203 protein-coding genes, 9 pseudogenes and 2 CRISPR repeat arrays (2 of these 214 cut by a window edge) are annotated in these 230686 nt (G+C 71.2%); of the genes and pseudogenes, 135 read left to right on the forward strand and 77 right to left on the reverse strand.

Annotated features, from left to right (window positions below):
- The 9 genes from O7632_RS14195 to O7632_RS14235 all read left to right on the forward strand — a co-directional run.
- Nucleotides 1–227: the 3' portion of a hypothetical protein gene (locus O7632_RS14195; protein ID WP_278114701.1), read on the forward strand. Its footprint begins 997 nt before the window's first position; 227 of the gene's 1224 nt are visible here — the last part of the coding sequence; its start codon lies off the left edge, out of view; it ends in the stop codon at nucleotides 225–227.
- A 282-nt stretch (nucleotides 228–509) separates the two neighbouring features.
- On the forward strand, nucleotides 510–695 hold the full coding sequence (locus O7632_RS14200) for a hypothetical protein (RefSeq protein ID WP_278114702.1): 186 nt from the start codon (nucleotides 510–512) through the stop codon (nucleotides 693–695).
- A gap of 172 nt (nucleotides 696–867) precedes the next feature.
- Nucleotides 868–1167 carry a hypothetical protein gene (locus tag O7632_RS14205; RefSeq protein ID WP_278114703.1) on the forward strand — a complete coding sequence of 100 codons (300 nt, stop codon included), beginning with the start codon at nucleotides 868–870 and terminating at the stop codon, nucleotides 1165–1167.
- Between the two features lie 15 nt (nucleotides 1168–1182).
- On the forward strand, nucleotides 1183–2424 hold the full coding sequence (locus O7632_RS14210) for a hypothetical protein (protein ID WP_278114705.1): 1242 nt from the start codon (nucleotides 1183–1185) through the stop codon (nucleotides 2422–2424).
- Nucleotides 2405–2887 carry a hypothetical protein gene (locus O7632_RS14215; protein WP_278114706.1) on the forward strand — a complete coding sequence of 161 codons (483 nt, stop codon included), beginning with the start codon at nucleotides 2405–2407 and terminating at the stop codon, nucleotides 2885–2887. The genes O7632_RS14210 and O7632_RS14215 overlap by 20 nt, the downstream gene beginning before the upstream one ends.
- Nucleotides 2888–3259: 372 nt before the next feature.
- Nucleotides 3260–3913, forward strand: a complete 654-nt coding sequence (locus tag O7632_RS14220) for a hypothetical protein (RefSeq protein ID WP_278114707.1) — start codon at nucleotides 3260–3262, stop codon at nucleotides 3911–3913.
- 23 nt (nucleotides 3914–3936) lie between these two features.
- The gene (locus O7632_RS14225) at nucleotides 3937–4455 is read left to right on the forward strand and encodes a sigma-70 family RNA polymerase sigma factor (protein WP_278114710.1); all 519 of its coding nucleotides are present in this window, start codon (nucleotides 3937–3939) and stop codon (nucleotides 4453–4455) included.
- Complete coding sequence (locus O7632_RS14230) at nucleotides 4445–5236, forward strand: hypothetical protein (protein ID WP_278114711.1); 792 nt, start codon at nucleotides 4445–4447, stop codon at nucleotides 5234–5236. The genes O7632_RS14225 and O7632_RS14230 overlap by 11 nt, the downstream gene beginning before the upstream one ends.
- Nucleotides 5237–5485: 249 nt before the next feature.
- Nucleotides 5486–6169, forward strand: coding sequence for a C39 family peptidase (locus O7632_RS14235; protein WP_278114712.1), 684 nt, complete (start codon nucleotides 5486–5488; stop codon nucleotides 6167–6169).
- 76 nt (nucleotides 6170–6245) lie between these two features.
- Here the strand turns inward: O7632_RS14235 and cas6 are convergent, their stop codons facing one another.
- Complete coding sequence (gene cas6, locus O7632_RS14240) at nucleotides 6246–7073, reverse strand: CRISPR system precrRNA processing endoribonuclease RAMP protein Cas6 (protein WP_278114714.1); 828 nt, start codon at nucleotides 7071–7073, stop codon at nucleotides 6246–6248.
- Between the two features lie 266 nt (nucleotides 7074–7339).
- Between cas6 and O7632_RS14245 the strand changes: the two genes are divergently transcribed.
- From O7632_RS14245 to O7632_RS14265, 5 genes are read left to right on the forward strand one after another with little or no spacing between them, the layout of a single operon-like run.
- Complete coding sequence (locus tag O7632_RS14245) at nucleotides 7340–8308, forward strand: amino acid--tRNA ligase-related protein (protein WP_278114716.1); 969 nt, start codon at nucleotides 7340–7342, stop codon at nucleotides 8306–8308.
- Between the two features lie 3 nt (nucleotides 8309–8311).
- Nucleotides 8312–9331, forward strand: coding sequence for a phytanoyl-CoA dioxygenase family protein (locus tag O7632_RS14250; protein WP_278114718.1), 1020 nt, complete (start codon nucleotides 8312–8314; stop codon nucleotides 9329–9331).
- Between the two features lie 5 nt (nucleotides 9332–9336).
- Nucleotides 9337–10173: a methyltransferase domain-containing protein gene (locus O7632_RS14255; protein WP_278120044.1), complete on the forward strand. Its 837-nt coding sequence runs from the start codon at nucleotides 9337–9339 to the stop codon at nucleotides 10171–10173.
- Nucleotides 10170–10997, forward strand: a complete 828-nt coding sequence (locus tag O7632_RS14260) for a class I SAM-dependent methyltransferase (RefSeq protein WP_278114720.1) — start codon at nucleotides 10170–10172, stop codon at nucleotides 10995–10997. The genes O7632_RS14255 and O7632_RS14260 overlap by 4 nt, the downstream gene beginning before the upstream one ends.
- Nucleotides 10984–12243 (forward strand): histidine phosphatase family protein, encoded by a 1260-nt coding sequence (locus O7632_RS14265; RefSeq protein ID WP_278114721.1) that lies wholly within the window; start codon nucleotides 10984–10986, stop codon nucleotides 12241–12243. The genes O7632_RS14260 and O7632_RS14265 overlap by 14 nt, the downstream gene beginning before the upstream one ends.
- On the opposite strand, the gene O7632_RS14270 is transcribed toward O7632_RS14265, so the two are convergent.
- The 10 genes from O7632_RS14270 to O7632_RS14315 are packed head-to-tail and all read right to left on the reverse strand — an operon-like array spanning nucleotide 12130 to nucleotide 22282.
- Nucleotides 12130–12936 carry a ChbG/HpnK family deacetylase gene (locus O7632_RS14270; protein WP_278114723.1) on the reverse strand — a complete coding sequence of 269 codons (807 nt, stop codon included), beginning with the start codon at nucleotides 12934–12936 and terminating at the stop codon, nucleotides 12130–12132. The genes O7632_RS14265 and O7632_RS14270 overlap by 114 nt on opposite strands.
- A complete protein-coding gene (locus O7632_RS14275) occupies nucleotides 12933–13967 on the reverse strand; it encodes an NAD(P)-dependent oxidoreductase (RefSeq protein WP_278114725.1) in 1035 nt (344 codons plus the stop codon). Before O7632_RS14275 ends, O7632_RS14270 begins: the two co-directional genes overlap by 4 nt.
- The gene (locus O7632_RS14280; protein ID WP_278114726.1) at nucleotides 13964–15148 is read right to left on the reverse strand and encodes a Gfo/Idh/MocA family oxidoreductase; all 1185 of its coding nucleotides are present in this window, start codon (nucleotides 15146–15148) and stop codon (nucleotides 13964–13966) included. Before O7632_RS14280 ends, O7632_RS14275 begins: the two co-directional genes overlap by 4 nt.
- A complete protein-coding gene (locus O7632_RS14285; protein WP_278114728.1) occupies nucleotides 15148–15885 on the reverse strand; it encodes a radical SAM/SPASM domain-containing protein in 738 nt (245 codons plus the stop codon). The genes O7632_RS14280 and O7632_RS14285 overlap by 1 nt, the downstream gene beginning before the upstream one ends.
- A gap of 5 nt (nucleotides 15886–15890) precedes the next feature.
- A complete protein-coding gene (locus O7632_RS14290) occupies nucleotides 15891–16682 on the reverse strand; it encodes an FkbM family methyltransferase (protein WP_278114730.1) in 792 nt (263 codons plus the stop codon).
- A gap of 6 nt (nucleotides 16683–16688) precedes the next feature.
- On the reverse strand, nucleotides 16689–17333 hold the full coding sequence (locus O7632_RS14295) for a class I SAM-dependent methyltransferase (protein WP_278114731.1): 645 nt from the start codon (nucleotides 17331–17333) through the stop codon (nucleotides 16689–16691).
- Nucleotides 17330–19375, reverse strand: a complete 2046-nt coding sequence (locus O7632_RS14300) for an aminotransferase class III-fold pyridoxal phosphate-dependent enzyme (RefSeq protein WP_278114732.1) — start codon at nucleotides 19373–19375, stop codon at nucleotides 17330–17332. The genes O7632_RS14295 and O7632_RS14300 overlap by 4 nt, the downstream gene beginning before the upstream one ends.
- Nucleotides 19359–20735, reverse strand: a complete 1377-nt coding sequence (locus O7632_RS14305) for a hypothetical protein (protein ID WP_278114734.1) — start codon at nucleotides 20733–20735, stop codon at nucleotides 19359–19361. The genes O7632_RS14300 and O7632_RS14305 overlap by 17 nt, the downstream gene beginning before the upstream one ends.
- Nucleotides 20728–21288 (reverse strand): hypothetical protein, encoded by a 561-nt coding sequence (locus tag O7632_RS14310; protein WP_278114735.1) that lies wholly within the window; start codon nucleotides 21286–21288, stop codon nucleotides 20728–20730. The genes O7632_RS14305 and O7632_RS14310 overlap by 8 nt, the downstream gene beginning before the upstream one ends.
- Nucleotides 21272–22282 (reverse strand): S66 peptidase family protein, encoded by a 1011-nt coding sequence (locus tag O7632_RS14315; protein ID WP_278114736.1) that lies wholly within the window; start codon nucleotides 22280–22282, stop codon nucleotides 21272–21274. Before O7632_RS14315 ends, O7632_RS14310 begins: the two co-directional genes overlap by 17 nt.
- A 98-nt stretch (nucleotides 22283–22380) precedes the next feature.
- Between O7632_RS14315 and O7632_RS14320 the strand changes: the two genes are divergently transcribed.
- From O7632_RS14320 to O7632_RS14330, 3 genes are read left to right on the forward strand one after another with little or no spacing between them, the layout of a single operon-like run.
- Nucleotides 22381–23160, forward strand: a complete 780-nt coding sequence (locus O7632_RS14320; protein WP_278114738.1) for a glycosyltransferase — start codon at nucleotides 22381–22383, stop codon at nucleotides 23158–23160.
- Nucleotides 23157–24122, forward strand: a complete 966-nt coding sequence (locus tag O7632_RS14325; protein ID WP_278114740.1) for a phosphotransferase — start codon at nucleotides 23157–23159, stop codon at nucleotides 24120–24122. Before O7632_RS14320 ends, O7632_RS14325 begins: the two co-directional genes overlap by 4 nt.
- Nucleotides 24123–24134: 12 nt before the next feature.
- Nucleotides 24135–27836 (forward strand): ABC transporter ATP-binding protein, encoded by a 3702-nt coding sequence (locus O7632_RS14330; protein WP_278114741.1) that lies wholly within the window; start codon nucleotides 24135–24137, stop codon nucleotides 27834–27836.
- Between the two features lie 76 nt (nucleotides 27837–27912).
- Here the strand turns inward: O7632_RS14330 and O7632_RS14335 are convergent, their stop codons facing one another.
- The 3 genes from O7632_RS14335 to O7632_RS14345 all read right to left on the reverse strand — a co-directional run bounded on the left by O7632_RS14335 (nucleotide 27913) and on the right by O7632_RS14345 (nucleotide 32449).
- The gene (locus tag O7632_RS14335) at nucleotides 27913–29484 is read right to left on the reverse strand and encodes an AMP-binding protein (RefSeq protein ID WP_278114743.1); all 1572 of its coding nucleotides are present in this window, start codon (nucleotides 29482–29484) and stop codon (nucleotides 27913–27915) included.
- A gap of 97 nt (nucleotides 29485–29581) precedes the next feature.
- Nucleotides 29582–31135: a methionine--tRNA ligase gene (gene metG / locus O7632_RS14340; RefSeq protein ID WP_278114744.1), complete on the reverse strand. Its 1554-nt coding sequence runs from the start codon at nucleotides 31133–31135 to the stop codon at nucleotides 29582–29584.
- Nucleotides 31136–31201: 66 nt separating this feature from the next.
- Nucleotides 31202–32449, reverse strand: a complete 1248-nt coding sequence (locus tag O7632_RS14345) for a cytochrome P450 (protein ID WP_278114746.1) — start codon at nucleotides 32447–32449, stop codon at nucleotides 31202–31204.
- Between the two features lie 35 nt (nucleotides 32450–32484).
- Between O7632_RS14345 and O7632_RS14350 the strand changes: the two genes are divergently transcribed.
- A complete protein-coding gene (locus O7632_RS14350) occupies nucleotides 32485–33270 on the forward strand; it encodes an MOSC domain-containing protein (RefSeq protein WP_278114747.1) in 786 nt (261 codons plus the stop codon).
- A gap of 149 nt (nucleotides 33271–33419) precedes the next feature.
- Here O7632_RS14350 and O7632_RS14355 read toward each other — a convergent pair whose 3' ends face one another.
- On the reverse strand, nucleotides 33420–35468 hold the full coding sequence (locus O7632_RS14355; RefSeq protein ID WP_278114749.1) for a cellulase family glycosylhydrolase: 2049 nt from the start codon (nucleotides 35466–35468) through the stop codon (nucleotides 33420–33422).
- A gap of 500 nt (nucleotides 35469–35968) precedes the next feature.
- Between O7632_RS14355 and O7632_RS14360 the strand changes: the two genes are divergently transcribed.
- From O7632_RS14360 to O7632_RS14400, 9 genes and pseudogenes are all read left to right on the forward strand, one after another.
- Entirely contained in the window at nucleotides 35969–37684 is a 1716-nt protein-coding gene (locus O7632_RS14360; protein WP_278114750.1) for an ABC transporter ATP-binding protein, read from the forward strand.
- Nucleotides 37681–39414, forward strand: a complete 1734-nt coding sequence (locus O7632_RS14365) for an ABC transporter ATP-binding protein (RefSeq protein WP_278114752.1) — start codon at nucleotides 37681–37683, stop codon at nucleotides 39412–39414. The genes O7632_RS14360 and O7632_RS14365 overlap by 4 nt, the downstream gene beginning before the upstream one ends.
- The gene (locus O7632_RS14370) at nucleotides 39411–40109 is read left to right on the forward strand and encodes a helix-turn-helix domain-containing protein (protein ID WP_278114754.1); all 699 of its coding nucleotides are present in this window, start codon (nucleotides 39411–39413) and stop codon (nucleotides 40107–40109) included. The genes O7632_RS14365 and O7632_RS14370 overlap by 4 nt, the downstream gene beginning before the upstream one ends.
- The gene (locus O7632_RS14375; RefSeq protein ID WP_278114756.1) at nucleotides 40106–41389 is read left to right on the forward strand and encodes an MFS transporter; all 1284 of its coding nucleotides are present in this window, start codon (nucleotides 40106–40108) and stop codon (nucleotides 41387–41389) included. Before O7632_RS14370 ends, O7632_RS14375 begins: the two co-directional genes overlap by 4 nt.
- 192 nt (nucleotides 41390–41581) lie before the next feature.
- A pseudogene (locus O7632_RS14380) lies at nucleotides 41582–41737 on the forward strand (CRISPR-associated endonuclease Cas1); the annotation flags it as partial.
- A gap of 131 nt (nucleotides 41738–41868) precedes the next feature.
- Nucleotides 41869–42147: a CRISPR-associated endonuclease Cas2 gene (locus tag O7632_RS14385; protein ID WP_278114758.1), complete on the forward strand. Its 279-nt coding sequence runs from the start codon at nucleotides 41869–41871 to the stop codon at nucleotides 42145–42147.
- A complete protein-coding gene (locus tag O7632_RS14390) occupies nucleotides 42144–42434 on the forward strand; it encodes a CRISPR-associated endonuclease Cas2 (protein WP_278114760.1) in 291 nt (96 codons plus the stop codon). The genes O7632_RS14385 and O7632_RS14390 overlap by 4 nt, the downstream gene beginning before the upstream one ends.
- Before the next feature lie 81 nt (nucleotides 42435–42515).
- Complete coding sequence (locus tag O7632_RS14395; RefSeq protein ID WP_278114762.1) at nucleotides 42516–42815, forward strand: type II toxin-antitoxin system Phd/YefM family antitoxin; 300 nt, start codon at nucleotides 42516–42518, stop codon at nucleotides 42813–42815.
- Nucleotides 42812–43054, forward strand: a complete 243-nt coding sequence (locus O7632_RS14400) for a type II toxin-antitoxin system RelE/ParE family toxin (protein ID WP_278114764.1) — start codon at nucleotides 42812–42814, stop codon at nucleotides 43052–43054. The genes O7632_RS14395 and O7632_RS14400 overlap by 4 nt, the downstream gene beginning before the upstream one ends.
- Before the next feature lie 144 nt (nucleotides 43055–43198).
- On the opposite strand, the gene O7632_RS14405 is transcribed toward O7632_RS14400, so the two are convergent.
- Nucleotides 43199–43396 carry a DUF397 domain-containing protein gene (locus tag O7632_RS14405; protein ID WP_278114766.1) on the reverse strand — a complete coding sequence of 66 codons (198 nt, stop codon included), beginning with the start codon at nucleotides 43394–43396 and terminating at the stop codon, nucleotides 43199–43201.
- Between the two features lie 2 nt (nucleotides 43397–43398).
- Nucleotides 43399–43638, reverse strand: a complete 240-nt coding sequence (locus O7632_RS14410) for a Scr1 family TA system antitoxin-like transcriptional regulator (protein ID WP_347403629.1) — start codon at nucleotides 43636–43638, stop codon at nucleotides 43399–43401.
- 11 nt (nucleotides 43639–43649) lie between these two features.
- Here O7632_RS14410 and O7632_RS14415 point away from each other — a divergent pair, with 11 nt between their 5' ends.
- The 5 genes from O7632_RS14415 to O7632_RS14435 all read left to right on the forward strand — a co-directional run bounded on the left by O7632_RS14415 (nucleotide 43650) and on the right by O7632_RS14435 (nucleotide 45734).
- On the forward strand, nucleotides 43650–44510 hold the full coding sequence (locus O7632_RS14415) for a helix-turn-helix transcriptional regulator (protein WP_278114768.1): 861 nt from the start codon (nucleotides 43650–43652) through the stop codon (nucleotides 44508–44510).
- 14 nt (nucleotides 44511–44524) lie between these two features.
- Nucleotides 44525–44719 (forward strand): DUF397 domain-containing protein, encoded by a 195-nt coding sequence (locus O7632_RS14420; protein WP_278114769.1) that lies wholly within the window; start codon nucleotides 44525–44527, stop codon nucleotides 44717–44719.
- 229 nt (nucleotides 44720–44948) lie between these two features.
- Complete coding sequence (locus O7632_RS14425; protein ID WP_278114770.1) at nucleotides 44949–45263, forward strand: DivIVA domain-containing protein; 315 nt, start codon at nucleotides 44949–44951, stop codon at nucleotides 45261–45263.
- A 73-nt stretch (nucleotides 45264–45336) separates the two neighbouring features.
- A complete protein-coding gene (locus tag O7632_RS14430) occupies nucleotides 45337–45555 on the forward strand; it encodes a hypothetical protein (protein ID WP_278114772.1) in 219 nt (72 codons plus the stop codon).
- On the forward strand, nucleotides 45555–45734 hold the full coding sequence (locus O7632_RS14435; protein ID WP_278114774.1) for a hypothetical protein: 180 nt from the start codon (nucleotides 45555–45557) through the stop codon (nucleotides 45732–45734). Before O7632_RS14430 ends, O7632_RS14435 begins: the two co-directional genes overlap by 1 nt.
- Nucleotides 45735–45904: 170 nt before the next feature.
- Here the strand turns inward: O7632_RS14435 and O7632_RS14440 are convergent.
- The 3 genes and pseudogenes from O7632_RS14440 to tnpA all read right to left on the reverse strand — a co-directional run.
- Nucleotides 45905–46072: pseudogene (locus tag O7632_RS14440) on the reverse strand (transposase); the annotation flags it as partial.
- Between the two features lie 11 nt (nucleotides 46073–46083).
- Nucleotides 46084–46912 (reverse strand): IS5 family transposase gene (locus tag O7632_RS14445; protein WP_278114776.1). Its coding sequence is split into 2 segments (ribosomal slippage): nucleotides 46084–46570 and nucleotides 46569–46912, totalling 831 coding nucleotides; the frame shifts between segments, so codons are not numbered across the junction.
- Between the two features lie 51 nt (nucleotides 46913–46963).
- Nucleotides 46964–47218 (reverse strand): annotated as a pseudogene (tnpA, locus tag O7632_RS14450) (IS200/IS605 family transposase); the annotation flags it as partial.
- 25 nt (nucleotides 47219–47243) lie between these two features.
- Between tnpA and O7632_RS14455 the strand changes: the two are divergent.
- Together O7632_RS14455 and O7632_RS14460 are read left to right on the forward strand one after the other, a co-directional pair.
- Nucleotides 47244–48440, forward strand: a complete 1197-nt coding sequence (locus O7632_RS14455) for a transposase (protein ID WP_278114778.1) — start codon at nucleotides 47244–47246, stop codon at nucleotides 48438–48440.
- A 71-nt stretch (nucleotides 48441–48511) separates the two neighbouring features.
- On the forward strand, nucleotides 48512–48640 hold the full coding sequence (locus O7632_RS14460) for a hypothetical protein (RefSeq protein WP_278114780.1): 129 nt from the start codon (nucleotides 48512–48514) through the stop codon (nucleotides 48638–48640).
- Between the two features lie 1207 nt (nucleotides 48641–49847).
- Here O7632_RS14460 and O7632_RS14465 read toward each other — a convergent pair.
- Nucleotides 49848–51122, reverse strand: a complete 1275-nt coding sequence (locus O7632_RS14465; protein WP_278114782.1) for a hypothetical protein — start codon at nucleotides 51120–51122, stop codon at nucleotides 49848–49850.
- 365 nt (nucleotides 51123–51487) lie between these two features.
- On the opposite strand from O7632_RS14465, the gene O7632_RS14470 reads away from it, so the two are divergent.
- Nucleotides 51488–51850, forward strand: coding sequence for a hypothetical protein (locus O7632_RS14470; RefSeq protein ID WP_278114784.1), 363 nt, complete (start codon nucleotides 51488–51490; stop codon nucleotides 51848–51850).
- Between the two features lie 58 nt (nucleotides 51851–51908).
- Here the strand turns inward: O7632_RS14470 and O7632_RS14475 are convergent, their stop codons facing one another.
- The gene (locus tag O7632_RS14475; RefSeq protein ID WP_233605958.1) at nucleotides 51909–52115 is read right to left on the reverse strand and encodes a DNA-binding protein; all 207 of its coding nucleotides are present in this window, start codon (nucleotides 52113–52115) and stop codon (nucleotides 51909–51911) included.
- A gap of 125 nt (nucleotides 52116–52240) precedes the next feature.
- Here O7632_RS14475 and O7632_RS14480 point away from each other — a divergent pair, with 125 nt between their 5' ends.
- The 5 genes from O7632_RS14480 to O7632_RS14500 all read left to right on the forward strand — a co-directional run bounded on the left by O7632_RS14480 (nucleotide 52241) and on the right by O7632_RS14500 (nucleotide 54635).
- Nucleotides 52241–52534, forward strand: coding sequence for a DivIVA domain-containing protein (locus O7632_RS14480; protein ID WP_278114786.1), 294 nt, complete (start codon nucleotides 52241–52243; stop codon nucleotides 52532–52534).
- Between the two features lie 113 nt (nucleotides 52535–52647).
- Nucleotides 52648–52896, forward strand: coding sequence for a hypothetical protein (locus O7632_RS14485; RefSeq protein ID WP_278114788.1), 249 nt, complete (start codon nucleotides 52648–52650; stop codon nucleotides 52894–52896).
- On the forward strand, nucleotides 52893–53069 hold the full coding sequence (locus O7632_RS14490; protein ID WP_278114790.1) for a hypothetical protein: 177 nt from the start codon (nucleotides 52893–52895) through the stop codon (nucleotides 53067–53069). Before O7632_RS14485 ends, O7632_RS14490 begins: the two co-directional genes overlap by 4 nt.
- 283 nt (nucleotides 53070–53352) lie before the next feature.
- A complete protein-coding gene (locus tag O7632_RS14495; protein ID WP_278114792.1) occupies nucleotides 53353–53481 on the forward strand; it encodes a hypothetical protein in 129 nt (42 codons plus the stop codon).
- 54 nt (nucleotides 53482–53535) lie between these two features.
- A CRISPR array of direct repeats spans nucleotides 53536–53722; the repeat unit is 29 nt; unit sequence GTTTCAATCCGGCGCGGTTTTCGTGTGTC.
- Between the two features lie 151 nt (nucleotides 53723–53873).
- Nucleotides 53874–54635 carry a transposase family protein gene (locus O7632_RS14500; protein ID WP_278111118.1) on the forward strand — a complete coding sequence of 254 codons (762 nt, stop codon included), beginning with the start codon at nucleotides 53874–53876 and terminating at the stop codon, nucleotides 54633–54635.
- Between the two features lie 12 nt (nucleotides 54636–54647).
- Nucleotides 54648–55196: direct repeats of the CRISPR family, unit length 36 nt; unit sequence GTTTCAATCCGGCGCGGTTTTCGTGTGTCTGGGGAC.
- 325 nt (nucleotides 55197–55521) lie between these two features.
- Here O7632_RS14500 and O7632_RS14505 read toward each other — a convergent pair.
- Nucleotides 55522–56646, reverse strand: coding sequence for an SAVED domain-containing protein (locus tag O7632_RS14505; RefSeq protein ID WP_278114794.1), 1125 nt, complete (start codon nucleotides 56644–56646; stop codon nucleotides 55522–55524).
- Between the two features lie 155 nt (nucleotides 56647–56801).
- On the opposite strand from O7632_RS14505, the gene O7632_RS14510 reads away from it, so the two are divergent.
- Nucleotides 56802–59192 (forward strand): hypothetical protein, encoded by a 2391-nt coding sequence (locus O7632_RS14510; protein WP_278114796.1) that lies wholly within the window; start codon nucleotides 56802–56804, stop codon nucleotides 59190–59192.
- A gap of 170 nt (nucleotides 59193–59362) precedes the next feature.
- Here the strand turns inward: O7632_RS14510 and O7632_RS14515 are convergent, their stop codons facing one another.
- The 7 genes from O7632_RS14515 to O7632_RS14545 all read right to left on the reverse strand — a co-directional run bounded on the left by O7632_RS14515 (nucleotide 59363) and on the right by O7632_RS14545 (nucleotide 71416).
- Nucleotides 59363–61717, reverse strand: a complete 2355-nt coding sequence (locus tag O7632_RS14515; protein ID WP_278114798.1) for a TIGR03986 family CRISPR-associated RAMP protein — start codon at nucleotides 61715–61717, stop codon at nucleotides 59363–59365.
- Entirely contained in the window at nucleotides 61710–62300 is a 591-nt protein-coding gene (gene csx19 / locus O7632_RS14520) for a CRISPR-associated protein Csx19 (protein WP_278114800.1), read from the reverse strand. The genes O7632_RS14515 and csx19 overlap by 8 nt, the downstream gene beginning before the upstream one ends.
- Nucleotides 62297–63928, reverse strand: a complete 1632-nt coding sequence (locus O7632_RS14525; protein WP_278114801.1) for an RAMP superfamily CRISPR-associated protein — start codon at nucleotides 63926–63928, stop codon at nucleotides 62297–62299. The genes csx19 and O7632_RS14525 overlap by 4 nt, the downstream gene beginning before the upstream one ends.
- Nucleotides 63925–66426 (reverse strand): RAMP superfamily CRISPR-associated protein, encoded by a 2502-nt coding sequence (locus O7632_RS14530; RefSeq protein ID WP_278114803.1) that lies wholly within the window; start codon nucleotides 66424–66426, stop codon nucleotides 63925–63927. Before O7632_RS14530 ends, O7632_RS14525 begins: the two co-directional genes overlap by 4 nt.
- On the reverse strand, nucleotides 66426–68114 hold the full coding sequence (locus O7632_RS14535; protein WP_278114805.1) for a hypothetical protein: 1689 nt from the start codon (nucleotides 68112–68114) through the stop codon (nucleotides 66426–66428). Before O7632_RS14535 ends, O7632_RS14530 begins: the two co-directional genes overlap by 1 nt.
- Before the next feature lie 546 nt (nucleotides 68115–68660).
- Nucleotides 68661–71060 (reverse strand): hypothetical protein, encoded by a 2400-nt coding sequence (locus tag O7632_RS14540; protein ID WP_278114807.1) that lies wholly within the window; start codon nucleotides 71058–71060, stop codon nucleotides 68661–68663.
- On the reverse strand, nucleotides 71057–71416 hold the full coding sequence (locus tag O7632_RS14545) for a PadR family transcriptional regulator (RefSeq protein WP_278114810.1): 360 nt from the start codon (nucleotides 71414–71416) through the stop codon (nucleotides 71057–71059). Before O7632_RS14545 ends, O7632_RS14540 begins: the two co-directional genes overlap by 4 nt.
- 103 nt (nucleotides 71417–71519) lie before the next feature.
- Between O7632_RS14545 and O7632_RS14550 the strand changes: the two genes are divergently transcribed.
- From O7632_RS14550 to O7632_RS14580, 7 genes and pseudogenes are all read left to right on the forward strand, one after another.
- Complete coding sequence (locus O7632_RS14550; protein ID WP_278114812.1) at nucleotides 71520–74975, forward strand: hypothetical protein; 3456 nt, start codon at nucleotides 71520–71522, stop codon at nucleotides 74973–74975.
- A 210-nt stretch (nucleotides 74976–75185) separates the two neighbouring features.
- Nucleotides 75186–76031, forward strand: coding sequence for a hypothetical protein (locus O7632_RS14555; RefSeq protein ID WP_278114814.1), 846 nt, complete (start codon nucleotides 75186–75188; stop codon nucleotides 76029–76031).
- A gap of 369 nt (nucleotides 76032–76400) precedes the next feature.
- Complete coding sequence (locus tag O7632_RS14560) at nucleotides 76401–77018, forward strand: C39 family peptidase (RefSeq protein WP_278114816.1); 618 nt, start codon at nucleotides 76401–76403, stop codon at nucleotides 77016–77018.
- 506 nt (nucleotides 77019–77524) lie between these two features.
- Nucleotides 77525–77977 carry an SAV_6107 family HEPN domain-containing protein gene (locus tag O7632_RS14565; RefSeq protein WP_278114818.1) on the forward strand — a complete coding sequence of 151 codons (453 nt, stop codon included), beginning with the start codon at nucleotides 77525–77527 and terminating at the stop codon, nucleotides 77975–77977.
- Between the two features lie 205 nt (nucleotides 77978–78182).
- A complete protein-coding gene (locus O7632_RS14570; protein WP_278114820.1) occupies nucleotides 78183–79028 on the forward strand; it encodes a hypothetical protein in 846 nt (281 codons plus the stop codon).
- Nucleotides 79025–80610, forward strand: a pseudogene (locus O7632_RS14575) (DNA polymerase Y family protein). The gene O7632_RS14570 and the pseudogene O7632_RS14575 overlap by 4 nt, the downstream one beginning before the upstream one ends.
- Before the next feature lie 162 nt (nucleotides 80611–80772).
- Nucleotides 80773–84153: an error-prone DNA polymerase gene (locus O7632_RS14580; protein WP_278114822.1), complete on the forward strand. Its 3381-nt coding sequence runs from the start codon at nucleotides 80773–80775 to the stop codon at nucleotides 84151–84153.
- Between the two features lie 43 nt (nucleotides 84154–84196).
- Here the strand turns inward: O7632_RS14580 and O7632_RS14585 are convergent, their stop codons facing one another.
- The 3 genes from O7632_RS14585 to O7632_RS14595 form a co-directional block, all read right to left on the reverse strand.
- Nucleotides 84197–85180 (reverse strand): hypothetical protein, encoded by a 984-nt coding sequence (locus O7632_RS14585; RefSeq protein WP_278114824.1) that lies wholly within the window; start codon nucleotides 85178–85180, stop codon nucleotides 84197–84199.
- The gene (locus O7632_RS14590) at nucleotides 85177–85509 is read right to left on the reverse strand and encodes a PadR family transcriptional regulator (RefSeq protein WP_278114826.1); all 333 of its coding nucleotides are present in this window, start codon (nucleotides 85507–85509) and stop codon (nucleotides 85177–85179) included. The genes O7632_RS14585 and O7632_RS14590 overlap by 4 nt, the downstream gene beginning before the upstream one ends.
- Before the next feature lie 68 nt (nucleotides 85510–85577).
- Nucleotides 85578–86219: a hypothetical protein gene (locus O7632_RS14595; RefSeq protein ID WP_278114827.1), complete on the reverse strand. Its 642-nt coding sequence runs from the start codon at nucleotides 86217–86219 to the stop codon at nucleotides 85578–85580.
- Nucleotides 86220–86424: 205 nt separating this feature from the next.
- Here O7632_RS14595 and O7632_RS14600 point away from each other — a divergent pair, with 205 nt between their 5' ends.
- The 3 genes from O7632_RS14600 (at nucleotide 86425) to O7632_RS14610 (ending at nucleotide 89039) form a co-directional block, all read left to right on the forward strand.
- Entirely contained in the window at nucleotides 86425–87174 is a 750-nt protein-coding gene (locus O7632_RS14600) for a methyltransferase domain-containing protein (protein ID WP_278114829.1), read from the forward strand.
- Complete coding sequence (locus O7632_RS14605; RefSeq protein ID WP_347403575.1) at nucleotides 87171–88358, forward strand: nucleotide pyrophosphatase/phosphodiesterase family protein; 1188 nt, start codon at nucleotides 87171–87173, stop codon at nucleotides 88356–88358. The genes O7632_RS14600 and O7632_RS14605 overlap by 4 nt, the downstream gene beginning before the upstream one ends.
- 294 nt (nucleotides 88359–88652) lie before the next feature.
- A complete protein-coding gene (locus O7632_RS14610) occupies nucleotides 88653–89039 on the forward strand; it encodes a DUF3040 domain-containing protein (protein WP_278114830.1) in 387 nt (128 codons plus the stop codon).
- Between the two features lie 389 nt (nucleotides 89040–89428).
- On the opposite strand, the gene O7632_RS14615 is transcribed toward O7632_RS14610, so the two are convergent.
- The 3 genes from O7632_RS14615 to O7632_RS14625 are packed head-to-tail and all read right to left on the reverse strand — an operon-like array spanning nucleotide 89429 to nucleotide 94258.
- Complete coding sequence (locus O7632_RS14615; protein ID WP_278114832.1) at nucleotides 89429–91891, reverse strand: DUF3488 and transglutaminase-like domain-containing protein; 2463 nt, start codon at nucleotides 91889–91891, stop codon at nucleotides 89429–89431.
- Nucleotides 91888–93186, reverse strand: a complete 1299-nt coding sequence (locus tag O7632_RS14620) for a DUF58 domain-containing protein (protein WP_278114833.1) — start codon at nucleotides 93184–93186, stop codon at nucleotides 91888–91890. The genes O7632_RS14615 and O7632_RS14620 overlap by 4 nt, the downstream gene beginning before the upstream one ends.
- A 4-nt stretch (nucleotides 93187–93190) precedes the next feature.
- On the reverse strand, nucleotides 93191–94258 hold the full coding sequence (locus tag O7632_RS14625; protein ID WP_278114834.1) for a MoxR family ATPase: 1068 nt from the start codon (nucleotides 94256–94258) through the stop codon (nucleotides 93191–93193).
- 393 nt (nucleotides 94259–94651) lie between these two features.
- Here O7632_RS14625 and O7632_RS14630 point away from each other — a divergent pair, with 393 nt between their 5' ends.
- From O7632_RS14630 to leuS, 8 genes and pseudogenes are all read left to right on the forward strand, one after another.
- The gene (locus O7632_RS14630; RefSeq protein WP_278114835.1) at nucleotides 94652–95323 is read left to right on the forward strand and encodes a universal stress protein; all 672 of its coding nucleotides are present in this window, start codon (nucleotides 94652–94654) and stop codon (nucleotides 95321–95323) included.
- A gap of 62 nt (nucleotides 95324–95385) precedes the next feature.
- A pseudogene (gene mbhE, locus O7632_RS14635) lies at nucleotides 95386–98154 on the forward strand (hydrogen gas-evolving membrane-bound hydrogenase subunit E); the annotation flags it as partial.
- Between the two features lie 170 nt (nucleotides 98155–98324).
- Nucleotides 98325–98588: pseudogene (locus O7632_RS32235) on the forward strand (NADH-quinone oxidoreductase subunit K); the annotation flags it as partial.
- Between the two features lie 230 nt (nucleotides 98589–98818).
- Nucleotides 98819–100471, forward strand: coding sequence for a proton-conducting transporter membrane subunit (locus O7632_RS14645; RefSeq protein WP_278114839.1), 1653 nt, complete (start codon nucleotides 98819–98821; stop codon nucleotides 100469–100471).
- The gene (locus O7632_RS14650; protein WP_278114840.1) at nucleotides 100468–100959 is read left to right on the forward strand and encodes a Na+/H+ antiporter subunit E; all 492 of its coding nucleotides are present in this window, start codon (nucleotides 100468–100470) and stop codon (nucleotides 100957–100959) included. Before O7632_RS14645 ends, O7632_RS14650 begins: the two co-directional genes overlap by 4 nt.
- The gene (locus tag O7632_RS14655; protein ID WP_278114842.1) at nucleotides 100956–101213 is read left to right on the forward strand and encodes a monovalent cation/H+ antiporter complex subunit F; all 258 of its coding nucleotides are present in this window, start codon (nucleotides 100956–100958) and stop codon (nucleotides 101211–101213) included. Before O7632_RS14650 ends, O7632_RS14655 begins: the two co-directional genes overlap by 4 nt.
- Nucleotides 101210–101584, forward strand: a complete 375-nt coding sequence (gene mnhG, locus O7632_RS14660; protein WP_278114844.1) for a monovalent cation/H(+) antiporter subunit G — start codon at nucleotides 101210–101212, stop codon at nucleotides 101582–101584. Before O7632_RS14655 ends, mnhG begins: the two co-directional genes overlap by 4 nt.
- Before the next feature lie 225 nt (nucleotides 101585–101809).
- A complete protein-coding gene (gene leuS, locus O7632_RS14665) occupies nucleotides 101810–104653 on the forward strand; it encodes a leucine--tRNA ligase (protein ID WP_278114847.1) in 2844 nt (947 codons plus the stop codon).
- Nucleotides 104654–104726: 73 nt separating this feature from the next.
- On the opposite strand, the gene O7632_RS14670 is transcribed toward leuS, so the two are convergent.
- Genes O7632_RS14670 through O7632_RS14680 form a run of 3 tightly spaced genes read right to left on the reverse strand, consistent with a single transcriptional unit; the run spans nucleotide 104727 to nucleotide 107438 of the window.
- Nucleotides 104727–105482, reverse strand: coding sequence for a VTT domain-containing protein (locus O7632_RS14670; RefSeq protein WP_278114849.1), 756 nt, complete (start codon nucleotides 105480–105482; stop codon nucleotides 104727–104729).
- Nucleotides 105479–106192, reverse strand: a complete 714-nt coding sequence (locus tag O7632_RS14675; protein ID WP_278120049.1) for a glutamine amidotransferase — start codon at nucleotides 106190–106192, stop codon at nucleotides 105479–105481. Before O7632_RS14675 ends, O7632_RS14670 begins: the two co-directional genes overlap by 4 nt.
- 25 nt (nucleotides 106193–106217) lie before the next feature.
- A complete protein-coding gene (locus O7632_RS14680; protein WP_278120051.1) occupies nucleotides 106218–107438 on the reverse strand; it encodes a MurT ligase domain-containing protein in 1221 nt (406 codons plus the stop codon).
- Nucleotides 107439–107927: 489 nt separating this feature from the next.
- Here O7632_RS14680 and mraZ point away from each other — a divergent pair, with 489 nt between their 5' ends.
- The 23 genes and pseudogenes from mraZ (at nucleotide 107928) to O7632_RS14795 (ending at nucleotide 133241) form a co-directional block, all read left to right on the forward strand.
- On the forward strand, nucleotides 107928–108359 hold the full coding sequence (mraZ, locus tag O7632_RS14685; RefSeq protein WP_278114850.1) for a division/cell wall cluster transcriptional repressor MraZ: 432 nt from the start codon (nucleotides 107928–107930) through the stop codon (nucleotides 108357–108359).
- Nucleotides 108360–108623: 264 nt separating this feature from the next.
- Nucleotides 108624–109769 carry a 16S rRNA (cytosine(1402)-N(4))-methyltransferase RsmH gene (gene rsmH / locus O7632_RS14690; protein WP_278114852.1) on the forward strand — a complete coding sequence of 382 codons (1146 nt, stop codon included), beginning with the start codon at nucleotides 108624–108626 and terminating at the stop codon, nucleotides 109767–109769.
- A complete protein-coding gene (locus tag O7632_RS14695) occupies nucleotides 109766–110332 on the forward strand; it encodes a hypothetical protein (RefSeq protein ID WP_278114854.1) in 567 nt (188 codons plus the stop codon). Before rsmH ends, O7632_RS14695 begins: the two co-directional genes overlap by 4 nt.
- A 6-nt stretch (nucleotides 110333–110338) precedes the next feature.
- Complete coding sequence (locus O7632_RS14700) at nucleotides 110339–112759, forward strand: penicillin-binding transpeptidase domain-containing protein (protein ID WP_278114856.1); 2421 nt, start codon at nucleotides 110339–110341, stop codon at nucleotides 112757–112759.
- Nucleotides 112760–112879: 120 nt separating this feature from the next.
- Nucleotides 112880–114412 carry a UDP-N-acetylmuramoyl-L-alanyl-D-glutamate--2,6-diaminopimelate ligase gene (locus O7632_RS14705; protein WP_278114858.1) on the forward strand — a complete coding sequence of 511 codons (1533 nt, stop codon included), beginning with the start codon at nucleotides 112880–112882 and terminating at the stop codon, nucleotides 114410–114412.
- Nucleotides 114409–115890: a UDP-N-acetylmuramoyl-tripeptide--D-alanyl-D-alanine ligase gene (gene murF / locus O7632_RS14710; RefSeq protein ID WP_278114860.1), complete on the forward strand. Its 1482-nt coding sequence runs from the start codon at nucleotides 114409–114411 to the stop codon at nucleotides 115888–115890. The genes O7632_RS14705 and murF overlap by 4 nt, the downstream gene beginning before the upstream one ends.
- Nucleotides 115887–117011, forward strand: a complete 1125-nt coding sequence (gene mraY / locus O7632_RS14715) for a phospho-N-acetylmuramoyl-pentapeptide-transferase (RefSeq protein WP_278114862.1) — start codon at nucleotides 115887–115889, stop codon at nucleotides 117009–117011. Before murF ends, mraY begins: the two co-directional genes overlap by 4 nt.
- A 163-nt stretch (nucleotides 117012–117174) precedes the next feature.
- A pseudogene (locus O7632_RS14720) lies at nucleotides 117175–118614 on the forward strand (putative peptidoglycan glycosyltransferase FtsW); the annotation flags it as partial.
- Nucleotides 118615–119009: 395 nt separating this feature from the next.
- On the forward strand, nucleotides 119010–120116 hold the full coding sequence (murG, locus tag O7632_RS14725) for an undecaprenyldiphospho-muramoylpentapeptide beta-N-acetylglucosaminyltransferase (RefSeq protein WP_278114864.1): 1107 nt from the start codon (nucleotides 119010–119012) through the stop codon (nucleotides 120114–120116).
- Between the two features lie 22 nt (nucleotides 120117–120138).
- On the forward strand, nucleotides 120139–121575 hold the full coding sequence (gene murC, locus O7632_RS14730; protein WP_278114865.1) for a UDP-N-acetylmuramate--L-alanine ligase: 1437 nt from the start codon (nucleotides 120139–120141) through the stop codon (nucleotides 121573–121575).
- Nucleotides 121572–122396 carry an FtsQ-type POTRA domain-containing protein gene (locus O7632_RS14735; RefSeq protein ID WP_278114867.1) on the forward strand — a complete coding sequence of 275 codons (825 nt, stop codon included), beginning with the start codon at nucleotides 121572–121574 and terminating at the stop codon, nucleotides 122394–122396. The genes murC and O7632_RS14735 overlap by 4 nt, the downstream gene beginning before the upstream one ends.
- A 288-nt stretch (nucleotides 122397–122684) precedes the next feature.
- Entirely contained in the window at nucleotides 122685–123800 is a 1116-nt protein-coding gene (gene ftsZ / locus O7632_RS14740) for a cell division protein FtsZ (RefSeq protein WP_278114869.1), read from the forward strand.
- 79 nt (nucleotides 123801–123879) lie between these two features.
- The gene (locus tag O7632_RS14745; RefSeq protein WP_278114871.1) at nucleotides 123880–124629 is read left to right on the forward strand and encodes a YggS family pyridoxal phosphate-dependent enzyme; all 750 of its coding nucleotides are present in this window, start codon (nucleotides 123880–123882) and stop codon (nucleotides 124627–124629) included.
- A 190-nt stretch (nucleotides 124630–124819) separates the two neighbouring features.
- Nucleotides 124820–125557, forward strand: a complete 738-nt coding sequence (gene sepF / locus O7632_RS14750; RefSeq protein ID WP_278114873.1) for a cell division protein SepF — start codon at nucleotides 124820–124822, stop codon at nucleotides 125555–125557.
- Between the two features lie 25 nt (nucleotides 125558–125582).
- Nucleotides 125583–125888: a YggT family protein gene (locus tag O7632_RS14755; protein WP_123602596.1), complete on the forward strand. Its 306-nt coding sequence runs from the start codon at nucleotides 125583–125585 to the stop codon at nucleotides 125886–125888.
- 40 nt (nucleotides 125889–125928) lie between these two features.
- Nucleotides 125929–126732 carry a DivIVA domain-containing protein gene (locus O7632_RS14760; RefSeq protein WP_278114875.1) on the forward strand — a complete coding sequence of 268 codons (804 nt, stop codon included), beginning with the start codon at nucleotides 125929–125931 and terminating at the stop codon, nucleotides 126730–126732.
- Between the two features lie 52 nt (nucleotides 126733–126784).
- The gene (locus O7632_RS14765) at nucleotides 126785–127525 is read left to right on the forward strand and encodes a hypothetical protein (RefSeq protein ID WP_347403576.1); all 741 of its coding nucleotides are present in this window, start codon (nucleotides 126785–126787) and stop codon (nucleotides 127523–127525) included.
- A gap of 19 nt (nucleotides 127526–127544) precedes the next feature.
- Nucleotides 127545–127868, forward strand: a complete 324-nt coding sequence (locus tag O7632_RS14770; RefSeq protein WP_278114876.1) for a DUF167 domain-containing protein — start codon at nucleotides 127545–127547, stop codon at nucleotides 127866–127868.
- A 389-nt stretch (nucleotides 127869–128257) separates the two neighbouring features.
- Nucleotides 128258–128677 carry a TraR/DksA family transcriptional regulator gene (locus O7632_RS14775; RefSeq protein WP_278114878.1) on the forward strand — a complete coding sequence of 140 codons (420 nt, stop codon included), beginning with the start codon at nucleotides 128258–128260 and terminating at the stop codon, nucleotides 128675–128677.
- Nucleotides 128678–128751: 74 nt separating this feature from the next.
- Entirely contained in the window at nucleotides 128752–129336 is a 585-nt protein-coding gene (gene lspA / locus O7632_RS14780) for a signal peptidase II (RefSeq protein WP_278120054.1), read from the forward strand.
- Entirely contained in the window at nucleotides 129333–130283 is a 951-nt protein-coding gene (locus tag O7632_RS14785) for an RluA family pseudouridine synthase (protein WP_278114879.1), read from the forward strand. The genes lspA and O7632_RS14785 overlap by 4 nt, the downstream gene beginning before the upstream one ends.
- 59 nt (nucleotides 130284–130342) lie before the next feature.
- Nucleotides 130343–131284 carry a hypothetical protein gene (locus O7632_RS14790; protein WP_278114881.1) on the forward strand — a complete coding sequence of 314 codons (942 nt, stop codon included), beginning with the start codon at nucleotides 130343–130345 and terminating at the stop codon, nucleotides 131282–131284.
- A gap of 235 nt (nucleotides 131285–131519) precedes the next feature.
- Complete coding sequence (locus tag O7632_RS14795) at nucleotides 131520–133241, forward strand: AAA family ATPase (protein ID WP_278114882.1); 1722 nt, start codon at nucleotides 131520–131522, stop codon at nucleotides 133239–133241.
- A 93-nt stretch (nucleotides 133242–133334) separates the two neighbouring features.
- On the opposite strand, the gene O7632_RS14800 is transcribed toward O7632_RS14795, so the two are convergent.
- Nucleotides 133335–134903, reverse strand: a complete 1569-nt coding sequence (locus tag O7632_RS14800) for a hypothetical protein (protein WP_278114883.1) — start codon at nucleotides 134901–134903, stop codon at nucleotides 133335–133337.
- 179 nt (nucleotides 134904–135082) lie between these two features.
- On the opposite strand from O7632_RS14800, the gene dnaE reads away from it, so the two are divergent.
- Together dnaE and O7632_RS14810 are read left to right on the forward strand one after the other, a co-directional pair.
- Entirely contained in the window at nucleotides 135083–138622 is a 3540-nt protein-coding gene (dnaE, locus tag O7632_RS14805) for a DNA polymerase III subunit alpha (protein WP_278114885.1), read from the forward strand.
- Between the two features lie 19 nt (nucleotides 138623–138641).
- Nucleotides 138642–139532 carry a DUF2567 domain-containing protein gene (locus O7632_RS14810; RefSeq protein ID WP_278114887.1) on the forward strand — a complete coding sequence of 297 codons (891 nt, stop codon included), beginning with the start codon at nucleotides 138642–138644 and terminating at the stop codon, nucleotides 139530–139532.
- Here the strand turns inward: O7632_RS14810 and O7632_RS14815 are convergent.
- Complete coding sequence (locus tag O7632_RS14815; protein ID WP_278114889.1) at nucleotides 139447–140148, reverse strand: LON peptidase substrate-binding domain-containing protein; 702 nt, start codon at nucleotides 140146–140148, stop codon at nucleotides 139447–139449. The genes O7632_RS14810 and O7632_RS14815 overlap by 86 nt on opposite strands.
- An 87-nt stretch (nucleotides 140149–140235) precedes the next feature.
- On the opposite strand from O7632_RS14815, the gene hisD reads away from it, so the two are divergent.
- From hisD to hisF, 8 genes are all read left to right on the forward strand, one after another.
- Nucleotides 140236–141609: a histidinol dehydrogenase gene (hisD, locus tag O7632_RS14820; protein ID WP_278114891.1), complete on the forward strand. Its 1374-nt coding sequence runs from the start codon at nucleotides 140236–140238 to the stop codon at nucleotides 141607–141609.
- Nucleotides 141606–142709 carry a histidinol-phosphate transaminase gene (locus O7632_RS14825; RefSeq protein ID WP_278114892.1) on the forward strand — a complete coding sequence of 368 codons (1104 nt, stop codon included), beginning with the start codon at nucleotides 141606–141608 and terminating at the stop codon, nucleotides 142707–142709. The genes hisD and O7632_RS14825 overlap by 4 nt, the downstream gene beginning before the upstream one ends.
- An 86-nt stretch (nucleotides 142710–142795) precedes the next feature.
- Nucleotides 142796–143407: an imidazoleglycerol-phosphate dehydratase HisB gene (gene hisB / locus O7632_RS14830; RefSeq protein ID WP_278114894.1), complete on the forward strand. Its 612-nt coding sequence runs from the start codon at nucleotides 142796–142798 to the stop codon at nucleotides 143405–143407.
- A gap of 1 nt (nucleotide 143408) precedes the next feature.
- A complete protein-coding gene (locus O7632_RS14835) occupies nucleotides 143409–143579 on the forward strand; it encodes a hypothetical protein (protein ID WP_278114895.1) in 171 nt (56 codons plus the stop codon).
- On the forward strand, nucleotides 143579–144250 hold the full coding sequence (hisH, locus tag O7632_RS14840) for an imidazole glycerol phosphate synthase subunit HisH (RefSeq protein WP_278114897.1): 672 nt from the start codon (nucleotides 143579–143581) through the stop codon (nucleotides 144248–144250). The genes O7632_RS14835 and hisH overlap by 1 nt, the downstream gene beginning before the upstream one ends.
- On the forward strand, nucleotides 144247–144573 hold the full coding sequence (locus tag O7632_RS14845; RefSeq protein WP_278114899.1) for a hypothetical protein: 327 nt from the start codon (nucleotides 144247–144249) through the stop codon (nucleotides 144571–144573). Before hisH ends, O7632_RS14845 begins: the two co-directional genes overlap by 4 nt.
- 80 nt (nucleotides 144574–144653) lie before the next feature.
- On the forward strand, nucleotides 144654–145433 hold the full coding sequence (gene priA / locus O7632_RS14850; protein ID WP_278114901.1) for a bifunctional 1-(5-phosphoribosyl)-5-((5-phosphoribosylamino)methylideneamino)imidazole-4-carboxamide isomerase/phosphoribosylanthranilate isomerase PriA: 780 nt from the start codon (nucleotides 144654–144656) through the stop codon (nucleotides 145431–145433).
- Complete coding sequence (gene hisF / locus O7632_RS14855; RefSeq protein WP_278114902.1) at nucleotides 145430–146212, forward strand: imidazole glycerol phosphate synthase subunit HisF; 783 nt, start codon at nucleotides 145430–145432, stop codon at nucleotides 146210–146212. The genes priA and hisF overlap by 4 nt, the downstream gene beginning before the upstream one ends.
- A gap of 111 nt (nucleotides 146213–146323) precedes the next feature.
- On the opposite strand, the gene O7632_RS14860 is transcribed toward hisF, so the two are convergent.
- Entirely contained in the window at nucleotides 146324–146800 is a 477-nt protein-coding gene (locus O7632_RS14860) for a hypothetical protein (protein ID WP_278114903.1), read from the reverse strand.
- Nucleotides 146801–146856: 56 nt separating this feature from the next.
- Here O7632_RS14860 and O7632_RS14865 point away from each other — a divergent pair, with 56 nt between their 5' ends.
- Nucleotides 146857–148374, forward strand: coding sequence for a beta-N-acetylhexosaminidase (locus tag O7632_RS14865; protein WP_278114905.1), 1518 nt, complete (start codon nucleotides 146857–146859; stop codon nucleotides 148372–148374).
- Here the strand turns inward: O7632_RS14865 and O7632_RS14870 are convergent.
- A complete protein-coding gene (locus O7632_RS14870; RefSeq protein ID WP_278114907.1) occupies nucleotides 148349–149056 on the reverse strand; it encodes a hypothetical protein in 708 nt (235 codons plus the stop codon). The genes O7632_RS14865 and O7632_RS14870 overlap by 26 nt on opposite strands.
- A gap of 59 nt (nucleotides 149057–149115) precedes the next feature.
- On the opposite strand from O7632_RS14870, the gene O7632_RS14875 reads away from it, so the two are divergent.
- On the forward strand, nucleotides 149116–150579 hold the full coding sequence (locus tag O7632_RS14875) for a PLP-dependent aminotransferase family protein (RefSeq protein WP_278114909.1): 1464 nt from the start codon (nucleotides 149116–149118) through the stop codon (nucleotides 150577–150579).
- Nucleotides 150580–150606: 27 nt separating this feature from the next.
- On the opposite strand, the gene O7632_RS14880 is transcribed toward O7632_RS14875, so the two are convergent.
- On the reverse strand, nucleotides 150607–152433 hold the full coding sequence (locus O7632_RS14880; RefSeq protein ID WP_278114911.1) for a long-chain fatty acid--CoA ligase: 1827 nt from the start codon (nucleotides 152431–152433) through the stop codon (nucleotides 150607–150609).
- A 366-nt stretch (nucleotides 152434–152799) separates the two neighbouring features.
- Here O7632_RS14880 and O7632_RS14885 point away from each other — a divergent pair, with 366 nt between their 5' ends.
- Nucleotides 152800–154014: a S8 family peptidase gene (locus tag O7632_RS14885; RefSeq protein WP_278114912.1), complete on the forward strand. Its 1215-nt coding sequence runs from the start codon at nucleotides 152800–152802 to the stop codon at nucleotides 154012–154014.
- 303 nt (nucleotides 154015–154317) lie between these two features.
- Nucleotides 154318–155616, forward strand: a complete 1299-nt coding sequence (locus O7632_RS14890; protein WP_278114914.1) for a S8 family peptidase — start codon at nucleotides 154318–154320, stop codon at nucleotides 155614–155616.
- Between the two features lie 117 nt (nucleotides 155617–155733).
- Here O7632_RS14890 and O7632_RS14895 read toward each other — a convergent pair whose 3' ends face one another.
- The 3 genes from O7632_RS14895 to O7632_RS14905 form a co-directional block, all read right to left on the reverse strand.
- Nucleotides 155734–156282, reverse strand: coding sequence for a PepSY domain-containing protein (locus O7632_RS14895; protein ID WP_278114916.1), 549 nt, complete (start codon nucleotides 156280–156282; stop codon nucleotides 155734–155736).
- A 91-nt stretch (nucleotides 156283–156373) separates the two neighbouring features.
- On the reverse strand, nucleotides 156374–157678 hold the full coding sequence (locus O7632_RS14900; RefSeq protein ID WP_278114918.1) for a HAMP domain-containing sensor histidine kinase: 1305 nt from the start codon (nucleotides 157676–157678) through the stop codon (nucleotides 156374–156376).
- Entirely contained in the window at nucleotides 157675–158427 is a 753-nt protein-coding gene (locus tag O7632_RS14905; protein WP_278114919.1) for a response regulator transcription factor, read from the reverse strand. Before O7632_RS14905 ends, O7632_RS14900 begins: the two co-directional genes overlap by 4 nt.
- Nucleotides 158428–158530: 103 nt before the next feature.
- Between O7632_RS14905 and O7632_RS14910 the strand changes: the two genes are divergently transcribed.
- Nucleotides 158531–159040: a septum formation initiator gene (locus O7632_RS14910; RefSeq protein WP_278114921.1), complete on the forward strand. Its 510-nt coding sequence runs from the start codon at nucleotides 158531–158533 to the stop codon at nucleotides 159038–159040.
- On the opposite strand, the gene O7632_RS14915 is transcribed toward O7632_RS14910, so the two are convergent.
- Together O7632_RS14915 and O7632_RS14920 are read right to left on the reverse strand one after the other, a co-directional pair.
- Nucleotides 159018–160037: a terpene synthase gene (locus O7632_RS14915; protein ID WP_278114923.1), complete on the reverse strand. Its 1020-nt coding sequence runs from the start codon at nucleotides 160035–160037 to the stop codon at nucleotides 159018–159020. The genes O7632_RS14910 and O7632_RS14915 overlap by 23 nt on opposite strands.
- An 87-nt stretch (nucleotides 160038–160124) precedes the next feature.
- Nucleotides 160125–160754, reverse strand: a complete 630-nt coding sequence (locus O7632_RS14920; RefSeq protein ID WP_278114925.1) for a TIGR03085 family metal-binding protein — start codon at nucleotides 160752–160754, stop codon at nucleotides 160125–160127.
- 167 nt (nucleotides 160755–160921) lie between these two features.
- Between O7632_RS14920 and O7632_RS14925 the strand changes: the two genes are divergently transcribed.
- Both O7632_RS14925 and O7632_RS14930 read left to right on the forward strand, forming a co-directional pair.
- Nucleotides 160922–162853 (forward strand): ABC transporter ATP-binding protein, encoded by a 1932-nt coding sequence (locus O7632_RS14925; RefSeq protein ID WP_278114926.1) that lies wholly within the window; start codon nucleotides 160922–160924, stop codon nucleotides 162851–162853.
- A 107-nt stretch (nucleotides 162854–162960) separates the two neighbouring features.
- A complete protein-coding gene (locus tag O7632_RS14930) occupies nucleotides 162961–164694 on the forward strand; it encodes an ABC transporter ATP-binding protein (protein ID WP_278120055.1) in 1734 nt (577 codons plus the stop codon).
- Nucleotides 164695–164794: 100 nt separating this feature from the next.
- Here the strand turns inward: O7632_RS14930 and rpsD are convergent, their stop codons facing one another.
- A complete protein-coding gene (rpsD, locus tag O7632_RS14935; RefSeq protein ID WP_278114928.1) occupies nucleotides 164795–165406 on the reverse strand; it encodes a 30S ribosomal protein S4 in 612 nt (203 codons plus the stop codon).
- A 73-nt stretch (nucleotides 165407–165479) separates the two neighbouring features.
- Here rpsD and O7632_RS14940 point away from each other — a divergent pair, with 73 nt between their 5' ends.
- Nucleotides 165480–166232, forward strand: coding sequence for a DUF2470 domain-containing protein (locus tag O7632_RS14940; RefSeq protein WP_278114930.1), 753 nt, complete (start codon nucleotides 165480–165482; stop codon nucleotides 166230–166232).
- A gap of 97 nt (nucleotides 166233–166329) precedes the next feature.
- Here the strand turns inward: O7632_RS14940 and O7632_RS14945 are convergent, their stop codons facing one another.
- The 5 genes from O7632_RS14945 to O7632_RS14965 all read right to left on the reverse strand — a co-directional run bounded on the left by O7632_RS14945 (nucleotide 166330) and on the right by O7632_RS14965 (nucleotide 171379).
- Complete coding sequence (locus O7632_RS14945; protein WP_278114931.1) at nucleotides 166330–166944, reverse strand: TetR family transcriptional regulator; 615 nt, start codon at nucleotides 166942–166944, stop codon at nucleotides 166330–166332.
- A gap of 73 nt (nucleotides 166945–167017) precedes the next feature.
- Nucleotides 167018–167773, reverse strand: coding sequence for an ABC transporter permease (locus O7632_RS14950; protein ID WP_278114933.1), 756 nt, complete (start codon nucleotides 167771–167773; stop codon nucleotides 167018–167020).
- Nucleotides 167770–168510, reverse strand: coding sequence for an ABC transporter ATP-binding protein (locus O7632_RS14955; RefSeq protein WP_278114935.1), 741 nt, complete (start codon nucleotides 168508–168510; stop codon nucleotides 167770–167772). The genes O7632_RS14950 and O7632_RS14955 overlap by 4 nt, the downstream gene beginning before the upstream one ends.
- Before the next feature lie 302 nt (nucleotides 168511–168812).
- Complete coding sequence (locus O7632_RS14960) at nucleotides 168813–169304, reverse strand: cupin domain-containing protein (protein ID WP_278114937.1); 492 nt, start codon at nucleotides 169302–169304, stop codon at nucleotides 168813–168815.
- Between the two features lie 446 nt (nucleotides 169305–169750).
- The gene (locus O7632_RS14965; protein WP_278114939.1) at nucleotides 169751–171379 is read right to left on the reverse strand and encodes a hypothetical protein; all 1629 of its coding nucleotides are present in this window, start codon (nucleotides 171377–171379) and stop codon (nucleotides 169751–169753) included.
- Between the two features lie 365 nt (nucleotides 171380–171744).
- Here O7632_RS14965 and hisI point away from each other — a divergent pair, with 365 nt between their 5' ends.
- Genes hisI through O7632_RS14980 form a run of 3 tightly spaced genes read left to right on the forward strand, consistent with a single transcriptional unit; the run spans nucleotide 171745 to nucleotide 174421 of the window.
- Complete coding sequence (gene hisI, locus O7632_RS14970; protein WP_278114941.1) at nucleotides 171745–172191, forward strand: phosphoribosyl-AMP cyclohydrolase; 447 nt, start codon at nucleotides 171745–171747, stop codon at nucleotides 172189–172191.
- Complete coding sequence (locus O7632_RS14975) at nucleotides 172188–173738, forward strand: anthranilate synthase component I (RefSeq protein WP_278114943.1); 1551 nt, start codon at nucleotides 172188–172190, stop codon at nucleotides 173736–173738. The genes hisI and O7632_RS14975 overlap by 4 nt, the downstream gene beginning before the upstream one ends.
- Complete coding sequence (locus O7632_RS14980; RefSeq protein ID WP_278114945.1) at nucleotides 173735–174421, forward strand: Trp biosynthesis-associated membrane protein; 687 nt, start codon at nucleotides 173735–173737, stop codon at nucleotides 174419–174421. Before O7632_RS14975 ends, O7632_RS14980 begins: the two co-directional genes overlap by 4 nt.
- 171 nt (nucleotides 174422–174592) lie before the next feature.
- Here O7632_RS14980 and O7632_RS14985 read toward each other — a convergent pair.
- A pseudogene (locus O7632_RS14985) lies at nucleotides 174593–174835 on the reverse strand (hypothetical protein); the annotation flags it as partial.
- Between the two features lie 466 nt (nucleotides 174836–175301).
- Between O7632_RS14985 and trpC the strand changes: the two are divergent.
- Genes trpC through O7632_RS15010 form a run of 5 tightly spaced genes read left to right on the forward strand, consistent with a single transcriptional unit; the run spans nucleotide 175302 to nucleotide 180796 of the window.
- Nucleotides 175302–176105, forward strand: a complete 804-nt coding sequence (gene trpC, locus O7632_RS14990) for an indole-3-glycerol phosphate synthase TrpC (protein ID WP_278120057.1) — start codon at nucleotides 175302–175304, stop codon at nucleotides 176103–176105.
- 53 nt (nucleotides 176106–176158) lie between these two features.
- Nucleotides 176159–177367 (forward strand): tryptophan synthase subunit beta, encoded by a 1209-nt coding sequence (gene trpB, locus O7632_RS14995; protein ID WP_278120059.1) that lies wholly within the window; start codon nucleotides 176159–176161, stop codon nucleotides 177365–177367.
- Nucleotides 177364–178167, forward strand: a complete 804-nt coding sequence (gene trpA / locus O7632_RS15000) for a tryptophan synthase subunit alpha (protein WP_278114947.1) — start codon at nucleotides 177364–177366, stop codon at nucleotides 178165–178167. The genes trpB and trpA overlap by 4 nt, the downstream gene beginning before the upstream one ends.
- Before the next feature lie 60 nt (nucleotides 178168–178227).
- On the forward strand, nucleotides 178228–179538 hold the full coding sequence (lgt, locus tag O7632_RS15005) for a prolipoprotein diacylglyceryl transferase (RefSeq protein WP_278114949.1): 1311 nt from the start codon (nucleotides 178228–178230) through the stop codon (nucleotides 179536–179538).
- 52 nt (nucleotides 179539–179590) lie between these two features.
- A complete protein-coding gene (locus tag O7632_RS15010; RefSeq protein ID WP_278114951.1) occupies nucleotides 179591–180796 on the forward strand; it encodes an NAD(P)/FAD-dependent oxidoreductase in 1206 nt (401 codons plus the stop codon).
- Nucleotides 180797–180799: 3 nt separating this feature from the next.
- On the opposite strand, the gene O7632_RS15015 is transcribed toward O7632_RS15010, so the two are convergent.
- Entirely contained in the window at nucleotides 180800–181777 is a 978-nt protein-coding gene (locus O7632_RS15015; RefSeq protein ID WP_278114952.1) for a GNAT family N-acetyltransferase, read from the reverse strand.
- A 263-nt stretch (nucleotides 181778–182040) separates the two neighbouring features.
- Between O7632_RS15015 and gltB the strand changes: the two genes are divergently transcribed.
- The 3 genes from gltB (at nucleotide 182041) to O7632_RS15030 (ending at nucleotide 189225) form a co-directional block, all read left to right on the forward strand.
- Nucleotides 182041–186615, forward strand: a complete 4575-nt coding sequence (gltB, locus tag O7632_RS15020) for a glutamate synthase large subunit (RefSeq protein ID WP_278120061.1) — start codon at nucleotides 182041–182043, stop codon at nucleotides 186613–186615.
- Nucleotides 186608–188176: a glutamate synthase subunit beta gene (locus O7632_RS15025; RefSeq protein WP_278114953.1), complete on the forward strand. Its 1569-nt coding sequence runs from the start codon at nucleotides 186608–186610 to the stop codon at nucleotides 188174–188176. Before gltB ends, O7632_RS15025 begins: the two co-directional genes overlap by 8 nt.
- Nucleotides 188177–188418: 242 nt before the next feature.
- The gene (locus tag O7632_RS15030; protein ID WP_278114955.1) at nucleotides 188419–189225 is read left to right on the forward strand and encodes an SGNH/GDSL hydrolase family protein; all 807 of its coding nucleotides are present in this window, start codon (nucleotides 188419–188421) and stop codon (nucleotides 189223–189225) included.
- Between the two features lie 220 nt (nucleotides 189226–189445).
- Here the strand turns inward: O7632_RS15030 and O7632_RS15035 are convergent, their stop codons facing one another.
- The 3 genes from O7632_RS15035 to O7632_RS15045 all read right to left on the reverse strand — a co-directional run bounded on the left by O7632_RS15035 (nucleotide 189446) and on the right by O7632_RS15045 (nucleotide 192060).
- The gene (locus O7632_RS15035; protein ID WP_278114957.1) at nucleotides 189446–190249 is read right to left on the reverse strand and encodes a hypothetical protein; all 804 of its coding nucleotides are present in this window, start codon (nucleotides 190247–190249) and stop codon (nucleotides 189446–189448) included.
- A gap of 155 nt (nucleotides 190250–190404) precedes the next feature.
- Nucleotides 190405–191004, reverse strand: coding sequence for a hypothetical protein (locus tag O7632_RS15040; RefSeq protein WP_278114959.1), 600 nt, complete (start codon nucleotides 191002–191004; stop codon nucleotides 190405–190407).
- A gap of 9 nt (nucleotides 191005–191013) precedes the next feature.
- Complete coding sequence (locus tag O7632_RS15045) at nucleotides 191014–192060, reverse strand: papain-like cysteine protease family protein (protein ID WP_278114961.1); 1047 nt, start codon at nucleotides 192058–192060, stop codon at nucleotides 191014–191016.
- 421 nt (nucleotides 192061–192481) lie between these two features.
- Here O7632_RS15045 and O7632_RS15050 point away from each other — a divergent pair, with 421 nt between their 5' ends.
- The 5 genes from O7632_RS15050 to O7632_RS15070 all read left to right on the forward strand — a co-directional run bounded on the left by O7632_RS15050 (nucleotide 192482) and on the right by O7632_RS15070 (nucleotide 197942).
- Nucleotides 192482–195175, forward strand: coding sequence for an FtsK/SpoIIIE domain-containing protein (locus tag O7632_RS15050; RefSeq protein ID WP_278114962.1), 2694 nt, complete (start codon nucleotides 192482–192484; stop codon nucleotides 195173–195175).
- 5 nt (nucleotides 195176–195180) lie between these two features.
- On the forward strand, nucleotides 195181–196200 hold the full coding sequence (locus O7632_RS15055; RefSeq protein ID WP_278114963.1) for a hypothetical protein: 1020 nt from the start codon (nucleotides 195181–195183) through the stop codon (nucleotides 196198–196200).
- A 3-nt stretch (nucleotides 196201–196203) separates the two neighbouring features.
- The gene (locus O7632_RS15060) at nucleotides 196204–196755 is read left to right on the forward strand and encodes a Uma2 family endonuclease (RefSeq protein ID WP_278114964.1); all 552 of its coding nucleotides are present in this window, start codon (nucleotides 196204–196206) and stop codon (nucleotides 196753–196755) included.
- A gap of 186 nt (nucleotides 196756–196941) precedes the next feature.
- On the forward strand, nucleotides 196942–197262 hold the full coding sequence (locus O7632_RS15065; protein ID WP_278114965.1) for a multidrug efflux SMR transporter: 321 nt from the start codon (nucleotides 196942–196944) through the stop codon (nucleotides 197260–197262).
- Entirely contained in the window at nucleotides 197259–197942 is a 684-nt protein-coding gene (locus tag O7632_RS15070) for a TetR family transcriptional regulator (protein ID WP_278114966.1), read from the forward strand. Before O7632_RS15065 ends, O7632_RS15070 begins: the two co-directional genes overlap by 4 nt.
- On the opposite strand, the gene O7632_RS15075 is transcribed toward O7632_RS15070, so the two are convergent.
- From O7632_RS15075 to O7632_RS15085, 3 genes are read right to left on the reverse strand one after another with little or no spacing between them, the layout of a single operon-like run.
- Nucleotides 197908–198423 (reverse strand): hypothetical protein, encoded by a 516-nt coding sequence (locus tag O7632_RS15075; RefSeq protein WP_278114968.1) that lies wholly within the window; start codon nucleotides 198421–198423, stop codon nucleotides 197908–197910. The genes O7632_RS15070 and O7632_RS15075 overlap by 35 nt on opposite strands.
- The gene (locus O7632_RS15080; protein ID WP_278114970.1) at nucleotides 198420–199190 is read right to left on the reverse strand and encodes a hypothetical protein; all 771 of its coding nucleotides are present in this window, start codon (nucleotides 199188–199190) and stop codon (nucleotides 198420–198422) included. The genes O7632_RS15075 and O7632_RS15080 overlap by 4 nt, the downstream gene beginning before the upstream one ends.
- Nucleotides 199187–199528, reverse strand: coding sequence for a hypothetical protein (locus tag O7632_RS15085; protein WP_278114971.1), 342 nt, complete (start codon nucleotides 199526–199528; stop codon nucleotides 199187–199189). The genes O7632_RS15080 and O7632_RS15085 overlap by 4 nt, the downstream gene beginning before the upstream one ends.
- 269 nt (nucleotides 199529–199797) lie before the next feature.
- Here O7632_RS15085 and O7632_RS15090 point away from each other — a divergent pair, with 269 nt between their 5' ends.
- The 3 genes from O7632_RS15090 to O7632_RS15100 all read left to right on the forward strand — a co-directional run bounded on the left by O7632_RS15090 (nucleotide 199798) and on the right by O7632_RS15100 (nucleotide 200735).
- Nucleotides 199798–200031, forward strand: coding sequence for a winged helix-turn-helix domain-containing protein (locus O7632_RS15090; RefSeq protein ID WP_278114973.1), 234 nt, complete (start codon nucleotides 199798–199800; stop codon nucleotides 200029–200031).
- 125 nt (nucleotides 200032–200156) lie between these two features.
- The gene (locus tag O7632_RS15095; RefSeq protein ID WP_278114975.1) at nucleotides 200157–200396 is read left to right on the forward strand and encodes a winged helix-turn-helix domain-containing protein; all 240 of its coding nucleotides are present in this window, start codon (nucleotides 200157–200159) and stop codon (nucleotides 200394–200396) included.
- A gap of 102 nt (nucleotides 200397–200498) precedes the next feature.
- Entirely contained in the window at nucleotides 200499–200735 is a 237-nt protein-coding gene (locus O7632_RS15100) for a GntR family transcriptional regulator (RefSeq protein ID WP_278114977.1), read from the forward strand.
- 18 nt (nucleotides 200736–200753) lie between these two features.
- Here the strand turns inward: O7632_RS15100 and O7632_RS15105 are convergent, their stop codons facing one another.
- The 4 genes from O7632_RS15105 to O7632_RS15120 form a co-directional block, all read right to left on the reverse strand.
- Nucleotides 200754–201731 (reverse strand): hypothetical protein, encoded by a 978-nt coding sequence (locus O7632_RS15105; RefSeq protein ID WP_278114979.1) that lies wholly within the window; start codon nucleotides 201729–201731, stop codon nucleotides 200754–200756.
- A 299-nt stretch (nucleotides 201732–202030) separates the two neighbouring features.
- A complete protein-coding gene (locus tag O7632_RS15110; protein WP_278111118.1) occupies nucleotides 202031–202792 on the reverse strand; it encodes a transposase family protein in 762 nt (253 codons plus the stop codon).
- A 233-nt stretch (nucleotides 202793–203025) separates the two neighbouring features.
- A complete protein-coding gene (locus O7632_RS15115) occupies nucleotides 203026–203727 on the reverse strand; it encodes a hypothetical protein (protein WP_278114980.1) in 702 nt (233 codons plus the stop codon).
- Nucleotides 203724–204362, reverse strand: a complete 639-nt coding sequence (locus O7632_RS15120) for a hypothetical protein (protein WP_278114981.1) — start codon at nucleotides 204360–204362, stop codon at nucleotides 203724–203726. The genes O7632_RS15115 and O7632_RS15120 overlap by 4 nt, the downstream gene beginning before the upstream one ends.
- 487 nt (nucleotides 204363–204849) lie before the next feature.
- On the opposite strand from O7632_RS15120, the gene O7632_RS15125 reads away from it, so the two are divergent.
- Nucleotides 204850–206433, forward strand: a complete 1584-nt coding sequence (locus O7632_RS15125) for a 3'-5' exonuclease (protein WP_278114983.1) — start codon at nucleotides 204850–204852, stop codon at nucleotides 206431–206433.
- Nucleotides 206434–206454: 21 nt separating this feature from the next.
- On the opposite strand, the gene O7632_RS15130 is transcribed toward O7632_RS15125, so the two are convergent.
- Nucleotides 206455–207384, reverse strand: coding sequence for an HNH endonuclease (locus O7632_RS15130; RefSeq protein WP_278114985.1), 930 nt, complete (start codon nucleotides 207382–207384; stop codon nucleotides 206455–206457).
- A gap of 148 nt (nucleotides 207385–207532) precedes the next feature.
- On the opposite strand from O7632_RS15130, the gene O7632_RS15135 reads away from it, so the two are divergent.
- On the forward strand, nucleotides 207533–208660 hold the full coding sequence (locus O7632_RS15135) for a hypothetical protein (RefSeq protein ID WP_278114986.1): 1128 nt from the start codon (nucleotides 207533–207535) through the stop codon (nucleotides 208658–208660).
- Between the two features lie 20 nt (nucleotides 208661–208680).
- Nucleotides 208681–209421 (forward strand): hypothetical protein, encoded by a 741-nt coding sequence (locus O7632_RS15140; protein ID WP_278114988.1) that lies wholly within the window; start codon nucleotides 208681–208683, stop codon nucleotides 209419–209421.
- A 40-nt stretch (nucleotides 209422–209461) separates the two neighbouring features.
- Here O7632_RS15140 and O7632_RS15145 read toward each other — a convergent pair whose 3' ends face one another.
- Entirely contained in the window at nucleotides 209462–210100 is a 639-nt protein-coding gene (locus O7632_RS15145; protein WP_278114990.1) for a hypothetical protein, read from the reverse strand.
- 170 nt (nucleotides 210101–210270) lie between these two features.
- Between O7632_RS15145 and O7632_RS15150 the strand changes: the two genes are divergently transcribed.
- The 7 genes from O7632_RS15150 to O7632_RS15180 all read left to right on the forward strand — a co-directional run bounded on the left by O7632_RS15150 (nucleotide 210271) and on the right by O7632_RS15180 (nucleotide 219349).
- Complete coding sequence (locus O7632_RS15150; protein WP_278114992.1) at nucleotides 210271–211215, forward strand: RNA polymerase sigma-70 factor; 945 nt, start codon at nucleotides 210271–210273, stop codon at nucleotides 211213–211215.
- 95 nt (nucleotides 211216–211310) lie between these two features.
- Entirely contained in the window at nucleotides 211311–212504 is a 1194-nt protein-coding gene (locus O7632_RS15155; RefSeq protein ID WP_278114994.1) for an FAD-dependent oxidoreductase, read from the forward strand.
- Between the two features lie 37 nt (nucleotides 212505–212541).
- The gene (locus tag O7632_RS15160) at nucleotides 212542–212958 is read left to right on the forward strand and encodes a hypothetical protein (RefSeq protein WP_278114996.1); all 417 of its coding nucleotides are present in this window, start codon (nucleotides 212542–212544) and stop codon (nucleotides 212956–212958) included.
- Nucleotides 212959–213302: 344 nt separating this feature from the next.
- Complete coding sequence (locus O7632_RS15165; RefSeq protein WP_278114998.1) at nucleotides 213303–213746, forward strand: helix-turn-helix transcriptional regulator; 444 nt, start codon at nucleotides 213303–213305, stop codon at nucleotides 213744–213746.
- Nucleotides 213747–214072: 326 nt separating this feature from the next.
- Nucleotides 214073–215980, forward strand: coding sequence for an ATP-binding protein (locus O7632_RS15170; RefSeq protein ID WP_278115000.1), 1908 nt, complete (start codon nucleotides 214073–214075; stop codon nucleotides 215978–215980).
- A complete protein-coding gene (locus O7632_RS15175) occupies nucleotides 215970–217523 on the forward strand; it encodes an ABC transporter substrate-binding protein (protein ID WP_278115002.1) in 1554 nt (517 codons plus the stop codon). The genes O7632_RS15170 and O7632_RS15175 overlap by 11 nt, the downstream gene beginning before the upstream one ends.
- 59 nt (nucleotides 217524–217582) lie before the next feature.
- Nucleotides 217583–219349 (forward strand): phospholipid carrier-dependent glycosyltransferase, encoded by a 1767-nt coding sequence (locus tag O7632_RS15180; RefSeq protein ID WP_278115004.1) that lies wholly within the window; start codon nucleotides 217583–217585, stop codon nucleotides 219347–219349.
- Nucleotides 219350–219430: 81 nt separating this feature from the next.
- Here O7632_RS15180 and O7632_RS32240 read toward each other — a convergent pair.
- From O7632_RS32240 to O7632_RS15205, 5 genes and pseudogenes are all read right to left on the reverse strand, one after another.
- Nucleotides 219431–219583 (reverse strand): annotated as a pseudogene (locus O7632_RS32240) (LysR family transcriptional regulator); the annotation flags it as partial.
- A gap of 271 nt (nucleotides 219584–219854) precedes the next feature.
- Nucleotides 219855–220274 (reverse strand): HIT family protein, encoded by a 420-nt coding sequence (locus tag O7632_RS15190; protein WP_278115008.1) that lies wholly within the window; start codon nucleotides 220272–220274, stop codon nucleotides 219855–219857.
- A 9-nt stretch (nucleotides 220275–220283) separates the two neighbouring features.
- Nucleotides 220284–220484: a hypothetical protein gene (locus O7632_RS15195; protein WP_278115010.1), complete on the reverse strand. Its 201-nt coding sequence runs from the start codon at nucleotides 220482–220484 to the stop codon at nucleotides 220284–220286.
- Entirely contained in the window at nucleotides 220481–220627 is a 147-nt protein-coding gene (locus O7632_RS15200) for a hypothetical protein (protein ID WP_278115012.1), read from the reverse strand. Before O7632_RS15200 ends, O7632_RS15195 begins: the two co-directional genes overlap by 4 nt.
- Entirely contained in the window at nucleotides 220624–221073 is a 450-nt protein-coding gene (locus O7632_RS15205) for a DUF305 domain-containing protein (RefSeq protein WP_278115014.1), read from the reverse strand. Before O7632_RS15205 ends, O7632_RS15200 begins: the two co-directional genes overlap by 4 nt.
- Before the next feature lie 191 nt (nucleotides 221074–221264).
- Here O7632_RS15205 and O7632_RS15210 point away from each other — a divergent pair, with 191 nt between their 5' ends.
- Together O7632_RS15210 and O7632_RS15215 are read left to right on the forward strand one after the other, a co-directional pair.
- Complete coding sequence (locus tag O7632_RS15210) at nucleotides 221265–221834, forward strand: hypothetical protein (RefSeq protein ID WP_278115015.1); 570 nt, start codon at nucleotides 221265–221267, stop codon at nucleotides 221832–221834.
- A 166-nt stretch (nucleotides 221835–222000) separates the two neighbouring features.
- On the forward strand, nucleotides 222001–222357 hold the full coding sequence (locus O7632_RS15215; RefSeq protein ID WP_278115016.1) for a hypothetical protein: 357 nt from the start codon (nucleotides 222001–222003) through the stop codon (nucleotides 222355–222357).
- On the opposite strand, the gene O7632_RS15220 is transcribed toward O7632_RS15215, so the two are convergent.
- Nucleotides 222324–223655 carry an endonuclease/exonuclease/phosphatase family protein gene (locus O7632_RS15220; protein WP_278115017.1) on the reverse strand — a complete coding sequence of 444 codons (1332 nt, stop codon included), beginning with the start codon at nucleotides 223653–223655 and terminating at the stop codon, nucleotides 222324–222326. The genes O7632_RS15215 and O7632_RS15220 overlap by 34 nt on opposite strands.
- A 395-nt stretch (nucleotides 223656–224050) precedes the next feature.
- Here O7632_RS15220 and pyk point away from each other — a divergent pair, with 395 nt between their 5' ends.
- From pyk to O7632_RS15240, 4 genes are all read left to right on the forward strand, one after another.
- Entirely contained in the window at nucleotides 224051–225499 is a 1449-nt protein-coding gene (gene pyk, locus O7632_RS15225) for a pyruvate kinase (protein WP_278115018.1), read from the forward strand.
- A 59-nt stretch (nucleotides 225500–225558) separates the two neighbouring features.
- Nucleotides 225559–226422 carry an acyl-CoA thioesterase II gene (locus tag O7632_RS15230; protein ID WP_278120062.1) on the forward strand — a complete coding sequence of 288 codons (864 nt, stop codon included), beginning with the start codon at nucleotides 225559–225561 and terminating at the stop codon, nucleotides 226420–226422.
- 35 nt (nucleotides 226423–226457) lie between these two features.
- On the forward strand, nucleotides 226458–226919 hold the full coding sequence (locus tag O7632_RS15235) for an Rrf2 family transcriptional regulator (protein ID WP_278115019.1): 462 nt from the start codon (nucleotides 226458–226460) through the stop codon (nucleotides 226917–226919).
- Nucleotides 226920–227080: 161 nt separating this feature from the next.
- Nucleotides 227081–228049, forward strand: coding sequence for a sulfite exporter TauE/SafE family protein (locus O7632_RS15240; RefSeq protein ID WP_278115020.1), 969 nt, complete (start codon nucleotides 227081–227083; stop codon nucleotides 228047–228049).
- Between the two features lie 30 nt (nucleotides 228050–228079).
- Here the strand turns inward: O7632_RS15240 and O7632_RS15245 are convergent, their stop codons facing one another.
- The gene (locus O7632_RS15245; protein ID WP_278115021.1) at nucleotides 228080–229627 is read right to left on the reverse strand and encodes a pyridoxal-dependent decarboxylase; all 1548 of its coding nucleotides are present in this window, start codon (nucleotides 229625–229627) and stop codon (nucleotides 228080–228082) included.
- A 53-nt stretch (nucleotides 229628–229680) separates the two neighbouring features.
- Nucleotides 229681–230686, reverse strand: partial view of a LacI family DNA-binding transcriptional regulator gene (locus O7632_RS15250; protein ID WP_278115022.1) — the 3' portion only. The gene runs 257 nt beyond the window's last position; the window shows 1006 of its 1263 coding nt (coding positions 258–1263); its start codon lies off the right edge, out of view; the stop codon is at nucleotides 229681–229683.

Below are 230686 nucleotides of genomic sequence, written 5' to 3' on the forward strand. Positions count from 1 at the left end.
TGACCGACCGTGGGGTGGATCCGCTGCTGCGGTCGTACCTGTGGGCGTACCCGGCGGGCATCGACTGGTTCGTCGCGTTGGCCGACTCCGGCGACGCCGCGAGCCGGGCGGCGGTGCTGCGGGCGGCGTACCGGGGTCCGCTGGCCCCCGCTGACCTGGCGGCGCTGTGGCCGGCCGGCCCGATCATCGGGGGTTGGTCGCCGTCCCCCGGCGCTCGCCCGAGGTAGACCAGGGCCGGGGGTCCTTGGGCCGCCGCGCGGATCAGGGCTACCGGCGTAGCCGGACGGGCTCGCCGGGTCCGCTGCGCCGGACGAGCCACGCTTCGGTGATGTGCGATGCGGTTGCCGGAAGCCTGCATGATCGTGTCGTGGAGCTGGCAGGCTGGGAAGCGTTCAGCGCCGACGAGTACGACGCGTGGATCGACGGCGACCGCGACTGGACCTCGCCCCACGTCAGGCGGATCTTCGAACTCTGGAAAGAAGCCGGGGACCAGGGGCTCAACAACGAGGGTGGCCAACTCGACGGCGATGTCCAACGTCACCCCCGGCGCCGTCCCGAGCCTGCCGTACGACGGCGGAATCGGCTACGCGGTGGCCGAGTGGACCGCCGAGTCGACTGGTTCGTCGCACTGGCCGGCACCGGTGGCCCGGTCGCCCGTACGGCCGCGCTGCGGGCCGCGTACCAATGGTCGTTGAACCCGGCCGGCCTGACAGCGCTCCGGCCGGACCCAGCATCGGCAGAGCCCGGCGATAGTCGGAAACCGTGTTGGGAAGCCGACAGCTTGTCACTCGAGACGAACCTCGCCAAGCATAGATAATCTTGATAGTCTGAATCAAATTGCTGGCGCTGACGGGCGGGAGATCCCCGGTGACAGCCGATGTTTCAGTAATTGTCGATCATGTTCTGTTGGCTGCCCGGAGAGGCGCCGAAGCAGCCGATCTTGCGAGCGCGGTTCAGCTCCGGTCGAGCGCCGAAGTGATCATCATGGCCGTTCCGGGATCACGTGCCGCGCAAAGTGCCGAAATACTCGGACAGAGCTGGCGAGATCGGCTCGCTGGCTGGTGTGTCGATCTCGATCGCTACGCGACGACGTTGACTGCCGTAGGTGAGGGATATCTCCTCAGCGACGATCAGATCGCGGCCGAATTCGAGGCTGTGGGCGGATGACGAGTCGCGCGGCCGATGGCAACTTTTGGTGAGGTCCGCTCCTGGCGGCCGGGTCTGCTCGACAGCGCGGTGACGGATCTGGGCCGGCGACGCGACGAGCTACTCGAGTTGGCCGACGAACTCGCCGACGCCCGGCCGCCGCAGACCTGGTCGGGTGGGACGGCCCAGGCGGCGAGGGCGGCCATTGGCGGCCTGACCGACCGGATGGAGCACCTGGTCGCCGAGGTCGCGGCGGTCCGCGCGGCGGTCGCCGACGCGGCGGAAGGCGTGCGGGCGGTGCAGCGGCTGGTCGCCGAGGCCGACCATCTGGCCTGGTCCCACCAGTTCTCGATCAACGACGACGGTTCGATCACCAACCATCTGCAGGATGCGGACCTCGCCACTGCGCTGGCGTCGTATCCCGAACGCGCGGCCGCCCTGACCCGAATCGGGGAACTGGTGCAGACCGTCCTGTCGCGGGCCGCCGAGCTGGATCAACTGCTCGTCATGATTCTCGACCGGGCGATTCGGGGCGAGATTGGTGACGGTGGCGCCAGGAACCTGACCGACGCGGCAGATCATGGCGATCAAGTCGGCGATGGCGGTCTGCACGACGACCTGTTGAGTAGGTATCGCGTATCGATCGATCCGGACGGGATGGTGGAATTTCCAAGTGGCGTTCTCGGCTGGGCGCTGGAACGCGCCGGGCATTCGCCGCAGGAGATGACAGCCGGCGAAGCACGACTACTCGAAGATCTCGGACTGTTCGGGATCAAAGATGCCTACGACATCTACAAGACCGCCCTCAACTCCGGGGAAAACGTGTTCGACGGGGCCGGTCTGACCGACGGCCACTCGGACGCCTTCCGGCACGCGTACTGGAACGCGATGCTGACCAACCGGTTCGGCCCGGAGTGGACCGAGCAGTACACGACCGCGCACGAGCGCGGCGGCACCAACGCGGCCTCAGCCGAAGCGATGGACCTGCACAACAACGAAGTCGGCCGCCGCATCGCCGCCGAGCACCCGGGTGCCGGACCCGACGAACTCGCCGGTCTGATCGAACAAGCGGTCCGCGACGGCGAAATGGTCGTTGTAGCACCAGACGGACAACTCGTCCGCAGCAACGAGACCGCGATCGGCGACACCGGGTCGGCAACCGACCCGCCCAGCGAGGGCGGGGCGGATCCCCCGGCACCCGATCCGTACCGGGACAACACATCCGGCGGCTACAACCCGGGCAGCGACGGAGACAACTATGGCACCTACGACAACTGACGAAGGTGAGGTGTGGGTCGGCCAAGGCCGACCCGGCATCGCGGTGGTCGGCCTGATCCTGCTGCTGGCCCTGGCCTCGCTCGGCGGATGTCAGCGAACAGGGGAGGACGACGCGGTGACGTTGCAGAAGGACACGCAGCTGTCGGAGCAGATCCAGCAGATCCAGCAGGGCGGTGAGCCGCGACTGCTGCGGGACCTGACCGGTGGCGACTGGGACACGGTGCACGTGTTCCACGAGCCGGTCAGCCGCGAGTACGTCGAGGAGACGGTCGGCGCGTCGATCGACATGGGTTCGTTCTTCTCCACTCGCGGTCACATCCTGATCTTCCTGAAGGACGGGCAGGTGCAGAGGGCCATCTACACGACGCCGAACAATCTGATAGCCGGCCAGTACGGCCCGCAGGTACGGCTGCAGTCCCGTGCCGAGCCCGGCTCGACCAAACTGGACCTGATCGAGCCGTAGGCCGGGCCGGTGCCGGCGGCATCCCGGTACGGTGCCGTCGTGACGAAGCGTGTGGGTGGTCGGGACGGGCTTCACCGACTTCCTGCTGTGCGCCGGCGGGCACATCGGCTACGGCGTACGGCCGTCGGCCCGGGGCCGGGGGATCGCGACTGGATCGACCTGGCGGAACCGCCCCGTCACCGGCTGCCATAAACCGTCGGCGGGTCGACCCCGCCGGCCGGGCCGGGACATTTCCCGGAATCGCTGAAACCAGGTGCCGCCGCTGTACGTCATGGGGTACGTCGGTCGAAACAGAAGTGTCGACCGAGACCGTGGCGGCGGGCGGCGGGAGCGCTCGTCGCCGGTCATCGATGATCGGATGAGGGTGACGACGTGTTGACGAGTCGATGGATCGCCGGCTTGGGCATCGCTGTGCTGGCCGGTGCCGTGACAGCCTGCGGAACGACCGCACCGGCGGGTGACGAAGCGACCGGCCCGGCGCCGACGACGGCCGGCCAGGCCACCAGCGCCCCGGCGACCAGTTCGCCGCCGACACCGCGGGCCACGGCGACCGGTCTGCCCGAGGTGCTGTCCGGCACCCGGCAGGTGACGATCGTACGGGTCGACGGATTCGAATCGGGGCTGTCGATCGGCGACGACGGCCGACTGGGCGAGGTCGACGGCGACGAGGGCCGGCAGCTGTTCGTGCCGATCCCGCTGGACGGGCGGTTGTTCCTGATCGAGTCCTACCGGGGCGGCGGTGGTGGCCCCGGCACCGGCGAGCCGGTCTGCTGGCGGGTGCGCAACCCCGGCGACGGACAGTCGCTGTCGGTCGAGGGAGCGGACTGCGACGCCAGTGACCCCCGGCAGCGGTTCGAGATCGTCACCGCCGATACTGGCACCGAGAACACCTTCGTGATCAGCAACAGTTCGGCGTACCTGCGCACCTCGACCCGGTCCGGGCTGATCCTCGAGGAGCAGGGCGACGGCTCGCCGACGCCGGACGGGTTCCGGTTCAACGACAACGGGCCGGCACCGACAAACTGACCGGACCGGTGGGGGCAAGACGGATGCGCGACGCCGACGAGTTCGACGCCTTCTACACGGCGTCGGCCAACCGGGTGCTCGGCCACCTGTACGTGGTGATCGGCGACCGGGCTGAGGCGGAGGACGCGGTCGCCGAGGCGTACGCCCGGGCCTGGGCCCGGTGGTCGTCCGTGCGCGACTGCGACAGCCCGGAAGCCTGGGTACGCACGGTGGCGTACCGGATCGCGGTCAGCTCCTGGCGCAAGGCGGTGAACCGGCTGCGGGCCCACCGCCGCGACGCCGCCGGCACACAGCCGGTCGACGCCACCTCGGTCGACCACGTCGCGCTGATGACGGCGCTGCGCCAGATCACCGTCGACCAGCGTCGCGTCGTCGTGCTGCACCACCTGGTCGGTCTCAGCGTCGCCGACATCGCCGTCGAGACCGGCACCAACGTCAACACTGTCAAGACGTGGCTGGCCAGGGGACGTAAGGCCCTGGCCGGTCACCTGGCCGACGGCGAGCGGCAGAGCACCGGCGACGGGAGGAGCTATGCGGTCTGAGCACGATCCCGAAGCGGCGCTGCGGGACATGGCCGAGCACGCCGAGCGGACCGGCCGGATCTCCGTCGCCGCCGACATCCGCCGCCGGGGCGACACGATCCGCCGCCGCCGACAGCTTGCCACCGCCGCGTTCGGTGTCCTGCTGATCGGGGCGGTCGGCGCCGGTGCGGCCGCTGTCCAGATCGACCGGGCGGCACCGCCGCTGCCGATCGGCCCGGCCGGTCCGACCCCGACCCCGATCGTGAGCCCGGACGCGAGCCAGGACGCGAGCCCGAGCCCGTCGGTGGGCACCCCGTCCGTCGCGGACCCGATCGGTGCGCCGCCGGTCCCCGGTGATCCGCTGCTCGTCGGGGACCGGCAGATCGCAATCGTGCGTACCGAGGCGTTCGAATCGGCGGTGTCCCTGCTCGACGAGGGACGCCTCGCCGAGGTCGACGGCGACGAGGGCCGCCGGCTGTTCGTGATCGAGCCACAAGGCGAGGGCACCTATCAAATCCGGACAGCCGAGCCGGACGCGGACGGGGCCGACACCTGCTGGCAGGTGGGGTCGTCGGGTCGCGATTCACTCGTCGTGGGCGCGGCGGTCTGCTCACCGGACGAACCGCGCCAATGGTTCGACATCGCCGTCGTGCGGGAGCAGGGCGACGACGCGTACGCGATCAGCAACAGTGGCGCCTATCTGCGCCACTCCCGGACCAGTGGGCTGATCTTCGAAGAGTTGGGTGACGCGACGTCGACGGCGGTCTTCCGGTTCGTCGACAACGGTCCGGCGCCGGGCTGACCGGCGGTCAGGCGCCGGGCTGACCGGCGGTCAGGCGCCGGCGGAATGTCGGGCACCGCCCGGCGGTTGGATCCGGTACGCCCGCGAGACCGTACCCGCCGCGCTGACGTCGGCGGAGCACCACCAGGTCGGCGGGATGGTCCGTCGACCGATCATCACCTGTTACGTCTGTTCTGTCTCGTTCGCGGGGTCTGGCACCGCCTGGTGACGGTGTCCGGATCCCCGTACCCCTCGGAACGGAGACCCCTCATGACCACAATTTTCCGTAGATCCGCGCTGTCCGTCGCTGGCCTGCTCGTCGCCGGTGGCGTCGTCGCCGGCCCCGCCGTCGCCGCCCAGGCCGCCCCGTCCGGCGGTTCGGCGAGCCTTGCCGCCGCTGCCAGCTCCGACCGTGGCGACCGTGGCGGTGAGCGCGGCGACCGCTCCGGCGGCGACCGGGTGCTGAACACCCGCTACGAGCGGCAGCCGAACTTCTACTACTGCGGGCCGGCCGCGACCCGCATCGCCCTGACCGCGCAGGGCCACGACCTGTCGCAGGACGAGGTCGCCGCGAAGCTGGGCACGACCGAGGCCGGCACCGACTCGGCTGAGGACACCACCCGGGCGCTCAACGAGCTCACCGGCTCGGACAAGTACCGGACCACCGCGATCGAGTCCAGCAAGGCCGATCGGACGCAGATCGACCAGCTGCGCGACGACGTACGGGCCACGGTGGACGACAACCGGGCCGTGGTGGCCAACATCATCGGTACGGCGAACGACGTCGACGGCCTCACCCACTCCTACCCGGGCGGGCACTACGTGACCGTCGTCGGCTACCGCGACGGCGGCGACGCGGTGCGGATCGCCGACCCGTGGTACGAGGGCCAGGAGTACTGGATGTCCACCGAGACCCTGGCGCACTGGATCGCCGAGCGCGGCTACTCCCACTGACCCGATCCGATCCCGCTGGCCGGGTTCGGCGCGAAGCGCCGAACCCGGCCAGCGGCGTTTCCGCATCCGATGCGGATCAGCGCTGCGGGGGCGGGCTGAGCCGGCGCCGGACGTGACCCATGCCCATCGCGGTCCGGTCACCGAACCCGGCGTACGTGGCGAACGTGGCGAGGGCGTCGACTGCCCGCCGCGCGTCGCCCGGCACGCCGGTCGCCTCGGCCAGCTGGTACGTCACCGAGCCGACCGTTCCCCGGCGGAACCGGTGCTCCGGATTGTGCTGCCCCGGCTCCACGAGATGCGTGGCCATCCGCAGCTGGGCGTCGACCACCTCCAGATGGTCGGCGACCGCCGTCGCCGCCGACGCGGGCAGGGCCACCTCGCCGGCGAACGCGTCCCAGCGGCGGGACAGGTTGCCGAACACCCGTTCCGCGTCCGGCCAGGGGCGCTGGCGGCGCGCGCCGTCCCCGCGCCCGGTGGCGAACCCGACCGGGGTCAGCAGGTCGAAGGCCCAGGTGGTCGCGTCCGGATCGGCCCCGGTGGCCAACTCGGCGTACGACAGGGCGTGTACGGCGACATCGACGGTGCGGTAGCGGGTCTGGGCGATCTGATGCCCGGCGGCGGAGTGCAGCGCGGCGAGCACCGGGGCGGCGTACGCGTCGACCAGTAGCCCGACCACGATCCGGGCCGGCTGACCCGGCTCCGACGGTGCCCGACCGCGCTCGTCGACGATCGGGCTGAGGGTGAACGGCTTGTAGCGGGGGCGGTCGTGCAGCACGGTGGACAGTTCCGGGTCGACGGCGCGGACCGCCTTGAGGAAGGCGGCGTAGACGGCCGGACCGGTGTGTGGTGGTGGGACCGCCGTGGCGGCGGTCGGCACCAGGGAGACGACGATCTGGGTGGGCATCGGGCCGGCGTACCTCTCGGTCCGGTTGTGGTCGGCGGGGCGCACCCACTCAACCAGACCGACGCTAGCGAGCCGGCCGCTACCCGACAATGGGTCGATTTCCTCGATTTGACTACATATCCCACTCTTGACAGTCGTCGATAATTTGATCTAGGCTCACGTACGCCTTGCTCGACGTTTATTGACGGATGTTTGCTGCCGCACGATTGGCGCCGCGCTTGAACTCCCACAGTGCTCACCCCTCGGTTCCCGCGACCAAGAACGTGGTGCCGCGATTCATCGAGATACTCGACGATCCGTGGTACCGCTGTCTGGTCCGGCTGCAGAGTCTGGTGACGGCCGAGACCGCATCCTTTTGGCAGCACAACGGCGTACACGCTCTGCATCTGCCGATCACCACCAGTTCGGTGTCGTCGCCGATGGGGCTGGGCAGTGATTCCCTGCCGGTGCGCGTCGACCTTTTCGGGGTGCCGACATTTCTCGCCGACTCCATGCAATTCATGTTGGAGTACGGTTGTCGACTCACCGAACGCGGCTGCTATTATCTGATGCCGAGTTTTCGCGGCGAACTTGCCGACGAGACACATCTGAACCAGTTCTTCCACAGCGAGGCGGAGATTCCCGGTGGACTCGATGACACCGTGCGAGTCGCCGACGAATACCTTCGGCATCTCACCGCCTCGGTGCTCGCCAGCCTCGCCGACGAGGTATCGGCCGTCGCCGGCGGCGTGACCCACCTGGAACACCTGCTCGCCACCCCGACCGCCCGGCTGACCTTCGCCGAAGCGGCCGATCTGCTCTCCGGAGAGCCGGACGCCGTCGTGTCCACCCAGCACTACCGGACCCTTACCCGCGCCGGCGAGCGACACCTGATCGAGCGGCTGGGGCCGGCGGTCTGGGTGACCCACTACGACCCGCTCGCGGTGCCGTTCTACCAGCGCTGCGACCCGGCCACCGGCCAGGCCTGCAACGCCGACCTGCTGCTGGGTCCCGGCGAGGTGATCGGGGCGGGTGAGCGACACACCTCAGCCGCCGACGTCCGTGCCGCGCTGCGGCGCCACGCCGTCGCCGCCGACGACTACACCTGGTACGTCGAGATGAAAGCACACCGACCACTGCGGACCAGCGGCTTCGGGATGGGCGTGGAACGCTACCTCATGTGGGTGCTGAAGTGTCCGGACATCCGCCGCCTGCAACTGGTCGAGCGGTACAACGGCCAGCACCGCGTGCCGTAGGCCATGCTGGCGCTGCGACCGGCCGCCGAACGCGACACGTCGGGGCTGCGCGCCCGGCTGGTGCGCGACGGTTACCTCTACCTTCCGGGTCTGCTCGACCCGGCCACGGTTGCCGCGGTGCGCCAGCAGGTGTGCGCCGGGCTGGCGACCGTGGGCTGGCTGCCCGGCGGCGACCACCCGCCCGGCGGCGACCGCTCACCCGGCGGCGACCACCCGCCCGGCGGCGACCAGGCGGACCGCGAACTGGTCTGCCCGGCGGGCATGCGTTTCGACCAGAACTCGTTCCGGTCGATCTACCCGGCCGTCCAGCGGATCGAGGACCTGCACCGCCTGGGTCACACCCCGGCGCTGACCAGCCTGATGCGCGGACTGCTCGGCACCGACGTCTTCTGCCATCCGGCGAAAGCCGCCCGGCTCGTTGCGCCCACCCCGCCGGAGCAGCCGTACGCCACCCGGGCCCACCAGGACTTCGTCGTGCAGCGGGTCAGCGCCGACGTACTCACCGCCTGGGTCGCGCTGACCCCGTGTGACGCGCGGCGGCCCGGCCTGTGTCTGATCCCCGGCTCGCACCTGGCCGGCTTCCAGCCGGTCGACGCCGCCACCGGCGGCAGCCGCCCCATCTACCTGCCGGTGGCACCGGACGACCCACGCTGGGCCAGCGCCCGGTACGCGCCCGGCGACGTGGTGGTGTTCCACAGTCTCACCGTGCACGGGGCGCAGGCCAACCGCAGCGACCGCTTCCGCCTCTCGGTCGACCTGCGGTACCAGCCGAGCACCGATCCGATGCGCGCCGAATTCGCCCACCCGCACGGCTGGCCGACCACCCCGGACTGGCCACAGCTGTGGGGCGGGTGGGCCAGCCGGCACTGGGTGAGCCTGCCGTCCGACCTCGAACTCGTGGACGGGCCCGCGCTCACCGACCGCGACGCCAGCGCGGGCGCGGTGCCGGTGCCCCGGTCACGGCTGCTGGGTCGACCCGACCTGCTGGATCAACCTGAACGACGAGAGGAGTCGCGCCGGTGACCCTGATGTCCAAGGACGAGTTCACGGCGTTTTTCGAGCCGTACGCGCAGAACGTCGAAGGCTTCTACGAGGTCGCGTACTGGCGACTGGCCGACGAACTGATCAAGGAGATGGTGCGTCGCCGGCTGCGGCCACGGCCCGGACAACACCTGCTGGACGCGGGCGGCGGCACCGGCCGGTGGGCGGTCTGGGCCGCCGGCGAATTCGACGTGTCGGTGACCGTCGCCGACCTGTCGCCCCGGATGCTGGACCAGGCCCGGGTCACCGTCGCCGACGCCGGTCTGACCGAGCGGATCGACCTGGTGGAATGCGACCTGCACCACGCGCCCGAGTTGCCGGACCAGCGGTTCGACGCGATCTTGAGCACGTACGGGGTACTGAGCTTCCTCGACGACCCGCAGGCGGCGTTCCGCACCCTGTTCCGGGTCCTCAAGCCGGGCGGCCACGGCCTGCTGATGAGCCACTCCCTGTCCAACGCGCTCGCCTCGAAGGTCAACCGGGACGGTGCCACCGCCGCCGAACTACGGGAACTGGCCGAGACCCGGATCGTGCGCTGGGCGCCGCATGTACCGCCGCTGCGGGTCTTCTCCGCCGCCGACTTGCGCGCTCTGGCCACCGGCGCGGGCTTCGATGCGGTCGACGTCATCGGCGTGACCTCGGTGATCAGCCCCGGCCCGGAGGACTTCGGCTACCCGTACACCTCGGTCAGCGCGGTGTCGCAGGCGCTGGCCGACCCGGACTACTTCGCCACCGTGCTCGAGCTGGAGGTGCAGGCCAGTGAGCAGCCGGAATGGGCGGAACGCGGAACCAACCTGATGCTGCACGTACGGCGACCCGAATGACCGCCCCCCTCGACACGCCCACCCCGGCCCGTGAACCGGCCGATACCTGCGACGCCTCCGAGGCCGCCCGCGAGCCGTACGACGCGCTCGCCGCCGTCTACGACCGGTGGACCGTGGCCAACGACTACCCGGGCTGGGCGGCGTTCGTCGACGCCCGGATCCCGGCGGCGAGCCGGGTGCTGGACGTCTGCTGCGGAACGGGGACGATGGCCGAACTGCTGCTCGCCGCCGGCCACCGGGTCAGCGGGATCGACCGGTCGGCGGCGATGCTGCGGCAGGCGCGCCGCCGGCTGCCGGTCGGCACCCCGCTGCGCCAGGCCGACCTCGCCGGACCGGTCCGGGTCGACGGAGCCGGCTTCGCCGACGCGGGCTTCGACGCCGCCGTCTGCTGCTTCGACAGCGTCAACTACTTCCGCACCGACGAGGCGATCGGCAACCTGTTCGCCTTCGTGTCCGCCTCGCTGCGTCCCGGAGGCTGGTTCGTTTTCGACGTCAACACCCGACGCAAGCTCGAAGACGTCTTCGGGTCCAGCCACTACGGCGACGACGCGGGCGACTTCGCCTACGTGTGGCGCAACCGCTACTCGGCGCAGCGTCGCAGCTGCGAGTTCGCCATCTCGCTGTTCGTGGCCGATCGGCCGGACGGCGGCTTCACCCGCCACACCGAGTCGCACGAGCAGCGCTGGTTCGACCAGTCGGAGTTGCGCGGCTTCGCGGCCGCCGCCGGGTTCACCGTCGACGCGGTGACCGACGACTACGGCGAGGGCCTGCCGACGGAACAGACGCTGCGGGAAAGCTGGGTGCTGCGCCGTGGCGACGGATGAGCGTCGACGTCCGTTGGCCGACGCCCGACCACCGGGGCGCGACGAGCAACCGGCAGCGGCACACCTGGTCCGGCACGGGTGGACCGACTGGGACGCCGCCGGCCCGACCGAGCTTGCTCCGCTGACCGAGGCGGGGATCGACCGGATGCGCGCCGCCGCCGCCCGGTTGCGTCCGGCGTGCCCGGTGCGGGTGGTCACCTCACCGGTCACCCGGGCGCTGCACTCGGCGCACATCGTCGCCACCGACCTGAACCTGCCGCTGCTGGTCGAGCCCGACCTGCGGGAGTGGCAGGCGGACCGGGACGGCCGCCCGGTGGACCGGGCCGCTTTCGGGCGCGCGCTGGAGTCGTTGCACCGGCCCGGCGGGCCGGGTACGCCGCCGTGGGAGACGGTGAGCGAACTCCGAGCCCGGGTGTGCGCCGTGCTGCACCGGTACCGGGACGCGTCGACGGTGTTCGTCAGCCACGGTGTCGCCCTGCACGCGGTGGCCGGTCGGGAACTGCCCCCCGGTGGTCTGCTCACCGTCGCGGCGGCCGATCTGCCGGACGGTACGTCCGGGGCCGCCCTGCCGGACGAGTCCACCGGGCGGCATCCGGGTTCACCCGTGAACGCCATGCTGCGGCGGCTGCTGGACAGCCAACGGGAGCGGCCGGCAGCGGCGCACGTCGCCGGCATCATGCTGCCCGCACCGGTGCGGGTGGCCACCGTCGACCGGGCACTTCGGGACCTCGCCGCCGCCGACGACCTGCTGCGCAGCCAGTTCAGCCGAAGCCCCGCCGGTTACCGGGGATCGCAGCTCGACGATCCGGATGTGGCCTGCGCGGTCGTCACCGGCGACGTCCCACCCGCGACCCACCTGCGGGCCCAGGCCGCCCAACCGATCGACCCGTACGGTTGGCCACTGATCCGGGTCACCCTGGTGCCCGGCGACCCCGCCCTGCTGTGCCTGGCGGCGAGCCCGGTGATCGCCGACCGGCGGTCGGTCTGGGCGATGCTCGCCGACCTCGGCCAGCGCTACTGGACCTACGCCGATCGCGGCGACACCAGGCCGGCCGCCGGGCCCGGCGGCATCGATCGCGGCGACGCCGGGCCCGGCGGCATCGATCGCGGCGACGCCGGGCCGGCCGCCGGGTCAGCCGACGGGGTCGGTCGCCCCGTCCAGCACACCCGGGTCGGCCAGGTCGGCCAGGCTGGCCAGCCGGATCCGCCGGTCGTGGCAGAGTTGGCGAAACCGGGGATCGAGTAACGCCGCGCTGTCGCTGACGCGGATCTCCCGCGCCCACTTCCAGCGCCGCGACGTCGGCCGGCACAACCGGGTGAGATCGGCGGTGTCGTCGGCCGGATGAGCGACGATCATGTGCCGGCCGGCCGGCACCGCCGCCACGTACGCCAGCAGCGCCTCGGTCTTCGTCGCGGTCGGCTGCACGGACAGGTGCCACACCGAGTCCACCGGCAGCCCGGTACCCGGCGGTTCGACCGCATCCCGGCACGGCAGCCCCGTTTCGGCGCTGAGCCGCGCGAGCAGGCCGGCGTCGAAGACCCGTACGTGGGACTCGACGTGGGTCAGCGCGACGCCGGCGGCACCGGCGGCCGCCACCTGGGCGCGCAACTCCGTCCAGACGTCCGGCAGGTGCGCCTGCGCCCGTAGCTCGTCCAGCCCGGCGACGAACGCCCCGTCGGCCGCCCGCAGACTGTCCGCCGTGGTCAACGGGTACCAGCGGTGCAGCTCCCACTCGCAGAACAGGGTCAGGTGCGCACCGAGCGGCAGACCGGCCCGACGGGCCAGCCACATGCCACGGGCCGCGTCCGGGCCGGGCACGATCACCGACGCCTGGGTGACGACACCGGCCGCGTGGCAGGCCAGGATGCCGTCGGTGATCGCCGGGCAGGCGCCGTAGTCGTCGGCCTGCAGAATCAGCGTGATCTGTCCGTCGCTCACCGCGCCCGCCTCGCCCGGCCCGCCGCGACCAGCCGGTACCGGTCCGCGCTGGTCGCCCAGCGCGGCTGCCCGCCCTGGCTGTGCCGTGCCAGGTCGGCCACGACGGCCGCGAAGATCCGCTGGTTGGCTTCGACGGTCAGCCCGCCGATGTGCGGGGTGTGCACCACCCCCGGAGCGGTACGCAGCGGATGCTCCGCCGGCAGCGGCTCGGTGTCGTAGACGTCGATGCCGAGCCGCAGCTCACCGCGCCGTACCCGCTCGTACAGAGCTGTCGTGTCGACGGTGGCCGCCCGGCCGACGAGCACCACCACGGCGTCGCGGCGCAGCGCGCCGACGCAGCGCGCGTCGACGACGCCGGCGGTGTCCCGCCTCGGCTGGGTGGCGACGACGAGGACGTCCGCCGACGCGCACAGCTCGGGCACCGACCGCAGCCGTACGCCGAGGTCAGCGGCCTGTTCGACGGTCAGGTACGACGACGACACCTCGACCTGGCAGCCGAACGGGCGCAGCAGCTCGACCAGGGTCCGACCGATGCCGCCCATGCCGACGATGCCGACCCGCCGCCCCCGCAGGCTGGTGAACCGGTGCGCCGGGGCGGGTTCGTCGATCCACCCGCCGGCGGCCAGCCGGTGGTGCGCCGCCGGGATGTCCCGCAGGCAGGACAGGAGCAGGCCCAGTGCGAACTCCGCCACGTCCGCGCCCATCGCCCCGGACGCGTCGACGCAGCGGATGCCCCGGTCGAGGGCCGCCGGTACGTCGAGGAAGCGCCACCGTCCGTCCTGGCCGCAGCCGATGAAGGAGAGTCCGGGCAGGTCGTCGAGTTCGGTGCCGCCCAGCGGCGGCACCGGGGTGTCCCAGCCGGCCACCACCAGCGCCCAACTGTCCGACAGGTGCGCCGCGATCCGGTGCGGTGCGCTGTCGACCGGCAGGTGCGTGACCTGTCCCAGGGTGTCGAGCCGCCGCAGCGCCTCGGGGCCGAGGCAGTACCGGCGGCCGAAGTCGTCGGACAGCAGCAGGACGCGCCGGGTCACGACAAGGCCCCGGCGGTGGCGTCGGCACCCGTACCGGCGGCGTGGGGATCGGCTCTCGGGCCGTCGGCGGCGTGGGGATCGGCTTTCGGGCCGGCGACGGCGGGCGGTGGCGCGGGCAGGAGGTCGCGCAGATCGGTGCCGGGATCGACGGGCAACCACTGTGGAGCCCCCCGGCGGGCGGCCAGGTAGCCGGCCAGGCACACCTCCAACGCCCGGACCGCCCGCTGACCATGATGTTCCGGCTGGCGGCCGTGCAGCGTCGCGTCGATCAGCTCGTCCCAGGACCGGGTCCACTGGACGGCGGCGAGCGCGCTCTCGCCGACGTCGATGTGCCGCCACCCGATCCCCGCGCTGTCGCGGATCCGCAGCGCCGGACCGCGTACCTCGCCGTCCGGTCCGGCCAGCACCGCGCCGACCTCGATCGTCCCGTCGTCGCCGAGTAGCCGCAGCAGCGGCTGACCCGGCACCGGTCGGCCACATTCCAGCTGGCCCCGTACGCCGTTGGCGTGCTCCCACAGCAGCAGTCCGTGCCGTTCCAACAGCAGGCCGGCGTGCTCGCGTCGGCCGGTCAGATCCAGCAGCCCGTGCACCCAGCGCACGGCCGAGCCGCCGGCGACGTCGAACGCCAGGTCGATCCAGTGCGGTGCCCAGTCGTACAGGGTGCCGTCCGGGCTGTAGCCCTCCACCCGCAGCAGCCGGCCGATCGCGCCCTCGGTGACCAGCCGGCGGGCGGTCACCGCCGGCAGGCCAAAGCGGCGCTCGTGGTTGACCGCCAGCACCAGCCCGGCGTCGCGCGCCGCGTCGACGGTACGCCGGGCCGACGCCACCGACGTGGCCAGCGGCTTCTCGCACAGCACCGACCCGGCGTAGCCGGCGTCGATCAGCCGCCGGACGACCTGTGGTTGGGCGATCGGGCCGGTGGCGATCGCCACCAGGGTGACGCCGGTGGCGACCAGTTCCTCGACCGACCCGACGGCGGTGCCGCCGTGGCGGGCCGCGACGGCGACAGCCCGCGCACCATCGAGGTCGTACGTCGCGGTGAGCGTCGCCCGGGACGTCCTGGTGACCGTCAACGCGTGGGCGCCACCGGCGTCACCGCAGCCGATCACCCCCGCCGGCAGCGTCCCGCCGGTCGGCTGTTCGGCCGGCGACTGACCGTCGGGCGTGGTCCCGGCCGGCATCAGAACATCCGCCCGTAGCCGCAGTTGCGGCACTGCGGCAACGCGAACTCGCCACGGACGTTGGCCCGGTGCACCCGCAGGCGTTCCGGCGACGACCACGCCTGCTCGACGGTCATCGTGGCGATGTTGCCGAACGTCTTGCGGGCCAGGTAGTCCTCGCAGCACAGCAGCAACTGCCCGTGGGCGTTGATGTGCAGCTCGTTCATCACCACCCCGCACGCCTTGCGTTGGGTGACGCCCAGCGGGATCAGTCCGGCCCGGTTGGAGGCGTTCAATTTGATCTGCGCGGCGGTCTTGTACCGGATCTTCGGGTGCGCGCCGTCGCCCCGGGCGAGGATCTGCGCCACGCCCGGCGGCATCCGGTCGCCGTGCTGGGTGACGATGAACGCGTCGACCACGGCGTCGAGCCGGTCGAACAGCGCGGGGGTGAGGAAGTCGCCGTTAGTGTACAGCGCGATCCGGGCCAACGGCATCGCGTCGCGGGCCAACTCCAGCAGATCGGGCATGCGGTCGTCGGCCAGCGGTTCCCCGTAGTTGTGCGGGGAGAACTGGTTGCAGAAATGGTTGGCGCCGAGGTCACGGACGATCCGGGCGAACAGCTCGGTCGGCATCCGTACCTCGTTGCTGCGCAGACCCCGGTCGAAGACGCTGTTGGGGCAGTACGCGCAGCGACGGTTGCAGTAGGTCGTCGTCTCCACTTCGACGAACATCGGCTGGTGGTCGGTGAACACGCCCATGATCCTCACCTCACCGTCGCGACCGTCGCGGGCAGCCTGCGGGCGTAGACGAGCAGGAAGTAGCGGTAGTCAGGGCCGAGCCGCAACGGGGGTACGCAGCCCCGGTTGCGTTCGTTGAAGTGGCTCACCACATAGGTGTGTCCGGCTGCGTGCAGCGCGCCGAGCAGCTGGTGCAGGGTCTGCGGCAGTGCGGCGAACCCGTGATACTCGATGAGTACCTGGTCGACCCGCGCCAGCCGGGCACCCACTTCCTCGACGACCGCCGTCTCGGCGCCCTCGATGTTGAGTTTGAGCAGCGACACCGGCTGGTCCAGGTAGTGGCTGAGCCGGGTGGTGGGCACGGTGATCGGTTCGCCGGTGACGGCCGGCGGGAAGCCGCCGCTGTCCGAGCCGGTGGCGGCGAACGTCGCGGTGCCGTCCCGGCCGGCCAACGCCGCTCGTACCGGCTCGACTCCGGTGATCCGGTTGCGGTCGAGGTTGCGGCACAGCATCTCGTACAGCTCGGGGTCGGGTTCGAAGACGGTGATCGACGCGTCGGGGAACAGCTCCCGGAACCGCAGCACGCTCAGCCCGACCCAACCGCCGCCGTCGATGATCTGTTCCGGGCCGGCCAGCGGCTCGACGTCGTAGATCCGGTCGGCGTACAGCAGCTCCACGGTGGAGGCGAACGGCCGGGCCCGCGGATACTCCAGCACGTACGGGCCGAGGTTCACGGTGCCTCGCTGCGGGAATCCCGGCGTCCGCATCCGGGCGACCAGTTCGGTCACCTCGGCCGGCGACACCCGATCGGTGATCACGAGCGGTCACTTCCCTTCCATGCGGCGCTGGCGCAGGAAAAACGACCAGCGGCGGTGGTGGTGCGGCTCCACGATGGTCCGCAGGTGGGCGGCGCCGTCGGCGACCAGGGCCTCGACCAGCGCGTCGACGGCGGCCGGCCAGGGACCGGGCCGGTCCGGACGAGGACGGTAGATCGACAGCAGCAGCCGGCCACCGGGGACCAGTAGCCGGTCGACGTCGGCGAGTGCCGCGACCGGGTCCGGCAGGTAGTACAGCACCTCGCCGAGCACGGCCAGGTCGAACGAGGCGCGCAGCGGCAGCCGGGTCAGGTCGGCGCAGACGAACCCGTGCCGGGCCGGACGGGCGGCACGGGCGGCACGCGCGGCGGGTGGCAGCGCCGCCGCCGACCAGTCCACGCCGACGTAGCGGCCGGCGAAGGCCGGCCCGCCGAGCGCCTCGTACAGCAGCCCCTGGCCGCAGCCGAGGTCCAGCACACTGTCCGGGGCGTACCGGTGGATCTGTCCGGCCAGCGCGGTGAACCGGTACCGTTCCGCCGGGTCGCCGAGGTAGTCCCAGCGGCCGGTGCGGTACTGCTCGTCCCAGTCCCGGTGCCGCAACGCCCGGGCCGCACCGACCGGGTCCGCCGCGCTCACCGGATCTCCCGCGCTCACCGGATCTCCCGGACCGGCGGGAGCGCTTCAGCGGCCGCCGCCACGGCTTGGTCGATCTGGCCTTCGGTGTGCACGGTGGAGACGAAGTTGACGTCGCGGCGCAGCAGGAAACCCCGGCGGGCGAGTTCGGCGACGAACCGGTGTGCGCGCCGCTCGTGCGTCGCCGGATCAGCCGCCAACCGCAGGCAGGGCATCGGATCGTAGCCGACCAGCACGTCACCCAGACCGGCGGCGCGGGCATGAGCGTTGACACCGTCGCGGAGCCGTCGGCCGAGCGCCGCCAACCGCTCGTAGTAGCCGGGCCGGCGGTACTCGCGCAACGCCGCTTTCATCACCTCCAGCGACAGCAACTCGCCGCCGAACGTGGTCGACACCCGCAGCCCGGCGAAGTCGGCCATCACCTCCCGCCGCCCGGCGACCGCCGCCAACGGCATCCCGGCGGCCAGCCCCTTCGACAGGCACAGCAGGTCGGCGCGGACCCCGTACGCTTCGGCGAGTCCGCCCGGCGCGAGCCGGAACCCGGTGACGATCTCGTCGCAGACCAGCAGGCAGCCCGCCTGGTCGCAGGCGTCCCGCAGCGCCCGCAGGAACTCCGGGTCCAGCACCCGGTGGTACGGCGTACTGAGCAGCACGGCGGCGGTCCGCCGGCCGTCGCGGCGGACCGCCTCGAGGAACCGTTCGTCGTCGGCGTCGGCGCGCAGCTCGTACCGCCGGCCGAGTTCGGCCGCCACCGCCGGCACACCGGCGCTCGGCCCGGCGAGCTGGTCGTGCCAGCCGTGGTAGCCGGCGAGCAGCACCAGGTCACGGCCGGTGCGGTGGCGGGCCAGCCGGACAGCGGCGGAACACGCCTCCGCGCCGGACTTGAGGAACCGCACCGCCTCCACCCCCGGTACGCAGGCCGCCAGTTCCTCGGCGGCGGTGACCTCGGCCGGTGCCGGCAACGACAGCAGCACTCCTCGACCGAGGCGTTCCCGCAAGGTGTTGCTGACCGCCGGGTGGTCGTATCCGAGGGTCGCCGCGCCCAGGGCCAGCACGAAGTCGACGTACGCGTTGCCGTCGACGTCCCACACCACCGTGCCCGATCCCCGTTCCAGATAGACCGGGTAATCGCCGTCGGCGAAGTTCACCGGCCGTTTCTGGTACGTCTGCGTCATGCCGGGGATGACCGTCTCCGCCCGGGCGCGCATGGCCAGTGACCGGTGCAGCCGCAGCGGCGGGTTGCCCAGCGGCCGGGTGACCGGCTCCGGTTCGCGCCGTACGGTGTGCGCGGCGGTCAGGCTGCGGTGCCCGCCGCGCGCGGCCAGCCACTGCCGGCCGATGTCACGGGCGACGACCGACCTGGTCCAGAGCACCCGGTGGCGGCGGGTGGCCGCTTCGGCGACGACCCGTTCCCGGACCCGCTCGTCCGGGCAGGCGAGGCCGTCGGTGAGCGCGAGCGCGCGGGCCACCATCGGCACCCACCGGTCGGTACGGTGCAGGTGCGGGCAGAGCGGCAGGTAGTTCGCCGCCCAGCTGGTGGCGGTCAGCCGGACCAGCTCCACCCGTGTGCCGGGCACCGGTTGCGACTCGCCCGGCCGCTCGAAGGTGCCGCCCCGGGCGACGTGGGCGTTGCCGAACACGATCTGCGTGCAGTCCTGCTCGTACAGGTCGGCGATCAGCGCGTCGAGGTCGACCGGGGCGGTGAACTCCCAGTCGTCCTCCAGATGCACGCCGACCTGGCTGGTGGTGTGGGCGAAGAGGATCGACAGTGCGCCCTGCAGCCCGACCTGACGCGGTAGTTCCTCCACCACCACTTCGGCGACCTGCGGATGTTCCCGCGGCAGCCGGGTCAGGAAGTCGCGGGTGGCGGCCAGCTCGCCGGGGCGCAGCGGGTAGGCGGGGTCGATCGTCACCAGCACCCGGAACCGCCCGCGAAACGACACCTGATCGAGGAAGCTGCGGTAGGTGACCGCCAAGGTGTCCCGGCCGACCGAGGTGGTCGTGATGTCGATCAGCTCGTCCGGGCTGCCGCCGGACGGCCGGCGGTCAGTAGAAGCGGCCATCGTCACTCACCAGCGCCAACGATCCGGCCCGGCCGCAGCGCCGGCAGGCTCCGGGCCGGTCCGGGGTGACCCAACCGAACACTTCCGGCCGGTGCCCACGGTGGCAGTCCCGGCACAGCTGTCGCAGCAGGTCCCCCTGGTCCATCGCGCGCGCGAACCGGCGGGCCGCGTGCCGGGCGAGCCGTGCGTCGTGCGCCGCCAGGGCCGCGCGAATCCGCTCGACGATGGTGCCGGTGCCGGTGCCGGTGCCGGTGTCGGTGTCGGTGCTGGTGTCGGTGGCGGTGCTGGTAGGGGTGTCGGTGGCGCGGCCGGTCGCTCCGTGGTCGTGCCCGGACCCGAGCGCACTGCGGGTGACTGGGTTACGGCTGGTCAGCCACCATCTGTCGGGGGAGAGGTCGAGCACCACCGGATGACCGAGCCGCAGCAGGCGGCGGTGTCGGCGCCGCCGCCGGTGCACGGTGTCGGCGCCGCGCTCCGTACCGGCGGTGTCGTCCGTGCCCGTGGTGGTACGCACCCGCAGCCCGGCGGCCACCAGCGCGGCCACCAACCGATCGGGGTGGCCGCCCGCCGGGGCGTTGATTCCGACCTGGGTCGGGGCGATGCTCGACGGCAGGGTCAATCCGTGCTGGTCCCGGTGGTGCATCGCCACCAGGGCCAGTACTTTGCCGGTGAAGCCGATGTCGAGTAGCTGGGCGGTCTCGCCGAGCGCCGCCCGGTAGCGCCGGGCGATCAGATACGAGGTGGACAGCACGGTCGGACGCCCGTCCGGCAGGCAGCTGACCGTCAGGTAGCAGACGTCGCCGTACCCGGCCGGTGGGGGAACCCGGACGCTCACCACCGGCAACCCGACCGAGGCGAACAGCGACTCCAACGCCCGCTGGTGACGGTCCAGCATGGCCCGCGCGGCGGCGTCGTCGACCCGCTGCGTCACCTGGACGGCCGGCCAGATGTAGCGTTCGCGGAACAGCGGCGTTATCGGTGGGGGGCAGCTGCGCAGCAGGCCACCGACGGCCACCAGCGGCCCGTCGTGTGCGCTGCGGCGCAGCGTCTCCACGTTCGACGCCATGTTGTCCGGCTGGAGCACGAACGGCCGCGGGGTACCGTCCGGCACGGGCAGCGTCACCGTGTACACGTTGCGGTAGTCAGGAAAGACAGCGCGGTACGCCTCCTCGGGCAGCAGGAAGTCGTGCCGGGCCAGCATCGGCGGGCCGCATTCGGCCAGCGCCGCCAGATACCGGTCGAGGAGCAGGTCGATAGTGGCCAGTCCACGTTCCCGCCAGACGGTGACCCCGCCGGCGTCGCCGCCGGGGGCGAGCAGGTGCGCGTCGTCGAGCACCCTGCGGTAGCTCCGATCACGCATCCGGCACCTCCCGGTCGACCACCGGCATCCGCCGGCCGACCGTTGACGCCACCCGGCCGGCTGTCGCGGGACCGAGCGGCAGCGGGGTACCGCCGAGGTCGGCCGCGAACCGCAGGCAGGCCAGCCGACGGAAGGCACCGACCGTCCAGACGCCGGCGACGCCGTGGCCGGCCAGCACGGTCTCCAGTTCCTGACCGAGACGGGCCAGCCCGTCGGCCGCCGTTTCGTTGGTGGTGTGCCCGCTGGTCGGGTCGACGGCCTGGGCGAGGAGCACCGTCGAGCCGCTGCCGTCGCCACCGAGTCCCCAGCCGAGCGAGTAGCCACGGGTCAGGCCGATCCGCAGCCACCCCGGCCGCAGCAGGTCGAATTCGGTACCGACACCGCGCAGCTGCCAGCCGCCGCGACCATGTCGAGCGGGCGCGTGGTGCCCGTACCGCAGCGGATCCGCGCCGCCGACGGGCAGCGCGGGCAGGTCGAGCAACCGTTCGAAGCCGTACCGGCGCATCGCCTGGACCACGACGGCGCCGCCGGACAGGTCAGCAGACGGCGGCATCCACGATCTCCAACACCTCGGCCACCGGATCGAGCCGCACCCGTACCCCGATCGGGAGAGTCGCCATCGGGTCGGTGTGCCCGACGTCGGCACCGAACAGCATCGGGACGTCGCGTGACGGCACCCAGCGGCGGATCAGTTCGCGCCAGTGCTGTTCGACACCAGCTCCGCCGCGCAGCGTCCGGCCGGCCACCAGCCCGACCATCCCGTCGAACACGCCGAGCATCGCCAGCTGGGCCAGGCACCGCTCGACCGGCTCCGGCTCGGTGGTCACGGTTTCCAGCAGCACCACCGCACCGGTCCAGTCCGGCCAGTAGCGGGTACCGCCCAGCGCGCACAGGGTTTCGAGGTTGCCGCCGATCAGGGGCCCGGTCGCGGGGGCGGCGCCGGACCACTGCCAGCCCTCCGCCGGGGCCATCCGCCGTGGCCGTACGTCGTCGCTGCCCCAGGCGAGGAACTCCTCGGTCCATTCCGGCGGCGGAACCACCCGGCCGGCGGGCACCGGCTGCCCGGTCACCCGCAGGAACCCGGCGCGGGTGTAGTCGAGCGGACGCGGGTATTCGGCGAACTCCGGCAGCACGGTGGGTCCGTGGAAGGTGACCACGTTGCCGACGGTCAGCCCGGCCAGCAGCAGCGCGGTGATGTCGCTGTAGCCGATGATCGGCTTGGGGTCGGCGCGTAACGCGGACCAGTCGACCAGGTCGAGCACGCCGTTGCTGGTGTGCCCGCCGATAGCCGCGACCACCGCCCGTACCTGCGGATCCCGCAGGAAGGTGGTGAGTTCGGCGGCCCGGTCGCGCGGATCGCGACGGGCCTGGTGGTCGGTCATCGGGCCGGTCGACACGGTGAAGCCCAGCCGCCGCAGCGCGGCCACCCCGCGCGACAGGCGCTGCGGATGGCGTACGGCGCCGGACGGGGCCGCCACCGCCACCAGGTCTCCCGGCGCGAGTCGGCGCGGCAACAGTGGAGCCACGTGAGCGGAGCTGCCGGGCACGTCACTCCTCATCGTCGATGTGGCAACGGCCAGTGGTCGTGCGTGGACCGTGTCAACCGATGGCGCTATGCTACGCCGGATCTTGGGAGGGATCACGAGTGCCGGTCTACTTCTACTGGTCCGGCCAGGACTTCGACTTCGGCAACCTGTTGGCCATCGCGTCGGCTGCGGTCCACCACCCGCAGATCGTCGTCATCGTGGACGAGACACCACGACGGAACGTGTGGTACGACGCGGTGCCCGAGTTGCCGGGAGTACGGGTGGAGCGCCTGGATCTGGACGAGTTGCCGTCCGTCGCGCACGCCGACCTGTACCGGCGGATGCGGTTCGTCGCCCACCGGGCTGATCTGGTCCGGTTCGGGGTGCTCGCCGCACGCGGCGGGATCTACCTGGACACCGACACGCTGACCTGCCGTCCGATCGCCTCGCCGGGATCGCGGCTGCTGCTCCGCGACGACAAGATCGTCCATATTGGTGTGATAGCGCTGCCTGCGGGTGATTCACTAGCCAACGCCATGCTTGACCGATTCACCACGATCCCCGACAAAGATCTCGATGTTTACCAAAGCGTCGTTTACCATTGGACGGACGTCGTGCGCAATTCCCCGGAAGCGGTGACCTTCGGCGGCCTCGACGACTTCTTCCCGGTGCACTGGCGAGACTGGGAACAGATATTCCAACCGGCCGGCTTCGCCGGTGACCCGGACCGCGTCACCGTCCTGCACCACTACGGCTACTTCAGCCGCGCCTACACCCGTGGCATGACGGCGCACTGGCTCGACACCCACCCCTGCCTGTTCAGCTCGCTCGCCCGGCCGCTCCTCGACCAGGTCCGCGACCGGCTCGACGTCGACCTGCGCCAACTGGCCACGTCATGACCCGGCCGGCGACCAGCAGAATGCCCTGGCCGGCGACGACCAGAGTGCCCTGGCCGGCGGCACCGGCCGCCTTCCGGGCGGCCGTGGTCGACCTGCTCGGCGCACCGGTCGTCGCCGACACCACCCAACCCGGCGGATTCTCCCGTGGCGTCGCCAGCCGGCTGCGCTGCGCCGACGGGCGGCGGGTGTTCGTCAAAGCGATCGACACCACCGACGACGGATACGCGCTGTCGCTGTACGAGCGGGAAGCCCGGGTGGCACCGCAACTCCCACTCGGCCTACCCGCCCCCTGGTTCGTCGGCACGGTCCGCGCCGCCGACTGGCTCGGGCTGGTCTTCCACGACGTACCCGGTCAGATCGTCACCCCACCGTGGACCAGCGGCCGGTTGCGCCTCGTGGTGGACTGCCTGACCTCGCTGTCCGCGCTCGCCACCCCGTGCCCGGTCGCGGACCTGCCCGACTGGGGCGGGCCGGCGTCGCAATGGCACGGCTGGAACCACATGCTGGCCACCGGCGGCGTACCGGCCGACGACGCGGAACTGGACCCGGCCACCGTCGTCGCCCTCGCCGCGCTCGAACGTGACTACCCGCAGGCCGCCGCCGGCGACACCCTGCTGCACTCGGACCTGCGCGCCGACAACATCATGCTGGCCGCCGACAACACCGACAGCACCGTCACGCTGGTGGACTGGGCACAGGCCGCCCGAGGCGCGGCCTGGCTCGACCCGCTGATCTTCGCCCTCGGGGCAGCGTTGGACGGCGTCCCCGAGCCCGACGGGCTGTTCCTACGGCATCGAGCCGCCCGTGCCGCGCCGGCCGGCGCGGTCGACCGGGTGCTGGCCGCCCTGGCCGGCCGCTTCGTCTACCTCGCCCGGACCCCCGGACCAGCCCCGGTCCGGGCGCTGCAGCAGCGCGAGGCCCGGATCTGTCTCGACTGGCTCCATCAGCGACACGCCCTGTAGAGGAGTGGCAAGTTGCCCAAACAGAAGTCGTGGCTGCGTCGGCTCGCCGGTGCCTGCCTGCGCCACCCGTGGGTGGTGGCGTTCGCGTTCCTCTCCGCCGTCTTCGGCGTCGCGCTGGAGGCCGTCGGCCCGCTGCTGTACCGCGACGCGGTGGACGGCGCGCTCGCCGGCGACACCTCGAACCTCGGCTGGATCGCCTCGATCCTGGCCGGCCTCGCGGTCGTCAAGTTCGCCGCCGCCTACGTACGCCGCTACTTCGGGGGCCGGCTCGCCCTCGACGTCCAGCACGACCTGCGACAGCGGGTCTTCGCCGCGGTGCACCGCCTCGACGGCGACAAGCACGACGAACTGCACACCGGCCAGATCGTCTCCCGCGCCAACAGCGACCTCCACCTGGTGCAGGCGCTGCCGTCGATGCTGCCGCTGATCGTCGGCAACGCGGTGCTGGTGCTCACCGCGCTGGCGCTGATGCTCTGGCTGTCCCCGCTGCTGACCCTGGTGCTGCTGCTGATCGTGCCGCTGACCCAGTACATCGTCATCCGTGGGCACCGCACCCTGCGCCCGGCGACCCAGTCGGCGCAGCAGCGGGTGGCCGACTTCGCCCAGCACGTGGAGGAAACCGTCACCGGGGTCCGTGTCGTCAAAGGCTTCGGCCAGGAGGAACGCGAGATCGCCCGGATGGACCGGCTGGCCCGCCGGCTGTTCGCGGAGAAGCTGCGGGTAGCCCGGGTCGCCCGGTGGCAGAGCGTCGCCGTCACCGCGCTGCCCTGGCTGGGCCAGCTGGGCGTACTGGCGGTCGGCGGCACCCTCGCCCTGCGCGGCGACCTCAGCCTCGGCACCTTCGTCGCGTTCGCCGGCTACATGACCAGCATGATCGGACCCGCCCGGATGTTCGGCGGGCTCGCCATCACTGTCCAGCTCACCCGGGCCGGGGTGACCCGGGTCTTCGAGGTCATCGACTCCCAGCCGGTGGTGGTGGAGGCACCGGACGCGGTGGACGTACCCGCCGGACCGCTGCGCGTCGCACTCGACGGCGTCCGCTTCGGCTACCACCGGGCCCGCCCGGTGCTCGACGGCATGTCGTTGACCGTCGCACCGGGGGAGACCCTGGCCCTGGTCGGCGCGGAGGGCTCCGGCAAGTCGACCGTGCCGGTGCTGCTGTCGCGCTTCTACGAGGTCCAGGACGGCGCCATCCGCCTGGGTCCGCCCGGCGCCGAACGCGACATCCGCGACTACCGGCTGGCCTCGCTGCGCCAAGCGGTCGGCGTCGTCTTCGACGAGGCGTTCCTGTTCTCCGACACGATCGCGGCGAACATCGCCTACGCCCGGCCCGACGCCAGCCGGGCCGACGTGGAGAGAGCGGCCCGCGACGCCGGGGCGCACGACTTCATCACGGCCCTGCCCCAGGGGTACGACACCCCGGTCGGGGAACGTGGCCTGGACCTGTCCGGTGGCCAGCGGCAACGGGTCGCCTTGGCCCGGGCACTGCTGAGCGAGCCACGGGTGCTCGTCCTCGACGACGCGACCTCGGCCGTCGACCCGCTCACCGAAGCCGCGATCCACACCGTACTCGGGGCCACCTCCGCCGGCCGGGCGACGATCCTGGTGGCGCACCGCCGGTCCAGCCTGGCGCTGGCCGACCGGATCGCGGTGGTCGACGGCGGCACGGTGGTCGACGTCGGGACCCAGGCCGAGTTGACCGAACGCTGTGCGCTGTTCAACCGGCTGATCGCCGGCGACAGCCCGGACATCGACGAACCCGCCCCGGCCGCCGACGAGCCCGCCCCGGCCGCCGACGAGCCCGCCCCGGCCGCCGACGACCTGACGACCGCCGAGACCGCCGTCGAGGCGACTGACGCCGACGGTTCGCCGTCGGCGGTCGACCGCCGGCTCTGGCCCGACCCGCCGGCACCGGAGGCCGAACCTGCCGGTCTGCCCCCGGCCACCGACACGCCACACATCGGCGTCGACGAGATCGTCACCACCGACGACCCCGCCGACGCCCGGCTGCGCCGCAACCTGCGCCCGGTGTACCGGTATCTGCGGCCCGCCCTGGCGATGACGGTCATCGGCACGCTCACCTCGATCGCCGTACCCCGGCTGGTCGGCTACGGCATCGACCAGGGCGTGAACCCGGGACGCCCGGCGGTGCTGTGGCTGGCGGTGGCGCTCGGCCTCGCGGCGGTGGTGATCAACGGTGTCACCGTCTGGTCCGGCGCGATGCTGTCAGCCCGGGCCGGGGAGACCGTCCTCTACCAGCTGCGGATGCGGACGTACGCGAAACTGCAGCGGCTCGGGCTCGACTTCTACGAGCGGCACAAGGGCGGCCAGCTGATGACCCGGATGACCACCGACATCGACGCCGCGCTGACCTTCATCGAAACCGGCATCACCACCGCCGTCACGTTGCTGCTGACCGCCGTCGGCATCGTCGTCGTCCTGCTGCTCACCGATGTCACCCTGACCCTGGTGGTGCTGCCCGTGCTGCCGCTGCTGATCGGCGTCAGCCTGGTCTTCTACCGGGTCACCACCAAGGCGTACGCCGAGGCGCGGGAGCGGATCACCGAGGTCAACGTCAAGATGCAGGAGAGCGTGTCGGGTCTGCGGGTGACCCAGGCCAACACCAGGGAGGCCACGGCGGCGGCCGCGTTCACCGCCCGCAGCGAGGCGTTCCGGCGCTCCCGGCTGCGGGCACAGCGCTACGTCGCCGCGTACTTCGCCTTCCTGCCGCTGGTCGCGGACCTGACCCTGGCGGCGGTGATAGCGGTCGGCGCCGCCCGGGTCGCCGCCGGGGCGATCGAGGTCGGCGTCCTGGTGGCGTTCCTGCTCTACCTCGGTCTGCTGTTCGGCCGGGCACAGTCGCTGTCCGCCGTCTTCGAGGGCTACCAGCAGGCCGTCGTCGGGCTGCGCAAGTTCGCCGACCTGATGGGCATGCGCAACTCGGTGCCGACCCCGGCCGATCCGCGTCCGCTGCCGCCGCGACTACGCGGCGAGGTCCGCTTCGACCAGGTGTCCTTCCGGTACGACGACGACGGGCCGTGGGCGTTGCGGGACGTGTCGTTGACCGTCGCGCCCGGTGAGACGGTGGCGCTCGTCGGCGAGACCGGCGCCGGCAAGTCCACTCTGGTCAAGCTGATCACCCGCAGCTACGACGTGCAGGCCGGTCGGATCGAGGTCGACGGCGTCGACATCCGCGACTACGACCCGGTGCTGCTGCGCCGCCGGATCGGCATCGTGCCACAGGAGGCGCACCTGTTCACCGGTACGGTCGCCGACAACGTGCGGTACGGCCGGCCGGACGCCACGCCGCGACAGTGCGAGCAGGCCATGTCCGCCGTCGGCGGCCTCGGCGTGGTCGAGCGCCTACCGGACGGCTTCCACCAGGAGGTGGGTGAGCGGGGCGGCCGGCTCTCCGCCGGCCAACGGCAGTTCGTCGCGTTGGCCCGCGCCGAGTTGACCGACCCCGGGCTGCTGATCCTCGACGAGGCGACCGCCGCGTTCACCCCGGGCACCGAGGCCGAGGTGTTGGCCGCGCAGCGCCGGCTCGCGGGCCGCCGGACCACGATCCTCATCGCGCACCGGCTGTCCACCGCAGCCGCCGCGGACCGGATCTACGTGCTGGCCGACGGCGCGGTCGTCGAGCAGGGCACCCACCGGGAACTCCTGGCCGCCGACGGACGGTACGCCCGGATGTGGGCCGCGCACGTGAGCTGACCCGACCGGGGTCGGCCGTGCCGGCCGGCCCCGTCGCGGCTGGTCACGCCTGGCCGGGGTCAGCTGTGCTGGCTGGTCACGCCTGGCCGGTCAGGTCGCGGCTGGCCCCGTCTCGGCTGGTCATGTCGCGCAGCACCGAACGGCGCATCTTGCCCTCGGCGGTACGCGGCAGCACCGCCGTGAACTGCACCGTCTCCGGCACCTCCGCCTCGGTCAGCGCGGCCCGGCACAGCTGCCGGACGGCCGTCGGGGACAGCCCGGCCCCGGGCACCGGCTGCACCAGCGCGTGCAGGTACGGCCGACCGTCCTCGGTCCACAACCCGACGACGGCGACGTCGGCGACCTCGGGATCATCGCCGATGACCTCCTCGACCCGACTCGGGTAGACCGTGACCGACCCGATGTCGATCGTCTCGGACATCCGATCGGCGAGGAACAGGTAGCCGTCCTCGTCGAGCCAGCCGAGGTCGGCGACGCTGACGTACGCCGGATCGTCGGGTGCCCGACGCAGCTCACGGTCGCCGACGTAGCTGTTCGCGGCACCGTAGTCGAGACGTACGAAGATCTCGCCGATCTCGCCGACCGGCACGTCGCGGCCGTCGGCGTCGAGGATACGCACGTCGGTCGCCTTCCCGACGGTGCCGGGCTTGCGTAGCCACTGCTCGCCGTCGACGACCATCGGCCGACCCGCGCCGCTGAGTTCCGAGCTGTAGTAGACCTCGAACAGCCGTTTCGGGCCGACCAGGTCGATCCAGCCCCGCTTGACCCAGCCCGGGCAGGGGGCCGCCCCGTGGGACACCCGGGTCAGCCGGTCGAACGCGGCACGGTCCAGGTCCGGGGTGGCCAGCACACTCATCATGTGCCCCGGTGTGATGCCCATCGAGAAGACCTCGTGCCGGCGCAGCAGGGTACAGACCAGCCCGGGGTCGAAATCGGACATGGTGATCACCGCCGAACCGGTGAGCATCACGTGGGTGGACGGCGCGAAGTTGCCGGTGTGATAGAGCGAGCCGCAGATCAGCCGGGTGGCGGTGCCCGACGAACGGCCGGACGGGTCGGCCAGTCCGGCGCTGCGGTACGGCATGTCCCGCTTGCCCGCCCAGCTCAGCTTGAACCGCATCACCTTCGGCAGCCCGGTCGCGCCACCCGAGGTCATGTACAGGTGCGTCCGGTCGGCGTCGACCGGCCCACGCCGCTGCCCGGTCGACGCGGCGGCGGCCGCCGGGACCACGTCGAATCCGCCGGTCGCGTCCACCACCACCGTGTCGTGCCGGGCATGGGCGACGGTGTCGACCAGCACCGGCCGGCCCAACCGGGTGGCGACCACGTCGAGCAGCGCGTCCTGGTCGGACCGGTCGAGGTACGGGCTGATCGGCAGCACAGCCGCCCCGGCGTGCCAGGCGGCGAACACGAGACTGTAGTAGACGATGTGGTTTTCGATCGCCAGCACCACGACGTCCCCGTCGGCCACTCCGGCGGCGGCCAACCGTGCGGTGAACTCGCCGTACTCCGCCCGGATCTCACCGAAGGTACGGGATCGTTCGCTGCCGTCCGGGTCGGCCACCACGAACGCCACCTGTCGGGGTGCCTGATCGGCGATGTCGGTGAACCGGTCGATCAGCGGTATCGCGGCGGGAATAACGGGCACAGCCCGACCTCCTTGATCGAAGGCTCACTCGACGCCTCGCCGCGATACCTTACCGCACACCTTCAGTAGTGCTGTCCGGCCGCAGTGGACGACCAGGTCAGGGTGCCACCTCGATGCGCGGGAACAACGCGCCCGCCTTGGTCACCTTCGTGCCGGTGAGTTCGTCGAGCCAGGCGTCGGCACCGGGCACCGTGGACGGCGCCGATCCCACGTTCTGCAGGACCGTGGCACCGGCCTCCGGCAGGAACGGCATGATCAGGTCACCGAGCTGCCGTACCGCCCCGACCAGGTGGTGCAGGGTGGTGTCCAGCATCGCCTGCGACCGCGGGTCGTCGGACTTGGCCAGATGCCAGGGCGACCGCTCGTCCACGTAGGCGTTGGTCCGCCGGACCAGGTCCCAGACGCGGGCGAGCGCCTCGCGGTGGTCGTACCCCCGCATCGCCGCCACCGACGCCTGCCGGGTCTGCGCGACCTGCGCGGCCAGCGCCGCCTCGGGCTCGCCCCGGTCCGCCGGCTCGGGCACCACCCCGTCGCGGTAGCGCACCGTCATGCTGGTCGCCCGGCTCAGCAGGTTGCCGAGCCCGTTGGCCAGGTCCGAGTTGTACCGGCTGATCAGCCGCTCCTCGGTGAAATCCCCGTCGATGAACGGCGAGAATTCGGCGAGCAGGAAATAGCGTACGGCGTTGATTCCGTAGCGGGCGATCAGGTCGGCCGGGTCGACCGCGTTGCCCATCGACTTGCTGAGCTTGACTCCGGAGGCGGTGATGTAGCCGTGCACCACGACTTCCGTCGGCAGCGGCAGTCCGGCCGACATCAGCATGGCCGGCCAGTAGACGGCGTGGAACCGGGTGACGCCCTTGCCGACGACGTGTACCCGGCGCTGGGCGTCGGCCCAGTACCGCTGGTATTCCTCGCCGTCGCGGGTCCAGCCGAGCGCGTTGATGTAGTTGGTGAGCGCGTCGATCCAGACGTACATCACCTGGCCGGAGTCGCCGGGAACCTCGATGCCCCAGCCCCGGGCGCGTTCGGTCGACCGGGAGATGCTGATGTCGGCCAAGCCGCTGCGGATGAAGCTGATCACCTCGTTGTAGCGGGACTCGGGGACGATTTTCAGCTGGCCCGACTCCAGCGCCTCGACGAGACGGTCACCGTACCGGGACAACCGGAAGAAGTAGTTGCGTTCCGCGACGAGTTCTGGTTCGACAAGATGCTCCGGACATTTACCGTCGACCAATTCCGCCGGGCTGTAGAACTGTTCGCAGCCGACGCAGTACAACCCCTGGTAGTCGCGGGCGTAGATGTCGTCGTTGGCGGCCATCCGACGCCAGATTTCGATCGCGCCGTCGATGTGGTCGCGGTCGACACTCGTACGGATGAAACGGGTCAGGTCCATTTGGAGTTCTGCCGCGAGCTGCTCGAAGTAGACGACGTTACGGTCGACCAACTCGCGGGCGGTGAGTCCTTCGCGTTCGGCGGCGAGAACGTTCTTCAGGCTGTTTTCGTCGGACCCGCTCAACAGGTAGACATCCTCGCCGCACGCGCGCATGTGTCGGGCGTAAGCATCGGCCTGCGCGTATTCGAAGGCGTGACCGAGGTGCGGACGTGCGTTCACATAGGGGATGGTCGTCGAGACGAAGGACGTCGAGGTCATCAGTGTGCCCAGCCTAGTGGTAGTCGCTTCGAGTGGGTCTGTGGTGGTCGCTTCGAGCAGGTCACCCTAGCCTATCGCCCGGTTTAGCCGCATCGAACGTACCCAGGTCATGCCGGCCGTACGGGTGATCTGCGGGGCCGGCCGCCCGACCGGCGGCCAGGCCGGCGGATCGGTCAGCGCGCCGAGTCCGGCCCGGACCAGGTGGGCCGACAGCCGGGCTCCCATGCAGAAGTGCGGGCCACGGCCGAACGTCAGGTGCCGCCGCAAGGGTCGGTCGGGATCGATCTGGTCCGGTCGGGGAAAGGCCAGTGGGTCCCGATTTGCGCCGACCAGTAGCAGGGTGACCCGACTGCCGGCGGTGATTCGGCGGCCACCAACCGATATATCCGCTATCGCGGTACGTGGTGCGAAATGGAACGGGCAGGCCAACCGGAGAACCTCGTCGACGAATCCGTCAGGATGGGCGGCGAAGACGGCACGCCGGCCGGGTTCGGCGAGCCACGCGTAACCGAGAGCGAGCGCGGTCCGGGTCGGCTCCAGCCCCCCGGTGAGTAGTTGGGTGAACACCGCCGCCAGATCCGCCGGATCCGCGCCCTGGCCGAGGGTGGTCCGGAAACAGTCGGCGACCTCTCCTTTCGCCGTCGGCAGGTAGCGGTGCTGGAAGTAGTCGACCAGGTTGGCCAGGGCGCTCGCTGCCGCGGCCACCAGCGGTTCGTGGAAGGAGTCGAGCGACAGGTAGCCCAGCAGGTCGAGTCCCCACCGGCCGATCCGGTCACGGTCCTCGGCGGGGGCGCCGAGCACGTCGGTGATGCCGGCGACGGTGAACGGCGCGATGACCTCGGAGACGAGATCGGCGCCGACGAGGGGTGTGGCATCGGTGCCGGCCGACGGTACGGCATCGGTGCCGGCCGGCCATGCCGCGACCTGGTCGCGGGCCAGCTGGTCGAAGCGGTCCCGCCAGCCGGAGGTCGCCGCCGCGTTGAGCGTGGCACGGAACGCCCGGCGCAGTCCGGCCAGCCGGTCGGCGTCCGAGAAGACCAGCCAGCGGGCCAGGTGCTCCTCGACCGGCGCGGCCAACGCCCGCTCGGCCGCCGAAAGGTCCGACGTAGACTCATCGGAGGAGCGGCCAGCCAGTCTGCGATCGGTGAGCAACGTCAGGACGTCACGGTGGCGGGTGACGAACCACGACCGCGACGGCCGGTGGTAGTAGGGCGCATCGTGCGCCAGCAATGACGACAAGGTCGGATATAGTCGGCTGGCCAGCAGCTGGTAGATGTCCGCGTCCTCGTCGTACCCGTCAACGGGCCCGACCACCGCGCACCACCTCCTGTCGCCTGTGGAGGCACAGCATGACCGGCTCGTCGTCCACCAGCACCGATCCCGCCGGCGGCGGCACCGATTCCGCTGGCGTCGCCGACCCGGACGGTGCCGTTTCGTCTGGCGCAGGTTCCGCTGGCGTCGTCGTTTCGGTCAACGTCGCGCGCACGATCGTCGACGGACCACCGGGCGGCGTCGAGTCTAGCGGGATCGACAAGCGGCCCGTCACCGGCGCGGTCCACGTTGACGATGGTGGCATCGTCGGCGACCTGGTGGTCAACACCGCCGTCCACGGCGGGATCCATCAGGCCCTGTACGCGTTCCAACTGGCCGACCTGCTGAGCTGGTCCACCGAACTCGACCGTCAGCTGAGCCCCGGCGCGGCGGGAGAGAACCTGACCCTCGACGGCGTCGACTGCAACCTCGCGGTGATCGGCGAGCGCTGGCGGATCGGCGGCGTGGTGGTCCGGGTCACCGGGCCGCGTATTCCCTGCCGTACGCTCCCGTGGTTCTGGGGGCAGGAAGGTCGGTTCGTGCCGCGTTTCGCCGCCGCCGGCCGCCCCGGTGCCTACTTCGCCGTCGAGCGGCCCGGCTCGATGTGCGCCGGCGCCGAGGTCGAGGTGCTGCACCGGCCCGATCACGAAGTGACCGTACGGGACGTCTTCGCCTGGCGGATGGGCCGGCCCGAACTCACCCCGCTGATCTCCCGGGCCGTCGACGACCTGCCGCCCAAGCTGCGGGACCGGCTCGCCCGCGCCGTCGCTACCACCACCAGCGGCGGAGACGACGGCGGTCAGCCTGCCGGATCCGAGCCATGATCCACTTCGGCTCAGCGACCTGACACGCCGAGCGGCGGTTTGATCAGCCGCTGTGGCTCACGATTCGGAGCTTCTACCGCTCGACGCTGCGCTGGGCGGGCCCGACCAGGATCGGTCAGGCCCGCCCAGCGGAGCGGGTCAGGGTCTGGTCAGGAGGCGGTGCAGGTCAGGTCGGCCGGCGTCGCGCTGGACCCGGAGCCGAGGAACCCGAACGAGGTCGCGGCGGTCGGCGCCAACGCCCCGTTGTACGCCTCGTTGCGGACCGTCACGGCCGCGCCGGAGGTGGTCAACCGACCGTTCCACAGCGACGCGATCGACGTACCGCTGGGGTTGGTCCAGGTGACCGTCCAGCCGGAGATCGCCGAGGTGCCGGTGTTGCGGACCTCGACACCGCCCTGGAAGCCGCCCTGCCAGCTGCTGGTCACCGTGTACGTGGCGGTGCAGCCGTCGTCACCGGGGCCGCCGTCGTTGGCCGCGGTGGTGACCGTCCGCGCCGGCGACGACGGCGAGACGTTGCCGGCGGCGTCGCGGGCCCGGACCGTGAACGTGTAGCTGGTTTCGGGGGTCAGGCCGGAGGCGGTGTACGTGGTGCCGGAGACCGTGGCGACCGGGGTGGCCGGGCCGCCGGCGGTGGACCGCAGCACCTGGTACGAGGTGACGCCGACGTTGTCGGTCGACGCCGTCCAGGTCAGGGTCACCGAGTCGGCGGTGACGTCGCTGGCGGCCGGCTGGCCGGGCGCGGTCGGCACGGTGACGTCGTCGTCCCCGCCGCCGTCGCTGTAGCGCTGGCCCAGGCTGATCCCGGTGGTCGAGCCGACGCCGCCGAGCGGCACCTGGTGGTCCAGGCCGACGAACGTGCCGTCGTGCTGCCACAGTGCCGGCTTGAGCACCTCGTTGTACTTGACCTCGTCCCAGCTGGTCCAGTCGTCGAGCAGCAGACCACCGGTGTCACCGGAGTTGGGGTTTAGCGACCAGAACGTGTGGTGGATGCCGTAGTCGATCATCAGGTCGCGCAGGGCGTGCAGCCACTTGTCCTGGCGGGCGTCCTGACCGTACCGGCCGCCCCACTCGCCGATCAGCAGCGGCGCGGTGTCGTCCTCGTGGATGTAGAGCCAGTTGGGCCGCCACACGTCCTCGGTCAGCGACGCCTTGTCGAACTCGCCCTGGAACCACGGCTGCTCGTACACCAGCGGGCCGTAGTCGTGCGGAGAGTAGACCAGCTGGTCCTGGTTGGCGCCCAGGTCGATCGGGTGTTCGGCGACGCCGCGCAGGTTGCCGCCCCACCAGTTGTAGAAGTAGTTGGGGCTGAGGTCCGGGTTGGTGTTGGGGGAGTCCCAGTCCGCGTGGGCGCGCGGGTAGACCTCGATGCCTTCGCAGAGGATCAGCAGATTCGGGTTGATCGCCAGGATCCGTCGGCCGGCCGTCTCGCAGGCGTGCTTGAAGTTGTCCTGGTCGGTCGACGAGTCCCACTTGGCCCGCTGCGGGTCGTTCGGGGTGCCGTGCGGCTCGTTCTTGATGTCCATCGCGACGATCGTGTCGTTGTCGCGGTAGCGCGTGGTCACCCACTCCCAGCCCTGGTAGAAGTCTTCGACGGTGATCGAGCCCTTCCACCACACCGGGTAGAGGTGGCCGGAGTTGTCGGCTTCGGCGCTGTGCACGTCCAGCATGACCTTCAGGCCGTACTTTTCGCACAATTCGAGCCAGTAGTCGAAGATCTGCAGGTTGTTGAGGCCGTCCAGCTCCGGGTTGACGTACGCGTTGATGTTGGGCCGGGCCAGCGGCTGGCCGGCCTTCCATTCCAGCAGCAGCTGGGTGGAGATCGGCACCCGGACGATGTTGATGCCACGCTGCGACATCGCCCGGGTGACGGCCTCGATGTTGGCCGACCACAGGCCGTGAAAGACCCGCTCGGTGGCGTTGTAGCCGAACCAGTTGGCCCCGGTGAGCCACACCTGGTTGCCGGCCTCGTCGACGATCGTGTTCCCGTCGGTGTGCAGCCAGTCGTTCTCCGGTACGGCCTCGGCGACTGCTTCGGCTGGTGCTTCGGCTGTTGCTTCGGCTGTTGCGGTGGTGGGGGCAGCCGGTGGGGCGGCGGCTGCCGTGGCGGTGGTCGGGACGGCGGCGACCGCCCCGAGGAGCAGGGCGGCCGCCGTTGTGGCGGCCCACCGTGTCCGGATCGACGTCCGTATCGACGGCATGCGGCGCGTTCTCCTGTCGTGGGGTGTGCTGGTTCTGCGGTTTCCGGTGTGCATGACAGCTATGGGAGCGCTTCCATCGACAGGTTACGACGTACCAAGGTCGCCATGGAAGGCTGCTTCGTAGATCGCGTCGAGCATCGTCTCGGCATCGCTTCGATCACACCGAGCGGGTCGCCGAGGAATTCGGCGGCCGCCACAGAGGGTGCGGGGCTGATCGCCGGGTGGCCAACCCGAGGACCGGCACCCGCACTGAGCGTCAACGGCTCGCAACGCTGCGCCAACGATGGCCTGGTTGACTTTTGTTATGGGCATAACGTAATCTCGTTGCCGAGAACGGATCTCGTTGCTGCCGAATGCGCATCCGCTGGATGTTCGGACGGCGATACACGCCCATAGACAGGAGTGGCGGTATGCCGTCACGCAGTGACCGGGAGTCTGCGCCGCAGGCCAAGTCGACTCCGATGGCGACACTGTTGAGGCCGGTTCGGGGTCGCTTGATCATGGTGATCGTCGTGCAGGCAGTCGCATCTGCGCTGATGTTGTCGCCGCTGGTGACGGGAGCGATGATCGCGGAGCGCCTGATCGCGGATGCCGGTGATCCCGGGATCTGGCCGGTGCTGGTAGCAGGCCTGGTGTTGCTGGGCCTGGGGCTGATGTTAAAGGCGTCGGCGGATCTGATCGCGCATCTGGCAGACAACGATCTGACGTTGATTCTGCGGCGGAAGCTGGCGGCGAGGCTGCGGGGCGCGCCGCTGGGGTGGTTCACCGACACCAGCGCGGGCCGGGTCAAGCAGGGCATGCAGGATGACGTCACGGCACTGCACCATCTGGTGGCGCATTCCTACGCCGAGCTCGCCGGCGCGGTCGTCACCCCGATCGCCGCCTACGCCTACTTGTTCTTCATCGACTGGCGGCTGGCGCTGGTGCTGATGGCTCCGTTGCCGGTATTCGTGGTGATCTACGGGCGGATGCTGGCGGGCATGGGCAAGGACATGGACGAGTACGGCCGGGTGCTCGAGGGCGTCAACAGCGCGGTAGTGGAGTTCGTCGACGGCATCCCCGTGGTGAAGACGTTCGGCCAGACGGGGCGGGCGAGCGCAGCCTATCGAGCGGCGTCGGACCGGTTCACCAAGTTCTTCATCGAATGGGCCCGGCCGATGATCGCACCGGAGACGATCGCGAACCTGGCCGTCGCCCCCACGGCGCTGCTCCTGCTCACGCTCGTGTTCGGCAGCTGGTTCGTCTCGCTCGGCTGGATGCAACCGGTGCAGGTGATCCCCTTCGCCCTCGTCGGCCTAGGTATCGGCGGTCCGATCTCGGTGCTGACATCGAACGTGATGGCACTGCAAATGGCGAATGGCGCCGCCGCACGCCTGAACGACCTTCTGGACACCGAGCAACTGCCCGAGACACCCGTGCCGTCCGTCCCCACCGGGACGAGGATCGAGCTGGACCGGGTGAGTTTCGGCTATGACGCCGACCGGATGGTGCTGCACGATGTCAGCGTCGCCTTCGAGCCCGGGACGGTCACCGCCATCGTGGGCGCATCGGGCTCGGGCAAGACGACCTTGGCCCGGCTCCTGCTGCGCTACGCCGACCCCGCGATCGGCCAGGTGCTCCTCGGCGGCGTACCCCTTCCCGATGTCGCGTCGGATGAGCTGTTCCGCACGGTCGGGGCGGTGTTCCAGGACGTGCGCCTGCTGCGGATGAGTGTCGCGGAGAACATCGCCCTGGCCCGCCCCGACGCCTCACGCGCAGAGGTCGAGCAGGCCGCCAGGTCCGCGAGCATTCACGACCGCATCCTTGAGCTGCCGCAGGGCTACGACTCCGTCATCGGCGAGGACGCGCGACTTTCCGGCGGGGAGGCGCAACGGGTCTCCATCGCCCGTGCACTGCTACTCGACCCCGAGGTCCTGGTGCTCGATGAGGCGACCTCCGCCGCCGACGCCGAAAACGCCCGAGCCATCCAGACCGGGCTATCGGCCCTGGTCTCCAAGCGATCCCGGACCATCATTGTCATCGCCCACCGACTCGATTCGGTCGCGGGGGCGGATCGCATCCTCGTTCTCGACGAGGGCCGCGTCGTCGAGGACGGCACCCATCGGGAGCTGATCGAACGGCACGGCGCATATCACCGACTGTGGCACGCACAGCACCCGGCCGACCCCTTACAAACGGCGGCGATGCGGAATGCCACGGCAGGGGGCACGCGATGATCCGTCGACTCTCCCGCTACCTCGGCCCCGAGCACGCCCACCTGCTGCGCAGCCAGCTGCGATGGGTGATCGCCGCGACCTTCCTGCAGGGCATCACGCTGGCGTTCACGATCCCGATCCTGCGGGCGCTGCTGATCGGTGCTCACGCAGAACTGGTCTGGTGGGTGGGCGGCTTCGCGCTCTCGGCCGTCGTGGCGTGGCTCGTCGACTACCGGGCCACGGTCAAAGGCTTCGACGTCGGCAGCACCACCCTGGACCAATTGCGCTACCGGCTCGGCGACCACGTCGCGACGCTGCCACTGGGCTGGTTCACCCCGGGACACACCAGTACGTTGGGAGTGACCTTGAGCAAGGGCGTCATGGACATCCTCGCCCTGCCGGTCCGTCAGTTCTCAGCCCTGCTGCGGTCGGTGCTGGTGCCGCTCGTCCTCATCGTCACCCTGCTTGTCGTCGACTGGCGCATCGGGCTGGTGGCGCTCGCCGCCGTTCCGTCCGTGCTGCTGGTGTTCTGGTGGGCTGGACGACTCGGCAGGCGAGCCGACGCCGCCGTCAACGAGGCCACCGCCGCAGCGAGCGATCAAATGGTGGAGTTCGCGCAATCCCAGCCGGTGCTGCGCACCTTCGGACGGCAGGGCCCTGCGGCTGAGCAGTTCGACCGTTCACTGCAAGAACAGGCCCGCACAGAACGCCGACAGTTGTGGCTCGTGCTCCCGCCGCTCATCGTGAACGGGTTCATCGCCCGTCTCGTGCTCCTCGCACTGCTGTCGCTGGTCATCGCCGTCGCCGCAGGGATCACCGATCCGGTCGCGCTGGCAACGCTACTGGCGACACTACCGGTCATCAATCTGATCGTCACACCCCTCGGGGATGTCGCCGCGAATGCCACCGTCATCCGCATCCGTTCCGCGCAGATGGACGCCGCCGATGCCGTCCTGGACACCCGTCCGCTACCGGAACCGGCCATGTCCACCTCCCCGGCGGATGGGACGCTCGCCTTCGATCACGTCTCTTTCGCCTACGACGACGACCCGGTCCTGCACGACATCTCCTTCACCGTGGCGCCGGGCACGACGACCGCGATCGTCGGCCCGTCCGGGGGTGGCAAGTCCACGATCATCCGGCTCGCCGCCCGGTTCTTCGACCCCCAGCACGGACAGATCCGCCTCGGCGGCGTGCCCCTTCCTGGGCTCGGCGCCGAGAATCGGCATCAGGCGATCTCCCCGGTCTTCCAGGACAGCTACCTGTTCTCCGGTACCTTGGCCGACAACGTCCGGCTCGCCCGTTCCGACGCCACCGACGCCGAACTTGCGGACGTGGCCGCACGCTCCGGTCTCACCGAGGTGATCGCCGTACTCCCCGAAGGCTGGGACAGTCAGGTCGGCGAAGGCGGGGTACGGCTCTCGGGCGGGGAGAAGCAGCGGGTCGCACTCGCCCGAGCCTTCCTCAAGAACGCCCCGGTGCTGCTCCTGGATGAAGCGACTGCCTCCCTGGACGCCGAGAACGGGAACCTTGTCACCGCCGCCGTTCACGAACTGGCGCGCGATCGCACCGTCATCGTCATCGCCCACCAGCTGACGACGATCGTCGAGGCCGACCAGATCCTCTTCATCGAGGACGGACGGATCACCGAGCGCGGCACCCACGACCAACTTCTCGAACACGACGGCGGCTACGCCGCGCACTGGCACGCGCTGACGGCGGCAACGACATGGAGGCTGATCGCACAATGAACGCCGCCCGCACAGGCAGGCCACGCAAGCTCACCGAAGCCGATATCGCCGAGGCGGTCCTCGCCGAAGGCTTCGCCGGACTGACCGTTCCCGCCGTCGCACAGCGGCTCGGCGTCTCCACCATGACGCTCTACCGCTACACGCCGACCCGCGCCGGGTTGCTCGCCTTGACCTGGGACCACGTCCTCGACAAGACGACCTGGCCGCCGGTCACCGGCCACTGGCGGGAGATCCTGCATCGGCACGCCACCACCCTGTGGGATCTCCTCGCCACCCACCCCGGAGCCGTGACAGAGCTCTCCGGCGCGGTCGTACCACCGCGGATGATGGGACTGTACGACGACCTCGCCCTGGCGCTGACCGAGCAGGGATTCACCGCCGACCAGGCCGTTCTCGCCGTCGACACCACCATCGACCTCACCATCGACCACTGCCGAGGGGTCGAAGACCTCTCTCGACGAGAGGACGCGGCCAGTGCCGACACCCGCGAGCAGCTGGCAGCACTGTGGACTCTCCGACCGGAGGATCCGCCCGGCCGTGCTGGGGTGCGCGCAGCCATGCAGGAGGCGATAGCCACCCCCCCTCGTGACTGGTTCATCCGAAAGCTCGAACTGATGCTCGACGGACTCACCACACGCCGTATCGCCGCGGCAGATCCACGCCAGGGCACTTTTGAAGGAGAAGACACCCCGTGACACCGACTTCTGTGGCCGTACCCGCTCCTTCCGCGACCGTACCCGCTCCGCAGATCAAGGTTCTGCTGACCGCCGTATTCTTGGCCTACCTCGCCCAGATGACGCTCAATCCGATCATCGCTCCGCTGTCCCGGGAGGTTGGTCTCGCCGAGTGGCAGGTCGGAGTGACCATCAGTTCCGCCGCGATCATGATGGTGCTTGTCAGCGGCGCGTGGGGACGACGTTCTCAGTCGCGGGGGCGCAAGCCCGTGCTGGTGCTCGCCCTCGCGCTGGGGGTCGTCACCACGAGCGTCTTCGCGGTCATCGCGCAACTCGGAATGGCTGGCTTGATCACCGGCACCACGTTGTTCGTCCTGTTCGTGGTATTCCGCGGCATCGGTTTCGGCCTCTCGATCTCAGCGATTCCACCCACCGCACAGGCGTACATCGCCGACATCACCCCAGACGAGGAGACACGCGTCGCAGGGATGGCCCGGGTTGGTGCGGTGCAGGGTGTCGCCCAGATCGCGGGAGCCGTCATCGGAGGGCTCCTCGCATGGTTCGGGCTGTTGACACCACTGATCGCCGTGCCGCTCCTGTTCACGTTCGGACTCCTGCTCGTCCTGGGTCGCCTGCGCCGTGAGCCACGCACCACACTGATCGAGAAGCCCACGCGAGTGCGCCCGACCGACCCACGCATCTGGCCTTTCCTGCTCGCCGGTTTCGGCCTTTTCACCGCGCTCGGGTTCGTGCAGATCGTCACCGGGTTCATCGTCCAAGACCGGCTCCACCTCGACGCCAACACCGCAGGAGTCCTCACCGGCGCGGCCCTTCTCGCCGCAGGACTGGGCATGGTCCTCGCCCAAGGCCTCATCGTGCCGCGTACCAGATGGACACCTGCCACCCTGCTACGCGTCGGCGGAGCCGTCGTACTGGCGGGGTTCCTGCTCCTCGTCCCCGACGCCGGACCCATCCTGCTGTTCGGCTCCATCGCCGTCGTGGGCATCGGATTCGGTATCGCCATGCCCGGCTTCACCGCCGGACCCACTCTGCTCGTCACACGTGAGGAACAAGGCGGTCTTGCCGGACTCGTCGCCGCCACCATGGGACTCACCTTCGTTGTCGCCCCCACCGCAGGCACCGCGCTCTACAGCGCCTGGCCGCCCCTACCCATCATCGTCGGCGCAGCAATCATGGCGATCCTCACGACCTTCGTCCTCACCTATCCGCGATTCCGACAACTCCCACATACGACTCCTGCCGATTCACGCACAGGACATGCATCCCGAGATGATCACTGATCCTCAGTCCGTCATCGCCCGCGTCTTGGTGCTGACCGGTCGAAAGGCTTGCCGCTGCCGGTTCCCCGCAGGTCGTGACCTTCGCGCTCGTCCGGCTGTCCGTCGCGCTCGGCTAGGTGAGCCGCAGCGTCGAGACCGCCAGCAACCTGCCGATGCCGCTGACCCCGCTGCCGTGCCCGCGACCGCAGCCGCCGCGACGTGATCAACGCGCTGATCAACTACCGTTCGGCACTGCTGCGGGAAACCGTGCACGGGGTGATCCTCGCCGCCGGGCTCGACCCGTACCTGTCGTTTGCACACCCCGAGCCGGGGCGGCCCACGCTCGCCTTCGGCCTGATGAAGGAGTGACGGCCGGCGCCGTTGGAGAGCATTGTGTTGGCGACTTACCACCAACTGGTACGCCGCCAGGCGCTGCGGCTGCGCGGCTGGCTGCTCGACGAGCAGGGGCAGTACCGGCCGTTCCGTTGGAGGTGACCGTCATGCGGCCCAGCTGGTGGACCGTCACCTTCGACCTGCCCGACGACCGCGACCGCCGGCAGCTGACGACGCTGCTGCGCCGCCACGGCGTACGGGTGCTGTACAGCGTCTTCACCATCCACATCGGTGACGAGCACCTGGACCGGCTGCTCGCCGCCAGCGCCGAACGGTTCACCGGAGGCGGGCACCTGCTGGCCCTGCCATCCTGCCCGGACTGCGAAACCGCCGGGTACGGCGTACCGCTGGAAGTCCTCCCCGAGCAGGGCTGGGCCGGCTGGTGAACCGGCCGGTGCTCGTCGTCTACGACATCGTGAACGACCGCCGCCGTGCCGAGGTACGCGCCCGGCTCGGCCCGATAGCCGACCGCTTCCAGTACAGCGGGTGGCTGGTGCCACCGGAGGTCAACCTGACCGCGGCCCGGGTCGTCGCCGACCTCGCCGCAGTCGCCGGCCCGGCGGACCGAATCCACGGCCACGCCCCGTGCCCCGACTGCGCCCGCCGGGCCAGGTGGCTACCGGCCCGCCAGCCACACCGCCTCACCCGCCAACCCGGCTGGACCGCCCACTGAGCGTGAAGGGCCGCCCGAAACGGGGACGGGTGTCTCTCGTCAAGTAAGAGGCGGTACGGTACCGCGTGGTACAGTCCGTGCATGGAGAGGATCACGCTGCGGGAGTTCCGCGATGGTGCGGGCCGGGTGCTGGAGTCGGTCGAGCGCACCCGTGAACCGGTCGTCATCACCAAGTACGAGCGGCCGGTGGCCGTACTGGTGGGGATCGACGAGTGGGAAGAGCTCGAAGCGTTCCGGGACAGCAAGGACGCTGCGGTGATCGCCCGCTCCCGTGCCGAGGGGCAGTTCGTGCCGCTGTCAGCGGCGCTGGAGTCGCTCGGGGTCGATCCTCGGGAAGTCGAAGCGTTGCTGGCCGACCGCACCGACGGTGCGGCGGCGTGAAGGTTCAAGTCGACCGGGACGTGCTGGTCTGGCTGCACAAGCAGCCGCGCAACGTCTTCCTGACGGTCCTCGGCGCGATCCTTGACCTGGTGTCCGATCCTCTGCCGCAAAGTTCGACCGAGCTCCGTGACGGATCGGGCCGACGGCTGCGTGTTGGTGACTACCGGGTCCTTTACCGGATCGACGGCGACGACCTGATCATCCACGCGGTCGGCCACCGCAAGGATGTCTACTCCTGAATCAGCCTGCCAGCGGGTAAGCCGCCATCGGCCGCGACGGGGTCGGGACCGATGGCCGGTCGGGCAGCACCTTCTGCGGACAGGTGGGGCCGAGTAACTTCCGGCTGTCTCGACCGCCGATCGCCGTACGGGCGCAGGGCTGCTTCAGGCGTTGAACCCGTCGGTCTTGACCGCGCGGATGAAGGCGCTCCATCCGGTGGTGGTGAAGGTGAGGACCGGGCCGGTGTGGTCTTTGCTGTCGCGGATTGCGGTGGTGGAGGGGAGGCTGGCGACCTCGACGCAGGCTCCGCCGTTGTTGTCGCTGCGGCTGGACTTGCGCCAGGTGGGGTGGGGCGTGTTCATGATCAGCCTCCGGTGTCGTCAGCGATCCGCTGGATGAGGGTGCGGGACTCGACCGGGCCGAGTGCGGCGGCGGTGAGTCGTTCCCAGAGCCGAGTGTATGCCCGGACCGCGTCGAGGCCGTCGAGGTAGGCGGCGTCGGGGAGGGTCTCCACGTTGAGGTTCCTGGGGTGTCGGCTGCCCGTGATTGCCGGTAAGTTCGCTCGTTGCCGAGTGGTGGAACATTGCTGGTAGGTGGAACAGATGGGGTGTGGGGTTGAGTAGTCCGTTGGTGCGTCGGCGTCGGTTGGCGAAGGAGCTGCGGCGGCTTCGGGAGGAGGCCGGGCTGACCGCCGAGGAGTTGGCGCGGGCGGCGAAGATGTCCCGGCCGAAGCTGTCCCGGTTCGAGACGGCGGATCGGGTGCCGTCGGTGTCGGACGTGAGCGCGATCCTGGGTGCGTTGTCGGTTGACGGCGAGCGGTGGCACGAGCTGGTACGGATGGCGAACGACGCCGCCGAGCGTGGTTGGTGGGAGTCGTACGGGTCAGGAATGGGCCGGCGTCAGGCGGTCTACGCGAATCTGGAGCACGGTGCGGTGAGCATCCGTGAGTACCAGTCGTTTGTGGTGCCGGGGTTGTTGCAGGTGCCGGCGTACACGCGGGCGCGGTCGGAGTTGGCGTTCAAGCAGGCCCGGTTGCCGTCGGCCGACCTGGATCGGACGGTCGAGGCGAAGATGATGCGGCAGCGGATGTTGGCGCGGCCGGACGGTCCTCGGTACGAGGTGGTGGTCGAGGAGGTCGCGGTACGGCGGCCGGCTGCGCCGCCGGAGGTGATGCGGGAGCAGTTGCTGCACCTGGCGACGTTGGCCGAGGGGTCCGGCCGGGTGTCGGTGCGGGTGCTACCGCAGGGCGCTGAGCTGCGGGACTACTGGTTGCCGAGGTCGCCGTTCACGGTGTACCGGTTCGGCGGTGGTGATCCGGACGCGGTCGCGGTGGACACCGAAACGGTCGACCTGGTCTATACCGAGCCGGACGAGGTGGCGCCCTATGCGGATCTGTTTGGTCGGGTGTGGGAGTCGGCGTTGCGGGCTGAGGACAGCATGGGACTGCTCCGGGCTTTGGCTGGGGCGGGTCGGTGAGGAGAATCGAGAGCATGAGCAGCTTTCCAGCCACAGGTTGGCGCAAGTCCACGCGGTCCGGCGGCGACGACAACTGCGTGGAGGTGAACGTCACGGATGCTCGGGTGGGCGTCCGGGACAGCAAGGCGGGTCCGGCGGGTCCGGTCCTTGATTTCAGCCGTACGTCGTTTGCCTTGTTGATCCACAGTCTGCGTGCCGGACGGGGGTGACCTGCGCTAACGCAGCTGACTGAGGCCACACCGAGCGGTGTCCGGGGTTTCCCGGGCACCGCTTTCGTGTGTCCGGGTGGGGGAGACGGTGGTGGATGCCTCTTGCGTCGGGTGTCCTCCGGATGCATCCTGTAACGGTGCTGATGCCGGAACATTCCACTGATGCGACACTGTTTCGCGGTCTGCCGTCGTCTCGTCCGCGAGACGTGGTCGGTAGGTGGCGGTCGCGGTGACGGCGGAGAGCGGCGCGACAGCCGGGCAAACCGAGTCGTGGCAGGTCAGAGCGGTCCGGTTCGGCCGGCGGTGGCGCGGGTTGGACCCGCAGGAGGTGTACGCCTACCTGCACCAGGTCGCCGATGAGCTGGATCGGCTGGCTGGGTTGGCGGCTGGTGAGCGGGCCGAGGCCGAACGCCTCCGCGAAGGTCTCCGGCAGTGGCGGCAGCGGCACGTCGGCTGCCGGTTCAGCGACCCGCCGATCCGGCCGGATCTGTCGGTGGGCAGCGCCGGTCAAGCGCGCTACCCACCGAATCGGGGGCGGTGGTGAGCGTCGAACCCTGCCCCGCATGGGTGCGCCCCGGCTCATCTCACGTCCCAGGTCCAGTTTGGAGGAGGCTCGGATGACGCTGCACCGTCCCGTACGCCCGACCTGGATGTGCGCTGGTTGCGGCTTGCCGTGGCCGTGTCAGACGCGGCGGCGGGAGCTGTTGGCCGAGTACGCGGGCGCGGTGGTGTCGCTGTCGGTGTACATGGCGACGTGCCTGCTGGACGCGATGGCAGACCTGCCCGACTACCGGTGCGGCTACCTGTACTCGCGGTTCATCGGGTGGTGGCGCTGATGTCGGTCATCCGGCCCGGGGACGAGGACATGCACTTCGAGGACGGCTCGCACCGCTGGTACCCGTTCGACCCGGACGACCACGACCAGCAGGCGTGGGAGGAGCGGGTGCGCGAACACCAGCGGCAGCACCGTGAGGAGAACCCGCCCCGGCGGCGGTGGCGACGACGGTCGATCTGACCGCCGGGCTGAGCGCCGATGCCCGCGTTGAGCTGGGGTCGGGCCGCTGGCGGCAACCACCGGTCCGACCCCTACCCCCGCACTGCTACCGGAATGCGGGCCAGTGCTCCGGCCTTCATGCCGGGGGTGAAGGCCCGCGCTGGGAGGGCCGCCGGGGCCCGAGCAGTGCTCTAACCTGGCCGGTTCTGCTGCTCGATGTACTGCTTCACGATGCTCGGTGGCGCGCCGGTGACGGAGCCGGCGAAGTACGAGCCCGACCACAGCTTGTTGGCCCGGTAGAAGTGGCGTGCGAGGTCGGGGAACTCCTGCCGCAGGCGGCGCGACGAGACGCCCTTAAGACCGCATCTCGCTAGGGGTTGTTGCTGGTCAGCAGGTTCAGCTTGACGGCTCGGCGGTAGCAGATCACGGCGCAGGCCAGGGAAAGGAATCCGGCAAAGTGGGAAGCCTTGCGTTCGTAGCGGCGGGCCAGGCGCCTGAACCGGGTGACCCACTCCAAGCAGCGTTCGATGACGTAGCGGTACCGGCCCAGCCTCGTCGACGACTCGATGCCCTTGCGGGCGATCCGGGCGGTGATGTTGCGCCGTTTCAGCGTCTCCCGGCAGGACCGGTGGTCGTAGCCCTTGTCGCCGTGCGGCTTGCCCGGCCGCTTACGGGGGCGCCCGACTGGCTGCCGGACCGGTCGTACCGCGTCAAGCGCATCGTCGAGAACCTTGTGATCGTTGACGTTTGCGGCGGACACCACCACGGCCAACGGCAGACCCCGCCGGTCGGACACCGCGTGGATCTTGGAGCCGGGCTTGCCCCGGTCTACCGGGCTGGGCCGGTCAGGTCCCCCCTTTCACCGCCCGCACGTGCATACCGTCAACACTCGCCCTAGACCAGTCGATCTGCCCAGCCAGGCCGAGCACGTCGAGCATCGCCCGGTGCAGGGCGTCGAACACCCCGAGTGCGGTCCACTCGGTGAACCGGCGGTGCGCCGTCGGCCGGGAGATCGGGAACGACGCCGGCAGAGCCGCCCACGCACAGCCGCTGCGCAGCACGTACAGGATCGCGGCGAGCGCGACCCGGTCATCGGTACGCGGGCGGCCACCGCCCTGATGGCGTTTCGGGTGTTCGGGCAGCAACGGTTGCGCGAGCTGCCACAACGAATCCGGACAGTACTTCTCGACATCACTCACACCGGTACAACGAACGACCCAGCCAACCAACAACCCCTAACGAGATGCGGTCTTAAGTGAGTTGACCAAGCGGGAAACGGCGACTTTGGGCGGGTGGTCGACCAGCAGGTGGACGTGGTCGTGTCCGCCGTTGAACTCGACCAGTTCGGCCTCGAAGTCGGCGCACACGTCCCGCATGATCTGTTCCATCCGGGTCAGGTGCCGGTCGGCGAACACCTCGTGCCGGAACTTCGTGACGAAAACCAAATGGACGTGCATCGCGAAAACGCAGTGCCTGCCGGTACGGACACCCTCAAGTTCTGCCATAGACCAACATGATATCGTGTGTCTCGTGCAGCTCCGGTACCAGTTCCGGGTCTATCCGACACCCGACCAGCAGATCGCGCTGGCCCGGGCGTTCGGATGCGCCCGGGTGGTGTTCAACGACGGGCTGCGCGCACGCCAGACCGCACGCGAGCAGGGTCTGCCGTACATCTCCGACGCCGAGCTGTCGAAGCGGGTCATCACGCGGGCCAAGACGACACCCGAGCGGGCGTGGCTGGGCGAGGTATCCGTCGTGGTGTTGCAGCAGGCCCTCGCGGACCTGAACACCGCGTACCGCAACTTCTTCGCCTCGATCTCAGGCAGACGCAAAGGTGCGAAGGTGGCACCGCCCCGGTTCCGGTCCCGTAAGGACAACCGGCAGGCTGTCCGCTTCACCCGCAACTCCCGGTTCACGGTCCTGGACAACGGCCGTCTGCGGCTGCCGAAGATCGGCGACCTCGCGGTCCGCTGGTCGAGGTCGTTGCCGTCGGACCCGTCGTCCGTGACGGTCATCCGGGACGCCGCCGGCAGGTATTTCGCCTCGTTCGTCGTCTCGTCCACGGACGAGCCGCTGCCGCCGACCGACGCCGAGGTGGGAATCGACCTCGGGCTGACGCACTTCGCGGTCATGTCGGACGGCACGAAGGTCGCCGCACCCCGGTTCCTGCGCCGCGCGGCCCGCAAACTCAAACGGCTGCAACAGGCCCTGTCCCGCAAACAGCGCGGGAGTCAGAACCGCAAGAAGGCTGTTGTGAAGGTCGCCAGGGCACACGCCCGGGTGGCCGACACCCGGCGGGACTGGCAGCACAAGCTGTCCACGAACGTGGTTCGCGAGAATCAAGCGATCTATGTCGAGGACCTGTGCGTCACCGGTCTCGGCCGCACGAGGCTGGCGAAGTCCGTCCACGACGCCGGATGGTCGTCGTTCGTGGGCATGGTGGAGTACAAGGCGGCGAGGTACGGACGAACCTTCGCCCGGGTGGACCGGTGGCTCCCGTCCACCCGGATGTGCTCGGACTGTGGCCGGATCGAGGAGAAGATGGCGCTCGACGTCCGGTCGTGGGTGTGTCCGTGTGGCGGTCACCACGACCGGGACGTCAACGCGGCGATCAACATCAAGGCCGCCGGGCAGGCGGACTTCAACGACCGTGGAGCGCGGGTAGGACCGGGACCCGTCCCGGCACCGCGCGGTGAAACGGTAACCCACCAGAACACAAGCGCGTGACACGCGCGGTGTGGCTGGAATCGCCGCCGTTTAGGCGGCGAGGATGTCAAGAGAGAAGGCAGACGACGATCATGGGCGTCTGCGCGTTGACCAGCGCCGCGTTACTCGGTTTCCTGGCCGGGCTATTCCCGTTTCGGGTCAAGAGCCGCTGGTGCCCCAAGTGCGGCGAGCTGACCACCACCCCACCGCCGCCACGCTGACACTCAGCCTCGAAATTCGGCTCGGGTCTACTCATCCTTGATGTCTTGGTGCCGGTTCTATCTGGCGCGGTTTTCGTGTGTCCGGGGACCGGTCGTGACGAGCAACGCCGTCAACTCCGCCATCCTGTTTCAATCCGGTGCGGTTTTCGTGTCCGGGGACGGAGGAATCTTTGCGGTGGAATTCTTCCACCGAGAGAAGTTTCAATCCGGCGCGGTTTTCGTGTATCCGGGGACTAGAAGGTCAAGACGAGGGTCGCCGCGCTCGAGCGGTTTCAATCCGGCGCGGTTTTCGTGTGTCCGGGACCCAGTCACACCTGCCCGAAAGGCACGGTACCCGAAATTTTCAATCCGTCGCGGCTTTCGTGTGTCCGGGGACCCTGAGCCCTTGGAGGGGCCATGCGTTACACCGTGGTTTTAGTCCGGCGCGGTTTTCGTGTGTCCGGGGACCGGTGGGATGGACGTGCTGGACAGCACGGACGGCCAGGGTTCAATCCGGCGCGGTTTTCGTGTGTCCGGGGACTCCATCCTCCTGCGGGAAACCGGCGAGGCCGTCAGTTTCAATCCGGCGCGGTTTTCGTGTGTCCGGGGACCGTGTCCGAAATGTCGGCCGGTCTGAGCTGGGCAAACAGGTGACTCGGAGGGCAACCTCATGATCATCATGATCTTGGTGCCGGCTTAGTTGATCTCCGTAAGGTGAGTTTTCGCAGGTCGGGCTTACTTTGGGATCTTTCCGCCAACCTCCCCCGGATCCCGGGCGTGTCGGAGGTTGTCGCAATCGACATTTCGCCACAACTCCGGCACTTAATCTTGCGTACATCGATGTGCTGTCCGTCCTTGATGGATGCTGATGGGCTCGGCGTGGCTGTCTCACCTCCCGTCCGGTAGTCGCCGACAGGCCGATGTGGAAATTGTCGCTCACCGGGTTGGCTCCGGCAAGAGGAAACGACTCGTCCTCGGGCAGCGGATCAGCGGACCGTACGTCGTGCTGCTGTGCAACGAGATACGGGTCGGGAGCTGCTGGCCAGGCGTTGATCGGCCACAGATGCTCCGAGTCGGGAGCTTCAAGCAAGCTGTGTCAGACAACTGACGCTGGTGGAGTCGGAGAGACGGGGCCAGAGCAGAGCCTGTCGGCTCCCGTTGTGTCGCAGTATGCCGACGGCGGCGTTTGATCATCACCCCGGCTCGTGCAGTGCTTCGGCTCGGCGTGTTACGCGGCGAGCATTTCTGCCAGCCCTCGGGCCTCCGGAGCGGACCGAATCGGGCCTGGCACCTTGCGGTAGAAGTCGACGGCGCGGCTGCGAGTGAGGCCGGTGCGTTGGTGGGCGGGGGCGTCGGCGAGCGCAGCGGCTGCCGACTGGCAGGCGCCGATGGTGTCGCCGTCGCGGTGCTGGCAGGTGGCGGCGTCGATGCGTAGCAGAGTGCGGGTGAGTGTGCTGGTCGGGGCCGACAGGGCGAGCGCGTACGTCTGGCTTTCGCGGGCACGACTCGTCTCGCCGAGCGCGCTCAGGGCGTGGGACAGGTGGACGTGGTGCTTCTGCTCGCAGTGGCCGAACCAGGAGTCGGCTCGCTCCGATTCGGGCAGGGTGTCGGCGAGCTGGTCGGCGTCGCGCAGTGCCGAGTTGGCTTCGTCGCGGCGTCCAGCGAGAGCGTAGGCGCGGCCTGCGACGGTTGCGGCCAGGGTCGCGGCGGCGGTCGGTCCCTGGCCAGCGGTCCGGCGTGCCTGCTCGGCGAGCTCGGTTGCTGCCTGCGGCGCGCCGAAGTTGAGCGGAACCATCGCCTTGCGGGCCAGGACCCAGGCGTGCAGCGACCGGTCGCCGGACTCCGCGGCGGCGCGGGCCGCGGTGCCGAACCAGGCGTACGCCTCACGCCGGTTGCCGAGGTCGTGCAGGACGACTGCGGTCATCCCGCCGAGTTGGCCGGTGATCCTGGCCAGCGCGACCCGGGTGGTGGCCGGCTGCGGACGCTGGAGCAGCTGGGTGACATCGGCGAAGTCGGTGAGCAGGTCGGCGAGGACGTCGGTGGGGACACGTCCGCCGTACCCGAAGCTGTGTTGCTCTGTGGCCGCTTTCAGCCGCGAAAGGTCGGCCGGGCCGCCGACGGACAGCGCACGGTCGGCGGCGGCCAGGACGTCCGCGACGTGGTTCAGCGGGGCAGCGGTCAAGCCGGCGGCGAGGGCCGTACGCAGAAGCTCACGGCGGTACATGGACTCATCCTCCCTCGCGGAACGTGTTTCTGCCGCGATGTCGTTGGCGTCGTCCTCCCAGGATCGGGCAGCGAGGCCGAGCATGGCACCGGGGATGCGGAGTCCGTCGGCGATACGTTCGATGGTATCGATGCCCGTGACACGGCCTTCGCCTCGTGCGATCAGGCTGACTCGCTCAGCCTTGAGGCCGGTGGCGGCGGCGATGGCGTTGAAGCTGAGCCCTGCTGCCTTCGCCGCGCTGAAGACGGTGCTGAAGGTGCGGGTTGCGAGGGCTTCCACGACGCGCCGGTCACCGAGCAGGCGGCGAGGTAGCCCACGAGGCGATGTCGACGGGTCCACGCGACTCCTCGAACTGTGATCATGCCGATCGATGCGCTATATCGCTTCTTGTGAGATTAGGTGACCCCCTGTAATGAGAGCCCCATCGTGGGGTTACCAGCGATGAGGTTGGTGCTGTCTAGTTTCCGTAGTCGCAGCCAGACCACAGATGGAGTCCTCCGGCAGTCCTCCCGGTCCCGGCCGTCCGTGACTGATCTCGAAGGCACGAAACGCAACCGCCGGCCGCACCGCTTCGCGGTCTCAGCCGACACGCACTTCTCCGTCCGAAGAGATTCCCGACGGTCCTTCCCGCGAAGGAGAGAAGCTTGAACAGGAACCAGGTTCCCGACAACAGGTACCAACGGACCCGACAGCCCATGGTCAACGCGGGTCCGACGCCGGATCGGCCGCCGTTGCCGCGACGGACGCCGGGGCAGACGGACATCGGGCGTGATCCACGTTTCCGGTTGCTCGCCGCCCGTGGGGCGGCGGCGGCACCTGACGGTGACCCGCAACGGACGCCCTTGGATGGTGTGGCGGCGGCGATGCGGAACCGGCCGGACGCGGATGTGCTGGCCCAGGCGCGGGAGACCGTCGCCGAGCACATGCCGATCCGGTTGGCCGAATGCCGAGCGTGCGACGTGCCGGCGCGCGCCGCGACAGGTTACGACGTACATGGAAGAACGTAGATCAGTACTTCGCCCGAGCCGGCCGGGTCCGCGCTGCCGATTCGGAGGGTGGAGAAGGCTACTCGTCGGCGTCCGGGCGCGGCGGCCGGTTGTGCTTCGCCCACTCGGTGATCTCGGCGGCGAGGTACACCTTCATGCCGCGTAGCTCCTGGTAGGGCTTCGGAAAGCCGGGTCGGCGGGCGATCTGTTGGAACCGCTGCCGAGACACGCCGAGGTACTCGGCGATCTCGTACGGACCCATCAACTCGCCCGGTCCTCCGGTCATGAGCCGAACGGTAGGCATGTTCGGGTCTACCCAATCGGACCTACCCTATTGACTACTCCTGCAAGTGTGGCTCATGATTCGCGTGTGCCAGCAGGGATCGGGAGACGCGGGATCGGGGTTGCGCCGTGTTCGAGGGCGTGGGGCATCAGGTCGAACCGCACCAGGTCAGGGCGGTCCGGTTCGGGTCGCGGTGGCGTGGGCTGGACCCCGACGAGGTGTACGTCTATCTGGGGCTTCTCGCCGACGAGCTGGATCGGCTGGTCCGACAGAGCGATGCCGCTCGGACCGAGTCCGAACGGCTCCGGGAAGGACTGCGGCAGTGGCGGCAACGGCACATCGGCTGCCGGTTCGACGACCCGCCGCCGGCATCGGGTGATCCGGAGCCTGGTCGGCAAACCCGGAACAGGGGTCGGTGGTGAGCGGCGGAGCTCGCTGGACGATCCACGTACCCACCCCTGGCCAGACGAGGCGGCCCCGAGCGGCGCGGACACGCCAACCCGGGGCCTTGATCGGACACGGGAGGTCCGACCCGATGAATAGTTTCCCCGCCCCACCGGACGAACTCGCACCCGCCCGGCTGATGGCGCTCTACCCGCCCGGCAAGAGCCCTGTCATCGACCGGGCGGAGAACGCGCTCCGAGCGTTCGAGGCCATCGACCGGCCCAGCGCCGAACGTCTGCTGTCCATGTGGGCACACACTCCGGAGTTGTCTCGCCGGGAGCGAGCCGCCGTGCTCGCCCGGTTCGATCCCACTGGTTCGAGCGGAGGGCGTACGTCGTGACGATCCTGGTGATCGGCCCGCGCGAGCTGCCGAAGACGGACACGGTGGAGGTGTGGTGTGACGCGGGTTCCGGCGGGACGGGGCAGCGCATCATGGTCTCCGTGAAGCTGCTGACCCTTTCCGGGCGCGACCGCGGGGAGGGCCGAACGGCGCTGTACGAGTACAAGTCGTAACTACTGCCGGGAGTGACCGAACCGGGCCAATTTCTGGCCGGGCGTTCCGTCATCCGTGTGGGCGAGGCGGCCGGAACTGGCTCGGGCGGTTACGTCGTACGGTGCCCCGGCTCCATGGCCGTTCACTAGTGCCCAACGCCTACGCCAACGGGCATCGTACGGCCGCGCGCGCTCCGGGCTTCCGTTCCGCTTGGGCGACCCGGCGGACCTCGGGGGTCGGGTCGGTGGCGGCAACCACCGACCCGACCCCACCATCCTCATCCGTAGGGAAGGGCAGAGGATCATGGACATCTGCGCGTTGACGAGCGCCGCGTTGCTCGGCTTCCTGGCCGGCCTGTTCTCGTTCCGAGTCAAGAGCCGCTGGTGCCCCAAGTGCGGCGAGCTGACCACCACCCCACCACCGCCACGCTGACACCCAGCCCCAAAATTCGGCTCGGGGCTTCTCGTTACTCGCGTCTTGGGGCCTGTTTCAATCCGGCGCGGTTTTCGTGTGTCCGGGGACTGCGGCCCGCTACGTGGACCCCGCCAACCCTAGCGAGTTTCAATCCGGCGCGGTTTTCGTGTGTCTGGGGACTGGAGAGCTCTATCGGGTCGAAGGCAACTGAGACGGCCCAGGTTTCAATCCGGCGCGGTTTTCGTGTGTCTGGGGACGGCAGCCCTTACCGTTGTGGCGGGAGCGTTTGCAATGAGGCTTATTCAGCAGGCCTCCGACCCGCTACAGTAGACCCCCAATAAAAGGACGATCCGCTCTTCCGTAGGATGGAGTTACCACACAACATCACAAAGAAAAGCGGACCGCCGAACATGTATCATACCACTGGCTTCACCACGGACCAGATCCGCGACCTCTGCGTGCTGGTCCGAGCGGAATGCCAGGATCTGGATGTGGAGCCGTGGCCCCCGGTCCTTGGTCTCTACCGCGCTGTCGTCGTCGCGTTGACCTACATGCGTCGCAACCGCGTCCAAGCGGAGATCGCCGAAGCACACGGCGTCTCCCAGCCGACGATCTCGCGAGCGGTCACCGGCATCACCCCGGTCCTCGATCGCGTGCTGACGGAGTTCGTACCGACAGCCGACGACCTCAGCCCGACCGACCAGTACATCGTCGACGGCACCCTGCTTCCCTGCTGGTCATGGCGCACGCACCGCTGTCTGTACTCCGGCAAGCACAAGACCACGGGCATGAGCGTCCAGGTCGCCTGCACCCTCGACGGCGCGCTCGCCTGGATCTCCGATCCCGTCACCGGCAACCACCACGACTCGTACGCGATCAACGACACCGGGGTCCTCGTCACCCTGAATCCCGGAGACTGGATCGGTGACAAGGGCTACGTCGGCAACGGCATGATCACCCCGTACAAGAAGCCCAAAGGTGGCGAGCTCGCGGAATGGCAGAAGGAATACAACAGGCAGGTCAACAAGATCCGCTGGGTTGTGGAACAGGTCGTCGCGAACCTGAAGACATGGCGGATCCTGCACACCGACTACCGCAGACCGCTCGCGACCTTCACAGAAACGATCTCCTGTGTTATCGGGTTGCACTTCTACAGGATGGCCTGTGAATAGACCTCAATAGAGGTTTCAATCCGGCGCGGTTTTCGTGTGTCTGGGGACTTGCAAGTCCGAGCATGCCATCCGGCATTTCTCACGTTTCAATCCGGCGCGGTTTTCGTGTGTCTGGGGACACGATGAGCTTTTCTGACATGCCCCCTCATGAGCAGGTTTCAATCCGGCGCGGTTTTCGTGTGTCTGGGGACACGCGTGTAGAGGAAGGAGTTTCGCCCTCCCCGAATTGTTTCAATCCGGCGCGGTTTTCGTGTGTCTGGGGACCTGGGGACCAAGGTCCTTCTCGAACGCATGACGGCGATCAACACCGGTTTCAATCCGGCGCGGTTTTCGTGTGTCTGGGGACAGCTACGAAATTGAGGTTACCTGCCACGGAACCTCTAGTTTCAATCCGGCGCGGTTTTCGTGTGTCTGGGGACTGAGGGAGAAGGCGACAGCTGAGGGAAAGAAGGTTTCAATCCGGCGCGGTTTTCGTGTGTCTGGGGACATTCGGTCACGCTGATCTCGCCAAAGTCTGGCGCTTTGGTTTCAATCCGGCGCGGTTTTCGTGTGTCTGGGGACCGTGTCCGAAATGTCGGGCGGTCTGAGCTGGGCAAACATGGTGCTCCGAGGGCAACCTCATGATCATCGTGATCTTGGTGGCGGCTCGGATGATCTCTGTGGGGCGGGTTTCCGCAGCTCGGGCGTACTTTGGGATCTTTCCGCCAACCTCCCCAGGATCCCGGGCGTGTCGGAGGTTGCCGCAATCGACATTCCACCGCGACTCCGGCACCTAATCTTGCGTACATCGATGTTCTGTCCGTCCTCGATGGAGGCCGCTGGGCCCGGCGTGGCTGTCCCACCTCCCGTCCGGTAGTCGCCCACAGGCCGATGTGGAAATTGTCGCTCACCGGGTCGGCTCCGGCAAGGGAAACGGTTGGTACGAGTGGGTGTCCCGGTCGAACGAAAAGACCGTCCACCGCCCCGGATCCGGTGCCGCCAGGCGGGCACCCAACGCCAGCGAGATCGCCACCGAGCCGCTGAGGAACACCGCGTACCGGCCGGTGCGGGCCGCACTCGGCAACGCAGCGGCCAGCCACTCCCGGCGGGCCTGCTCCACCACCCCGGTATAGGTGGCCGCGTCCTCGGCCAGCAACGAACCCGCGCTGCGCAGCACCAACAGGTGACCGATGCCGTGTTGTCGGCAGGTGTCCCGTACCGGATCGGCGAACTGGCGCCCGAAACCCTGCAGATCCAGCGCGAGCGCCGCCCGCGACGGATCCCCGCCCGCCACGACCTCCAGGCTCGCCGACAGCGGAGCCGCCGCCGACTCGGTGGCCCGCAACGCCGTCGCCGCGAAATACGGGGGAGACCCGTCGGCCTGGCGGACGGCGTGGACCCGCACCTCACGCGAATGGGTGTGACCCAGCCGGGCCCCGAACCAGAACGCCAGATGCAGTGGCATCGTCGGGATCAGATTGACCCGGGTCGCCTCCGGCGTCAGCCGCTGCGCCAGCATCAACGCGTTGAACGTCTCATCCGCCAACTCCTCGACCCGAGACTTGTCCACCACCGGATCGCCGGACAAGGTGACCGCCGTCGCCACCGTCACCGCACACGTCGACCGGCTGAACTCCTCGGCCTGCTGCTCGTACTGCCGGGCCCTGGCCAGCCCGCGCCCGACGTCGCGCGCGGTCACCACGATCCCCACCTGCACCTGCCGGTGCGCCCGCTCCCGCAGCCCGAACCCGGCCACCAGCAGCGCCACCCCGGCCAGGCAGCCCACCACGAACCACCACCGGCCGGCCGCCTCACCGACCATCACCGACTTGGCCGCCTCGACACCGAACCCGCCGGCCAGCGCACCGCCGACCGCCACCGCCGCCGTCCCGTCCGACAACGCCGCCCGCAGCCCGCCCGCCCAGCCGTCCCGGTCACCGCCCGCCCCGCCGCCGGCTCGGCCCGCCCGGCCGCCACCGGTGGCCGAGCCGAACACCGTCAACCGTGGCCCGTCCCACCGATCGTCCGTCACCATGAGATCATCGACGCCACCCCGCCACTGTGGAACCCCACCGCCGGGACACACCGATGATCGGATTTCCGACACAGCGGATCTGGTCGCTGACTCGCTGGTAACGTCTGCCGGCTCAACAACATCATCGAATAGTGATCGGGATAGGACGGACCGTGTCCCCTTGCACTGTCTACCTGCTACACGCCGTCGGCCACGCCGACCTGGGCGTACCGCCGCCGGACACCGCCGGTGCCACCGACCTGCTCGCCCAACTCGCCCACCTGTCACCCGGCGACGACCGCGTCGCGGACATCCTGCGGCTACGCACCCCGCCGCAGACCACCAGCGACACCGCGCCGCTCGCCGCCGCACTCGCCGCGCTGCGGGCGGACCCCGGCCCGGCCGCCGCCGACCCCGAACCGGCCAGCGCCGCCGCCGTACACCTGGTGTTGGTCAGCACCGCGCGGGTCCGCCCGATCGCCGACGCGATCGCCGCCGCCCTCGACCACCAACCCGACCTGTACGGCGGACCGATCACCGCCGTCACCATCGCCGAAGCCGACAGCCTCGACGAAGCCGACATCGCCGCCAGCGTCACCCGCGTCTTCGCCGACCGCGCCGCCGGGGCCACCGACCGGGCGTACGTCGTCTGGGGCAGCGGCGCCACCCAGTCCGCCCTCGGCGCGCTCGACGCCGTGATCGCCTCCGGCCTGCCCTGGTCGCTGATCCGCATCGGGCCGACCGCCGCGCCCCGGCACGCCGTCTACGACCCCACCGCCGACCTGCCCGTCGACCCGGTCGTGCCGCTGCTGCGCCGCTGGCGCTACCACGACCTGCTCCGCGACCTCGCCGACACCGGCCACCTCGACCTCACCGCCGAGCAGCGGCGGATCATCGACGCCGAAGCCGACCAGTACGGCCAGGCACACACCGCGCCGACCGCCGGCCGGATCCGCGCCGCGATGGCCGCCGCGTTGATGCGCGGCGACGGCAGCAGCGGGTTCGCGGTCCGCGTCTACGTCGTCTACCGCTACCAGGAGCTACGCGTACACGACGGCACCCCGCTCGACCTGATCGACTGGGCGCGGCGGCGCAACGGCCGGAAGATCGCCACCCTCGGCGAAATGCTGCGGGCCGTCCGCGACGAACGCCACGACCCCGACGTCATCGCCGCCAAGGCCGCACCCAGCGGGCGGTGGCTCACCTCCCCGATCGTGGAGCGGCTCAACGAGATGGGCCGCGCCAGCGCCCACGAACTCGCGCCACCGCAGCCGGCGATGCTCGCCGCGCTGCGCGAACACCTCGCCGCCTACGACGCCGCCCGCCCCGACGACCCGCCGGCCCCACCCGGACTCGGGCCGCTGCCCCTCGTCCCCGGCGACACCATCTGCTACCTCACCGTCCTCGGTGACCCGCCCCGCGACGGCAGCCCGTTCGTCGTCGAACAGATCGCCGACGCCGCCACCGACCGCGCCCGCCGCGACGACCTCGACCCGGCCGTCCGCACCTACCTGGGGGTACCGGCCGGCCACCCGGTGCCGGTCAGCGCCATCGTGCTCGGTACCGCGTCGCGCACCTACCCGTACGCCCGGTCGGTCGTCGAGCGGCTGCGGGCCGCCGGACACCCCGCCGTCGCCGCCCCGGTCGCCGACGTCGGCACCGCCGCCGACGACCCGGCCGCGTTCACCGAACAGGCCGCCGCCGACCTGCTGCACCAGCACCTCGGCGGCGACATCGGGGCGATCGTGCTGATCCCCACCGGCCCGAAGGAACACGTGCTGACGTTGCTCGCCGCCGCGCAGCGGGCCGCCGCCGCCCGAGGCGTCCCGCTGTTCCTGCGTCAGCTCGTCACCCGCGACCGGGACGTGCTCACCGCCGGCACCCACCGGCTGCCGCTGCGGTTCGGCACCGACCAGGCGATCCTGACCGCCGCCAGCCACGCCCTGGACATCGCCGAACTCGACACCGCCGGCCGGCTGCTCGGCATCCTCGCCGTCGGGCTGCCGCTGAGCGCCCGCGCGGTGAGCCTGTCCGACGCGTTGCGCTGCGCCACCCGGCGGCTGCGCAGCTGGCCGGCGCTGATCCAGGCGACCGCCACGGCCACCGAGGACCTCACCATCGGCATGATCGCCGAACGGTTCGAGGTGTGGGCGGCGCTACCCGGCGTCGACACCGACACCGCCACCGGGATGCGGGCCGTCGTCGGCGCCTGCGCCAGCTTCGAGAACTCCCTCGACAACGAGCAGCTGAAAAGCGGCGTCCGGCAGAAGTTGCTGAAACCGATGTTCGAGGTCCGTAACCGGCTGACGATCACCCACGGCGACGGCCCGTTCGACGCCCGCGCGCTGGCCCAGCTGGTGCGGCAGCGTACCGGCGGGGCGCAGGACACCGTCAGCGGCCTGCTCGCCGCGATGGCCGCCGGAGTCCGCGACACCCTCGGCGACCGGCCCGGCGGCGGCCCCCGGCTGGCCGACCTCCTCGACGAGCTGCGCGCCGACGTACGGCGGCTGCGCGACGCCGAACAGGCCCGCCGGTCGGCCGTACGGCAGCACGCAGGCCCGTAGGTCGGCGCGCGCCGCGCCGCCGGTAGGCCGCGCGGTGCCGCACCGGGCGGAACCGGGCTCCGGTGGCGGGACCTCCACCGGAGCCCGGCAGCCTGACCGGCGGCAGCCGATCACCGGCCTGACCGGCAGCCGGTCTGCTCACCAGCCGGTCTGAAGTAATGACGGGCCGGTCACCGGCGACGGTTGCCCGGCCCGCCGCGATAGCCGTAACCGCCGGTACGCCGATTGGCCGGCGGCTCCGTCGTCGGGTCGTACGGCAGCGGCAACGAATCCGGATCCGCCGCGCTGCCGAGCGACAGTCGCCGACCCCGGCGGCTGTCCCGCTGGTTGCCGATCTTGTCGTTGGCGACCCACCAGTCGTACGTGGTGCCGCGTGGCGCGGACTGCGCCTCCTGATCCGGGCCGGTAGCAGCGTACCGGGGGTAGTGCACCGGGACGCCGACGAACCCGTACGCCGTGTTGAGGAACCCGTCGCGCACCTCGGGCATCCGCTGCGTCAGCATGCCGTCGTACAACGTGGCCAGCCGACGGGGCGTGTCGGTGTCGTCCGCCGCCGGGGACAGCGACAGCGTGCGGCAACGGTCCAGCAGCCGGTCACCGGTGAACAGCCGGGTGTCCGCCCAGTCGACCTCCACCCGTACCGCGCCGAAGCCCAACGGCTTACCCAGCCCCAGCTTCAGACACGCCCCGTCGGGCAGCGACAGCAGCCACAGCAGCGCCGCCAACTCCACCCGGCTGAGGTTGTCGACCTGCAACGTCAGCCGGAACGTGCTGCCCGGCTTCACCCAGCTCGACACCACCGTGCTCACGTCCGGTTTCGCGCCGGCCGGCGCGGCGTACTCCCGGTAGCGGGGCCGCCCGCCGACCCGAGGCCGCTGCGGCGGGTCCGTCGCCTCCGCCGGCGGCGTCCAGTACGCCTGCGCGCCCTCGGCGTCGTCGAGCACCTCGGCGTGAGTCAGATAGGTCTTACGGCCACGCAGCCGCCGAACGTCCTCCGCGGCCGGGAACCCCTCGGCCGGATGCCGGCGCGGGTTGCCCAGCGGCCCGCCGTTACGGTCGCCCAGATAGAACAAGAACTGGGACGGCTTCGGCGCGTTGAGCGTCACCAGCGTCAACGGGCGCTGCAGCCGATAGACCGAGTCGGCACCGGGGGCGTCGTCGCCCTCAGGCGGCAGCACCCGCAGATGCCCCCGATGGGCCACCCGTGAGTCGTCCTCGCGGCCCTGGCGGACCCAGCCGAACACCCGGTCGGCGGGGGACAGCAGCGTCCGGTCGGTCGCCGGCCGGTGCGACACCGGCAGGCTGGTCACCGGCGCCCCCGGGAACGGCTTGCGGCCGATCATCGCCGGATACAGCCCACGCGGATTGTCGCCCTCGTCGAACTCGACGTACAGGGTGTCCCAGAGGTGCAGGGTCCGCCACCGTTTCACGTCCCACACGTAGCCGCCGTACAGCTCTTCGCGGTGCGCCTCGGTGTCGTGGGCGTGATCGTAGGAGTCGACCACCGCCGCCCAGCCGGCGACCAACGACTCGTCCACCTTGACGAAGCTGTCCTCCAACTCCACGCTGCCGTCGTCGTCGAGCAGGTCGGTGACGAACAACCGTTCGTCGTGCTTGCCCCGGCCGCCGGCCGGAAACGTGCTGCCGGTCCAGTGCACCACGCCACGTACCCGCACCAGCGGCTGACCCGCGATGTGCTGGCTGTCCCGGGAGCGGGTCTGCTCCGCCCGGTCCCGGGCCCGCTCCGCCCAGGCGCGGGCCCGAACCGCCCGATCCCCGTCGACCTGCTCGCGCACCTCGGCGTACGCGGCCACCCGCCAGAACAGGAAGTTGCGGCGGTGGTGGCGGGCCAGATAGATCCAGGCATCGACCTCCAAGCCGCGTCGCTCGCTGCACCGAGGCGGATTCGGACCCTCGTCGTGTCGGGTCCGCCCCTGGCAGCCGCCCGGCCGGTGACAGGCGAGCCGCCGGGGCAGCCACGCCGCCGGATGGACCCGCTCGCCTTCGTGGCTGGTCGGCTGCAACTTTCGGATCACCTGCAGCCGGACCGTACCGTCGCCGACCTCGTCGACCACTGCCGGGCACAGCTGCAACGCCGACGTGTCGGCGGTGGCCCGGATCGCCAACTGCTGGTCGTGGCCGGTGAACACGCCGAACCGCGAGTTGGTGACCGCCTCGAACGCCGACCGCAGCGCCCCCTTGACCGCCGAGCCGGCCAACACCGGCCGGCCGGCGTGGTCGACCCGCACCGGCAGCGGCGCGTCGGGTCCGTCGCCGTCGGCCGCGCGCCGCCCGTGGTCCGGGATCAACATCGGCGTACGGGTGGTGATCCGCACCGCGATCGTCCCGCTCCACCGTGCGGCGTCGTACCGGTCGTGGCCGGCCGGCGGGCCGTCGCGCAGCGGCTCCGGCAGGCCGGCCCGGTCCGGGATCGGCACGAAGCCGTACGGGTTGAGGAAGCTCCGCTCGGCGGGGCGCAACTCCTGGGGGCCGTCGGCGTCGACGGGTGGGCGCTGGTCACTCATCGGTCTTCTCCTCGGCCTTGTCCGCGCTGGGGTGTGGGCGGGCGACCAGCCCGGTGAACCGTTCATCGACCACGGCGACGTTGCCGTGCCGGTCCTCCTCGACGTACTCGACGACCCGCAGCCACACCAGGTGACCGTCGGCGGGAGCCGGGTCGTCGACCGGTACGGGCAGCACACCGATCCGGGCGTCGTGCAGCGCCACCCAGCCCGGCCCGGGAGCCGGGCCGACCACGGTGCCCCACAGCAGCCGCTGGTGTTCGGCCAGCACGCCGTCACCGCATTCACCGCATTCACCGCCGTCACCGCCGGTGACGCTGGTCGCGGTGCCGGACCCGGCCGACACGTGCCGCCAGCGCAACTCCTCGGCAGCGGTGAACGCCCGCAGCTCGAACACCCCGGTCAGGTCGAGCGCGGTCCCGTCCGGGCCGGTCGGCACCCCGTCGGTGTCGAACCGGAACCAGCGCACGTCGGCCGGCCGGTAACAGAACCCGACGCCCGCCGTACCGTCGCTGGCGAACTCCTTCAGGGCCGGTCCGACCGGTCCGTTTCTGCGGTCGGCGACGACCCGTCCGATGGTGCTCATGCCCGCCCTCCCGCCGTCGCCAGCCACGCCGCCGTCAGCGGTGCGGTCACCTCGTCGTCGCTCAACACGTCGGCCAACGACCGACCGTCCAGAGTGGTGCACCAACCGGCCCGGAGGCCGGCCCGGAACGTCACCGCGTGCGGATCCACCCGCACCCCGCCCGCGCCACGGGTGGTGCCGTGGCCGAAGCCGATCCAGCCGTCACACAGGTCCCGCAGCGTCAACAGCAGCAACGCCACCGCCGCCCGCCGGTCGTCGTCGGCTCCGGGTCCGGTCGTCGTCGGATCCTGATCCAGCTGGTCCACCGCGAGGTCGAGCACGATCGGCTGCCACGCGTCGGGGCCGGTGGCATGCGGCTCCACCGTCGCGAACAGCAGCGCCTCGGCCGCGCCGCCGGTCCAACGGTCCACCGCCACGTGATGGGCGATGGTGAACCGAATCCCGTCGACCGTGGCGTTCAGCTCGTCGACCGCGCGCTGCAGCGTGCCCAACGCGACCCGTACCTGATCGGTCGTCCGCTCCGGTTTGCCGTCGTCAGCTGGCTCGGACCCGTCGTGATCGACGGTGTCGTCGAGCCGTCGCTGCAGCAGCCGTACCGCCTCCCACTGGGCGGTCGGCAGAGCAGCCGTGCTGACACAAGTCGCCACCCGCAGGGCACCCCGCCGGCCGGCCGGCAGCTCTCGATCGTCGCCGTCGCGGTCGGCGGCGGTGCCGAACAACGCCGCCACCGGCCCCAGCCCCTCGGCCCGCATCTGGTCGAGGAACTTCGTCGGGGTGGGGGCACCGGTCACCGTCCGGGTGATCCGCTCGGCGTGGCCGCGCAGCACCCCCTTGATCGAGCTGCCGGGCAGCTCCAGACGGGTGTGCTCGCCGTCGCGCCCGGTCAGCGGGAACGCGCTGACCACGTCGCCGTCCGAGCTGACCTGCACCGCCAGCGGGCCGCGCGGACGCCACGGTACGACGATCCGCAGCACCCCGGCCGGCACCTCGTCCGGGTCGGCGGTCGGCAGATCGACCAGCTCCCCGCCGGTACGCAGCGCGGCGAGCATCCCGGCCTGGGTGGCCAGATCCGACTCCCGCAGTACGGCGTCGGTCAGCCGGACCAGACCGAGTCCCCGGGTGACGGCCGCGCCGACGCTGATCCCCGGACCGCGGAGCCGGGCCGCGACCGCGTGGACCAGCTCCTTCGCTGACTCGCCGGCGGTGCCCTGCGGCGCGTCGACCACCATCCGGAAGGTGAACCGGGTGCCGGCGGCCAGCACCTCCCGGCTGAACAGATGCCCCTTGGCGGCCACCCCGTGCACCCGGTCGATCGAGACGTGGTCGCGCAGCTCGACGGTGGGCGTGCCGACGGCGGGGGCGTCGTCGACCCGTACCCAGGAGGCTTCTCCGCCGGTGCCGTCGCGCTCCGGCGCCAGCCCCCACAGCCGATGGTCCGGTACCCCGTCGGCCCGCAGCGCCGACCGGATCACCCCGGCCAGCGCGGTACCCGGCAGCAGCGGCCGGCCCGCGCCGTCGCGGGCCTGGACCAGCTGCGCCGGCCCGGCGTCCAGGCCGCCGATGTGTAGCGGCGCCTGCGCCACCAGGGAGCCGGTCAGCTCCCATCGTCTGGTCACCCGACGGCTCATGCCGGCACCCCCTCGTGCGCGTTCGCGTTCGGACTGTCCTGAGGTCGGAGGCGTCGGCGCCGCTCCACGGCGGCCCGGACCACCTCGGTGAGCAGCCAGCCGGCCGCCGACCGGTGCAGCTCGTCGGCGACCCCGGCCGGCGGGCGGACCCCCAGGTGCGACCAGAGGATTTCGTCGCCGGAGACCAACCGGTCCAGCAGGTCGAGCCGTTTGGTGCCCCAGGATTCGCGGCGCGGCCGGTTGCGGCGGGTCGCCGCGATCCAGCCCCGCACCTGCGCCGGATCGTCACCGGCGGTGAGCCGGTCGCCGAGGGTACGCAGCGCGCCGAGCTGCGCCATCGACACGTCCGGCGGCAGCAGCAGGTCCCGCAGCGTCTCGTCGGCCACCCGTACGGCGGCGGTTCGGTGCAGTTCACGTCGCCAGCCGCGCCGGACCAGCTCGGCGACCAACGGCGGCGTGTCGCCGGTCGTCTCGACCCGCGTGCCGGCCGGCACCGTGGCCGGCCTGCCGGTCACTCCGGCGGTCACCGGGACGCTGGCCCGGTCGAGCAGCAGCGGCTGCAGCGCCAACCGGCCATAACCCTCGGCGGTACGGTCACCGAGCCCGGTCGCCTCGATCCAGCGCAACGCCTCCTCGTCGGGAACGCCGATCATGTCGAACCGGACGACGCTGCCGGCGGCCAGCCCGACCAGCGACGGACGCGGCATCGACCAGCGGCGCTGCCACGACTCGACCCGGCGGGTGGTGAAGAAGCCGACCGGCGGGTGGTCGGGCCGGTCGTCGGGCAACACCAGTTCCACCCGCAGCGCGTCGGCGAGCGCGGCCGCCAGCGCCTGCGGGTCGGTCACCGGCTCACCGGCCGGCCCGCGCAGCAACAGATCCGACAGCAGCCAGACGGCCAGCTGCCGACTGTCGCCCAGTGGGCCCCGGGCGGCCAGCGCGGGCGTGCCCGGGTCGAGTACGTCGACCCGGACCCGCCCGTAGTCGTCCTTGCGGGACCGTCCGATCGCGTGCTCGCCGTCCAACCAGTCGGTGTCCAGGTCGGCGTCGGCCGGCAGCCACAGCTCGCAGCGCAGCACCGTACCGGCGGCGATCGCCTCGTAGACGAACAGGCCACCGGAGTCCTCGGTCGGCCGCTGCGACCCGTCGTCGACGACGGCGTGCGCCTGAGTCACCAGGTCCACCTCGGCGATGCGGATCCCGCTGTCGCCGTCGGCGACGCAGAAGCCGACCATCGGCCGCAGTCGCTGACTGTCGTCGGTACGGGGCTTCAGCAGGTTGACCAGCTGCGGCTGGTCACCTGGGTCGGTGTCCTTCGGGTGGTGCAGCGCGCGCGGCAGCGGTAGCGACCGTTCGCCGCCGATCTCGACGGTCGCGTTGGTGACCACCACCCGGCCGCCGGTGATCAGCTCGGTCGCCCGATCCCCGAGTGCCTTCGCCACCATCGGCAGCAGCGACGTACCCGGCACGAACCGCTCGGTCAGCACCATGTTGCCGAGCACACCCCGGGCCACCAGCAGCGGAGTGAGCGTCGTGATCCGCAGATCGTGCCGGTGCGTCGGCGGGTCGGACATCCGCGCGCCCAGGGTCACGACGGCCGGGTCGGCGGCGGCCGACGGCAGCACCTCGGCCGGCGGCCGGGCGGTGTCGATCCGGTCGAGCAGCGTGTCCAGCCGGGAACCGGCCTGCCGTCCGCCCACGTCACCGGCGTCGTCATCCGCACCGGCGTCGTCATCCGCACCGGCGTCGTCACCGGCGCCCGCGCCCGTGTCTCCGGCATTGTCGCCAGCGATGGTGACCTGGCAGCGGCCGGCACCCCGGCGGCGCTTGCCGCCGATCGCGTCGACCAACCGGGCTGCGGCCTGCACCAGCAGTTCCGCCTCCCACGGCACCGGTTCGCCGACGGCGATCCCCGGGAAGACCAGCTGCCAGTCGGCGGTCACCGTCAACCCGACCGCGGCCCGCTCCTCGACGCGCAACGTGTCGTCGGCGGCGGTGTGCCGGTCGACGTCGATCTGCACCCCGGGGCGCAGCAACACGGCCGCCTCCCGGGCCAGTACCCTGCTGCGGTCGTCGAGCGCGTCGAGCGCCGCCCGTACCGGGCCGGACAAGTGCAGCGGCCGGGCCCGCAGGGCCGCCGGCACCGGCGTGGTACGCGGCTGCGGGTGCGACGCCGTACCAGGGTCGAGTCGCTGGCGTGACGACGCGCCGGGCTGGCTGCCGAACACCGCCTCCACCCAGGCGTACCAGATGCCGTCGGTGCCCTCGTCCAAGCCGGCGGCGACGGTCTCCGCCGCGTCGCGCAGCACCGCCGCGAGGGCCTTGCCGCGCAGCATCGGCAGCCCGTCGGCGTCGCGCTGCACCTCGCGGTCCACCGCGCCGTGCCGGGACGTGCCGGTGCCGCACGCCCAGTCGCTGAGAAACGTGACATCCACAGTGAACGGCTGACCGTTGCGCAGCGCGTCGCTGGTGTCGTGGACCGATTCCGGGCCGCCCATCAGGCCGCCACCTCCTGCCGCGTCCGGGGGTCGCCGTCGGACCGGTGGCTGTCGGACCGGTGGCCGTCGCCGGGCCGGCCGGATCCCCGGCCGGCGTGCGGCGCGGTGCCGGCCGCCATGTCGATCAGGTCGACCGCGCCGAGGATCCGGCTGAACGACACCGGGCGATCCGTCGCCGGCTCCGCGACCAGCAGATGTTCGTCCAGGAAGGTTCGCGCGGCACCCGGGTCGGCGGCCCAGACGGCGACCTGGTCGCTGGCCCGGACCGCTTCGGGACGGCCGGCGAGCAGCGCCTGCCGGAGCCGGTGCAAGGCACTACGGGCCAGTACGGGCGGATCGTCCTCGCGGGGCTTCGCGCTCAGCGCCGCGACCGCTTTCCGCAGCGGCGTCACGTGGTGCGCCGCCGCCCAGCTTCCGGGCTCCGGCGTACCGATCACCACCGGACCGGGCCACAGCCGCAGCTCGCCGGACTCGCCGCCGCCACTGCCACTGCCACTGTCGCCATCTCGTACGGTCAACGGTGCCCGGATCCGTCCCAGGCTCTGCCCGACCGAGTCGTGCAGTACGTGGAAGTCCAGTGCGCCGCAGTTCTCGTCGACCCGCTTGATCTGCTTGGCCGACGTGCACAACTGCTCGGCCAGCCCGTACGCCTCGCTGAACGGGTAGTGCGGCTTGACGTAGGCGATCCCGGCGCACGCGGTCAGCCCCGGCAGCCCGACGTCGGACAGCACCCGCGAGACGACCGGATGGCCGGCGGCGGTCGCCGCGAACCGTTCGACGAAGGTCGCGGTCACCTCGAACGCCGGCCGGGCGTCCATCACCACGGTCACGTCGTCGCCGCCGACGACCAGCGGCAGCAGCCAACCGGTCCGGTCGGTGACCTGCTCGACGGCGTACCGCAGGGCGGTGACCGTCACCTCGTCGAGCGCCCGGCTGAAGGCTCCGAGCCAGTCCAGGAACTCCTGCCCGCTGTACGCCTCGGCGATGCTGCGGAACACGCCGCCGATGCCGTTGCCGTCGGCGTGCATCACCGCCACCCAGCCGGCGTTGCTGACCCCGTCGTTCAGCTGGTCGGCCTGGACCACCGCCGAGTCGACCAGCCGGTCGGCCATCCGGTTCCGGCCGTCGTCGCGTCGCCGCCAGGCCGCGTCGACCTTCGCCGCCCTCGGATACCAGGTGCCGCCCTCGCGGCCGAATGCGGTCGACGGCTGCCCCGAGTAGTGGCACGGCCGGGTGAACGGCAACGTCGGGTGCCGCAGCGACGCCGACGGGCGGCGGCTACGCCACGCCGCCTGCCGCTGGTACGCCCGGGTCAGCGCCGGACCCAGATCGGCGTCGCCGGCGACCGGCTCCGGGTCGACGGTGCCCCAGACATCCAGGCCAGGGGCCTCGTCGAGCGCCCGGCGGGTCACCGCCCGGACGACCGCCCGGCCGGTGTCGGCGTCGTCGGCCAGCAGCAGCGCCTTGCCGGAGGCAGCCACCACGATCTCGACGAGGGGCTCCGTACGCCCGTTGTTGATCGTGTCGACGGCTGTTCGCACCCATTCGGTGCCCGCTCGGAAGATCAGTTCGCTGGCTCCGACGTTCACCGCCTGCTTGTTGCTGGCGAACACGTACGCCTGATTGGCGCCGGTCTCTATCACCACCCAGTGCCGGCCCGTGCCGCTCGCTGGAGACTGGCTATTCATCCGTACCCCTCGGTCGCTCCACTGTCGTAAAGACATGGACGGACAGACGGACCGCACCCGGTCCGCCGCTGCGTCGAGGACAGCCGGCAAACATATCCGACGTGGTGGCCGGCCCGCACCGCCGGCAGCCACTTTTTCTGACGACGATTCAAAGATCAGGCGACCGTCCAAGGCGACGTCGTTCCAACCGGACGCGGCTGCCGCCGTTTCACCCCGATCATCCGGTCTGGACAGCTGAGTCGGGGCCGACCTGATGTAGCGGTCTCACCAGAAGCTGCGCGGACAGCCCGACGGGGCGGCGTTGACGCTGCTGCCGGAACCGGAACGGATCCCGGTCGATCGCGGTGCGGTGCTCGACCACGGGCGGTCAAGCCGGCGTCGGACGTGCACCCGGTCGATCTGTCCGCGCCGATTGCCGAGATCCGGTAGCGGATCCACGCCCTTGGTGCGGCCGTCGCCGAGCCGGCCGGCAGCTGAGCCAGTCCGTGATCCACTTCGGCTGATCGACGCGACACACCGAGACGCCATTCGACAGTGCGAAGTGGATCATGACACTGGCGACTCGGCGACAGCCGACGGCGGCACCGGCACCACCGACCGGCCCGGATACGTTCCCCACGGTTCGACCAGGTACGGGGTGAGAAAAGCCAGCAGCAGACCGAGCGCGACCCCACCGGGCAGATAGCCGATCGGGTCGTAGCTCTGCTGGTATTCCAGCCACGGCAACAGCTGACCGAACCCGAACGCGAGGATCATGCCGCAGACCAGGGCCACGTATCCACCGGCCAGCAGCACCACGCCGAGCCCGATGCCGCTCCCGACGCGGCGGACGACCCCGAGGCGGTAGCGTCCGGCGCCGGCTGGCCGAGACACGCGGCCCGCCTCCGTGGTGCGGCCCACGCCGGGCGTGCGACGTGTTCGTGGGGCGCGGATCGTCGCGATGGTCAGGGCGGCGGCCGGCACGGCCAGCGCCGGCGCGACGGCCGCCAGGGGATAGGTGACCGGCGACGACATGACAGCACCGCTGAGCACCGCCGTCCCGAACACGGCCGCGCCGGCGCCGACCGCGAGTGACCAGGCCGCCGCTGTGGTCTCGGGCAGCGTCCTGATCGACGTCCGCGCCGAGGACGCGGTCACCGCGGCGCCGGCGACGACCGCCAGTACGGTCGACAGGCCGACGGTCACGGCGAGCGCGACCGGCGGGACCGGCGGTCCGTCACTGAGGAAGACGCCGTAGACGTACAGGCCCGGCACCAGGAACGCGGCCAGCACGGCAAGCCGCGCGACCAGCAGCCGGTCGCGCTCCGGAGACCGTCGACGGGTGGGGGCGAGGCGATCGGTCGCCCACCACGCCGCGATCGTCAGTAGCAGCGCCCCGGCGGCCAGCCAGGGCAGCGCGGACTGGGTGTGCCACCCGGACTGGATCACTCCGACGGTGGCGGTGTACAGCACGACCGGGCTGGCCAGTGCGGGCAGCAGCGACGCGCGACGGTACGCGGCGGCGGCCGCCAGGCACACCGCGACGCAGCAGATGGCGTACATCTGCAGGTCCTGCATCCAGACCCGGCCGGTCGAGGTGTCCCATTCGGCCCAGCCGGCCGGCACCGCGTCGGTGTGTGGCCAGGGTGTCTGCAGCCCGATGTTCGGGGTCAGGTAGGCGAGTGTCACCGCCCAGCCGATCGCCGCACCCGCCGCCCCGCCCCAGGCGAGGATCTCCCGCCAGGACCGGCGCGGCGGGACGGACCCCGGCTGACCGGCTGGGACGGACTCCGGCTGGCCGGCCGGTACGGCCGCCTGCCTCGCCGCGCCGGCCCCCCGATCCACCAGAATGGTCGGCTGGCCGGCGACGACCTCCGGCCAGATCGGGTCGGGCCGGCTCGCCGGAATCCGGCCGGCCGCCCAGCGTGCCACGGCGAAACAGAACGCGTTCGTGGCGAGGGTGGCGACCGTGACGACCGGAGTGGGCAGCGTCGCCCACCAGCCGTACGGGGTGAACAAGTAGGCGACGAGCAGTCCGCCACCGATCACCGCCGTGGTGGCCACCAGCAGGCGTGGGGCCGTGGCCGGCCGAGGTCGTGGCGGCGCTGGCGGTCGTGGCCGGACCGCCCGCACCGTGTACGCCAGGGACAGCGCTACCGCGCCGAGCAGGATCCCCGGCGGGATCGGCAGCGGTGTCCGTGCCCCATCCAGCCCGGCGACAAGCGAGGCCGTGATGACGCTCGCGGCCAGTGTGACGGCGGCGGTGGCCGGTACGGCGGCGGCGAGCGCCCACCGGGGGGCGCGGCGGGCGATGGTCGCCACCACGATGGTCAGCGGGATCAGCGTGCCGGCGACGACGGCCGGGCCCACGACGGCACCCGCCGGGCCGGTGACAGCGACGGTGAACGCCGAATCGGTGACGCTGCCCGCCAGGTGGCGTACGGCCGATTCGGCGACGACCAGCCCGGCCAGCACCGGGATCGTCGCGGCGAGGCACCACGACCGGCTGGCCGGTGCTCCCCGCCGGTGGCGCAGCCGGTCGGCGAGCAGCACACCGCAGCCGATCCCGGCGACGACGTGCCCGGTGCGGTTCAGCAGGGTCAGGACGGCCGGCAGATCGTCGCCGGTGCTGCTGGCCATCCACAGTGGTCCGTTGGCGAGGATGGCCAGGACGGCTGCCGCCAGTGGGGCGAGGAACAGGGCGACGACGTGCAATGCGGTCCGCTCGACCCGGTCGACCGGGATCGCGCCGACGGGGCCGATCCCGGATCTCCTGGCGCAGACGAGGCTGGCCGCGAACCGGATCTGCCGCCAGGTCCGTACCGGCGCGGGAACTCCCGGCTCGTGGCCGAGCGCGTGTGACTCGGCGAGCCATTCGCGGATCAGTTCGTCGCGGTCGGCGGCCGGCCAGCGGCGGGCCGCGACGACGAACGCCCGGTGGACCAGCCGGCTCGGCATGCTGGTCACGTGGCTTCGGGAGCGATGGTGCCGGGCCGGCCGGTGACCGGGTCGGCATGCCCGGGGGCGTGCGGGCGCAGTGTGGCGTAGAGCGCGGCCAGTTCGGTGCGGGCGGCGACCAGCCCGTCCGGGGTGAGCTGGTAGTAGCGCCGGGCCGGGCGGCCTTCGGCCACCGGGTCGATCTGCTCCCACTGCGCGTGCACCCAGCCGGCGGCCAACAGCCGGTTGAGGATCGGGTAGAGGGTGCCGCTGGGCTGTCCGGTGGCCCGCATCAGCTCCAGGCCGTAGCGGCCGGTGCCGGGGTCGTCGAGCAGTGCCGCGAGCACCCGGGCCACCCCGGTGGTGATCTGGACCGGTCGCGTCATACCCGGCAGCATACTCGGACATCTACATAGGGTCCAGATTCCCGCCGCCGGCCGATGTGTCGCTGGCGGATATCCGGTTGCCGGCGGCTGAGACGATCATCCGGTGCCGCACCCCACCACCGAACTGCTCGCCGCCCTCGAACCGCTGGCCCACCGCGCCCGGATGTCCGCCCTGGCCGGGCACGCCCGCCGGCTGGCCGCCGCCGGGCAGCTGCCCGCCGTACTGACCGACTTGGCGCGCGGCGACGCCTACCAGCGGTTCCTCGGCCTCACCATGGCGGTGATCGTCGGCGACCAGGCGACGGTGCGGGCCGGCTTCACCGACCCGGACCGCCGGCTGCGGGCGATCGCGGTCGCCGCGTACCTGCGCTCCAGCTGGGCGGATCCCGACGAGGTGGCGGCGCTGCTGCACGACGCCCCGTCCGACCTGCGGCGTATGGCGTACCGGACGCTGCGCGCCGCTCGCCGGGCCACCCGCCGCGCGGAGCTGGCCGACCTCGCCGACGCGCTCATCGAGGCGGTCCGCGCCCGGTTCGGCGACACCGAAGCAGCGGTCCTGCTGCCCGCCTGTGGCCCGGACACCGTCGCCCGGCTGCTACCAGACCTGTCGTACGCCATCGCCGGCGGCACCAAGCTCGCCCGCCGGCACCCCACCGTGCTACTCGACTTCGCGCAGACGCAGCTCGCCGCCCGGTCCGGTGCCGTCCGCGACGACTGGTGGCGCGACTGGGGCGACGCCGTACTGCACACCGCGCAGCGGCATCCGTCGCGGGTGTTCGACCTGCTGGAGCGGTACGCCCCGACGACCCGCCTGCCCGGCACGACGACCGCGTACGGCGTACTGGCCGCTGTCGATCCGGTCCGGACCCTGCGGCTGCTCACCGCCCCGGCGAGGGCCGGCTGGCTGCGCGGCCAGCGGCTGCCGGCCGCGGTGCTGGACCGGCTGCGCGACGTCGCCCTGGCTGACCTGACACCGCTCGGCGTACGGCTGCGCGGCATCGACCACGCCTTCGCCCGGCTGCTGGACGCACTGGCACCGGCCCGCCGGGGCGAGCTGTATGACGCGGTGACAGCCGACGTGGACACCGCCGACGTGCTGCTGTCGGTCGAGTTGCTGACCGTACTGCCGCGCCGCTGGCAGCACCGGGAAGCCCGCCGGATACTCCGCCTGGACCGGGTCCGGGCCAGCGAGGATCTGACCCTGACGTACACCGCGTTCCTGCCCTGGGCCGAGGCGGACTCGGCGCTGGTCGCGGCCGCCCGGCGCGCCGACGCCACCGCCCGGGGCACCGGCTACGCGCTGCTGCTGGCCGCCGCCGGGCGCAGCGCCGACCCGGCGGCCGTCGTCGCCGCCGTCGAGCAACTGCGCCGGCTGCGCAACGACCAGGACCCGGTACGGGCCCGCGCGTTCACCGCGTTGTCGCAGGTGGTCGGCCTGCTGACCCCGGCGACGGTGCCGGCGCTGACCGACGTCGTCACCCAGGCGGTGGCCGCCCGGGACACCTCGTCGGCCAGTCTGACCGCGATCGGCGGGCTGGCCGGGCAGGTGCTGCGCCGGCACGTGGCCGACCCGGCGCTGGTCGGCTGGGCGATGCGGACCTTCGACACCCTGTACGACGGCCGGCAGTTGCCGTTCCTCGGCCGGCTCGACCACGTGCTGCGCCGAGGTCAGGAGCACGACCTGTTCGACCGGATCGCACCGTGGATCGAGGGCGCGGCGGCCCGGGACCGGTACGAGCCGCTGTTCGCCGTCGCCTGGTCGCTGGGCCGGCGGGCCTGGCGGCTGCCGCACCTGCAGCGGCTGCTGCGCAAGGCGATCCGCCCCGGCGTGGTGTCGTCGGTGTTCCGCCGTGCGGTGACCCTGTGGCTGGCCGACCCGGCGACCCGGGCCGACCGGGTCGGCGAGGTCCTTGCCGTCGACGCGTCCACCGTGGAGATTCACGAGGTGTGGCAGGCGATCTGCACCCGCCGTACCGACCTGCTCGACGAGGTGTTCACCACCCCGGCGGACCAGCGGGCCGGCAAGTTCCTCTCCGCCGGTGCCCGCTGGGTGCCCGGCCCGGCGCACCGGGTCGCCCGGTGGCTGCCCCGCCACCAGCAGGCGTACGCCGACCTGCTGGCGTCGATCGCCGCCGACCGGAGCATGGCCACACATCATCGGGTACGGGCGATCAGCTCCGCCGCCCCGGTGTCCGGTGCCGGCCGGGCGGTCGTCACCCGGTATCTCGACGCGGCGGACGTCACCCTCGCCGAGGCGGCGCTGGCCGCGCTGGCCTGGACCGACCGGCCGGACGAGGCGCTGCCGGTGCTGCTGCGGCACGTCGACGACGACCGGGCCCGGGTCGCCGTCTACGCGGCCGGCCGTACCGCCCGGCTCGTCGCACCGTCGACGCTGGTCGCCACGCTGACCGACGTCGCCCTCGGCGCGGGCAAGGTGACCAGCCGCAAGCAGGCCTTGCGGCTGCTCGCCAGGTACGGCCCACCGGAGGCGTTGGACATCGTCACCGAGGCGTACCAGCGGGTGGACCAGCATCCCGACGTACGGGCCGCCGCCGTCGCCGCCGCCCGGCAGCGACCCGACGTGCCGGCCAGCTGGGCGATCCTGGCCGGTGCGGCCGCCGGCGGCGGCCGGCCCGATGCGGCGGCCGGCCGCACTGATTCGGAGGTGCCGTCGCGGGCCGAGGTGTCGGCGCTGCTGGACGCACCACCGTCGACCATCGCCGAGCCGGACCGCCCCCGGTACGCCACCCTGGTCGTGGCCGCCACCGGCAACCCGGACCCGGAAGCGGCCCGGCTGGCCTGGGCGGCGCTGCCGGCCTGGGCCCGCTGGGCACCCGACCTGACCGGGCTGACCGTCGCCGCCCTGACCGACCTGGACGACCCCTACCGGTGGGCGTCGGCGATGCGGGTCGTGACCCGGCTGCTCGACGAACCGGCACCGGCACCTGCTGCTGTGGCAGCGGCGACCACTGAGTCGCCGCTGGTGGTCGCGGTGGAGGCGCTGGCCCGGCTGGACCGGACCGACGACCGGCCGGGCGACCCGGCGTGGGACCGGCCGGCCCGCCGCCGTCTCGACCGGGTCGTCGACGCGGCGGTGGGCTGGTGCCGCGACACCGACCCGGACACCGGCCGGACAGCGGTGCGGGCTGCAGCGCGTACCCTCGTCGGTTTTGCCGACCTGACCCCGCAGGGGGCCCGGCTGCTCGCCCACCTGGTGCCGCTGGCCGCACCGACCGCGACCCCGATCGTCGCGGAACTGACCGCGCTCGCCGACCTGGTCGCCGACCGGCCGGTGCTCGCCGGCCGGCTCGCCAAGACGCTGACCGACGAGGTCCGCCGCGCCGACGGCAGATGGGAGCCGGCGGTGCTGACGGCCGTCGCCGGGGCGCTCGCCGAGCGGGACGACCTGGCGGCCGGGCTGTTCGCGGTGGCGCTGGTCCGGGCCGGTGTCCGGTACGGCTGGTCGCCGTCGTGGCGGTCGCCGCTGCACCGGCTGCGCCGCCATCCGGTGCCCGACGTCCGGTCGGCCGCCCTCGACATCACGATGGCCGCTGGCTGAGCTCGACTGGCCGGCCGGCTGCCGGCTGAGCTTGACCAGACGGCCGCCGGCTGCGCCCGACCGGGCGTTGACCTTGCCCGACCACCTCATCATGATCAGCGAACCGGCAGGTCGGTGCCGGTGTGGTCGGAGAGGCGGTAGGCGCGGGTGCAGCGAACGGGACGATCGCGGCCGTACGGACGTATGAGGTCGGGCCGGTGGGTCCGGGCGGTGGCCGGGCTCGTCGCGTCCGTCGTCACCCTGGCCGGTGTCACCGGCTGCGGCGACGACGAACGGATGGCCGCCTTCGAGGAGGCGGTGATGCCGATCGTCGTCGAGATCGCCAAGGAGTCGGTGGCGGCCCTGCCGGCGCCGTACCGGATCGTCGCCGAGGTCGGTATCTACGCCACCGAGGAGGCGGCCCGCGAGCAGGCGGCCGACCGGGACGCCACCTATCTGCTGATCAACCAGACGATCGACGGCGCGCGGCGGGTGAGCGTCTTCCGCATCGACACCACCCGCAAGCTGCGGATCGACATGGACGGGCGGTTCGTCACCGAGATCGAACAGAACCGGATCACCATCACCGCCGACCCCACCGTCGACTCCACGCTCGTGATCACCGACGCGCTGGACAGCGAACCGGTGTACGCCGGTGGCCGGCTCGTCTTCACCGGCGACGATCTGCACTACGACCTCGACACCGGGCGGTTCGGCGACCCGGAGCAGGATCCGCAGTTCGCCGCAGCGGTGGATCTGGTGGAGCCCCGGTTCGCCGGCACCTGGAGTTCGCTGACCGGCGGCCAGGCCGCGCTGCGTAACGGCGCACAGGCCGCAGACTGGGACGACGGTACGCCCACCCTCGGCGGCTGCTCGTCGCTGCCCGGCTCGGCCTGGAACGACGAAGAGGTCGTCCAGGGCATGTTCAGCGGCAACCGGTGGCGCCGGCTGTTTCCGGTCTACTGCATCCGGACCAGCGACGGGCGGTACGGCACGCTCACCCAACGCACGTCGGTCGACGGTGAGCAGGGCCCGCTGCAGCTGGAGTACGTGCTGTGGAAGAAGGCGGGCGACTGACCGGGGTCGGTGGCGTCCGGTTTGCGCGGTCAAGGTCCGTCTGTGCGGTTCGTCGCGGCGCGGCCGGCGGGTGGCCCAGACGCCGGGCGCGGGGGAACATCGGCCGGTCGGGTGGCGTTGGATCCTGGCGTTGGACCGAGTAGGCGAACGCCCCGGTGCCAACCGTGGCGCGGAATGCCGGGCACCGCCGGATGGTTGTATCCGGTGCGCCGGTGAGACCGCCCCCCGCCTGGACCGGCGGGTGCGCGCGGGTCGTAGGCGCCACTCTCTCGACTTCCTGGTACGTGTTCTGTTCTGTCCCGTTCGTGGCCGGGTGCCGCCCGTGTGGGGTTGGTGTCTGGTTCATTCCCCTCGGAACGGAGATTCGCTATGAACACGATCTTCCGTAAGTCTGTGCTGTCTGTTGCTGGTGTGTTGACCGCTGGTGGTGTGGTGGCCGCTCCCGCCGTGGCGCAGGCGGCGTCGCCGGGTTCCGGTGATGGTGGTGCGCGTGAGGTGCGGGTGCAGTACGAGGCGCAGCCGAACTTCTACTACTGCGGGCCGGCGGCGACGCGGATCGCGTTGACCGCGCAGGGCCATGCTCCGTCGCAGGACGAGGTGGCGGGCAAGCTGGGGACGACCGAGGCCGGGACCGACTCGGCGGAGGAGACGACCCGGGTGCTCAACGAGATGACCGGTGACGACGAGTACGAGACGACCGCGATCGGCGCGGAGGCCGCGAAGCCGGAGCACGTGGAGAAGCTGAAGGCCGATGTGCGTGCGGCGGTGGACGACGACCGGGCCGTGGTGGCGAACATCATGGGTACGGCGACGGACGTCGACGGGGTGGCGCACTCGTACGAGGGTGGGCATTACCTGACGGTGACGGGTTACCGCGATGGTGGTGACTCGGTGAAGATCGCTGACCCGTTCTACGAGGGTCAGGAGTACTGGATGGACCTCGACGCGCTGGCCGACTGGGTCGCCGCGCGCGGCTACTCCGCCTGACGCTACCGGACGTCTGACAACGACTGTCGGCCGGGTTCCCCGTACGGGGAACCCGGCCGACGCGTTTGCGGATCCCGGCGGGATCCCGGTGCGGCTCGCGGTGCCGGTGACGTTGCGTTTTTGTCGGCGGCAGGGTGTACTGTGAGAAGTGGTTAGAACGGGTGTTCGATAAGGGTGCTGACGCTGGTTGGGTCCGCCGGTCAGCGACAGACCCGCCTTCGGACAGCCCGTCCTGGCCAGCCGGGAGGAGCGATTCGCGGCGCGAGTCCCGGCAGTGCGGCGCCGCGAGCCGCACACCCAGGGCACTGGACTTTCGCGGGTCCAGCGCCACAAGGCAGGACCGTTGCCCGCCGCCCCCGACCCCCGGGCGGCGGGCAACGGACCCCGCCAGCATCGCCGGTGCGGATGCGGTGTGGGGAAGCATCCGTATCCGCACCGGCGACGCCCCGCCCGACGTCTTCCTCCGTGGGCGGCACCCGACAGGTGACACGCGCGGAGGAGAACCCATGCCGACCAGCCCGAGCCCGCAGGCGCCCCTGGTGCCGGCGCACCTGCTGCCCAACCGGACTCCGGCCCAGCTGCTCGCTCTCGCCCGGCACGGGCTGACCGAAGCGGCCGACACCCGCCCCGACGGGCTGCGCTACGCGGCAGCCCACCTGGCCGCCCTGCGGGCCGCCGCCGCGATGCTCGCCGCCCGCGCCCGGCCGGCACCGACCCGCCGCCACCGGGTCACCAGCGTCTGGGCCCTGCTGATGATGGTCGCCCCCGAGCTGGGGGAGTGGGCCACCTTTTTCGCCACCGGTGCCAGCAAACGGGCCGCCGCCGAGGCCGGCATCCCCCGGGTGGTGACCGCCCGCGAGGCCGACGACCTGCTGCGCGCCGCCGAGCAGTTCGTCTCCCTGGTCGAAGACACCCTCGGGGTGGCCCATCAACCCGCCCTCGACGGGTTGGCCGCCTGACCAACTGACGCGATCCGCGATCCGCGACGATCCGCCATCGGCGACGATCCGAATCCGCGAGCCTGGATTCGGATCCGGACGCGCGTGACGATCGCGCGGCGCGACTCACCTGGCGTGACACCCCCGCCGCCGGCATCCGTGGTGCCGGCGGCGGACGACGCACGCGTACCACGACAGACGAGAACACTCGGGGGAGGCAGCAGAGATGGCGGGGCGCATGGTGGCCGGGACGGCGGCGTTGGCGGCGGTCGCCGCCGGCCTGGTCCGCCCCGCGAGCGCCCTGGCCGGGGCGGCCGTCGCGGCGCACCCCGCCGACACCGCGTCAGCCCCCGACACCGCGTCAGCCCCCGACGCCGCGCCGGCCTCCGGTATCGACCAGGCGTTGCCGGTGCCGGCCGCGTTGGCCAGCCTGCTCCCCGGGCGCGGCCTGCGCCGGGGCTCCACCGTCAACGTACTGCCGCACCGGTCGGCCCGGCTCGGTGCCACCTCCCTGCTGCTGGCCCTGCTCGCCGAGGCGTCCCGGGCAGGCCTGTGGTGCGCCGTCGTCGGAGTGCCGGCGCTGGGCGCGGGTGCCGCCGCCGAGCTGGGCATCGCCCTGGACCGGCTGGCGCTGGTGCCCTACCCCGGCCCGGACTGGCCGACGGTGGTCGCCGCGCTGATCGACGGCGTGGACGTGGTGGTCGTCGCCGCCCCCGCCGCCGTGACACCGCAGGTCACCGGTCGGCTCGCCGCCCGAGCCCGGCAGCGGGGCTGCGTGCTGGTGCCGTGCGGCCGGTGGGACGCCGCCGACGTCACCCTGCAGGTGGTACGCGGCCGATGGGAAGGGCTCGGGGCGGGCCGGGGTCGGCTGCGTCGCCGGGAGATGGTGATCGCGGCCCGGGGCCGGGGCGCGATGAGCCGACCCCGCGAGCTACGGGTCTGGCTACCCGGTGGCAGCGGCCCTGCGGTAGGCGTCACCGCGCCGTCGGACGTCACCGCGCCAGCGGCCACCGTCGAGCCGTCGCCGCGCCGGTCGGGCCGGCCCGAGCTGACCGTGGTGCGGGCGAGATGAGCCGCACCGACCGGTCCGCCACCCGGGCCATGGTGGTCTGGTGCCCGGACTGGCCGGTGACCGCCGCCGAGATCGTCGACGGGGTGCCGGCCACCGCGCCGGTGGCGGTGCTGCACGCCAACCGGGTGATCGCCTGTTCGGACACCGCCCGAGCCGACGGCGTACACCCGGGACTGCGCCGCCGGGAGGCACAGAGCCGCTGCCCCGGGCTCACCGTGATCGACCACGACCCGTCCCGCGACGCGCGGGCGTTCGAACCGGTCGTCACCGCCGTCGAGCAGATCGTCGCCGGCGTCGAGGTGCTCCGCGCCGGGGCGTGCGTGGTCGTCGCCCGTGGCCCGGCCCGCTACTTCGGCGGCGAGGACCGGGCGGCCGAGCAGATCGTCGAACACGTCGCGCAGAACTGCGAGGTCGAATGCCAGGTCGGCGTCGCCGACGGCAGCTTCGCCGCCGGGCTTGCCGCCCGTACCGGCCGGATCGTCGCCCCCGGCGCCAGCGCGGCGTTCCTGGCCGACCTGCCGCTACGGGTGCTCGGCCGACCCGAGCTGACCGACCTGCTGCGCCGGCTCGGCCTACGGACCCTCGGCGACTTCGCCGCCCTGCCGGCCGGTGACGTGCTCGCCCGGTTCGGTCCGGACGCCGCCCTGGCCCACCGGCTGGCCGCCGGCCGCGACGAGCAGCCGTTCACCCCGCGCCGACCGCCACCGGACCTGGCCGTCACCGCCGACTACGACGACCCGCTCGACCGGGTCGACGTGGCGGCGTTCGCCGCCCGCGCCCTGGCCGAGCAACTCCACGACCGGCTCGCCGGACACGGCCTGGCCTGCACCCGGCTCGGCATCGACGCGGTCACCGGGCACGGCCAGGAACTGCACCGCGTCTGGCGGCACGACGGCGTACTCACCGCCGCCGCGATCGCAGACCGGCTGCGCTGGCAGCTCGACGGCTGGCTGACCGGCGCCACCGCCCGACGGCCCGGCACCGGCGACGCCGCGCTACCGCCGGCACCGACCGCCGGGATCATCCGGCTACGGCTGATCCCCGACGGGGTGCTCGCACAGGCCGCGCTGCAGCCCGGCCTGTGGGGGGAGACCGGTGAGGAACGGGCCCGCGCGCATCGGGCGCTCAGCCGGGTGCAGGGCCTGCTCGGGCCGGAATCGGTGGTGACCGCCGTGCCCGGCGGCGGCCGGTCCCCGGTCGACCAGGTCCGCTTCGTCCCGTGGGGTGACGAACGGGTGCCGGCCCGCCCCGGCGCACCGCCCTGGCCGGGCCGGCTGCCGCCGCCGGCCCCGGCGATCGTGCTACCCGCGCCGCTGCCCGCCGAGGTGTACGACGCGACCGGTGCCCCCGTCACCGTCGACGCCCGGCTGGTGCTCAGCGCCGTACCGGCCCGGCTGGCCGTCGACTCCGCCGCCCCCGTCAACGTCACCGGCTGGGCCGGCCCGTGGCCGATCGACGAACGCTGGTGGCACCGGCCGAGGCACGCCGGCGGGCCCGGTTCCAGGTCGCCCTGGCCGACGGCAGCGCCCTGCTGATCGCCCGCGCCGACGGGCGCTGGGTGGTGGAGGCCATCTATGACTAGCGCGTACCGGGCTGTGAGCCACCGGGCCGAGGCCACCTGGGTGGGCATTGTCTCGCCAGCGCTGATCCTGCTCGGGGATCACGATCCTCCGAGGGGATCAGCGCCGGCGGGACATTCGGTTCGGCGTTCGTCGGTGCGGGCAACTGCCGCCGAGGTACGTCGATGAGCTTTCACAACCCGGACATGCCCTGGTCCGAGCTGGAGCGGACGCTGTCCGGCCGACGGTCGGACGGGCGGCAGGCGGACGACCAGCGGTCGGACGGGCAGCGGTCGGCCGCGCCGCAGCCAGCCGCACCGTCGGCCGTGCCGCCGGACGCCGCCGGGGGCGGGCCGGTCACGCCGTACGCCGAACTGCACTGCCACAGCAACTTCAGCTTCCTCGACGGGGCCAGCCACCCGGAGGAACTGGTCGAGGAAGCGGTCCGGCTGGGGCTGACCGCGCTGGCCGTCACCGACCACGACGGTTTCTACGGGGTGGTCCGGTTCGCCGAGGCGGCCGCCGCCCACGGGCTGCCGACGGTGTTCGGCGCCGAGCTGTCCCTCGGCGCGCAGACCGTGACCGCCCAGCGGGGCAAGGCGGGGGACCGGCGGGCGGTGCCGCGTACCGGGGACCCGGATCCGGCCGGTCGGCACCTGCTGGCACTGGCCCGTGGCCCGGCCGGGTACGCCCGGCTGGCCCGCGTCATCTCCCGGGCGCAGCTGCGCGGCGGGGAGAAGGGCCGACCCGACTACGGCACCCTGGAGCAGGTCGCCGCCGAGTTGCGCGACCACGTACTGGTGCTCACCGGGTGCCGCAAAGGGCCGGTGCCGGCGGCACTGCGTACCGGCGGAGCGGCCGCCGCCGACGCGGAGCTGGACCGGCTGGTGGCGCTGTTCGGCGCGGACGGCGTCGCGGTCGAGCTGACCGACCACGGGCATCCGGACGACGGCGACCGCAACGACGCTCTCGCCGCGCTGGCCCGCGCCCGGGGTCTGCCGACGGTGGCCAGCGGCAACGTGCACTACGCCGCGCCGGCCCGGCACCGGATGGCCGCCGTGCTGGCCGCGATCCGGGCCCGGCGCGGCCTGGACGACATCGACGGCTGGCTGCCCGCCGCCGGCACCGCCCACCTGCGCTCCGGGGCCGAGATGGCGGCCCGGTTCGCCGACTACCCGGATGCGGTGGCCCGGGCCGCCGGCTACGGCGCCGAGCTGGCCTTCGACCTGCAGCTGGTCGCCCCCCGGTTGCCGGACCACCCGGTGCCGGCCGGGCACACCGAGATGAGCTGGCTGCGGGAGCTGACCTGGCGGGGCGCGCTGGACCGCTACGGCCCGCGCGAGGCGCACCCGGAGGCGTATCGGCAGCTCGACCACGAACTCGACATGATCGACAAGCTGGACTTCCCCGGCTACTTCCTGGTCGTGCACGACATCGTGGCGTTCTGCCGGGAACAGGACATCTACTGCCAGGGGCGGGGGTCGGCGGCCAACTCGGCGGTCTGCTACGCGCTGCGGATCACCAACGTCGACGCGGTCCGCCACCGACTGCTGTTCGAGCGGTTCCTCGCCCCGGAACGCGACGGCCCGCCCGACATCGACGTCGACATCGAGTCCGGCCGCCGCGAGGAGGTCATCCAGTACGTGTACCGCCGCTACGGGCGGGAACACACCGCCCAGGTGGCCAACGTGATCTCGTACCGGCCCCGGTCGGCGGTGCGCGACGTGGCCCGCGCGTTCGGGTTCTCACCCGGCCAGCAGGACGCCTGGAGCAAACAGATCGACCACTACGGCGCGGTCGCGACGGCTGGTGCGGACATCCCGGCGCAGGTGGTGGCGTACGCCGACGAACTGCAGACCTTCCCCCGGCACCTGGGCATCCACTCCGGCGGGATGGTGATCTGCGACCGGCCGGTGATCGAGGTCTGCCCGGTGGAGTGGGCCCGGATGCCGGGGCGCACCGTGCTGCAGTGGGACAAGGACGACTGCGCCAGCGTCGGCCTGGTCAAGTTCGACCTGCTCGGCCTGGGCATGCTGACCGCGCTGCACGACGCGCACGACCTGATCGGCTCCGAACTGGACCTGGGCGCCATGTCGCTGGACGACCCCGAGGTGTACGCGATGCTGTGCCGGGCCGACTCGGTCGGGGTGTTCCAGGTGGAGAGCCGCGCGCAGATGGCCACCCTGCCCCGGCTGAAACCGACCTGCTTCTACGACCTGGTCGTCGAGGTGGCGTTGATCCGGCCCGGCCCGATCCAGGGCGGCTCGGTGCACCCGTACATCCGGCGGCGCAACGGCCAGGAGCCGGTGACCTACCCGCATCCGCTGATGCGCAACGCGCTGGAGAAGACCCTCGGGGTGCCGCTGTTCCAGGAACAGCTGATGCAGCTGGCGATCGACCTGGCCGGCTTCGACGCCGCCGGCGCCGACCAGCTACGCCGGGCGATGGGGTCGAAACGCTCGGCGCAGCGGATGGCCGCCATCCGCGACCGGCTGTACGCCGGGATGGCCGGCCGGGGCATCACCGGTGACCTGGCCGACGACCTTTACCTGAAGCTGAGCGCGTTCGCCAGCTTCGGCTTTCCGGAGAGCCACGCGATGAGCTTCGCCTACCTGGTGTACGCCAGCGCCTGGCTCAAGCGCTACCACCCGGCCCCGTTCCTGGCCGCGTTGCTCAGCGCCCAGCCGATGGGGTTCTACTCGCCGCAGACCCTGGTCGACGACGCCCGCCGGCACGGGGTACGGGTGCACCGGCCGGACGTCAACGCCAGCGGCGCGGCCGCCACCCTGGTCGTCGACGCCCGTACCCGGTGGGGTGGCGCGCCGGGGGAGCCGCCGCACCGGTGGGGGGTCGGCGGCCCGCAAGTGCGCCTCGGCCTGTCGGCGGTACGGAGCATCGGTGACGACCTGGCCGAGCGGATCGAGGCCGAGCGGTCCGGGCACGGGCCGTACCGGGACATGCCGGACCTGGCCCGCCGGGTCGGACTGACCGCCGCCCAGCTGGAGGCCCTGGCCACCGCCGACGCGTTCGCCTGTTTCGGGCTGACCCGTCGGCAGGCGCTCTGGGCGGCCGGCGCCGCCGCGCAGGAACGCGCCGACCGGCTGCCCGGGGTCGCGTCGACCGCCGGGGGCACCGCGCCGACCCTGCCCGGTCTGGACCAGGTCGACGCGTTGATGGCCGACGTGTGGGCCACCGGGCTGTCGCCGGACACCCACCCGGTGCGGTTCGTCCGGGACCGGCTGGCCGCCGCCGGGGCGGTGCCGATCGCCGAGCTGGGCCGGGTCGACGCCGGCACCCGGATTCGGGTCGGCGGCATCGTCACCCACCGGCAGCGCCCGGCGACTGCCGGTGGGGTGACGTTCGTCAATCTGGAGGACGAGACCGGGATGCTCAACGTGACCTGCTCACCCGGGCTGTGGCAGCGCTACCGAACGGTGGCCCGGTCCAGCGCCGCCCTGCTGGTACGGGGCCGGCTGGAGAAAGCCGAAGGGGTGCTCAACCTGGTCGCCGACCGGCTGGACGCGGTCACCACCCCGGTCAGCCCGGCGTCCCGGGACTTCCGCTGATGAATACCCGGCCGCTGATGAATACCCGGCCGCTGCCGCGCGATCAGCTCGGCGACGGGTCGGGGGCCGGGGTGGTGTCGGCGCTCGGGGTCAGCGTGGGTAGTTCGAACGGGTTCCGCTCGGGACAGAGCGGGTAGGGGTACTCCACACTCGGGTCGCGCGCGGTGATCCGGCCGCCCTCACGCCGGAGGCTCTGACCGACCCGCAGCTGCTCCAGGTCTGACAACTCGCACCAGTCCGGGTAGCCGAGGGTGATCGGCGCGCCGTTCTCGTCGAAGAGCCGGGCGCCCTCGACCAGCCGGCCCTGGCTGTCGTAGACGTACACGTCCAGCGGGGCCGGCGGCGGGGGAGCGAGGTACATCGCGCCGCCGTTCGACGCGATGGCATCCGGACCATCTGACGCTGATGCGGAGTGGAACAGGACGTACGAGGCGAACCACAGCACCGCCAGGGCGGTGGCGACGGCCACCACCAGCCGTGGCCAACGAGTCGGCCGCTGTCCCCGGCGACCGAGCCAGACCGAGCCGGTCACGGCCACGGCGAGCAGCAGCAAACCGGCCAGAACGCTGTCACCGGGGGTGGGCAGCGGCCCGGAGATCCCGCCGAAGACGAGGTGGGTGAAAAGCAGCGCGGCGAGATAGCCGCGCAGCACCCACCAGCCGGGGCGCAGCGACCGCAGGAACTCGCTGGCACTGCTGTAACCGAGGACCGGTCCGATCCGGTGATCGACCCGGTTCAGCCGGGTGCGGGCGCGCTGCCAGGCGGCGCCGGCCCGCTGCCCGTAGCCGGGGGCCGGGGTGTCCGCCGTCGGGGCGTCCGGTGCCACGCTGGCGCGCAGTTCGGCGGCGTACGCCGTTGGTTCGCCGAGCCGGTCGATCAGGGTGCCGTCGCCCTCGGCAAGTACCTCGGCGAGATGCTCGGGCAGGTCTTCCATCAGGTCGTCGCGGACCGTCTCCGGTAGATCGGCCAGGGCGGCCCGGACCTGCTCGACGTAGTGCGTGACCTCTGTCTGCGTCGCGGCGTTCACACCGCCACCCCCCGATCGTCGAGTAGGTTGTCCATCGTGGCGGCGAAGCCGCGCCAGACCTTGCCGGAGCGGGCCAGGTGGTCGCGGCCGGCGGCGTTGAGTGAGTAGTACTTGCGATGTGGGCCTTCCTCGGACGGGACCACGTAGGTGGTCAACAGTCCGGCCTGGAACAGTCGACGCAGGGTGCCGTAGACCGAAGCGTCGCCGACCTCGTCCAACCCGGCCGCCCGTAGCCGCCGCAGGATGTCGTATCCGTAGCCGTCCTCGCGTTGCAGCACCGCGAGGACGGCGAGGTCGAGCACCCCTTTGAGGAGTTGGGTGGTATCCACGCGATACACGCTACTGTCTAGTGCGAAGTACCGTCAACCGCAGAGCAGATGTCCTGGATGTCGCGGACCTACTGCTCGACGACGGCGATCTCGTTGACGATCGCCTTCACCGTGATGGTCTTCTCGGCCGTGGCGCCATCCTCGGTCACCGTCAGGGTGTAGGTGTGCTTCTGGTAGCTCCCCGGCGCGCCGGCGCAGGGGAAGGAGAGGGTTTCGCTACCCTCCGGGCCCTCGTAGCTCTGGTAGACCCCCGGTCCGTCGACCGAGAGGCTGACCGTCGGCTGCCCGGTCGTCTTCCAGGCGAGGGTGACCGGTGTGCCGTCGATCGGCGCCAGGGTCGTGCCGGCCGGGCAGGACGGTTCGCCGGTGACCGCGAACGAGACGATCGTCGGCCCGGTCGACTGCCCGCCGCCGGTCGAGCCGCTGTTGCCGCCTCCGCTGTTGCCGTTGCCGGAGTTGCCGTTGTTGCCGCCCCCGGTGGCGCCGTCGCCGGTCTGGCCGCTGTCACCGCTGGTGCCCGAGGCGCCGTCAGCCGGCTCTGATCCATCCGTGGCCGCCGACGGGGCTCCGCCCAGCCCGCCGACGCCGCTCGGATCGACCGACGCGCTGTCCGATCCAGGGGTTGGATTCTCGGCCGCCCCACAACCGGTCAGCCCGATCGCGACCGTCGCGGCGGCGGCGAGTGCGAACCGCAGTCCAAGCGTTGTCATGCTTTCCTCCAGGAACCGCAAGCGCCGGCTGTGGCCGCCGGCCTGGCACTCACGGTAGGAGCCCGGTCACCCTCGTGAATCCCGCATTCGTGCCGCCCTGCGCCGATTCCGTCCGCGCCGGTCCCGTCCGCGCCGGTCCCGTCCGCGCCGGTCCCGTCCGGCCCGCGCCGATCCTCGCCACCGGTGGGCCGATAGGCTCGCGCGAGTGGAGCGAACACACACCCGAAGCGGTCCCACCGCCGGTTCCCGTACCGCCGTCGTCTGGTCGGTGATCCGGGGTGAACTGGACCGGTCCGGAACCCGTCCGCTGACCGTGGTCGACGTCGGCGGTGGCACCGGCGGGTTCGCCGTACCGCTGGCGCAGGCCGGCCACCGGGTCACCGTGGTCGACGCCAGTCCCGACGCGCTGGCCGCCTTGACCCGACGTGCCGCCGACGCCGACGTCGCCGACCGGATCGACGCCGTACAGGGCGACGGCGACGCCCTCGCCGGCCTGATCGAGGCGGCCAGCGCCGACCTGGTCCTGTGCCACGCGGTGCTGGAGGTCGTCGACGAACCCGAGCGGGTCGTCCAGGCACTCGCCGCCGTGCTGCGACCCGGAGGCGCGGCGAGCGTCCTGGTCGCGGGACGGGCGGCGGCCGTGATCGCCCGGGCGGTGAACGGGCAATTCGACCTCGCCGCCGCCATGCTCGCCGATCCCGACGGTCGATGGGGATCGCGGGACACCCTGCGCCGCCGCTACGACGCGCGGAGCGCCACCGATCTGCTCACCTCCGCCGGCCTGCGGGTCGAGCAGATCCACGGGGTACGGGTGCTGGCCGACCTGCTGCCGGCGGCCGTCGCGGAAAGTGACCCGCAGGCCGTTACCGAGTTGGAACTCGCGGCTGCGGCCCATCCGCCGTACCGGGATCTGGCCACCCAGCTGCACCTGTTCGCCCGCCGCCTGCCCGCATGAGCGGACCGGACCCGATGATGGTCGAGGCCGACCTGCTGCGGCCGGCCCGACCGGAGTACGGCGAGGCCAGCCTGGCCGACGTGCTGCCCAGCGCGCTGGCCGTACTCGGCGTACCCGGTGCGGTCGATGTGCTCGGGCTGACCGGCCCACTCGCCGGTGTCCGCCGGCTCGTCGTACTGCTCGTCGACGGCCTCGGCTGGCACCAGTTACCGGCGGCCGGTCGGGTGGCCCCGGCCCTGGCCCGGCTGGCCGCCGCGCCGACGGCGCGGCGACTCACCACGGGATTTCCGTCCACGACGCCGACCAGCCTGGTCAGCCTCGGGACCGGTGTCGCGCCGGGAGCGCATGGTGTGCTCGGCTTCCGCACCGCCGTACCGGGCACGGACCGGGTGCTCAACCACATCGAGTGGCGCGACGATCCGGACCCGCTCCGGTGGCAGCCGGTGCCCACCCAGCTACAGCGGGCCGAGGCCGCCGGCGTCGCGGTCACCGTCGTCAGCCGACCCGAGTACGCCGGTAGCGGGTTGACCGTGGCGGCGAATCGGGGCGGTGTCTATCGGGGTGCGGTGGACGTCGATCAACTGGCCACCGAACTGCTGACCGTTGTCGCGGCCGGGGACGGTCCGGTGCTGGTGTCCGGATATCATCCGGATCTGGACCGGCGCGGGCACCGGTTCGGGGTCGAATCCGAGCCGTGGCTGGCGGCAGTGGTCGAGCTGGACCGGCTGGTGGGCCGCCTGGTCGCCGGGCTGCCGGCGGACGCGGCCCTGCTGGTCACCGCCGATCACGGCCAGCTCAACGTGCCGGCGGAGCCGGACTACCGGTTCGACCTGGACACCGACCCCCGGCTGCGGGCCGGCGTACGGCTGGTCGCGGGGGAGCCACGGGTGCGCTACCTGCACACCCTGCCCGGCGCGACCGACGACGTGGTGGCGGCCTGGCGGAGTGTTCTCGGTCCGGCCGCCTGGGTGGCGCGGCGCGCCGAGCTGGTCGAGGCGGGCTGGTTCGGTCCGGTGCCGGCCGATCATCTGCCCCGCATCGGCGACGTGGTGGTGGTGTGTCAGGAACGGTTCGTGGTGGTGGCCACCGAGACCGATCCGGTCGGCTCGTCGTTGATCGGGTTCCACGGTGGGGTGACCGAGATGGAGCTGTCCATCCCGCTGTTGGTCGCCACCACGGGGTGATCCCGGCCCACTCCCGCCTGCGGGGCAGGTCGGACTTATCAGAATGTTCGCTGTATACCTGGAGCGAAGACATCAAGATCGGCGGAAGACCGGATCGGCGCGACCTGGCTTACCAATGGCCGGCTACGCTGTTACGGGGTAATGACGTCCGCCGGACGGAAAATCAACCCAGGCGGTAGGTCGTCCCGCTTTCCGACCCGCGAACCCCCTCGTAGACTTGCGGGTAAGCAGCCGGTTGGCTGCCACGGTCTGTCGGTCCGACCGGACCGACCAACGTGACCGGGGAGGAGTGCCGTGCCGCTCTCGGAGCACGAGCAGCGGCTGTTCGAGCAGATCGAGCGGTCGCTTGCCGAGGACCCCAAATTCGCCTCGGCCGTGCGCGCCAGCGACCCGCGTTTCCACGCGCGGCGTCGCCTGCTCGTCGCTGCCGGTGTGATCATCGTTGGCCTTGCCCTGGTCGTCTACGGCACGGTGAGCAAAGTGTCGCTGATTGGTGTGGCCGGTTTCGTGGTCATGCTCGGCGCCGCCGCGTTCGCCATGCAGTCCCAACGCAAGTCGAGCTCACCCGATCTCCGGGTGGTCGGCGGGACCGCACGCCGTAAGACCCGCAGTGGGCGGCGGTCGTCGTTGATCGACCGGCTGGAGGAGCGTTGGCGCCAACGCCCGGAAGGCCATCGCTGACCTAGCGCAGGCTGATCGGCTGCCCGGTGACCATGACCGGGCGGCTTCACCATGCCCGCGTCACCGGCCGGTGTTCCGCGGAGCCGTACGCTTGCCCACCCAGCGCCCGGCGCGGGGTGCCGTGTCCGGCCGGTGGGCCGTGCGGCCCCTGGTCGGGACGGGGTCACCCCTGCTGCGGCATGTCCATCCTGCACGCGAGCGATTATGCCCGCTGCGTCAGTGCCAGGTGCTGTTTTCGCCCGATCTCAGCGCCCTTCAGGCGACATGAAGGGCTTTCGGGTCGACTGGGGTATTCGCGTGGCCTCTGCCAAGCCCGGCGGCCAAGATCAGCGCCAGGTCCAGCGGCGGAGGTCAGCGTCAGATCCAGCGGCCAAGATCAGCGGCCGAGATCAGCGGCCGAACCGGCTGGTCAGCAGCCTTCGCGGGCTGAACCGCAGCATCGACTCCCGCCAGACACCCACGGCACCGAACGCTCGACCGGACACGTCCATCAGCTGGGCCCGCCAGTGCAGCAGCACCGACGGCGGCAGCAGACGGGCGACGATCCGGGTACGCCGGCTCGCCCCGGCGGACAACGCCTGACGGGTACGGCGTAGCGCGTCGACCAGCGGTGCCCCCGGCATCGGCTCCCGGGCGTACCGGGCCCGTTCCTCGGCCTGACCGAGGAGCCGGACCGCGTCGGCGGCGGTGTCCCGCACCGCCTCCGACGCCGCGAGCCGAGCCGCCGTCGCCCGTGGTGTCTCCGACCTGTCCACCACGACGCGCAGGTCGACCATGGTGTCGATCAGTTCCGTCCAGGCCGCGTGCGCGTGCTCCCGGGCGTGGTCGACATCGCCGCCGGTGACCACCATCACCGGGCCGGCGGCGTCGCCGTCGGCCGCGATCCGTGGTCCCGGGGTGCCCGAGGTCCGGGCCAGCCGTCGGCGGCGTACCGAGGCCCGGTGCAGGGCCGGCAGCGCCAGCAGCGCGATCAGCACGATCGCCCCGGCCAGTGTCCACCACGGCCAGGTCGGACCGGAGGACGCGCTACCGCTGGCACCGGCACCCTCGTCGCCCTCGTCGATGTTGCCCGGACCGGCGTCGGGCAGCGGCCCGGCGGACGGCACCGCCCCCGGCGCGACGCTCGGCGCCACGGTCGGGTCGGTCGCCTCCGGCGCGTCCACGTCCGGTGCCCAGTCCGAACGTACCGAACCCGGCACACTCGCCGCCGGCGTCGGATCGAACGGCACCCAACCGAGCCCGTCGAAATAGACCTCAGTCCAGGCATGCAGGTTCAGATTGGTCAGGGTGTAGGTGTTCTCCAGCTGTCGCGAACCGTTCGTGAAGCCGAAGGCGACCCGGGCCGGGATGCCGGCCGCGCGCACCATCCAGGCCATCGCGGCGGCGTACTGCTGGCAGAAACCCACCTTGTTGTCCAGGAAGTTGACGATGTCCTGGCTGGCCGTACCGCCCTCGGTGGCGAGGCTGTAGCTGAACCCGTTGTCCCGCGAGAAATGGTCGTAGATCGCCCGTACCCGGTCGTAGTCGCTGCGCGACCCGTCGACCAGTTCGCCGACCAGCGCGGTGACCTGCGGCACCTGCGGCACCGGCGTGAACTGCTGCCAGATCGGGTCGTCGACGGTGAGCGACGGGGACCGGCGCAGCGCCCCCGGCGTGTACGACGAGCGGACATAGGTGAATTCGTAGGTCAACCCGCGGGCCCGGGACCGGCCGGAGAAGACGACCTGCGCGGTCGGGTCGTACGCCCACGACCCGTCGATGTCGCGCATCTCCACCGGTACGGCGTACGTCGGCAGCAGCGCCATGTTGAAGTCGTCGGTGACCTCGACGCTTGCCTCGAACTCCTCGTGGCTGACGCCGGAGGAGCGGATCCGGGGATCCTCGCGGGGATCGGACAGCGCCAGCGCCGACGACGGGCGGCCCCGGGGCGGGCGGCTGGCGAAGCCGTCGTCACGGACCTCGTCGGCCACCCCGATCCGCAGGTATGCCGGGTTCGGGTCGTCCGTGGTCACCCGGACCATCTCGGTGACCTCGGTCTGGTTGAGCTGACCACTCAACGCCGCGAAGAGATTGACCTGACCCGGCCCGTTGCCCAACCCGCTGCCCGAGCCGCCGCCGCCCAACGTGCTCAACAGACCCGAGGTCATCCCAGGGATCGCCAGCGGGATGGCGACCGCGACCACCACCCCGACCACCGCCAGCCGGCGTCCGGCCGCGGCCAACGGCGACGGCTCCCAGACATCGACGTCGCGGCCGTCGCCGGTGAAGCGTCGGCCGAACCGGCGGACCCGGTCGACGTTGTCCGCCATCAGCAGCCACAGGTAGCCGACCGCGCCGACGACGAACGGCACCGCCGGAACGCTGTCGACGTAGATCGCCACCGGTACCGAGTAGATCGCCAGCATCGGCAGCCCGGCCAGCGCCGGTCGGCGCAACGTCACGGTCAGCAGGTCCACCACCACGGCGACCGAACCCACCCCGAGCACGGTGATGAACAGCAGGGCGTCGCCGTCCGGCACCGGTACGCCGTACACGTGCACGTCCCGGGCGGACTGCGCCAGCAGAGAGCCGAAGTGGCCGAGAGTCGCCGGGGACGGCAGCACCACGAGGAACTCGTCCCCGCTCGGGAACAACCAGGTCAGGGCGAGCAGCAGCGCGCCGACCATGGTGACCGGCTGTAGCCAGCCCGGCGCCAGCAGCGTACGGGTGAGCATCGCGGTGCCGCCCACCAGCACGACCGTGATCGTGCACTGCACCAGCCAGGTCCAGCTTTCGAAGATGGTGGCCAGCGGCGCGGCCGCCATCACCGTGGCCGCCGCGGCGACCAGACCCAGGTGCCTGCGGGTGCTCATTTCACGCCTCCGGCTACCGTCTCGGCCATCGCCGCCCGCCAGGCAAAGCCCTGCGACCCGCGGTCCAACTGCGGCCAGAGCGACGGCAACTGGTCGCCGTGGCCGACACCGACGACCCGCCAGCCGCTCTCCTGCAGCGACAGGGCGGCGGCGCTGTGCGCCCGGTCGGCCTCGACGCGTTCGGCCGGGGTGAGATTCATCCAGGTGGAGCTGTCGATCAGGACAGCGACGCAGGTCGTCCGGTTGCCGCGCAGCCCGGCCAGCAGCTCGGCCTCGGCAACGGTCAGCGCGCCCAACAGCGCCACGATCACCGAATTGTCGGACCGGCGGCGCACCTGCTCGACCAAGGTGGCGATGTCGCTACGCTGGCTGGCGGTGACGTCGGCCAGCTGATCCAGCAGCAGCCCGTCACCATCGGGCTCGGTCGCGTCGGTGTCGACGCCGATCTCGGTGACCAGACGCACCCGGTAGCCGGCGGTGCGGAAGTGCACCGCCGCGCTCGCCGCCGCGGCCACCGCCCACTCGAAGCTCGCGGTCGGACCCTCACCCCGGTGCGCGTACGCCCGGGTGTCCAACACCACCGTCGCCCGGCTTTCCCAGGGCTGCTCCTCCCGGCGCACCATCAGCTCACCGGTGCGGGCCGTGGACTTCCAGTGCACCCGGCGCAGGTCGTCACCACGTCGGTACTCACGCGTCGCCGAATCGTCCTCGCCGTGCACCGCCACCGACCGCGCCCGGCTGTCACCCGAGCCGGTGTACTCGCCGGTCAGCCGGACCGACGGCAACGACACGACCTGCGGGATCACGGTCAGCTCGTCGACACTGGGAAACGCCCGGGTAAGCTCGCAGAGTCCGAACGGGTCGGTCAGCCGGACCACCAGCGGACCCACCTCGTAGCGTCCGCGCACGTCGGCACGGACCGTGTACGCCACCGAACTGGCCTGCTGGGCGCCGAGGCGTTCCAACACCACCCGGGGCCGGCTGCCCAGCGCGTACGGCAGCCGGTCCTCCAGCAGCAGCGTGCCGGTCGGCAGCCGGGACATGTTCTGCAGCCGCAGCACGATCCGGGCGTTGGAGCCCACCGGTACCCGGTGCGGTTCGAGCGACCGGGTACACGCCAGCTTGTACCGGCTGCGACCGACGTACACAGCGGCCAGCAACGGCAGCACGGCCAGCAGGATCGCCACCCGGAGCAGATCCTTCTCACCGAGGATCAGCGCGGACAACACCGCCGCGGCACCGGCCGCGAGGAACGACCGGCCACGGGTGGTGAGGCCGCGCAGCGCCTCGCGCATCTGCTCAACGCCCTCGCGTCTCGAAGGGGACCGGCGCGCCGTCGGTGCCGAACTGGCGAGCGTCGTAGCCGGTGGCGGGAGCCGGCCGCTGCCGTTCGTGCGGCAGCGGCAGCCGGTGCACCATCTCGGCGATGATCGCGTCCGTCGTGCGCCGGGCCCGCTGCGCCTCGGCGGTGGGAATCAACCGGTGCGCCAACACCGGTACGGCGAGCACCTGCAGATCGTCGGGCAGGACGTAATCCCGGCCCTCCAACGCGGCGACGGCCCGGGCGGTACGCAGCAGCTGCAGGGTCGACCGTGGCGACGCGCCGAGCCGCAGGTCGGGTGCCTCCCGGGTGGCGGTCACCAGGTCGACGGCGTACTGCTTGACCGGATCGGCGACGTGGATCTCCCGGACGGTGGCGATCAGCCGGCGGACGCCCGGGGCGTCGGAGACCGGCCGCAGCTGGTGGATCGGATCCACCGCGCCGTGCCCGTCGAGCATCGCCAACTCGGCACCGGGATCCGGGTAACCCATCGCGATCCGGGCGGTGAACCGGTCCCGTTGCGCCTCCGGCAGGGGATAGGTCCCCTCCATCTCGATCGGGTTCTGAGTGGCGACCACCATGAACGGCGTCCGCAGCTCGTAGGTCGTCCCGTCGACTGTGACCTGCCGTTCCTCCATGCACTCCAGGAGCGCGGCCTGGGTCTTCGGCGAGGCCCGGTTGATCTCGTCACCGACCACCAGGTTGGCGAAGACGGCCCCGGGTTTGAACTCGAAGTCGTGGTTGTCCTGGTTGTAGACGCTGACCCCGGTCACGTCGGACGGCAACAGGTCCGGGGTGAACTGGATTCGGCGGACGGAGCAATCGATCGACCGGGCCAGGGCCTTGGCGAGTTTGGTCTTGCCGACGCCGGGTACGTCCTCGATCAGCAGATGACCTTCGGCGAGCAGTACGGCGAGGGCGAGCCGAACCGTTGCGGTCTTGCCCTCGATGACCTGTTCGATGTTGGCCACGATGGCGTCGGTCACGGCGCGGAACTCGTCATGGGGCATCGGAGCGCCCAGATCGTCCCAGATGTCTTGGGTCACGACCCTCCTCCTCGTCGTACGGCGTCAGCGCCGGCCGGTCCGGCTACCCACCGTGAAGTCCGTGGGAACCGTAACCACCCGCCGCACGGCTCCCACCCGCCTCTCAGGCTAACCATCTTTCCTTCATTCGCCATCCTGCGGATGCCGCCGCCTCCCTTCATTCGCCATCCTGCGGATGCCGCCGCCTCCCCTCTCCAGGTCCATCGCATGGGCGCGCGAATGCCTGGCACGGACCAGCGCCCCGCTGTGGAATACGGCGACACGTGACCGGAGGTTCAGGGGATCTGGTCGTTCGACGGTATGAACCGGGCATCCCAGGGTAGGTGAACAGGCACCAACGGATCTGCCGTCCGCAGACAGCGTCCGCAGACGGGCAGGGAAGGAAGGAGCCGGATGTCCACGGTCGGCTACGTCGCGATCGTCGTCGTGCTCTGGGTGCTGTCCGGAATCACCGCCGCCGCCGTGTTCCTGACCCGCCGAGGTCAACGGGCCTGGTACTGGTACGTCCTCGGCGCAGTGCTGGGACTGCTGTTCGTGCCGATCGCGCTGGAGCGGGGATCCCGACCCACCGGTCGGGTGGAAAGCCGAACCGCCGACGAGCCGGTGGCGCGGCACCCCGGAACCGGGCCACGAGTGCTGGTCGGACTCGACGGCTCAGCCGTGTCCGACCGCGCGCTGTCGGCCGTCGAGCACGGGCTGGCCGGGGACCCCGAAGAACTGATCCTGGTCACCGTCGTCGACGTGGCACAGGTCGATCCGGGGAACCGTACCGGGGACGAGTCGGAGCAGGTCGAGCAGGCGCGACGGCTCCTGGCCGACCGGGCCGACCAGGTCCGCGCGGCCACGCCTGGACGCGGACCCGCGACGACCACCATCGAGATCGTCACCGGACAGCCGGCCCGCGCGCTTCTCGACGTCGCGCGGACCCGCGCGGCCGACCTGATCGTCATCGGACGTCGCGGCAGCGGGGTCTCCAACCGTCTGATGGGTAGCGTCGCGGACCAGGTGGTCCGGGAATCGACACGGTCGGTCCTGGTGGCCGGCGACGACGCCAAGGACGCCTGAGTGAGCCACACCGACCCGGTCGCCGGGCAAGGGCGGCGAGTCGGCGGAGGTGTCCGTTGACGATGCTCGCGGTGCTGGTCATGCTGACCGGGCTCGCCGCGACCGTACCGTTGCTCACCCGCCTGCTCGGCCGCGACGCCGGATACCCGCTCGCCGCCGGCTACCTCGCCGGCTGCGCGTTGCTCGCGTCCCGCCTGCCCATGGTGCTCGACGGTGGGACGATCGCCGTCTCCGCCCGCTGGCTGCCCGACCTCGACATCGCCTTCGCGTTGCGGATGGACGGGCTGGCGATGGTCTTCGGACTGCTCGTCCTCGGCGTCGGCGCCCTCATCATGGGCTACTGTCCGCGCTACCTGACCCCGGACAGCCGGTGGACCGGCCTCTACACGCTGCTGACCCTGTTCACCGCCGCCATGCTCGGGCTGATCTTCGCGGCTGACCTGCTGCTGCTGTTCCTCTTCTGGGAACTGACCACCGTCTGCTCGTTCTTCCTGATCGGCCTGGCCAGCCCGGCGGCCGCTCGACCCGCGACCCGGGCACTGTTGGTCACCGCCGGTGGTGGGCTGGCGCTGCTCGCCGCGGTGGTGGTGCTGATCGTCACCCAGGGCACCAGCGATCTGACCACCATCCTGGCGTACCCGCAGCGGTTGCTGTCGTCACCGGCGGCGTGGGTCGTCGGCGCCCTGCTGATCGTCGCCGCGTTCACCAAGTCCGCACAGTTCCCGTTTCATTTCTGGTTGCCCAGCGCGATGGTGGCGATCACCCCGGTCAGCGCCTATCTGCACGCGGCGACCATGGTGAAAGCCGGAATCTACCTGCTGATCCGCTTCTCGCCGGTGTACGCCGCAGAAGTCGCGTGGACCGTCGTACTGGTCCTCGGCGGCCTGGGCACCGCGCTGCTCGGCGCGTTTCTCGCCCTGCGTCAGCACGACCTCAAGGCGTTGCTGGCGTATTCGACGGTGAGCCAACTCGGCCTGTTGGTGGCGGTGATCGGTGTCGGAACACCGGCCGCGCTCGCCGCCGCCATCCTGCACACGGTCGCCCACGCGTTGTTCAAGGCAACCCTGTTCATGCTGGTCGGCATCATCGACCGGGAAGCCGGCAGCCGCGACATCAGGGAACTGTCGGGGCTCCGCCGAGTGATGCCGGTGACGGCGACCCTGACCAGCCTGGCCGCGATGTCCATGGCCGGCCTGCCGCCGCTGCTCGGATTCGTCAGCAAGGAAGCCATCTTTGAAGCGTTGATCAAAACCGGGATCGATCCGTGGCTGACTCCGACCGCCGAGATCCTGGCGGTGTCGGCGTCGGTGCTCACCTTCGCCTACGGAGCCAGAATCGTCCACCAAACCTTCGCCGGCCCCACCCGCCAGCCTGACCTGTACGAGCCGGCCTGGTCGTTTCTCGCCCCAGCGGCGGTCGCGGCGCTGCTCAGCGTGGTGCTCGGACCGGCCGCCGCCCTACTCGGCCCGCTGATCGACCAGGCCACCGAGGACGCCCGGCCGGGCGGCGAAGCACCCTACGTGGCGTTCTGGCATGGCTTCACGCCAGGGCTGTGGCTCTCCGTGCTGACCGTGACCCTCGGTCTGCTGCTCTTCATCGCCCGGGACCGGGTGGAGCGGGTGGTGCAAAGCGTTCGACTCGCCCCGCCCGGAGCCCAGCTGTTCGACCATGGCTACGCCGGCCTGCTCCGGATCGGCCGGCTGGTGGGTGAGCCGTCCCGGTACAGCTCACCCGCCGCGCATCTGTTCCGGCCGGTGCTGGCCCTCGTGCTGCTCGGTGCCGTGGGAGTCCACGGTCTCGCCGCACTGCCGGCGTGGCCGGCCGGTCGTACCGGTACGGGAGACTGGCCGGTTCTGGTGCTGTTGGCCGTCGCGCTCGGCGGCATCGTGCTGGTGCGCTCCGCGCTGGCCGCGATCGGGCTGCTGGGACTGGTCGGTCTGCTGGTGGCGACGTGGTTCCTCCTCGCCGGCGCGCCGGACGTGGCGTTGACCCTGATGCTGGTGGAGGTGCTGACCGCCGTCGTCGGCATGCTGGTGCTGCGCCGGCTCCCGGCCCGGCTGCCCGGTGCCCGGTTCCAGCCGGTCAGCGCCTTCGCCGGTGCCCTGGCGATCGGCGCGGGGGTGGTCGCCGCCGCCGCGACCATCGGCCTCACCGGCCGGCGGGAACTCTCCGTCGCCGGTGACTACTTCCTGCGCAACGCGGAGCCGGCCACCGGCGGCAGCAACGTGGTCAACGTGATCCTGGTCGACTTCCGGGCCCTGGACACCCTGGGCGAAGCGGCAGTGCTGACCGCGGTGGCGCTCGGGCTGGTCGGCCTGTTCCGGGTGGGCGGTGACCGGACCGGGCCCGACCGGGGCAGGCCGGGTGGTGCCGGTGCCCATGCCGGCGCCAGCGAGGTGGTCGCGTCGTCGCGACCGTCGCGGTCGGGCGCGATCCCGCCGGACCTCGTACTGTGGTTCGCGCACCGGCTGCTCGCCCCGGTCATGCTGATCGTCTCGGCGTACCTGTTCCTGCGCGGACACGACGAACCCGGCGGTGGATTCATCGCCGCGCTGGTCGCCGGGATCGCGATGGGTCTGGGGCAACTCGCCGCGGCCGGCGCCCGTCTGCCGCTGCTCGGCCGGCTGCGGCCCCGGGTGCCGATCGCCGCGGGTCTGCTGCTCTGCCTGGCGGTCGGCCTGCAGCCGATCGCGGCCGGCGCGCCGATGCTGACCCCTCAGTACTCCCCGAACCTGTGGCTCTTCGGGTTCAGCCTCACTCCGGTGACGATCTTCGACGTGGGGGTGTATCTGATGGTGCTAGGGCTGATCGCCGCCGCCATGAGCCGACTCGGCGCCGTCGACATCGTCCCGGCCGACGACGGTGCCGTCCCGGCCGGCGATGACGCTGCGGCGGCTGATCACGGTGCAACGGCGGCTGATGACGGTGCTGCGGCGGCTGATGACGGTGCCGCAGCGGCCGGCAGCGGTGCCCGGCCGGCTGCGGGGGAGGTGCCCGGCCGATGATCGTGGCACTGATGATCGGCCTGCTCACCGCTGCCGGGGTGTATCTGATCCTGCACCGTGGACTGATCCGGGTGATCATCGGATTCGTTCTGCTCGGACACGCGGTCAACATCCTGCTGATCGCCGCCGGCGGCCTCCATCGACGGGAAGCCCCGTTCGGCGAGTCGGACCTGAGCGAGGCCGCCGATCCGCTGCCACAGGCCTTCGCGCTGACCGCGATCGTGATCACTTTTGGCATCACCATCTATCTGTTGGGCCTGGCCCTCGCCCACCGGCCCGATCCGTACTGCCCGGACCTGGAGCTGGGTGAACCCGGCCCGGACGCCGACGGTCGGCCCACCGATCGCGGTTCCGGTCCGGAGCCGGTGCTGACGGCACCGGACGTGACCGCCGACGATCCCGCCGACTCGGCGGCCGACGACGTCCGCCGCGCTCGCCCGGCCGACGACGTCCGCCGCGCTCGCCCGGCCGACGGCGCGGAGCGCGCGTCATGAACTCCACCCTGCTGGTGCTGCCGATCGCGCTGCCGCTGGTGCTGGCGGGACTGTTGCTGGCGGCGCCGTACCGGCTGGTGGTGCACCGGGTCGCCGGCATCGCCACCAGCGCCGTGATCGGGGGGTACGCGGTGGTGCTGGTCATCGCGACCAGCGACGGCACGGTGTTCGCCGAACGGATCGGCGACTGGCCGGCCGGTATCGCCATCACCCTGGCGGCGGACACCTTCAGCGCGCTGATGATCGCGGTGACCGCAGCAGTAAGCCTGACCTACGGGGTGTTCGCCAGCGGCTCGGGTGACGACCGCCGTCCGTACCTGGTGCCGCTGTCGCTGACGATGTCCGCTGGCGCGTACGGTGCGTACCTCGCCGCCGACCTGTTCAACCTCTTCGTCATGGTCGAGGTCATGCTGGTGCCGTCGTACGTGCTGTTGACGACCGGCGGCGGCCGGCGGCGGATCGTCGCGGGCCGGGTGTACGTCACCGTGAACCTCCTGGCGTCGACGATCTTCCTGGCCGGTGTCGGCCTGATCTACGCCGTCGCCGGCACCGTCAGCCTCGCCGAACTGGCCGGTGCCGCCGCCGGTTCATCGGCCGGTTCTCCCGCCGGTTCTTCCGCCGTGGCCCTGGCCGGTGCTGTCGTGTTGCTTGCCCTCGCCATCAAGTCAGCGCTGGTGCCGTTGCACAGTTGGCTACCGCGTAGCTACCCGTATGCGCCGCCAGCGGTGACCGCCCTCTTCTCCGGCATCCTCACCAAGGTCGGGGTGTACGCGATCGTCCGGATCGTCGCCGTCATGTACGACGGGGCGACCGACTACGGCTGGCTGATCGGGGCGGTCGCCGTGGTCACCATGGTGGTCGGCGTGCTCGGGGCGCTCGGTGAGTCGTCGATCCGATCGGTGCTGGCGTTCCACATGGTCAGCCAGGTCGGCTACGTCCTGATCGGGCTGGCTTTGTTCAGTCCCGCCGCGCTGACCGCTGCCGTTTTCTTCCTGGTGCAGTACATCCTGGTCAAGTCCGCGTTGTTCCTCTGCGCCGGAGCGGTGGTGGTCGGCTACGGTACGGACCGACTGGACCGACTGGGTGGACTGGCCTGGCCGCACCGGTTGCTCGGGTTGGCGTTCGCCACCGCCGGGCTGTCGCTGGCGGGCATGCCACCCTTCTCCGGCTTCGTCGGCAAGTTCCTGATCCTGCGAGCGGCAACGGAGCAGGGCAGCTATCTGATCATGGTGGTGGCACTGGTGGTGAGCCTGGGCACCTTGATATCCATGATCAAGGTCTGGGATCTGGCGTTCTGGGGCGAGCCGCCCGATGAGCTACCGGAATCGGGCCGGCCGGCCCACGGCCACGCGGCGGAGTCGAGCCAGCGGGGTCCGGACGCCGAGCCAGGTGCCGATGCCGAGCCGGGTGCCGATGCCGAGCCGGGTCCGGACGCCGAGCCGGCCGCGTCGGCTACCGGGGTCGCGGTCGTCGCCCCGGCCCGTACGGCGGCCCGCGTCGGCCTGCGTCTGACCGTGCCCGCGCTGGCGCTCGCCGGGCTCAGCCTGCTGCTCGGCCCGGCCGCCCAACCGCTGCTCGACCTCGCCACCACCGCCGCCGACGGGCTGGTCGACACCAGCCGGTACGTCGAGGCGGTGACCCGTCGATGACTCGCCTGCCGTACCGCTCCGGAACGGGCCCGACCCGGCGGCGATGGCGGAGCTTGCCGCGCCGGGTGGTGTGGCGGTCCGGACGGGTGCTGCGCTTCCTCGGCTACTTCACGGCCCGGTTGGTGATCGCCAATCTGGTCGTCGCCCGGGAGATCGTGACTCCGGGCAGCGGGTTGTCTCCGGGAATCGTCGAGTTCCCGCTGCGTACCCGGACCCGCAGCGAGGTCGTGCTGATGGCGCTCGCGGTCGGTCTGACCCCCGGTACGTTGACCGTCGCGATTCGCGAGGAGCCGCCGACCCTGTACGTGCACGGCATGCATGCCGAGGACCCGGCCCGTTTCCGTGCCGAACTCAGCCGTCTCCAGGAATGGATGCTGCCGGCGTTGCGGCCGGTGGCCGATGATGCCGATCCGGCGGCGGGTGCCGATGATGCCGATCCGGCGGCGGGCGCGGCCGAGCCCGGCCCTGCGTGGGAGGGTCCCCGATGAGCCCGCTCGATCTGGTACTCGGCGTGCTGGCCCTGGCCATGCTCGCGGCGATCGTCCGCTTGATCATCGGACCGACCGACGCGGACCGGGCCGCCGCCGTCGACTTCGGATTCTTCGTGTTCATCGCGGCGGTCGCGGTGCTCGCCGCGCGGCTGCGGACCGCCGCGTTGCTCGACATCGTGCTCACCGCCACCCTGGTCGGGTTCCTGGCCACGGTAGCGCTCGCCCGGCTCGTGGAACGGAGAAGTCGTTGACCGGATGGGACCTGCTCGCCGGCGCGTTTCTCGGCACCGGCACCCTGCTGATCGCGATCACCGCGCTCGGGATGCTGCGGCTACCCGACATCTACAACCGGATGAACGCCGTCGCGAAGGCGGCCAGCCTGGGCCTGATCATGATCTTGCTCGGCGTACTCGTGCTGATCCCCAGTCCGCGTACCGCCGTGGTCATCGTCCTGGCCATCCTGCTGCAGATGATCACCGCTCCGGTCGGCGGGTACGCGTTGGCCAGGGCCGCGTACCGATCCGGCACGCCGATGGCGCCGGAGAGCCGGTTCGACGCCCTGGCCACCGGTACGCCCCCCGATGCGGTGGAGAGTCGGCCCGGCTCGTCGCCGCCACCCTGAGGGCGGTGGGCGGAACATCGGTTGCGGCGGGGGGTACACTACCGGCATGGCCGGCGCCTTCCTGCTCCTTCCCCGGCCGTGCTGATCCGCTAGCGAGCGATCCGACCGAGCCGATCTCCGGCTATCGATCCTCGGGCGGCAGCACGGCGACCCCCTCCTGCGTGAGGGGTTTTTTCATGCCCACGAACGACAGCCCACGACCAGACCTTGAGGTGGCGACCGACGATGAGCGAGGCAGTCGAGACGACCGCGGCGGACACCCCTCCGTTCCGGTACACCGCTGCGATGGCCAGTGAGATCGAACGCCGGTGGCAGCGGCGCTGGGACCAGGACGGTACGTTCCACGCGCCCAACCCGGCCGGTCCGCTGGCCGATCCGACACACCCCCGGGCCGACGCCGAGAAGCTCTTCCTGCTGGACATGTTTCCCTACCCCTCCGGGGCCGGGCTGCACGTCGGTCACCCGCTGGGCTTCATCGGCACCGACTGCTACGGCCGCTACCAGCGGATGGCCGGCCGCAACGTGCTGCACGCCATGGGCTTCGACGCGTTCGGCCTGCCCGCCGAGCAGTACGCGGTGCAGACCGGCCAGCACCCACGGACCACCACCGAGGCCAACATCGAGCGGTACCGGGCCCAGCTGCGCATGCTGGGCCTGGCCCACGACGACCGCCGGTCGGTGGCCACCACGGACGTCGAGTTCTACCGCTGGACCCAGTGGATCTTCCTGCAGATCTTCAATTCCTGGTACGACCCGGCGGCCGGCAAGGCCCGACCGGTCGCCGAACTGATCGCCGAGTACGAATCCGGCACGCGGTCCACCCCCGACGGTCGGGCCTGGGCCGAGCTGGACTCCCGGCAGCGCCGCGAACTGGTCGACGGTCACCGGCTGGCCTACATCTCCGAGGCACCGGTCAACTGGTGCCCCGGCCTGGGCACCGTGCTGGCCAACGAGGAGATCACCGCCGACGGCCGTTCGGAGCGGGGCAACTTCCCGGTCTTCAAACGCAACCTGCGGCAGTGGAAGATGCGGATCACCGCGTACGCCGACCGGCTGCTGGACGACCTGGACCTGCTGGAGTGGCCGGAGCCGATCAAGCTGATGCAGCGCAACTGGATCGGCCGCTCCACCGGCGCGCACATCACCTTCCCGACCGCCGCCGCGCCGATCGAGGTCTTCACCACCCGCCCGGACACCGTGTTCGGTGCCACCTACATGGTGCTGGCACCCGAACACACGCTGGTCGACGATCTGGTGCCGGCGGCCTGGCCGACGGACACCCGACCGGCCTGGACCGGCGGGTACCCCACCCCCCGGGAAGCCGTCGAGGCCTACCGCAAGCAGGCGGCCAGCCGCACCGACGCCGACCGGCAGGCCGAGGGGCGGGACAAGACCGGCGTTTTCGTCGGCGCGTACGCCACCAACCCGGTCAACGGTAACCAGCTGCCGGTCTTCATCGCCGACTACGTACTGGCCGGCTACGGCACCGGGGCGATCATGGCGGTGCCCGGCCAGGACGAGCGGGACTGGGACTTCGCCGAGGTCTTCGACCTGCCGATCGTACGGACGGTGGCGCCGCCGGAGGACTTCACCGGTAAGGCGTACACCGGTGACGGCCCGGCGATCAACAGCGAGTTCCTGGACGGCCTGCCGATCGGCGCGGCGAAGGCCCGGATCATCGACTGGCTGGAAGCGGGCGGCCACGGTCGGGGCGCGGTCACCTACCGGCTGCGGGACTGGCTGTTCAGCCGGCAACGCTACTGGGGCGAGCCGTTCCCGATCGTCTACGACGAAACCGGGCTGCCGATCGCGCTGCCGGAGCAGATGCTGCCGCTGGAACTGCCCGAGGTCGACGACTTCTCGCCCCGTACCTTCGACCCCGACGACGCCGACTCCGACCCGGAGACCCCGCTGTCGCGGGCCGGCGAGTGGGCCGAGGTGGAACTGGATCTGACCGGGGTGCCGGGTGCGCCGACCGGCCGGCGCCGCTACCGGCGGGAGACCAACACGATGCCGCAGTGGGCCGGTTCCTGCTGGTACGAGATGCGCTACGCCGACCCGACCAACCACGACACCTTCGTCGACCCGGCCAACGAGCGGTACTGGATGGGAGCGGCGTCGGCGACCGACTGCGGCGGTGTCGACCTGTACGTCGGCGGTGTCGAGCACGCCGTGCTGCACCTGCTGTACGCCCGGTTCTGGCACAAGGTGCTGTTCGACCTGGGGCACGTGTCCAGCGTCGAACCGTTCCGCCGGCTGTTCAACCAGGGCTACATCCAGGCGTACGCGTACACCGACCCGCGCGGTGCCTACGTCGACGCGGCTCAGGTCGTCGAGCGCGACGGCGGCTGGTTCCACGGCGACGTCGCGGTCGACCGCGAGTACGGCAAGATGGGCAAGAGCCTGCGTAACGTGGTCACCCCGGACGAGATGTGCGAGGCGTACGGCGCGGACACCTTCCGGGTGTACGAGATGTCGATGGGTCCGCTGGAGGTGTCCCGCCCGTGGGAGACCCGGGCGGTGGTCGGCTCCTACCGGTTCCTGCAGCGGGTCTGGCGGGCGCTGGTCGACGAGCAGACCGGGGCCTCTCGGGTGACCGACGACCCGGCGGACGAACCCCTGCGCCGGCTGACCCACCGGGTGATCGACGGGGTCCGCCGCGACATGGACGACCTGCGGTTCAACACCGCGATCGCCAAGCTGATCGAGCTGACCAACGCACTGACCCGGCTGCCGGCGACGCCCCGCGAGGTGGCCGAGCCGCTGGTGCTGATGCTTGCGCCGTTCGCCCCGCACGTCGCCGAGGAGCTCTGGCAGCGGCTGGGACACTCCGGTTCACTGACGTACGTCGACTTCCCGGTGGCCGATCCGGCGCTGCTTCGGGCCGCGTCGGTGACCTACCCGGTGCAGGTGGCGGGCAAGGTCCGGGGGCGGGTGGAGGTGCCGGCCGAGGTCGCCGAGGAGGAGGTACGGGCGGCCGCGCTGGCCGCCGTCGCCGAGCACCTGGGTGGCCGTACGCCACGCAAGGTGATCGTGGTCCCGGGCCGGATGGTCAGCGTGGTGCCCTGAGCGGCGTCGCCACGTCAACCCGTGCCGGTCGACGTCGCGGCGGCCGTGATGGCGTCGACTCGATCCGGCCCGGTCACGTCGGCGAGGTGACCTCGCCGTCTCGTACCCGGGCGGCGGCGGCACTGGCGCGCACCGCCCGGCGCCAGCGAAGCAGCAGCACGACGGTGGCCGCCGCACCCAACCCGGCCGGCGCGGCGGCCAGCCAGTTGACCTCGCCGGGGGCGACCACCGCCGCGCCGAGCACCGCGTAGCCGACGGCGGTCGGCGCCGAGGCGAGCACACTGCCGATCAGGAACGGGGTCAGCCGGACCCCGGTGGTGCCGTAGCCGAGGCTGACCATTCCGAAGCCGCTGACCGGCAACAGCCGGACCGTCACCACACCCAGCACGCTCTGGGTGGTGAACCACCGGTCGAGCTGGGCCAGCCGCAGCCGGACCCGCCCGGTCCGGCCGGCGAGGCCACCCGCTGGTGCCGCCGAGGTACGGCTGGCGACGTATTCCCTCCCCAGCCACCGGCCGACGCCGAAGCCGATCAGCGCCGCCAGCGTCGCCGCGGCGAGGCTGTAGCCGGCGCCGGCCACCGGGCCGAACAGCGCGCCCCAGGTCAACGTGATGAAGGTGCGGGGCACCAGCACGGTCAGCAGCAGCGCGCCGACCAGTACGGCCAGCACCGGTGCGGCCATGCCGAGCCGGTCCGGTAGACCGGACAGGGCCGCCAGATCGGGCCGGGGGACCAGCAGCACCAGCAGACCGCAGCCGGCGATGAGCGCGAGCAGGGCCGCGAACCGGACCACCGCCGGTTCGCGCAGCGCCTGCCGCAGCCGCCTCATGAACGGATCGCGGCCGCCCGTTCGGCCCGCAGCCGGTCGGCCCACATGTCGTTGAGCGGCGGCAGGCTGCCGGCCCCGATCGCCCAGCGCAGCAGCAGATCGGCCAGTGCCGGGTTGCGGGCCAGCGCCGGACCGTGCGCGTACGTACCGAGGATGTTGCCCCGCCAGGCGCCTTCGCTGGCACCGTCGTTGCCGACGCCGGTGGTGACTCTGGCCAACGGCGACACCCCGTTGCCGAGATGGGTGCGCCCGCCGTGGTTTTCGAATCCGCTCAGCGGTGGCAGCCCCAGCCGGGGGTCGATGTCACCGGCGAGTTCGCCGACCGCGCGGCTGGGCCCCCGGTCGGAGTGCAGGTCGAGCAGGTCCAGGCCGGCGCACTGGGTGCCCTTGGCGAAGAAGGACCGGCCCAGGAGCTGGTAGCCGGCGCAGACGGCGAAGATGACCGAGCCCTGACTGACCGCGCGGTGCAGGCCGCCGTCGGCCGCCAACCGTTGGGCGGCGAGCGCCTGCGGGCCGTCCTCGCCGCCACCGACGAGATAGATGTCGGCCGACTGCGGCACCGGCTGGTCGGAGCGGATCTCGGTCAGCTCCACCGGGATTCCCCGCTGCTGCGCCCGCCGGGCGAGGATCAGCAGGTTGCCCCGGTCGCCGTAGGTGGAGAGCAGGTCGGGGTAGAGCCAGACCAGCCGTAGCACGCTGGGGCCGCCGATCGACGGGCCGATGGCCGGGAACGACTCAGTTGACACGGTCCAGCTCCGCTCGAATGTCCTGGAAGGCGGTGTAGTTGGCGATGACCTCCAGCCGGCCCGGCGGCACCGACGCGATCGCCGCGTTGAGCGTGGGCACGTGCAGGAACGGTACGTCGTTGACCTCCAGCCGGACCGCCAGGTCGTACGCCCGGTCACCGGTGATGAGGACCTGCCGGCCGCGCAGCGGCGCGAAGTCCACGTCGAACAGCCAGGAGGTGTCCAGCCCGTCGGGGTCGCGGGCGTTGATGGACAGCAGCGTCGGGGCGTGTTCGGCCATGTCGAACGCTTCCAACCAGCTCGCCGGGTTCTTGGCCAGCAGCAGCCGGATGGTGCGTCCGCTGCGGACGACCTGGGCGTAGCGTCCGGCGACCGAGGTGACGGTGGCCAGCCGGGAGACCGCGTCGACCGGCCGTACGCCGAACTCCGCCGCCAGCGCCAGGGCGGTGGCGGCGTTGCCGATGTTGACCTGTCCCGGCAGCTGGAGCACGACCTTGTGCCAGGCGCCGGTGGGATCGATCACGCCGTCCTCGTCGACCACCCACTGCGGGTCGGGTCGGCGCAGCGGACATCCGGCGCACCACCACTGGTGGTCGGCGCGGGCGATCGCCGAGCCGCATTCCGGGCAGACCCACGAGTCGTCGTGCCAGCGCTGCCCGGCGCTGAACCAGACGACCGAGCCGGCGGTGGCGGCCGCCCAGACGACCATCGGGTCGTCGGCGTTGGCCACCACCTTGATGTGCGGGTGCTCCGCGAGCGCCACCCGCCACAGCTGGGCCATCATCGCCACCTCCTTGGCCCGGTCGAGCTGGTCGCGGGAGAGGTTGAGCAGCGCGACCACCCGGGGGTTGGTGGCGTCCAGCACGTGCGCCAGGTAGTGCTCGTCGACCTCCAGCACCGCGTACGGGGTGGCGCCGGCCTTGGCCAGCGCGGAGGTGTGGCCGGTCGGCATGTTGGCACCGAACGAGTTGGTCGCCACCCGGCCGAGGACGCCGACCGCCGCCGCGGCCAGCCTGGTGGTGGTGGTCTTGCCGTTCGTGCCGGAGACCAGCGCGATCGCCCGGCCGGCGGCGAGGTGGGCCAGCAGCTCGGGGTCGATCTTGAGGCCGATCCAGCCGCCGATCACCGATCCGTCGCCCCGTCCGGCGGCCCGCGACAGCGCCGCGGCGGTGCGGGACACCGAGCTTGCCACCTTTGCCCGCAGGGGCATTTTCGCGTCCGTCACGCGTGCGAGGTTACCGGACCCGACCGGCACCGGATCGGTCCACGCAAGCGTTGCCGGTGTCCGGCCCGGATGAACAGGTCCGCCGTCGGCGCCGTGGCACGGTCGGCGCTCCACTTCCCTCCACCCGTGGCGGATTCCCTCCACCTTCGGTGATCAGGGTCGTCGTCGCGGCGTCGATCACCGACGGGTAAACCGCATATTTCACGACATAAAGGCCGGAAGCGGCGAGCTTGCCGACGCGTCCTCGATGCGTGTCGGAAAGCGGACCGGCGGCGGGCCCCGTTCGCCCTCCACCTGTCGCCACCCCAATTGACGTGCGGTTTTGCGTCCGACGTCGGCGTGTTTCGGCCGCGATTTTGGTTGCGGGTGGAGGGAAGTGGAGTACAGTGGGGCGCAATGGCGGGGCCGGGAGGGCCCGCCGGCCCCGGGGGATACGGCATCGCGAAATGCCGTTCAAGGGCAAGGGGGTGGGCCGTGTTTCTCGGCACCCATACTCCGCGCCTGGACGAAAAGGGCCGGTTGATCCTTCCCGCCAAGTTCCGCGACGAGCTGGCGGGAGGTGTCGTGATCACCAAAGGGCAGGAGCACTGTCTCTACGTCTTCCCGACCACCGAGTTCCAGCGGATCGCCAACCAGTTGCGCGACCAGCCGATGACGCATAAGGCGGCGCGGGCCTACAGCCGGGTCTTCTTCGCCAGCGCGCACGACGAGGTGCCGGACAAACAGGGACGGGTCACCATCCCGGTCCACCTGCGGGAATACGCCGGTCTCGGCCGGGACCTCGTGGTGATCGGGGCGAGTAGCCGGGTGGAGATCTGGGACAAGCAGGCATGGGAGACCTACCTGTCCGACAGCGAGGGCGACTTCGCGGACATCGAACAGGGGGTGCTGCCCGGCGGACTGTAGGGGCGCGGACAGCCGATCCGTCCCGGCATCGCCGGGAACGCCAGTGGCTCACGCGAAAGACACTGGCCGGCACCGGTCGCCCGACGTATCGCGAGATCTCCAGCCGCTCCCGCTCCTGGCGCCACTTCCCCGGCGCCAGGCGTGTGTTTCCGGCGCCGGCCATCGGCCGGCGGGTGGGGCAGAGCGGATGGGGATCTGGCGGTACGACGAGCGACGACACAGCAACCGGGCGCGAAACGGCAGGCAGGGCCACTGGGGGTCGACATGGGGGAGCTTCGCGGTACACACGTACCGGTGCTGCTCGAGCGGTGTCTCGAGCTGCTCGCCCCCGCGCTCGACCGCGGCGGCCGGCCGACCGTGCACGTCGACGCCACGCTCGGCCTCGGCGGTCACGCCGAGGCGGTGCTGGCGGCGCATCCGGCGACGACCCTGGTCGGCCTGGACCGGGACCAGGAGGCGTTGACGCACGCCCGGGCGCGGCTGGCCCGGTACGTCGACCGCGTACACCTGGTCCATGCCGTCTACGACGACCTTCCGACGGTCCTCGACCAGCTCGGACTCTCCCAGGTAGACAGCGTGCTGTTCGATCTGGGGGTGTCCTCGCTGCAACTCGACGCCCCCGACCGTGGCTTCGCCTATTCGCGCGATGTCGCACTGGACATGCGGATGGATCAGGGCCGGGGGATCACCGCCGAGGAGGTCGTCAACGACCGCCCGCCCGGTGAGCTGGTGCGGATCCTGCGCGAGTACGGCGAGGAGCGGTTCGCCAGCCGGATCGTGGCAGCCATCGTCCGGGAGCGGGAGCGGCGGCGGATCACCTCCTCGGCGCGGCTCGCGGAGCTGGTCGAGTCGGCCATCCCGGCGGCAACCCGACGTACTGGCGGAAATCCCGCGAAAAGAACGTTTCAGGCGTTACGGATCGAGGTAAACCAGGAGCTGGCAGTGCTCCGGAGGGCACTGCCGGTCGCGCTGGACGCGCTGAGCGTCGGCGGACGCCTGGTGGTCCTGTCCTACCACTCGTTGGAGGACCGGATCACCAAGCAGACGCTGGCACCCCGCGCGCGCAGCAGCGCACCGCTGGATCTGCCGGTCGAGCTCCCCGGCACCGGACCGACGTTGCGGCTACTCAGCCGTGGCGCCGAGCCGGCCAGTGAGGCGGAGATCGCCGCCAACCCGCGCGCGGCGTCGGTGCGGTTGCGAGCGGCCGAGCACATCGATCAGACGGCGGCGACCAGCGTCGGTCCCGCCGTACCGGACTCCGGCGGGGCCGCCCGCGAACGGCCCCGCCCGGTCCGGGCGCTACACCAGCCCGGCGCGGCGGCGCCCGGGCCATCCGGACCGGACGGAGGACGCCGGCCACGGCACCCCGTACGGGACCGGGGCAGGGGAGAAGAGGGGGAGGGGAAATGACCATCGACAAGCGCGACCGCCCGGGGCGGGTCGGTCAGCGCGGAACCACAGCAGGCGCACCGCGGTCGGGGGGCCGGACCACGGAGCGACGAGACAATACCGCACGACGCTACGCGACGCAGGGCAGCGCCGCGCTACAGGAGCCGGCGAGCGTCCAGGAACCGGTACGGTTCCGCGACACCGCGACCGAGGAGACCGTACCTCGGCTGCGGGTGGCGCCACCGGCGCCGGTGGCGGTGCCCCGGGCACCGTTCATCGCGATGATCCTGGTGGTCGTCGTCGGTGGGGTGCTCGGTGTCCTGCTGGTCAACACCAAGATCAACGAAAACGCGATCCGGTTGGGCACGCTGCAGCAGGAGCAGTCCCACCTCGACCTCAAGGAGCAGCAGCTCAAGAAGGAGATTGCCCAGCACGAGGCACCCAACAACCTGGCCGCCCAGGCCCGCAAGCTCGGCTTGGTCGAGTCCGGCCCGCCAGCCTTCATCCGGCTGCCGGACGGCCGGGTGATCGGGGTGCCGCAGCCGGCCACCGGCGAGCCGTCGATCACCAGCCCCCAGGGGTAGTCAGCGGTGGCTGATCGTTCCGACCCGCCGCGCCGGGATCCGCAGGGATCCCGGCGCGGCGGCTCCGACGTGCCGGGATCCAGCGCTCGCACGCCGCCGTCCGGCGCTCGCCGGGGTGGCGGCACCGACGGCGGGCGCGACGGCGCGGGGCGCAACGCCTCGGGACGTGACGCCGCAGGACTCGGCGGAATCGCGGACGCCCGGGCGTACACGCCTCGCGGGCGCACCGTCCGTGAGTCGGCCGAGCAGCGGCGGTCCGCGCGGACCGAACGCAGCCGCGATCCGTTCCGGCCGGCGCTGCAGGTGCTCGACGGCGGCCGGTCGGCGGCCGGTCCGACCATCGACCGGCCGACCCCGGGGCGGTCGGCGGACCGGTCCGATGCGGACCGACGCGGCACCGGCCAGGACCGGTCCGGGCGTTCCGGCGGTGTACGCGACGCCGATCCCCGGCCCGGCCGGTCGGGTTCGGGCGGCCGGTCCGATCGGTCCGATCGGATCGATCGGACCGATCGCTCTGGTCGCTCTGGTCGGTCCGCCGGAGGTCCTCGACGGGATCGGTCGGGCACCGGGGACCCGCGCGGTCGGTCCGGCTCCAGCGGACGGCGCCGGGCCACCGACACCGACACCGGTCGCGGCGCGGCGACCCGGCTCGCCCGGCCGCCGGCGCGCCGGCGAAAGGGCCTGCCCCGGCTGGCCGATCCCCGCCGCCGGTTGCGGCTGGGCACCTTTCTGACCCTGACCATGTTCGTGGTCATCGGGATCCGGCTGATCGTGTTGCAGGTCGCCGAGGCACCCGCGTACGCCGACGGCGGGGTCCGCGACCGGGTCAGCGCCCCGGTCGTCGTGCCCGCTCCCCGGGGCAGCATCTACGACCGCAACGAGGCCATCCTGGTGCACAGCGTCGCCGCGCGCTTCGTCTACAGCGACCCGGCCGACGTGGACGATCCCGACGACACGGCGCGCCAGCTTTCCCCGCTGCTCGGGATTCCTCGCTCGACGCTGCTGGAGCGGCTGGTGCCGCAGACCCGGCTGGACGGTCGACCCTCCCGCTTCGAATGGCTCGCCCGAGGCGTCGACGTCGAGGTCGCCGAGCAGGTGATGGCGCTCGGACTGCCGGGCATCGGCGTCGACTACGACGAGCGCCGCGAGGTGCCCGGCAACGATCTGGCGGCCAACCTGCTCGGATTCGTCGGCCAGGACATGAACGGCCTCGAAGGTATCGAGGCCCGCTACGACGAGATCCTGCGCGGCGTCAACGGACAACGCATCTCCGAGACCGGCAACCGGGAACTCGAACTGGCCGAGATTCCTGGCGGCTACCGGCAGGAGACCGAGCCGCAGCCCGGCAGCTCCCTGGTGCTCACCATCGACCGCGACCTGCAGTACGAGGTCCAGCGGATCCTCAGCGGAATGGTCGCGCAGCGCAACGGCTCGGTCGCCGCCGCCGTGGTGCTCGACGTCCGGACCGGGGAGGTGCTGGCGCAGGCCAGCCACCCCACCTACAACGCCGCCGACGCCTGGTCGAGCGATCCGACCGACCGGCAGGACATCGCCACCACCTTCACCGTCGAACCCGGCTCGGTGCACAAGCCGCTGGTGTTCGGCGCCGCGCTGGAGGAGGGGCTGATCGAGCCGGACAGCACCCTCGACCTGGGCCCGACCGTCCGCAAGGGTGACACCACCTTCCGGGACACCCGACCGGTGCCGGCGGGTACACCGACCAGCCTGGCCGGGATGATGGCCTACTCGTCCAACGTCGGCACCATCGCGCTCGCCGACCTGCTCGGCCCGGAGCGGGTGTACGCGTACCAGGAGAAGTTCGGTCTCGGGGCGTCCACAGCGGTCGGCCTGCCGGGTGAGGCCAGCGGCCGGATCCTGCCGGTGGACGAGTGGAGCGCCTCGTCGCACGGATCGGTGCCGCTCGGGCACAGCGTCGACGCCACCGCGCTGCAGCTCGCCGCCGCCTACGGGGCCATCGCCAACGACGGGGTCTACCTGCAGCCCCGGCTGATCCGGGAAGTGGTCGACGCCGACGGCGACCGGACCCCGACCGACGCGCCCACCACCCGGCGGGTACTCAGCGAGGAGAACGCCGCCGCCCTGCGGACGATCATGGAGGCGGTCACCACGATTCCCGACGCCACCGGGACCGCCGCCGCGATCCCCGGCTACCGGGTCGCCGGCAAGACCGGCACCGGCCGGCGGATCGTCGACGGCCGCCCCGTGCCCGGCGAGGTCGCCTCGTTCATCGGCATGGCACCGGCCGACGATCCCCGGTACGTGATCGCGGTGATGGCACACACCCCCGGTGGCGGCGGCGGGGACGTGTCCGCGCCGGCGTTCCGCGACATGATGCGGTTCACCCTCCTGCACTACCGGGTGCCGCCCACCGGCACCGATCCACCCGCGTTCGTGGTACACCCGTGACCACCGTGGGTGACCCGCTGCCGGCCGGACTCACCCGTACGGACGAAACGACCCAGATTGCGGCGCTACCGGTACGCCGCTGCACAATGCTGGCCGCCGGACCGGGTAGGGTCTAGCGCCGTGCCCGGCAATCCGCGTCCTCGAACCAACCGTCCGGTTCCACTCGCCGATCTCGCCGCGACGCTCGCGGTCGAGCCGCCGCCGGACGGCGGTGACACACCGCAGATCAGCGGGATCACCCACGCCAGCGGCGAGGTCCGACCGGGTGACCTGTACGCGGCGTTGCCCGGCGCCCGCCGGCACGGTGCCGAGTTCGTCGCGGCCGCCGCCGAGCAGGGAGCGGTCGCCGTACTGACCGACCCGGCCGGCGCGCCCGCGGCGGCGCGGGCCGGACTGCCCGCCCTGGTGGTGCCCGATCCCCGGGCCGTCCTCGGCCCGCTCGCCGCACGCGTCTACGGCGAGCCCTCCCGCCAGCTGGCCATGATCGGGTTGACCGGCACCGCCGGGAAGACCTCGACCGCGTACCTGGTCGAGTCGGGGTTGTGGGCGGCCGGCCAGGTCACCGGGCTGATCGGCACGGTCGAGACCCGGCTCGGCGACCTGGTCGTCACCAGTGCCCGGACCACGCCGGAGGCGACGGACCTGCACGCCATGCTGGCGGTCGCCCGGGAGCGCGGGGTGCACGGTGTCGTGATGGAGGTGTCCAGCCACGCACTCGCCCTGGACCGGGTGGGCGGGGTGCGGTTCGCGGTCGGCGGCTACACCAACTTCGGCTCCGACCATCTGGACTTCCACCGTGATCCGGCGGACTACTTCGCCGCCAAGGCACGGCTGTTCGACGGCCGGTGTGCGGTGGAGATCCTCAACTTCGACGATCCGGCCCTGGACCCACTGCGCCGGCCCACCACGATCACCTACTCGGCGGCCGGAAACGCGGCCGCGACCTGGCGGGCCACCGCGATCAGCGACGACGGCTACCAGCAGCACTTCATCGTGCTCGGCCCGGACGGCATCTCGATCGAGGCCGGCGTCGGCCTGCCCGGCCGGCACAACGTGGCCAACGCGCTGCTGGCGATCGCGACGCTGGTGGCGGTCGGCGTCGATCCGACGACGGCCGCCGCCGGTGTGGCCGCCTGCCCGGGAGTGCCCGGCCGGCTGGAACGGGTCGACGCACCCGGCCCCGTACTCGGGGTCGTCGACTACGCCCACAAACCGGACGCGATCGTCGCCGCGCTGGCCGCCCTGCGTGGTCTCAGCGGTGCCCGCCGAGGCCGGCTGATCTGCCTGATCGGCGCCGGCGGGGACCGGGACCGGGGCAAACGTCCGACGATGGGAGCGGCCGCCGCCCGAGGCGCCGATCTCGTCATCGTCACCGACGACAATCCGCGTTCGGAGGACCCGGCGGCGATCCGGGCCGAGGTCCGGCGCGGGGCCGACCAGGTGCCGGGGGTGAGCGTGGTGGAGATCGCCGGACGGCGGGCCGCGATCGACGAGGCGGTTCGCCTCGCCGACGCCGGCGATGTGATCGCGGTCCTCGGCAAGGGCCACGAGCAGGGCCAGGAGATCGACGGTGCGACCCAGCCGTTCGACGACCGTACCGAGTTGACCGAGGCGTTGGCCGCCCGGTTCGCCGCCTTGGCGGGTCGCTCGTGATCCCGCTGACGCTGGCCGAGGTGGCCGAGGCGACCGGCGGGCGGCTGCTCGACGCGGATCCGTCGGCGCGGGTGACCGGCGGCGTCGAGTTCGACTCCCGCAAGATCGGACCGGGTGGGCTCTTCGTGGCGTTCCCCGGCGCCCAGGTCGACGGCCACGACTACGCGCAGGCGGCGATCGAGGCCGGGGCGGTCGCGGTGCTGGGCACCCGTCCGGTACGCCGTGGCGACGCGCCGGCACCCACCGCTGACGACGCGACCGGAGTCGGCCCGGCCGGGCTGCCGATGATCGTGGTGTCCGACGCGCTCACCGCGCTGGCCCGGCTCGCCCGTACGGTGTTGGACCGGCTGCCCGACCTGACCGTGATCGGCCTGACCGGCTCGTCCGGCAAAACCACGACCAAGGACCTGATCGCGCAGCTCACGGCCCGGCTGGGCCCGACCGTCGCGCCGGCCGGCTCGTTCAACAACGAGCTCGGTCACCCGTACACCGTGCTGCGGGCCGACGCCGACACCCGGTTTCTGGTGCTGGAGATGGGCGCTCGCGGCATCGGCCACATCCGGCACCTCTGCGAGGTGGCTCCGCCACGGATCGGGCTGGTGATCAACGTAGGGGTGGCGCACATCGGGGAATTCGGCTCGGTCGAGGCGATCGCCACCGCCAAGGGCGAGCTGGTCGAGGCGTTGCCGGCCGACGGCGTCGCGGTGCTCAACGCCGACGATCCACGGGTACGGGCGATGGCCGACCGGACCCGGGCCCGAGTGGTGCTGGCCGGTGAACATCCGCAGGCGTCGGTCCGGGCCGAACAGGTCGCCGTCGACGTACGCGGCCGGGCGACGTACCAGTTGGTGACGCCGCACGGCCGGGCCCCGGTCCAGCTCGCTGTCACCGGACGGCACCAGGTCGGCAACAGTCTGCTGGCGGCGGCGGTGGCGAGCGAGCTCGGTCTCACCGACCCGGTCGAGCTGGCGACCGCGCTCGGCCAGCTGGGGCTGGTGTCGACCCGTCGGATGGACGTCTTCGACCGGCCGGACGGCGTCACCGTGATCGACGATTCCTACAATGCCAATCCGGCGTCCACGGCGGCGGCGCTGCGATCGTTGGCCGATCTCGGTACGGGACGGCGTACCTTCGCGGTCCTCGGCTATCTCGCCGAGCTCGGCGACTTCGAGGAAGAGGGTCACGCCGAGGTCGGTCGGCTCGCCGCCGAACTCGGCGTGCACCGGCTGCTGGTGGTAGGTGAATCAGCCGCGCCGATCCATCGTGCGGCGGCGGCGACAGCGACGTGGGAAGGGGAATCGGTGCTGGTCACCGACCAACAGGCGGCGATCGAACTGCTGCGGCGGGAGTTGACCGACGGCGACGTGGTGCTGGTGAAGGGATCCCGCTACCGGACCTGGGACGTCGCGGACGCGCTGCGTGACGGTACGGCGGTCGGGCCAGCTGCCGGTGCCGGTGCCGGGGAGGCGACGGCGTGAGGGCGGTCATCGTCGCCGCGGCGGTAGCCTTCCTGGTGTCGCTGTTCGGCACCCCGGTGGCGATCAAGGTGTTCACCCGGCTCAAGGCCGGCCAGCCGATCCGGGCCGAGGGCCCGGTGATGCACCAGGGCAAGAAGGGCACTCCGACGATGGGCGGGGTGGTGTTCATCGTCGCCACCGTCATCGCCTACGTCGCCGGGCACCTCGCCCTCACCACGCTGCCGGAGCAGCAGATCGCTCAGATCGGCCCGACCATCACCGCCTTGGTCCTGTTGGGCCTGCTGGTCTTTTCCGGCGCGGTCGGCTTCCTCGACGACTTCCTCAAGGTCCGCAAGCGCAACAGCGCCGGTCTGAACAAGCGTGGCAAGTTGTTGGGCCAGATCCTGGTCGGCGCGGTCTTCGGGATCATCGCCCTCTACTTCCCGTCGACCATGACCGATGCCAGTGGTGGTCCGACCAACGTGGAGACCGTCGGCAGCACCACCCTGTCGTTCATCCGTGACATCGACGCGCTCGACGTGGGTAAGGCCGTGTCGGTGGTCATCTTCATCCTGGTCGTGATGGCCACCACCAATGGGGTCAACCTCACCGACGGACTCGACGGTCTGGCCACCGGGGCGTCGGTGATGGTGCTGGGCGCGTACGCGTTGATCGCGTTCTGGCAGTACCGGCACTGGTGCGCCGACCCCAACTACACCGCTGAATACTGCTACCAGGTGCGCGACCCGCTGGAGATCGCGCTGATCGCAGGTGCCGCGGCCGGCGCGTGCGTCGGCTTTCTGTGGTGGAACACCTCACCGGCGCGCATCTTCATGGGTGACACCGGGGCGCTGGGGCTCGGCGGGCTGATCGCAGGGATGGCGATGGCCACCCGGACGATGCTGCTGTTGCTGATCATCGGCGGGCTGTTCGTGATCATCACCATGTCGGTGGTGATTCAGATCATTTCGTTCCGGACCACCGGCAAACGGGTCTTCCGGATGTCCCCGCTGCAGCACCACTTCGAGCTCGCCGGGTGGAGCGAGGTCAACATCGTGGTCCGGTTCTGGATCATCGCCGGCATCGGCGTGGCGATCGGGCTCGGACTGTTCTACAGCGAGTTCCTCGCGGTGATGGGCTGATCGACCGCTCAGGCTGGCCGACTGCTCGGGGGACCGACCGCACAGGGTGGTCGTCGCGTCGCTGACCCGGCGACCGCCCGACACGCCGGTGCCGCGGATTGCCCGCCGGACGACCGGGCAGCGCCGATGATGGGGCGACGACCCAGGACTGGAGGCCGCCCGGATGAGCGCTGACCAGCCTCGCCCGCCGGTGGCCGGGCGTTCCGGTCCGGATGCCGGGCAGCGACCGCCCGGCAAGCCCGTACCCGGCAAGCCCGTACCCGGTAAAGCCGTCTCCGGTGAGCCCCAAGCCGGTGACGGCGCGCTGCCCGGTTGGCTCGACGTGGTCGGCGGCGTCGCCGCGCTCCGTGGCCTGCTGGCCCGCCCACTCGCCTCCTACTACCTGTTGATCTTCAGTAGCGGGCTGTTGCTGATGATCGGCCTGACCATGGTCTTCTCCGCGACCAGCGTCAAGGCGTACATCACCGAGGGCAGCGCGTTCAGCGTGCTCAGCCGCCAGGCCACCTTCGCGGTGATCGGTCTGATCGCGTTCTGGATCTGCCAGCGGCTGCCCGGTCGGACCTTCCGCGCGCTCGGCGTCGTGGTGCTCGGCACCGCCGTCGCCCTGCTGCTGCTACTCAACGGGCTGCTCCTGCTCGCTTCGCTGGCGGGCTGGCCGGCGGCCCGGATCGGCCCGATCGAAGCGGACCTGCTCTGGCTCTACCTCGGCTCGTTCCAGTTGCAGCCGTCGGAGCTCGCCAAGCTGGGACTGGTGCTCTGGGGTGCCGACGTGATCGCCCGCAAGGGGGCCGAGCTCGGCCAGTGGCGGGAACTGGCCATCCCGTTGTTCCCCGCCGTCGGCCTGCTCTTCCTGCTGGTCGGCTACAACGACCTGGGCACGATGCTGTGCATCCTGGCGCTGGTCGTCGGCCTGCTCTGGGCCGCCGGTGTTCCCATGCGGATCTTCGCCACGCTCGGCGCGGTCGGCCTGGTCGGCATCGGGCTGCTGATCGCCGCCGCGTGGCAAGGGGCGGGATCGGGCACCCAGGACGCACCCAACTACCGGCTGAACCGGCTGACGTCGTTCTTCACCCCGCCTGACCAGTGTCACGTCGACGACTGCTACCAGGCGCTGCAGGCCCGGTACGCGATCGCCAACGGCGGCTGGTTCGGCGAAGGGCTGGGCTCCAGCCGACTGAAGTGGCTCTATCTGCCGCAGGCCGAGGACGACTTCATCTTCGCGATCGTCGCCGAGGAGCTGGGCGTGGTCGGCTGCGCCGTGGTGCTCGCCCTGTTCGCGGTGCTGGCGTACACCGGGTTGCGGATCGCCCGCCGGGTCGACGATCCGTTCCGTCGGTTGGCCGCCGCGGCCGCGACCACCTGGCTGACCAGCCAGGCGGTGATCAACATCGGTGGGGTGGTCGGGCTGCTGCCGATCACCGGCATCCCGCTGCCGTTCATCTCCGCCGGCGGTAGCGCGCTGGTGGTGACCCTGGCCGCGATCGGGATGCTGGCGTCGTTCGCCCGAGCGGAGCCCGACGCGGCCCGGGCGCTCAATGCCCGCCCGCCGGCGCGCTGGGTACGGCTACTCTGGGCCCCGTTGCCGCCTTTACCGCGCCGACGGCATCCGGCCAAGCCCCGGATGACCGGCGGTGACCCACGCCGTGGCACCCCGCCGGGCCGGACCGGCACCCCGCCGGGCCGGGTCGGCACCCAGGCGGGCCGGACCGGCACCCAGGCGGGCCGGACCGGACGGTCGGCGAATCCGGCCGGATCCGCGTACTCGGGTGGTGGGTCGAGGTCGGGTGGTTCGGGGTCGAGGTCGGGTGGTTCGACGACGCCCCGCGCGCCGCGCCGGCGCGATGGGCGTTAACGTACCTCCGCGCGGACGCGACGCCTCGGCCGGCGCCGACGGTATCCAGGGTGCGGGGCATCGATCCCCGGCGTCCGCCGAGTCGAGCGAGAGCCGAGCGAGAGCCGAGCGATAGTCGAGCGATAGTCGAGCGAGAGGAGATGCTGATGGGTCCGCTGCGGTCGGTGGTGCTGGCAGGCGGAGGGACCGGTGGGCACATCTACCCGCTGTTGGCCTTCGCCGACTGCCTGCGCCGGCACGACGCGAGCGTCCGGATCACCTGCCTCGGCACCCCGAAGGGCCTGGAAAACGAGCTGATTCCACCGCAGGGCTACGATCTGCGGCTGATCCCCGCACATCAGCTGCCGCGGTCGGTCAACATGAATCTCGTGCGAACCCCGGACCGGATGTTCAAGGCCGCCCGCGCGGCGGGCAAGGTGCTCGACGAGGTGCGGGCCGACGTCGTGGTGGGTTTCGGCGGGTACGTGTCGGTTCCCGCCTATCTGGCGGCGTGGCGCCGGGAGTTGCCAATCGTGGTACACGAGGTGAACGTGCCGCCCGGGGTGGCCAACCGGATGGGAATGAAGTTCACCAAGCACGTCGCGGTGGGGTTCCCGCACCAGCCGGCCCAGGCCGAGTCGCTGCGCGACGCGCGGGTGGTCGGAGTACCGCTGCGCCGGTCGATCGCCGGGTTGAACCGGGCGGCGGCCCGGGACGCGGCCCGCGCCCACTTCGGGCTGCGGCCGGATCTTCCGACGATCTTCGTCTCCGGCGGTTCGCAGGGTGCCCGGTCGATCAACCTGGCCGTGTCGGGCGCGGCCAAGGAACTGGCCCGGGCCGGGGTGCAGGTCCTGCACGCCATCGGCGCCCGCAACGAGCCGGTGTCGGTGCCCAACGACCTGCCGGTGCCGTACGTGACGCTGCCGTACCTGTCCGAGATGGAACTGGGCTACGCCGCCGCCGATCTGATGGTCTGTCGGGGCGGCGCGATGACCTGTGCCGAGGTGGCCGCGATCGGGCTGCCGGCGGTCTACGTGCCGTACCCGCACAGTAACCAGGAGCAGAAACGCAACGCGTTGCCCGTCGTCGAGGCCGGCGGCGGCCTGCTGGTCGACGACGCCGAGCTCACTCCGGCGTGGATCGAGCAGGTCGTCGTCCCCCTGGCGCGGGACCCGCGGCGGCTGGCCGCGATGGGCGCGGCGGCCTCGGCGTACGGTCGTCGGGACGGTGACGAGGCGCTGCTCGACTTCGTCTACGAGGCGGTGTCCCGATGACCCGCGACGGGAAGGTGACCAAGTGAACACCACGGAGTTCGCCCCGGCCGGCACGGTGTCAGCCGAGGATCTGGGGACCGTCCATCTCATCGGGATCGGCGGGGTCGGCATGAGCGGCCTGGCCCGACTCCTGCTCACCCGGGGCATCCCGGTCACCGGCAGCGAGCTGCGGGACTGGCCGTCGCTGGCCGGGCTGCGCGCGCTCGGCGGCACCATCCACATGAGCCACGAGGCGGCCAACCTGGACGGCGTCGACACCGTGGTCTATTCGACGGCCATCCCGGCCGATCACGTCGAGTTGGCCACCGCCCGTCAGCGTGGGCTGCGGGTGCTGCACCGGTCCGAGGCGCTCGCCGCCGCGATGACCGGCCGGCGGACCATCGCGGTCGCCGGCACCCACGGCAAGACCACGACCACGTCGATGGTCACCCTGATCCTGCAGCGGGCCGGACTGGACCCGTCGTACGTCATCGGCGGGGAGATCTCGGCGGCGGGCGCAAGCGCCCACCACGGCAGTGGCGACTACTTCGTCGCCGAGGCCGACGAGAGCGACCGGTCGTTCCTGCTGTACCGACCGTTCGTGTCGATCGTCACGAACGTCGACGCCGACCACCTGAACACCTACGGCGACCTGGCCGGGCTGGCCGCCGGCTTCGCCGAGTTCGCCCGGTTGACCGACCCGGACGGCTTCGTGGTCACCTGCGCCGACGACCCGGGCACCCGGCAGTTGACCGAGGCGCTGCGGGCGCAAGGGCGCACCGTCCACACGTACGGCGAGGCGGCCGACGCCGACCTGCGGATCTCGGAGGTCGTCTCGTCGGCGGCCGGTGTGCGGTACGTGGCCACCCTGGACGGCGCGGTGCTCGGTGAGATCCGGTTGCCGGTTCCCGGCCGGCATCTGGGGCTCAACAGCGCCGCAGCGGTGTTGACCGCGCTGCGCCTCGGTCTTCCGCTGGAGGCGGCGGTGGACGCGCTCGGCGCGTTCCCCGGGGTCCGCCGTCGGTTCGAGCGCAAGGGCGTCGCGGCCGGGGTGACCGTCTACGACGAGTACGCCTACCACCCGACCTCGATGACCGCCGCGTTGCACACCATGCGGGAGGTCGCCGGCGACGGGCGGCTGCTGGTGGTGTTCCAGCCGTACCGGGTCTATCGGACCCGTGACCTGCAAGCGGAGTTGTCCGCCGCGTTGTCGATCGCCGACGAGGTGATCGTCATGGAGGTCTTCGGCCCCGGCGAGTTGCGGGAGCCGGGGGAGGGCGGGGCCGCGCTGACCGCAGCCGTGCCGCTGCCCGCCGACCGCAAGATTTTCGTCGCGTCCTGGGAGGACGTGTCGTCCGAGGTGGTCACCCGGGCCCGGCCGGGTGACGTGGTGGTGACGATGGGCGCGCCGCCGATCTCGCTGCTCGGAGACGAACTGCTCGCCGCGCTCGGTGGTGCGGCGGCCGTCGACGCCGGATGAGTCCGGCCGACCGGCCGGGCCGGTCCGGTACGCCCGGTCCGGACGCCGCGCCCGCCGCGACCGGTCCGGTCCGTCGGTGGCGGCTGGTGCGCGCCAGTCGGGAGGCGGTGCCGCCGTCGGTACGGCGGTTCATGCGTCGGGCCCGGCGGCGGCGATTGCGGGCCGCGTTGCCGTTCGCGGTCACCGGCCTGCTGCTCGCCCTCGTGGCGCTGGGCGGCTGGGTGGTCTACGGCACATCGGTGCTCGGCGTGGCGCAGGTGCGGGTCACCGGCACCAGCGTGGTGACTCCGGACGAGGTCCGCGCGGCGGCGGCGGTGCCGTCGGGCGTGCCACTCGCCCGGGTCGACCTCGACCAGGTCGCCGGTCGGGTCGCCGGCCTGCTGGCGGTGGAGCGGGCGGTGGTGAGCCGCGACTGGCCGGGTACGCTGGTGATCACAGTGGTCGAACGGGTGCCGGCCGCGGTGGTGCCACGCGAGGACGGGTTCCTGGTGGTGGACGCCGCCGGGGTGGGCTTCCGGACGGTGCCCGAACGCCCCGGGGATCTCGCGGTCGTCCGGGTGACGACGTCGCGACTCGACGAGTCGTTGCTGCGCGACGCCGTCGGTGTGCTCGGCGCGCTGACCGCGCAGTTGCGGGAGTCGCTGGTCGAGCTGCTGGTGGCTGGTCCGGCCCGCATCGAGTTGCGACTGGTCAACGACCGGGTGGTGATCTGGGGGGACGCCACCGACAACGACGTGAAGGCGCGGGTGGCCGACGCACTGTTGGCGCGGCCGGGTGACGTGATCGACGTCAGCGCCCCGGACGTGGTGACGATCCGGTGACGGCGCCAACCTTCGCGTGATTTCAGGACGGGTCGGTCTGGAAGGTACATTACGGTGCACTGCGGCCGACCTGGTCGGGTGCCGTCGGCGACACGCCGCTGTGGTCCTTGGATCACGCGGTACGTGCGCATACGTTGCCCCGAGAGGTTCAGTGGTTGACATAGCCCTAAGCCTCTAGTAGAGGGTGAGGGTTCTGCCCACAACCTCGCGTACGACGGGTCTGTCCACCGTGGTCCAATCGGGTCGGGTCAGGCCGGCGCCCGCCAATCTCGAAGGGAAGGCACCCCGATGACACCTCCGCACAACTACCTGGCGGTCATCAAGGTCGTCGGAATCGGTGGGGGCGGCGTCAACGCCGTCAACCGGATGATCGAGGTTGGCCTCAAGGGCGTCGAGTTCATCGCGATCAACACCGACGCCCAGGCGTTGCTGATGAGCGACGCGGACGTCAAGCTCGACGTCGGCCGGGAGCTGACCCGCGGGCTCGGCGCGGGAGCCAACCCGGACGTCGGCAAGAACGCCGCCGAGGACCACCGCGACGAGATCGAGGAGGTGCTCAAGGGCGCCGACATGGTCTTCGTCACCTGCGGGGAGGGCGGCGGCACCGGCACCGGCGGCGCGCCGGTCGTGGCCAACATCGCCCGCAAGCTCGGCGCGCTGACCATCGGCGTGGTCACCCGGCCCTTCTCGTTCGAGGGCAAGCGCCGGCAGGTGCAGGCCGAGGCCGGCATCGAGGAGCTGCGCAACCAGTGCGACACCCTGATCGTCATCCCGAACGACCGGCTGCTGGCGCTCGGTGACCGGGGGATCAGCATGATGGACGCCTTCCGCCAGGCCGACCAGGTGCTGCTCTCCGGTGTCCAGGGCATCACCGACCTGATCACCACGCCGGGTCTGATCAACCTCGACTTCGCCGACGTCAAGAGCGTGATGAGCGGTGCCGGCAGTGCCCTGATGGGCATTGGCAGCGCCCGGGGTGAGAACCGGGCGGTGGAGGCCGCCGAAGCGGCCATCTCCAGCCCGCTGCTGGAGCAGAGCATGGACGGCGCGCGAGGGGTGTTGCTCTCCATCGCCGGCGGGTCCGACCTGGGGCTGTTCGAGATCAACGACGCCGCCCAGCTGGTCACCGACGCGGCGCACGCCGACGCCAACATCATCTTCGGCGCGGTGATCGACGACGCGCTCGGTGACGAGGTCCGGGTCACCGTGATCGCGGCCGGCTTCGACGGCGGCACCCCGGCGTACAAGCCGGCCGAAGCCCCTCGCAAGCCGCCGGCTCCGCCGACGGCGTCGCCGGCGCAGCCGAGCCCGGCGGCACCCGCCGCGCAGACACCGGCCCAGCCGACCCGTCGGGTCCTGTTCGACGACGTCGACGTGCCCGACTTCCTCAAGAACGGCTCGTGACGGTGCCGGAACGGATCACCCGTTTCGGCCGGGCCGGGGCCACCGGTTTCGGTGCCGGAGCCCGTCGGGTGCCACGGCGATGGTCGACGTAGCTCTGCCGCGCCCCGGGCGACACGCCGAGCTGGCCGGCAACCTGGCCCGGGTGCGGGACCGGTTGTCGGCGGCGTGTGAGTTGGCCGGTCGCGACGCCACCAGCGTCACCCTGGTCGCGGTCACCAAGACCTATCCGGCCTCGGACGTCCGGCTGCTCGCCGAACTCGGTGTCACCGACGTCGGCGAGAACCGGGACCAGGAAGCCGCGCCGAAGACTGCGGCGCTGGCCGCCGATCCGACGACGCCGCCGCTGCGATGGCACTTCATCGGACAGCTGCAGCGCAACAAGTGCCGTTCGGTGGCGGCGTACGCCGACGTCGTCCAGTCGGTCGACCGGGTCGGACTGGTCCGAGCCCTGGCCGCCGCCGCCGGCCGGCTCCGGGACCGACCGCTTGACGTGCTGGTCCAGGTCAGCCTGGACGACGCGGCGGGCCGGGGAGGTGTGTCGATCGGTTCCACGGATGCCGAGTACGGGCTGTGGCCGGTCGTCGAGGCCATCCGGGCCGAGTCTGGTTTGCGACTCGCCGGCGTGATGGCGGTGGCCCCCCTCCAGCAGCCGCCCGGTCCGGCCTTTGCCCGGCTGGCCGACGTCGCTGCCCAGGTCAGAGGCGTCGTCCCGACAGCTGGGACGGTATCCGCCGGGATGAGCGCCGACCTGGAGGCGGCGATCGCCAACGGGGCGACACATGTCCGGATCGGCAGCGCGTTGCTCGGAAACCGACCAACGCTACGGTAGCCTGGCGGCGGACACCAAACTACATCAGTGTTGTTTGAGGCGGGCCTCCCATCGTCGGGGGTCGACGCCCGGGGCCGTACTCGGTCACGGGTGGGGGAGTCGTCTCGGACCGGTGGGCACTGCAGTGTTCACGCGCGACAGCGGCACGGCACGGGGGCGCGTGCCGCACGGCGGACGGAGGGGCGCGGCGATGGGTGCACTGCGCAAAGCGGGGGTCTGGCTGGGCCTGGTCGAGGAGGACGACGACCGGGCCTACGACGACGGCGGATACGACAAACCTGGATACGAGAAATCTACTTACCGTGAGTCGCGTTACCGCGACAGCAGGTACGCGGACGAGTTCGCCGACGACGACGAGCCGGACGATCCACCGCCGCGCGCCCGCCCCACGGTGGAGCGGCTGCGTCCGTCGGACCGGCTGCACTCCCGTGGTGCGGAGCGGGGCGTGGAGCGCGAGCACCGGGGCGTCGATCCCGACCGTACGGAGCGGGTGGACCGGACCGAGCGGACCGAGCGTGCGAGTGTGCGTTCGATCACCCGCGCCGGTACCGAGTCGGCCGGCACGTCGACCTACCCGACCCGGGACAACCTCGCGCTCGCGCCGCAGCCAGCGGCGCGGGAGCGGATGGTGGTCGCGGAGGAGGAGCAGCGGTACCAGATCACCACGCTGCACCCGACGACCTATCGGGAGGCGCGCACGATCGGCGAGCACTTCCGGGACGGCACCCCGGTGATCATCAACCTCACCGAGATGGACGAGGCGGATGCCCGCCGTCTGGTTGATTTCGCTGCCGGTCTGGCGTTCGGTCTGCGCGGTACGATCGAACGTGTGACCAACCGGGTGTTTCTGCTCTCACCGGCCAACGTCCAGGTCACCGCGGAGGACAAGGCCAAGATAGCCGAGGGTGGATTTTTCAGCTTGAGCTAAGCCCAACCGAGGGGCCTCACCTGCCGTGTTGTCGATCTTGTTCCAAGTCCTGTATCTGCTCCTGTACGTCTTTCTACTCACCCTGTTGGCGAGGTTTGTCCTGAGTGCGGTGCTGCAGTACGGACGACGCTGGCAACCCGGGCGGGGGGCCGCGGCGGGATTGGAATCGGTGTGGAGCGTCACTGATCCGCCCCTTAAGGCGTTGAGGCGGGTGATCCCACCACTGCGAATTGGTACCGTGAGCTTCGACCTGGCCTCCCTTGTGCTCCTGGTTATCCTGTTCGTGCTGATCACGTTCGTGGTGGAGCCGCTGATCAGGGCAACCAACTGACCGGCGCGCTACGCGGCCGCAACTGACCCGAGGAGTTTCGATGCCGCTAACCCCGGCCGACGTTCACAACGTCGCCTTCAAAAAACCTCCGATCGGCAAGCGGGGGTACGACGAGGAGGAGGTCGACGCCTTCCTGGACGAGGTCGAGCGCGAGCTCGCCCGTCTGATCGAGGAGAACAACGAGCTGCGCGCCCAGGTGGAGCGCGGTGGCCGTGGTGGTCCGGCTGGTCCTGGCGCTGACCCGCGGCTGGCGGCGGAGCTGAACGACCTCAAGGCCCAGCTCGACCGGGTGCAGCGGGACAAGGCCGCCGCCGAGCAGGCGGCCCGCGCCATGCAGGCCGAGCTCGAGCAGGTCCGGTCGACCGGTGGCCCGGGCGGGGTCGGTGGCGACGGCGAGCAGCAGGCGCTGCGGGTGCTGATGATGGCCCAGCGCACCGCTGACGACCATGTCTCCGACGCCCGTCGGGAAGCCGACAAGCTGCTGTCCGACGCCCGTACCAAGGCGGAGGAGGTCACCCGCGAGGCACGTGCCAAGGCGGACGCGTTGGAGCGGGACGCCCGGCAGCGTCACCAGGAGGCGATGGGTGGGCTGGATGCCAAGCGCACCGCGCTGCAGAAGCACATCGAGGAGCTCAAGCAGTTCGAGCGGGAGTACCGCACCCGGCTCAAGGCGTACCTGGAGAGCCAGCTGCGTGACCTCGACGGTCGCGGCCAGGGCCTCGAAGCCGAGATGGGCCGGGTCGAGGGCGGTCGCTCCGCCGGCGGTTCGGGTGGTCTCGCCGCCGCCGGGCTGGCCAGCTCGTACGGTGGCGGACGGTCCAGCGCGCTCGAGGCGGGCCGCTGAGGCCCCGGTCTTCCACGGGGGTCACGACACAGCGACGCGGCGGGGGTGAGCCGTGATAGTAGGAAGTCTGCTGCTCATCCTCGTCGCCGTCACGCTGCTCGTGCTCGGCCTGGCGAGCGGCTCCAGCATGCTGCTGATCGGTTCGATCGTGGCCAGCCTGCTGGCTGCGGTGGCCTTGGTGGTCGGGGCACGGCAAGCAGCCTCGCGAGGCGACTCGGCACCGCGTGAGCCGGCTCCGGCCGATGACCCGTGGACGACGCGTGCTGGTGATCCGGCCACCCGTGCCGACGACATCCCGTCGCGCGGTGACCCGGGATCCGAGGGCGAGCGGTGGCGGACGGCTACCGGTGGCGTACCCACGATGCGATCCGGGCCGGCAGCGTCACACACCACGGACTCGTCCCGCGCCACGGACTCCGGTCGCCGGGATCCCGACGTGGACCGGCCGGCGTCGGCCGTGCGCTCCTCGGCCGGTACGGCCGGCTCCGGAGACGACACCACCGGCTCGGCGTACGTTCCCGATGCTTCCCGGGTGGCGCTGGCCGACGACGATCCGCCGGACGAGCCCGCCGCTGAGGCGACGAGCGCGGCGGACAGCGCCCGAGTGGCGCGGTTGCCCGTGGACGTGGTCGTGGTCGACGGCCGGCCGCGTTACCACCGGGACGACTGCGTCCACCTGATGGCCCGCGACGGCGAGGCTCTGCCGGTCGGTGAAGCGATCGAGCTGGGGTTCACTCCGTGCGGTCTCTGCACGCCGAACAGCGCCCTGCTCGCCGAGTCGGGCCGGGTCTGAGCCGATCGGTCTGGTCGCCGTGCCCCCACCCGACACGGAGCTGACGGTGGCAGTCCGGGTCAAGCCGGCGTCCGCGCGACCCATGGTGGGCGGGTGTCACGAAGGGCCACACGGCCCCGCTCTCGTCATCGCGGTACACGCTCCCGCCGTCGACGGCCGGGCCACCGAGGCGGCCCGGCGGGCGCTCGCGGACGCGCTCGACGTACCGCCGAAGTGGGTGTCGCTGCGGGTCGGCGCCAACAGTCGCGACAAGGTCTTCACGGTCGACGTCGTCGCCGCCGGCCGGAGCGTCGGGTCCGGGGCGCGGGCACGGTTGCGGCGCCTGCGGGACGGGGCGTCGTGACGGGTCGCCGGCGGCACTGCGCGGGTCGCCGGCGGCACTGCGCGGGTCGCCGCGTCTTGTCTCGTTCGTGGGCTTGACGGGCTCCTGACCTGCTAACGTGCCATCCGCCCGGTATGCGGGGGACAAATCAGTGCAGTCCAGGTCTTACGGAGCGGTGATGTTGTCGGATGCCTTCACGTTCCGTATCCTTGCGAATCTCCGGAGTGTGCAACGACCCCGTTGTACGCCCGTTTTGTGCATCGGGGGCAGCATGGTCGAGGTGGCGGTGGCGGTGCCTCCGCACGGGGAAACCCGGCGTGGGAACACGGCCGTGCTCGTCTCGTCCGACGCCGGAGGATCCCGTCCAGGCACTGCCGATCGCCGCGCGGGACGCGGCTGAGGGAGCGACGATGGTGAAGCCAGCCGATACGAAGACCGCCGCCCGCAAACCGGCACCCCGGGCGGCGCGCGGCGCTGCCGAGACGACCAAGATCCAGTCTGCGCTCCAGGCGCGTCGGGACGAGCTGCGTACCGAGTATGATCAGACGCTGAGCGAGATCACCGAGCTGCAACGCGAGCGGCTGACCGACTCGGCCGGCGACGACCAAGCCGACACCGGCACCAAGACGTTCGAGCGCGAGCAGGAGATCTCACTCGCCAACAGCATCCTGGAGCGCATCAACCAGGTGGAACGGGCACTTGAGCGGTTGGCCGAGGGCAACTACGGCTGGTGTGAGCGGTGCGGCACGGACATCCCGGTCGAACGGCTCGCCGCCTTTCCTTCGGCGACGCTCTGCGTGTCATGTAAGCAGATCCAGGAGCGGCGCTGACCCTCGGCGCACGCCCGGACCGGCCGGCGAGCTCCCGGTCCGGTGGCCGCTCCCGCTGACGAAGGGAGAGGCCGCTGTCCGCCGATCGGAATCAGGTCGCCGCAGGGCACCCGGGCGGCGACCCCGTCGCGACGCCGTCCGGCCATGATCGGCGTGTCCTGACGGTTCTCGCGGCCGTGGCTGTCGTGGCGTTGCTCGTCGATCTCGGCACCAAGCAGCTCGCGCTGAGTCTGCTGGCCGACCGGGAGCCGGTCCGGCTGCTCGGTGGTGCCCTCTACCTCACCCTGATCCGCAACAGCGGCGCGGCGTTCAGCCTGGGCGCCGACTACACCTGGGTGTTCTCCCTGGTGACGTTGGTGGTCATCGGCTGGATCGGCTGGTTGGCCCGCAGCCTGCGTTCGGTGCCCTGGGCGATCTCCCTCGGGCTGGTTCTCGGCGGGGCGTTGGGCAACTTCCTCGACCGGGTGTTCCGGGCACCAGGTCCGTTCCTCGGCCACGTGGTGGACATGTTCAGCCTCTTCGACCCGCGCGGTCAGATATGGCCGATCTTCAACATCGCCGACAGCGCTCTGGTCACCGGGGTCATCCTCGCCGTGGGACTGGAACTGACCGGCCGACAACGGGACGGCCGCCGACTGACCGCACGGGAGCGACGATGAGTTCACCCACACGTCTCGGTTCGTCCGGCGACCGGCGGTCCCTGCCGGTACCCGAAGGCCTCGACGGCATCCGGCTCGACCAGGCCGTCTCCCGACTCTTCGGGCTGTCCCGCACGGCGGCGGCGGCGCTCGTCGAATCCGGCGACGCCGCGCTCGACGGAGTCACCCGGCAGAAGTCGGACCGGGTCTCCGCCGGATCCTGGCTGGAGGTGACCCTCCCCGCCCCCGCCGTCGCGCCGGTCGTGACCCCGCAGGCGGTGGACGGTCTGCGGGTCGTGTATGCCGACGCCGACATCGTCGTGGTCGACAAGCCGGTCGGTGTCGCGGCCCACTCCAGCCCGGGTTGGACCGGGCCGACCGTACTCAGTGGCCTGGCCGCCGCCGGTCACACCGTGGCGACCAGCGGAGCCGCCGAGCGGCAGGGCATCGTGCACCGCCTCGACGTGGGTACCAGCGGACTGATGGTGGTGGCCAAGAGCGAACACGCGTATTCGGTGCTCAAGCGCGCCTTCAAGGAACGCGAGGTGGACAAGCGGTATCACGCCGTCGTGCAGGGGCATCTCGACCCGCTGCGCGGCACCATCGACGCACCGATCGACCGCCATCCGCAGCACGACTACCGATGGGCAGTGGTGTCCGGAGGTAAACCCAGCGTCACCCACTACGAGACCGTCGAGGCCTTCCCCTCGGCCAGCCTGGTCGACATCCGGCTCGAGACCGGCCGGACCCACCAGATCCGGGTGCACTTCTCCGCGCTGCGCCACCCGTGCGTGGGTGACCTGACGTACGGTGCCGATCCGACACTCGCCGGCAGACTCGGTCTGACCCGGCAGTGGTTGCATGCCCGTGCGCTCAGCTTCCTACACCCCCGTACGGCCGAAGAAGTTCACTTCCGCAGCGACTACCCTGACGACTTGAAGGGTGCTCTAGCGAGACTCGGCGACTGACTCCATCCTGTCGCGATGGTGCGATCGTCCGCTTCACCCCACGGGAAGGGGAGTCGTCCGTGCGTGCCGGCGAACGGTTGCGGCAGATCGACAGGCGACTGTTGCCTCTCCTGGTCGACGTCGCCGTACGGCTGACCCAACGTCCGATGCGGCCGCAGGTCCTCCTCGGGGTGGCCGTCCTGGCGGTCAGTGCCGTGCTCGTCACGGCGGTCTGGGCCGCCGACCGTACGCCGGACGGCGGAGTCGGTGTGGTCGGCGACATCGTCCAGGTCGGGGTCGCCGAAGGGGAGTCCATTCCGGACTATCTACGGGCCGCCGACGGCGAACTCGACGCGATGGCCGCGACGCCGCCGACCGCCGATCCAGTAGGGTCGGCGCAGACCTACGCCCTGGTGGTCTTCGGCGAGTACCTGCCGCCCGATCGGCTGGCATCCGTCCTGGCCGGAGTGTCCGTTGTCGAGGTCTACACCAGGGTGCCGCTGGCGGACACCCAGACCCAGGTCGTCCGGATGCCGGCGTTCCGGCTGCCCGAGGACGTGCTCATCGGGATGGACCAGGTGGCCGAGCGCAAGCAGCGGGAAGCCAGCGACTACCGGGTTCGCGCCGCCGACCTTGGTCGCGCCGCTGACCTGGACCTGTGGCGGCTCTACGACACCGGAGCCCGGGTCGCCACCGCCGAAGCCCAGTCCTACCGGGCGCACTGCGCCTGTGTCTACGCGGCCGTTGTGCAGGGCGACCCCGACGGCCTGCGTTCGTTGGCCGGCCTGGTCGAGGTCCGCGCGGTCGATCCGGCACCCGAGGTCCACCGGCTCGACCGGGCGGTGTTCCTGCCCCCGCTGCCGGAGTACGTCGACGTCGTCCCGGCCGGCGACGACTCGCTGACCACCGGCGGGTTGATCATCGGTGTCCCGGCGGGCAGCGGCCCGGTCGACTCGACCAGCGGGAACGGCCGCGACGGTGACCGGACGTCAGACGTACCGGCGCTGGACGGTGGTCGGTGACCAGCCGGTCGGATCCCGAGCCGGAGGGTCGGCCTGCGGCCACGGGCCCGACGCCGGTTCCGTAGGCTACCCCCGGTGTCATTTCGACCATCGTCGGGTGACGGACGTCCGGCTGGTTTGGGCGACCAGCGGAGAAAACGCGTCGAGGCGTTCCATAGCCTCTCGCGGTATGGCCTGAACCAGGTTTGCTTCGTAGCCTGTCAGGCGGGGACCGATAGCGCTGGGAGGGTGGACCGTGGAGGGCACCGAGACCGGCTGGGGCCGGCCTGCGGAACCAGCGCCGCGGTGGCGTGCGCTGCTCGACCGTGCCCGACACGGCGGACGCACCGGCGAGCAGCCCGAGGTCCAGGACCGTAACGAGGGGGTACCCCGGCCACGGGAGAACGGCCGGGGTGTCGGGCCGCCGGCGAACGGCTCCGCCACGGTGCCCGGCCACCCGACGCAACCGGCGCGCGGTGCGCAACAGGGGCGCCCGCCGGTCGACGACCGCCGCCCCGACGATGAGGGCTGGCCCGCCGAGTTGCGGTACGCCAGCGACTCGCAGCAGTTCTTCCCACCCGGGCCCGGTGCCGGCCGGTACGAGGCGCTCGCCCCGGGCGGCGCCGGTGTCTCGCCGACCTACCCGGTGATGCCGGGTAACGCTCCGGAGCGCGGCGGCCATCCGATCCGTCCGGAGTATCCGACTGCTCCGGCGGCCCCTGACCATCCGGCCGGTCACGGGGGCGCCGGCTATCCGCCCGCTCAGGCGGCCGGCCGTCCCAGCGTTGCGGACCCGCCTTACCCGGGCAGCCCGAACATCGGCCGGCGGCAGCCCGATTACCCCGCGCCGAGTGGCCCGGGCGGCTACTCCGGCCGGCCCGGTCCCGATCCGCACCATCCGCGCCGGCCCGGTCCCGATCCGGGCCGTCCCGCTGCGGACCCGGGCTATCCCGGTCCCGATCCGGGCCGTCCCGCTGCGGACCCGGGCTATCCCGGTCCCGATCCGGGCCGTCCCGCTGCGGACCCGGGCTATCCCGGTCCCGATCCGGGCCGTCCCGCTGCGGACCCGGGCTATCCCGCATCCGGCGGGGCGAATCCGGGCTACGCCACACCGGCGGACGGTGGCGGCTATCCCGCCCGGATCGAATGGCGGGAAAGCCGCCCCGACGCCGAAGTCGACCGGGCGGTCGGCGTCCTGCGGCGCAACCTGGGCATCCCACGCGTGCTGGCGTTCGCCAACCCCAAGGGTGGGGTGCACAAGACCACCGCGACCGTGCTGGCCGCCGCGACCATCGGCAGCGTCCGGGGGCGGGGGGTGCTCGCGTGGGACGACAACGAACTGCGCGGCACGCTCGGCCTGCGGGCCGGCAGCGCCCGCCACGCGCGGACGATCCGGCACCTGATCTCGGATCTGGTGGAGATCGAGGCGTCGCACGGATACGAGCTGACCGACCGGCTCGACGACTATCTGCGACATGCCTCGGACGGGTCGTACGACGTACTGGCCGGAGAGGAGAGCCCGCGGTTCGCCCAGCGCCTCGATCCACAGACCGTCCGCCGGGTCCTGGAACTGCTCCGCCGTACCCATGACGTGATCTGCGTGGACACCGGCAACAACGTGGAGAGCGCCAACTGGCAGACCGTGCTGCAGGCCGCCGACCAGTTGGTGGTGACCTGTGTGCCGCGCGAGGACGCCGCGTTCACCGCCGACTGGATGCTGGACCTGTTGCACGACGTCGGCATGGGCGACCTGGTGGAGAACGCGGTGACGCTGTTGTCCTGCCCGACGCCGGGACCGGCGCCACTGCTGGAGGACCTCCGTCGGCACTTCGCCACCCGTACCCGGGCGGTCGCGGTGGTGCCGTACGACCCGGCGTTGGAGACCGGGTCGTCGATCGAGTACGTCCAGTTGCAGCCGGAGACCCGGCAGGCCTGGTTGCAGGCGGCGTCGATCATGCTCGAGCCGTTCGTCCGCTGACCCAGCGGGCCGGCCGTGGGGCTGATCCAGCGTCTCGGCCGTGGCCTGATCCAGCGGGCCGGCCGTGTCCTGATCCAGTTGGGTGATCTGGTGTCACCGGTTGCGGTCCGGCACCGGTTCGCAGCCGTGGATCGCGCCCCATCGCGAGCACTGTCCGTCCGGGTACGGCTGCAGGTGCGCGATCCAGGCGAAGTAGCCGGCGTGGTCGGTGCGTTCGTCGGGCATGTACCGGTCGACGGTGGCGGACCCGGCGGAGGCGAACAGGAACAGCAGGGGAATCAGCAGCAGCCCGGTGGGCGCCGTGGCCGTGCCGGCACCGGCCGGATCTCGGCTCCGCCACCAGCGCACGGCGAGCAGCACCCCGAACCCGGTGAGGATCAGCAGGCAGTAGAGCACCACCGCGGTGGTACGGGGGTACAGCCGTACCGTCTGGGTCTGCCACTGTTCGCTCGCCAGCCACATCCGGATGAACCAGGCGCTGGCCGCGCAGGCGCCGGCGGTGATCACGATCGTGTGCCGCCAGCCCCAGGCGAGCGCCAGCCCGAGCCCGGCGACGAGCAGCAGGGTGAACACCCCGACGCCACCGAGTTCACCCACCGGCGGCCAGACCGGGCCGACGTCGGCTGGTCGGTCGTTGCGCCACATGGCGATGTACGCGGGTTCGGTGTCGGTGTCGAAGTAGAAGTAGTCGTCGGACGTGCCGCCGGTCGGGGCCAGCAGACCACGAAGATGCACCCAGCCGACCACGACGAAGGTGACCGTCGTGGTACCGCCGAAGACGAGCAACCGGCGCCAACCGGACCGCCAGGGTGCCAGCAGCGCCGCCGCGACGACCACCCCGGCGGCGCACCAGACGAACCACCCCGAGTAAAGCAGGAAGAGCAGGCCGATTCCGGCCCCGGTGACGGCGCCGGCCAGTAGCGCCCGGCGAACGGTCAGGGTGTCGGCGCGGCGTACGATGGCCAGGACGCGGACCAGGACCGGGATCAACATGACCAGGGTGATCTGCGGGTACGGCTTGACCGGTTCGATCAGCGGCAGCATCGCGACCACGCCGATCGTCAGTGCCCACACCGGCCGTAGCACCAGCCGCCAGGCCAGGTAGGCGGCCGGTCCGAACAGCGCCGTGCCGACCAGTTGGATGTCCTTCAGCGCCAAGATCATCGGTTCGTCGGTGAGTCTGGCCCAGCCGCCGATCACCCAGAAGATGATCGGCGGGTAGTGATCCGGGATCTGCTCGCCGCGCCAGAGCCGCGAGGTCCAGTCGAGGATCCACTGGTAGTCTCCGCCGCCGGCCCACAGCGACAGCCGGGTGCCGCGCAGCGCCACGTCGATTCCGCCGGCCACCAGACCGGTCGCGAGTCCGGCGATCGCGGCGCAGCCGGCGCGGACGGCGTACGCCCGGTGGGCCGGTGCGGCCAGCCGGTTCGCGACGACCAGGGCGATCACCAGCAGTGCCGCGACCACGGCGAAACGGAGCTGCAGCGCGGCCAGTCCGCTGACCTGTCCTCGGCGTTCCAACGGGTCGACCTCGATGGTGCCGCTCCAGGCGAGAAAGCCGACCGCGACACCGACACTGAGGACGAGCTCGGCTCCGATCCCGCCGATTCTGGAACGGAGGGTGCGTGAACGGAGAGTGTGTGTGTCGTGGCTACTGGTCACACAACGACCGTAGACGTTCAGTCGTGACGCCGCTGCTTTGCGCGATGATTGGACGTACCTGCTGTGCGACACGTCGGCAATCTCACGTTGGTCGGTCCGCTCGGTGCGGCGAGTACCAGTACGGCCGGTACCCGACTAGGCTCGCTAGGCCGCAGCCAGCAGGGAGAAGGAGGCCGTCGGTGTCCGATTCGTTCGTACATCTGCACACGCACACCGAGTACTCGATGCTCGACGGGGCGGCCCGATTGAAGGAGTTGTTCGCCGAGACGAATCGGCTCGGCATGCCCGCTTTGGCGATGACCGATCACGGAAATCTGTTCGGGGCGTACGATTTCTTCAAGCAGGCGACCGGAGCCGGGGTGAAGCCGATCATCGGCTTGGAGGCATATCTGACGCCGGGGACCGATCGGCGGGACCGGACCCGGGTACGGTGGGCCGACGGCGGGGAGAACGACGTTTCCGGTGGTGGCGCCTACACCCACATGACCATGTTGGCGGCGGACGCCGACGGGCTGCGCAATCTGTTCCGGCTGGGGTCGCGGGCCAGCCTGGAGGGCTACTTCTACAAGCCCCGGGCGGATCGGGAGTTGCTGCACCAGTACGGCAAGGGGATCATCGCGACGACCGGCTGCCCCTCCGGTGAGGTCCAGACGTGGTTGCGGATCGGGAATTTCGACAAGGCGTGCGAGTCGGCGGCCGAGTTCCGCGACATCTTCGGCGCGGACAACTTCTATCTGGAGTTGATGGATCACGGACTCGACATCGAGACCCGGATCCGGACCGATCTGATCCGGCTCGGTAAACGGCTCAATCTGAAGCCGATCGCGACGAACGATCTGCATTACACGCACGAGCGGGACGCCGAAGCGCACGAGGTGTTGTTGTGTGTCCAGTCCGGGTCGACGATGGCGGATCCCAAGCGGTTCAAGTTCGACGCCCGCGACTTCTATCTGAAGTCACCGGCCGAGATGCGTAAACTGTGGGACGCCGAGGTGCCGGGGGCGTGTGACAACACCCTGGAGATCGCGGAGAAGATCGGCGACTATTCGGCGTTGTTCGCCTCCCGGGACCTGATGCCGCAGTTCCCGGTCCCGGCCGGCGAGACCGAGGAGTCGTTCCTGCGCGCCGAGGTGCTGCGCGGTCTGGACCGCCGGTTTCCCGGCGGGGTGCCCGAGGGGCACCGCAAACAGGCCGAGTACGAGCTCGACGTCATTCTCAAGATGGGCTTTCCCGGATACTTCCTCGTCACCGCCGACCTGGTGGCGTACGCGAAACGGGAAGGCATCCGGGTCGGCCCGGGCCGTGGCTCGGCGGCCGGCGCGCTGATCGCGTACGCACTGGGGATCACCGAACTGGATCCGATTCCGCACGGCCTGCTGTTCGAACGGTTCCTCAACCCGGACCGGGTGTCGATGCCGGACATCGACATGGACTTCGACGAGCGTCGGCGCGGCGACATGATCCGGTACGCGACCGAGCGGTACGGCGAGGAACGGGTCGCGCAGATCATCACGTACGGCACGATCAAGGCGAAGGCGGCGATCAAGGACGCGGCCCGGGTGCTCGGCTACCCGTTCGCGATGGGCGACCGGATCACCAAGGCGATGCCACCGCCGGTGATGGGCAAGGACATCCCGCTGACCGGCATCTTCGACCCGAAACACCCCCGCTACCCGGAGGCGGCCGAGTTCCGGTCGTTGTACGAGTCCGACGGCGAGGTCCGCAAGATCGTCGACACGGCCAAGGGCCTGGAAGGACTCAAGCGGCAGTGGGGCGTGCACGCCGCCGGGGTGATCCTGTCCCGCGACCCCCTGGTCGACGTGCTGCCGATCCAGAAACGGGAACAGGACGGGGCGATCATCACCCAGTGGGACATGGGCGCCTGCGAGTCCATCGGCCTGCTGAAGATGGACTTCCTGGGCTTGCGCAACCTGACCGTGATGGACGACTGCCTGGCCGGGATCAAGGACAACCGCGGCCTGGACCTGGTCCTCGAGGAGTTGCCGCTGGACGACAAACGCGCCTACGAGCTGCTGGCCCGGGGCGACACGCTCGGCGTGTTCCAGCTCGACGGCGGGCCGATGCGGTCACTGCTGCGGTCGATGGTGCCGGACAACTTCGAGGACATCTCCGCCGTCCTGGCGCTGTACCGGCCGGGTCCGATGGGCGCCAACGCGCACAACGAGTACGCCGACCGCAAGAACAACCGTAAACCGGTGGTGCCGATCCACCCCGAACTCGCCGAACCGCTCGCCGACATCCTGGGCGACACCTACGGTCTGATCGTCTACCAGGAACAGGTCATGGCGATCGCCCAGCAGTTGGCCGGCTACACCCTGGGCGCCGCCGACCTGCTGCGCCGGGCGATGGGCAAGAAGAAGAAGGAGATCCTGGACAAGGAGTACGTCCCGTTCTCCCAGGGCATGCGGGACAACGGCTACTCCGACGAGGCGATCAAGACGCTCTGGGACATCCTCGTCCCGTTCTCCGACTACGCGTTCAACAAGGCCCACACCGCCGGCTACGGTCTGGTCTCCTACTGGACGGCCTATCTGAAGGCCAACTATCCGGCCGAGTACATGGCCGCCCTGCTGACCAGCGTCGGCGACGACAAGGACAAGGCCGCCGTCTACCTGGCGGAGTGCCGCCGGATGAAGATCAAGGTGCTGCCGCCGGACGTCAACGCCTCCGGTGCCCGGTTCACCGCCGTCGGCTCCGACATCCGGTTCGGGCTCGCGGCCGTGCGTAACGTCGGCACCAACGTCGTGGAGGCGATCGCCCGGGCCCGCAAGGCCAAGGACGCCTACACCGACTTCTACGACTTCCTCCGCAAGGTCGACGCGGTCGCCTGCAACAAACGTACCGTCGAGTCGCTGATCAAAGCCGGCGCGTTCGACTCGTTGGGGCACACCCGCAAAGGGCTGTTGACCGTGCACGCCGACGCGATCGACTCGTTCATGGACCTCAAACGCAACGAGGCGGTCGGCCAGTACGACCTGTTCGGCGACGCGTTCGGCGCCGGCGGGGACGCCGGTGCGGGCGGTGGCATGGTGGTCACCCCGCCGATCCCGGACAGCGAGTGGGACAAGACCGACCTGCTCACCTTCGAACGCGAAATGCTCGGCCTCTACGTCTCCGACCACCCGCTGTTCGGGGTGGAACACATCCTCGCCAACGCCGCCGACATGTCGATCGCCGCCCTCGCCGAGGACGGCGCGGTCGCCGACGGCACCGTACTCAACCTGGCCGGCATCCTGTCCGGGGTGCAGCGCCGGATCACCAAACAGGGCCGGGCCTGGGCGTCGGCCACCCTGGAAGACCTCGGCGGCGCGGTCGAGGTGCTGTTCTTCCCCAACACCTACGAGGTCGTCGGCCAGTACATCGCCGAGGACGCCATCGTCGTGGTCAAAGGTCGTGTCGACCGCCGCGACGACCAACCCCGCCTGATGGCCATGGACCTGTCGGTTCCCGAGATCACCGCCGCCGACGAGATCAAACCGATCGTGATCACCCTGCCCCCGGCGCGCTGCACCCCACCCCTGGTCGAAGGGCTCCGCGACGTACTCACCAGCCATCCCGGCTCCGCCGAGGTCCACGTCAAACTCGTCAACGGCAGCCGCGCCACCCTGCTACGCCTCGGCCCGCACCGGGTGGCTCCCACCACCGCGCTCATGGCCGACCTCAAGGCACTCCTCGGCCCTGCCGCCGTGGCCGGCTGACACCTGAGAGGATCATCGGGTGAGCTCCACCACCGACGCCGATCCGGCCGACGATCCAGCCGACGATCCGCCCCCGGCCGGCTCCGCTGGAGAAGTCGCCGCCCCGGCTGCCGCCCCGGCCGCCGACGGGCCCGCGAGCGGGCGGCCCGGCGCAGGCCGGGCCGCACCGGCCCGGCGCGGCGGCTGGCTCGCGGCGGCGTCCGTCTCCGTGGCGATGACCATCGGTGGGGTGGCGCTCGGTGTCCTCTGGTCGATGCTCGCGCCCTGGATCCCGGTGGTCAAGACCGAACAGGGCGCGGCGGTACGCGGTGGGGAGCCCGAGTACTTCGTCGCCGCCGACGGGTGGTTCGGATTCCTCGGGCTCGGGTTCGGTATCGTCGCCGGCGTCCTGGTCTGGGCGGTGCTGCCCCGACTTCGTGGCCCGCTCGGCCTGTTCGCGGTGGGGTTCGGCGGGGTCGGCGCGGCGGCGCTCGCCTGGGGACTCGGTCGACAGATCGGGCTGGACGACTATCGGAGCGCGCTGGCGGCCGCTGAACTCGGCGACGCCCTGCACCGACCGCCCGACCTGCAGGCGGGTGCCTTCGACATGTGGTTCGGGGTACTTCCAGCGGTGAGCGGTGCCTTCCTGGCCCCGGCGTTCGGGGCGGTCCTCGTCTACACCATGGCGGCCGGCTGGTCCCGCCACCCCGGGCTGCGGCCCGAACCGGACCCGGTCGTCGCACCCGATCTGGTGGCCGACCGAGATCCGATTGCCGCATCGGATCCGATCGCCGCATCGGACCCGGCTGCCGTCCCAGGCCCGGTCACCGCGTCTGACCCGGTGGTCAGTTCGGGCTCGCCGGCACCGCCATCTCCGGCAGCGGAACCGGCACCGCCCGGACCCGACGCAGCAACGCGATCTCCCGATTGAGGATCCGCAGCTCGGCGCGCAGCCGCCGGGCCGTGTCCAGTTCGGCCAGCAGCGCCTGCCGCTCGCCGATCGTCAGGGCGGTGGTCGCCGCCACCAGGTGCGATACCACGGTCGGCTGTTCCGGTAGTTGCTCGGTGATCTCCGCCGAGTCGGTACGGACCAGTTCCAGGTATTGCCGGAACACCGCGAGCACCTGCGGGACGAGCCGGTCGGCCATCTCCTCCTGACCAGCCGGTTCCGGCAGCCACTGCACCGACGCCGTCAGATAAGCGGCCGGGTCCTCGGGCAGGTCGGTGATCCGGAACCGGCGCCGGCCGACGGTGACGATGTCGAACCGGCCGTTGGGCAACTCGGTGACCTGTCGTAGCTCGGCGGTGCAGCCCACCTCGTGCAGGCTCACCGTGCTCGGCCCCGGCACGCCGGGCGGGCCCGCGGTCGGCAGCGCCTCCCAGCCTCGGCGGATCGCCACCACCCCGAACTCCCGGGTCACCCCCTCCGGCAGACTCGTCAGATCACGGACGAGTTGCCGGTAGCGGTCCTCGAAGATGTGCAAGGGCAGCACCAACCCGGGGAAGAGCACCGTCCCGAGCGGAAAGACCGGCAGCCGCTGACCCACCGGTCGACTTTAGCGTGGCCACGCTCACCGTCCCGTCGGCTGGACGGCCAGCGTCCGGTTGGTGGGAGGCCGCCTAGACTCACAGGCGTGCTGAACCGGATCGACCTGCGAGGCGGGACGCGCGACGTGCGCGGCCTGCTGCCCCGTGCCCAGCTTGACGTCTCCGCCGCCGTGGAACAGATTCGCGGCGTCGTCGAGGCGGTCCGCGAGCATGGTTACCCGGCGATCCGCGACGCCGCGCAACGATTCGACGGGGTCAGCCCGCAGCGGTTGCGGGTCCCGGTCGAGACGATCGCCGCCGCCGAGCGCGACCTCGATCCGCAGATCCGGTCCGCCCTGCTGGAGTGCATCGCCCGGACCCGCCGGGTGCACGCCGACCAGCGCCGCGTCGACGTCACCACCGACGTGGTGCCGGGCGGCACCGTTACCGAACGGTGGGTGCCGGTCGGTCGGGTCGGCCTGTACGTGCCCGGTGGACTGGCCATGTACCCGTCGACCGTGGTGATGAACGTGGTGCCGGCCCAGGTCGCCGGGGTGGACTCGCTGGTCGTGGCCAGCCCGCCGCAGCGCGACAACGACGGGCTGCCGGATCCGCGGGTGCTCGCCGCCTGCGCCCTGCTCGGTGTCGACGAGGTCTACGCCGTCGGCGGCGCCCAGGCGGTGGCGCTGCTCGGCTACGGTGCCGCCACCACCCCGGACGGCGACGAGCGCTGCGCCCCGGTCGACATGATCACCGGACCGGGCAACATCTGGGTCACCGCCGCCAAGCGGCTGCTCCGGGGAGTGGTCGGCATCGACGCCGAGGCCGGTCCGACCGAGATCGCCATCCTGGCCGACGACTCCGCCGACCCGGTGCACGTCGCCGCCGACCTGATCAGTCAGGCCGAGCACGACCCGCTCGCGGCGAGCATCCTGGTCACCGATTCGGTCGCGCTCGCCGACGCGGTCAACCGGGAACTCGCCCGGCAGGTGCCGGCGACCAAGCACGCCGACCGGATCGGCATCGCGCTGCGCGGGGAGCAGTCCGGCATCGTACTCGTCGACGACCTGGCCGCCGGGCTGGCCGTGGTCGACGCGTACGCCGCCGAGCACCTGGAGATCCAGACCCGTGACGCCCGGCAGTGGGCCCTGCGGGTCCGCAACGCCGGGGCGATCTTCATCGGCGCGCACTCGCCGGTGTCGCTCGGCGACTACTGCGCCGGGTCCAACCACGTGCTGCCCACCGGTGGCTGCGCCCGGCACTCCTCCGGTCTGTCGGTGCAGTCGTTCCTGCGCGGTATCCACCTGGTCGAGTACGACGCCGACGCGTTGCGCGACGTCGCCGGTCACGTGGTGACCCTGGCCAACGCCGAGGACCTGCCCGCGCACGGGCAGGCCGTGCAGGCCCGGTTCGTCGGCCGGCCGGCGACCGCCACGTCGGGCGGCACCGGCGGCCCGGACGGCACGGCGGTGTCCCGATGACCGTCCCGATCACCCTCGACGACCTGCCGATCCGCGACGACCTGCGCGGACGCAGCCCGTACGGGGCACCACAGCTGGACGTGGCGGTCCGGCTCAACACCAACGAGAACTCGTTTCCGGTGCCGGAGCGGGTCGTCGAGGCGATCGCCACGGCGGTCGGCGCGCAACTGCGCCAGCTCAACCGCTACCCGGATCGGGACGCGGTGGCGCTGCGCATCGACCTGGCCGGCTATCTCGGCCATGACCTGACCGCCGCCGGGGTGTGGGCGGCCAACGGTTCCAACGAGGTCCAGCAGCAGCTTCTGCAGGTCTTCGCCGGCCCGGGCCGGGTGGCGCTCGGGTTCACCCCGGCGTACTCGATGCACCCGCTGCTGGCGCTCGGCACCGGCACCCGGTGGATCGACGGCCGGCGCGGCCCGGATTTCGCGCTGACCGCCACGGACGCCGCCGCCCAGGTCGCGGCGGACCAGCCGGATCTGGTGTTCCTCTGCTCACCCAACAACCCGACCGGCACCGCGCTCGATCCGGCCGTGATCACCGCGGTACTCGACGCCGCGCCGGGCATCGTGGTGGTCGACGAGGCGTACGCCGAGTTCGCCCGCGCCGGTACGCCTAGCGCGCTGACCCTGCTGTCGGCGCATCCCCGGCTGGTGGTGACCCGGACGATGAGCAAGGCGTTCGGGTTCGCCGGCGGGCGGCTCGGCTACCTGGCGGCGCATCCGGCCGTGGTGGACGCGGTGCAGTTGGTCCGGTTGCCGTACCACCTCTCGGCGCTGACCCAGGCGGCGGCCCGGGCCGCGCTGGCGCACCGCGACGCGCTGCTCGGCAGCGTACGTGTGATCATGGAACAGCGGGACCGGATCGTGGCCGACTTGCGTCGGCTCGGACTGACGGTCGCCGACAGCGACGCCAACTTCGTGCTGTTCGCGGTCGGCGGCGACCAGCGGCGGGTCTGGCGCGCGCTGCTGGAGCGTGGTGTGCTGGTGCGCGACGTCGGACTGACCGGCTGGCTGCGGGTGACCGCCGGTACGCCCGAGGAGACCGATGCCTTCCTCGCCGCGATGACGGAGCTGGCCGCGCTGACCGAGCCGGCGCGCTGACGGGGCCGTGACGACGACCGACATTGCCTCTGACGACCGAACCAGCCGCCCGTTCCGGCGGCGGCCGATGCGAACGGAGTGACGACATGAGCCGCACGGCGCGGGTCGAGCGGATCACCGCCGAGACCAAGGTGCTCGTCGAACTGGATCTCGACGGCACCGGCGAGGCCGATATCAGCACCGGGGTCGGTTTCTACGATCACATGCTGCACCAGATCGCCCGGCACGGCGGCTTCGACCTCACCGTACAGACCGTCGGCGACCTGGAGATCGACGCTCATCACACGATGGAGGACACGGCGATCGCGCTCGGCACGGCGCTGCGCCAGGCGCTCGGCGACAAGGCCGGCATCCGGCGCTACGGATCGGCCACCATCCCGATGGACGAGGTGCTGGTCCGGGCCGCCGTCGACCTGTCCGGCCGGCCGTACGTGGTGCACGAGGAGCCGGCGCTCGCGCCGTACATCGGCCCGGTCTATCCGACCAGCATGACCCGGCACGTCTGGGAGTCGCTCGGCCACTCGGGCCTGCTCACGTTGCACGTGTCCGTGTTGCGCGCGGCTCGCGACGGCGGCCACCCGGACGCGCATCACGTGGTCGAGGCACAGTTCAAGGCGGTCTCGCGGGCCCTGCGGGAAGCGGTCGCCATCGACCCCCGGGCGCGCGGATCGGTGCCCAGCACCAAGGGAGCGTTGTAGCGTGGGGAGTTTTCTGCCGGTGGCGTTGTTCGCGCTCGCCGGGGTCCTCGTCGGCGGCGCCTGGTCGCTGCACCGCCAGGGTGCCGGCCGGGCCGGGGTCGCACTGGCCGGCGGACTCGCCGTCCTCGCTGCGGCCGGCGGCGTCTTCTGGCTGCTGCCCGGAGGTGACTGATGTCCGTCGACCAGCTGTCGCCGCCTCCCCGCGTGGTGGTGCTCGACTATGGTTCGGGCAACCTGCGTTCCGCCGAACGTGCCCTCGCCCGGGCCGGCGCCGACGTGACGGTGACAGCTGATCTGTCCGCCGCCGAGGCCGCCGACGGACTCGTGGTGCCCGGTGTCGGCGCGTACGCGGCCTGTATGGCCGGCGTCGACGCGCTCGGCGCGGCCTCGATGATCGCCGACCGGGTCGCCGCCGGTCGACCGGTGCTGGGCATCTGCGTCGGCATGCAAATCCTGTTCGAGTACGGCGAGGAGCACGGCGTGGTCAGCAAAGGGCTGGGCCTGTTGCCGGGCGGGGTACGCCGGTTGCCCGCCCGCCGGGTGCCGCACATGGGCTGGAACACGGTGGCGCCGCCGGCCGGCAGCACGCTGTTCGCCCGGCTGCCCGCCGACGCCCGGTTCTACTTCGTGCACTCGTACGCCGCCCTGGCCGTCGAGCCGCTGACCGCTGCCGGTGCGTTGGTCACCACCGCCGACCATGAGGGTGGGTTCGTGGCCGCGGCGGAACGCGGGTCGCTGTCGGCGACCCAGTTCCACCCGGAGAAGTCCGCGCAGACCGGTGCCGCCTTGCTCGGCAACTGGCTGGCGACGCTGCCGGGCACTGACCGGGGGGTGGCCCGGTGAGCAAGGAACGGGCTCGTCGCCGGGCCGCCCAGCAGGCCGCCGCGCAACGCGAGCGGGCCGTTCGGGCCCAGGCCACCGCCCGCCGCCAGCGCCGGCGGGCGGTGCTGCGCCGGATCACCCCCCGTCGGGCGGGCGGCCGGACCGGTCGGCTGTTCCTGCGCCGCAGCCGTACCGAACGGGCCGGGATCGCCGTACTGACGGTGGCCGCCCTGGCCGTGGTGTGGCTGGTCGTGCCCGACCCCGCGTTGCGGCTGCTGCTGATCGCGGTCCTGGTGCTGGTCCTGCCGGCGGTCGTGGTGATCGCTCTGGGCCGGCGGACCTGACCGGCCCCCTGCCACCGCGTCGCCCCGACCGGTGCCCCGCCCATGACATCGCCGTACTCACCACCACCGAGGAGAACCCCGTGACCTTGACCCTGCTCCCGGCCGTCGACGTCGCCGACGGTCAGGCGGTCCGCCTGGTGCAGGGCGCCGCCGGCAGCGAGACCAGCTACGGCGATCCGTTGGAGGCCGCCCTGGCCTGGCAGCGCGACGGCGCGTCCTGGATTCACCTGGTCGATCTCGACGCGGCGTTCGGTCGGGGCAGCAACGCGCACCTGCTCGCCGAGGTGGTGCGGCAGATCGACGTGGCGGTGGAGCTGTCGGGCGGGATCCGCGACGACGAGTCGCTCGCCGCCGCCCTGGGAACGGGCGCGGCCCGGGTCAACATCGGCACCGCCGCGCTGGAGGATCCGGTGTGGTGTGACCGGGTGGTGGCCGAGTACGGCGACCGGGTGGCGATCGGTCTCGACGTGCGCGGACACACCCTGGCGGCCCGGGGGTGGACCCGCGACGGTGGCGACCTGTTCGAGGTCCTCGACCGGTTGAACAAGGCGGGGACCACCCGGTACGTGATCACCGACATCACCAAGGACGGCACCATGCGGGGACCCAACCTCGACCTGCTCCGGCAGGTGTGTGCCCGGACCGACGCGCCGGTGATCGCCTCCGGCGGTGTGTCTACGTTGGATGACTTGCGGGCGCTGGCGTCGCTGGAGTCGATCGGGGTGGAGGGTGTGATCGCCGGCAAGGCGCTCTACGCCGGCGCGTTCACCGTCGCCGAGGCGCTGGCCACCCTCGCTGACGCCGCACGCCCGGTCGGTGCCGGACGCCCCGACGCGGCCGGTCCGGGCGGGCAGCCGTGAGCGTCGCCGTCCGGGTGATCCCCTGCCTCGACGTCGACGCCGGCCGGGTGGTCAAGGGCGTCAACTTCGTCGACCTGCGTGACGCGGGTGACCCGGTGGAGCTAGCCGCCGCCTACGACGCGGCGGGTGCCGACGAACTCACCTTCCTCGACGTCACCGCCTCGTCCGACGACCGGGGCACCATGCTCGAGGTGGTACGCCGTACCGCTGAGTCGGTCTTCATCCCGTTGACCGTCGGCGGCGGGGTCCGGTCGGTGGCCGACGTCGACACCCTGTTGCGCGCCGGTGCGGACAAGGTGGGGGTGAACACCGCCGCGATCGCCCGGCCGGAGCTGATCGCCGAGATCGCCGACCGGTTCGGCCGGCAGGTGCTGGTGCTCTCGCTCGACGTGCGACGGGCCGGGTCGGCAACCGTCGACAGCGGCGACACCCCGAGTGGGTTCGAGGTCACCACGCACGGCGGCCGTCGGGGCACCGGGATCGACGCCGTCGAGTGGGCGCGGCGCGGCGCGGCGCTGGGGGCCGGCGAGATCCTGCTGAACTCGATGGACGCCGACGGCACCAAGGCGGGCTTCGACGTGGAGCTGATCTCGGCTGTCCGCGCGGTGGTGGACATCCCGGTGATCGCCAGCGGTGGTGCCGGCGCGACCGGCCATTTCCCCCCGGCGGTGGCGGCCGGTGCCGACGCCGTCCTCGCGGCGAGCGTGTTCCACTTCGGTGAGCTCACCATCGGCGCGGTGAAGCGGGAGTTGCGGGCCGCCGGACATCCGGTGCGCTGAACCTGTCGGACATCCGGTGCGGTGAACTTGCCGGGTATCCGGTGCGGTGTGAACAGCCGGGCATCCGGTGCGCTGGCTGTCGTCCGACCCGTCGGCCGGGCGCGGTGTCGGTCAGGCCGACCTGTGCGGGGTGGCTGCGGAATTCTCCACCGAGCGACGTTGTGCCGGCACGAACCGGCCGGTGTGTTCGAGGATGGCGGCGGCGTGTTCCGTGGTTTCCAGCCGCCAGCCGGTCGGCCGCAGTGGCGCGTGCCGCCGCTGCAGGATGTTGTGCACGCTGTCCACGGTCGCCGTCGTTCCACCCCGGGGGCGACTGCGCCAGACCTGCTCACCTGCGGGTGTGACCTGGAACCAGCCGTCGGTGACCGAGATCAGGTCCGCCCCGAGCAGCCGACGGACCGCTGTCTCGATTCCCTGGTGCGTGGGGAGCGCCTGCTTGAGGTGCTCGGCGGTGGCCAGCACGTCGGCCAGTCGGACGCCTTCGGGGCGCCGGCTGTCGGGGGAACGCCGGTGGCGGCCCACCTTGCCGGCGATGACCACGGAGACGAAGATCCACGCGTCCGTCCACGCCCAACCGTCATCCGTCATCCGCCCATGATGCCGCGCGAGACGCGTGGACGGAACTCCTGTGCTTGGCTGTTTGCATGCTGCTGCCGCGACCTACCCGGCTAAACCGTCAGGACGGATATTTCGTACTTGACGGGACGACGGGTCTGCACGCTCCGGACTCCGTCGCCGATCTGGTGCGTGAGCTGCTCACTCCGGCGACCGGGCTGCCGCTGCCGGCGGCCGCCGAGCCGGGTCCCGGGGTGCTCAGCTTCCAGATGGGCACCGAACCCGGGTTGGGCGCGGAAGGTTACCGGTTGACCGTCGGGCGTGTCGGCGTGCGCGCGATCGCCGCCACCGCCGACGGACTGCGCTGGGCGGCGCAGACCGTCCGCCAGCTCCTACCCGACGAGGTGTACGCCACCGGCCCGGTCCGGGGGGTCGACTGGCGGCTGCCGGCGGTCGAGGTCGTCGACCTCCCGGCGTACGCGTGGCGCGGTTCGCTGCTGGACGTCGCCCGGTGGTGCCATCCGTTGCCCTTCCTCTACCGGTACGTGGATCTGCTGGCGCTCCACAAGCTCAACACCCTGCATCTGCACCTGACCGACGACCAGGGCTGGCGGTTCGAGGTCCACGGCCATCCCCGGCTGGCCGAGGTCGGCGGCTTCCGATCGGAGTCCCCGGCCGGCCACGCCCGCGACGGCCGGGGCGACGGCGTCCGGCACGGCGGCTGGTACCGCCAGGCCGACCTGCGGGACCTGGTCGCCTACGCGGCCCGACGCGGGGTACGGATCATGCCGGAGATCGACCTGCCCGGTCACGCCCAGGCGGCGATCGCGGCCTATCCCGACCTCGGCAACGATCCCCGCCGCCGGTTGTCCGTCGGCACCACCTGGGGCATCTCCACGCACGTGCTCAACCTGGAGCCGGCGACGCTGGACAAGGTCCGCGCCATCTTCGACGAGGTGGTCGACGTCTTCCCGTTCGAGTACGTGCACGTCGGCGGCGACGAGGTGCCGACCGAGGAATGGGCGGCGAGTCCGGCGGCGACGGCCCACGCCCGCAGGCTCGGCCTGTCCCGGATGGCGCAGCTGCAGGGCTGGTGGACCGGCCAGTTGGCGGCGCATCTCGCAGGTCACGGCCGGCGGATCGCGGTCTGGGACGAGCTGCTGGATCGAGGCGCGCCGGCCGGTGCCACGATCTTCGCGTGGCGTGGCACCGACCGGATCGCCGCCGCCCGGACCGCCGGCCTGCCGGTGGTCGCCGCCCCTTACACCCACACCTACTTCGACTGGGCCGAGGCGGACGGCCCGGACGAACCGTTGGCCATCGCCGGGGTACTGCCCCTGGACACGGTGTACGGGTTCCAGCCCGGACCGGTGCTCGGGGTGCAGGGGCAGCTGTGGAGCGAGTACCTGCCGTCGAGCCAGCGGGTCGAGTGGCGGGCCTTTCCCCGGTTGGCCGCGCTGGCGGAGGTGGGCTGGTCGGGTCCGACCGTGGTCGACGACGCCGGCGTGGTTCCGGCCCCGGCACTGGCCGAGTTCCGGGCCCGGTTGGCGGTGCACCTGCGCCGGCTGGACCAGCTGGGGGTCAGCTACCGGCCGCTGGAGCGCTGACCGGTGCCGGAGCGCCGTCGCGCCCGGTGATCGGAGCGCTGTCGTACCCGGCGTCCGATGACGTCGCGCGGTCGGGTGGGACCGTGCAGATCGGCAGGAACACCTGCACGAGTGGGCCGATACTCAGCGCGTAGAACAGGGTGCCGAGCCCGACGCTGCCGCCGAGCAGCCAGCCGCTGCCCAGCACGGTCAGTTCGATGACGGTGCGGACCAGCCGGACCGAGGTGCGCGGATGACGGGCCACCCAACCGGTCATCAGTCCGTCGCGCGGTCCGGGCCCCATCCGCGCCCCGATGTACATCCCGGTGGCCAGGCCGTTGAGCACGACGCCGCCGACCAGCAGGGCGATTCGCGCCGCCAGGGTCGGCGGCGTGGACAGCCAGGCCAGGGCGGCGTCCACGGCCAGCCCGATCACCACGACGTTGCTGACCGTGCCGAGGCCGGGGCGTTGCCGCAACGGGAGCCACAGCAGCAGTACGGCTGCTCCGACGATCATCGTGACGACACCGAAGCTCAGTCCGACCCGCTCGGTCAGACCTTCGTGGAAGACGTCCCAGGGGTTGAGCCCGAGGTCGGACTCGATCATCATCGCCATGCTCACCCCGTACAGCACCAGACCGAGGTAGAGCTGTCCGATCCGCCGACCGAGTCGGCGGCCCATCACATTGCCAATTCTGTTCACGCATGCCACTCTGAATGCCAATACCGCCGCCGACCACAGCCAATTGGAGGTAGGTGGATATGGCGATCGTTGTCCGGGGGAGCCAAATGGCCCGGTTGCTCGGCCAGTGGCACGCGTTGCCGGGCCGCCGACGGAGCCCGGACTACGCGGCTCTGGCGGCGGCGACGCGGGGACTGCTCTCCGATGGTCGGCTGCCGCTCGGCGTCCGGCTGCCGGCGGAGCGGGAACTCGCCGAGGCGTTGCGGGTCAGTCGGACGACGGTCACCGCGGCGTACCGCAACCTGCGGGAGAGCGGGCATCTGACCAGCCGGCGCGGTGCCGGCAGTTGGACCACACTGCCCAGCGGCCACCAGGTCGCCAGCACCGGACTGTGGACCGCGGACACCGACCTGGACATGATCGACCTGGGGTACGCCGCCCTGGCCGCACCACCGGAGGTGGTCCCGGCCGCCCGGGCCGCGGCCGAGGATCTGCCCCGCTACCTGCACCTGGCCGGGTACTTCCCGACCGGCCTGCCGGAGTTGCGGGCGGCCGTGGCCGCGACCTACACCGCCCGGGGGTTGACCACCAGTGCGGAGCAGATCATGGTCACCAGCGGCACCCAGCACGCTCTCGACCTGGTGCTGCGGCTGTTGCTGCCGCCCGGGGCACCGGTGCTGGTGGAGTCACCCACCTATCCCAACGCGCTCGCCGCGCTCGCCGCTCGTCGGGCCCGGATCGCCACCCACGGCCTGGACACCTCCGGCGAGGCGGGCGGCTGGGACGACGATCTCCTGCTCGGCGCGATCCGCCAGGACCGGCCCCGGATGGCCTACCTGATTCCGGAGTTCCAGAACCCGACCGGCTATCTGATGTCGCAGCGGCTGCGGGAACAGGTCGTCGCCGCCGCCCACGCCAGCGGCACCGACCTGGTCGTCGACGAGTCGTTCGTGGACCTTCCGCTCGACGGTACGGTGATGCCCCCGCCGACCGCCGTCTTCGACCGCCACTCCCGGGTCATCTCGATCGGCGGGATGAGCAAGCCCTACTGGGGCGGGCTGCGCATCGGCTGGGTGCGCGCGTCCGCACCGCTGGTGCAACGGCTCGCCGCCCTGCGGGTCGGCGTCGACATGGCCGGACCGGTGCTCGATCAACTGGTCGGGGTGCACCTGCTGGCCGAGGCGGACACCATCGTCGCGGCCCGCCGGGCGCAGCTCACCGTCCAACGCGACGCCCTCCTGGCCGCGTTGGCCTCCGCACTGCCCGAATGGCGCGTGACGGTGCCGCACGGCGGGGTGACGCTCTGGGCGGAGTTGGACGGACCGATCTCCAGCGCGCTGGCCCGGGCCGCCGAGGAGGCCGGGGTACGGCTGGCGCCAGGCCCCCGGTTCGGCATCGACGGCACCCTGGAACGCTTCCTGCGGCTGCCGTTCACCCTGCCGGTGCCAGAACTCACCGACGCGGTACGACGGATCGCGTCGGTCCGCTACGACCTGGACCGGACCAGCCGCCGCCAGTGGCGTGAGCCGGCGATGATCGCCTGACGGCGGCTGGTGACCGGACCCCCACGGTCAGATATCGGCGAGCTGACCGGCGTACATCTGGTCGATCTCGCGGGCGAAGTTGGTCTCCACGATTCGGCGTTTGACCTTGAGAGACGGGGTCATCTCGCCGTCGGCGATGGTCAGGTCCCGGCTGAGGATGGTGAACTTCTTGATCGTCTCCCAGCGGTTGAGCTTGCCGTTCAGCTCGGCGACGTGTTCTTCGATCATGGCGTGCGCCTCGGGGGAGGCGACCAGCTCGGCGTAGGACCTGCCGGCGAGGGGACCGCCGGCGGCCCAGCTCACGATCGCGTCCGGGTCGAGGGTGACAAGCATCGTGCAGTAGTTGCGGGCCTGCCCGATGACCACCGTCTGCGAGATGTAGGGGCAGATCGACTTGAACAGTCCCTCGATGTGCGACGGCGCGACGTACTTGCCGCCGGAGGTCTTCACCAGGTCCTTCTTGCGGTCGGTGACGGTGAGGAAACCGTCGTCGTCGAGCGTGCCGATGTCACCGGTACGGAAGAAGCCGTCCTCGGTGAACACCGCCGCGGTCTCCTCCGGCAGGTTGTGGTAGCCCCGCATCACCGGCGTACCGCGCAGCAGGATCTCGCCGTCGGTGTCGATGCGGCATTCGAGATCGCCCAGCGCCTGTCCGACGGTACCGATCTTGATGCGGACCGGCCGGTTGACGAAGTTGCCCGCGCTCGCCTCGGTCAACCCGTAGCCCTCGCAGATCGGCAGGTTGGCGGCGGCGAAGAACTCGGCGATGTCCGGACTCAGCGGGGCCGAGCCGGAGACCAGGGCCTTGATGTTGCCGCCGAGCCGGGCCTGCAGCTTGGCGAAGACCAGCTTTTCGGCCAAGGCGTATGTGAGCTTCAGGCCGGTGGGCACCGGCTGTTCGGCCTGTTCGAGTGAGACCTTCCGCCGACCCACCCCGACCGCCCAGGTGAAGATCTTGGCTTTGGCGCCACCGGCGTCCTGCGCGGTGGTCACCGCCTTGTTGTAGACCTTCTCGAAGACCCGGGGCGCGGCGCACATCAGTGTCGGGCGGACCACGCTGAGCATCTCGACCAGCTTGTCCACCCGGCCGTCGACGTAGGTCGACAGGCCGACGTGGATGATGCTGCACAGCAGGGTCTTGCCGAACGAGTGGGACAGCGGCAACCACAGGTACTGCAGGTCGTCCGGGTTCATGATGCCGAGCTGGGACTGGGCGACCGCCTCCCAGCACCAGCCCCGGTGCATCAGCTCGACGCCCTTGGGCCGACCGGTGGTGCCGGAGGTGTAGATCAGGGTGGCCAGGTGCTCGGGCTCGATGGTGGTGGCGATCCGCTCGATCAGTCCCGGCTCGGCGGCCAGCGCCTCGGCGCCGCGGGCCTCCAGGTCGGCGAGGGTGAGCTGCGGTACGGCCGCCGCCGGGTCGGGTACGCCGTCGATGAGCACGATGTGGGTCAGCGCGGGCAGTGTGCTGTCGGCGACCTTGCCGGCCTGCGTCGGGTTCTCCGCGATGAGCACCTTGGAACCGGAGTCGCCGACGATGAAGGCGGCTTCCTCCGGTTCGGTGGTGGGGTAGACGGTGGTCGTCGCCCCGCCCGCGCACATGATGCCCAGGTCGGCCAGGACCCATTCGAGCCGGGTGTTGGCCAGGATGGCGACTCGGTCCTCGTTGCTGATGCCGAGAACGTGCAGGCCGGCGGCGATCGCTTTGGTGCGCTGGGCGACCTGTGACCAGCTCAGCCAGGACAGGCCGGAGTCGCCCGGGGCCGGGGACGCGAACGCGTTCTTGTCCGGCGTCGCGGCCACTCGCTGGAGGAACATGTCTGGTATCGACCGATAGGGAACATCGAGAGCCATCGGGTGCGTCGCCTCCGGGGTATGTGATCGTGAGCGGCGTCACGTTAATTCGGTGTTACCGAACAGTAGTGCCAAGGCTGCCGTTCGGCTAGTCCTCGACCGGCTCCGGGCTGCGCGAACCGGGTGGTCGCCGAGTCCGGCAGCCGTGCCGTTCGGCGTCTGGCGGGCGGCCGTTCGATGTCTGGCGGGCGTCCGGTCGGTGTTCGTCGGTCACGCCGGTCCACCAACGTCAAAGTTATGCCCTTATCGGTATATAAACCTGTCGACGTCTCCCGCATACGATTCCATCGATCGATATCCCGATCGTCCGCCCGCGAACATGGCCACAAGTCGCCGTGGGCGTCCAGCATGATGAAGGGACAGGGGATGACAGTTCTCCGTACACACGGCCGCCGGCTGATGCTGGTCGGCTGTGCCGCCGCGGTCGCCACCGCGCTGATCGGCAACCCGGCGGCGGCCGCGCCGGCCGGGGAGATCCAGCTCGCGGGTGGCGAAACCGCAGTCGCGAACAGCTACATCGTGGTGCTCAAGGACACGGCCGTCGCGGGCCGGGCGGGCAGTGCCCGTACCGCCGCCGTCGCCGACCGTGCCGGCTCGCTGGCCAGCCAGTACGGCGGCGCGGTCGACCGCGTCTTCGGCGCGGCGGTCAACGGCTTCGAGGCCACGCTCTCCGCGTCTGCGGCCCGGCGGTTGGCGGCCAACTCGGCCGTCGCGTACGTCGAACAGAACCACAGTGTGTCGCTCGCGGCAACCCAGACGAACCCGCCGTCCTGGGGACTGGACCGGATCGACCAGCGCAACCTGCCGCTGAGCCGCTCGTACACCTACCCCAACACCGGTAGCAACGTCACCGCCTACATCATCGACACCGGCATCCGTACCACCCACAACGACTTCGGTGGGCGGGCCCGGGCCGGCTACGACGCGTTCGGCGGCACCTCGGCCGACTGCAACGGGCACGGCACCCACGTGGCCGGCACGGTCGGCGGTGCGGCGTACGGCGTGGCCAAGGGCGTGCGCCTGGTCGCGGTCCGGGTGCTCAACTGCTCCGGCAGCGGCACCACCGCCGGTGTCATCGCCGGGGTCAACTGGGTCACCGCCAACGCCGTCAAGCCGGCGGTGGCCAACATGAGCCTCGGCGGCGGGGCCAGCAGCACCCTCGACAGCGCCGTGGCCAGCTCCATCTCCTCGGGTGTGACCTACGCGCTGGCGGCCGGCAACTCCAGCGCCAACGCCTGCAACACCTCCCCGGCCCGGGTCGCCGCCGGTCTGACCGTCGGTGCCACCACCAGCACCGACGCCCGCGCCTCCTACTCCAACTACGGCACCTGCCTGGACATCTTCGCGCCGGGCTCGTCGATCACCGCTCCCTGGTACAACAGCAACACCGCCACCCGCACCATCAGCGGCACCTCGATGGCCGCCCCGCACGTGGCCGGTGCCGCCGCGCTGGTGCTCGGCCGTTACCCCTCCTACACCCCGGCTCAGGTGGGCAGCTACCTGACCAGCAACGCCACCACCGGCGTGGTGACCGGCGCGGGCAGCGGTTCGCCGAACCGGCTGCTCTTCGTGGTCAACTGATCCGCCCAACACGTCGGGTGAGTTGACCGACGGACTGGGTCAGTGTGCGGCCCCCGGGCATCCCCAGCGTCCGGGGGCCGCACCTGGCTCGGTGACCACCGGCCACCGACCGACGCCAGATGCCGAAAAATCAGCCTAAGCACGGAAAGTGATTACGCAATCACATCCAGTGATATGGCCTAACTGGTATGCCGGGGTGCCGGTCCGATTCTGCCTACGATCGCGGCGGTAGGTATCACCGATCGTCGATGTGATTCCGATGGCCGCCGGCCGTCGGGACACGCTGATCAAGGAAGGACGGAGATGACCCCACTGCGCACTCACGTCCGGCGCACACTGGTGCTCGCCGCAGCCGCAGCCGTCGCCACCGCACTCGCCGGTTCCGCCGCTGCCGCCGCCCCGGCCGGCGAGATCCGGCACGCCGCAAGCCCGAACGCCATCGCCGGAAGCTACCTCGTGACCCTCGCCGACGCCGCCGTCGGGGCCTCGGCCGGCGCCGCCCGTACCGCCGCGGTCACCGACCGGGCCGCCAGCCTCGCCCGCCAGTACGGCGGCGCGGTCGAGCAGGTCTACGACGCCGCGATCAACGGCTTCGAGGTACGGATGAGCGCCGCCGCGGCCCGCCGGCTCGCCGCCCACTCGGCGGTCACCCGGGTCGAGCAGAACCAGACGGTCTCGCTCGCGGCCACCCAGCTCAACCCGCCGTCCTGGGGGCTGGACCGGATCGACCAGCGCAACCTGCCGCTGAACCGGTCCTACACCTACCCCAACACCGCGCCCCGGGTCACGGCCTACATCATCGACACCGGGATCCGCTACGACCACACCGACTTCGCCCCACGTGCGGTGCCCGGCTTCGACGCCTTCGGCGGCAACGGGTCGGACTGCAACGGGCACGGCACACACGTCGCCGGCACCGTCGGCGGGACCAAGTTCGGCGTCGCCAAGCAGGTGCGCCTGGTGTCCGTCCGGGTGCTCAACTGCTCGGGCAGCGGCACCATCGCCGGCGTCGTCGGCGGGGTCAACTGGGTCACCGCCAACGCGGCCACCCTGTCCGTGGCCAACATGAGCCTCGGCGGCGGTGCCAGCAGCACCCTCGACTCCGCGGTGGCCAACTCGATCGCCGTCGGTGGGGTCACCTACGCGGTGGCCGCCGGCAACTCCAACGCCGACGCCTGCAACTTCTCCCCGGCCCGGGTGCCCGCCGCGCTGACCGTCGGCGCGACCGACATCACCGACACCCGCGCCTACTACTCCAACTACGGCCGCTGCCTGGACCTGTTCGCACCCGGTTCGGCCATCACCTCCGCGTGGCACACCAGCAACTCGGCCACCAACACCATCAGCGGTACGTCGATGGCGGCCCCGCACGTCGCCGGGGTGGCCGCCATGGTGCTGTACACGTACCCGACCTACACGCCGGCCCAGGTGGCGTCGTACATCATCCGGACCGCCACCCCGAACGTGGTGATCAACCCCGGACCGGGCTCGCCCAACCGGCTGCTCTACGTCGTCAACCCGAGCGTGATCAGCCCCACGCCGGGTCCGACGTTGAGCCCGGTGCCCCACCCGTCGCTGACTCCGCTTTCCGCCCCACGCTGAGCCCAGCGCACGACAACGCGACGGCGGGGAGGGTTCCGGGGCACACCAACGCCCCGGAACCCTCCCCGCCCGCCGTCGTCAGCCGGTCGCCGCCGGACCCCCGCCCGCGGTCGGCGCTCAGTCGTCGTGGTCGTCGTCGCGGTCATCCCGGTCGTCGTCGTGGTCGTCGTCTTCGCGGTCGGTCTTGAGCACCTCGCCGGTCTCCCGGTCGATGTCGAACTCCCACTCGACGCCGTCGGCGGTGACCTCGACCTCCCAGATCGGCCGGCCGTCCTCCCCGTCGCGGTCGATCTCGGTGACCGTACCGCCGCCGACCCGGTCCAGCGCGATTCGTTCGGCATGCTCCGCGCTCACCGCGTCGGCGGTGCCGCCCGGGACCAACCCGGTCGACTCCGTACCCCCGGTCGACTCCGTACCCCCGGTCGACTCCGTACCGCCCGGGGACCGAGTGGGACCGGCGGACCCACCGGTCCCGGCGGTGGCCGATCCGGTCGTGTCGGCGGTGGCCGATCCGGTCGCGTCGGTGCCGCTGGTGACGGCGACCGTGGCCGACTGCCGGCCCACCGTGGTGACGTCGTGCGCGGCCGCACCGAGCGCCGTTCCGGCCACCGCGAGCGCGACCACCGCGCCGACGCCGGCCATGACGATCAGGGACTTGCGAGTCATGCTGCCCTCCTGGTGGTCGTGTTGACCCATCGAGGTTCTCCCGTACGGCGATAGCGGCGCGCTGTGTGAGTGCTAAGGCCCGGCTAAGACGTCAGCCCGGCGTGGCAGGGCCGACCGGCGTGGCCGGCGGACCCAGTTCGAGCGTGACCACCGCCCCCGACGAACCGGTGTCCAGGCCGAGCCGTCCGCCGCTGGCCTGGGCGGCCCGCCGGGCGATGTCCAGGCCCAACCCGGTCGACCCGGCCTGGGAAGCGCCCCGGTGGATCAGACCCGCCGGCATTCCGGGGCCGTTGTCGGCGATCGTCACCACCGCCCCGCCGCCGGCCCGCACGGCCAGCGTGACCGCGAAGCCGGTGTTGTCCGGGGTGTGCGCGAATACGTTGCCCAGCAGGGCGTCCACGGCCGCCGCCAGGTCGTCGACGGCGACCCCGACGGCGACCGGGCCGGTCGCCAGGTCCACCGACACGGCCCGACCGGTGTCCTCGGCCAGCACCGACCAGAACTCCACCCGTTCGCGGACCACCCGGGCGGCGTCGGCCGCCGCCGACTCGCCGTCCGGTACGGCGCTGCGTCGGCGTGCCTGCCGGATCAGGCCGGTCACCGCCCGTTCCAGCGCGTCGACACCGGCGGTGACCCGGGCGGTGTCGGCCGGGTCGGCCAACGATTCGGCCTCCAACCGCAGCGCCGTCAAAGGGGTCCGCAATCGGTGCGACAGGTCGGCCACCCGTTCCCGTTCCTCCCGCAACAGGTCCTGGATCCGCCCGGCGAGGTGATTCAGCGCTCCGGCCACCTCCCGCAGCTCCGGTGGGCCACCCGGTTGCGCCCGGGCGTCGAGTTCGGCGTTGGCCAACCGGTGCGACACCACGGACAGCTCGGTGATCGGTCGGACCAGCCGTCGGGCCAGCCGATCGGCGACGGCCAGACCGAGCAGGATCAGCACGGCGCCGAGCCCGGCCAGCACCGCCCACGCCTGATGGACACCCCGGTTGAGCTCGGCCACCGATACGAAGGTGCGGATCACCGCCGTACCGTCGGCGCGTCCCTGGACCGCGACGAGGATCTCCCGGCCGCGCGCGTCGCTGGTGGTGAGGCTGCGTCCCAGCGTCGCCAGCCGTACCGCCGGGGTCGGTGCCACCTGGTCGCCGAGGATCGTGCCGTCGGGCAGATAGACGGTCACCGGCCGGTCGGCGGTGGCGGCCAGTTGGTCCACCGTCAGGCGCAGGCTGTCCGGGTCGGCGGTGCCGACCAGGGAGACGAGCGACTGCACGTCCGCGTTCGCGGCCACCACGGCCCGGTCCTGGGCCACGGTTCGCAGCAACAGCGCCAACGGCACCAGGAAGGCCACCAGCACCAGCGTGGTGGTGGCGGCGACCAGCAGGGTCAACCGCCGTCTCACGGTGCCGGGTCCGCCGACGTCGACCGGTCCGGGGCGGCCGACGTCGACCGGTCCGGGGCGGCCGGGCCTTGGTCCGGGGCGTCGAGCCGGACCCCGACCCCGCGTACGGTGTGCAGGTATCGCGGTCGCCCGGCGGTCTCCCCGAGCTTGCGGCGCAGCCAGGACAGGTGGACGTCGACGGTCTTGTCCGCCCCGCCGTAGGGCACCCGCCACACCTCGGTCAGCAGCTCCCGTTTGGACACCACCTGGCCGGCCCGGGCGGCGAGGTGGTGCAGCAGGTCGAATTCGCGCGGGGTCAGGTCGAGCTCGGTGTCGGCCAGGCTGACCTGTCGGGCCGCCACGTCGATGCGCAGCTCGCCGACGGTGACGACGGTGCTCTCGGGTTCGCCGGTGCCCCGGCGCAGCACGGCCCGTACCCGGGCTTCCAGTTGCGCCGCTGTGAACGGCTTGACCACGTAGTCGTCGGCACCGGCGTCGAGCCCTCGGACGATCTCCGCGTCGTCGTCGCGGGCGGTGGCGATGATCACCGGGACACGGCTGACCGCGCGCAGCATCCGAAGCAACTCCAACCCGTCCAGATCCGGTAGGCCCAGGTCGAGCACCACCAGGTCGGGGCGGTCGTCCAGCGCGTGCTGCAATCCGCTCATCGCGGTGTCGGCGGCGGCCACCGCGTGGCCGAGGTGGCGCAGCGCCCGGATTAGTGGAGTACGGATCGCCAGGTCGTCCTCGATGAGCAGTAGGCGGGCCACACCAGGCACGCTACCGCGACCGGCGGGTGCCGACGGGCGCCGTTAACGGTTCCTTAGGGTCCCCCGGCGCTGCCGTTAACCCGGTGGCGGGCATAGTCGCAGGATGTCGCGTCGTACTCTGTTCGCTGTCGTCGGCTGGTGCCTGGCGGCAGCAGCCGCCACGACGATCGGTCTGGCCGCGTTGCGGGTGGTGGGGGAAGGGATCACCGGTGGACCGGCTGGCGATGTGCTCACCGCTGACGAGATCGCCCGACAACTGGCGGCGGCGTCCGCCGTGCCGTCCGCCGCCGCACCGACGGCCGTACCGTCCGGCTCGCCAACCGCCGTGCGGCCGTCGTCGGAAGCCTCCGCCGCCGCGTCGCCGTCGACCGATTCCGGCGCCGTCGTCCGGCAGGTGGCGGTCACCCCCGGCGGTACGGTGGTCGCCGAGTGCGACGGTCAGCTGGCCCGGCTGGTCTCCTGGGCGCCGGCGCAGGGATTCGTCGCGGCCGACGTCGACCGCGGCCCGGACGACGACGCCGAGGTGAGCTTCGAAGGACCGCCCGGGGAGTACGAGGTGAGCGTGGCGTGTGTCGGTGGCCGGCCGGAGATCATCTGGGAACTCGACGGCTGACGTCGGTCGCCGCCGGCGGCATCGCTCCAGAGTCCATGGGTAGCGCGTCGTTCCACTGGTAGCGCGTCGAGTTGCGCGACCAGTCGTAGGTGCCGCGGATCCAGCACCGGCGGGTGTCGACGTACCGGACCACCGCCGGGGGTGCGTCGGTCAACACGTCCCGTTCCAGCCGTAGATACAGCGCCAGCCCGTCGTTGAACCGGTCGGCCGCCTCCACCAGGGCGGCTGCGGGGTCGTGACCGGTCTCGTACGCGATGACGGTGGCGAGGTTGTGGGGATCGTGGCCGTACTCCTTGGAATAGGAGAACAGGTCGTTGCACCAACAGACGAGATCCGCCGCGACAGTGTTCAATCTGACGAGCCGTTGGTCAACTCGGTGACGGGTTTGCGGCAGTCCGTCCACGGCGAGGTCGGTGAGCGCGAAACTGGGCAGTACCGCGCCGGAGTGCCGGCGCATTTGGACGTACTCGGCGACCGCCGGCACCCGGCCATCGTGGCGGTTGCCGGCTTCCCAGATCAGCGCGAAGAGGTAGTGGTGCAGCAGGGCGGCGAACCGCAGCAGGGTCCCGGGGTGGCCCTGCTGGCGGATCCGACGGCAGATGTCGCCGAGCGCCGCCGCCAGCGGTGGCGGCGACGCCGAGCAGCCCGCCACGTCGTCGCCGAGGTGGTCCAGGGTCTGCATGAGCGGACTCAGCAGCGGCGAAAGGCGGCCGGGATCGGCGCCGCTGCCGTCCTCGTCGCAGACGTCGTCGAGCGCGAACAGCCAGGTGATGAGGTCGCTGAGCAGTCGCAACCCGTCCTTGCCGGCTGCGGGGCCGGCCCGGCTGGCCAGTTCGGCGGCGTTGGCCCGACCCAGCCGACCGGTGGTGGTGGGATCGGCGGTCAACCCGAATCGGGCGGCCCAGCTCAGCGACTCCATGGCCACGGTCGGGTGGTGCGGGTTGAGCCGGGAACGGAAGGGTGGCGCGACCACGGGCGGTGGCGGCGGCGCGCGCATGGCTCCTCCAGCCGGCCGCCGAGGGGGAAGGTGGCGTACCGACGTGATCATCATCGCGGGTCGCGCCCGGCGCGGCCGGCAGGCCCGCTAGAAGCCGAAGCGGCCGTTACGCAATCGTTCTTCGAGCGCGGCGACACAGTCGACCTGGACGCGGGCGACCCGTTGCCGTCCGGAGAAGAACAGCACGAGTTCACCCGGCGGGGCGCTGATCAGGACCGCTTCGCCGCCGGCGCCGGTACGCACGTCGCCGTAGCCGTCGGCGACGACCTGTACACCGCCGGGGAAACGGCGAAGGTGCAGTTTGCTGAGCGCGACGACCCGTTTCCAGAGCGCGGCCTGCTCGCCGGGCGGGAGATCGCGCGGCTGCCAGTCCGGCTGGGCACGGCGGACGTCTTCGTGATGGATGAAAAATTCCATCAGGTTGGCGACCTCGTCGGTGAGCGGGTTGCTCACCGGGCTCCAGGCTGGTGGCTGGCGGACCATCTGGACCAGCTCGGGAAAGGGCCGGGCGGCCAGTTCGCCGCGCACCCGTTCGCTGTAGCGACGCAGCAGCGGCAGCCAGATGCCCGGTGCGGCGTCCGGACGGCGCTCGCGTACGACCAGGTGGGCGGCGAGGTCTCGGGTGGTCCAGCCCTCGTTGACGGTGGCGGCGTCCGGACCAACGGCCAGGAACAGGTCGGCCAGGGCGTGACGTTCCAGCTGTGCGAACCGTGCCATGTGTCGATCCTAGTGCCGCCGCGGGTGCGGTGCCGGTCGAGTCGGCGATCATCTGATGACGTCGCGGCCGCTGGCGGTGTGGTGGTGACCACAGTCGTCGTCGGGTGGTGGCGGATCATGTCGGTAAGGATGAGATTTGATGTTCAGGACTTACAATCGGGGGAAGTGTGGCGAGTCGATCAAGCCGTGACGTGCTGCTACGCGGGCTGTGGGTGCTAGGTCAGGGGATCCGCGAACAACCCTGGCTGTTCACCATCGGAGTCACCGGCAGTGTGTTGTTCGGACTGCTCACCATCGGCAGCGCGTACGTGGTGGGGGCGATCGTCGGCGAACTGGTCGTCCCGTCGGTCGAGTCGGGCCGGGTGGACGTCGGACTGCTGGCCCTGGGAGCGGCGGTGCTGATCGCGGTCAGCGTGGTCAAGGTCGTCGGGATCTTCGGCCGTCGGCTGGGCGCCGGGTTCATGCAGTTCCGCCTGCAGGCCTCCTATCGCCGCCGGGTCACCCGCCGCTACCTGGAACTGCCGATGTCCTGGCACCAGCGGCATCCCACCGGGACCCTGCTGTCCAACGCCAACTCGGACGTCGAAGCGACCTGGTTTCCGGTCGCGCCGTTGCCCTTCGCCGTCGGCACGGTGGTGATGCTGGTCGCCGCGATCGGCGCGTTGTTCGCCACCGACTGGGTGCTGGCGCTGGTCGGTCTGGCGGTGTTCCCCGCCCTGTTCGCCCTCAACGTCGTCTACTCCCGGCGGATGGCACCCCGGCAGGTCCGGGCACAGCGGTTGCGTGCCGAGGTCAGTGGGATCGCGCACGAGAGCTTCGACGGCGCGCTGGTGGTCAAGACCATGGGCCGTGAAGCCCAGGAGACGGTGCGCTTCGCCGCGCGCGCCGCCGAGCTGCGGGACGCCCTGATCTCCGTCGGCCGGCTGCGCGGCTTCTTCGACCCGTTGTTGGAAACGTTGCCCAGCCTCGGCACCCTGGCGGTGCTGCTGGTCGGCACGGTACGGCTGAGTCAGGGCGCGGTCACCGTCGCCGATCTGGTCAGCGTCGCGTTCCTGTTCACCGTGCTCGCCTTCCCGGTCCGCGCCATCGGGTGGGTGCTGGCCGAGTTGCCGCGCAGTGTGGCCGGCTGGGACCGGGTCCGGCACGTGCTGACCGCGACCGGCGAGATGCCCTACGGCGAGACCGAGCCACCGGCCACCTCGGCTCCGGCGAACCTGGTCTTCGAAGACGTCTGGTTCGGTTACCGTCCGTCCGCCGACGATCCGGCGGCGCCGGACGAAGCCGCACCGGCAGCGGCGGTGGCTACCTCGACGCGGGGCGCGGGCGCCGCGCCGGTGCTGCGTGCGGTTTCGTTCACGGTGCCGGCCGGTCGCACGGTCGCCCTGGTCGGCCCGACCGGCTCGGGCAAGTCGACCATCGCGGCGCTCGCCGCCCGGCTGGTGGACCCGACGGAGGGTACGGTCCGGCTGGACGGGATCGACCTGCGGGAGTTGACCGCCGAGGCGTTGGCGCGCACGGTGTCGCTGGTGGCCCAGGTGCCGTTCGTCTTCGACGACACCGTCCGGGCCAACGTCAACCTCGACCGGGCCGGGCTGACCGACGAGACGGCGTGGTCGGCGCTGCGGCTGGCCGAGGCGGACGGCTTCGTCGCCGCCCTGGCCGACGGACTGGACACCATGGTCGGTGAGCGGGGGACGACGCTGTCCGGCGGCCAACGCCAACGGCTCACCCTGGCCCGTGCCGTCGCCGGCCAGCCCCGGCTGCTGATCCTCGACGACGCCACCAGCGCGGTGGATCCCCGGGTGGAAGCGGCGATCCTCGGTGGGCTGCGGGCCGCCGAGGTGGCCACGTCGATCCTGGTCGTCGCCTATCGGCGGGCGACGATCGCGCTCGCCGACGAGGTGATTTTCCTCGACCAGGGGCGGGTGGTCGACCATGGGACACACCACGACCTGCTGGCTCGGTGTCCCGGCTACGCCGACCTGGTGACCGCCTACGAACAGGCCGAGGCGGAGCGGGAACGGCACCGCGCGGACCCGTCGGCCGCCGCCGGGACGAACGGCACCGGTTCGCCGCTGCCGGCCGAGGTGGTCGCATGAGTACGGCGACCACCGACCCGGCCGCGTCGACGGCCCGGGCCACCAGGGCGACCACGACGACCACCCGGAGCGACCGGAGCGACCGGACCGAGTCGACCTGGCGGACGATGCGCCGGGGGCTGGCCCTGTCGCCGGAGCTGCGGACCGGACTGGCCGGCACGCTGCTGCTGGCCCTGGTGGCGATGATCGGCCGGGCCGCCATCCCGGTCGCCGTGCAGCAGGCGATCGACAACGGCCTGCGTGCCGAGGGCGGCCCGGACCTGGCCGTGGTCGGCACGGTGGTGGCGGTGACCGGCGCGGTGCTGGTCTGCACCACGGTCGCCGGCTACCTGATGATGCGGCGGCTGTTCACGGTCAGCGAGACGGCGCTGGCCGCCGTCCGGACCAGGGCTTTCCGCCACGTTCATGATCTGTCTATGTTGCACCAGCAGGCCGAACGACGCGGCTCGTTGGTCTCCCGGGTCACCAGCGACGTCGACCAGATCACCCAGTTCCTGCAGTGGGGCGGGGTGATTTTGCTGATCAGCGGCGGCCAGGTGATGGTCACCGCGATCGTCATGGCCGTCTATTCATGGCAGTTGACGCTTGTGGTTCTGGCCGCCTTCGTGCCGGCGCTGCTGATCATCCGGGCGTTCCAGCGTCGGCTCGCCGCCGCGTACGGGGTGGTGCGTCAGCGTACCGGCGCGTTGCTCGGCGCGGTCGCGGAGAGCGTGGTCGGTGCGGCGGTGATCCGGGCGTACGGGGTGTCCGGGCGCACCGCCAGCCGGCTGGACCAGGCGATCGAGGGGCAGCGGCGGGCGCAGCAACACGCCTTGCGGACCAGTGTGATCAGCTTTTCCGCAGGTGAGATCGCCGCTGGTGTGGCGCTGGCCGGCGTGGTGGTGGTCGGATTGCGGATGGGCGTCGACGGGGGCCTCACCATCGGTCAGCTGACCGCGTTCCTGTTCCTGGTGACGCTGTTCATCCAGCCGGTGCAGATCGCCACCGAGGTGCTCAACGAGGCGCAGAACGCGATCGCCGGCTGGCGGCGGGTGTTGGACATCCTGGACGTCGAGCCGGACGTCGCCGACCCCGGACCCGAGGGGGTGGATCTGCCGCGTGGACCGTTGGACGTCAGCTTCGATCAGGTCGGGTTCGCCTATCCGGGTGGGCCACCGGTGTTGTCGGACGTCGCGTTGGACATCCCGGCGAAGACCCGGGTGGCGGTGGTGGGGGAGACCGGCAGCGGCAAGACGACCTTCGCCAAGCTGCTCACCCGGTTGATGGATCCGTCCGCCGGGCAGGTCCTGCTGTCCGGTGTGGCGTTGGACCAGGTCCGGTTCGAGTCGCTGCGCTCGCGGGTGGTGATGGTGCCGCAGGACGGGTTCCTGTTCGACGCCACGGTGGCGGAGAACGTCCGGTTCGCTCGCCCGGAGCTGACCGACGACCAGCTCGCCCGCGCCTTCACCGAGCTGGGTCTGGTCGACTGGGTGGAGAGTCTGCCGGACGGCGTGCACACCCCGGTCGGCGAGCGGGGGGAGGCGCTCAGCGTCGGTGAGCGGCAGTTGGTGGCGTTGGTTCGGGCGTACGTGGCCGACCCCGACCTGCTGGTGCTCGACGAGGCGACCAGCGCGGTGGATCCGGCGACCGAGGTACGTCTGCAGCGGACCCTGGAGGCGGTGACCCGGGGCCGGACGACCGTCGCCATCGCCCATCGGCTCTCCACGGCCCAGGCCGCCGACGAGGTGATCGTGGTCGACCGCGGCCGGGTGGTGCAGCGTGGTCGGCACGAGGAGCTGGTGGCCGAGGCCGACTCGGTCTACGGCCGCCTGTTCGCCTCCTGGCTGGAACAGACCCGCTGACCGGCTGGAACAGACCCGCTGACCGGCTGGAACAGACCCGCTGACGCCCTGCCGGCTGGAGCAGACCCGGTCACCGGGTCTGCTCCAGCCACCCGACGGATCAGCGGGAGTAGAACTCGACGACCAGCTGTTCGTCGCAGATCACCGGGACCTCGTGCCGGGCGGGCTCCCGGATCAGGGTCGCGGTCAGGTCGCTCAGACTGACCGACAGGTACGGCGCGCTCGGGCCGTCTCCGGTCTGCGCGCCGGCGGCGGCGAGTTGGAACGGAGGCTTGGTCCGGCTGCGTTCGCGTACGCCGACGACCTGTCCGGGACGCAGCCGGTAGGACGGCCGGTCCACCTTGGTGCCGTCGACGCTGAAGTGTCCGTGCGCGACGAGTTGGCGGGCCTGATAGATGGTGCGGGCCATTCCGGCGCGGTGCACGATCGCGTCGAGCCGGCGTTCGAGCAGGCTGACCAGGGCCTCGCCGGTCTTGCCGGTGCCCCGGACCGCGTCGTCGAAGGCGCGCCGGAGCTGGGTCTCGCTGATGTTGTACTGGTGGCGCAGGCGCTGCTTTTCCAGGAGCCGTACCTGGTAGTCGGAGGGCTTGCGGCGCTGCCGGCCGTGTACGCCCGGCGGGAACGGCCGGCGTTCGAAGTACTTGGTGCACTTGCGGGTGAGCGGGATGCCGAGGGCGCGGGAGATTCGCGCCTTGGGTCGTGGGTGGTTCACGTGGACGTCTCCGGTCAAGTAGGTTAGCCTGCCCTCACTAAGGTGAGCCTAACCGATCCCGGAGGTCCGTGTCATGCAGCCCAGTCCCGCCGAGATTGCCCGGACCTTGGCCGCAGGTCGACTCCCCGGCACGGTCCACGTCGCCTGCCGACCGGGACCACACGCCGTACGGCACGCCACCGATCCGATGGGCCGGATCCTGCTGCTGGCCGGGGCAGACGACCGGATCGCCGGTGCGCTACGTCCGGTAGACTCGGCGGCCGACACGGCAGTGGTGCTCGACGTGACCGACGTACCGCCGGTGGCCGGCTCGCCGACACTGGGCCGCGTCTGGGTCTCCGGCTGGGTCAGCGCCCTCGACGGACCCGAAGCGCGGATGGCGGCGCTCGACTTCGCCGACGTCCACCCCACCGGCGAACTCCTGGACCTTGGTCGCGGCAGCACCATGTACCGGATGGAGGTCGCCGAGATTCGGCTGGAGCGGTGCGGCGCGATGACCGACGTGGACCCGGACGAGTACGCCGCCGCCGAACCGGACCCGCTCGGCACGATCGAGCCGGAACTGCTGGCCGACCTCGCCGATCACCACCAGCCGCAGATGACCGCGTTCATCCGTCGGCAGCTCCGCGACGCCGGGCACCGATCGCGGTACGACGATCCCCGCGTGGTCCGGCTCGACCGGTACGGCTTCGTCGTCGCCCTCGGCCCGAACGGCCCGCGCGCCCGGCTGGCGTTTCCCACCCCGGTAGGTGACCGCGCCGAACTCGCCCGACTGCTGCACCCGGTGCTCTGCCAACGGTGCGCCAACCCGGCCACCGCTGCCTGATCGCTGATCCGGCCGGCACCTCGGGGCCGGAACCCTGGCGCCCGGTGCCGACGGGCGACCGGGTCAGCGGCCCGGCCTAGTCAGCGGCCCGGCCTAGTCAGCGGCCCGGCCGCAGCGCCTCGCTCATCTCTCCGGTCAGGTACCGCTGGATCGTCGGACCGACGGTGGCGGCCACCACCTCCGGTGTGGCGGACGCCAACGGTTCGATCCGCAGGATGTAGCGGACCACGAGCAGCCCGGCCATCTGCGACATCACCAGCGCGATCCGGGCCGGCACCTCCGCCGGATCGAGGTCCAGTTGGTGGATCACCCGGCGCATGATCTGCGTGGTGACGAAGTCGCGCATCAGCCGTGCGGTCCAGTCGTTGCTCAGCGCCGACCGCAGCAGCGCCAGCGCGGCCACCCCGGAGGGCGAGTCCCAGACGCCGAGCACGAGGCGGACCAACCGGACGCCGACCTCCTGCGGTCCGCCGGCGAACGCCTGCGGCAGCAGCTCACCGGGGTCGACGGGGGCGTTCATCGCGGCCAGGAACAGCTTGTCCTTGGTCCCGAAGTAGTGATGGACCAGCGCCGGATCGACTCCGGCGGCGGCCGCGATCGCCCGTACCGACGCCTGGTCGAAGCCGCGTTCCCCGAAGACCGTTCGGGCGGCGGTCAGAATGGCCTCGCGGGTGTCCGGACTTCCCGGCCGCCGCCCGGTTCGTCGTGCCATCGTCCGTCGTCGCTCCTGTCTGTGCCCGTGCCGTCTGCCCCGCCCGGCCCGGCCGCCGGCCGCCCGGCCCGGCTCATCCGGTCCGTCGGCGTAGCGTGGCCGCGGCGAGCACCAGTGCCGCCAGCACCGATCCGGCCACCACCGCGAGATCCCGCCACATGGTGGCGGTGGGCTCGGCGTCGGCACCGACAGCGGTCAGCGCCGCCACCGCGTACGACAGCGGCAACACGTCACTGACCGCCTGCAACCAACCGGCCATCTGCTCACGCGCGACGAACAGGCCGCAGAGCAGGATCTGTGGGATCACCACGACCGGCATGAACTGTACGGCCTGGAACTCGGTGCGCGCGAAGGCGCTGCACAGCAATCCCAGTGCGACCCCGAGCAGGGCGTTGACCACCGCGATCAGGATCACCAGGGCCGGGCTTCCGGCGGTCTGCAAGTCGAACAGCCAGTACGCGACCGCGCTGGCCAGGCTCGCCTGTACCGCCGCCGCCAGCCCGAACGCGATGCCGTAGGCGAACAGCAGGTCCAGCTTGCCCAGCGGGGTGGTCAGCAGCCGTTCCAAGGTTCCGCTGGTCCGCTCACGCAGCATCGCGATGCTGGTCACCAGGAACATGATGACGAACGGGAACACGCCCAGCATCACCAGCGCGACCCGGTCGAAGACGGCCGGCTGACCGGGGGCGGCCGGCTGGTCGCCGTACATGTAGTAGAGCAGGGTCAGCAGCAGGGTGGGCACGACGACGAGCAGCGCGACCGTACGCCGGTCGTGGCGCAACTGCCGCAGGATGCGACCGGTGGTGGCGACGAGGATGCGGGCGTTCATCGGGTGGCCTCCGGTGCGGTGGTGACGGATTCCGAGTGGCGGATCAGGCGGAGGAACGCGTCGTCCAGGTCGTCGGTGCCAGCGGCGGCCCGGATCGCCTGGGGGGTGTCGTCGGTGATCAGCCGGCCGTCGCGGATCAGCAGCAGGCGGTCGCACCGGCCGGCCTCGTCCATCACGTGGCTGGAGACCAGCAGGGTGGTGCCCGCCTCGGCCAGGGCGTGGAACCGGGCCCAGAGGTCAGCCCGCAGCACGGGGTCCTGCCCGACCGTCGGTTCGTCGAGCACGACCAGGTCCGGCCGGCCGAGCAAGGCGCAGGCCAGGGAGGCGCGACTGCGTTGTCCACCGGAGAGGGTGCCGACCAGTTGGGTGGCGGCGTCGCCGAGCCCGACGTCGGTCACCGCCCGGTCGGCCTCGGCCGCCGGTAGGCCGTGGAGGGCGGCGAAGTACCGCGCGTTCTCCCGGACCGTGAGGTCGGTGTACACGCTCGGGGCCTGGGTGAGGTAGCCGATCCGGTGGCGTAGCGCCGCCGATCCGGCCGGCTCGCCAAGCACCCGGACCTGCCCGGAGCGGATCGTCTGCACGCCGACGATGGCACGCAGCAGGGTCGTCTTGCCGCTGCCGCTCGGCCCGAGTAGGCCGGTGACGCTGCCTTGGCCGATCGTGCAGGAGATGCCGTGCAGCACCGGCCGCCGGCCACGAACGACCACGAGGTCGTCGACTTCGACGACGGGTTCCATCGGATACCTCCGTAATTCATCGGATGATGAACTCAACGGTAGGTGAATTAACTGGCCACAAGAAGTCGGCGGCCTGACGGAACGGTGGTGTCTCGCGTCACTGTCACCGCCGGTCAGGCCGGCTGAGCAGGAGTCGCTGTGCCCGCCCGGATCCACGACCAGCGCGGTGCGCAGATTGTGATATACCTCTTGCAAGGTTCATACCAGATGAATGCGATAGAGGTGGCTTCGCTCCGCACCTCGCGACCCGCGTCGGGCCGCCACCGGCAACGACACCTCGGCCCGTCACCTCGGCTCGCGGGCTATTGCCCCGGTGGCGGGCCGAGCAGTTCGATGGAGTGCCGGGCCGAGGCGTGTCCGAGCGCTGCCGGGTCGACGGGCCCGGGATCGGGTAGCCGGCGCTCGGTGGCCGGCTGTCCGACCTCGCGGACGAAATCCTCGAAGCCCGATGGTGTGGTGATCTGCAGGACCCGCAGCGGCTGATCCGCCCCGACGACGAAGGTGTGTGCCAGGCCGACGGGCAACAGCACCAGGTCTCCCGGCCCGGCCGCGAATTCGGTGCCGTCGCACATGAAGCGGGCGGTGCCGTCGAGCACGTAGAACAACTCGTCCTCGGCGAGGTGCCGGTGCAATGGTGGGGCGAATCCGGGCGGGTTGACGAACTCAGCGACGGTCAGCCGTCCCCGGGTCTGCGCCCCGCCCGCCTTGAGAGTGAACAGGCTGCCGAGGAACCACAGCGGCTCTCCCTCTTGTCCACTCCGCACATACGGGCGTACCGATGCCTGCTCGTCCATGGTGACCTTGTCCTCCGTCTCGCCCCGCCGTCGTCGGCTGCCGGGACCGCCGAGTCTCACCTATTTTAGATGTCCAGCGGTATATCGAATATACCTGCATTATCTTGGAATCTGGGGTGGCGTCAAGCCCCTGCAGGAGTTCCGTACGCGGGCACGAGCGGGAAGGGGCAGGTCGTATCGGTCGGGCCGGACGTAGCGGCCGTCGGCGCCGCGCCACACCGTCACCGACTCGGCTGGACCGCGTCGCCCTGTACGAGCAGCATCGGGCACGGGCACTGGCCCAGTCTGAGGAGCCGTGGGAGGACCCGAGGTCCTCCACCACACGACCGACGTCTACCGGCGGATCGCCGGCGAGCGATGATCACGACAGCGGATCACCGAGAAGTGGCAGCAGCGGCTGCCGGGCGTGGGTCGCGGCCGACGGGCCACGACCCACGTCAACCAGATCAGATCGCCAGCAGGCGGTCCAGGAACTCGCGGTACTGCCGCAACGCCATCCGCATCGATTCGGTGTCGGGTGCCTCGCTGTGCTGGTGTGGGTCGAGCTCGACCTGCTCGGCCAGGAGCCGTTCGGCCAGCGTACGGACCGTGTGCGCGACCAGCGACTGGGCCTGGGCCAGGGCTACCTCGGGCTCGTCGACGAAGCGTGCCTTGATCTCGTGCCATTCGTCGCGGAGTTCGTCGGCGGCGGCCTCGGTCCAGATCGTGATCGAGGGCAGCGCCACCTCACCGGGCCGCTTGGGCGCCACCGGCGCCTCCGCCGGCGCGCTCGCCAGCTCGACCTGGCCGTTCGCGGTGCTCAACGGGGTTGCCAACTCGTTCTCCTCGTCGTCGACATCGTCGTCATCGTCGTCGTCTTCGTCGTACTGGGCGTCGTCCTCGTACTCGTCATCGGTGTCGAACAGCTCCCCGGCGTCGCCGTGCGCGGTGACCGTCTCCAGGTCGTCGTCCTCGTCGTCCTCGTCTTCGTCGTCTTCAGCCACCGGGATCTCGGCCAGGACCGGTACGGCGGCCGGCGCTGGCTCCCGCTCGACGTCCGGTTCCTCGACGACCGCCGCCGGGTCCGTCCCGGATTCGTCGGTCTGCGCGTGCGCCGGCGACCACGGGTCGGCCGGGGCCTGCGGCCCGTCGCCGGGCGACGACGATTCGTCGAGTACGGCGTCCGTCGCCGGAGCGTCGTCGCCCGGTTGCTCGACCGCTGCACCAACCGGACCATCGGCGTCGACGGACGCGGCTACCGGCGATTCGGGATCGGTTGTCGGAGCGGGCCCACCGGCTGCGGGTTCCTCGGTACGCACCTGACCCTCGTCGCTCGGTCCGGCCTCGTCGCTCGGTCCGGCCTCGGCAGTCGGGGCCGGGTCGGTGGTCCGGGCGGACGCGTCCGGCCACCGCTGCGGCGTGGTGTCCTCGCCCGCAACGTCGGTCAGAGGGCTCGACTGGTCGTCGTCGGGCTGCTCGACGCTGGACTGCGGGGCCTCCTCTTGTGCCGGCACCGCCGTGGTCTGCTCGGTAGGTGAGACCGCCGCCGCGGGATCCGTGGCGAGGTTCGTCGTCGAGGCCTCGTCGGCGGTGTCGGCTGGATCGCCGGCCTGTTCGCTGGCCGGTTCCACGGCCTGTTCGCTGGCCGGTTCCACGGCCTGTTCGACGGTCTGCGGGTCGTCGGATCGACCAGCGAGTCCCTCGGCGACCCGCTCGCCTGATTCGGCGGTCTGTTCGGCGGTTTCCGCGATCCGCTCGGTGGCCGGCACCACCTGCCCGGTCGGCGGTGCGGCGGTCGGCGGTTCGTCGGCCGGCGCGACCGGCTGCGCGGCGGGGTCCGGTGCCTGCACCGGAGCGCCGAGCAACTGGGTGGCTATCGGCGGCAGCGGGCTCGGGCTGTGCCGGTTCGCCGGGTACGGCCCGATGGTCGGGATCTCGGTGGTCGCCTCGTTGATCACATGGTCGCTGACGACCGGTCGAGGTGCCGGAACGGCGGTGCCGTGCACGGGGGCGGTGTCGGAGCCGTTCTCCTCCGAACCGGCCGATCCGGCGTGCTGGGGATGGCCGGGATGCCGAGGGGTGGGCATGGGCTGCATGTGCTGATCCTCCGTCCGCTCTGCCGGGCGACCCGGTCCAGCGGTGGAGACCGGATCGGCCCACGCGCGCGTATGGCTGTGGGGGTGCTGCGCCGACTCGCCGCGTCGGGCATGGTCACGACCCGCCGGATGCCCGTCACCGCCCCCGGCGCCCAGCGGAGGGTGCGAGCGACGGTGCCGGACCGGTGCGAAGGTGGGACGCGCCCGCAGACCGTGGACCCTGGCGGCGCACAGCCAAAGTACTCCTCGTGTCGGACCGGCACAGCCCCTGAACCGTCGATTCTGGCCATCGCCTGTCGGTCTTGCGACACCACGGGCCGGAGGCCACGCGACAGCTGATCCGCCGTACGGAACAATCGGGCACTGTGTCCGTACCAGATGAGCCGGCAGCCGGCCTCCCGACCAGCGGGCAGCGGCCCGAGCACCCGGCCGCGACCCGTCCGTCCGCCCTTGATCCGGCGATCGCGGCGCGGCTGCGGCGCTCCGCCGACGGTCTCGTCGCCGCCGTGGTGCAGCACACCAGGTCGGGGGAGGTGCTGATGATGGCCTGGATGGATGACGAGGCGCTGCATCGCACCCTCACCACCGGGCGGGCCACCTACTGGTCGCGGAGCCGGCGGGAATACTGGGTCAAGGGGGCCACGTCCGGTCACTACCAGTACGTACGGTCGGTCCGGCTGGACTGTGACGGCGACGCGGTGCTGCTCGGCGTCGAGCAGGTCGGCGCGGCCTGCCACACCGGCTCCCCGACCTGCTTCTTCGACGAGTTGCCGGTGACCGGCACCATCACCAGCCCAGGGGAGTTCCAATGATCACCGGCGCGGTCAGCCCGGACCAGGACGGGTTCCACGAGCTCGCCCGGGATCGTCGGGTGGTGCCGGTGATCCGGCGGCTGTTGGCCGACGGCGAGACCCCGGTCGGGGTCTACCGCAAGCTGGCCGGTGGCCCGGGCACCTTTCTGTTGGAGTCGGCCGAGCAGGGTGCCGGCTCCGCCGCGACCGCCTGGTCACGGTACTCGTTCGTCGGGGTCCGTAGCGCCGCCACCCTGACCGAACAGGGCGGGGCGGCGCACTGGCTGGGGGAACCGCCGGCCGGGGTGCCGGTCGACGGCGATCCGGTACGGGTACTGCGGGCGACCGTCGCCGCGTTGACCGGCCCGCCGATCGGTCCGGCCGTCGGCGGCGGGTTGCCGCCGTTGACCAGCGGCCTGGTCGGCTATCTGAGTTACGACTTCGTCCGCCGGTTCGAACGGCTGCCCGACCTGACCGAGGACGAGTTGGGGCTGCCCGAGTTCGGTCTGCTGCTCGCCACCGATCTGGTGGTGCTGGACCACTTCGACGGCTCGGCGATCCTGGTGGCCAACGCGATCCTGCCGGCCGATCCGGAGCCGGCGGCGGTGGTCGCGGCCTACCATCACGCCATCGGCCGGCTTGACGCGATGACCACCGCGCTGTCGCGCCCCAACCCGCCGATGGTGTCCACGATAGAGACTCCGCAGGTCGGGGCGGTGCACAGCCGGACCGCCGAGGGTGCCTACCCCAAGGCCGTCGAGCAGGCCAAGGACGCCATCCGGGCGGGCGAGTGCTTCCAGATCGTGCTGTCCCAGCGGTTCGAGCGGGCCACCGCCGCCGATCCGCTCGACGTCTACCGGGTGCTACGGGCGACCAATCCCAGCCCGTACATGTATCTGTTGCGTTTCGACGACTTCGACGTGGTCGGCTCCTCCCCGGAGGCGCACCTCAAGGTCACCGTCAGCGACGCCGGCGCCCGGCGGGCGTTGCTGCATCCGATCGCCGGTACGCGTCGGCGCGGTGCCACCGCCGAGGAGGACGCGGCGCTGGCCGCCGAACTGATCGCGGACCCGAAGGAACGCGCCGAACACGTCATGCTGGTCGACCTGGGACGTAACGATCTGGGCCGGGTCTGCCGGCCCGGCACGGTCGAGGTGCCGCAGTTCGCGACGGTGGAGCGGTACAGCCACGTGATGCACATCGTGTCGACGGTCGTCGGTGAGTTGCGCGCCGACCAGACGGCGTTCGACGCGCTCGCCGCGACCTTTCCTGCCGGCACGCTCTCCGGTGCCCCGAAGGTCCGGGCGATGGAGATCATCGAGGAGTTGGAGCCCGCCCGGCGGGGCCTGTACGGCGGCACCGTCGGCTACTTCGGCTTCGGTGGCGATCTCGACATGGCGATCGCCATCCGTACGGCGTTGATCCGGCACGGTCGGGCGTACGTGCAGGCCGGGGCGGGGATCGTCGCGGATTCCGACCCGGCCGCCGAGGAGCGGGAGACCCAGAGCAAGGCCGCCGCGGTGCTGGCGGCGATCGCTGCGGCCGAGACGCTGCGTCCGGCCAGATGACCGGTCGGTCGAGCGGACACCCGGCGGCCGGGTCGGCGTCGAGCCGTTCGGGGACGCCGCGCCGTGAGCTGGTCGGCGTGGTGCTCGCCAGCGTCGTGGGTGCCGCTCTGGTCTGGTACGCGGCGGGTCGGGTCTGGGCGGTGACGGTGACAGCGCGTCCCGAACCGCTGCCTGACCTGCGGGTCGTGCGTACCGGCGCTGATGTGCTGCCCTGGCTTCCGGCGCTGGCGTTGGTTGGTGTGGCCGGTGCCGGTGCGGTACTGGCCACCCGTGGACTGGTCCGTCAGGCGGTCGGCGTTCTGTTGACCGCCTCGGGCGCCACGATGGCGGTCGGTGGTGCGGTCGCCGTCGGTGGTGTGGCAGGTGACGGCCCGGCGGCGGGTGCGGTGGGCTGGCCGCTCCTGGCGGTGATCGGTGCCGGGCTGACGATGAGCGCCGGGGTGGCCACGGCGTTACGCGGGCCGCGTTGGCCGTCGATGGGCGCCCGGTACGACCGGCCCGGCCCGGCGGGTCGTACCAGTCCGGTCGGGGATCGGGGCCACGACGGGCGGCAACCGGGTCGGGATCCGGAACCAGCGACCGGGCTACCAGCGACCGGGCTACCGGAGCGGGAGCGCGGGGGGAGGACGACGACCGACGCCTGGGACGCGCTGGACCGGGGCGAGGACCCGACCGTCGACTAGCTGCGACCAGGAGTTGGCGCGGGCCGTTGGTGTCCGCGACCGGACGCCGGCTACGGCGCGGTAGCTACCGGACGCCGGCTACCGGACCGTGGCGTCGCTGGTCTGCAACAGGGCGTCGCTGGCCTTCAGCAGCGCGGTTTCCAGGGCGGCGCCGCCGGACGTGGCCCTGTCGTCGGCCCGCTCGGCGGCGCGGCCGGCGGCGAGCGCCGCGACCAGACGGCGGACCTCGTCGCGCTGACGGGCGCGGGCCCGGTCGGCGCAGATCGCCTCCCAGGCGTTGCCCCGCGCGGTGCGTACCCGGTCGTCGCCGACGACCGCGCGTTCCATGGTCTGCACCATCTCCACCGCTCGGGAGAGCACCACTCGGGGGATCGCGATGAGGTCGAGGTTCTGGTCTCGTGGTGCGCTGCTCATGGTGTCCCCCAGAGATGGTTCCGTGGCCGGCGGCTACCGCTGACAAGTCTGCCCGAACTCGATGCTGACCGGAGGCTGTTTCACGGCGGTGACCTCCCCATCAACTATCGCCGCGCGAACCCGGTGTCGCCGCCCGACGGATCATTGATCTTCGCCACAGCGGGCCTGGACGGCGGCCACAGCTCGCCGTGTAGGTGTCGGACCAGCACGCTACGATCATCGTCGATGGAGGTGTCAACCTCCGCGCGGGTACGGCCCGGATCTGCCGCTGGCACGGTGGGTGATGTTGTTCTCACGAATGGTTGGGCATTATGCCCCAGGCCGTTTCGTGAGGCACGCCATACCCCCCGGCTCCGGGCAGCCTGCGGCGCCACCTAGCATCGGGCGCATGACACCCGGAGAGGGGAGTCCGCTGGTGACTGCTGACCAGGACGAGAGCGCCGGACCGACGGCGTCGACACTCAGTGTGCTGGACGAGATCCTTGCCGGCGTCCGGGCCGACGTCGAGAGCCGGGAGCAACTGGTACCACTGAGCCGGATCCGTGAACTCGCCGCTGCGGCACCGCCGCCGATCGACGCGTGCGCCGCACTGCGCCGTCCCGGGGTCGGCGTCATCGCCGAGGTGAAGCGTTCGTCGCCGTCCAAGGGTGCGTTGGCCGACATCCCCGACCCGGCCGACCTGGCGACCGAGTACGCCGCTGGTGGCGCCCGCTGTATCAGTGTGCTGACCGAGGGCCGCTGGTTCGGTGGGTCGTTGGACGATCTGACCGCCGTACGAGCCGCCGTCGGCGTGCCGGTGCTCCGGAAGGACTTCATCGTCTCCAGCTACCAGGTGCACGAGGCGCGCGCCTACGGCGCAGACCTGGTGCTGCTGATCGTCGCGGCGTTGGAACAGAACGCCCTGGTCGGACTGCTGGAGCGGATCGAGTCACTGGGCATGACGGCCCTGGTAGAGGTGCACACCGAGGAAGAGGCGGACCGCGCCCTGGAGGCCGGTGCCCAGGTGATCGGGGTCAACGCCCGCGACCTGCGGACTCTGCAGGTGGACCGGTCGGTGTTCGAGCGGATCGCCCCCGGCCTGCCGAACAGCGTCGTCAAGATCGCCGAATCCGGGGTACGCGGCCCGCACGATCTGATCCGTTACGCCTCGGCCGGTGCCGACGCCGTCCTGGTCGGGGAGGGCCTGGTGACGCAGAAGAGTCCCCGCGACGCGGTCGCCGAGCTGGTCAACGCCGGCAACCACCCGGCGACGCCGAGGCCGGTCCGATGAGCGCCCCGGCGAGCACCAAGCCGACCGGCTCAGGCCCGAGCCCTGCCGAGGCCATGCCGCTGCCCGACGAGACCGGACACTTCGGCCGCTACGGCGGCCGGTTCGTCCCCGAGGCGCTGATCGCCGCCCTCGACGAGTTGGACACCGCGTACCGGCAGGCGATGGCGGACGACGGCTTCCGGGCCGAGTTCGCCCGGCTGTTGCGCGACTACGCCGGTACGCCGTCGATGCTGTACCACGCCGAGCGGCTCTCCGCCGAACTCGGTGCCCGGGTGCTGCTCAAGCGGGAGGACCTCAACCACACCGGGGCGCACAAGGTGCGCAACGTCCTCGGTCAGGCACTGCTCACCCGCCGGATGGGCAAGCCACGGATCATCGCCGAGACCGGAGCCGGTCAGCACGGGGTGGCCAGCGCCACGGCCGCCGCGCTACTGGACCTGGAGTGCGTGGTCTACATGGGTGAGGTGGACACCGAGCGGCAGGCACTCAACGTGGCCCGGATGCGGATGCTGGGCGCGACCGTCGTGCCGGTCACCACCGGATCACGCACCCTCAAGGACGCCCTCAACGAGGCCCTGCGGGACTGGGTCGCCAGCGTCGACCGTACCCATTATCTGATCGGCACCGCCGCCGGGCCGCACCCGTTCCCGGAGATGGTCCGCGACTTCGTCCGGGGCATCGGCGACGAAGCCCGCCAGCAGTGCCTGGACGCCTACGGCGGACTGCCGGACGCGGTCGCGGCCTGCGTCGGCGGCGGCTCCAACGCGATCGGCGTCTTCCACGCCTTCGTCGGTGACCCCGACGTGCGGCTGTACGGGTTCGAAGCCGGCGGCGACGGGGTGGCGACCGGCCGGCACGCGGCCAGCATCACCGGTGGTTCGTCCGGGGTGCTGCACGGTGCCCGCACCTACCTGTTGCAGGACGCCGACGGGCAGACCCTGGACTCGCACTCGATCTCGGCCGGGCTCGACTATCCGGCGGTCGGACCGGAACACGCCTGGCTGCACGACACCGGCCGGGCCCAGTACCGTCCGGTCACCGACGACGAGGCGATGGCGGCCTTCCAGCTGCTCTGCCGGACCGAGGGGATCATCCCGGCTATCGAGAGCGCGCACGCCCTGGCCGGCGTCGCGGCGGTCATCCCGGAACTGACCGCCGAGTTGGGCCGCGAGCCCACCATCGTGGTCAACCTCTCCGGTCGTGGCGACAAGGACGTGCACACCGCCGGCGGCTACTTCGGCATTCTCGACGGGCAGGATTGATGAGCATCGCGGTCGCGTTCGACAAGGCCCGCGCCGAGGGCCGGGCCGTCCTCGTCGGCTGCATGCCGGCCGGGTTTCCGACGGTGCCGGACAGCATCACCGTGATGCGGGCGATGGTCGACGCCGGCGTGGACGTGATCGAGGTCGAGCTGCCCTACTCCGATCCGGTGATGGACGGCCCGGTCATCCAGAAGGCCAGCGACATCGCCCTGGCCGGCGGGGTACGTACCGCCGACGCGTTGCGGATCATCGAGGCGGTCGCCGAGTCCGGTGCCCCGGTGGTCACCATGACCTACTGGAACCCGATCGAACGGTACGGCGTGGACGCCTTCGCCCGCGACCTCGCCGCGGCCGGCGGCACCGGGCTGATCACCCCTGACCTGATCCCGGACGAGGCCGACGAGTGGTTGGCCGCCTCCGACGCGTACGGGCTGGACCGTACGTTCCTGGTCTCGCCGTCGTCGACCGACGCCCGACTGGCGATGACCGTGCGGCACTGCCGGGGCTTCGTCTACGCCACGGCGCTGATGGGTGTCACCGGTGCCCGGGAGCAAACGTCGAACGCGGCGCCGACCCTGGTGGGCCGGCTGCGGGCGGTCACCGATCTGCCGGTCGGGGTCGGTCTCGGGGTCGGCACCGGCGCCCAGGCCGCCGAGGTCGGCTCGTTCGCCGACGGGGTGATCGTCGGCAGCGCGTTGATCCGCTGCCTGCTCGACGCCGCCGATCTGCCGGCCGGGATCACCGCGCTGCGGCGACTCAGCGCGGAACTCGCCACCGGTGTGCGCGACGTGAGTCGCTAGATCGTCCGGGCGGCGGTCGGTTGATCGCCGCGAGACACGCCTGCCGCAACCCGGACCGGGGTGCCGAGATATCTGACCGCGACGGTAGCGTGTGCACCCGTGACACTCGCCGCGATCCCCAGCCCGGCCTCCGCTGTCTGGCAACTCGGTCCGCTTCCCATCCGGGCGTACGCGCTCTGCATCGTCGCCGGCATCGTGGTGGCCTGCGCGGTCACCGAATACCGGCTCCGCCAGCGCGGTGCCCGACCGTGGGCGGTGCTCGACATCGCCATCTGGGCGGTGCCGTTCGGCATCCTCGGTGCCCGGATCTACCACGTCATCACCTCCCCGCAGGCGTACTTCGGTGCCGACGGGAACCCGATCGAGGCGTTCTACATCTGGCAGGGCGGTCTCGGCATCTGGGGCGCGGTCGCCGGTGGCGCGGTCGGGGCCTGGTTGGCCGCCCGGCAGCTGGGCATCCCGTTGACCGTCGTCGCCGACGCGCTCGCCCCCGGGCTGCCGCTGGCGCAGGCGGTCGGGCGGTTCGGCAACTGGTTCAACAACGAGCTGTACGGCGGGCCGACCACCGTGCCGTGGGGTCTGCAGGTACACCAGATGGACCGCGCCAACCCCGGCCAGGCGTTGCGCGACCCGGAGGGCAACCCGGTGTTGGAGCCGGGGCTCTACCATCCGGTCTTCCTGTACGAGGCGCTCTGGAACGTCGGCGTCGCGGCACTGGTGATCCTGGCCGAACGGCGCTGGAAGCTCGGCGCGGGTCGGGCCTTCGCCCTGTACGTGATGGGGTACACCGCTGGGCGGTTCTGGATCGAGATGATGCGCACCGACACCGCCAACGAGATCCTCGGTGCGCGGCTCAACGTGTGGACCTCGGTGCTGGTCTTCCTCGGTGCGCTGGTCTACCTCGTCCGGGTCCGGGGTCCGCAGCAGTTCCTGATCCCGGTCGACGCGGCCGGCAAGCCGGTGCCACCGGCCGTCGCTGGCGGGGCCGGCGGCGGCTCCGTCGCTGACTCGGGCGCGGCGGCGGCCGACGCGGCGGCCGACGTGTCCCAGGTCGACGTCTCGGGGACCAGCCGCCCGGAGGCGGGGCAGGACGTGGGGGGCTACCTGGCCGTCACCGAGGAGCGGTTCCGGGAGTACGAACGGACCGGGTCGCTGCCCACCGACGCGGGATCGGCCACCGACAGCGGCACCGCACCGGTCGCCGACGACCCGGCGGCGGTCGACGACCCGGCGGCGGTCGCCGACCCGGCGGTGTCGCCACCGGACACCGGTCCGAGGGCCACTGCCTCGGCGGGCGCGGAGCCGGCCGAACCCGACACCACGGCGCCGTCGACGGCGACCACGTCGAGCGACGGCCGCGTCGACCGGTGACCGACGGCCGGCCGGGCGGCTGAACCGACCATCAACCCAGGGAGGCACGCGGATGCGGACAGCCGTCGTGGTAGGGGCCGGGATCGGTGGTCTGGCGGCCGCGGGCGCGTTGGCCCGTACCGGCTGGCGGGTGACGCTGCTGGAACGATCGGACCGGATCCGGTCCGACGGCACCGCCCTGGTGCTGTGGCCCAACGGCATCCGGGCGTTGCGGGCGCTCGGGCTCGGCGACGGGCTGGCCGCCATCGCCACCGCGCTGCCCGATTCCGGGGTACGCCGCCCGGACGGCCAGTGGCTGGTGCAGCCACGCCCGATCGCGGCCGACCGCGCCCCGGTGGTGGTGCACCGGGAAGACCTGCACGACGCGTTGATCGCCGGCCTCGGCCAGCAGGTGGAGATCCGTACCGGTGTGACGGTCCGGACGCTGCGTCCGCTGAGCGCCGGCGACCGCCCGGCGGTGGGCACCGGGCGTGGGGTGGTCGAGGCCGATCTGGTGGTGGCCGCCGACGGCGCGGACAGCGTGCTGCGGCGGGCGCTCGCGCCGGGCAGCACGGTGGTGAGTTCCGGCTGCGCGGCATGGCGGGCGGTGATCCCGTGGTATCGGGTGCCGGCGCTGCCGACGGATCAGCCGGTGACCGGTGAGGTGCTCGGGGCCGGCTACCGCTTCGTCGCCGCGTCGCTGGGCGAGCGAGGGTCGGCGGGAGCGTCGAGCCGGGGTGGCGTGTACTGGGTCGCGACGGCCGCCGGTGCGTCCCGGCCGGAGCCGCCGGCCACCCAGTTGACGTTGCTGCGCCGCTGGTTCGCCGGCTGGCCGAGCCCGGTGGGGGAGTTGCTGGCCGCCACCGAACCCGACGACCTGATCCAACGGGAGATCCGCGAGCTTCGGCCGTTGCCCCCGGTGTACGGGTTTGCGGCCGGGCCGGGTGGGGTGGTCCTGCTCGGTGACGCGGCGCACGCCATGCCGCACCACCTCGGCCAGGGCGCGTGCCTGGCGTTCGAGGACGCGGCGACGCTGTGTGCCCTGGTCCGCGACGCGGTACCGGGACCGCAGCTGTCCGCTGGGGTGGAGGCGTACCACCGGTTGCGCCACCCCCGGGCGGTGACGATGGTGCGCCAGACCCGGCGGATGGCGGCGGTGCTGCAGACCCGGGGCCGGTTGGCGCTGCGGGCCCGCGACGCCGCGCTGGGCACGATCAGCGCGCGCCTGATGGGCAGTGTGGCGGCGACCACCGCCCAGTGGCATCCGCCGGCGTCGTAGCGGTCAGGGGTTGGCGCCGGGTTCGGCGACGCAGGCGGTGCCGACCCGGCGGAAGCCCAGCCGGTGGTAGATCACGGCGGCGTTGTCATCGCCGGCGGCCAGGAACACCAGCGCGACCCCGTGGTCGAGGGCGTGGCGGGCGAGTGCCGTGGTGACCGCCGCGCCGAGCCCTCGGCGGCGGGCCGCCGGCAGGGTGCCGACTCCGACGATCTCGGCGACGTCGTCGACCCGGTTGGCCGCGCCGGTGGCCACCGGCGCGGCGAGGTCGGCGGTCCCGTCGCCGGTGAGGCTGCCCAGTGCGATGGCGCGGGCGCCGGAGCCGACGGTGAGCCGTTCCTGCTCGATCGGATCTCCGCTGGGATCACTCGTCGACGGTGTCGGATCCGCAGTCGCCGTCGCGGGTCCGCCGACGGACGCCGGGGATCCGGCCTGGTCGCGATCACCACCACTGTCGACAGTGGGAAATGTCACTGTAACAAGCTCGGGGGTGGGGGTGCCGACGGTCGGCAGGGTGCCGGAGGTGTTCGCCGTCGCGCCGAACGAGTCCCGGGTGATCTGGTACCAGGCGGCGACATCATTGGCGAAACGGGACGAAGTGGGGTCGAGGAGCCGCACCGACACGTCGGGGAACTGGTCTGCCGGCGGCAGTCGCGCCGGGTCGAGCACCATCAGCGGTGCCTGGTGTACGCCGAGTCCGGCCGACCGGACGATCGCCAGCAGATCCGGTCTGACCTCGTGGATCCACTCGAAGGACTCGGGAACGCCGAGCTCCCGCTGTCGAGCGCGTACCGTGGTGATGTCGGCGGCGGCCGGCGGCGCGCTCGCACCTCGGCGGGGGCGAGCGTAGAACGGCCAGCCGTCCACCCCTTCCCGGACGAAAAGCACATAATTGCCCAGCTCTTCGGGGCGGGCGGCAGAACGCGGTACGGCATCGCAGAACCGGTCCAGCCGATCGAGGAGTTCGTTCTCCTGGTTGGCCACCGGGTGAGACTACAGCTCCCAGATTGTGGACGTGTGATCAAATCGCACTGGTGGCGCCCGCTGGCCATTCACGTAGACTCGATAAACTCTCCAGGGCCGACGTCGTCCCGAATCTGTTCATGCGAGTGACGACAGGAGGCCCGGTGGTTCTTCCGTACCCGCAGGGATCGCACCTCTCCCTGCCGCAGACCGCCCCAGACGGGCCGCCTGCCGCCCACGACGGGGCGAGCACCGCCCAGACCGGGCCGAGCGCCGGTCACACCGTGCCGGCCGGCGGGGCGCAGGGTCTCTACGACCCGGCGCACGAGCATGACGCCTGCGGCGTCGCCTTCGTGGCCGACCTGAACGGCCGCCGCTCGCACGACGTGGTCGCCAAGGGCCTGTCCGCGCTCTGCCGGCTGGACCACCGGGGTGCCCGGGGCGCGGAGCAGAACACCGGCGACGGCGCCGGCATCATGATCCAGGTCCCGGACGCCTTCTTCCGGGCCGTTGTCGACTTCGACCTGCCGCCGGCCGGGCAGTACGCCACCGGGCTGGTCTTCCTGCCCACCGATCCCGACGACGAGGCGCGCGCCCGCCGGGTGATCGAAAAGTACGCCCTGGTCGAAGGCGCCGAGGTGCTCGGCTGGCGGGACGTACCGGTGGAGCCGGACGGTCTCGGCGAGACCGCCGACGCCGCCCGCCCCCACATCCGGCAACTCTTCCTGGCCGCCCACCGGCTCACCGACTCCACCGCCGGCCCGGCCGGCACCCCGCTGAGCGGGCTCGACCTCGACCGGGTCGCCTTCTGCGTGCGCAAGCAGGCCGAGCGGGAGAGCAGCGAACGCGGCGTCACCGCCTACTTCCCGTCGCTGTCCGGCCGGACCATGGTCTACAAGGGCATGCTCACCCCGGACCAGCTGCCGGAGTTCTTCCCGGACCTGCGCGACGAGCGGGTCGCCAGCGCCATCGCCCTGGTGCACTCCCGCTTCTCCACCAACACGTTCCCGTCCTGGCCGCTGGCCCACCCGTACCGGTTCATCGCCCACAACGGCGAGATCAACACCATCCGGGGCAACAAGAACTGGATGAACGCCCGCGAGGCGCTGCTGGCCACCGGGAACATTCCGGGCAACATCCGCCGGCTGTTCCCGGTCTGCACCCCGCAGGCGTCCGACTCGGCCAACTTCGACGAGGTCCTCGAACTGCTGCACCTGGCCGGGCGCAGCCTGCCGCACGCCGTACTGATGATGATCCCGGAAGCCTGGGAGAACGACCCCGGGATGGACCCGGCGAAGCGGGCCTTCTACCGCTTCCACGCCAGCCTGATGGAACCCTGGGACGGCCCGGCGTCGGTCGCCTTCACCGACGGCGACCTCGTCGGCGCGGTGCTGGACCGCAACGGGCTGCGTCCCGGCCGCTGGTGGCGTACCAGCGACGGCCTGGTGGTGCTGGGCAGCGAGGCCGGCGTGCTCGACCTCGACCCGGCGACGGTGGTCGCCAAGGGTCGGCTGCGCCCCGGGCGGATGTTCCTGGTCGACACCGTCGGTGGGCGCATCGTCGAAGACGAGGAGATCAAGGCCGAGTTGGCCGCCGCCCGGCCGTACGGCGACTGGCTGCACGCCGGCCTGATCGAGCTGCGGGACCTGCCCGAACGCGACCACATCGTCTACGCCCACGACTCGGTGCAGCGCCGCCAGCAAACCTTCGGCTACACCGAGGAGGAGCTCAAGATCCTGGTCGCGCCGATGGCCCGCAAGGGCATCGAGCCGCTCGGGTCGATGGGCACCGACACCCCGATCTCGCCGCTGTCCACCCGGCCCCGGCTGCTGTTCGACTACTTCCACCAGCTGTTCGCCCAGGTCACCAACCCGCCGCTGGACGCCATCCGGGAGGAGATGGTGACCAGCCTGCAGTCCACCATCGGCCCGGAAGGCAACCTGCTCGACCCGGGACCGGCCTCGTGCCGGCAGATCGTGCTGCCGTACCCGATCATCGACAACGACGAGCTGGCCAAGATCCTGTCGGTGGACGAGGACGGCGACCTGCCCGGCTTCAAGGCGGTCCGGGTCTCCGGGCTCTACCCGTTGCGCGACGGCGCGCACGGCATCAAGGCCCGGCTCACCGAGATCTGCCGGCACGTGTCGGAGGCGATCGAGGACGGCGTACGGATCTTCGTGCTCTCCGACCGGGACTCCACGATGGACCTGGCGCCGATCCCGTCGCTGCTGCTCACCGCCGCAGTGCACCAGCACCTGGTCCGCGAGCAGACCCGTACCCAGGTGGCGCTGGTCGTCGAGAGCGGTGACTGCCGCGAGGTGCACCACGCGGCCGTGCTGATCGGCTACGGTGCGGCGGCGGTCAACCCGTACCTGGCGTTCGAATCGGTCGAGGATCTGATCGCCACCGGCGCGCTGGCCGGCATCACCTCGACCGAGGCGATCCGCAACTACGTCAAGGCGCTCGGCAAGGGCGTCCTCAAGATCATGTCCAAGATGGGCATCTCGACGGTCTCCTCGTACTGCGGGGCGATGGTCTTCGAAGCCGTCGGCCTGGAACCGCGACTGGTCCAGCGCTACTTCGCCGGCACCCCCAGCACGGTCGGCGGCGTCGGCCTCGCCGGCGTCCACGCCGAGATCGCCGCCCGGCACGCCCGCGCCTACCCGGCCAACAGCGCCGAACGCTCGCACCGCCGCCTCGACGTCGGCGGCGAATACCAGTGGCGGCGGGAAGGCGAACTGCACCTGTTCAACCCGGAGACGGTGTTCCTGCTGCAGCACGCCACCCGCTCCGGGCAGTACGACGTGTTCCGCCGCTACACCGCCACCGTCGACGACCTGGCCGCACAGGCCGGCTCGCTGCGCGGACTGTTCACCCTGCGCACCGGCGTACGCGAACCGGTCCCGCTGGACGAGGTCGAACCGGCCAGCGAGATCGTCAAACGCTTCTCCACCGGGGCGATGAGCTACGGCTCGATCTCCGCCGAGGCCCACGAAACCCTCGCCATCGCGATGAACCGGCTCGGTGGGCGGTCCAACACCGGTGAGGGCGGCGAGGACGTCGACCGGCTCTACGACCCGACCCGGCGTTCGGCGGTCAAGCAGATCGCCTCCGGCCGGTTCGGTGTCACCAGCGAATACCTGGTCAACGCCGACGACCTGCAGATCAAGATGGCCCAGGGCGCCAAGCCCGGCGAAGGCGGCCAACTGCCCGGCAACAAGGTGTGGCCGTGGATCGCCAAGACCCGGCACGCCACCCCCGGCGTCGGGCTGATCTCCCCGCCGCCGCACCACGACATCTACTCCATCGAGGATCTGGCCCAACTGGTCCACGACCTCAAGTGCGTCAACCCAGCCGCCCGGGTACACGTCAAGCTGGTCAGCGAGATCGGCGTCGGCACCATCGCCGCCGGCGTCGCCAAGCTCAAGGCCGACGTCATCCTGATCTCCGGCCACGACGGCGGCACCGGTGCGTCTCCGCTCAACTCGCTCAAGCACGCCGGCACCCCGTGGGAGCTGGGCCTGGCCGAGACCCAGCAGACGCTGCTGCTCAACAAGCTGCGCGACCGGGTCACCGTCCAGGTCGACGGCCAACTCAAGACCGGCCGGGACGTGCTGGTCGCGGCGCTGCTCGGCGCCGAGGAGTACGGCTTCGCCACCGCCCCGCTGATCGTCGAGGGCTGCGTGATGATGCGGGTCTGCCACCTGGACACCTGCCCGGTCGGCATCGCCACCCAGAACCCGGTGCTGCGGGAACGCTTCACCGGCAAGCCGGAGTTCGTGGAGAACTTCTTCCTGTTCCTCGCCGAGGAGGTCCGCGGCTACCTGGCCGAGCTGGGTTTCCGCAGCATCGACGAGGCGATCGGCCGCGCCGACCTGCTCGACACCGCCCCGGCGGTGGACCACTGGAAGGCCAAAGGGCTGGACCTGTCGGCGGTACTGCACGTGCCGACCCTGCCGGCCGGGGCGTCGCTGCGCGGCGTCCGCGCCCAGGACCATGGCCTGGACAAGGCGCTGGACAACACCCTGATCGCGTTGGCCGCGCCGGCGTTGACCGACCGGACCCCGGTGCGGGCGGCGGTCGCGGTGCGCAACGAGCACCGCAGCGTCGGCGCGATGCTCGGCGGCGAGGTGACCCGCCGGGCCGGCGGCGCCGGGCTGCCCGACGACACCATCGTGTTCACCCTGACCGGCACCGCCGGGCAGTCGTTCGGGGCGTTCCTGCCGCGCGGGGTGACGATGCGGCTGCACGGCGATGCCAACGACTACGTCGGCAAGGGCCTGTCCGGCGGCCGGCTGATCGTCCGCCCGGACGCGGCCGCGCCGTTCGCCGCCCCCGGCGGGGTCGGCGCCGAGGAACAGATCATCGCCGGCAACACCATCCTGTACGGGGCCACCGCCGGTGAGCTGTTCCTGCGTGGCCGGGTCGGTGAACGGTTCGCGGTGCGCAACTCCGGCGCGGTCACCGTGGTCGAGGGCGTCGGCGACCACGGCTGCGAATACATGACCGGCGGTACGGTCGTCGTACTCGGGCCGACCGGACGCAACTTCGCCGCCGGCATGTCCGGCGGTACGGCGTACCTGTGGCGGCTGGACACCGAGCGGGTCAACCGCGAACTGGTCGACCTGGAGCCGGTGTCGGCCGAGGCTGAGGTGCTGCTGCGCGACCTGGTCGAACGGCACTTCGCCGAAACCGACTCGGCGGTGGCCGAGGCGCTGCTCAAGCGCTGGCCGGAAGCGGTGGAGGAGTTCACCGCCGTGGTGCCCCGCGACTACAAGCGGGTGTTGGAAGCGATGCGGGCCGCCGAAGCCGCCGGCCGTGACGTGGATGAGGCCGTCATGGAGGTGGCTCGTGCCTGACCCGACCGGATTCCTGCGGTTGTCGCGGCGGCTGCCAGAGCGCCGCCCCGTGCCGGTACGGATCTCCGACTGGCGTGAGGTCTACCCACCGGCGACCGACGAACTGATCCGTGAGCAGGCGACCCGCTGCATGGACTGCGGGATCCCGTTCTGCCACGACGGCTGCCCGCTGGGCAACCGCATCCCGGACTGGAACGACCTGGTCCGTACGGGTGGCTGGGCGGCGGCCATCGAGTCGCTGCACGCCACCAACAACTTCCCGGAGTTCACCGGCCGGCTCTGCCCGGCGCCCTGCGAGGCGGCCTGCGTCCTTGGCATCGCCGGTGGCGCGCCGGTCACCATCAAGCAGGTCGAGGTCGAGATCATCAACCGGGCGTTCGGCGCCGGTCTGGTGACCCCGCAGGTGGTGCCGGAGCCGTCGGGCAAGCGGGTCGCCGTGGTCGGCTCCGGACCGGCCGGGCTGGCCGCCGCCCAGCAGCTTGCGCGGGCCGGGCACGCGGTCACCGTCTTCGAACGCGACGACGCGATCGGCGGGCTGATGCGCTACGGCATCCCCGACTTCAAGCTGGAAAAGGAACACATCGACCGCCGGCTGGACCAGTTGGCCGCCGAGGGGGTCCAGTTCCGCACCGGGGTCGACGTCGGTGCCGACGTGACCGCCGAGCAGTTGCGGGCCGACCACGACGCGGTGCTGCTGGCCTGCGGCGCGCTGGCCGGTCGGGACACCCCGGCCACGCCGGGGCGGGCGCTGCGCGGGGTGCACCTGGCGATGGATCACCTGGTCGCCGCCAACCGGGTGGTGGCGCAGGCCGCCGCGCAGGCCCGGTCGGCCGAGGCGGCCGGGGTGGTGGCGGTGGAGCCACCGGCCGACGACAGCCTGTCGCACGTGGACGGGGTCGCGGTCGGTCGTCCGGCGATCGACGCCGCCGGCAAGCACGTGGTGATCATCGGTGGCGGTGACACCGCCGCCGACTGCCTGGGGGTCGCCCACCGGCAGGGCGCCGCCGGCGTCTACCAGCTGGATCTCTACCCGGAGCCGCCGTCGGCCCGGGACGAGGCCCGGGACCCGTGGCCCACCTGGCCGTGGATCCTGCGCGAATACCCGGCCCACGAGGAGGGCGGCGAACGGGTCTTCGCCGTCGCGGTGCAGGAGTTCGTCGACGACGGTACGGGCGCGGTGCGCGCCGTACGGATCGCCGAGGTGACCGTGACCAAGGTCGACGGGCAGCGGATCCTGACGGTGGTGCCGGGCTCGGAGCGGGAGTTGCCGGCGGACCTGGTGCTGCTGGCGATCGGATTCGAGGGCACCGAGCCCCAGCCGCTGCTGGAGCAGTTGCGGCTGACCCGTAACCGGCGGGGTGCGATCGACTCCGACGGGCAGTGGCAGACCGCCACCAAGGGGGTATTCGTCGCCGGTGACATGCATCGGGGCGCGTCGCTGATCGTGTGGGCGATCGCCGAGGGGCGGGCGGCGGCGGCCGCGATCCACTCGTACCTGGGCGGGGTGGGGGAGTTGCCGGCCCCGGTGACCCCGACGATGCAGCCACTCGTCGCCCGCTGATCCTGCGGGGCCCGCTAGGCCCGCTGACCGTTTTCGCGGTCGGCGTCGTTTCGCGGTCGCCGTCGTTTTCGCGTTCCGCCTCGTCGGGGTACGGCCCTGCTGGAGATCTGCTGGTCTCCAGCAGGGCTTTCCTCTTCCCGACATGTAGATGTTTCGATAGAATTACCGGCTAGTAACAACCGTTGCTTCCCACGGCCACGCGCGCGGCCACGAGGATCCCCCATCCTTCGTGAGGTCCGTCCATGATCCTTCGTCCCCTGGCTCGCGCTGCCCTCGCGCTAGCCGTCACCCTCGGTGCCGTCGGCGCCGGTGCCCTCGCGGTCGCCGCCCCGGCGCAGGCCGCACAAGCGGTGCACTACGTCGCCCTCGGCGACTCCTTCTCCTCCGGTGTCGGTGCCGGACCCTACGACGGCACGACCTGTCTGCGCAGCAACCGCTCGTACGCCCCACTGTGGGCGGCCGCCAACTCGCCGGCCAGCTTCCGCTTCCCGGCCTGCGGCGGAGCGGTCACCTCCGACGTGATCAACCGGCAGCTGTCGTCGTTGAGCGCCACCACCACGATGGTCACCATCACGATCGGCGGCAACGACGCCGGGTTCGCCGACGTCGTGCTCAACTGCCGGCTGGGCAGCGAGTCGTCGTGCGCGAGCGCGGTCGACCGGGCCGAGCAGTTCGCCACCAGCCAGCTGCCGGGCCGGCTGGACGCCACCTATGCCGCGATCACGCAGCGGGCACCCAACGCCCGGCTGATCGTGCTCGGCTACCCGCGCCTGTTCGACGAGGTCCGCTACTGCGGGCTGCTGAGCATGAGCCTGACCAAGCGGGCCATCATCAACGACGCCGCCGACCTGCTCGCCGACGTCACCGCGGCGCGGGCGGCGGCCGCCGGCGCGACCTTCGTGGACACCCGACCGCAGTTCGCCGGACACGGAGTCTGCGCGGCCAGCCCGTGGATCAACGACTTCTCGGCGTTGATCGCCGCCTACCACCCCAACGCCGCCGGCTACCGCGACGGCTACCTGGCCGCGCTCACCACGGTCACCGGCTGACCGGGCCGGTCCCCGACCTCGCGCGATCGGGGACCGGCCACGCTTCGACCGCGTCGAGCGGAGGCGGCCAGCCCGCTTCGATCGCGCGCCCGGACACCAATATGCGGTGGGCGGTGATCCCGTAGGGGGATCATGATCCCCCTACGGGATCACCGCCAAAACGACATCGGCTCCAGGACCACGACGTTGGCTCCGGGGCGGGGCAGCACCGTCCGTCGGCTCAGTCTGCCGCCCGGGAGCGGCCAGCCTCGCGGCGGTCGGCAGCGCCCGTATCGGAGTCGCCGTTGCCGTTGCCGTTGCCGTTGCCGTTGCCGTTGCCGTTGCCGTCGGCGTCGGCGTCGGCGGAGGTCGGCTTGTTGCTGAGGAAGTAGGCACCCAGGGCGCCGGCCAAGGTGCCGAAGACGACGACCGAATAGGCGGCCAGGATCAGTTCCAGGCCCTGGGCGAACGGGTCCTGGGCGACCATCCGCTGACCGGTGATCGTGGTGAGAGTGACGTCGTGCAGAGCCTGCACGTAGCTCGGGTAGGAGCCGGCGACCACGAGCAGCTGCCCGGCGGCGAGGATGAGCGTCACCGTCACCACGAACAGCCAGGCGAGACGATCGGTGAGCAGCCGGCCGGCGGACCGCGACCCCCGTACGGCCGCTGTGACCACCGCGCCGGCCCGGGCCGTACGCAGCGCGAGCGCCACTCTGGCGAATCTCAGCGCCGGGATGAGCAGGAAGATCACCTGCCACCAGTTGCGACGCCAGAACCGGCCGGGGTGGTGCCGGGCCAGCCAGGCGCGTAGCGAGAACTCGGCGACGAAGACGGCCCACAGCAGCCAACTCGCGCCGGTGAGCACGGCGGACATCGTGGGGTGCGTGGTGACGAACTGGCCGACCACCAGCAGCAGGAACAGGACACCCAGGACGCCCATCGGCTTGTCGAGCCGATCGGCGAACCGGCGCAACGTGTCGTCGCGTTCCGTATCGTCCCGGTTCTCGCGGTGATCGCCGTGCTGTTCGTCGTCGCCAGGTCGCATCGACCGCACTTCCGGCAGTTGTCGTGACACTCTCGTTACGGATACTAGGCGCATTTCGGGCTGCAGGTGACTCGCCGCCGCCGTCTGCCGTCCAGGCAGCGGCGATCCGGTCCCCGGTCGTACTCCGGGGACCGGAACTACCTCACCGGCTCGCGTCAGGGGCCGGGCGTCGCCCCCGGTGCCTCCGACTGATCGGGCGGGATCATCGTGCTGGCCTTTTCGGCCAGGTCACTCAGGAATTCGTCCGCCGGGACCACGCGATCTTCCTTACCGACCGGCGAGGGTTCCAGTGGAATGATCAGGTCTCTCCTGGGCAGGTGCAGCCACAACGCCATCACGTACAGGGCGGGGACCCGTAGCAGGCGCAGCTCGAATCGGCCGGTCTTGAGCGCGGCCAGGTTGAGGAGACCCTTGAGAGCCTTGTCGGTGGACGCGACGAACGGCCCTTCGGTGAACTGCGACATCTGTTCGGTGCCGTCCGGCGCGGCAGCGGTCTCCGCGCTGGCGATGGGTTGTCCGGCTTCCTCGATCAGGTAACGCCAGCCAACCGGCTGTGCGCTGTCCAGCCCGTTGCCGGCGATGATGTCGTCGAGACCCAGCACGTAGATCCGGTGCGGAGTGGACAACTCGAGCTGATCTTTCCGGGCGTTGCGTAGTGCCTTGGTCGAGAATTTCGAGGCGTCGGCGAACGTGCGCATCCTCGACCGGATCCGGTCGCGTACGCCGCTCGGCGGATCGGGCATTTCGAGTGGCATGTCTATCTCCTAGCGCTGGGTCTTGTAACTGACGTTCCAGGTCCCGCTGCCCTGATATCCGTCGCGGAAGGTGCGGTACGAGACGTCGGAGTCCCCGTACCACGGGTCCGCCACACTGACGTACTCCTCACCGTCGAGGAAAAAGCGTCCGCGTATCGCCAGGATATGGCCGCCGCCGCCCCGCCAGGACGTATTCAATTCGATCGGGGCCGAGTTGGCCATCTCGGCGCCGATCTCGGCGGGAGTCAAGGCCCGGTTCTCTCGTTGACGCAGGACGCCGACACGCTGCATCGCCGTGTCCGGCCAGCGCCCCTGGTTGCCGGGCGACACCACGCCCGGAGCTACGCAGCAGTCGTTCCGGTTTAGCTCCGCGTCGGCGAGGGTGCACTGGGTCCAGGGGGTGTTCGGGTCGTAGTAGGCCGCGACGCTCACGGTGGCCGCCGACCAGCACCACATGTCCTGCTCCTGGCGCTGCATGGCGAAATCGAGCCGCTGGTCGATCATCGAGATGACGAACTTCTCGTGGATTCCGCCATTAGCGTTGAACTGACAGTTGACGCGCCCGCCGCCGTTGTCGGTGGACGAGGTCACGCCGGTGCCGTCCATCCGGAGAAACACGTTCGAGGTGAGGGTCGACTCGAAGGAGAACGCGTCGCCCGCGTGGGTGTGCAGCCGGAACTTCTCGGCGGAACCGCCGTTGGCGTTGAACTGGGCGTTGACCAGACCGCCGCCGCCCGTGACCTGCGCAGCGACACCCCGGCTATCCATCCGGAGCCACACGTTGGGAAAGGCGGCCGACTCGAACGAGTAGGTGCCGTCGGCCTGTCGACGAATCTTGAACCTTTCGTACGGGCCGGGTGTGCCGGCGCTGAACTGGCAGTTGACCAGTCCGCCGCCATTCGCGGTCTGGGAGGTGACCCCTCGACCGTCAAGGCGGAGATAGACGTTCGGGAACGCTGTCGATCGGATCGTGATCGGGGTTTCCCCGAGCACGGCAAGATCGGCCGCTGATAAGGGCATGGTGTCTCCGATCCGTGTTGCGGTGCCAACGATCATGTTGGCGCAATGGACGGCAAGGCACCATCACTATAAATCACCGGTCGATTACCGCAAGTGTCTGGAGCGCGACTGCCGAGGGGTTGACACAGCAAGGTTTGCCACCTTGCCACAATTGTTAAGCAAATCGCCGGGTCAAGTGCAATAGGCAAATCGCCATGTGTTGGGTCATGATATGAATTTGCCACCGAAGCTGGCTGCTGTACGGGCTCGTTGCGATCGATCATGCGGCGACGCCGTGCCGGGACGGGCCGGGGTGTGCCGGGCGGGTCCGGGCGAGGCCGGGTCAACAGCGCACGGCCGATTCGGATAGTGTTTTCCCGGCTACCCGGAAGCAGGTGGGGGTGCGGGTGAAGGACCGGTGCTGGGCCCGGTGCGGGGCACTGCCACGGGCAGGCGGAGCACTGCCGGGGGTGGCACGATGAGTTTCGGCACCGCGTTGCGCCGCGCGATCACCGCACACCGGCAGGCGATCACCCACCTCGGCGCGGCCCGCCGAGCCATCGCCGACGCGGCACCGCCCCCGCCGCCCGACCTCACCGACGTCACCAGCCGGCTCCGTCGGGTCGGCGAAGCGTTGACCACCGGTGCCACCGGCTCCGTACAGGACCCGGCCGCCGGCCCGGCCCCGGTCCGACTCGGCATGGCCCGGCCCGCCGCGCTGACCGCAGCGGCCGCGCCGACCGCCCCGGCCACGCCGACCGCCCCGGCCGTTGACTTTCCCGCCCTGGTGCCGCTCGGCGCCGGCGCGCACCTGGCCATCGACGCCGACGCCCGCCAACCCAGGGTCGCCGCGCTGCTGCGCAGCCTGGTGGTCCGGCTGCTCGCCGCCGCTCCACCCGGGACGGTCCGGGTCATCGCCCTGGACACCAGCTCGATGGGCGCCACCTTCCTGCCGCTGCGCCCACTGGTCGAAGCCGCCGCGCTGGGCGCCCCGGCCAGCACCGACGCCGAAACGAAGACCCTGCTCGACGACGCCGACCAGCACGTCCGTACCGCTCAGGGCCGCACCGGCGGCGACCACAGCGGCGGAGTCGGCGGCGGGGCCGCCGGCACCGAACTGCTGGTCGTGGTGGCGGGCGCGCTACCCGACAACCGCGCCGACCTGATGCGCCTCGCCGCGCTCACCCACGCCGGGGCCGCCGCCCGGGTCTGCGTCATCGTCGCCGGCTACCCGCCCGCCGGGACCGGCGTGCAGCCGCCCGCACTCGGCGCCACCACCCAGGTCACGGTGGACGGCAACCGGGGCTGGATCGGCGACCCGCCCGGACAACCGTTCAGCTCCGACGGCACCGGTCTGGCCGTACCGGTGGCATTGGACGGTGACCCACCGGCGCGGGTCGTGGAAGCCCTCGCCGAACGCCTCGGTGACCTGCACCGGCGTGGCTCCGCGCTGGACTTCGCCGACCTGCTGCCGCCCCGGATCTGGACCGAGACGTCCGTCGACGGCCTGCACACCGTCGTCGGCCGCGCCGGACGCGAACCGGCGATCCTCGCCTTCGACGACGTCACCCCGCACTGGCTGGTCGGCGGCCGGACCGGCTCCGGCAAGACCGTCTTCCTCCTCGACCTGCTCTACGGCCTGGCGGCCCGCTACTCACCCGACGAACTGGCCCTCTACCTGCTCGACTTCAAGGAAGGGGTCAGCTTCACCGAGTTCGTGCCGACCGGCCGGGACCCGTCGTGGATCCCGCACGCCCGCGCCGTCGGCATCGAATCCGACCGCGAGTACGGCGTCGCCGTCCTGCGGGAACTGCGCCGCGAACTGAACCGGCGGGCGGCGGCGATGAAACGCCACGGCGTGACCAAGCTGGCCGACCTGCCCCGCGACGGCACCCCGACACCGCGTACCGTCGCCGTGATCGACGAGTTCCACGTCCTGTTCGAAGGCAACGACTCGGTCGCCCGCGAAGCCGCCGCCCTGCTGGAGGAGCTGGCCCGCAAAGGCCGCTCGTACGGCGTGCACCTGGTGTTGGCCAGCCAGAGCATGTCCGGCATCGAAGCGTTGTACGGCAAGACCGACTCGATCTTCGGCCAGTTCCCGCTGCGGGTGGCGCTGCCCGGCGGCAACGGGGTCCTCGACCCGCTCAACCACACCGCCGGTGGGCTGCCGATCGGGCAGGCGATCGTCAACCCTTCGGCCGGTATCGCCGGTGCCAACACGATTATCCGGTTCCCGGACGCGCACGGCGGCGCGCGGCGGATCGGCGCGCTGCGCCACGAGCTGTGGCAGTCGCGGGCCGCCGGTTCCCGCCCGCCGGCGATCTTCAAAGGCTACGAGGCGGCGCACCTGCGCGACGATCCGACGTTCCGGTCCCTCGCGCCGGGCGGACGGCGTCCGCTCGCCCTGGTCGGCCGGCAGGTCGACGTGGATCTCAGTTCGGCGGTGTTCGCGCTGGACGCCACCCCGGGCCGGCATCTGGCGGTGGTCGGCACCACCGGGCACGCCGCCGACGTGCTGCACGCCGCCACGGTCAGCCTGGCCAAGCAGGAGGTGCCCGGCCAGGCCCGGTTCCTGTTCGCGCCGCTGGTGGCGTCGGCCGACGAGGTCGCCGAGGAGGCCGCCGACGAGCTGCACGCCCTCGGGCACGCGATCACCCGGCTGACCGCCGTCGAGCTGCGCGAGGAACTGCGCCGGCTGGCCAAGCCGGACACGGCTGCGCCGGAGCCGGCCGGGAGCGCCGGTCAGGTGCCGCCTGCCGCCGGCAGTATCAGTCAGGTGCCGCCTGCCGCCGGCCGTACGTACCTGGTCGTGTTCGGGATGGACGCCGCCGCCGGGGTGCTCGGCGCGAAGGACGAGATGTACAAGTCGGGGCTGGACGACCTGCAGGTGGTGCTGCGGCAAGGACCCGGCCACGGCGTACACCTGCTGGGGTGGTGGCGGGGGTTGCGCCGGCTCGCCGACGACCTGGGCGGCTCACACAACCGCGACGACCTGGCCTGCCTGGTGGCGATGAACGTGCCCGGCGGTGAACTCGGCTCCTACCTGGGCACCCACGAGTTGGCGTACCGGCCGCGACCCAACCGGGCGCTGCTGATCGACCGGCACGACCAGCGGACCCGGCTGATCGTGCCGTTCGCGTTGCCCGGCCGCGAACTGGACGAGGAAGGCTGAGCGCGGTGAGCAGCGGATTCGACGAGTACGCCGCGCTGGCCCGGCACCTGCACGACCTGCACCGCACCGGTCAGGCCGACGCCGCGCAGCACGCGACCCGCAGCCAGCGGCTGGGTGCCCTGGCCGATCAGCTCGGTCACCGGCTCTACGCCCAGTGGCAGCGGCTGGCGGCGATCGCCCAGGCGACCGGGGAGCAGGTGCCGGCCGCGCCGCCGCCGCTGGTCGCCGCCCCGGCCCCCGAGCCTCAGCCTGGCCAGTCGCAATTCGGCGGGTACGGGCACCAGCCCGGCGGGTACGGGCAGCATCCGCCCGGCGGCTACGGTGCCGGGCCGGGCGGCGGCGGTCAGCCGTGGCCCGCGCCGCATTCGTCGCCCCCGGGCCGACCCGGGCTTCCGCCGCCGCCACGCCGTCCCGAGTTGGCCACCGGTGAGCAGCGGATCCGGTTGCCGGCCGGCGGTGCCGGCGCGGTGCAGCCGGCCGGCGGCAGTGCTGCCGGGGTGGGTGCCCCGGTCTCCGGTGTCCCGGTGTCCGGTGCGCCAACGTCGGGTGCGCCGGTCTCGGACGCGCCAGGCTCCGGTGATCCGGCGGCGGCCGGCGGGCTCGCGCCGGATCCGGAGCAGGAGCTGGCGGCGGCCCGCCGGCAGCTCGACGAGGCCGACGCGGCGGCGTACGAGGCGGAGCAGGCGGCTGCCCGGCCGCCGCTGCTGCCCGGCTGGTCGCCGCTGGGCCGGGCGGTCGCCGTCTACCTGGGGTTCGCCGTCGTCGTCGCCGTCCTGCAGTTCACGTTCTTCCTCAACCCGATGACGCTCGCCGTCGACCAGAGCACCAAGTGGATCTGGTCCTGCACCGGCTTTCCAACGATGGGCTTCTTCATCGCGTACTTCGTGATCAGCAAGTGGGGGACGTCCCGGCTGGAAACCGACGGCGGTCCTCGGTTTCCCAAGCTGGGGTTCCTGATCAGCTATCTCGGTGCCGCCGTCTCGATGGTGCTGCTGCTGGTGTTCCTCCAGATCGGCCCGTTCTAAGCTATGACCGAGTCGAGGCTCGCCTATCGATGGAGCCAGAGCGAGTTTCTGCGCGCATCGAAAGCGGGGGCGTTCGACCATCGGGTGGAGCTGGTCGACGGGGCGATCTGGCCGGTAGCGGTCGGTTCCTGGCATGGTGACACGGTCGGCCGGCTGCTGGCGACGCTGCCGCGAGACGGGGTACGGGTGACGACCGCGACCCTGCCGACCGGCGAATCGCTGCCTGACCCGGACTGCTGGGTGCGTCGGATCGACGCGAGTCCGATCGGGACGGTCGGCTCGCGGCTGTCGGTCTGGGCCGCCGCCGATGTGCTGCTGGTGGTCGAGGTCGCCGACGAGACGATGATCCAGGATCTGAACGTCAAGACCAGGCTGTACGGCCAAGCGGGTTACCCGGTGTACTGGGTGGTGACCCAGCGGGCGGTCTACGAGCACACCGGACCCATCCGGCCCGGTTACCGGACGCGGGTGGAATACCTCCACGGGGAGCGCATCCCGGTGCCGTACGCCGATGCGGGCCTCGCTGTCGACGAGCTGATCGCCCCGCGTTCCTGATCGCCCGCGTTCCTGATCGCCCGTTCCTGACCGCCGCGTATTCGCGGCACGCGCCGGGTGGCAGCGGCCTGCCCGACCGCTGACGTGCGCCCCGATCCGGTGACCTCGCCCACCAGTGGTGGTCGTTCGCGCCCGAGGACTTGTACGTTCGTACATGTACGTCTGTACAAGAACGGAGTTCGGGTCATGGCCTACGTGTTCCTCGCCGCCGCGATCACCGCCGAGGTGATCGGGACGAGCCTGCTCAAGTCGACCCACGGGTTCACTCGGCTGTGGCCGACGCTGGCCCTGGTCGCGGCGTACGTCACCGCGTTCGCCTGTCTCGCCCAGGCGGTGAAGACCGTCCCGGTCGGTGTCGCCTACGCGTTGTGGGCCGGCCTCGGTACGGCGGCGATCGCGGCGATTGGCGCGGCGTTCCTGGGGGAGCCGTTGACGGTGCCGAAGGTGACCGGGATCGGGCTGGTCATCGCCGGTGTGGTGGTGCTCAACCTGGGTGGTGCGCATTGACCGCCGACCCGGACCGCAGCGCACACACCAGCGCACCCGCCAGCGCACCCGCCGGCCCGCACCCCGGGCCGGCCCCGCACGCCGACCAGCGCGGCGCGGCGCGTCGGCCGGTTCGGCCTCGGGATCCGGAGGGCCGGCGTCAGGCGTTGGCGGCGGCGACGCTGGAAGTGGTCGCCGAGGTCGGCATCGGCCGGACGACGCATCGGGCGGTCGCCGCCCGCGCCGGTGTCCCACTGGGGGCGACCACCTACTACTTCCCGACATTGACGGATCTGATCGTGGCGGGGCTGCGGCAGGCGCAGTCGGATGTCGACGCCGAGTTGGACCGTTGGGCCGGGCGGCTCGGCGACGGCACCGACCTGCCGGCCCTGCCGGCCCGGCTGGCCAGGTTGATCGGGGAGTACCTGGCCGACCGGGGCCGGGCGTTGACCGAGCTGGAGTTGTATCTGGCGGCGGCCCGCAGTCCGGAGCTGCGCCCGCTGGCCCGCGCCTGGCGGGACCGGCTCTGCCGCATCTTGTCGCCGGTCACCGGTGACCGGGCGGCGTACGCGGTCGCGGTCTTCGTCGACGGTGTCCTGCTGCAGCATTTCGCGATCGGCGAGCCGGTGGACGCCGCCGCTGTCGAGTCGGCGATCGCCGCGCTGCTCAGGACGGAATCGCCGGCCGGTCGTCCGGGGTAGCGTCGGCTGGCTGGTCGGGACGGCCGTCGACCGCGGGCGGTTCCGATACGGCGACGGTGACGGCCGCCGTGGCGGCCAGCATCTCGGCGGTTTCGTCGAGCAGCTGTGTCAGGCCGGTGGGGCTGAGTCCTTCGTCGTTGATCAGGGCGACGACGAGCATGGTCTGCGCGGCGATGGTTTCGGCGGTGGCCGGCAGGGTGTCGTGTGCGCCGAGCGCGGCGTGCATCAACGTTTCGGCCACGGTCGCGTCGATGGTGGTGCCGGCCGGGTCGAAGCGTTCCCGGACGCTGGCGACGAAGCGGATCACGGCCGCCGGGTCGCCGTTGCGGAAGCGCCGGTCGACGGCGAGCACGAACAGCCCGCTGAGCAGGTCGAGGTATTCCTGCCACTGGGTGTCGTCGAAGCGGGCCAGCTGGCGTTCGTGTGCGCCGGTCTGCCCGGCGATCAGGTGGGTGAGGGCGGCGGCGGGTGGGCTGGTCACCACAGTCTCCAGGTGCGTTTGGTGTTGTCCCAGAAGCCTTGGCGTAGCTGCTGCCAGGAGGTGCGGAAGTGGATGCGGTCGCGGTGGGCGGCGACCAGCGCGGCGGCGGCCCGGGTGCCGATACGCCGTACCTCGGGTGGGGGTTGCCGGTCCGGGCCGGCGGTGGTGATGGGGTGTTGCCGGGCGAGGCGTTGTCGTCGCCGCTGCGGCGGGTCCTGCCCGGTGTCGAGAGCGTCGAGGTAGCGGTCGATGGCCCGGGTGCCGATGGCGAGGCCGGCGCCGAGTTGGTCGGTGTGGGCGAGCGCGGCGCGCAGCCGGTTGCCGGCGGCCTGGGCGCGGGGGTCGTCGCTGTGGCGGAGCCGGTCGGCGGCGACGCCGATCCGGTGCCGGCTTTCCAGGATGGTCACGGCCGCGTGTTGGGCCTGGTGGCGGGCGGTACGCAGGCCGTGCAGGATGGCGGCGACGCCGACCGGCGCGGCTCCGGGCAGGTGTGGCCGGGCGTCGGTGACGGCGTCGTGCACGTCGCCGTACGCCTCCCAGGCTTCGGTGAGGGCGTCGGCGTAGCGGTCGAGGACGGTACGGGCGTCGGGGTGCCGGGCTCCGGCGAGATGTTCCCCGGCGTAGGTGACGGCGGCTTCCAGGGCGAGGCATGCCGTACGCAGGGAGGCGACGGTGTCGGCGGCGACCCGCAACGCTTCGCCGTCGGGGCTGCCGGTGTCGGCGGCGGCGGTGGTGCCGCCGTGGGCGGTGTCGTCGGTGGCGGTCACGCCGACCTCCTCAGCCAGGCGAAACGGGGCCGGTCGGGGGTGTCGGCGATCCGGCTCGGGTCGAGCAGGGTCGCGCCGGGTCGGCGGAACGGCAGCCGGTGGTAGCGGTGCATCGTCGCTTCGGCTTCGGCCAGGTCCGCGCACGGTCCGGGCCGTCCACAGCCGAGACAACAGCCGGTGTACGCCGAGGTGGTGTGACTGTCGATGGTGCGTTGCGCCTCGACGACGCGGCTGCGGGCGTACCGGGTGTAGTAGGTCGCGGATCGCTGGTTGCCGGCCGGGCGCTGCCGGGTGGGTGGTGGTGGGACGGTCGGGGTGGGGCGGGGGTCGGGTGTCACCGGACGTTGCCTCCCGTACGCGTGGAGATGGCACCCGCCGCCGGTCGACTGTTGTCGCAGGTGGCGGGCAGGTTGACGCACCCGGCCGACCGACAGGCGACGCCGGCCGACCGGGCTTCTTGCGGGACAACCACTCCGGTTTGCAGACCAGGGAGCGGCGCGGAGACAGCTTTACATGTGCGCCCATACGAAGCAACCCATGAGCGCCAATTTCTTGCCATACAAAGCTGGCGCGTGATCAAATGGGTGCGCAGATCAGGGAGCCGCCCATGCCCGCCAAGCCCAAGTGGGAGAAGATCGCCGACCACCTTCGGAGCCAGATCGCCTCCGGTGAGCTGGCACCAGGCGACAAGCTTCCGTCCACCGCTCAGCTGTGCAAGGAGCACGACGTGTCAGCGATCGTCGTGCGCCAAGCCATCTTCAAGCTTCGGACCGAAGGGTTGATCGAAGGCGTACAGGGCGTCGGCGTGTTCGTCGTAGACCCAAACGACCAGCAGGGCTGAACCCCTGCTGGTCGGCAGGGAAGACGTTCGGACGCCCTGGTGGCCCGGCGGACATTGACGGTGACCTGGCGAGTCAGCCGCTACCGGCCGAGTGGCGACAGCGCTGATCGGGGGGAGGGCCGGCGATGCCGCCGAGCGCCAAGTGGGTGGGCCTCGCCGCTCGCATCCGCAAGCAGATCGCGACCGGCGAGCTGTCGCCCGGCGCGAAGTTGCCATCCACGTCGCAGCTCTGCGCCGAGCACAACGTGTCGGCGATTGTCGTCCGCAACGCGATGATCGCGCTCAAGGCCGAAGGCCTGGTCGTCGGCGTGCCCGGTGTCGGCGTCTTCGTCGTCGACGCCAACGAGGCCACCGGTGGGTCGTAGCTGGAAGCCCGCGTTTGTATCTGCGAACGGCTTGGCCGTGGTCTTGGCTACGCTGGGTTTGTTGCCCATCTACTCGGGTGCTTGGAGTGGTGACCTCGGATCATGCCTTACGCCGTGCCCCTTTGGAAATCGATCCGTGACGACCTCCGTGCGCAGGTCAAAGCAGGGCTGTTGAAGCCGGGCGACCGGATTCCGACCACTCGGAAGCTGATGGAGCAACACTCGACGACCTCGGCAACCGTGCGCCGTGCCGTCGACTCGATGATCGAGTCCGGCGAACTCGTCGGCAGGCAGGGCCTCGGCGTGTTTGTCATCGACCCGAACGAGGTGCGGAGCTGAAACCGTGATCTAGAGGCTTCAGAGGGATTCCTTGATCTGAAGAACGATCGGCCCATCGCTGGATGGAGCGATCAGGGCCTCGTAATTGATGTTGCGATTCTCCATCTTTGCTTCGCCGATCAACTTGTAACGAACGTGTAACGCAAATGTGCCACTGATTCGGTAGATTCCGAACTCTTTGTCAAAATAAGGGCGCGCTGTCAGAGTGGGATCCCCAGCTACTGACCACTTGACTTCAGTGGCACCGGGCGAGAGTTTCCACTCAGGGCAACCTGAAGGCATGGTCGGGCCAGTGTCGCTCACGCACTGTGCGAAGGCGTACTTCAGATTCGCCTCCATCGGTTCCCATGCTTGCTTGGGATCTTGCTTCACTATTTCGGGATCGTTTGGGTGCGAATGCTTATCGATCTTCTGGACATCGAGTTTGCCGTCGGTCCAGCCGACCTTCGCCCAGTATTTCATCAGCGTCACTGTGCGATTCGGGCTCCCTGAGATGGTGTATTCCGCTAGAACTACAGCGGTCCCAAGTATATCGAAACGGCCCTCGTCTTTGCTGTACCGAATGACCGGATGATCAAGAGGGTTTTCAAGGAAGGTCCACAGCACGGAAGATACACTTAGTTCACCTGTGATGGATTGGGGGCAGTTCGAGGGAGCTGCTGACGTGGACCGCTGGCACCTATCGAACCAGTCGGCAACGGCAGCGACTACGGCATCCTGTTTGACGTCTGGCGGCCACGGATCTGACTCCGTTGGGAATGGCTCGCTGCCCCCAAAGACCATGTAGGCAACGACGGCTAGTACTATCACAGCGAACGCCCCAATGCCTCCGCCGGCAGTCGCTACGCTACCGTTACTGATGGCGGAATGCGACGATTCTTCGTAGTCTTCACTGTCTTGGTAGCCGAAATCTGGGCCGAAGACGTTGATTTCTATGTGGTCTCCTGCGGTGTTGTTTACGTCGCCCTGGGCGGTGTATCCAGTCTGATTCGTCATCTGGTCTCACCGTCCGGATGGCGTCGGCCTCGAACGTAGTTGTCACCTGCGACGTTAAACAGGTCACCCTTGAGGGTGTATCCGTTCTGGTGTACGATTCGCCCGGCATTACTTGAGGTGTTGTCGGGGTCGCTTTGAGTGTGCCTGCTAGAGCCTGTGCCGCGGAGCGCAATGATCAACCCGAGGATTGCGACGGGAAGAGCGAATATGTTCGCCCAGGCCGCAGCACCGCTGAGGCTTCCGCTCGTGATCATGATCACCGAAGCGATGATGATCAAGAAAAGTGTAGTAACAGAGGTCTATTCACAGGCCATCCTGTAGAAGTGCAACCCGATAACACAGGAGATCGTTTCTGTGAAGGTCGCGAGCGGTCTGCGGTAGTCGGTGTGCAGGATCCGCCATGTCTTCAGGTTCGCGACGACCTGTTCCACAACCCAGCGGATCTTGTTGACCTGCCTGTTGTATTCCTTCTGCCATTCCGCGAGCTCGCCACCTTTGGGCTTCTTGTACGGGGTGATCATGCCGTTGCCGACGTAGCCCTTGTCACCGATCCAGTCTCCGGGATTCAGGGTGACGAGGACCCCGGTGTCGTTGATCGCGTACGAGTCGTGGTGGTTGCCGGTGACGGGATCGGAGATCCAGGCGAGCGCGCCGTCGAGGGTGCAGGCGACCTGGACGCTCATGCCCGTGGTCTTGTGCTTGCCGGAGTACAGACAGCGGTGCGTGCGCCATGACCAGCAGGGAAGCAGGGTGCCGTCGACGATGTACTGGTCGGTCGGGCTGAGGTCGTCGGCTGTCGGTACGAACTCCGTCAGCACGCGATCGAGGACCGGGGTGATGCCGGTTACCGCTCGCGAGATCGTCGGCTGGGAGACGCCGTGTGCTTCGGCGATCTCCGCTTGGACGCGGTTGCGACGCATGTAGGTCAACGCGACGACGACAGCGCGGTAGAGACCAAGGACCGGGGGCCACGGCTCCACATCCAGATCCTGGCATTCCGCTCGGACCAGCACGCAGAGGTCGCGGATCTGGTCCGTGGTGAAGCCAGTGGTATGATACATGTTCGGCGGTCCGCTTTTCTTTGTGATGTTGTGTGGTAACTCCATCCTACGGAAGAGCGGATCGTCCTTTTATTGGGGGTCTACTGTAGCGGGTCGGAGGCCTGCTGAATAAGCCTCACAGTCCAACGTCGGTTTGGCACGGTGTCGATGATAGACGAGCCAAGCAATCCAGATGGTGGCCGTGGCAGCGACCGTTGTGGATCAATCTGTCTCTTGTCCATTCTGTCGTTCTTCTACAGATTAGACAAGTATGCCTTGAGGCTCTTCGTGGCCTGGTGGGTGAGGACGGCGGCTTCTTCGATGTTGGCGCGGGACAGCTCAGCCCAGGTGTAGATCTCCTGCGTGCGGTCCTGCCGTCCGCCGGCAAGCAGCTGCGCCAAGCCGAGCTGGCTCGCTCGCATCGCGTTGGCCACGTTCGCCAGCTTCGCCTGCTGGGTCTCGATCTCGTCGAGGATCTGCCGGAGCCGCCCGAGGTACCCGCCGGCTGACCCCGTCTCCGGTCCACCCCGAGGCCGGGTGAGCCGGCGGGGCCGATGGGGTGGCGCACGTCGTGGTTCCCGTCCCGCCGGATCGACCGCCCGAAGCACCGGCTTTAGCTCACCCGTACTCGGGATCGCCGCTGGGGGCTCGCCATCCGATGGACCCTGCTCGCCATCATCGGGCTTCCGGCTCATCAAGCGGTCGACGGCCGTACCGATGGCGGACTTGCCCACCACCCCGAGGATCGCGCCCGCGATCGCGCCACCGGTAGCGGCTGTCGACGATGGCACGGGGAGACCGGCCTTCGTCGAGGCCAGCCCGAGCAACATGCCGGCGGCGGCACCGCCCAGCTCGGCCAACTTGCCGAGTGACTCCTTCGACAACTCCCGGCGGAACTGCTGGCCGTAGGTCTCGGCCTGCTGCTGACCTTTGCGCTGCTTCCGGCCGTACCTCATGTCTCGACGACCGGATCAAGGAAGGCGCATCCGGTGACGATCATCATCGGGAGATTGATCGCGACGTCGCGTGCTACCCCGGCCGACGACAGTTCTAGCAGCTTCTCGCCAGCGGCTTCCTCCTCCGACTGGTCGGCGTAGAAGGCGCACGCGTCCCACAAGTTGGCGTGCAGGAAGGCGTACGACCACTGGGTGTAGACCTGGATGGGTACCGCGACCGCCGCCTTATCGCCGAAGCCGATCCGGTGCAGGTCGGGATCCTCAGGCGTGGAGCCGAGGCCCTGGGCGAGGGGGAGCAGCTTGTGGCGGCTGAAGACCGGTCGCAGGTCGCCGTCGGGGTCGAACTCGACGAGTAGGCCACGGTCGATCAGGTCGTCGACGTAGCTGGCGGCGTGCGGCTCCGGGCTCGGCGCGGTTTCCAGCATGCGTACCAGGGAATCGCGGTTGACCGTGAGCTTCGCGTGCTGGTCGGGGTAGAGGAAGGCAGCGGCCCAGACGGCGGCCTCGGCGTCGGTGAGCTCGACCAGGTCGTCACCGAGGTGTACCTCGTAGCATTCCGGCGTCGGGTCCGGTGGGCGGACGTACCGGTATCGGGGACCCATGCTCAGCCCGGCGGGCACGATCACAGTCGACATCAGGTCATCTTCCCAGCCTGGCTGACCTCGTCATCCCCGAAGCGGGCGACACCCGCCTCGACCGCTTCGACCGCACTCACCGCGACACCCTCCCCGTCGGACAATGTGCAGCAGCTTCGACCGTACCGGACGACGTTGATCCTCGGTCGGCTTCACACTGTCGGCTTCGCGCACGGATATTGGCGAGCGATCTCGTCGAATGGATAGCCCGCATGTCAGCTGAGAAGCTTCATCCGGTCGACCGCCGTTGAGCCATGGGCCACGAACACGAGCCCTTCGGCGGAACCAGGCGCGGAATCGCGCGACGTAAGGTGCCGGTCTGAGCCAGCGCGGGCGGTCCACCGACAAGCGCCTCGAACACAGTGGACTTGATCCGTGTTCACCTGCCGGCTGCGGAGTGAATCACGGCGTCGACGTGGGGATGCCGTCCTTCGCTGGTTGGGCTGGGGTAGACGCCGCTGATGCGATTTGATGGAGGTCGTTAGTTATGTTCACCCGTGGCGAACTTACCCGTCGAAGTGGTGCCGACCCGCGTGCCCTGACGTACGCCGTCATTGACCTGGAGACCACCGGGCTGCACCCGAACAGAGGGTCCCGCGTCTGCGAGCTGGCGATTGTGCGGATGCGGGGTGACGGCGTCGTGCTCGACGAGTACTCGACCCTGATCAACCCCGGCATGCGGATCAACAACACCGAGTACCACGGCATCACCAACGCCGACGTCACACACGCCCCGACCTTTCAACAAGCCGCCGGTGACATGTTGGCCTATCTCCGCGACGCCATCGTGGTCAGCCACAACCTGGATTACGAGGAGAAGTTCCTGACTGCCGAGTTCGGGCGGCTCGGCGTCAACCTCAGCGGTGTTCCCGGGCTGTGCTCGCTGGTCACCGCCCGTACCCAGATCGACAGCTGGGGCTACAAGCTGGAGAACGTCCATCACCTAATCACGGGGGAGTGGCTCGACGCGGTGCACTCGGCGCTCGGCGACGCAAGGGCACTTGCCGTGACCCTGACGAAGTTCATCAACGGTGCGCCGCAGCGGCTTTCCTGGATCGGGCCGCAGCCCGTACCTGTTCCGGCGCTACCCCGCACCGGCATCGTCGCGCCCAGGGCTGCCGGGCTGCGCAAGGGCACCGAAGGATGGCTGGCCACCCTCACCGCACGGCTGCCGCGTATGGCGTACCCGCCGCAGCCCCGGCCGGGCGGGCTGGCCGACTACAGGGCGTTGCTCGGCCACGCCCTTGCCGATGGTCGGATCGTCGGTGAGGAAGCCAACCAACTGGCGGTAGCGGCCACCAACGCCGGACTGACCCAGACCACCGCCCGCCAGGTGCACGAAGAGTTCCTGGCGGACGCCCGAGCCCGAGCCGAGGCCGACGGCGTGGTCACCCCGGCAGAGCTGCGGGAACTGCAGCGGGCTGGCCGGGAACTTGCGTCGTCGCACCTGATCAATGACCTGGAGCAAGCGGCAGCCGCCAACCGGGCCAGGGCAAACGGTCCACTCAAAGGCTGGCGAATTCTGCCGATCGGCGACTCGCCCGCCGTCACCGAGATAATCGACTATGCCGTGGAGCACGGTGCAAAGGCCGCCGTCAGCTTCACCAAGACGGTACGCCTGGTCGTCTGCGACGATCCGCTGGCCGACGATCCTCGGTTGGCGAAGCCGGCCGCGTCCGGTGTCGACGTCCTTGCTCCGGAGCATGCTCGCAAGCTGCTGGAAGATGAGGCTGCGAAGCGGCCGACCGGACTCTTCGCCGACCAGGCCGGCGAGCAGGTCGCCCAACGGATCGCGGCCGAACGCGCCAACTCGGGTCGACAGTCCCGACCCGAGTGGCACGGATCCTGGCGGAAGTACGAGCTGACCGACACCCAGTACCACCAGACGTTCGTTGCGCGGGATCGGAGTTGGACCGAGCCGTACGTGCATCAGGTCGACATGGCGGAGCTGCGCGAGCGGCAGGCCAGGGCCGCGTCGGCGACGCGCAGCAGCGGTTGCGCGGTGGTGCTCCTCGCCGGTGGCGCGGTTGCGGCCGGCCTCGCCGAACTCGTCCGTCAGATCGTGGCGTAGCGCGGCGAGGTGAGCCCGGCGTCAGTGCTGGAAGACCGTGTCGGTGTGCCATTCGAGCAGGTCGTGGTCGGGGCGGCGGGCCTTCTGGTCGGGTACGGCGATCTGGGTGCCGGCGCGGGCGTAGAACTGTTCGCCGTTGCCGAAGTCGTCGCGCAGGCGTCGGCTGACCAGCAGCCGGTATTTCGGGTCGACGCCCAGGTAGCCCTGGTCGAAGAGGATGTGTACGTCGGCCCGCAGCAGCATGCCGTTGTCGATGCGGTGCTCGCCGCCGGAGGCCACCGGGCGGATATGCGCGGCCTGCAGCGCGGGCCGCAGCTTGCTGTCGGTGATCGCGCAGCGCCGGGAGTAGGTGTCGAGGACGACGGCCTTGAACGACTGCTGCCCGAGGCGCTGCGGCCGGAGCCGGGGGTCGCCGAACACCGGTCCCGGCCGGTGCCAGGTGCCTTCCGGATCGACGCGGACCTCGCCGCCGAGCAGGAGTTTCGTCAGCTGCTCGAAGTAGTCGAAGTGTGTGCCCGACGACAGGTCGTACGTCTTGCCCTGGGTGAGGTTCGGCGAGAACTCCGGCGGGGGCTCCGGCTGACGGCCGGCGGGGAAGAAGACCGTGTCGCGGATGAAGATGCAGCCGATGACCGGGTCCTCGCCGGGGCCGATCGGGTCCTTGCGGTACTTGCCGATGTCGCGTGCCATGTCGGCGAGGGAGCCCGCGCCGTTGGCCTCGCCGAACAGCCCCCACGCTTCCGAGAGCCGCAGCTTCGCGAAGCCGCTGAAGAAGCCGCCGCCGACGATCCGGTTGTGCGGGTAGCGGCTCTTGAAGAAGAACGGCTCGCCGGGGGTGAGAGTCTTGAAGCTGCCGCCTCCCGGCCGCCAGAAGTTGACCTCGTTGATCTGCGGCCGGGAGGCGAGGAAGCTGCGCCACTCGCCGTCGGTGACCCCCACAAACGCCTTCACCCGGTCATCTTGCTCGGCCGGCGGCGCAGCCCGGTATGGGCCGACCGGCTGACAGTCGAGAGTGCACCGCCGCGACGTGTGGTCCGAGAACTCGCCGCAGGCGACGCGGCAGACGCGGGCGGTTGACGGCGGTGGTTAGCGTCGGCGCATGACCAGCAGGCTTCTTCGGCGAATTTCGTCCGTCCTTGGTGCTGCGGCGGTCGGCCTGGCCGCTACCGTTGCGGCGGCCGGGCCGGCTGCGGCGGCCGTCACCCCGGCCGTGACCGGGTACGTGTGGGCCAGCAACCCCAGCGCGGCCAGCTACACGGTGCCGATGTGGACCTCCGGCGGCCACACCTACTACTCGTACGCGAAGAATCCCGGCGGCGGGCCGATCACCGTGACCCGGTCCGGTGCCGGCGTCTACCAGGTGCGTTTCGGTGGGATCGGGTCGCTGGTGACCGGCGGCGGGGGAGTGGTGCACGCCCAGGCGTACGGCGCGGCGGCCCGGTTCTGCACCGTCGGCTCCTGGTATCCGTCCGGCTCCGATCTGCTGGTCAATGTCTACTGCTTCGGGGCCAGCGGTGCCCGGCAGGACGCGTACTTCGTGGCGAACTTCGTCGAGGCCACCGGCTCCACGCTGGCCGCCGACGGAGTCTCGTACCTCTGGTCGAATGATCCGACCTCGCCGATGTACACCCCGAGCGCCTGGTACCGCTACGACGCCGGCGCGGGCACGCCGTGGGTGGCGCGGGACGCGCCCGGCTCGTACGCGGTGGAGCTGCCCGCCTCGGCCGCCCAGACCGAGACCACGTTCTACCAGATCACGGCCTACACGTCGGCGGCCGTGAAGTGCAAGGTGGACTCGTACCTCGCCGACGGGATCGCCCGGGTGCGGTGCCGGGACGCCTCCGGAGCCTTCGTCGACTCCCGGTTCACCATCACCTGGACGATCCACAACCTGCTGCAGCAGATCGCCCCGACGGCGTTGGCGACGGTCGACGACACGTACCCGTCGGGTGGGCCGGCACCGGCGATCACCTGGACCAACGACAGCTCGGTGAGCGGCGACTACGCCGTGACCCGGACGAGCACCGGACGGTACGCGGTGCACTTCCCGCAGATCATCGACTACTCCGGGCACGCCGTGGCGTACGCGCTGGGCTATCAGGACGCGCACTGCCACGTGCAGTACTGGCACCCGGTCGGCACCGCCGACATGACGGTCGGCGTGACCTGCCTGAACAGCGCCGGCACGCCGGTCAACACCCCGTTCACGGTCGGCTTCACCTGGTAGTGCAGACCTGGCAGGAGAGTGTGCCGTTCCGGTGGGACCTGGTCACGCCGGACCAGCTCGGAACGTTGCTCGACGGTGCCGTACCGCCGAGTCTGTGGTTCCTCGATGAGCTCGTCACCTGCACGGGGAAGGTCCTGGCCCGCAGCGGGAACGGTGACCTGTACTTCGTCGGCAGATCGTTGGACTCGATGTTCGACCTGCTCGGCGGAGTCCTCGCCGGACCCGTCGGCGTACAGCGACTTCACCGGCTGCCGCTGTCGTTCCAGCGTCCGGCGGTCAGGTCCGGGAGCCGCCGGTGGCGGCGGCGTCCGTTGACCCGCGCCGAAGTGGCCCAGGGGCGACGGTTCCTCGACGCGGTCGGGCTGACGCCCCGCGCGCTGGCCCGACGGGACCGGCCGGCGGTGCTGGTCGACGTCGTGCATCGTGGTGGGACGTTCACCGAACTGTTCACCCTGCTGCGCGACTGGATGCTGCCCGCCGCCGCCGTGACCAACGTGTCGCTGGATCCGTCAGTCTGGTCGCACTTCGGCGACCACCAGGTGAAGCTGACCCGCTCGCTGTACCCCGACCGGTGGCTGGCCGAAGACACCGGGCCCGGCCGCGGCGAGCGCACCCGGCAGGCCCTCGCCGAGGCCGCCGCGCTGGTGGCGTACGGCCGCAGTTGGGCCGGCCGGCACGCCGTCGCCCGCGCCATCGGACGCGATCACGCGCTCGCGCAGCCATGGCTGCGCACCCTCGTCACCAACCTCACGAACAGCTGACCGACAGCTGCAGATCCTCGGCAAGCTCAGATCCGGAAGCTCAGGTCCGGACGACCGGATCCAGGAACGCGCATCCGGTCACGATCATCATCGGGAGGTGGACCGCGACGTCGCGGGCCACCCCGGCCGCCGTCGGATGCAGCGGCTTCTCGTCGGCGGCTACCTGCTCCGACCGGTCGGCGTAGCAGGCGCACGCGTCCCACAAACTGGGGTGCAGGAAAGCGTACGACCACTGGGTGTAGACCTGGATCGGCACCGCGACGGCGGTCGTGTCACCGAAGCCGATTCGATGCAAATCGGGCTCCTCCGGCGTGGAACCGATACCCTGGGCCAGCGGCAGCAACTTGTGGCGGCTGAACAGCGGCCGCAAATCGCCATCGGTGTCGAACTCGATCAGCAGGCCTCGGGCGATCAGGTCGTCGACGTAGCGGGCGGCCTGCGGCTCCGGGTTGGGCGCGGTCTCCAGCATCCGTACCAACGACTCCCGGTTGACCGACAGCTTCGCGTGCCGGTGCGGGTAGAGGAACGCCGCCGCCCACACGGCGGCCTCGGTTTCGGTCAGCTCGACCAGGTCGTCCCCGAGATGCACCTCGTAGCATTCCGGCGTCGGGTCCGGCGGGCGCACGTGGCGATAACGCGGACCCATGCTCAGCCCAGCGGGCACGATCACAGACGGCATCAGCTGATCCTCCCCAGCCGGTCAGCGGCTCGCCGCGGCGACCTCATCGCTCGAAATCATCTCAGAACCCTCCCTAATGGACCTTGATGACAGTCTCGACGGTACCCGATCGGTGTTGCCGGTGGCTGACGTCCGGCTGACCGTTTTCGGGCGGGACCTACGATCGGGGCATGGCGCTGACGGGAGACGACGTCGACCGGTTCGAGGCCGCCCGGCCACGCCTGGCGGCGATCGCCTACCGGCTACTCGGCTCCGCCAGCGAAGCCGAGGACGCCGTACAGGAGACGTTCCTACGCTGGCAGGCCGCCGACGTCGACCGGATCGACGTCCCCGACGCCTGGCTCACGAAGGTCCTCACCAACCTGTGCCTCAACCAGCTCAGCTCCGCGCGGGCCCGCCGCGAGACGTACGTCGGGCAGTGGCTGCCCGAGCCGCTGCTCGCCGGCGACCCGATGCTCGGCCCGGCCGACACCGCCGAACAGCGCGAATCCGTCTCGTACGCCGTCCTCGCCTTGATGGAACGTCTCACCCCGCAGGAGCGGGCCGTCTACGTCCTGCGGGAAGCGTTCGACTACCCGCACCGCGACATCGCCGCCGTCCTCGGCGTCTCCGAGTCCGCCAGCCAGCAGCTCCTGCACCGGGCCCGGCGGCACCTCGCCGATGGCCGGGCCCGCGCGGAGGTCGACCGGGCCGCCGCCCGGCGGGTCGTCGAAGAGTTCCTGGCCGCCGCCACCAGCGGTCGCGTCGAGCCACTGGTCCGCCTGCTCACCGAGGACGCCGTCTCGATCGGCGACGGTGGCGGACACGTCCCGGCCCGCGCCCTGCCGGTCGTCGGCGCCGTCGCGGTCGCGAAGTTCCTGCGCGGCCTGTTCACCCCCGGCGAAGCCAAGCGGGCCCTGCTCGGTGGCTCACCCGAGGTCTACGCCTGGACCGCCAACGGGGACCCGGCCGTCGTGGTCGTCGTCGACGGCCGGGTCATCGGCGTCATGTGCCTGCAGGTCACCACGGACGGCGTCGCCGCGATCCGCAGCCAGGTCAACCCCGACAAGCTGCACCGGGCCACCACCGCCTGGGCGGGTGCCGACCACGGGGAACCGCTGTTCACCGCCTTCTGACCACCATGTGAGGTGCTTCACGTCGCCGCGCTGTCAGGACGGGCCGGGCTACCTGGTTCAGGTGTCGAACCCGTACCGACAGACAGGAGCCTGACATGCGACACCGCGTCATCGTCCTGGGCGCCGGATACGCCGGAGCCGTCGCCGCCGGCCGCCTCGCCCGGCGGCTCGACCCCGCCGACGTCGCCATCACCGTCGTCAACACCCAACCCGACTTCGTCGAGCGGGTACGGCTGCACCAGCTCGCGACCGGCCAGGACCTCACGGCCCGGCCGTTACGGAAGATGTTCGCCGGCACCGGCGTCGAGGTGCGGATCGCCACCGTCACCGGTGTCGACGTCGACGCCCGGACCGTGTCCGTCACCGACGGCAGCGGCAGCGCAGCCGGCGGCGCGGGCTACGACGTGCTTGGCTACGACACGCTCGTCTACGCCCTCGGCAGCGGCTGGAATCCCGGCGACGTCCCCGGCGTCGCCGAGCACGCCGACGAGATCGCCAGCCGGCCTGGCGCGCTGCGGCTGCGGGCCCGCCTTGCCCGCCTCGCCGCCGGGCAGCCGGTCGTCGTGGTCGGCGGCGGGCTGACCGGCCTGGAAGCCGCCACCGAGATCGCCGAGGCCCGCCCGGACCTCGACGTCGCCCTCGCCGTCCGCGACGGCCTCGGCGACAGGTTCTCGCCCAAGGGTCGTGCGCACCTGCGCGCCGTCCTCGGCCGGCACGACATCACCGGGTACGAACACACCGCCGTCACCGGAATCGACGCCGAGCAGGTCACCACCGCCGACGGCCGTACCATCCCGGCGGCGGTCACCGTCTGGACCACCGGGTTCGCGGTCCACCCGATCGCCCGTACGACCGCGTTGACGCTCGCCGACGCCGGCCAGATCGTCGTTGACGACACCACGCGGTCGGTGTCGCATCCGGACGTCTACGCCGTCGGCGACGCCGCCTGGGTGATCGGCCCCGAGGGAAAACCGCTGCGGATGTCGTGCGCCTCCGGGGTGCCGACCGCGTGGCAGGCCGCCGACTCGATAGCCGCTCGGCTGACCGGCGGGAAGCTGCCGAACGTCCCGATCCGCTACTACAACCAGTGCGTCTCGCTGGGCCGCCGTGACGGACTGATCCAGTACGTCACGGCCGACGACCAGGCGAAGCCGGCGGTCCTGACCGGACGGTTCGCCGCCGGCTACAAGGAACTGGTCTGCAAGGGTGCCGCCTGGGGCGTCGCCAACCCGACACTCGGGCTACCGACCCGCCGTCGGCACGTCAGTCGCCTCGGTGCCGTCGCATAGACTCCTGTCTCGCCACTGAACTCGGTTGGAGGCCGGTATGTCGTGGACGGACTGGTCGCTGCTTGTCGTGTCGCAGATCGCGGTCCTCTGCGTCGCCGTCTCCATCTTCGTCAGAGACGCGCTCAAGGCGTACTTCCTCCGCGAGAAGCTGATCTGCTACGTACTCTGCCTCGGCCTGCTGGCGGTCGACGCGCTGGTCCTGACCGGCGTCGTCGGCCCCGGCTGGCCCCCGTCGGCGCGCATGAGCCTCGGCCTGCTCGCGATCGCTCTGCAGGTTTTCCTGGTCAACGACATCTTCTATCGGCTGAGCATCATCGATTCGGCGGCCGCCTCACCACTACAGATGATGCTGGGCATCGACGACTGGTCCCTCCGGCGGCGGCGGATCCGGCTGGACCTGTACGGTGTCGGCCTGCTCGTCGCCGTCGAGATCTGGCTGATCGCCTCCGCCTGAATCCCCGCGCCGCTGTCCGCCGCCTCGGCCCTGGGTTCACCTCAGACTGTCAGCCGGGATCGCGGTCCTGGTCAGGCGCTGCGAGACCTGCCAGACACGTACGGCGTCGTCGGTGCGCAACAGCGGGGGATAGGTCCGGTGCTCGACCGGCGGACCGCCCAGGTTACCGAGGCCGGCAGGCCCATTCCGTCGCTGGCACCGGTGACGAGCGCGCGCTTGCCGGACAGGTCGGGAATCGTGATGTCGATCGTGATGATCGATCGGGCCGGGCTGGCGGAGTTCCTCCGCAGCCGTCGCCAGGCGCTGCCGGACTGCGCCGTGAAGAGGCCGCGTCGCTGTGCCACATGTCGACCGACTACTACTCCCGCCTGGAACGGGAACGCGGACCCCAGCCGTCGACCCAGATGCTCGCCTCGATCGCCCAGGGCCCGCACCTGTCGCTTGACGAGCGAGACCACCTGTCCCGCCTCGCCGGACACACCCCGCCCGCCTGTGGCGGGACCAGCGACCACATCAGCCCCGGCCTGCTGCGGGTCCTCGACCGGCTGAGCGACACCCGGCGGAGATCGTCACCGAACTCGGCGAAACCCTGCGGCAGTCCCCCGATGGGCGTCGCGCTCACCGGCGACACCACGACCTACACCGGTCGGCGTCCTGCAGCTGACCTGCGGATGGCTCGTCGACCCCGGCCAGGCCCACTCGCTGCTCGTCTACACGGCGATTCCGGCAGCGAAAGCCACGACAAGCTGCGGCTGCTGTCGGTCATCGGAACGCAGACCCTCGACTGACGGCGGTGACGTCGGCCGTGACCGCCCGGCCGACTGATACTCCGATCGCGGCTGATCCCGTAGCGGGATCATGATCCCGCTACGGGATCAACCACAAAACAGCATTGGGTCCGCTGGACGGTGGGCCGGCGTCGCGCCGGCCCGGCCCAGTCGGCCGAGTCGGCCAGGTGCGAGGTCGGGTCGTCGTGCAGACCAGTGGACGACCGGCACCGAACTGGCGTACCGACGGGGTGTTCATGCGGCGGCGCACCATCGACAACTACGCCGTCACCACCATGTGCCGACCGCGTCGCTGACATTAGGTATGGGGTCGCATACAATGGAGCATGTCCGAGGCGCTGATCATGTATGGCCGGGCGGAGTTTCTCCGCCTCGTCCGGGAATGCGCTGCCTGGCCGTCATCGGGGCGTCCATTGCCCGTCATGGTGCTCTTCGGCCCTGCCGGTAGCGGCAAGACCACCACTCTGCGGATCGTGCGAAACCGCACCGAGAAACTACACACCGCCTACGTCGACGTGGCGGCCAGAGGCTTCGAATCGAGCAGCGAGATCATCACGGAGCTCGTCGCCCAGCTGAGTCTGGTGCGCAAAGGTCTGGGTACGTTGCGTTTTCCTCGTTTCCTGCTGGGGCAGCTCGCGTTGCGACTCCCGACTCCGGACAGTTCGCAGCCCAGCAAGCAGCAGATCCGTGATCTGCTCTCCTCCCTCAAAGGGCTCAGGACACCGCCAGAGGTTCGGGAACTCATCAGCAAGGCGGCGGAAATCGGCGTGAACACCGCCGGAGTGCCGGTGCCGGGCGGGACCCCGGACCTGTTGCTGTCCGCCGTCGAAGTCGCCTTCGGCTGGCGGCGTACGAATGGGGAGAAGTGGTGGTCGACCGCTGGCCGCCCCGCGCCGGACGCCCTGCTGGAACTGCACCGGATGCACCACGACGGCGTCGACCACGAGAAGCAGCAGGCGCAGGACAAGCTGATCCAGGCGTTCCTGGCCGATCTACGGGACAGCTACGCCGGGCGCCGCCGGAGGGCGCAGGGTGACGTGGCAAGTCTGGTCCTGCTGGACAACGTGCACACCGAAGCCGGTAGTGCGTTTCTCGACCTGCTGGTCCGGGCCCGCAATCAGCATCCGGACCTGGTCGATCCACTTCTCGTGGTGGCCACCACCGGCAGAACGATCGCTGAGGTCGCACGTCCGGACGCGACGGAGACCAAGCCCCGCCTCAGCTACTCGGCGTGGCAGAGCCAATGGACTCCGGACGTGACGGCGAGCTGGTACCTCCCCATCTGGCTGCATGATCTCAGCCACGACGACGCCGCCCGATGGGCTCGCGAACAGGGCATCTACGACCGTTGGACGGTCGCGGCGGTCCACCGACTGACCGGCGGTCATCGGCTCGGCGTCGCCGAATTGCTCGCCACCGGCCCGGCGGGGACCGACGGTCGCCCGTCGAGGAGCGGCGCCGATCAGGCCAGGATCAGAAGGCTCGGCGTACCGCGCGGCGGCGGCAGGTCCCTCGCCGACCTTCTGCTGGACCAGCTGTTGGCCGACATCCCGGAGGAGCGCCGCGACGAGGTGATCACCTGCTCGGCGAGCCGGAACCTGACGGCCACCGAGATCCAGGCGGCACTGGGCAACACCACCATCCACGCCGCCGATGATCTGCGCGTGCTGCTCGACGAGCGGTTGTGGCTCGACACCGGCAGGTCGACCCCGATGCACCCGTTCCTGAGCCGATTGCTGCACCTGCACCTGCAGGCCCGTCCGGACGACCACCCGGACAGCTGGACCGCCGTCCACACCCGACTCCGTGCGCACTGCGACGATTCCGGCGACATCGTCGGAGCACTCCATCACGGCCTAGCCCTGGACGAGGTACGGGAGGTCGCCCACCAACTGGACCAGATCCTCGACCGTGAGGATGACGGCGACGTCGACTGGCTCGCGACGCTCAAAGAGGTCACTGCCGCACCCAACCGGCTGGCGAAGACCGGCGACATCGCGCCCCGGGAGGTCGTCTCCTGGACGGCGGATCTCGACCGGCGGGCTGGCACCGTCGCACTACTCGTCGCCGGGCTCTGGATCCAGTCCGACCCGTTGACCGCCAGCCAGCCGACGTTGTCGCGCACCACCGCCCACCAGTTCATCGAACTCGCCAGCCTCGTCCCACGGCTGTCCGACGCGTTGTTCGCGATGGCCGAGAAGTGCCGCCGGGAGGCAGACACCTATGACGCCTGACCAACTGATCGTCCCGAGCACGCCGTGGTGGCGTCGTCGGTGGCTGTTCGTCGTGGTAGCCACGATCGTGGTGGCCGCGTTCCTCGCCGCCGCGGCGGCGGTTCTCCTCGACGAGCGTCGGTCCTGCGGCGACGGGGTGACCCGATTCGGCGGCACCCGGGAATGCGTGGGAATCACCGACGGTGCCTTTCACTTCGAGCTCGACGGCCCCGACGGAGAGGCGGCGAGCATGCGCAGGGTGCTTGAGCTGATCCGCGAGGCGAACGACGACGTGCGCGACAGCGGCGATCTCTGGTTCAGCGTGGCGTACGTGTTGCCGATGCCGTGGCGAGGTCAGGGTGCCTATCCCGCCGTCAACGTCGTGCACCAGCTCTATGGGGCGTACGCCGCCCAGACACAGGCGAACGAGCGCAACGACCGGCTGAAGATGCGCCTGCTGGTGGCGAACACCGGACACGACGGTGTCGCCTGGGAACAGGTCGCGCAGGACCTGATCGATCGACGCGGCTCGGACCGCCTCGCGGCGGTGGCCGGGCTCGGTCCGAGCCGGGACACCACGAAGGAGTTCGTCGCCAAACTGTCCGAGGCCGGAATCCCGATGGTGGGCGCGACCATCACCGCCGACGACCTGAACGGCGCCAACTACCCGCACCTGTACCGGGTGTCGCCGACCAACGCCGACGAGGTGGCCGTCGGGCTGCGATATCTCCGAGGCGTGTCGGAGTCAGCCGACGTGAACCCGTACCTGTTGACGGTCGGCGGCCAGGACGACACGTACGTGGCGACGTTGAAGGAAGCGTTTCGGGCGACGTTCCCGGACGCCTTTTCCGCCCGGACCCTCGATCCGGACGAGAACGGGCACAACCAGGCACTCGAAGCGTTGGCCGGTGACCTCTGCGCTTCCGGCCTCCCGGTGGTCGCCTACTTCGCCGGCCGCGCCGCCTCGCTGCGGACCTTTCTGATGGCGTTGGGGGAGCAGTGTCCCCGCAACCACTCGGTGACGGTGCTGTCCGGCGACGACGCCAGCGCACTGGTCGGCACGTTCACGCCGGAGCAGACGGCGGCACTCCAGGGAAAGGCGATCACGCTCGTCTACACCGGGCTGACCCATCCAGAACAATGGATTACCAAACCGGTCGAACTGGATAATCTTCGAGAGATCGTGGCGGATAGGATGCCGTACGCCGCCGCCGGTCTCGCCACCGGCGGAACCATCATGGCCTACGACGCGGTGCGGCTGGCAGTTCGTGCCCTGCTCAACGTCGCACCCTCGCAAGAGGACCTGGGCCAGCTGGACTCGCTCAGCAACGGTTTCGCGCAGATCAACACGGATTCGCCGTACTGCGGGGCCTCTGGTCCGATCGCGCTGGAGGCGAACCGGCCCGAGGCAGCAGGCAACACGGTCAACAAGCCCATCCCCGTCATCGAGATCACTGCCGCCGGTGTCGCCCAGGTACGCACGCTGCTGTCGCCGACCGAGCCGGAGAACGGCGGTGTCACCTGGGACGGCAAATGCCCGGTTCAACAGGGCATGGCTGGCTAGCCACGGCGTCCGCGTACGGCGGGCCGGCCCGATCGACCATCGCGATAGGCTCGCTGCCCGTGAGCCCGTCGCGTGGAGAATCGCAGGCCGTCAGCCACGATGGGATCGTCATCCCGGAGGCGTCCGTCGCTCGCGACGACGGTTCCGTTCCGGTCGTGGAGAAGGTCGCGGAGAAGGTCGCGGAGCCGACGGACCACCCTGGGTGGCTGCGGCGGCACCGACGCTGGTGGTACCCGCTGGTCGTGGCCGTGCTGCTCGGGCAGATGGCGTTCGCGATGGTCACCACCGCGCTCGCCCAGGCCCCGACGATCGACGAGCCGGTGTACGTCGGCGCGGCCGCGCTCTACCCGCAGGGCGGCGGCCTGCAGGTCAACCCGGAGCATCCGCCGTTGGGCAAGCTGATTATCGGGGCCGGCCTCGCGTTCGCCGACCCCCGGATCGATCCGGGCTTCCGGGGCAACCAGACGGACCTCGGCCGGCACGTGCTGTACGAGGCGGGAAACGACGCCGACCGACTGCTGCTCCTGGCCCGGCTGCCGATGATCGGGCTGACCCTCGCGTTCGGCCTGGTGGTCCTCGCGTTCGCCCGGGACCTGACCGGGCCGGCGGGCGGCCTCGCGGCGCTGGCCCTGTACGCGTTCACCCCCGACGTGATCGCCCACGGCTCGCTGGCGACGCTGGACGTACCGACCGCCGGCTTCCTGCTGACGTCGGTCTGGCTGCTGTGGCGGGCTCGGCGGCGGCCCTGGATCTACCTGCCGGCCGCCGGCCTGGCGCTCGGCGCGGCGCTGGCCACCAAGATGAGCGCCTTGGCCGCCGTACCGGTGCTGCTGGCGCTCGCCACCTGGTCGGTCTGGCGGGCCCGGCCGGCCGCGCCCAGGCCGCGACTGCTGGCCGTCGCCGGCATGGCCGCGATCGCGGTCGGGCTGCTCGCGGTGGCGACGGTGTGGGCGAGTTACCTGGTGGTCGACTGGCGCCTGCCGACGGTGGCAGCCGACGCGGTGCCGGTGGTGGACGGGCTACGCGGGACGGTGATCAACTGGTTGCCGTTCCCGGAGTCGTTCCGTGACGGCATGCGGATCCAGTTCGGCTTCGAGGACCGGGTGTGGGGCGGCTACCTGTTCGGCCAGACGTACTCCGGCTCGCGGTGGTACTACCTGCCGGCCGCGCTGCTGGTGAAGAGCCCACTCGGCGCGCTGGCGCTCTGGCTGGTCGGCGCGATCGTCATGCTGACCGTGCCCCGGCTGCGGGCGGCCGCCGCGTACCTGCTGCTGCCGGCGGGCGTCCTGCTGGCGGCGGCGATGACCAGCGACCGCGACCTCGGCGTCCGCTACGCGATCGTCATCCCGATGTTCCTGGCGGTGGCTGCGGCGGCCGTGACCGCCGTACGGTGGCCGGCCGGCGCCGCCCGCTACGTCCGGCCGACGGCGGCCGTGCTGGTCGCGCTGGTCGCGGTCAGTTCGCTCCGCGCGTTTCCGTTCTACCTGCCGTACGCCAACGAGGCGTTCGGCGGCCCGGCCCGCACCTACCACCATCTGCACGACTCGAACGTGGACTGGGGGCAGGACCTGGCGCGGTTGGCCGACCGGCTGCGGCAGCGCTACCCGGACGAACGGGTGTGGCTGGCCTACAAGGGTGCCGGCGTCCCGGAGTATTACGGCATCACCGCGTCCGACCCGCGCGACGCGGCTCCCGAGGAGGTACGCGGCTTGTTGGTGGTCTCCAACACCTGGGTGGCGACCACCGGCGGTGAGCTGCGCGAGCTGATCGACAGCAGCCAGCCGATCGAGCAAATCGGACACTCGATCACCATCTTCCGTCGCTGACCCCGCTCGGTTGTCACCCGTTGCCGTATCGCCCGGGACGATGCGACCTCACCAGCGCTGATCGGCCGCGAGCTGGTCGGCGATCCGGGTCGGTCGCCGATCGAACAGCGGTACGCCGAGCTGCCGCTCCAGGTCGCGGATCTGCCGGCTCAGCGGCGGCTGCGCCATGTGCAACCGCCGCGCCGCGCCCTCGAAGCTGCCCTCCTCGGCGGCGACGACGCCGGCGCGCTGCACCGCGTCGACCTGCTGTACGCGGTCAGCAACGTCGACGGCACCGGCGACACGGTCAACGTGCTGCGGCTGCACCGCCACGCCACCCGGGCCACCCTGGTGGCCCGGGTCACGGACCCCCGGCTGCACGGCCCGTCGACGGCCGCGTTCGACGGCCGGGACCTGCTGGTGGTCAAACCTCCAGTACGGGGCCACCGACCCGGTACTGCCGTACACGGTGGTGCCGCTGCCCGCCCGCCGGTGACCTCGACCCCGTCGTCTCACCGGGTCAGGATCAGTCGGCGGGCAGCGCGGCGGCGATCCGCTCGGCGTACTGCCGGGCCTGCGCGTCGTCGGCGTAGCGGGTGCGCGGCCAGAAGAAGCCGCGCAGGCCGTCACCCTTGGTACGGGGCACGACGTGGGTGTGCAGATGCGGCACCGACTGGGACACCCGGTTGTTGATCGCGACGAACGTGCCGCCCGCGTCGAGTCCGGCTTCGACCGCCGCCGCGACCCGCTGCACCAACGCGAAATAGCCCGCCAGATCGGCCGGCGGCAGATCGGTCAGCGTCACCAGATGCGGGCGGGGCGAGATCAACACGTGCCCCCGGAACACCGGCCGGGTGTCCAGGAACGCCACCCCGGCGGCCGTGTCGGCGACCCGCCAGGCAGGGGAGTCGCCGGCCACGATCCGGCAGAACACGCATCCGTTCACCGGGGCAGGTTAGCCGCTGGCCGGTCCGGTCGCCGAATGCTCGACGCGCAGGTTCCAGCGGACCTCGTCGTCGGCGCAGACCACGTCGGCGCGGGACCAGGGCCGCGCCACGACCGCCAGGTCCCCGCCGAGGCAGTCGATGGTGATCCACAGGGTGCCCGTCGGGATCTCGACCGTGCCGACCAGTGCCGGGCCGCGTGTCGCGGTCACCGAGACGACCGTACGGGCACCGACGGCTGCGTACCGTCGGTGTCGCCACCATCGGCGTCGGGCGGTTCGGCGATGCACGCCACGGTGGCAGCTGCGACGGCGACCGCGAGTACGGCGAGCGTCGCCCACCTGACGACGGTCATTCGTAGCGTTCCAGGATCTGCTTCATCTGGTCGATCTCCTCCTGCTGCGACTCTACGATCTGCGCGCACAACTCGATGATCTCGGGATCGGTGATGTCCGATCGTTCGCAGACCAGGATCGCCCGTGAGTGGTGCGGGATCATCGACTTGAGGAACTGTTCGTTGCCGATGAAGGTCTCCTGTCGGCCGAGGACGAAGGCGACGACGAACAGCGCGGCGAAGCCGATAGTGAGAACGACGTTGAGGGCCCGGTTCTTGAACATGATCCACATGACACCGAGCATGATCAGACCCATCGGGGCGACCATCATCACCGCCATGTAGGTGTTGCTCAGGTTCAGGTAAAAATCGTCGAACGTCCAGATCATCGAGTACGTCAGCAGCAGCATCACGATGAAACTGAGGGTCAGGGCGAGGCCCAGCCGCAGGTAACTCCGGTTCGTCATCAACTTCTCCGTTGATCGTCCGAGCGGGTGGCGCGGTCGCCCGTGGCAGACGACACGTTCCTGGCGTACCCCGACCGCCCCGGCGGTAACGCCGCCGGCCGTTCCCTTGTCGGCGCGGTCCGTGGCGGTGACCCGGTCCCGTGGCGGGGTGTTCCTACCCTGAGGATCGACCGGGCTGACGGGAGAACACGATGTCCCTACTGGATCACCTGCCGACCATCCTGGCGGTCGCCGTCGGCGGCGTGCTGACCTACGTCGGCACCGGGTTGACCGAGCGCAGCCGGTGGCGTCGGGAGCTTGGCGTACGGTGGGACGAGCGCCGGCTCGCCGCCTACACCGAGTTCGCCGCCACCGCCAAACGAATCGCCCTGCTCTCCTCCCGGGTGCTGGCCTGCCGAGGACTGATCACGTCGATCAGCCCGATCGGCCGCGACGAAGGGCTGGCGTTGCTCGGGCAGGCCGAGTCGGACCGCTCGGTGCGGTTCGAGTCGATCCTGCTGCTCGCCGACGGTCCGACGATCACCGCCGCCCAGGCGTTGACCGAGACGCTGTGGCGGCTGGAGGGCTTCGCGACCGGCGACGAACCGGTCGACGACCAGATCTGGCGCGACGGGTTCGCGGACTACCGGCGGGCCAGGGCCGAGTTCTACCAGCGGGCCCGGACCGACATGGGGGTACGGGCCGCCGAGATCCCGCTGACGGCGGTGGCGTCCCGCCAGGTCAACCCACCCGGCTCGCTCGCCGCCACCGGCACCGACTGAACCTCGCTTGTCGACCGGCGGGACCCGTCACGCAGTTCCCGACCGGACGCCTCAGGGCGCGGGTACGCGGCCACGGGCGAGCCGGTCGACCCGGCGCAGCGCCGTGCGTCGACGCGACGCGGGCGGCAGACTGGTCGGGTGACCGTAGCCGGATCCGGCCCGTACGTTGACCTTCGAGATCGCGGCGGTCCCGCTGGCGCCGGAAGCGGCCCGGTTCCGGGTCCTGGAGCAGGACGTCTACCTGCCGAAGGTGACCACCTCCGGGCCACGGTTCCGCTACGCGCACCGGGACTTCAGCCCGGTCGGCGAACAACCGCTGCACGTCGGCCGGGAGCTGCGGGTGTTGCTCGCGCTCCCGGCCGACGTGACGGCCATGCCGGTGACTTTCACGCTCCGGGCGTCGGTGGCCGTGGCCGGCCTGCCCGGTCAGGTACCGCTGTTCGGGCGGCGCACCGTCGAGTTCCGGGTGCACCGTACGTCGAGCCTGGCTCACATCCGTACGTCGAGCCAGACGAGCCGGTGATCCGAGGTGGGGAAGCCGCCGGGTAGCGCCGGGTCGTAGTCGCCGACCAGCCGGAACAGCGGGTCCGTCGGCACCGGCCAGAAGACGCCGCTGCCGCGTACGGGCAGTCCACGGCTGGGCAGTACGTAGTCGACCCGCAGGTTGCCCGGGGTGTTGTCGGCGAAGTCCGCCGTGTCGTGGCGCGGGTCGCCCTCGTGGGTCAGGTTCGCCCCGCCCTGGCGGTCGGTGGCGGCCGGTCCGCCGGCGCTGGTCGGCGGCGTCCGGTCGTTGACCAGCGGATGCTCGGTGACCTGCTGGGCGGCGCCGGGGATGCTGTCGCCGTCGTACGGGTCGGAGTTGAGGTCTCCGGCGATGACGAACCGGGCACCCGGTCGCAGACCGCCCCGGCGGCCCCGGTCGTCGTAGACGTAGCCGGAGCGGCCCGGCGAGACGTAGTCGGCCCAGAACCGGATCTCGTCGTGGTTGCGGCGGCCGTTGCGGTCCTCCGGGCCGTCGAACACCGGTGGCGTCGGGTGGCTGGCCAGCAGGTGCACGGTCCGGCCGCCGACTCGTACCGGTACGTCCCAGTGGCTCTTGGACGACAGCCGTACGTCGGCGAGGGCCTCGGGGGAGAACCAGTCGGCCGGTTCGGGGGTGGCCGGGTCGTCGGGCAGCAGCGCGTCAGGCATGTCCTGCCAGCGGAACGTCTGGAAGGTTCGCACCGACCACCGGTCGATCGGGTAGCGCGAGTACACGGCCATGCCGTACTGGCCGGGGAAGAACCCGAAGCCGTACGCGTCGTCCGGGCCGCCGACCGTACCGTCGCGGTTGAGGTCGTGCCCGGAGGGCACGCCGGTGTTCGACGCGGCGGCGAACCGGTACGGGTAGTGGATCGGCCTGGCCCCGCCCTGCCCCCGGGACAGGTAGTTGCGCTGGAATAACTCCAGCGACCGCCCCTCGGCGTCGTGGTCGAACTCGTTGATCAGCAGGACGTCGGGCCGGACCCGCTGGATCACCTCGGCGACGTTGGCGGCCTGCGCGTTGCCCGGCGTCGACAGATCGGCGACCAGGCCGCCTTCGGTCGCGCGGTTCAACGACGCGTTGAAGGTGGCGAACCGGATCCCGCCCGGCGTGCCGTGCCCGCCGCCGTGGCCCTTGCCGTTGTGCCGGCCGCTGTCGCCGGCGGGCCGGCCGTCACCGGCGTTCGCCGCCGCCGCGCCCGCGCCGCCGCCGGCTCCGAGGGCGGCCGCGATCGCGCCGGCCAGTAGGGCCGTCACCACCGTGCGGGCCGCCGATCGGGTCCGATTGCTCCGTGTCACCTGTCGCCACCTCCAGGGCATGCCGGCCACCGTCTGGTCCGCCACCGTCCGGGGAAGCAGCCGACGGGTGATGAGTTAACCGTGTCGATGTGACGATCCGGCTAATGATCGCGTAACGATCAGTGGGATCCGGCGGGATCCGGTGGGTGGTGGGTTCGGCGTGGGCCGAGGGCTTGGGTTCATCCGGTGTGTGACAGCGAGCCGCCCGGGCGTACCGCCGCGGTCATGTGGCGCGCTACGCTGATGGGTGCGGTCGTCGATGCCCGCCGGTCAGGCGTCCTGCGGCCCGCCCGTGGTGACGATGTCGCCGTGGAGCGGCCGGACGCTGGTGAGCACTTCCGTTCGGACATCTGATGGGTCGGCCACTTGGTCGATCAAGGGGAGAGACTAGCCTGATGGGCGTGACACGCCGCGCAAAGATCGTTTGTACGCTTGGCCCCGCCACGTCGTCCCCGGAGCGCATCCGCGGACTGGTGGAGGCCGGCATGGATGTGGCCCGGCTCAACTTCAGCCACGGCAGCCACGCCGACCACGAGCAGGTCTACCGCCTTGTCCGGGAGGCCGCGAAAGCGTCCGGCCGGGCTGTCGCGGTCCTCGCTGACCTGCAGGGTCCCAAGATCCGACTGGGTCGGTTCGCCGACGGCCCGCACGAGTGGCGCACCGGTGACTCGGTGGTGATCACCAGTGACGACATCCTCGGCACCCGGGACCGGGTCTCCTGCACCTACCGCAAGCTGCCCCAGGAGGTGCGCCCCGGCGACCGCCTGCTGATCGACGACGGCAAGGTCGCGGTCGAGGTCAGCGCGGTCGAGGGCAACGACATCCGGGTGCTGGTCGTGGAGGGTGGGCCGGTCTCCAACAACAAGGGCGTCTCGCTGCCCAACGTCGCGGTCAGCGTGCCCGCGATGTCGGAGAAGGACACCGAGGACCTGCGTTTCGCGCTCGGGCTGGGCGCGGACATGGTCGCGCTGTCTTTCGTCCGGTCGCCGGAGGACATCAAGCTGGTCCACGCGATCATGGACGAGGAGGGTGTCCGTCGGCCGGTTCTGGCCAAGGTCGAGAAGCCGGAGGCGGTCACCCATCTGGAGGCGATCGTCGACGCTTTCGACGGCGTCATGGTCGCCCGTGGTGACCTCGGTGTCGAGTTGCCGCTCGACGAGGTGCCGTTGGTGCAGAAGCGCGCGGTACAGCTCTGCCGGGAGAACGCCAAGCCGGTCATCGTCGCCACCCAGATGCTGGACTCGATGATCGAGAACTCGCGGCCGACCCGGGCCGAGGCCTCCGACGTGGCCAACGCGGTGCTCGACGGTACGGACGCGGTGATGCTCTCGGGCGAGACCAGCGTCGGGAAGTACCCGGTGTTGACCGTCAGCACCATGGCCAAGATCATCACGACGACGGAGCACGGCTCACTCTCGGTGCCCCGGCTGCAGCACGACCCCCGTACCCACGGTGGTGCGCTGACCTCGGCCGCCTCGCACATCGCGCGGGCGATCAACGCCAAGGCGATGGTGGCTTTCACCCAGACCGGCGACACCGTGCGCCGGCTCTCCCGGCTGCAGTGCGAACTGCCGCTGCTGGCCTTCACCCCGGTCGCCGAGGTACGCGACCAGTTGGCGCTGTCCTGGGGCGTGGAGACCTTCCTGATGCCGTTCGTGCAGCACACCGACGACATGTTCCGCCAGGTCGACCAGGCGTTGCTCGGTCTCGGCCGGGCCAACCCCGGCGAGTACGTGGTGATCGTCGCCGGCAGCCCGGTCGGCACTCCGGGATCCACCAACACCCTGCGGGTGCACCAGTTGGGCAGTCTCGTCGACGTGACGGCGGCCCGGGCGTTGCAGTGACCGCAGCCGGTCGACCGACCGACCCGAGCCCGGCGGCACCGCCGCCGGGCTCCGGCCCGATCTCCGGCCAGGCCGCCGTCGACCACCTGCTGGAGGTCCTCGACCTGGAACAGCGGGGTACGGCCGCCTTCCGGGGGATCAGCCCGAAGGTCGGGCCGCAGCGGGTGTTCGGCGGGCAGGTCGCCGGCCAGGCGTTGGTGGCCGCCGGACGGACCGTCGACCCGCAACGGCTGGTGCATTCGCTGCACGGCTACTTCGTCCGACCCGGCGACAGCGCTCAGCCGATCGACTACGAGGTGGAGAACATCCGCGACGGGCGGTCCTTCTCGGTCCGTCGGTCCGTGGCCTACCAGCACGGCAAGCCGATCTTCTTCATGTCCGCGTCGTTCCACCACCACGAGGACGGGCTGGAGCACCAGGCGCCCCAGCCGCCGGACGTGCCCGCCCCGGAGGCGGTCCCGACCATGGCGGACCGGCTCGCCCGCTATCCGGAACGGCTCGGCGTCTGGGCGGTCATTCCCCGGCCGATGGACGTGCGCTACGTCGGCGAACCGGGGCTGGTGGCGCCGGGCGACCGACCCGCCGACCCGTACCAGCGGGTCTGGATCCGGGTCGACGGCAAGCTGCCCGACGATCCGTTGCTGCACGCCTGCGTCCTCACCTACGCCTCGGATCTGACCCTGCTCGACTCGGTGCTGTCCGTACACGGCGAGGTGTGGGGACCGGGCGGGGTGACCGGCGCCAGCCTCGACCACGCGCTGTGGTTCCACCGCCCGTTCCGGGCCGACGAATGGTTCCTCTACGACTGCTGGAGCCCGTCCGCCGCCGGTGGTCGCGGCCTCGCCACCGGCCGCATGTTCACCCGCGACGGCCGGCACATCGCCAGCGCCGTCCAGGAAGGTCTGGTCCGCCGGATCGGCTAGTCCCATACGGGAAACAATGGCGTAACCTGACGGGTATGCGCCTCTCCGCACGGGTCGACTATGCGTTGCGGGCCGTCGCCGAGTTGGCGTCGGCCGCGGTCGAGGCGCGACGGACCGTGCTCACCGCCGAGCAGGTCGCCCGGGCACAGGGCATCCCACCCAAGTTCCTGGAGAGCATTCTGCTGCAGTTGCGTCGCGGCGGCGTGGTGCAGGCCCAGCGCGGTCCCGACGGCGGCTACTGGTTGGCCCGGCCGGCCGAGGACATCACCCTGGCGGAGATCATCCGGGTGATCGACGGTCCGCTCGCCAACGTCCGGGGACAGCGGCCGGAGGAGCTCGGCTACCAGGGATCGGCCGCCGCCCTGCAGGAAGTGTGGATCGCGTTGCGCGCCAGCGAGCGGGAGATCCTCGAATCCGTCTCGGTCGCCGACGTGGCCACCGGGAAGCTGCCCGACCGGGTCCGGGACCTGGCCGCCGATCCGCGCGCGTGGAGCTGATCCGCTGATCCGCGTGTCGGTGCTTCCGGGCTGAGGTCGCGGCCGGGCGGGTCGTCGGCATCGTGCCCGACTCCGGTCAGTGAATCGACTGTTGACAGGAGGACCTTACTTCCCACATTCTCTACTAAGTCTGTAGGTTTGATCGTTGAAGTGGGTGGCTCGTGCGGAAATTGCTGATACTCGCCCTGGTCGGTCTGCTCGCCCAACTCGTCGACGGCGCCTTGGGCATGGCGTACGGAGTCACCTCGACGACCCTGCTCCTACTCGCGGGCGTGGCACCCGCCTCGGCCAGCGCCTCCGTGCACCTGGCCGAGATCGGCACCACACTCGCCTCCGGCACCGCCCACTGGCGCTTCGGCAACGTCGACTGGCGGATCGTGGCCCGGATCGCCGTACCCGGTGCGGTGGGGGCCTTCGCCGGTGCCACCCTGCTCAGTTCGATCTCCACCGAGGCCGCCGCACCGTGGATGGCGGGCATCCTGCTGGCCCTCGGGGTCTACCTGCTCCTCAGGTTCGCCCGACCGGTCGGTGCCACCCGGGTCCGCCGGCCGCTGCGGACCCGGTTTCTCGCCCCCCTCGGGCTGACCGCCGGTTTCATCGACGCCACCGGTGGCGGCGGCTGGGGCCCGGTGGCCACCCCGTCGCTGTTGGTCTCCGGTCGGCTGGAGCCGCGCAAGGTGATCGGCTCGGTGGACACCTCGGAGTTCCTGGTCGCCGTCGCCGCGAGCCTCGGTTTCCTGATCGGGCTCGGCGCGCAGGGCTTCGTCTTCCCGATCGTGGCGGCCCTGCTGGTCGGGGGCCTGATCGCCGCGCCGATCGCCGCGTACCTGGTCCGGGTCGTACCGGCCCAGCTGCTCGGCGCGGCGGTCGGCGGGCTGATCGTGCTCACCAACTCGCGCACCATGATGCGCGCCTTCGACGTGGCCGGTGAGCTGCGGGTGACCGTCTATCTGCTGGTCGTCGCCGCCTGGGTGGTCGCTTTCGGACTGGCCGTACGGGTACTGCGCCGTACCCGTGCCGAGGCCGCCGGCACGCCGGATCACCTGGTCGGGTCAGCGAACGCCGATCCGGCGCAGGCCGGCCACCCGGAGGGCAGGGAGGCGGTCGTCACCCACCCGAGGTCGTCGTGACCACCGCTGGCGGCGCGGCGGCGACGTGGTTCACTGGTCGAGCCCCAGCAGCTCGTCGGCGGTCCGGCTGATCAGGTCCCAGGCGGCGACCAGATGGCGCCGCTCGGTACGCGGAGCACCCACCGCCAGCCGCAGCGTGAACCGCCCGCCGACCCGGGTGTGGGTCAGGAAGACACTCCCGTCGCTGTTCACCCGCCCGAGCAACCGGGAGTTCAGCGCGTCGGCTCGCTCCTGCGGGGAGTTCAGCGAGTCGGCTCGCTCCTGCCGGCCGTCGGGCAGGTCGGCCCGGAGCCGGAAGCAGACCAGCGCGAACGGTCCCGGTGCGACCACCTCGAACCGGTCGTCGGCGGCGACCCGCCCGGCGAACCAGGCCGCGTGCTCCACTGCGGATCGTACGTGCGCCCGCAGTCCGCGCGCGCCGTACCAGCGGAGCACGAACCACAACTTGAGTGCCCGGAACCGCCGGCCGAGGGGCACCTGCCAGTCACGGTAGTCGATCACCGCACCGGATTCGGAGGCCGCGTTGCGCAGGAACTCCGGCAGCACGGTCAACGCGGCCACCAACCCGGCCCGGTCGGCCACCCAGAACGCGTCGCAGTCGAAGCCGGTCAACAGCCACTTGTGTGGATCGAAGCAGTACGAGTCGGCCCGTTCCAACCCGGCGTGGGTCCAACGAAGTTCCGGGCAGACCGCGGCGGCGCCGGCGTAGGCGGCGTCCACGTGCAGCCACACCCCGTACTCGGCGCAGATCGGGCCGATCCGCTCGACCGGGTCGATCGCGGTCGTCGAGGTGGTGCCGATGGTGGCGACCACGATCGCCGGCCGCCGCCCGCCGGCCACGTCGGCGGCGAGCGCCGCGCGCAACGCCGCCGGTCGCATCGCCATCGTCGTCGGATCAGTCTCGATCAGCCGTACGTTGTCGTCGCCGATCCCGGCGATCCGGGCCGCCTTCTCGATCGACGAATGTCCTTCGGTCGAGGTGTACGCGGTGTAGCCGCCCGTGGTGCCGTCGGTCCGCCAGCGTCCGCCGCTCGCCCGGTGCAGCGCGGCGAGCGTGGCGACCAGGGTCGCCGAGGACGCCGAGTCCTGGATGACGCCGCCGCCGCCCGAGTCGCTGCGGAACCGGGACGGCAGATCCAGCAGTTGCGCCAGCCAGTCGAGCATCACCGTCTCGATCTCGGTGCAGGCCGGGCTGGTGGCCCAGAGCATGCCCTGTACGCCGAGCCCCGCGCTGACCAGGTCGCCCAGCACGCTCGGCCCCGAGGTGTTGGCCGGAAAGTAGCCGAAGAAGCCGGGATGCTGCCAGTGGGTCAGGCCCGGTGCCACGATCCGATCGAGGTCGGCGAGGACGCCGTCGAAGCCGGTGCCGTCCTCCGGCGGTGCCGCCGGGAGCGCGGCGGCCACCGCCCCCGGCGGGCTGTCCGCCGGCTGGACCGGCCGCCGCTCCAGGGTCTCCCAGTAGCCGGCGATCCAGTCGACCACCTCGTACCCGTACCGGCGGAACTCAGCGACGTCCATGTGCCCGGGATCGGCGGGGGCCGGGCCGGGCCGGTCGGCGGCCGCCATCTCGTCTGCCATGGCGCGAGTCGATCAAGAATCGGCACGCGGGGCAAGCCACCCGCCGCCGACCGTCAGGTGGTGCCGGTGCGGGCCGCCGGCGTTGTCGCCCGCTCCGGTGTCGTGGACCGGGCCTGGGCGGCGACGCTGCTCTTGGTCGGTCGGGTTCCGCTCGGCTGGGTGCCGCTCGGCTGGGTGCCGGCCGGGCCGGTGCCGGCGGTGGCGGTGCCCGTGCTGGCCCGTACGGTCAGCCGTGGGTCGAGCAGCGTCGCCGCCGGCACCGGCTCGTCCTCCAACTTGCGCATCAGCAGGTTGACCGCCTGCCGCCCGACGTCCTCGGCGGGGATCGACACCGAGGTGAGCGCCGGACCGGAGCGTTCGGCCACCTCGTCCGGACAGATCGCCACCACCGAGATGTCGCCGGGCACCTGCCGGCCCAGGGTCGGCAGTGCGGCCAGGACGTGCCCGACCGCTGCTTCGTTGTGCACCACCAGGCTGGTCAGCCCGGGATGGCGGTGCAGCAGGCCGGCGAGCTCACGGCGTACCGCGTCGAAGTTCTCCTCACAGGGCTGGGCGATCGCGTCGACGCCGTGCTGGTCTGCGGTCTCGGCGAAGCCGGCCCGGGTGCGATGCGCGAAGCCGGTCTCCCGCTCGTAGACCACCGACGGCGCGCCGAGCAGGGCCATCTGCCGATGTCCGAGCGTCGCCAGGTGGTCGACGCACGCCGCACCGGCCCGATAGAAGTCGAGGTCGACGCAGGTCAGACCGTCTGCCTCGGCCGGGAAACCGATCAGGACGCTGGGCCGTTCCAACTCGCGCAGCAGGGGCACCCGGGGGTCACGCATCTCCACGTCCATCACCACGATGCCGTCGACCATCGCGCTCGCCGCGATCCGGCGCAGCCCGGCCGGTCCCTCGTCGGCCGTGACCAGCAGGACGTCGTGGTCGTACTGTCGCGCGGTGGTGACCACGGCGGTCGCGAACTGCATCAGCACCGGCAGGTGCATGCCGGAGCGCAGCGGCAGGACCAGCGCGATCACGTTCGCCCGTCGGCTGGCCAGCGCCCGCGCACCGGCGTGC

This window comes from Solwaraspora sp. WMMD406, from assembly GCF_029626025.1.
Classification (GTDB): domain Bacteria; phylum Actinomycetota; class Actinomycetes; order Mycobacteriales; family Micromonosporaceae; genus Micromonospora_E.

Excerpts from the sequence above, each read along its gene's own strand:
- O7632_RS14860 (WP_278114903.1), bottom strand. The coding sequence starts at position 146,800 with ATGACGGATGACGGTTGGGCGTGGACGGACGCGTGGATCTTCGTCTCC.
- O7632_RS14650 (WP_278114840.1), top strand. The coding sequence starts at position 100,468 with ATGACTCGCCTGCCGTACCGCTCCGGAACGGGCCCGACCCGGCGGCGA.
- murG (WP_278114864.1), top strand. The coding sequence starts at position 119,010 with ATGGGTCCGCTGCGGTCGGTGGTGCTGGCAGGCGGAGGGACCGGTGGG.
- O7632_RS14980 (WP_278114945.1), top strand. The coding sequence starts at position 173,735 with ATGACCGGTCGGTCGAGCGGACACCCGGCGGCCGGGTCGGCGTCGAGC.
- O7632_RS14920 (WP_278114925.1), bottom strand. The coding sequence starts at position 160,754 with ATGGCACGGTTCGCACAGCTGGAACGTCACGCCCTGGCCGACCTGTTC.
- O7632_RS14605 (WP_347403575.1), top strand. The coding sequence starts at position 87,171 with ATGAGCGGACCGGACCCGATGATGGTCGAGGCCGACCTGCTGCGGCCG.
- O7632_RS14560 (WP_278114816.1), top strand. The coding sequence starts at position 76,401 with ATGAACACGATCTTCCGTAAGTCTGTGCTGTCTGTTGCTGGTGTGTTG.
- O7632_RS14355 (WP_278114749.1), bottom strand. The coding sequence starts at position 35,468 with ATGCCGTCGATACGGACGTCGATCCGGACACGGTGGGCCGCCACAACG.
- O7632_RS14365 (WP_278114752.1), top strand. The coding sequence starts at position 37,681 with ATGATCCGTCGACTCTCCCGCTACCTCGGCCCCGAGCACGCCCACCTG.
- O7632_RS15095 (WP_278114975.1), top strand. The coding sequence starts at position 200,157 with ATGCCGCCGAGCGCCAAGTGGGTGGGCCTCGCCGCTCGCATCCGCAAG.
- O7632_RS14630 (WP_278114835.1), top strand. The coding sequence starts at position 94,652 with ATGTCCACGGTCGGCTACGTCGCGATCGTCGTCGTGCTCTGGGTGCTG.
- O7632_RS14930 (WP_278120055.1), top strand. The coding sequence starts at position 162,961 with ATGCGCCGGGGGCTGGCCCTGTCGCCGGAGCTGCGGACCGGACTGGCC.
- O7632_RS14695 (WP_278114854.1), top strand. The coding sequence starts at position 109,766 with ATGACCATCGACAAGCGCGACCGCCCGGGGCGGGTCGGTCAGCGCGGA.
- O7632_RS15110 (WP_278111118.1), bottom strand. The coding sequence starts at position 202,792 with ATGTATCATACCACTGGCTTCACCACGGACCAGATCCGCGACCTCTGC.
- O7632_RS15115 (WP_278114980.1), bottom strand. The coding sequence starts at position 203,727 with ATGAGGTACGGCCGGAAGCAGCGCAAAGGTCAGCAGCAGGCCGAGACC.
- O7632_RS14215 (WP_278114706.1), top strand. The coding sequence starts at position 2,405 with ATGGCACCTACGACAACTGACGAAGGTGAGGTGTGGGTCGGCCAAGGC.
- O7632_RS15210 (WP_278115015.1), top strand. The coding sequence starts at position 221,265 with ATGTCCCTACTGGATCACCTGCCGACCATCCTGGCGGTCGCCGTCGGC.
- O7632_RS14785 (WP_278114879.1), top strand. The coding sequence starts at position 129,333 with ATGAGTTCACCCACACGTCTCGGTTCGTCCGGCGACCGGCGGTCCCTG.
- O7632_RS14435 (WP_278114774.1), top strand. The coding sequence starts at position 45,555 with ATGTCGGTCATCCGGCCCGGGGACGAGGACATGCACTTCGAGGACGGC.
- O7632_RS15125 (WP_278114983.1), top strand. The coding sequence starts at position 204,850 with ATGTTCACCCGTGGCGAACTTACCCGTCGAAGTGGTGCCGACCCGCGT.
- O7632_RS15145 (WP_278114990.1), bottom strand. The coding sequence starts at position 210,100 with ATGCCGTCTGTGATCGTGCCCGCTGGGCTGAGCATGGGTCCGCGTTAT.
- O7632_RS15060 (WP_278114964.1), top strand. The coding sequence starts at position 196,204 with ATGACCGAGTCGAGGCTCGCCTATCGATGGAGCCAGAGCGAGTTTCTG.
- O7632_RS14230 (WP_278114711.1), top strand. The coding sequence starts at position 4,445 with ATGCGGTCTGAGCACGATCCCGAAGCGGCGCTGCGGGACATGGCCGAG.
- leuS (WP_278114847.1), top strand. The coding sequence starts at position 101,810 with ATGAGCGAGGCAGTCGAGACGACCGCGGCGGACACCCCTCCGTTCCGG.
- O7632_RS14500 (WP_278111118.1), top strand. The coding sequence starts at position 53,874 with ATGTATCATACCACTGGCTTCACCACGGACCAGATCCGCGACCTCTGC.
- metG (WP_278114744.1), bottom strand. The coding sequence starts at position 31,135 with ATGACCTCGACGTCCTTCGTCTCGACGACCATCCCCTATGTGAACGCA.
- rsmH (WP_278114852.1), top strand. The coding sequence starts at position 108,624 with ATGGGGGAGCTTCGCGGTACACACGTACCGGTGCTGCTCGAGCGGTGT.
- O7632_RS15100 (WP_278114977.1), top strand. The coding sequence starts at position 200,499 with ATGCCTTACGCCGTGCCCCTTTGGAAATCGATCCGTGACGACCTCCGT.
- O7632_RS14825 (WP_278114892.1), top strand. The coding sequence starts at position 141,606 with ATGACCGTCCCGATCACCCTCGACGACCTGCCGATCCGCGACGACCTG.
- O7632_RS14430 (WP_278114772.1), top strand. The coding sequence starts at position 45,337 with ATGACGCTGCACCGTCCCGTACGCCCGACCTGGATGTGCGCTGGTTGC.
- O7632_RS15160 (WP_278114996.1), top strand. The coding sequence starts at position 212,542 with ATGTCGTGGACGGACTGGTCGCTGCTTGTCGTGTCGCAGATCGCGGTC.
- O7632_RS15040 (WP_278114959.1), bottom strand. The coding sequence starts at position 191,004 with ATGCCACTCGAAATGCCCGATCCGCCGAGCGGCGTACGCGACCGGATC.
- O7632_RS14960 (WP_278114937.1), bottom strand. The coding sequence starts at position 169,304 with ATGGACGAGCAGGCATCGGTACGCCCGTATGTGCGGAGTGGACAAGAG.
- O7632_RS14670 (WP_278114849.1), bottom strand. The coding sequence starts at position 105,482 with ATGAGGCGGCTGCGGCAGGCGCTGCGCGAACCGGCGGTGGTCCGGTTC.
- O7632_RS14620 (WP_278114833.1), bottom strand. The coding sequence starts at position 93,186 with ATGCGCGAGGCGCTGCGCGGCCTCACCACCCGTGGCCGGTCGTTCCTC.
- O7632_RS14890 (WP_278114914.1), top strand. The coding sequence starts at position 154,318 with ATGACCCCACTGCGCACTCACGTCCGGCGCACACTGGTGCTCGCCGCA.
- O7632_RS14535 (WP_278114805.1), bottom strand. The coding sequence starts at position 68,114 with ATGAATAGCCAGTCTCCAGCGAGCGGCACGGGCCGGCACTGGGTGGTG.
- O7632_RS14525 (WP_278114801.1), bottom strand. The coding sequence starts at position 63,928 with ATGAGCCGTCGGGTGACCAGACGATGGGAGCTGACCGGCTCCCTGGTG.
- O7632_RS14460 (WP_278114780.1), top strand. The coding sequence starts at position 48,512 with ATGGGCGTCTGCGCGTTGACCAGCGCCGCGTTACTCGGTTTCCTGGCC.
- O7632_RS15245 (WP_278115021.1), bottom strand. The coding sequence starts at position 229,627 with ATGGCAGACGAGATGGCGGCCGCCGACCGGCCCGGCCCGGCCCCCGCC.
- O7632_RS14515 (WP_278114798.1), bottom strand. The coding sequence starts at position 61,717 with ATGAGTGACCAGCGCCCACCCGTCGACGCCGACGGCCCCCAGGAGTTG.
- O7632_RS14875 (WP_278114909.1), top strand. The coding sequence starts at position 149,116 with ATGGCGATCGTTGTCCGGGGGAGCCAAATGGCCCGGTTGCTCGGCCAG.
- sepF (WP_278114873.1), top strand. The coding sequence starts at position 124,820 with ATGGGTGCACTGCGCAAAGCGGGGGTCTGGCTGGGCCTGGTCGAGGAG.
- O7632_RS14235 (WP_278114712.1), top strand. The coding sequence starts at position 5,486 with ATGACCACAATTTTCCGTAGATCCGCGCTGTCCGTCGCTGGCCTGCTC.
- O7632_RS14680 (WP_278120051.1), bottom strand. The coding sequence starts at position 107,438 with ATGCCCCTGCGGGCAAAGGTGGCAAGCTCGGTGTCCCGCACCGCCGCG.
- O7632_RS14745 (WP_278114871.1), top strand. The coding sequence starts at position 123,880 with ATGGTCGACGTAGCTCTGCCGCGCCCCGGGCGACACGCCGAGCTGGCC.
- O7632_RS14865 (WP_278114905.1), top strand. The coding sequence starts at position 146,857 with ATGCTGCTGCCGCGACCTACCCGGCTAAACCGTCAGGACGGATATTTC.
- ftsZ (WP_278114869.1), top strand. The coding sequence starts at position 122,685 with ATGACACCTCCGCACAACTACCTGGCGGTCATCAAGGTCGTCGGAATC.
- O7632_RS14880 (WP_278114911.1), bottom strand. The coding sequence starts at position 152,433 with ATGGCTCTCGATGTTCCCTATCGGTCGATACCAGACATGTTCCTCCAG.
- O7632_RS14305 (WP_278114734.1), bottom strand. The coding sequence starts at position 20,735 with ATGCGTGATCGGAGCTACCGCAGGGTGCTCGACGACGCGCACCTGCTC.
- O7632_RS14965 (WP_278114939.1), bottom strand. The coding sequence starts at position 171,379 with ATGCAGCCCATGCCCACCCCTCGGCATCCCGGCCATCCCCAGCACGCC.
- O7632_RS15010 (WP_278114951.1), top strand. The coding sequence starts at position 179,591 with ATGCGGACAGCCGTCGTGGTAGGGGCCGGGATCGGTGGTCTGGCGGCC.
- O7632_RS14760 (WP_278114875.1), top strand. The coding sequence starts at position 125,929 with ATGCCGCTAACCCCGGCCGACGTTCACAACGTCGCCTTCAAAAAACCT.
- O7632_RS14955 (WP_278114935.1), bottom strand. The coding sequence starts at position 168,510 with ATGGAACCCGTCGTCGAAGTCGACGACCTCGTGGTCGTTCGTGGCCGG.
- O7632_RS14250 (WP_278114718.1), top strand. The coding sequence starts at position 8,312 with ATGCTGGCGCTGCGACCGGCCGCCGAACGCGACACGTCGGGGCTGCGC.
- cas6 (WP_278114714.1), bottom strand. The coding sequence starts at position 7,073 with ATGCCCACCCAGATCGTCGTCTCCCTGGTGCCGACCGCCGCCACGGCG.
- O7632_RS15150 (WP_278114992.1), top strand. The coding sequence starts at position 210,271 with ATGGCGCTGACGGGAGACGACGTCGACCGGTTCGAGGCCGCCCGGCCA.
- O7632_RS14405 (WP_278114766.1), bottom strand. The coding sequence starts at position 43,396 with ATGAACACGCCCCACCCCACCTGGCGCAAGTCCAGCCGCAGCGACAAC.
- O7632_RS14545 (WP_278114810.1), bottom strand. The coding sequence starts at position 71,416 with ATGACGCGACCGGTCCAGATCACCACCGGGGTGGCCCGGGTGCTCGCG.
- O7632_RS15035 (WP_278114957.1), bottom strand. The coding sequence starts at position 190,249 with ATGCGACCTGGCGACGACGAACAGCACGGCGATCACCGCGAGAACCGG.
- O7632_RS15235 (WP_278115019.1), top strand. The coding sequence starts at position 226,458 with ATGCGCCTCTCCGCACGGGTCGACTATGCGTTGCGGGCCGTCGCCGAG.
- O7632_RS14285 (WP_278114728.1), bottom strand. The coding sequence starts at position 15,885 with ATGGGCGTGTTCACCGACCACCAGCCGATGTTCGTCGAAGTGGAGACG.
- O7632_RS15105 (WP_278114979.1), bottom strand. The coding sequence starts at position 201,731 with ATGACGAATCAGACTGGATACACCGCCCAGGGCGACGTAAACAACACC.
- O7632_RS15175 (WP_278115002.1), top strand. The coding sequence starts at position 215,970 with ATGACGCCTGACCAACTGATCGTCCCGAGCACGCCGTGGTGGCGTCGT.
- O7632_RS15205 (WP_278115014.1), bottom strand. The coding sequence starts at position 221,073 with ATGACGAACCGGAGTTACCTGCGGCTGGGCCTCGCCCTGACCCTCAGT.
- hisB (WP_278114894.1), top strand. The coding sequence starts at position 142,796 with ATGAGCCGCACGGCGCGGGTCGAGCGGATCACCGCCGAGACCAAGGTG.
- O7632_RS14210 (WP_278114705.1), top strand. The coding sequence starts at position 1,183 with ATGGCAACTTTTGGTGAGGTCCGCTCCTGGCGGCCGGGTCTGCTCGAC.
- O7632_RS15050 (WP_278114962.1), top strand. The coding sequence starts at position 192,482 with ATGAGTTTCGGCACCGCGTTGCGCCGCGCGATCACCGCACACCGGCAG.
- O7632_RS15045 (WP_278114961.1), bottom strand. The coding sequence starts at position 192,060 with ATGATCGTTGGCACCGCAACACGGATCGGAGACACCATGCCCTTATCA.
- O7632_RS14655 (WP_278114842.1), top strand. The coding sequence starts at position 100,956 with ATGAGCCCGCTCGATCTGGTACTCGGCGTGCTGGCCCTGGCCATGCTC.
- O7632_RS14895 (WP_278114916.1), bottom strand. The coding sequence starts at position 156,282 with ATGACTCGCAAGTCCCTGATCGTCATGGCCGGCGTCGGCGCGGTGGTC.
- O7632_RS14910 (WP_278114921.1), top strand. The coding sequence starts at position 158,531 with ATGTCGCGTCGTACTCTGTTCGCTGTCGTCGGCTGGTGCCTGGCGGCA.
- O7632_RS14775 (WP_278114878.1), top strand. The coding sequence starts at position 128,258 with ATGGTGAAGCCAGCCGATACGAAGACCGCCGCCCGCAAACCGGCACCC.
- O7632_RS14565 (WP_278114818.1), top strand. The coding sequence starts at position 77,525 with ATGCCGACCAGCCCGAGCCCGCAGGCGCCCCTGGTGCCGGCGCACCTG.
- O7632_RS14915 (WP_278114923.1), bottom strand. The coding sequence starts at position 160,037 with ATGCGCGCGCCGCCGCCACCGCCCGTGGTCGCGCCACCCTTCCGTTCC.
- O7632_RS14485 (WP_278114788.1), top strand. The coding sequence starts at position 52,648 with ATGAATAGTTTCCCCGCCCCACCGGACGAACTCGCACCCGCCCGGCTG.
- O7632_RS14580 (WP_278114822.1), top strand. The coding sequence starts at position 80,773 with ATGAGCTTTCACAACCCGGACATGCCCTGGTCCGAGCTGGAGCGGACG.
- O7632_RS14370 (WP_278114754.1), top strand. The coding sequence starts at position 39,411 with ATGAACGCCGCCCGCACAGGCAGGCCACGCAAGCTCACCGAAGCCGAT.
- O7632_RS14280 (WP_278114726.1), bottom strand. The coding sequence starts at position 15,148 with ATGCCGGCCGGGACCACGCCCGACGGTCAGTCGCCGGCCGAACAGCCG.
- O7632_RS14395 (WP_278114762.1), top strand. The coding sequence starts at position 42,516 with ATGGAGAGGATCACGCTGCGGGAGTTCCGCGATGGTGCGGGCCGGGTG.
- hisH (WP_278114897.1), top strand. The coding sequence starts at position 143,579 with ATGTCCGTCGACCAGCTGTCGCCGCCTCCCCGCGTGGTGGTGCTCGAC.
- trpB (WP_278120059.1), top strand. The coding sequence starts at position 176,159 with ATGCCGCTGCCCGACGAGACCGGACACTTCGGCCGCTACGGCGGCCGG.
- pyk (WP_278115018.1), top strand. The coding sequence starts at position 224,051 with ATGGGCGTGACACGCCGCGCAAAGATCGTTTGTACGCTTGGCCCCGCC.
- O7632_RS14615 (WP_278114832.1), bottom strand. The coding sequence starts at position 91,891 with ATGAGCACCCGCAGGCACCTGGGTCTGGTCGCCGCGGCGGCCACGGTG.
- O7632_RS14735 (WP_278114867.1), top strand. The coding sequence starts at position 121,572 with ATGAGTCCGGCCGACCGGCCGGGCCGGTCCGGTACGCCCGGTCCGGAC.
- O7632_RS14975 (WP_278114943.1), top strand. The coding sequence starts at position 172,188 with ATGATCACCGGCGCGGTCAGCCCGGACCAGGACGGGTTCCACGAGCTC.
- O7632_RS14255 (WP_278120044.1), top strand. The coding sequence starts at position 9,337 with ATGTCCAAGGACGAGTTCACGGCGTTTTTCGAGCCGTACGCGCAGAAC.
- O7632_RS15030 (WP_278114955.1), top strand. The coding sequence starts at position 188,419 with ATGATCCTTCGTCCCCTGGCTCGCGCTGCCCTCGCGCTAGCCGTCACC.
- O7632_RS14325 (WP_278114740.1), top strand. The coding sequence starts at position 23,157 with ATGACCCGGCCGGCGACCAGCAGAATGCCCTGGCCGGCGACGACCAGA.
- csx19 (WP_278114800.1), bottom strand. The coding sequence starts at position 62,300 with ATGAGCACCATCGGACGGGTCGTCGCCGACCGCAGAAACGGACCGGTC.
- O7632_RS14420 (WP_278114769.1), top strand. The coding sequence starts at position 44,525 with ATGAGCAGCTTTCCAGCCACAGGTTGGCGCAAGTCCACGCGGTCCGGC.
- O7632_RS14225 (WP_278114710.1), top strand. The coding sequence starts at position 3,937 with ATGCGCGACGCCGACGAGTTCGACGCCTTCTACACGGCGTCGGCCAAC.
- O7632_RS14950 (WP_278114933.1), bottom strand. The coding sequence starts at position 167,773 with ATGAACGCCCGCATCCTCGTCGCCACCACCGGTCGCATCCTGCGGCAG.
- O7632_RS15065 (WP_278114965.1), top strand. The coding sequence starts at position 196,942 with ATGGCCTACGTGTTCCTCGCCGCCGCGATCACCGCCGAGGTGATCGGG.
- O7632_RS15170 (WP_278115000.1), top strand. The coding sequence starts at position 214,073 with ATGTCCGAGGCGCTGATCATGTATGGCCGGGCGGAGTTTCTCCGCCTC.
- O7632_RS14350 (WP_278114747.1), top strand. The coding sequence starts at position 32,485 with ATGACCGGCTCGTCGTCCACCAGCACCGATCCCGCCGGCGGCGGCACC.
- O7632_RS14645 (WP_278114839.1), top strand. The coding sequence starts at position 98,819 with ATGAACTCCACCCTGCTGGTGCTGCCGATCGCGCTGCCGCTGGTGCTG.
- O7632_RS14885 (WP_278114912.1), top strand. The coding sequence starts at position 152,800 with ATGACAGTTCTCCGTACACACGGCCGCCGGCTGATGCTGGTCGGCTGT.
- O7632_RS14530 (WP_278114803.1), bottom strand. The coding sequence starts at position 66,426 with ATGGGCGGCCCGGAATCGGTCCACGACACCAGCGACGCGCTGCGCAAC.
- O7632_RS14300 (WP_278114732.1), bottom strand. The coding sequence starts at position 19,375 with ATGGCCGCTTCTACTGACCGCCGGCCGTCCGGCGGCAGCCCGGACGAG.
- O7632_RS14595 (WP_278114827.1), bottom strand. The coding sequence starts at position 86,219 with ATGACAACGCTTGGACTGCGGTTCGCACTCGCCGCCGCCGCGACGGTC.
- O7632_RS14475 (WP_233605958.1), bottom strand. The coding sequence starts at position 52,115 with ATGACCGGAGGACCGGGCGAGTTGATGGGTCCGTACGAGATCGCCGAG.
- O7632_RS15200 (WP_278115012.1), bottom strand. The coding sequence starts at position 220,627 with ATGACCGTCGTCAGGTGGGCGACGCTCGCCGTACTCGCGGTCGCCGTC.
- O7632_RS14495 (WP_278114792.1), top strand. The coding sequence starts at position 53,353 with ATGGACATCTGCGCGTTGACGAGCGCCGCGTTGCTCGGCTTCCTGGCC.
- O7632_RS15135 (WP_278114986.1), top strand. The coding sequence starts at position 207,533 with ATGACCAGCAGGCTTCTTCGGCGAATTTCGTCCGTCCTTGGTGCTGCG.
- O7632_RS14260 (WP_278114720.1), top strand. The coding sequence starts at position 10,170 with ATGACCGCCCCCCTCGACACGCCCACCCCGGCCCGTGAACCGGCCGAT.
- O7632_RS14385 (WP_278114758.1), top strand. The coding sequence starts at position 41,869 with ATGCGGCCCAGCTGGTGGACCGTCACCTTCGACCTGCCCGACGACCGC.
- O7632_RS14570 (WP_278114820.1), top strand. The coding sequence starts at position 78,183 with ATGGCGGGGCGCATGGTGGCCGGGACGGCGGCGTTGGCGGCGGTCGCC.
- O7632_RS15165 (WP_278114998.1), top strand. The coding sequence starts at position 213,303 with ATGTCGACCGACTACTACTCCCGCCTGGAACGGGAACGCGGACCCCAG.
- O7632_RS14945 (WP_278114931.1), bottom strand. The coding sequence starts at position 166,944 with ATGGCACGACGAACCGGGCGGCGGCCGGGAAGTCCGGACACCCGCGAG.
- O7632_RS15155 (WP_278114994.1), top strand. The coding sequence starts at position 211,311 with ATGCGACACCGCGTCATCGTCCTGGGCGCCGGATACGCCGGAGCCGTC.
- O7632_RS15090 (WP_278114973.1), top strand. The coding sequence starts at position 199,798 with ATGCCCGCCAAGCCCAAGTGGGAGAAGATCGCCGACCACCTTCGGAGC.
- O7632_RS14940 (WP_278114930.1), top strand. The coding sequence starts at position 165,480 with ATGCAGCCCAGTCCCGCCGAGATTGCCCGGACCTTGGCCGCAGGTCGA.
- O7632_RS14360 (WP_278114750.1), top strand. The coding sequence starts at position 35,969 with ATGGTGATCGTCGTGCAGGCAGTCGCATCTGCGCTGATGTTGTCGCCG.
- O7632_RS14310 (WP_278114735.1), bottom strand. The coding sequence starts at position 21,288 with ATGCCGCCGTCTGCTGACCTGTCCGGCGGCGCCGTCGTGGTCCAGGCG.
- O7632_RS15120 (WP_278114981.1), bottom strand. The coding sequence starts at position 204,362 with ATGTCGACTGTGATCGTGCCCGCCGGGCTGAGCATGGGTCCCCGATAC.